Genomic DNA, 228,433 nt, shown 5'->3' with positions numbered 1-228,433 from the left:
CCAGAGGTCTTGTCGTTCTTTTTCTTGTTATTTCCAGAAGCCCAAGATTTGTGAATCCAAAGATTTCGATTCTTGTTCCGTCTCTTTTTGCAACCTCTTTGAATCGTGAAAGAAGCTTTTCATAACTCTTCGGATCTTTCTGCTTTATGAAATCTATTACCACGATTCCTCCAATGTTTCTGAGTATCAACTGACGAACGATTTCTTCGATGGCCTCCATGTTCGTTTTCAAAGCGAGTTCCTCCTGGTTTTCAGCGTCTGTGTAGCTTTCCGAGTTTACATCTATAACGGTGAGCGCTTCTGTTCGATCTATGACGATGTTTCCTCCGCTTTTCAATGGAACAGTGCGGGAGAGAAGTTTTTTCAAACGTTCGTAAACGGAAAACTTTTCAAACAGGTCACCTTCTACGTACTCGATCTCCGGTTTTTTCGGAAGATTTTGAAGATATTTCTGTAAGGTCTCAAGGAGTGATCTGTCGTTGTAAATCAATTTGTCTATCTTCGAATTCACCTTTTCTTTGATGATCTGTTCTACAGGATCTTCTTCGTATAGCAACTTCGGTTTTCTCGATCTTCTGAACTTTTGAAGTACCTGGTTCCATTTTTCTAATGCCCTTTCGAAATTCTTTATGATCTCCTCTTCGTCCACACCTTCCGCTGCTGTCCTCATTATTACACCGACACCGTATTTTTTTCTCAGAGAAAAGGCTATGGTTCTCAATCTGCGTCTTTCTGAAGCATCTTCTATCTTTCTTGAAACACCTATCACTTTTTTGAAAGGAAATATGACAACGAATCTGTCGGCTATCCCTATCTGGGGTGTTACCTGAGGTCCTTTTTTTCCCGAAGCATCCTTTTTCACCTGTACGAGTATCTTCTGGCCTTCTTTTACTTCTTGTCCTTTCAGAACAGTTTTCCTGTAGGCTTCATTAATCTCGCTGAGTTTCAAAAAGGCGTTCCTGCCCTTTCCAATTTTCACGAAGGCTGCTTCGAGTCCTGGTACAATTTTTTCGATCCTTCCAAGGTAAATTTTCCCTGCGATCGTTTCTATCTCATCGAAAAAGATCTCTTCGAGTTCTCCATCGTTCATTACAGCGTAGGACAGACTGTCTGATTGAACATTAAGGAGAAATTCTCTTATATCCTTGACACCTCCGGTTTACTCTGCCATCTCGATGAGATGAATGTCTCCGTTTTCGTCCCTGTAGAGGAGATTTATTTCGCCAGTATTGACGTTTCTGAAAACGAGGAATCGATGGTTCAACTCATCCATCTGCATAACTGCTTCATCGAGATCGAGGTTGAGAAGAGAAACTCTTTTTACAGAAGAGACCTTGTCAGATGGGGAAAATTCACCTGGCTCTTCAAGAGGAGTTTCAACGAGTGCAGAACTTCTATGAGGGTGGTTCTTCAGCCTCTCTTTCAATCTTTTCACCTGTTTTTCTAGAGCATCCGAGGCAAAATCTATCGCGGTGTAAATATCCGGGTGTCTTTCTTCTACATTGATGATGTTCCCTTTCAGATTCATATTGAACTTAACCACATATTGATTCTTACCATCTTTTTCTATTCTAACGTTGAAGGAAACGAGGTCATCATCGTAAATCACCCTGTCAATTTTATCGAGCCTTTTTTCCAGATAATTTTTGATGGCTTCGGAAATTTCTACACCCTTTCCCGTTATCCTGTACTCCATAAAAGCACCTCCCTTACAGTATGAATACACCTGCTCCGAACATCTTGGGACCAGAATGAACAGCAAGGGTGGGAGGCAATCTCACGATGTCCACCCTTTCGATGTGTTCGTCTTTCAGTTTTTCTTCTATTTCAAGAACGATCTCCTTCATTTCTTCCCCGGCATAAACAAGTCCCAGCATTTTTCTTCCGTCTATTTTCAGGTCCTGAACAATTTTCTCTACAACATTCTTTAAACCACGTTTTTTCGCTACCACTCTGAGTTCTCCATCTTCAATGCTCAGAATGGGATGTATCTTTATGAGATTCCCGAGCATTCCTGTTATCGCTTTTACCCTTCCACTCTTCATGAGATAATCGAATTCCAGCACTGAGAAGCGGATCTTTATTCTTTCGTTTGCTTCCTGAACAACTCTTTCAAGATCCTCTCTGCCGTCTTTCACCGATTCCATCAACTTTAGAAGAACATATCCTGCACCTATTGAAACTTGTCTGGTGTCAATAACCCTGAATGTCACCGATGGGAACTTTTCTTTTAGACGTTCGGTTACGCTCTTCATCAACGTTATAGAAAGCACTCAGCTTTGAAGAAAGGTGAACGCAGTATATACGGGTACAACCTTCAGAAATTATATCACGAAGCACCCTCTCCATTTCAAGCGGAGAGGGGACGGCTGTTCTGAAGTTTTTTGCCTTTCCAAAAAGACTGTAAAAAGCTTCTTTATCGATGTCTACGTCGTCTGTGTACTCTTTATCGTCGATGTAGACCTTTATACCGATCGTTCTTACAGGAAACGGAAGTTCCCAATTGCCAACTGTGACAGCGCTGTCTATAACGAAGACTGGAAGAATCGTCTCACCCTTTCCACTCTTTCCCTTGCTTCCATGAATCTATCAGGGGAGATGTCTTCTTCTCTTCCGGCTTCTTCCGTGATTATGATCACATCTTTTCCATCGCAGAGCAAAAAACCACCCGCAACTTTCAGATGGTATTCATCATCACCCGATTTTATTTTTACATCGCACACGGAGAGCTGGGTTACTATGGGAGCCCTCCTGGGGAGGATTCCCATGGATCCTTCCACCGTTCTGAAAGAAATGAAGTCGCTTTCTCTGTCGTACACGATCCCATAGGGTGTAACGATTTTTACCTTCACATTTTCAACTCCTCATTTCTTTTGCTCTTTCTTTAACTTCGTCGATGTTTCCGGCCATGAGAAACGCCTGTTCAGGTACATCGTCGAGTTTTCCGTCGAGAATCTCCTTGAATCCTCTAATTGTTTCTTCAATGGGTACGTATCTTCCAGGACGACCTGTGAACCTTTCTGCTACGTGGAACGGCTGGCTGAGGAACCTTTGAATTCTTCTGGCACGGTGAACCACAAGTTTGTCTTCCGGAGAGAGTTCCTCCACACCGAGTATGGCGATAATATCCTGAAGGTCCTTGTATCTCTGAAGAACTTCCTGAACACCTCTTGCCACTTCGTAATGCTCTCTTCCAACGATCGCTGGATCCAGAATTTTCGAGGAGGAGTCGAGAGGATCAACCGCCGGGTAAAGTCCAAGTTCTGCTATTCTTCGTGACAGAACCACAGTGGCATCAAGATGGGCGAAGGTGGTTGCCGGTGCCGGGTCGGTTATGTCGTCCGCAGGAACGTATATGGCCTGAACGGATGTGATGGAACCTCTCCTCGTCGAAGTGATTCTCTCCTGAAGTTCTCCCATATCGGTTGCGAGGGTGGGCTGATATCCCACAGCAGACGGCATTCTTCCGAGAAGTGCCGAGACTTCACTTCCAGCTTGGACAAACCTGAATATGTTGTCTATGAAGAGAAGAACGTCTCTTCCTTCTACGTCTCTGAAGTACTCAGCGATGGTGAGGGCGGTAAGAGCCACTCTGAACCTTGCTCCCGGGGGCTCGTTCATCTGGCCAAAAACGAGAACGGTGTTTCCAAGAACTCCGCTTTCCTGCATTTCGAGCCAGAGTTCGTTACCTTCTCTTGTTCTCTCCCCGACACCTGCGAACACTGAAAATCCCTTGTGTTCTATTGCGATGTTTCTGATGAGTTCCATAACGAGCACGGTCTTTCCAACGCCCGCTCCTCCGAAGAAACCGATCTTTCCGCCCTTTGGGAACGGAGCGAGAAGATCGATCACCTTTATACCGGTCTCGAGGATTTCTATCTCTGTGGATTGTTCCACAAGCTCAGGGGCTGGTCTGTGAATGGGCCATCTTTCTTTGGCTTTTATTTCTCCTGCTTCGTCGACAGGTTCACCTATCACGTTCAGGATCCTTCCAAGGACTTCTTTCCCCACAGGTGCTGTTATGGGAGCTCCTGTATCTACCACTTCCAGACCTTTGGTTAAACCGTCTGTTGAATCCATAGCCACCGTTCTAACAACTCCATCGCCGATGAGCTGCTCCACCTCGAGCACTACCTTCTGCCCCGTTTGGGGATTTACAACTTCGAGGGCGTTGTATATATCCGGGAGTTCCTCTTCGGGAAATTTCACGTCCACAACAGGTCCCATAATACTCACAATGAATCCTTTCGAACCCTTTGCCATGCCATATCACCTCATTTTTCTATTTCCTTCAGAGCTTCTGCTCCCGTAACGATCTCTATGAGTTCCTGGGTGATCGAAGCCTGACGCGCTTTGTTGTACGCCAGTGTCAGCTCCCTGATCACTTCCTGGGCGTTGTCTGTGGCGTTCTTCATGGCGTTCTGTCTTGCGTAGTATTCTCCTATCTTCGTCTGAAACATGAGTTCCATGAGTGTGGCCGAGAGATAGTAATGAAAGATCAGCGGAGCAATTTGCTCTAGGCGTGGTTCGTATTCGAAGTCTTCTCTCTTTTTTTCTTCCTTTTTGATGGGAAGAAGTTCGTGCACTTCTGGCCTCTGTATAAGAACGTTTTTGAATCGGCTGAAAATCACTCTGACTCTCGCGGGTTTCCCATCGAGAAAATTGAGAATATCTTCCACGATCGTAGAGCCGTTTCTAAAGTCGGGTATTTCGTAGAATCTGTCGTACATTTTCAACACTTTTCCGTCCTTGAAATGGTTTATGGCTTTGAGACCTACGAGTATGAGGTGTGGATCCCTGGATTCGGAGATCACTCTTTCTGCCTCTCTCAAGATTTCACTGTTGAAGGAACCACACAGTCCCATATCGCTTGTTATCACCACGATCAGGTCTCTGTTCCCTTCTTCAAAAAAGATCGGATCGAGAGATTCCGCTGGAACCAGCGCCCACAATCTTTTCACTTCGTCGTAGAAGGGCTTGAATTTTTGATACTCCGACTCTATTTTTCTCACCTTTGCGCGCGCTACCATCTCCATAGCGCGCGTGATCTTCATCAGTGATTGTGTTGCGTTTATCTTTCTCTTTATCTGTAGCATTCGACCTCTACTCATTGCACATCACACCCTGAAAGTGGTTTTGAATTCTTCAATGGCTTTCTTGAGTTTTTCCTCCGTTTCCGAAGTCAGTTCTTTCTTCGTCTTTATGTCGTCGAGGATATCCTGGTGCTTTTCGTGCATAAATCTGAGAAATTCCTTCTCGAATCTTCTGACTTCTTCCACCGGGAGATCATCGAGGTATCCCCTGACACCTGCGAAGAGAACGACGACCTGCTCTTCAACGGGCATAGGACTGTACTGTTCCTGTTTCAGAAGTTCCATGAGCCTCTGTCCTCTTATGATCTGGGCTCTGGTAGCTGGATCCAGTTCTGTGGCAAACTGAGCGAACGTTTCGAGTTCTCTGTACTGTGCAAGATCAATTCTCAACATACCGGCGACCTGCTTCATTGCTTTTATCTGCGCAGATCCTCCAACCCTGGAAACGGACAGACCAACGTTGATAGCAGGTCTCTGACCGGCGTAGAACAATCCGGGCTCGAGGTATATCTGACCGTCAGTGATGGATATCACGTTCGTTGGAATGTAGGCGGATATATCGTTCGCCTGAGTTTCAACGATGGGTAGAGCCGTGAGGGATCCTCCACCGAGTTTGTCGTTCAGTCTGACGGCCCTCTCAAGGAGTCTGGAGTGTAGATAGAAGATGTCCCCAGGATAAGCCTCTCTTCCCGGGGGCCTTCTCATGAGAAGTGAGAGCTGTCTGTAGGCGACGGCGTGCTTCGAAAGATCGTCATAGACCACGAGGGCATCCCTTCCGGAATATGCGAAGTACTCTCCCATGGCACAGCCCGCGTACGGTGCTATGTACTGGAGAGATGCCGGGTCGGAAGCGGAGGCCACAACCACCGTTGTGTACTCCATGGCTCCGTACTGTCTGAGTTTATCGATGATCCTTGCAATAGCGGACTTTTTCTGACCTATCGCCACGTAAATGCAGTACACACCCTGTCCTTTCTGGTTGATGATGGTGTCTATAGCGATGGCCGTTTTTCCCGTCTGCCTATCTCCTATGATCAGCTCTCTTTGGCCTCTCCCGATGGGAATCATGGAGTCGATCGCCTTTATTCCTGTCTGGAGAGGTGTATCGACGGGTTTCCTGTAGATGACACCGGGGGCTTTTATTTCTATCGGTCTGAAGTTCTTTGCGTTTATTGGGCCCTTTCCATCGAGCGGTTCTCCGAGCGGATTGACCACCCTACCGAGGAGCTCTTCTCCAACCGGTACTTCTATGATCCTTTTCAATCTTCTGACGGTGTGACCCTCTTTTATATCTTTGTATTCACCGAGTATGATGATACCAACGTTGTCCTCTTCCAGATTGAAGGCGACTCCTTTGACTCCAGTTTCGACGAATTCCACGAGCTCACTCACCATCACTTTATTCAACCCGTACGCACGGGCTATACCGTCTCCAACCTGGATGACCTTACCAGTGTCTTCGAGATCGATCTTCTCCTCGAAACTTTTTATCTTCTCTTCGAGAACCTTCGTGATTTCTCCAGGATTTATCCTCAACTCATCTCACCCCTTTTGAGGGCTTCTCGGGCGATTCTTTTCAGTCTGCCCTGAACCGTCGTGTCCAGTCTGAATCCTTCGAATTCAACGAGAGCACCCGCTATGAGAGATTCGTCGATGGAAATATCGAAAACAGGATCCTTGAGAGCGTACTTTCTGACGAACTTTCTGAGGAGAGAAAGTTCTTCATCTTCTGGGCTGTGGGCTATCGATAGATTTGCCGGAACTTTCTGCTCCGACAGGATCTTCTCGTACTCGAACAGATCCCTGATGTTTCTCAGAAGTTTCTGTCTTTTTCTCTCAAACACGAGCGTTAAAAATCGTTCCTGAAACTCATCCATTTCCTGGCCGAAACTTTTCATTATCTCTTTTATGAGAGAAATCTTCTTTTCTGGTTTCAAGATGGGATTGTCAAACAGTTCCCTGCTTGATTCGTAAATCTGGCACACAAGATCCAGGAATCTCAGGTATTCCTCTTCTTTTTCTTTTTCTATTGCAACGTTTAAAAGTGCTCTGGCGTACCTTCCCGCCACCGCAGAGAACCTCATGACTTTTCTATCTCCTCTTTGAGGATTTTGACGAGATACTCTCTTCTTGCTCTTTCATCCTGAAACACCTTTTGGAGAAGCTTGGTAGCGAGTATCACGGAGAGTTCCGCTGCTCTTTCCTGAACCTGTTCCAGAGCCTTTTTGTATTCAACTTCTATCTGTGTTTTTGCGGACTCTACGATGTTCTGCGCTTCTTTCTTTGCCTTTTCACGAGCTTCTTCAACAATCGCTTCGGCTTCTTTTCTGGCACTTTCTACGATTTCGTCTGCTCTCTGCCTTGCTTCGGAGAGAAATCTCTCGGCTTCAGATCTCATCTTTTCGGCTTCTTCCTTCAGTTGCTCAGCGCTTTTCAGGTCCTCTTCCACCTTTTTTCTTCTCTTCTCCGCCATCTCAATGAACGGTGTGTAGAGGAATTTGTTTAGAAAATACACCATGAGAACGAAGAGCATCAGCATTGCCGCTGAGGTCCAGTTTATCTCCAGAAAGCCCAAAGTTCTCCCCTCCTCACACCACGAGGAGGATCATGAAGGCTATGAGAAGAGAGTATATACCCGTTGTTTCGGCAACGGCGTCGGCAAGAAGCATCCTCGTGGTGATGGTACCGACCATTTCAGGTTGTCTCGCCATGGCGTCCATCGCGTGGGCTCCTATGTTACCTTCTCCTATTCCAGGACCGATGGCTCCTATTCCCATACATAGTCCTGCACCGAGATATTTTCCAAGAAGCGCCAGTCCCTGAGCGAGATCTCCAAGATTTTCCATCTTTGACCCCTCCTTACGAAAGTTGTGAACTGATGTATGCAACTGCGAGCATACTGAACACGAACGCCTGTACCAGACCAACGAAGATACCGAAGAATCCCCAGAAAATGATGGGAGCGAAGAAGTACTTCGTCATGTAAGAGAGGATGTAAACGAGTATTGCTCCACCTCCTATATTACCAAACAACCTCAGAGAATGGGAGATGGGTTTTGCCAGTTCGCCGATGAGGTTTATAGGGAACATAACCGGATTTGGATAGAACCAGGACTTCAGCCACTCTTTGAATCCCTTGGACTTTATGGCGAAAGCATGGCTGATGATGAGGACCATGACGGCGTAGGTGAGATCGGTGTTCAGATCTCCTGTTGGTGCCGGCCAGGTGTCGTTGAAGAGTACTACTTTCTGAACAGCTCCAGTTTCATCGGCGACCACACTCACGCCCGGCACCGCTCCACCTATTATGTTCGAGATGGTGATGAAGAGGAAAAGTGTGGTTGCGACTACAAAAGTGGGTTTCACGAATCGCTTATCTGGGATCGATTCGTCAACGATCTCGTAAAACATCTCGAGGATCGACTCCATGAAAGCCTGCTTTCTGTTTGGAATCATTTCGAACTTTCTCAGTCTGTACGCGAGCACTATTAGAAAGATCGCTATAGCCGTTCCAACGATGATGGTCATGGGATTGATCCTGAAGCCGTTTATATCCACAATCCACCTTTTACCGAGACCACCGAAGATCTCTTCCATGGGTGTCCGTTTCAGCTGCTGGATGTTCAAGACGGCGACGAGAACGTAGAGGGAAATGAAGACAGCGAGAAATATTTTCTCTTTTTTTGAAAACGTGATCTTCAATCCGTCCACCTCCAGGCTATGAAAGAGACTATCTTCAAATTCATCAAACCAAAGAAAACTCCCAGAAGAGTTTCAAAAGACACAAGACCACCCAGAAGAAGAAGCGCCGCGCTGAAGGTGTATCTTCCCAAGTATCCAAAGACCCATCCCTTTGTGGTTCCCCTGGAAGCCATCTTTTCTATGTCGTTTTTCAAAGAAAAGAGATTCAGTACAGCTCCTGCACTTCCAAGGAGTGGGCTCCAGCTCTTTTCGAAGCCACTTATCAAGCCAAAAACGAGTGCTTCAACCATTCCCATTATCATTATCGTCACTGCCATCTTTTTCGTTAACCTTTTCACTTTTATCATACCTCTCAGTTTCTTTCAAAAGAATTTTGAAACCGTTATAGAAACCTGAAACAATTCCTAAAATTATGAAAATAAACAGTAAAATCCCATTTTTGAAGGTCCATTTGTCCAGATAATACCCGATCAAAGCACCGACAACGATGTTCGAAGCCAGAGTCGTTATGAACATAACGACTATGTTGTATTTTCCAAAGTCCCTGAAAAGATTTCTGGAAATAGGCATCACCCTCCGCTCTTCACTGAAAGATGAAGATCGAAATCCTCTTCCGAAAAGACAGAGATCGGAAGTTTCAAAATAACACCAAAACTCTTTATTTTGAGATCTCTTCCACTCACCACAGTTGGCGGGGTGATATCCACATGTTTTCCCAAGTGTTCGAGTTTCATCGCCAGCTTCCCGGCTGTCATGTTTCCAAGTTCTCCTATCGCGCTCAGAGCGAGTTCATCGAGTTGATTGTATTCCATTCCACCCATCATAGCGGAAACAACTTTCAGTGCCGTCTCCGACGAAAAAGAATAGATCAGACTGCCTTCTATTCCACCTGTTATTCCAATGACGGTTACCAGCGAGTGGGGAATCTCTATGTGTGATACGGTGCTGGGTTTTCCTGTTTTCGGCTCTATCCCCAGAACATCTCTGATGGTTTCATAAACCGATCCAATGAGGGCGTTCACGATTCTTGCATCCACAGATAACACCTCCTCACGACCATGTTTTGCCGATGGTTACATCCACTTCGAGCGGCACTGAAAGCTTTACCACATTCGTCATTCTGTCTTTCACCAGCTCGACGAGCGCGTCCTTTTCCTCATTGGGCACTTCAAAAACCAGTTCGTCGTGGACCTGTATGATCATCTTCGATCTCATTTTTCTTTCTTTCAGTTCCCTGTCTATTTCTATCATAGCCAGCTTTATTATATCCGCTGCTGTACCCTGTATGGGAGTGTTTATGGCAATTCGTTCTCCTTCAGCCTGTGTGTTCCTGTCCCGGGCCATGAGCTGTGGTATGTCTCTTTTTCTTCCAAACAGCGTTCTAACATAGCCTTTTTCTTTCGCTTCCGATACGACCCTCTGAATGTAATCGCGCACCTTTGGGTAGAGGACGAAGTAGTTGACGATCATCTTTTCTGCTTCTTTCACAGGTACTCCAAGCCTCACAGACAGACCGTAAGGTGTTACACCGTATATGATGGAAAAATTAACCATTTTACCAGCGCGGCGCATTTCTTCGGTTACTTCTTCGGGTTTCACGTTGAATATTCTGGAAGCTGTTAGAGTGTGGACGTCGATGCCCTCTTCGAATGCCCTCAAAAGATTCTCATCACCACTGAGATGGGCAAGAATCCTCAGTTCTATCTGGGAGTAGTCGGCGCTGACGATCCACCAGTTTGGATCCTGAGGAACTATCGCTTTCCTGATTTCTTTTCCCTCTTCGCTTTTCGTCGGGAGGTTCTGAAGATTTGGATCGCTGCTGCTGAGTCTTCCAGTGGCAGTCCCCGTTTGATTGAAAGAAGCATGAATTCTTCCGGTCTTTGGGTTGACCATCTTGGGGAGGGCGTCTATGTAGGTTGATTTCAATTTCTGTATCTTTCTGTATTCGAGAATCAGAGGAATGATTTCGTGTTCACCGGCAAGTTCCTCGAGGACTTCTATGCGTGTTGAGTAGTCTCCCGTTTTCGTCGTTTTACCACGTGGTTTTATGCCGAGTTTTTCAAAAAGGATCCTTGAAACCTGCTTCGGTGAGTTTATGTTGAACGGCTCTCCAGCTATCCTGTATATTTCCTCTGCCAGTTCTTCGAGTTTTTTTCCGTACTCTTCTGAGAGTTTCTTCAGGAACTCTGTGTCCACGTACACACCGTTCAGTTCCATCCGTGCAAGCACGCTCACAAGAGGCATTTCTATCTTGTAGAACACGTTCTCCAGATCTGCCTCGTGGAGTTTTAAGCTCAGGATCTTGTAGAGTCTGTAGGTGATGTCTGCATCTTCACAGGAATAGTTCGCTGCTTTTTCTACAGGAACATCGGCAAAACTGAAACCAAACAGCGGAGAAGAGAAGGACATGAGTTCCTGGTAAGAGGTCATTTTGTATCCAAGAAATTTCAATGCGAGATCGTCCAGATTGAACTTCTTTTCGTTCGGCTCAAGAAGGTAAGCCGCTATCATCGTGTCGAAGTGAGGAGGGACAGGTTCAACACCCTTTACCATCAACACCTTGTAATCGAATTTCAAATTCTGACCAACGATCTTTGCTCCGGGGTCCTCCAGGATTTCTTTTAGCTTTTTCAGAACTTCTTTTTCATCCAGGTTCTGGGCGTTTCTATGATGGAGTGGTATGTAGTACGCTTCCTTTGGTTTGAAAGACACAGAGATACCGACAATGTCGCAGTCGAAAGGATCGAGGGAAGACGTCTCAAGATCTATGGCGAACGAAGGGGATTCTCTCAGTTTCTCTATGAGTTTTTCAAATTCCACCAGGTCTTTCACTATTCTGTATCCAACGGGTTCGGATTCCTCGTACAGTTGAAGTTCCTTCATGATGGATGCGAATTCCAGTTCTTTCAAAAGTGGTAAGAGTTTTTCTCTGTCGTAACCCTGGTAGCGGAGTTCTTCCCAGTTTATTTCAATGGGAACGTTTGTTTCCAGAATCGCCAGCTTTTTGCTGAGAACGGCGCTTTCTCTGTCTCGAAGCAGGGCTTTTCTCAACTTTTGAGGAAGTTCGCGAACATGATTCAGTATGTCTTCGAGGTCTTTGTACTTCTCTAGAAGCTGAACAGCAGTCTTTTCACCTATCCCAGTTACACCGGGGATGTTGTCTATTTCATCTCCGGTTAGAGCCAGAAGATCCGGGATCTGCTGGGGTTCAACACCGTATTTTTCCTTCACCTTCTGCGCATCGTAAAGTTCCAGATCGGATATCCCTTTTATGATTCGCCACACCTTGATATTTTCGTTCACAAGCTGAAGCATGTCTTTATCTCCGGTCACTATGAATATTTCATCAAAGAGCGGAAGCCCCTTCACAGCCAGAGTGGCAATTATATCGTCCGCTTCGTATCCTTCTACCTCCAGCACCTTCATTCCAAGTGCTTCGACCAGCTTCTTTATGTACGGAAGCTGCTGAATCAGGAGATCCGGCGTCTTAGGTCTTTGAGCCTTGTAAGTCTCGAGGAGCTTGTGTCTGAAGGTGGCAGCTTTTTTGTCGAAAGCCACAGCAACGTAGTCTTTTCCGACAATGATATGGTCTTTGATGAATCTCACCAGCATCCTCGCCACACCGTATGTGGCGTTTGTGGGAATGCCGGTGGAAGTAGAAAGCGATCTATCGAGCGCATAGTACGCTCTGTAGGCCAGAGCAGTTCCATCAAAGAGAAATAGTCTCGCCATTTTTCTCCATCTCCCTCAGCTCTTCAAGGAATCCCACAGCTCTTCTCAAGTGCGGTATCACGATAGAGCCACCAACCACGAGGGCGATGTCAAGGGCTTCGAAGATCTCTTCGTCGCTCGCTCCTTCCTGAACACACCTCACAAGGTGGTACCTTATACAATCATCGCACCTGAGAACCGTGGATGCTACGAGCCCCATCAGTTCTTTGGTCTTTACATCGAGTTTCCCGGGCCTGTAAACGGCGGAGTCGAGATTGAAGAATCTCTTCGTGTTCAGAGTTCCACGGGATAACACCTTCTCGTTCAGCTCTCTTCTTGTTTCCACAAACTTTTTGTACTCCACAGCTTTTCACCTCAACTTCACGAAGAGTTCCACTTCGTCCGTGATAACCCCGTCTATTTCTCTGCGTATCTTTCGATAAATTTCCGGATCGTTCAGCGTCCAGACAAAGATCACGATTCCTTTTTTTCTGAAACTTCTCAAAACCTCTACTGCGTATTCTAATTCGAACGCCTGGTACGGTACGTGGAGCGAGTAAGGACGTTCTTTTTCAACTCTCTCGACAAAGTTTTCGATACTTCCGTAGTTCTCTTCATCTATCAGATAGCCGTATTTTGTTCCCTTGAATTTCTCGTCGAGCAGGTCCAGATCGAAAGAAGAGAATATCAGATTCTTCCTTCTTTTCGAAATTTCCAGAACGACATCTGCCGCTTCCCTTTCTTTTATCTCGATGTTAATGATTTTATCATCAGAAACGTTTTCGAACACTTCTTTCAAAGTGGTTATCTTTCCATCTGTTAATTCTTTCAGCTCAGACACAGTGGCATCTCTTATCTTCACGTCTATCCCGAACAGTCTTTTCAGATCTTCGTCGTGTGAGACAACAACTTCTCCATCTTTCGACAGCCTCACGTCCAGCTCCACACCGTTTGCCCCTGCCTCTACCGCCTTCATAAACGCTTCGAGGGTGTTTTCAAGGTATTTCGCAGAGTACCCCCTGTGCCCCAGAACGATCACTGTTTCATCTCCTCATAGACTCTATAAACGTGCTTCACAAATTCTTCTACACCATTTTTCCCTTCGACGATGAAAAGCCAGTTTTTTCTCCACCAGGCGACGATCTTCTTTCCATTCGATACTGTGGAGAATTTTCCCATGTTGGGCAGGTCCAGAACGCTTCTTATGGAAACAAACCCGGCTCTGCCGTTCAATTTCTTCCAGATCTTCTTCGCTTCTTCGCCTTTGTAGACGTAGAGGAAAACAGGACCATACTCCGTTTCAAAAACCGCCACTTTGCCCTTCATTTCCACGTCTCCATAACTGTCTATCTCCTTCACATCCGACAATCTGTAATCTCTGGTTTCCAGAACGAAGATGGCTGTATCCAGAGAATAGGCCTCCGGCGGTACCACTACTTTTATCAACGTACAGGAAGAAAGCATCAGGAGTACAACAACGAGAAGCAAAGAGCGCCTCACTTTTCTTCCTCCTCTCCTATTTTGAGAAGAGCCAGGAACGCTTCCTGCGGTATGGTGACCTGTCCGATTTCCCTGAGTTTCTTTTTACCCTCTTTTTGTTTTTCGAGGAGTTTCATTTTCCTCGTCACATCTCCACCGTAACATTTTGCCAGAACGTCTTTTCTGAGAGCTTTTATGTCCGCTCTTGCTATTATTCTGCCGTCAGCCTTAGCTTGGATGGGAATCTGGAACTGGTGTCGTGGAATCAAATCTTTCAGTTTATCCACCATCTTTCGAGCTATCTGGTACGCTTTCGAGCGATGTGCTATGAACGACAGTGCGTCGACTGGTTCTTTGTTTACTAGTATGGTAACCTTCACCAGATCGCTCTTTCTGTACTCTTTGAACTCGTAATCCATGGAGGCATAGCCTCTGCTCACCGCTTTCATCTTATCGAAGAAATCGTATATTATCTCGGCAAGTGGAGCGTCGAATTTTAGAATGACGCGGTTTTTTCCTGCATTCTCGGTTATTCTGAGTTCCCCTCTCTTTTCATTTTGAACGAGATTTATTATCGCTCCGATGTATTCGCTCGGTGTTATGATCGAAAGATCAACGTACGGTTCGTACGCTTCCAGTATCTCGCCTTCATCGGGAAATTTGGAAGGATCCGTGATCTCTATTTCCTCACCGTTTCTGAGCTTCACCTTGTATCTGACGTTCGGTGCGGTGAGAATAACTGCGAGATCGAATTCTCTCTCTATCCTTTCCCGCACCACTTCCATGTGGAGGGGTCCCAGAAAACCACATCGAAAGCCAAAACCCATAGCTGGGGACACCGTGGGTTCGAAATACAGCGCGGAATCGTTGAGTTTCAGCTTTTCAAGGGCTTTTCTGAGTTCTTCGTAGTATTCGGGAAGCCCAGGAAACATCCCGGCGAAGACCATCGGTTTTATCTCTCTGTATCCTGGAAGAGCTTCATCCACCGGATCGTTCGCCGATGTGATCGTGTCTCCCACCCGCGCGTCCGACACCTCTTTTATTCCTGCGATGATGTATCCCACTTCACCTGCACTGAGTGAATCTACCGGTTTCATCTCCGGCAGAAACACTCCTACTTCCTGGACTTCGTAGACTTTTTTGTTGGAGAAAGTCATTATTTTATCGCCGGGCTTCACCTGACCGTCGAAGAGACGAACGTGTACGATCACACCCTTGTAGTTGTCGTATTTTGCGTCGAATATAAGCGCCTTGAGTTTACCGTTGATGTCTCCCTTCGGAGGAGGAACTCTTTTGACGATGGCTTCGAGGAGTTCTTTCACACCCGTTCCTTCCTTGGCACTGACGAGCAAGATCTCGTCTTCACTTGCACCGAGAAGGTCCTTTATTTCGAGGGCAGTTTCTTCAATGTTTGCATTCGGAAGATCGATCTTGTTGATCACCGGAATTATCTCCAGATCATGTTCTATGGCAAGGTAGGTGTGGGCAACCGTTTGGGCTTCCACTCCCTGCGTTGCATCAACAAGCAGGATAGCACCTTCACAGGCCGCCATGCTCCTTCCTACTTCGTAAGAAAAATCCACATGTCCCGGCGTGTCTATGATGTTTATCTCGTAGGTGTTTCCATCTTCTGCCGTGTACATGACCTTCACAGGCTGTGCCTTTATGGTGATTCCTCTTTCTCTCTCTATATCCATCATGTCCAGGTACTGCTCTCTCATTTTTCTCTTGTCCACCGTGTTCGTGATTTCAAGAATCCTGTCCACCAGAGTTGTTTTTCCATGATCGATATGTGCTATTATGCATATATTTCTGATCAGGTCGGGTCTGTACACTCCTCGATCACCTCCGGAAAAATTAACCTCTCTTTTGAATTTTACCATTTCGTTTTTTCATAGAGAGTGTGATATACATTCATGAGGAGGTGATAACGTGAAAAGAATCGACCTGAACGGTTTCTGGAGTGTTAGGGATAACGAAGGGAGATTTTCGTTTGAAGGGACTGTGCCAGGGGTTGTCCAGGCAGACCTGGTCAGAGAAGGCCTCCTTCCACACCCGTACGTTGGGATGAACGAAGATCTCTTCAAAGAAATAGAAGACAGAGAGTGGATCTACGAGAGGGAGTTCGAGTTCAAAGAAGATGTGGAAGAGGGGGAACGTGTCGATCTCGTTTTTGAAGGTGTCGACACGCTGTCGGATGTTTATCTGAACGGTGTTTATCTTGGAAGCACCGAAGACATGTTCATCGAGTATCGCTTCGATGTCACGAACGTGTTGAAAGAAAAGAATCACCTGAAGGTGTACATAAAATCTCCCATCAGAGTTCCGAAAATTCTCGAGCAGAACTACGGGGTCCTCGGCGGTCCTGAAGATCCCATCAGAGGATACATAAGAAAGGCCCAGTATTCGTACGGATGGGACTGGGGTGCCAGAATGGTCACAAGCGGTATTTGGAAACCCGTCTATCTCGAGGTGTACAAGGCACGTCTTCAGGATTCAACGGCTTATCTGCTGGAGCTTGAGGGAAAAGATGCCCTTGTGAGGGTGAACGGTTTTGTATACGGGGAAGGAAATCTCAGTGTGGAAGTTTATGTGAACGGTGAAAAGATAGGGGAGTTTCCTGTTCTTGAAAAGAACGGAGAAAGACTCTTCGATGGAGTGTTTCACCTGGAAGATGTGAAACTATGGTATCCGTGGAACGTGGGGGAACCGTACCTGTACGATTTCGCCTTCGTATTGAAAGATTCGAATGGAGAAATCTACAGAGAAGAAAAGAAAATCGGTTTGAGAAGAGTCAGAATCGTTCAGGAGCCCGATGAAGAAGGAAAAACTTTCATATTCGAGATCAACGGTGAGAAAGTCTTCGCGAAGGGTGCTAACTGGATTCCCTCAGAAAACATCCTCACGTGGTTGAAAGACGAAGATTACGAAAAGCTCGTCAAAATGGCAAGGAGTGCCAATATGAACATGCTCAGGGTCTGGGGAGGAGGAATCTACGAGAGAGAGCTTCTACAGACTCTGTGATGAACTCGGTATCATGGTGTGGCAGGATTTCATGTACGCGTGCCTTGAATATCCGGATCATCTTCCGTGGTTCAGAAAACTCGCGAACGAAGAGGCAAGAAAGATTGTGAGAAAACTCAGATACCATCCTTCCATTGTTCTCTGGTGTGGAAACAACGAAAACAACTGGGGATTCGATGAATGGGGAAATATGACCAGAAAAGTGGATGGTATCAATCTCGGAAACAGGCTCTACCTCTTCGATTTTCCTAAGATCTGTGCCGAAGAAGATCCATCCACTCCCTATTGGCCGTCCAGTCCATACGGCGGTGAAAAGGCGAACAGCGAAAAAGAAGGAGACAGGCACGTTTGGTATGTGTGGAGTGGCTGGATGAACTATGAAAACTACGAAAAAGACACCGGAAGATTCATCAGCGAGTTTGGATTTCAGGGTGCTCCCCATCCAGAGACGATAGAGTTCTTTTCAAAACCCGAGGAAAGAGAGATATTCCATCCCGTCATGCTGAAGCACAACAAACAGGTGGAAGGACAGGAAAGATTGATCAGGTTCATATTCGGGAATTTTGGGAAGTGTAAAGATTTCGACAGTTTTGTGTATCTGTCCCAGCTCAACCAGGCGGAGGCGATCAAGTTCGGTGTTGAACACTGGCGAAGCAGGAAGTACAAAACGGCCGGTACTCTCTTCTGGCAGCTCAACGACAGCTGGCCGGTCTTCAGCTGGTCCGCAGTCGATTACTTCAAGAGGCCCAAAGCCCTCTACTACTATGCGAGGAGATTCTTCGCTGAAGTTCTACCCGTTTTGAAGAAGAGAGACAACAAAATAGAACTTCTGATGGTGAGCGATCTGAGGGAGACAAAAGAAGTCTCTCTCAGGCTTGCAGCCTACGAGAAGAAGGGAGAAAAGGTATTCGAAAAGACTTACAGAACGGTACTCCCAGCAGACGGTGTGAGTTCTGTTGATAGAGTAGAGCTACCCGATGATCTTTTCTTCTTCGTCGAGGCAGAAGTGGATGGGGTTAAATACAGGAACTACAGGGTTTTCAGAAAGTGGCGCGATCTGGAACTTCCAGATCCAGAGATTTCGCTTGAGGACATGGGAGAGCTCATAGAGTTGACTGCGAAGAAGCCAGCTTTTGGTGTCAAGATTCTCTCTGATGAAGTACCCGAGGATGATTTTCTGTTCCTTGAACCAGGAAGGAGCATCACGCTAAAGAAACCAGATGGAGTGAGAGGAGTGAAATCTCTGTTCGATTACCTGAGATGATGAAAAGCCCCTTCGGGGGCTTTTCATTTTACTGTTTTGTTTTTGATTTGAAGTATGAGTTGTTTCAAACGATTGGCTTTCCTGTAGTCTTCGTTCTTTATCGCCTCATTTAATTTTCTTTCGAGGAAAGTGATTTTTCTTTCATTTTCAAAGTTTTCTCTCTCCTGATCTGACCAGATTTTTCCGAACATTTCCTCCAGAATTCTCAAAGGTGTCTCCACAAAAATCACCATTTCTCCATCGAAGGAAAGATGCCTTTTTTTTCTCATCGAGTCCTCTGAGGGAGATGGAGTTTTTTTGAGTGGAACACTCTCTTTCAAAACATCCATCAAGCACTTTTGACAGTATGCGATCTCTTTTTCCACACCGTCGAAGTCTACTTTATATGACTTTGAAGTTTCATGGCCACATTTCAAGCATTTCATACTCTCACCTCTAAGGAATTGTAGATAGACATTGCTTTTTCTATTCCTTCGACGAGAATCACCTCAAGGGCTTCTTTCATTACTTCAAACACTTTGTTAAGTATAATCCACTCCTCGTCTGAGAATTCTCCCAGCACGAAATCTACAAGATCCATTCCTTCTGGTTTATCGCCTATTCCTACCCTTATACGTTTTATCTCCTGTGTTCCAAGCGCCTGTATAATGGATTTCATACCGTTGTGTCCACCGTCGGAACCTTTCTTCCTGATACGGATCTTCCCGAGTTTCAAACTCACGTCATCGTACACTACTATTATATCATCAAGACTGGCATTGAAGAATTTCAAAACATGGGGCATCGCCAAACCACTGAGGTTCATATAGGTCAATGGTTTCACCAACGCCACGTCGTTTCCGGCCAGCTTGATTCTGCTCCATGCAAAATATTTTTCAGTTTTCCAGTCTTTATTTTTCAAAAAGTCCAGAAACAGAAAACCCACGTTATGCCGGGTGAAGGCATAACGTGGGCCTGGATTCCCCAGACCAACAACAACCATGTGTTATTCCTCTTCCTTTCTCTTTATAACTTCAGGTTCTGCAACTTCTTCCGCTTCTGCGGTCTCTTCAATCACCACTTCTTTCGGAACGAGAACGGAAACAACCGCTTCATCATCTTCGAGAAGGCACTTGACACCTTCTGGGAGTTTCAGATCTTTTGCATGAATCACGTCTCCGAGATCGAGAGAGGAGACGTCCACTTCTATTTCCTGTGGGACTTTGTCGGGATCGGTCTCAACGGGTATCTCTTCGTGGAACACTTCGAGGAAGCCGCCCTTTTCAACACCGACGGGTTTTCCAACAACCTTGAGAGGCACATTGATTCTCATTCTGTGGCCTTTTGTCGGTTCGTAGAAGTCGAGGTGAACGACCGTTTCGGAGACCTTGTCCCTCTGAACCATCTTGAGAAACACGGTTTTTTCCGCCACCGTGTTTCCCTGATCGTCTTTGATTATCAATTGAATGGGAGTTGCTTCGGATATGGTGTGGAATACCTTCTCGAGGACCGATCTTTTGATTTTCACGGGTATAGGTTCAGTTGCTGGTCCGTACACTACAGCTGGTACTTCTCCACTCCTTCTGAGGCGCCTCGCTTCTCTTTTTCCCTTCACTTCTCTCACTCTTGCTTCCAGACTTACCATCTTTTCTCCCTCCCGTAGGTCTTCGCATTGTCATCTGAAGAGTGTGCTCACAGACAGATGCTTCCTTATTCGCATGATGGCTTCTCCTATGAGATTTGCTACCGAGATCACCTTAACCTTTTCTGGAAGATCCTCATGATATATCGTGTCGGTTATGTATACGGTGTCTATCGGGGAATTCTCTATTCTTTCCAGAGCTCTATCGGAAAAAACACCGTGTGTTGCACAGGCTATGATCTTCTTTGCACCCGCGTTTTTCAGTGCTTCTGCACCTTTCACCATAGAGTGAGCAGTATCTATTATATCATCGAACATAATAACCACTTTATCTTTAACCTCTCCTATTATGTTGACTACTTCCGCGACGTTGTCGCTTGGTCTTCTTTTATCGAGAATTGCAAGAGAAGTTTTCAACCTTTCGGCCATTCTTCTTGCCCTTCTCACACCACCCACATCAGGTGACACAACCACTGTTTCCTCAGGAACGATGTTTTCTCTTTTTAGAAGTTCCTCTGCGAAAACGGGGTAGCTCCAGAGATTGTCAACGGGAATGTCGAAGAACCCCTGTATCTGTTCCGCGTGGAGATCCACCGTCAGAACGCGGGTTGCTCCGGCCACGGTGATGAGGTTTGCAACCAGCTTGGCACTGATAGGATCCCTTCCCTTTGCCTTCCTATCCTGTCTCGCGTATCCGTAGTAGGGAATCACGACGGCAATGGTGTTGGCCGATGCTCGTTTGAATGCGTCGATCATTATGAGAAGTTCCATGAGGTTTTCGTTCACCGGAGGTGAGGTGGGCTGAATGAGAAAGATATCGTGCCCTCTCACCGTTTCGTTTATACGGACGTTTATCTCTCCATCGGCGAACCTTCCAACCTCACAGTCACCGAGTTGAAGGTTGAGATAGTTCGCTATCTTCTCGGCCAGAGGTCTGTTGGCGTTCCCAGAAAAAACTTTCATTTCGTTTGAGAAAGACATATCATTCCTCCTTTCGCTTTTTCAATACCCAACCTTCTTTCACAACCTGCATCGCTCTACCCAAACCGAGGGAATACGGTGGAACATCCTCTGTTATTACCGATCCCGCTCCTATCAGAGCTCCTTCTCCAATACGAACGGGTGCCACCAAAGATGAGTTGCTTCCTATGAATGCTCCATCTTCAATGAAGGTGGGATTCTTTTTCTTACCATCGTAATTACAGGTGATTGTCCCTGCACCTATGTTCACATTTTTTCCAACGAACGCGTCCCCTATGTAACTGAGGTGTTGAGCTTTGGTTCCCTCTCCAATTGTACTTTTTTTGATTTCAACGAAGTTTCCAATTTTTGAAGATTTCTTCAAAATCGTTCCTTCTCTCAACCTCGCAAACGGACCAACGGAAACATCGTCTTCTATCACACTTTTGAAGCATTCAGATCTTGTGATTTTCACGTTGTTTCCTATTTCACAGTCGACTATTCTCGTCATGGGGCCTATTTCACAGTTTTCTCCCACGCGGGTTCTGCCTTCTATGAAAGTCATAGGATGAATGACAGTGTCCATACCGATTTCGACGGAGTAGTGAATGTAAGTGGTGGCTGGATCTAAGATGGTAACACCGTTTTCCAAAAGCTCTTCTATTTTTCTCATTCTGAGCTGTTCCTCGAGCCAGACAAGAGTCTTTCTGGTGTTCACTCCTGTTATTTCAAGCAGATCATCAGTTTTCACAACCCTCACTTTTTCGGCGAAATTGACCGCGTCCGTGAGATAGTACTCTCCCTTTGCGTTTTCATTTTTTATCTCCGGTAGTACTCTTAAAAGAAAATCACCGGAGAACACGTAAAATCCGGTGTTGATCGTTGTTACACTCTTCAATTCTTCTGGCAGATCCGCGTCCTCTATTATTCTGTATTTGTCCCCGTCTTGTATGACTCTACCGTACCCGGATGGGTCTTCGAGGTCAGCCACCAAGATGGTCACATCCGCACCTTTTCTGTGTTCTTCGATCATTCTTTTCAAGGTGTTTTCGCTTATGAGAGGAACGTCTCCGTAGAGAATCAAAACGTCATCTCCGGGTTCGATGAAATCTTTTGCACACATCACAGCGTGTGCGGTGCCCAGCTGTTCTTCCTGAACGAAGACGTCTACCCACTCCGGAAGAGTTTTTCTGACCAATTCCGCTTCAAAACCGAGGACAACGCCAACTTTCTGCGCTACTTTCCCGGCTGTTTCAACCACCCACTCTATCATGGGCTTTCCAGAAAGTGGGTGTAACACTTTTGGTATCTTTGATTTCATCCTTGTACCCTTCCCCGCTGCGAGAACGAGGGCTCTCATACTTTCACCTCTTAAAACCAGTTTCTCTTTTCAAGATCGAGCTCGTTCATTTCCCCTTTCAGGAAGAGTTCTATTTCCTCTCTGGTCAGATCTTCCTCCACGAAAATCCTTTTTTCTCTCGGATAATCTTCAAAAACACGGTGAATTATGGGTTTCTGAGAAATCTCCATGGCAAACAGTATCATCTGGAGCGCTTCGTTTATTTCATCGTCTGAATACTTCTTTCTGAGCTGGTGTATGTGTTTTCCGACAAGATCAAAGAGATCTTCCTGGGTTGCTTCGAGAACACTGAGAATCTCATCCAGAGCGTTCACACTCTCTCCTCCATCATCTTTTTAAACTGCAAAGCGTTCATCGCCGCCTGACCTTTGTAACAGTTGTTGAAGAAGACATAAGTTTCCTTCACTCTTCGTGAAAGTTCTACAACATCTTCAAAGAGAGTTTTCAGTTCTTCCTCACTGTAGAGGTAATCGTACCTTTCTTCCCCTTCGGCTTCGAACCACCTTTCGTTCCTTCCATGAAATCTGAAGTAGGCGTAATCAGTTGTCGTGATGGGACGATAGGGGAACAATCCGGGAAGCTTTGGTTCGTCCACCACCACAAAGGTTATACCATGATTTCTCAAGAATTCATATGTTTCTTCTCTGTCCCAGGAGTAGTGTCTGAACTCCACAGCGATTTCGTACGGGTAGCTTTCTCTCAATTTTTCAAGATATTCCACGTTTTTTCTGGAGAGTTTGAAAGAGAATGGAAACTGTGCTAAAGTCATCTTTAGTCTTTGTTCTTCTATTAGAGGCTCTATTTGACGTGTGAAATTTTCCATGTCCTCTTTTGGATCTTTTCCCTCTTTCCAGAGAACGTGCGTGACGCTTGCTGGTGTCTTTACGGTAAAATAGAAATCGGGAGGGGTCTTTCTCAACATCTGAACAAAGGAGCGCCACGATGGTTGGGTGTAATAAGTGAAATTGAGTTCCACTATTCTGAATCCGAGCACCGCCCAGTAGTACTTCAGAAACTGGGAAGGTTTCAGATGTTCGGGGTACACCACTCCTTTCCAATCTTCAAAGGAAAAACCGCTCGTTCCCACGTAAACCATTCGCTGTGTCTCCTTCCGGAGGGATTCAATATGTATTGTACAACACTGTGGGGGAACAGAAAATGAGACATTTGCGGTTTAAAAATTTAACCGAAGAGCAGTTGAAAAGACTCGCAAAAATTCTCACTGGGAATCTCAAGGGCGGAGAGGTGGTGATACTCTCCGGAAATCTCGGAGCTGGAAAAACAACGTTTGTGAAGGGTATGATCAGAGCGATAGGTCTCGATGAAAAAATGGTGAAGAGTCCAACTTTCACCCTCATGAACGTTTATCCAGGTTTGAAAACAATATACCACCTTGATCTTTACAGACTTCAGGACTCAGACTTTCTCAGTCTCGATGTTGAAGACATACTGGAGGACGAAGACGGAATCATGGTGGTAGAATGGGGAGATCTGTTCGATGGATTCTGGCCTGAGGACTCGATAAAGGTGAAGATAGAGATAGCGGACGAGAGTCACAGAAACGTGGAGATCCTTATACCCGAGGAGGTGAACTTCCTTGCCGAAAAAATCGAAAGATACCGAAAAGAGCTTCAAAATACTTGAGAAATACGCCAGTCAGCAGGAAAAAGAACTGGAGATACCTGACAGCTTGCCGTGTATTCCTTTGAGAAACGGGATGGGAGTTTTTCCAAACACCGTTGTTCCTTTCTACGTGGGAAGGACCGGCTCTCTTATAGCACTCGAAGAAGCCATGGAAAAGTACAACAGACTTCTTCTGGTGGTCAATCAGAAAGATCCATCCGTTGAGACACCAGAACCGGAAGACCTCTACAAAGTGGGAACGGTTGTGAAGGTGCTTCAGATAATGAAGCTTCCAGATGACACGTTCAAGGTGCTCGTGGAAGGGCTGGAGAGAGCTCAAATCGAGGAATTCGTCTCGACTGATCCTTTCTTCCTCACGAAGATAAAAATACTGAAGGTGAAATACAGAAAAACGAAGAAACTCGAAGCACTTATGAGAAGCGTCAAAGACAAGGCAGTCAGATATTTCAACCTGACCCACAGGTTTCCTCAGGAGACGCTCGTTACCCTTAAAGAAATGCAGGATCCGGACAAGCTCGCAGACTTCGTTGCTTCGATTCTTCCCGTTCCTCTGGAGACGAAGCAGGAACTCCTCGAGACGATTCATCCTCTTGAACGTCTCGAGAAGATACTCTCAATACTGGTGAAAGAAATCGAGATTCTCGAGATAGAAGAAGAAATTGAGAAAAAGGTGAAGGACAGAATAGAGAAGACCCAGAGAGAATACGTGCTCCGCGAAAAGCTCAGGGCTATAAAAGAAGAACTCGGAGCGGAAGAGGAGTTAGAGATCAAGGAGCTCTACGAGAAGGTAGAAAAAGGTGATTACCCAGACTACGTGAAGGAAAAGGCTTACAAAGAGATTCAAAGGCTCGAGAAGATGTCGCCCTACAGTGCCGAGGCGACGGTTGTCAGGACCTATCTTGACTGGCTTCTGAACCTTCCATGGAGCGCTGCCAGCGAGGATAGACTCGACATAAAGGAAGCGGGGAAGATCCTGGATAAGAACCATTACGGGCTCGAAGAGGTCAAGGAGAGAATACTGGAGTATCTCGTGGCCAGGAAGTTTTCAAAGAATCTCAAAGCTCCCATTCTCTGCCTTGTGGGACCTCCGGGAGTGGGGAAAACGTCGCTGGGCAGAACCATCGCAGAAGCGATGGGAAGAAAGTTCGGAAGAATGTCCCTTGGAGGCCTCAGAGACGAGGCAGAAATAAAGGGACACAGGCGTACTTATGTGGGGGCGCTTCCGGGAAGAATCATACAGATCATAAGAAGGCTGGGAACGAAGAATCCCGTTATTCTGCTCGACGAAGTGGACAAGATGGGAATCAGTTTTCAGGGTGATCCGGCGTCTGCTCTGCTCGAAGTTCTCGATCCCGAACAGAACAAGGACTTCGTCGATCACTATCTCGAAGTACCCTTCGATCTCTCTCAGGTGCTGTTCATTACAACCGCGAACGTGCTTCACACCATTCCTCCCGCGCTGAGGGACAGAATGGAGATCATAGAGATACCAGGGTACTCGGATCCAGAGAAGTACCACATAGCCAGGGACTACATAATACCGAAGATTGCACAGGCTTATGGCCTGTCAAAGGTGATGTTTACTCCTGGAGCGATCAAAAAGATCATCAGGGAGTACACAAAAGAAGCGGGTGTGAGAAATCTCGAGAGAGTCATAGAAAAGGTGATAAGAAAAAGTCTTGTGAAGGGCGAGAAGAAGTCTTTCAAAATAACCACTAAGGATATCGAAGAGCTTCTCGGACCTCCTGTTTTCAAGGAGGAGGAGATTTTGGAAGAAGACACAGTGGGAGCAGTTACAGGCCTTGCCTGGACTCCAGTTGGTGGAAGTGTTCTCATCGTGGAGAGTCTGCTGGTCCCCGGAAAAGGCAATCTCATTTTAACAGGAAACATGGGTGACGTGATGAAAGAATCTGCCAGAATAGCCCTCAGTGTGGTCAGGAAGATGTGTGGAGAAGAATGCAGAGAGGTCTTCGAGAAGAACGACATCCACATCCACGTTCCAGAAGGAGCCGTTCCAAAGGATGGCCCCTCCGCCGGCATAACGATCACGGTGGCCCTGTACTCTGCCGTCACCGGTAAAAAAGTCAGAAGGGATGTAGCCATGACGGGTGAGATCACGTTGAGGGGTAAAATACTCCCGGTGGGAGGGATAAGAGAGAAATTGCTCGCGGCAAAGAGAGCCGGCATAAAAAAAGTAATCCTTCCTTCGAGAAACAGACCAGACGTGGAAAAGATACCGAAGGAATATCTGAACGGGATGGAGATCGTTTACTGTAGTGAAATACAGGAAGTTCTCAAGGAGGCCATTGTGAGGTGAAGAGAGACATATTCTACGTGATCATTCTGACAGTCTTCGCGGTTCTTTTTATGCTCACGTATTTTTCCTACAGAAATCTTGCCGTGAAGCTCACCCGTATGGAAAAAACGTTGAAAGCATACGAGCTTTACATTTTCTCCGATTACGAGAGTTTTGAAAACTACGTGAAGAAAGAGGGATTGAAAATAGAAGGAATGGAACTTTTGAAAGAAAAGAAGGCCAGGTCTCTCATCGCTGAAGGAAAGGATCTGTTCGAGACTGCCAACTATGGAGAAGCCCTTGTTTTCTTTGAGAAAGCTTTGAATCTCTCTGACAACGAGGAGATAAAGAAAATAGCCAGTTTTTATCTGGAAGAATGCAGGAAAAAGCTGGCGGGTGATTGATTTGAAGGAGCTCAGAATACTCCACACGTCCGACTGGCACCTCGGTGTCACCTCGTGGACCAGTTCGCGTCCAGTAGATAGACGTGAAGAACTGAAGAAAGCGCTCGATAAAGTAGTCGAAGAAGCCGAAAAGAGAGGGGTCGATCTGATTCTTTTAACGGGTGATCTTCTTCACTCGAGGAACAATCCCTCAGTCGTCGCTCTGCACGATCTTCTGGATTATCTGAAGAGGATGATGAGAACAGCGCCTGTGGTAGTACTTCCTGGAAACCACGACTGGAAGGGCTTGAAACTCTTTGGAAATTTCATAACATCGATCTCGAGCGACATAACCTTTGTCATGTCTTTCGAACCTGTGGATGTAGAAGCCAAACGGGGCCAGAAGGTGAGAATTCTCCCCTTCCCGTATCCTGACGAGTCGGAAGCTTTGAGAAAAAACGAGGGAGACTTCCGGTTCTTCCTCGAATCCAGACTCAATAAACTTTACGAAGAAGCGCTGAAGAAGGAAGATTTCGCTATCTTCATGGGTCACTTCACTGTTGAAGGGCTCTCGGGTTATGCTGGAATCGAGCAAGGAAGAGAGATCATTATAAACAGAGCGTTGATTCCGTCGGTGGTTGATTACGCTGCGCTCGGGCACATTCATAGTTTCCGAGAGATTCAGAAGCAACCTCTCACCATATACCCTGGCTCTCTCATAAAGATAGATTTCGGAGAAGAAGCGGACGAAAAGGGAGCGGTCTTTGTTGAGCTGAAAAGAGGAGAACCGCCCAGGTATGAAAGAATAGACGTTGTCCCTCTTCCGTTGAAAACTCTCTACTACAAAAAGATAGACACCTCTGCCTTGAAAAGCATAAGGGATTTCTGCAGGAATTTTCCTGGTTACGTGAGGGTGGTTTATGAAGAAGACTTCGGTATTCTTCCCGACCTGATGGGAGAGATAGATAATCTGGTGAAGATAGAAAGAAAGTCAAAAAGAGAGATAGAGGAGGTGCTTCGAGAAAGCCCGGAAGAGTTCAAAGAAGAGCTGGACAAACTTGATTACTTCGAACTCTTCAAGGAGTATTTGAAGAAGAGAGAAGAAAACCACGAAAAGCTGTTGAAAATCCTGGATGAGCTTCTCGATGAGGTGAAAAAGAGTGAGGCCTGAAAGACTCACCGTTAGAAACTTTCTCGGACTGAAAAACGTCGATATAGAATTCCAGAGCGGAATAACGGTTGTAGAGGGTCCGAACGGTGCCGGAAAGTCGTCCCTCTTCGAAGCCATTTCTTTCGCACTTTTCGGGAACGGGATAAGGTATCCCAACTCGTACGATTACGTGAACAGGAACGCCGTCGATGGAACTGCCCGTCTCGTGTTTCAATTCGAACGTGGAGGGAAAAGATACGAAATCATAAGAGAGATAAATGCCCTGCAGAGAAAACACAACGCGAAGCTCTCCGAGATACTGGAAAATGGAAAAAAAGCGGCCATAGCAGCAAAACCTACCAGTGTTAAGCAGGAAGTGGAAAAAATTCTGGGAATAGAACACAGAACCTTCATAAGAACGGTTTTCCTCCCACAGGGGGAAATAGACAAGCTTTTGACTTCTCCTCCATCGGAGATCACCGAGATCATCTCCGATGTTTTCCAAAGCAAAGAAACACTCGAAAAGCTGGAAAAACTCCTCAAAGAGAAGATGAAAAAGTTGGAGAACGAGATATCCTCCCTGCAAGCTCTCTACGCCGCCAGCTGGAAGTATCTGGAAGAGAACGATCTGGAAGTTCTGAAGAGCGAGCTGAAAACCGTCTCGGAGAAAAAGAAAGAACTTCTCAAAAAAAGAGAAGAACTCCAGAAAGAAGAAGAGCAGCTCAAGAGGCTTCTTGAAAAATATCGGGAACTCGTGAAAAAGAAAGAGAGGCTCAAGGTGCTTTCTCTGAGAAAGAACGAATTGCAAAAAGAAGTGGTCCACGAACAGAAGGTGAAAAAAGCGAAAGAACTGGAGCCGCTCTTTCGAGAACTCTACCTCAGACAGAGGGAATTTGAGAGGCTCTCACAGGATTTGAACAGCAGGGAAGAGAGATACAAAGAACTCGAAAAGAAAAAGGAAGCGATCTCAAAAGAAATCCCTGTTCACAGGGAAAGACTTTCCAAGCTGGAGGAGATGGCAGAAAAGATCAACGAAGAACTGGATCTTCTTGAAAAGGTCTTGAAGGCCTCTCGGCCGCTTCTTGAGCAAAGAATAAGATTGAAAGAAAATCTCATAAGGCTCGAGGAAGAGATCAGAAGACTCGTCGGAGAAAAAGAAAAGAGGAAAAAAGAGCTGTTTTCGATTGAAAAGACAGAGAATGAAACGAAGGATGAGCTGGAAAAACTGCTCGAAGAACTCTCAGTTTTGAAGAAAGACCACATGAAATGGCTGGCCTATCAGATAGCTTCCAGTCTGAACGAAGGTGACACCTGCCCTGTATGCGGTGGAGTGTTCCATGGAAAAGTGGAAGCCGTCGAATTCAATGTCGATGAACTTGAGAAGCTCGATCAAAAAAGAAGCGAACTGGAAAACACCTTGAACGTTCTGAAAGAGAGAAAGAAAAGCCTTTCCAGCCTCATAGAAGATCTTCTGATGAAAACCGAAGAGGGGAAGAAAAATCTGAAGAGCATTCGAAATCAGATTGAAAAAATTGAAGAAGAACTGCACAGATTGGGTTATTCGGAAGATCTGGAGGAAAAACTGGATGAAAAAAGAAAAAGCTTAGAAAAATAGAAGAAGAGAGGCATTCTATTTCCCAGAAGATCACAGCGGCCGACGTTCAGATTTCGCAGATCGAAAACCAGCTGAAAGAAATAAAAGGAGAGATCGAAGCCAAAAGGGAAACTCTGAAAGAACAGCGCGAAGAGATGGACCAGTTGAAAAGAGATTTCTTCGATCGTTTAGGGGAGATAGGAATCGGCTTTGAAGAGTTCAGGATCCTCGTCAAAGAGGAAGTAAAGGACGCGGAAAAAGAATTGGGAATTGTAGAGACGGAGATCAGGCTTCTTGAGGGAAGCCTAAAGGAGCTCGAATCAGAGAATGTTCGAGATGTGAGTGAAGATTACGAAAGGGTTCGAAATCAACTGGAAGCTCTCTCACAGGAAATATCGGATCTTGAGAGAAAAGAAGGACGGCTCAATCATCTCATCGAAGAAACACTCAGAAGAGAGCGAGAGTTGAAGAGTCTGGAGAAGAAGCTGAAAGAGCTGAGCGATGAATACAACAATCTGGATCTTCTGAGGAAATATCTGTTCGATAAAAGTAACTTCTCAAGATACTTCACAGGGAGAGTTCTCGAAGCGGTCCTGAAAAGAACGAAGGCATATCTCGACATTCTGACGAACGGAAGGTTCGACATAGATTTTGACGACGAAAAAGGTGGTTTCATCATAAAAGATTGGGGCATCGAAAGACCAGCGAGGGGACTTTCCGGTGGAGAAAGAGCTCTCATTTCCATATCTCTTGCCATGTCCCTTGCAGAGGTAGCCTCCGGCAGGCTGGACGCGTTCTTCATCGATGAAGGGTTTTCCAGTCTCGACACGGAGAACAAAGAGAAGATCGCTTCCGTTTTGAAGGAACTCGAAAGATTGAACAAGGTGATCGTTTTCATCACGCACGACAGGGAGTTCTCGGAGGCTTTCGACAGGAAGCTGAGAATAATGGGAGGAGTTGTGGTGAATGAGTGACGAAAAAAGGAGAAAGAAAGAAGAACTGATAGAGAGAATCGTGAGTGAAAAGGGAGAGGAAGCGTTTCCGAAACTGCTTGAGCTTCTGGAGGACGAAGACCCGGAAGTGAAAGAAATCGTCTCTGAAGTCTTCTACAGACTCGGTGATCGGGCAAGGGAGTTTCTCTTCAACGAAATTCAAAAGAGAAGGGAAAGAGGTTTCGAGAAGAACGACATCACGAATCTCTACATAATCGATATACTCGGAGATCTCGGTGAAAAAAGAATGAAGAACGTTCTTTACGAACTCATGGAAAGGTACGACTCGGAAGAAGCACTTCTCATTATATACGAAGCGCTCGCTAAAATAGGAGAAGGGGAAGTCTTCCTGCCGGAACTGGAATACCTGATGTTCGAGGATGCCTACAGAAAGGAACTTTGCGAACAGGTGGCGATGGTGCTTGCCAACATTCCAACGGAGAGATCCCTGAGAATCCTCCTGAAGGCTCTGAAGAACAAAGAGTTTTCGGAAGGCCAGAAGGAGTTCTTTAGAAGGGCAGTGGAGATGATTCTGTACAGAAAACCGGAGCTTTCTAAGTATGTGACCGATGAGGAAAGAAAGGAGCTGGGATTATAGTTGTAGTCGCGGAAAACTTGAAAAAATCTTACGGGAAGAAGAAGGTTCTGGATGGAGTTTCGTTTTCTCTCGAGAAAGGAAAATCCCTCGGCATTGTTGGACAGAATTCTGCGGGGAAGACCACTCTTTTGAAGATACTCGCCACCATCCTGAAACCGGACGAAGGAAGACTCTTTCTCTTCGAAAAAGACGCACTGAAGGACCTGTCGTACATTCGAAAGAGAATAGCCTTCGTTCCCGAGTTCCCTGCTCTGCTTGAAGAACTCACAGTTCGTGAGAACCTTCTTTTCTTTTCCAGACTCAGAGGGGTGAAGATGGAAAGCTTCATTGTCTCTGAGTTCATGCTGGAACCTTTCATGGGAACCCTTGTTCGAAACGCTTCAAAAGGCGTGAAACAGAGAACGGCTCTTGCAGCGGCTCTATTTGGAAACCCTGAACTTCTGATCCTCGACGAGCCGACCAGCGGTCTCGACGTTGAATCGGCCAGCATCGTCAGGAGTAAACTGAAACGACTCAAAGAAGAAGGAATCACGGTGATAATATCTTCTCACATAAGGGAGGACATCGAAGAACTCTGCGACGAAATTCTGGTGATCAACGGTGAGAGTGGGGGGAGCAATCTTGAACGAGATCGTTAAGAAGACGAAAATCGCAGAAGATGTGTTCGATTTCTGGGTTCATTCACCCTCTGTTTCAAAAGAAGCGGGACCGGGGCAATTTGTTGTGATAAGGCTCCACGAAAAGGGAGAGCGAATCCCTCTAACAGTGGCCGACACAAGGCCCGAGAAAGGACTGTTCAGGATGGTCGTGAAGGTCGTCGGAAAAACCACTCACGAGCTTTCTCTGAAAAAAGAAGGGGACACCATTCTCGATGTGGTGGGACCTCTCGGGAACCCGAGTGAGATCAAAAACTACGGGAACGTCCTGCTCGTGGGTGGAGGAGTGGGAATAGCGACGCTCTATCCCATAGCGAAAGCGCTGAAAAACGTGGGGAACAACATCACAACCGTTCTCGGTGCAAGAACGAAAGACTACTTGATCATGGTGGATGAATTCAAAAAGATATCCGATGTTCTGCTTGTAACGGACGACGGAAGCGCTGGAATGAAAGGTGTCGTAACGGACGCGATGGATAAACTCTTCAGGGAGAGAAAGTTCGATATCTGCTGGGCTGTTGGACCCACCATCATGATGAAATTCTGCACGCTGAAAGCAAGAGAATTCGGAGTTCCGATATGGGTCTCTCTAAACCCGATAATGGTGGACGGAACGGGAATGTGCGGTGCCTGCAGGGTCACGGTTTCTGGTCAGATCAAGTTCGCCTGTGTGGACGGCCCCGAGTTCAGGGGAGAAGAAGTGGACTGGGACGAACTTCTGAAAAGGCTCGCACAGTACAGAGAGCAGGAAAAGATCTCGTACGAAAGATTTTTGAGAGCGGCAGGTGAATCAGAATGAAAAACAGAAAAACTCCGATGAAGGAACAATCACCGGAATCGAGGAGAAGGAACTTCGAAGAAGTAGCGCTCGGCTACACGCTCGAAGAGGCTGTGGCGGAGGCTCAGAGGTGTCTTCAGTGTCCCACACATCCGTGCGTCTCCGGATGTCCTGTGGGAATCGACATTCCCGGCTTCATAAGGAAACTCAGAGAGGGAAAACTCGAGGAATCTTACAGAATTCTCAAAAGCTACAACAACCTTCCCGCGGTCTGTGGAAGAGTCTGTCCCCAGGAAGTTCAATGTGAGTCGAGGTGTGTCGTGGGAAAAATGAAAGACAGCGAACCCGTTGCGATCGGAAGGCTGGAACGATTCGTCGCGGACTGGGCAGCCGAGAACCTCGAAGAAGAAGTGAAACCTCTGGCCGGGTCAAAAAAGGAGAAAGTCGCCGTCGTTGGTTCAGGTCCAGCGGGACTGACAGCTGCGGCAGACCTCGCGAAGATGGGATACCACGTTGACGTTTTTGAAGCTTTTCACAAACCGGGTGGTGTTCTCGTGTATGGAATTCCGGAGTTTCGTCTTCCAAAGGGGATCGTTGAAAGAGAAGTCAACTACATAAGGAAACTCGGGGTTAACTTCTATCTCAACACGGTTGTTGGTAAGACTGTCAAAGTGAAAGAGCTCCTTTCGGAGTACGACGCCGTCTTCATAGGTACCGGTGCGGGAACACCGAAATTCATGGGAATTCCGGGAACGAATCTGAACGGAGTGTACTCCGCCAACGAGTTTCTCACGAGGGTCAATCTCATGAAAGCCTATCTCTTCCCTGAGTACGACACACCCATCCGTGTGGGAAAGAAGGTGGCTGTGATAGGAGCTGGAAACACTGCTATGGATGCGGCAAGAAGCGCGCTCAGATTAGGAGCCGAAAAGGTGTACATTGTCTACAGGAGAACGGAACGTGAGATGCCCGCCAGAAGAGAGGAATACCACCATGCACTGGAGGAAGGAATTGAGTTTCTGTGGCTCACTCTCCCGATACGATACATCGGGGACGCCAACGGAAACGTGGAAGCCGTGGAGTGCGTAAGGATGGAGCTGAAGGAAGCAGACGGTTCGGGAAGGCCAAGACCTGTTCCCATCGAGGGAAGCAACTTCATTCTCGAGGTTGACATGGTGATAGAAGCTATAGGGCAGGGTCCAAACAGGGTGCTTCTCTCTGAGTTCCCAGGCTTGAAACTGAACGAACACGGATACATCAAAGCGGACGAGGACACAGGAGCAACGAGCGTGAAAGGCGTCTTCGCAGGTGGAGACATCGTAACAGGTGCAGCGACGGTGATAAAGGCCATGGGAGCTGGAAAGAAAGCGGCGCAGTTCATCCACTCTTACCTCACAGGGGAATGGAACCCATGGCAAAAGTGATTTTCGTTCTTGCGATGGACGTCTCCGGAAAAATAGCTTCCTCTGTTGAAGGCTGGAACTCATTTGAGGACAGAAAAAATTTCAGAGAGATCACCACAGAGATCGGAAACGTTGTGATGGGAAGGGTCACATTCGAAGAAATAGGAAGACCTCTTCCAGAGAGGCTGAACGTTGTTTTGACGAGAAGACGCAGGTCTTCCAACGATCCTTCACTTGTTTTTTTCAACGGTTCACCTGGGGATGTGGTAAAATTCCTCGAAGGAAAAGGCTACGAAAAGGTGGCTGTCATAGGAGGAAAGACCGTGTTCACGGAATTTCTGAGAGAAAAACTGGTAGATGAGCTTTTCGTCACCGTCGAACCGTACGTGTTCGGGAAGGGAATACCTTTCTTCGATGAATTCGAAGGTTACTTTCCTTTGAAACTTCTGGAGATGAGGCGTTTGAACGAAAGAGGCACACTTTTTCTCAAATATTCTGTAGAAAAATCGCACCGTTAGGTGCGATATTTTTTTGTCTGAAGGGGGTATTGTGAATGAAACGGGATTTTCTCGGCAGAACCCTCGCAGTCATAGAAGATCTGAGCGTGGAGGAGCAGATGTTCCTCTATGAGAAAACCAGAGAGCTCAAACAGAGATGGTACAACGGAGAGGATGTATCGGATTTCAGGATAAAGAAGAGAAACGTTGGAATATACATCGTTTTCGTTGAACCAAGCACGAGGACGAAAGAATCCTTCATAAACGCTGCAAAGTTTCACTCGGGTCCAAACGTGAAGGTGAACGTTTTCGATTCGGAACATTCCTCCTTCAACAAACAAGAAAGCTACACGGACACCTTCTCCATGCTCACAGGCTACAGCGACTACTCCATATTCGTTGTGAGAACAAGACTCGAAGGAGTCTGTAGACTCCTGGAAAGAAGAATATCAGAATTCGCAAGCAGGAACGGTATAGAAGTACCCTCTTTTATAAACGCGGGCGACGGAAAGCACGAGCATCCAACACAGGAACTTCTGGATGAATACACCTTTCTCGAGCAGAATGGTTTTGACAACTCGTTCATACATGTGGCACTCGTTGGTGACCTGCTTCACGGCCGAACGGTTCATTCCAAAGTGAACGGCTTGAAGATATTCAAAAATGTGAAGGTGGATCTTGTGGCACCGGAAGAGCTCATGATGCCAGAGCATTACGTAGAAAAGATGAAAAAGAACGGTTTCGAGGTCAGGATTTTCTCTTCGATCAGAGAGTATCTCAGCCAGAAAGATGTGGCAAAGATCTGGTACTTCACACGGCTTCAACTCGAAAGAATGGGAGAAGACATTCTCGAGAAGGTTCATATTCTGAGAGAAGCAGTCACTTTCAAAAAAGAGTATCTGGACGCACTGCCGGAAGGAGTGAAGTTCTACCATCCGCTTCCAAGGCACAAGGTTTATCCGACGATACCGAACTTCCTGGACACACTCCCTCTGAACGGATGGGAAACACAGGCGAGGAACGGTTACTGGGTGAGGATCGTGCTTCTTTCCATGTTCGGTGGAGCGCTGGAAGCACCTTTCGATACCTCGAAGAAAGAAGAAAAGCCAGAAGAAGACTTCATAATCCCTGCTCCCATCACACACGGATCAAAGGGGGTTCAAAAGGAAGGAAAAAGAGGTATAAAACCCATTGAAAACGGAACGGTGATAGACCACATAGCCAAAGGAAAGACACCGGAGGAAATTTACTCAACAATTGTGAAAATAAGGAAAATTCTGAGACTCTACGATGTGGACAGTGCGGATGGTATTTTCCGGTCGAGTGATGGAAACTTCAAGGGCTACATCAGCCTGCCGGATCGTTATCTCTCCAAGAGAGAAATAAAAAAACTCTCGGCGATTTCTCCAAACACCACAGTCAACATCATAAAAAACAGCACGGTTGTTGAAAAATACAGAATAAAGCTTCCACCAACGATCTATGGATTTGAGGAACTCCGATGCAAAAACGAGAACTGCATCACCAATCCCGCACACGGCGAAAATGCTTCACCTTCCTTTGTGAGAGACGAAAAAGGACAGTTTATATGCGAGTACTGTGAAACACCGCATTCTTTCGAAGAAATCTGGAGTATTTGAGAAATCTACAAGAAAAAGAAAGCAGGGGAATTTTCCCCTGCTCTTTTTATTTTATAACCCTTTAAAAGCTTATGTGAACTTGGTTAATGTTTCTATACCTCAAATCAGGCCCGTTAGAGCCGGGTTTCCATACCTCTAAGGAATTATTGAAACATATCACCTTACAAGACAAAAACGAAGACAAAATTTGTTTCCATACCTCTAAGGAATTATTGAAACTCAGGCTGACTGACAAAATGAATAGACTTGAGAAATGTTTCCATACCTCTAAGGAATTATTGAAACCGACAATGAATCCATCACGGGTTTTCAGAACGCACTGTTTCCATACCTCTAAGGAATTATTGAAACACAAAAACGTTTCCCAAATCTCTCAGCATTCCCACCGGTTTCCATACCTCTAAGGAATTATTGAAACAATGAAAGCCCAGAGTAGCGGGAAAGCCCCCGAAAAAAGTTTCCATACCTCTAAGGAATTATTGAAACCGTCAAAGCCCTAGCGTGCGACCTCGTTGCTGTAGCGTTTCCATACCTCTAAGGAATTATTGAAACAAGATGCATTACAACTGTATAGAGAACTCTTACCAGGGTTTCCATACCTCTAAGGAATTATTGAAACAGATTCGAGCAAGATTTGGCCATATGGTCGAAGCAAGTTTCCATACCTCTAAGGAATTATTGAAACTGGTTCAGAGTATGGCAAAACCATCTGAAATACAAAGTTTCCATACCTCTAAGGAATTATTGAAACTAGTCCAAAGCCCTTGCATGGTCAAAGCCTATGCCGTGTTTCCATACCTCTAAGGAATTATTGAAACCCCGTGACCTTGTGAAGCGCAATTCGATGACATACGTTTGTTTCCATACCTCTAAGGAATTATTGAAACTAGCCGCCTATTGCCTATTTTGTAACGTAGATGTAACTGTTTCCATACCTCTAAAGAATTATTGAAACAAGCCGAGTGGGAAAAGCTCGCAGAAGAAGAGCCGACGTTTCCATACCTCTAAGGAATTATTGAAACTTTTGCGTCCTTTGTTGGTTCTATCTCAAATGTGAAGAGTTTCCATACCTCTAAGGAATTATTGAAACTGATGAAGTTGGATTCAATATCGTAAAAGTCAACGCGTTTCCATACCTCTAAGGAATTATTGAAACACATGAAAGTAGTTGAAAATGGCTGTGGAATGGTGCTAGTTTCCATACCTCTAAGGAATTATTGAAACGTCTCGACCGTGATCTTTCACATAAAACGTTCCGTGGTTTCCATACCTCTAAGGAATTATTGAAACAGAGATAAACACCTATTACAATCTCTACTCGGGAGGTTTCCATACCTCTAAGGAATTATTGAAACTGAAGTGTATGCAACAGAACGAACTTTTTGGAATCGTTTCCATACCTCTAAGGAATTATTGAAACCCGTTGAGTTCAAGAGAAATTATACCACAAACACAATCTGAAAGCAAGATGTTTTTTTATCTTCCATATCCTCCCTTTCCATAAACCATTCTAACACACAAGAGAGCACCTTCAAGTACTGTTTGGAAAAATGGAATAATTGCATAGTCAAACAAGAAAAGAACACAAGCAAAAAACAGATGATAAATTATATCAACCTACGTCAGGGCATTTTGGGGTGTTTCTGGTAAAAATCGATTAGTTCCATGTTTCACAAATAGATGAAAGAAGGTATTCCTCAGTGTGTTAGAAGTTAACTGTTAACTTCTCTAATTAAAAGCACTTACACGTCATCGATTACCACAAATTCTCTTCATATTGTCTCTTCATATCATCCATTATTCCCTTTTTAACGCATAGCTTCCGGTACCACAAACCCGCATAAAATTTTTCGTTACCGGTAATTGCATACTCTGTATCGTTCTTCCAATGCCAAGTACACACATCACCTACTTTGTGAATGATTGGAACTAATTCTATTTGGATGCATAAAATAATCTTGTTGGATATTAATATTTTTCACACTAATATTACAGCGACTTTTGATCAAAACAACTTGTCTTTTGTTTACAGCAGGTGTAAACTTATTTCTGGGGGTGTTGAGCATGACTGTTCTGATCATCGGAATGGGAAATATTGGGAAAAAACTCGTAGAACTGGGAAATTTCGAGAAAATCTACGCTTACGACAGGATTTCAAAAGACATTCCGGGAGTCGTTCGCCTCGGTGAATTCCAGGTTCCTTCAGACGTCAGCACGGTTGTCGAATGCGCTTCTCCAGAAGCCGTTAAAGAATACTCACTTCAGATCCTGAAAAGTCCTGTGAACTACATCATAATCAGCACCAGCGCTTTCGCAGACGAAGTCTTCAGGGAAAGGTTTTTCAACGAGCTGAAAAATTCACCAGCCAGGGTCTTTTTCCCATCCGGTGCCATCGGCGGTCTCGATGTTCTCTCTTCCATTAAAGATTTCGTCGAAAACGTCCGCATAGAAACGATAAAACATCCAAAGAGTCTCGGCCTGGATTTGAAAGGCAAAACAGTCGTGTTCGAAGGAAGTGTCGAGGAAGCGTCAAAACTCTTTCCAAGAAACATCAACGTAGCGTCGACTATCGGTCTTGTAGTGGGCTTTGAAAAGGTAAAGGTAACAATAGTAGCAGATCCTGACGCGAATCACAACGTTCATATAGTGAGAATCTCCTCCGCCATCGGAAACTACGAGTTCAAAATAGAGAACATTCCATCACCAGAAAACCCAAAAACAAGTATGCTAACAGTCTATTCGATTCTCAGAACCTTGAGAAACCTCGAATCAAAAATCGTATTCGGATGAGGAGGAAAAAACATGGTGGATGAAATTCTCAAACTGAAAAAAGAAAAAGGCTACATCATTCTTGCGCACAACTATCAGATTCCAGAGCTTCAGGACATAGCCGATTTCGTCGGTGATTCCCTTCAGCTCGCAAGGAAGGCAATGGAGCTCTCAGAAAAGAAAATTCTTTTTCTTGGGGTAGATTTCATGGCGGAACTGGTCAAGATACTGAATCCAGACAAAAAAGTGATCGTCCCGGACAGAAGCGCGACCTGTCCCATGGCGAACCATTTGACACCGGAAATCATCAGAGAGTACAGAGAAAAATTCCCGGATGTACCGGTGGTTCTCTACGTGAACAGCACGTCCGAATGTAAAGCGCTCGCCGACGTTATCTGTACGTCTGCCAACGCCGTGGAAGTCGTGAAAAAACTGGATTCCAGTGTGGTCATCTTTGGTCCGGATAGAAATCTTGGAGAGTACGTCGCGGAAAAAACGGGAAAGAAGGTCATCACGATACCCGAGAATGGCCACTGCCCAGTTCATCAGTTCAACGCTGAATCCATCGACGCTGTGAGGAAGAAATATCCGGATGCCAAAGTAATCGTTCATCCAGAGTCTCCAAAACCAGTGAGAGACAAAGCCGATTACGTGGGAAGCACGGGACAAATGGAAAAGATCCCAGAGAAAGACCCTTCCAGGATCTTTGTGATTGGAACAGAGATAGGGATGATCCACAAACTGAAGAAAAAGTTCCCTGACAGAGAATTCGTGCCACTCGAGATGGCAGTGTGTGTGAACATGAAGAAAAACACACTGGAGAACACTCTCCACGCTCTACAGACCGAATCTTTCGAGGTAATTCTCCCAAAAGAAGTGATCGAGAAGGCAAAGAAACCGATCCTTCGAATGTTCGAACTCATGGGGTGATATGATGGAGAAAATTCTCGACCTTTTGATGAGTTTTGTCAAAGAAGATGAAGGAAAACTTGACCTCGCTTCCTTTCCGCTTCGAAACACAACTACCAGCGCTCATCTTCTTTTGAAAGCGGAAAACGTGGTTGCCTCTGGTATAGAGGTTTCTCGAATGTTCCTGGAAAAAATGGGATTGCTTTCAAAATTTCGTGTGGAAGATGGAGAGTACCTGGAAAAAGCAGGTGTGATAGGAGAGATAGAAGGCAACACCTACAAGCTTTTGGTCGCGGAAAGAACTCTCCTCAACGTTCTCTCCGTTATGTTTTCTGTGGCTACAACAACAAGAAGGTTCGCCGAAAAACTCAAACACGCAAAGATAGCAGCGACGAGGAAGACCCTGCCCGGTCTGGGAGTTCTTCAAAAGATCGCTGTGGTGCACGGAGGAGGAGATCCCCACAGGCTCGATCTGAGCGGATGTGTGATGATAAAAGACAACCATCTGAAGATGTACGGCAGTGTCGAACGGGCTGTTCAGGAGGTCAGAAAGATAATACCCTTCACCACAAAAATAGAAGTCGAAGTGGAAAATCTGGAGGATGCACTGAGAGCGGTTGAAGCTGGAGCGGATATTGTCATGCTGGACAATCTCTCTCCCGAAGAAGTGAAGGACATATCCAGGAGAATAAAAGATATCAATCCTAACGTGATCGTGGAAGTGTCCGGTGGAATCACGGAAGAGAACGTTTCTCTCTATGACTTTGAAACAGTCGATGTGATCTCCTCGAGTAGGCTGACACTACAGGAAGTGTTCGTGGATCTCTCACTCGAGATTCAGCGGTAGAGGTTGAGGATCAGGCCGTTTATCTCTTCTATCCTGGCGGCCAAATTTATGGTCGGCCGCTCGTTTTTCATGATTTTCTCCGTGAGATCCATCAGTTTTTCGTTCACTTCTTCGACTACCACGTGGAGCCTTGCACGACCGCTGTTCATATCGAAACTTCCAGCCAGTTTGTAGATTTTCTTTTCTATGAGTTTCAAGAACTCCTTTATAGCGTTTTTGTATCTCTTCAAGTTGGAAGGAGTGGGAGAGCGCACGAGCTCGTTTCCTGAGTCGATCACTTCCTCCACAGCTTCTTCGAGGAGTTTTTCGAAGTGATCCTCTTTCACATCTTCCAGAATATCGAAAAACTCCTTTTTTTCGACTCACCAATTCTGGAAGCCTTTCCGGATTTTTTACCCTTCACTTCCTGGTTCTTCAGAGACTCTCCACCGAGGGGATCTATCCTCACCTTTTCATCTCCTCGGAGATGGCCTTGAGTTTCTCCGAGTCCAGATACAGTCTCTCGTACTTCTTGCCTTGAACTTCTATCAAAATGGGCTTTTCCGTCACCGTCGGCGCTTCGAAAACGTCTACGGCGTAGTTCGAGATCTTCTCAAAGAACTTGTAGAGAGAGAACCTGTTCAGATTGTTGAAACCGAACTTCTTCAACCAGCTTCCAACGAAGAGAAAGTCGAAGAACTTCAGCTTTCTTTTGGAGAACTCTTTAACGAAGTCCGGAAAACTCTCACACTGCTTTCCGAGAAGATTTTGGCAGAGTTTTAGAAATTCCTCTTCAGACATAACGGAGTAGAAGGCTCTTTCGGCTTTTACTTCCAGAAGGTTCTCCATCTTCTCGAGATCGCTCAGAGGCCTTTCAGAAATGATTGCTTCTCTTCTTTCGGGATTAAAGGATTCCTTTGGAAAAGAAACGACGAAGACCATCCTCTTCGAATCGTCTATTCTCACGAAGTAGCTATTGTCTCCCACTCTGAAGAGATAGTGAACCTCCGCTGCTCTGTAATCCGAAGAGGTGAGGAACGACCTGTAGTAAAGGAACAAAACAGCAGTAAGAGCAACAGCAATCAGCACAACTACCAGTACGATTTTACTCGACCTCTTCATCGACGAGACCTCCTCTTCTCATAAGAATGCTGTTCCACAGTTCAACGGTCTCCGGGATCAACAGGTAGTTCTTCCCGACCGCGTAAAAGATCTTGTTTTTCAAAACCTGAAAGAATCCTTCTTCCAGGTTCCTGAAAGCGATCCTTCGAAGCTCATCCACCCCTGGAAAGTCACGTGTGAATTCCAGAGAATCGGCTATGAACAGAATCTTTCCCACTGTCCTGAAACTAACATGTCCTGAAGTGTGATAGGCTACCGCGTTTAGAACTTCTTCGTCTTCCACATTGAAGCGCCTTTTCAAGAACTCCGCTGCCACCTTTCCGTGCAGAAGAACGGGGTGTGTTCTCTCCAGTTCCGAAATCTTCAGACCATAAGCTTGGGCCATTTTCAAAAGCTTCCTTGGTGGAACGTCTCTGAAGAGGTCGTGAGAGAGAGCCGCCAGTTCTATTTTATTTGAATCCGCACCGTACATTTCTCCCAGTTTCCTCGAAAATTCCACCACCGATCGCACGTGATTGATCCTCTTTCTTGAAAGAAGCCTCTCCATGATGCTTTCAAGCTCGTTCGTTATCACGACCATTCACCACACCTCTCTTTCGATCTCTTCCACTTCCATTCCCGGATAAAGATCCAGATAATCGATGATCGAATCGAAAACTCTCTCAATAACGGCTCTGTCAGTGTTCACCATGGCGATTCCTATTTCAAAGAAGCTCTTCGAATCGTGCGCTCCTACTTCAGAGATGGAGATGTTGTACTTTTTTCTCAAATCGTTCATCAGTCTCTTCAGGATTCCTCTTTTTTCTTTCAAAGATCTCACGCCGAAGAGCCTCACTCTCAGACTCACAACACCTACACTCATTCTACCACCCACTCTCAGTAGAGCACGAAAGAGAGTATCAGAGGTTCTTTTCCTATCTCAACAATCGCACGGGAATTTTTCACAGGAACTCGAACGATCTCATCGTTGAACACGTTCTTCGAATGGATACACGCGCTTTCCCAGATACCGGAGAAGTCGAGAGTTACTTTTGTGTTTTCAAGAAGGGGATTCAGCACACAGAGAATGTATCTGTTTTCGTACCTCCAGAGATAAGATATCACCTTCTCTGGTTGATCGTTTTTCACAAAAAGCATCTCTCCTTCAGTAAAAACACCGGTTCCGTATCTGTAGTGTGCGAGTTTTCTGTGAAGAATCGAAACCCTGTTCTCTTCCATGGGAAACGGTAGCGTGTACTCGTTGAATATGTCCACGTCCTCCTTGAGACCGTACTCCTGTCCGTTGTGAACGAGCGGAACTCCCTTGAAGGTGAAAAGAAAAGCTATCCAGTGGATCAATGAATCTTCTTCGATGAATTTCGCAATTCTCGGTTGGTCGTGGTTTTCCAGAAATCTCATCTTTATGTAACCTCTGGGATAAATGTGATCCTGCATCCTCAGGAAATCCACATACTCCCTCAAACTACCTCTTCCTTCTATGAAATCCCTGAACCTGTAGTAGCCATCGTAGTCGTAGGTGATATCGAACGCCTGGTACATGTATGGATCATGTGTCTCAGAAAGCCAGATGAGTCTCTTCACAGGATCGAGTTCTTTCCTTGCCTGCAGCCAGAAGTCCAGTGGGACAAGTCCTGCTACATCGCATCTGAATCCATCGACGTCGAATTCTTCGACCCAGTACTTCATCATGTTGATCATGTACTTTCTCAGCTCTCCATTCGAATAGTCGAAATCGACTATGTCCGTCCAGTCTGGAACTTTCCTTGTGGGATTTCCATTTTCATCCCTGAGGAACCACTCGGGGTGTTTCCTGACTAAGACGTTGTCAGCTGCCGCGTGGTTCAAGACCATGTCCATCAAAACGTACATGTTCAATTCGTGAGCTCTCTTCACGAATCTTTTGAAGTCATCTTTTGTTCCTATGAAGGGATCTATCTCGTAGTAATCGCGTATGGCGTATGGAGATCCCAGAGTGCCCTTTCTTCCTTCTATTCCAGTAGGATGAATGGGCATCAACCACACCGTGTTGATGCCCATTCCTTTCAGTCTTTCAAGATCTTTTATGAGAGAATCGAATTTCTTTCCTTTTTCTCCTGGATAAGCGCGTGCAAAGGCTTCGTATATTATCAGTCTTTTGAAGTTCATCTCACTTCTCCTGTTCCTGCATCTCTCTTCTTCTCTCTTCGATGATCTTCTCCTGTATGTTCGGAGGCACTATTTCGTACCTCTGGAACCTCATTGTGAAGTATCCTCTACCGCTTGTAATGGAAGAAAGTTTGCTGGAAAAGTCGAGCATCTCAGCGAGTGGGACTTCCGCTTTCACCTTTACCATGCCTTTTCCAGACGGCTCCATTCCGAGGGGTCTTCCCCTTCTACTGGAGATCTCTCCCATCACGTCTCCTGCGTTCTCTTCCGGAACGAAGACCTCAACCTCCATTATGGGTTCCAGGATGACGGGTTTTGCCGCTTCCATTCCTTTTTTGAAGGCCTGAATGGCGGCTATCTGGAACGAGATGTCCGAAGAGTCCACTTCATGGTAAGAACCATCAAAGAGTATGACTCTGACATCTGTCACAGGGTATCCTGCCAGAACTCCTTTCTTCATGGCTTCTCTGATACCCTTATCGACAGATGGTATGAAGTTTCTCGGGATCACTCCGCCAACGATCTTGTCAACGAATTCGTATCCTTGTCCCCTTGGAAGAGGCTCCAGCTGTATCTTCACGTGACCGTACTGACCGTGTCCACCAGTCTGTTTCTTGTGCTTGTGTTCGGCAACAGCGGTTGTCGTGATCGTCTCTCTGTAGGCGATCTTCGGCTTTCCAACTTCCACATCGACACCGAAGATCTTCTTCAATCTCTCTATCATGACGTCAAGGTGCATCGCACCAAGACCGGAAACGACGGTTTCTCCTGTTTCAGAATCGTATTCCCACACGAACGTTGGATCGGAATCTGAAAGTCTCGAAAGTCCATTGCTGATCTTGTCGATATCGGACTTCGATTTTGGATGAACAGACCTGGAGAACATGGGTTCCGGGAAAGCAGGAGGCACTATCTTCACCCTTCTATCTCTGTGTGCGAGTGTTTCTCCAACAGCACCTTCTTTGAGCTTCAGAAGAACAACGATCTCACCGGGACCAGCGGATTCAACTTCCTTCTGCTGTTTGAGAATTGGAACATAAATGTGCCCTAATTTCTCCGAGACATCCTTCTGAACATTCACAATGGTGTCACCAGATCTGAGAACTCCTGCGATAACTTTAGCAAAGGTGATTCTTCCAACGAACTGGTCAACCACGGATTTGAAAATGTAAGCACAGAACGGCTCTTCTTCAGAGAACTTCACTTCTATCTCCGTTCCATCCTCCAGGAGCGCCTTGTACGAAGGAGCTTCCTCGGGAGAAACGCCTATGTCTCCCAGATAATCGAGAAGAAGATCCAATCCTATTCCTTTCAATGCGGATCCCGAAAGTACAGGCACGATTTCTCCCTTTTTGTAACTCTCCCTGAGTACCCTCATGAGCTCATCGTATCCGATCTCTTCACCGTCGAGATACCTCATCATCAACTCTTCATCCTGTTCCACGATATCTTCGAGAATCTCTGATCTCATATCGTTGAAATTCTCCGGCATGTCTTCTTCCTGAACTTTATCTCCATCGTACCTGTAGACTTTTTTCTTCAAAAGATCCACGACACCTTCGAAGTTTTCAGCCGCACCGATTGGAACAACCACCGGGACGATCTTTCTGGAGAACCTCTCTTTCAGTTCTGCCACTACATTCTCAAAATTGGCTCTCTCTTTATCCATCTGGTTGACGAAAACTATGATGGGTTTTTTCATCTCATCCGCCATGTTCCATGTTCTTTCGGTCTGTATTTCCACACCGGCAACGGCGTTCACCACGGAGATGATGTTTTCAGAAACGAAAATCCCGTTTATAACCTCCGATATGAAATCCGAGAATCCAGGGGTATCTATCAGATACACCTTTTTGCCTTTCCATTCAAGGGACGCCACGTGTGAGGAGAAACTGGCTCCTTTTTCCTCTTCTACAGGATCGTAATCCACGTACTTTGTATCTGCTTTGTCAATCAGACCTGATTTGTAAAGAATCTGCGCGAGAAGGAGAGATTTACCCGATCCGTTGTGTCCTATCAAAGTAGCCGAACGCACATTCTGAAGTCCTCCCATCACTCACCCACCTCCGTCTTCTTTTTCTCCCAGACTACGATTCCCACAGGTATCGCGGCTGTGCTGTTCTCCGTCCTGCCAAAGAGACTGCCAGCCACTGCCATTACGGAGGAGCTTCCCCCATCTACACACATGGCGTCTTCGAACCCCCTGGAAACGAGAAAATCCACGAGTTCATCATAAGTCAATCCCCTCGTTATATGATTATAACCTTCGAAGACAAGAAACCAAAGCTTTCCATCTTTTGTGGCAATAACCGTCCTTGGAGCCTTCGCGTACGCTATTCCACCACCGTACCTTGCCTTCTCTTCCAAGGCATCTGGAATCGGGGCACCGTTCTGAATGAGAAGAGGACCTCCTTCAACTGCTTGCTTTATACGCAGCGGAATGTTTGGCTGAAGAGATATATACACTTCGTCTCCTTCTTTGAGATCAGAAAGGTATTCTTCGTACTTCTTGCTAATAGAAACAACATACTCAGAATTTTCCGCGTGGCTTTTGTATCCAATTTGCGATACTTTGTTGTCTTTCACCACGAAGTAGATTTTGTCGTCTTTCTTTGGTATTTCTTTGGAGAATTCCTTTGTATAAACGAGGACTTCACCTTCTCCGAGGGTGTTTATTCCCTTCACGAGAAAGAGGACATCCTTCACCATGAGTGTGACATCCACTATAACCCTTCCTATGAACACCTCGTTGTCCTCGGTGATGGCAAAAACCGGTCTTCCGCTGAACATGGCAGAATACGGTTTCCCATCTATAACAACAAGACCGATGGGGAACTTTGTGATCGGGTCGAAGTAGTTGCCGTTTATCCCGGCGATACCTCCCACTCTTTTCACCATTTCGTCGAGCCGCTCGATGGTCCCAAAACCGTTTTCCACCACAACCGGTTTTATCGTTACCTTCTCTGGATCCATTATGAGATAATTGACAACTGTCTTCTCACCCTCGTCGAATTCTTCGATTTTCCTTTCGAAGACTACTCCATCTGCGACCTCCTGTCTTCCAAAGAAACCTTCGACGAGGAGAAACCGGAAAAGCAGTTTTCCATCCCCAATGGAGTACTCCACGTCTGGATAAAAGTTTCCCACATCTACAACAAACGAGAGACCATTTTTCTCAAGTTCAACCTTTATGTCTTCAGAAACATTTGGAAGACTCACCACGACAGGAGACAGATTTATTCTAACTTTTCCCATGCTTTTCTCTACACTCACCATATCCGGTACGATCGTTCCCGTGTATGTTATCGTAACTCCATTTTTTTCCTTCGCCGCTGAAAGCACGATCGGAAGGGAATCGTAGATCAGAACCTTCTCACCTTTCGTGTACACCTGATAGCCTTCCATCACCTTTTTTAAGGCATCGATAGGCACGAAAAGAAGGCCATCTGCGAAGATCGGAGGGGAGAGCTTTTCCACAAAATCAAAAATCGTCTCATGCTCTTTTATGAAGAGCACGTGGTTGTCGTAGACGATGTAGTGGTAGCCGTTCGAATGTATGTAACCAACTCCGGCAGGTGCGAGATCTTCGGCGCACACATAATAAATCCCTTCACTGAAGACGGTTCTCAACGGAAAAGCCTTTCCACCGCTGATCAGGTAAGAACCAAAAACGACACTTGCGAAGATCAAAAGAACCAGAATTATTTGCTTCATTTGATCACCTCTTCAACAACTCTGGGTGGTTCTGAAGGAGAGTCAGAGATCACATACGCTTCTCTCAGAAGTTTCAGAGCGCTTTCAACATCACTCCTGTCTGACACAAAGAGTCTCGCTATCGTCTCTCCCTTTTTCACAGAGTCGCCGAGCTTTTTCTCAACGATGATTCCAACACTATGATCGATTCGATCTTCTTTCTTCTTCCTTCCCGCTCCGAGCAACATCGACGCAGCCCCCACTTTCTCCGCGTCTATCTTTGAAACATAGCCCTCTCTCTCTGCAGAGAAATCCACCACCTGTCCCGCAACCGGGAGCACTCTCCAAGGGTCGTCCACCACTCTTTCGTCTCCTCCCTGAGCTTTGACGAGAAGCCGAAACTTATCCAGAGCCTCTCCTGTTTCTAGTTTTTTCCGCAAGATTTTCTTTCCCTCTTCAAAATTCGCCACTCCAGCGAGTTCCAGCATGAGAGCTCCCAGAGTAAGCGACAGTTCCTTCAAATCCTCAGGGCCATTTCCTTTCAGGGTTTCTATCGCCTCTATCACTTCCAAGGAATTTCCAACAGCCCTTCCGAGGGGTTGATCCATATTCGAGAGAACAGCGGCCGCTTTTTTCCCATGTTGCTGGGCTATTCTGAGCATGAGAAAGGCGAGTTTTTTCGCATCTTCGAATCCCTTCATGAAAGCACCTGTTCCGAACTTCACGTCCAGAACGAAGGCATCGCTCCCGCCAGCGAGTTTTTTGCTCATGATACTGGAAGCGATCAGAGAAATCTCGTCAACGGTTGCCGTTGCGTCGCGGAGTGCGTATATCTTCTTGTCGGCGGGAACAAGATTCCCCGTCTGCCCTACAATCGCTATTCCATACTTTTTAACGTTTTCGATGAATTCTTCAAGGGAAAGTTCTGTTCGAAATCCAGGGATCGACTCCAATTTGTCGATGGTTCCTCCTGTGTGACCCAGGGCCCTTCCAGACATCTTGGCAACAGGTACCCCAGCAGAAGCCACAAGAGGTGCAACAACCAAGGTTGTTTTGTCACCAACTCCCCCCGTCGAGTGCTTGTCCACCTTCGTTCCCGGTATTTCCGATAGGTCGAGCACCTCTCCCGATCTCATCATCGTTTCTGTGAAGTAGTAAGTTTCTTCTTCGTCGAGGTGGCGAAAGTAAACAGCCATCAAAAAAGCTGCCATCTGGTAGTCCGGAATCTCACCTTTCACGTATCCACCAACCATGAACTCTATTTCTTCTCTCGAAAGCTTCTCCCCGTTTCTCTTCTTGAGTATCACATCGTAAGCTCTCACTTTTTCACCCTCTTTTCGGCAGGAAAACTCTCATCACCGTTCCCTGGTTGATCTCACTCTCAACCTCTATCTTTCCTCCATGCTTGTCAACGATCGTTTTCACTATCGTGAGACCCAAACCTGTTCCGCCCATCTTTCTGGAACGCGCTTTATCAACTCTGTAGAACTTTTCGAAGATTCTGCTCTGGGATTCCTTAGGTATTCCAGGTCCCGTGTCTTCTACCTCAACAACCACCCAGTCCGGTGTATCGTAGGCCCTCACCCAGACCTTCTTTTCTCCTTTTTCCTTCAAAGATGTGTATTTAACAGCGTTGTCCACAAGATTCAGGAGCATCTGAATCAGCCTTTCTTTGTTTCCCTTAACCACAACATCCTCGCATTCAACGATGAGATCCACTTCGTTCTCCTCAGCTGTTGGCTGTATGATTTTGTAAACGTATTCTACCACTTCACACAGATCCACATCTTTCATTTCAAAATTGACTTCACTTTCTTCCATTTTCTCAAGGTCGAGAAGATCGTTGATGAGGCGTGTCATTCGAGCGGATTCTTCCTCTATGATCTTCAAAAACCTTTTGACCAGTTCTTTGTCCTCCAGATCATCTTCAAGGAGCGTTTCCGCATAACCGTGGATGGAAGTGAGGGGAGTTCTGAGTTCGTGTGAAACTGTGGCTATGAATTCTCTTCTCATCTCGTCGAGCTTTCTTTCCTTGGTCACATCGTGGAAGAGAATGACAAAGATTTTGTCGCCGCTCTTCAGCTCGACGGGTATCACCTTCACATGGAAGTATTTCTTTTCGTTACCAACATAGGTAACGAGAGTTCCTTCCTGCGGTTCTTCACTTTTGATGGTCTCTTCCACCATCTCGTTTATGTAGTAATCTTCAAATATTTCGTAATAAGGCCTTCCTTCGGGATTGATCCTGCCCTGCACAAGTTCACGGGCAATTTCGTTCAAAAACGTGATCTTCCCCTCTCGATCCAGAATGAATATGGGTTCACTGAGGCTGCTCAAAATCGTGAGGAAGTTGTCTCTGTTCACCTCAACACGCGAAATTGTTTCTTTCAGATTGTCTACGTACTTTTTCAGTCTCTCGAAAAGATAAAGCGGGGGAACGTCCTTTTCCCCCAGCATATCTGACAGCTTTTCGATGAAGATTCTGTACTCAGATAGGCGCTTCCTGAACACCAAAAAGAGCAGGACGAATAGAACAGCTACTACGACAAACAGGAAAATACTCATTGATCAGTCTTCCTTTCCGGGATCCCTGAATTTGTATCCCTTTCCTCTCACAGTGATTATGTATTTCGGATTCGAAGGATCTTCTTCTATCTTCGTTCTCAGCCTTCTTATGTGAACATCTACAGTTCTCGTATCTCCGTAATAATCGTATCCCCAGAGTTTATCAAGGAGAACATCCCTGCTGAAAACTTTTCCTTCGTTTTCCGCGAGGAATCGGAGCAGTTCAAATTCGAGAGGAGTGAGGTTCACTTTTTTCCCTCTCACTTTCACTTCGTACTTTTCCACATCGATTTCAAGATCCTTGGCTATGATCTTCTTAGGCCTTTCTTCCTTGCTCTGAGTAGCGGTGGAAAGCCTTCTGAATATAGCCTTCACCCTCGCAAGAAGCTCTCTCACGCTGAACGGCTTGGTGATGTAGTCGTCCGCACCGAGCTCCAGCCCAAGCACCTTGTCGAATTCTTCTCCCTTCGCGCTCAGGAAGATCACGGGGGTGTTCTTGTATTTCTCTATAGCCCTGATCTTCCTGACCAGCTCGAAACCGTCAATTCCAGGAAGCATGATATCCACTATGAACATATCCACATCCTCGTCGTTGGCAATTTTGAGTGCTTCTTCTCCATCGTAAGCCTTGAGCACCTCGTATCCTTCTTTGGAAAGGTTGTATCCTACCAGCTCGAGAATTGCCGGGTCGTCGTCAACCACCAGAATCTTCTTTTTCGCCATCTTCGATCCCCCGAGGGGGTACACCTCCTTTCAGATCTGGTTTCTATACTATTTTAACATTTACGAACTAGTTTTTTGATAGGATCTTTTCCTGAAAGTGAACCATGCAGAAAGAAACAGAAAGAGCAGAAAAAGAGACACGTAGAAGAAGATCATCATCTTGTTCGCAAAGAGAGATTCCGGTTTAAACTCCACACCAAAGAGTCCGGAAAGGTAGAACAAAACCAGCACTGAAAAAATCGCAGCACCCACCACAACTGAGAGGATTCTCGCAAATTCTTTTTCCTTGCGGTAAGCAGTCAATCCAGCTAAAAGTCCAATGAAAACGGAAAGTCCAAACGTTATCCAGTTCATGTACTGAACACTTTGAAGGTTAAAAGAACTCACCAGAAAGTTTATAACGTAGTAAGCGACGAAGGTCACGGTGACGAGAGCAGCGAGGAACACCAGGTATCTGTACAGAACGTAAAGCACAACTGCGGTTAAAACACCTGTTGCCACCAGTACAACAACCTTCACATTCTCATTCGTGAGATAGGATTTGAGAAATTCGATATTCGAAAGAAGAGGAAACACGAAGTTGATACCGATTACAAAACCGATCACCGCAAAAGCTATGTGTTCAACATACCTGGCAGCGAACATGAGAAAAAGAGCGGCGGGTAGGGAAAAATACCAGTTTTTAATAATCAACCTGAAGAAATCCCCTATCAACCCCTCCACGCACAATCCCTCCCTTTAAAATCAGAAATGCCCCGCAAGGGGGCCAGCTTTCAAAAACAGCAAGAAATTCACTCCTGAATTGTTTCGAGAGTTCTCAGGTATTCGTTCACCTTCTCGAAAAGTCTCGCTTTTCTTCTCGCACCCTGATTCTTGTGGATGACTCCCTTGGAAACGGCTTTGTCTATGGCAGCCTGCGCTTTCCTGGTGAGTTCAAGAACGACTTCTTTCGGTTCTTTGTTCTCGATAGCTTTGAGAACCTCTTTTATTCTGTTCTTGAAGAAAGTCTTGTAAGCCTTGTTTCTGAGTCTTCTCTTTTCAGAAACTCTGACCCTTTTCTTTGCAGATTTGATATTCGGCACTACTTGATCCCTCCCTTACATATTGAAAGCTCTTTTCAACTCATCTACCATGTCGAGTTTCTCCCATGTGAATTCCTCTTCGTTCCTTCCAAAGTGACCGTAGGCGGCTGTTTTCCTGTAAATAGGTCTCAAAAGATTCAGTTTCTTTATGATCGCACCCGGTCTGAAATCGAACAGTTCAGTGATCACCTTGAGAAGTTTGTCTTCATCCACCTTCGCGGTTCCATACGTGTCGATCATTATGGAAACGGGTTTCGCGACACCTATAGCGTAAGAAAGCTGTATGAGGAACTTGTCCGCAAGACCTGCAGCCACAACGTTCTTCGCTACATATCTTGCCATATAGTGAGCCGATCTGTCAACCTTTGTGGGATCTTTTCCGCTGAACGCCCCTCCGCCGTGGGGTACCCAACCACCGTAAGTGTCAACGATGATCTTTCTCCCTGTGAGCCCCGTGTCGGCCATGGGACCTCCAAGAACGAATCTTCCTGTTGGATTCACCAGTATCTTCATTTTGTCGTCCCTGTACTGTTCTGGAATCACAGGATTTATGACGTGTTCTATTATCGCCTCTCTCAGATCTGCCTGGGAGATATCCGGATCGTGCTGAGTTGAAATAAGCACTGTGTCGACACGGACTGGTTTGTCGTCCTCGTATTCTATGGTCACCTGTGTCTTTCCATCTGGCCTGAGGAAAGGAAGAGTCCCGTTCTTTCTGACCTCAGCGAGTCTCATGGCGAGTTTGTGGGCGAGAGTTATGGGAAGGGGCATGTACTCAGGGGTTTCGTTGGTGGCGTAGCCGAACATGATTCCCTGGTCGCCAGCTCCGAGCGCCTCGAACTCGTCAGCCACTTCCTCTCCTGTTTTGACCTCGAGCGCCTTGTCTACACCGAGAGCTATGTCAGGAGACTGACTGTGGATGCTGGTGAGCACTCCGCAGGTTTCCCCATCGAATCCGTACTTCGCCCTCGTGTATCCTATCTCCAGAATGGTCTTTCTCGCTATATCGGGGATCTCAACATAAGCTCTGGTGGTAACCTCTCCCGCGATGATGACAAGCCCTGTTGTTACGAGTGTTTCAACGGCAACCCTGCTCCTTGGATCCTGCTCGAGCATGGCGTCGAGTATGGCGTCGGAAATCTGGTCGGCGATTTTGTCCGGATGCCCTTCTGTTACGCTCTCGCTGGTGAAAAGTCTTCTCATCTCCCATCCTCCTTTCGCTGATCTTATAACAGCCTTGATAGTTTATCACAATCTTTCTTAAAAAAGGTTACATCATTGTTTTTGCGATTCTTCAAATTCTTCTCGGGTTATAAAAGTTCCACCCTCCAGAGAAACAGACACCGGTTTATAAGAAGACGTGAAGGTCGCAACAAGATGTATCTTGTTGGGACATTTTGAACCCACATAGAGCTTGTCTATCTTGTAAGGAACGCCCGGGTTATCGTAATCCACGATGAAATCGTACCCCGTTCTCAGATGACTTCTGAAGACTTCCCCACATCTGTCACATTTTATGTAAATTACAAGAGCCCCTTTTTCCCTGTAAAACGGATTTTTGTTCAGGTCTTTCTTTTTTTTCCCAAAAAACAGAAAGAGCATGATTTCACCTCCGCTGCAGGTAGAAAGAAAATTCCTTCTTCATGCCCCAGATATCTTCAATAACGACTGTGTATTTGGCAAAATCTGGGGCTTTTCCCAATTCGGGAAATTTGTTCACCTTTATCATCGAAGAAAACGTTTCGGGGAACAATTTGTACCAGAGCTCAAACCTGTACGCGGCCGAAACGGACTTCCTATCGTACACTCCCCAGACGTTTGTGAACTCGGACCAGGGAATCTGATCGAAAGAGATCTGATAGATCTCTTCACCTTCCAAAAGGAGTGAGATCTTCTTGAGTCCTAACGTGTTGTTGAACCCTTTCGAATAGGCTTTGATCGCAAGATCCGGGAAATTTCCACTGAACGGGTACGTCCTCCCCTCGACGAAATCGTACACACTGTCTCCTATCTTTATTTTTTCCAGAACAATATCCTCATCCACGGGTTTTGGAAGGTTCAAGAAAGTCGAAGGGTCGTAGGAAACTTCCTCGTTCCTGTCTCTTATCTCGAAGTGTGCGTGGGGAATGGGTGCCTCTCCTGTGGTTCCTGAGTATCCGACGACTTCACCTTTTTCGAACCAGATCTCTTTCTCAGGGAAGTTCACGACGATCCTCACATTCCCGAACTCTTGTTTCAAAGAACTCGCTACCGTTTCCAGTTTTTTCGAGAATCTGCTCAGATGGGCGTAGAGCGTTCTGTATCCATTCTCGTGTTCCAGAACCACTGTGTAGCCGTATATATCGTCCTCGTCTATTTCGATTCTGACGAGCCAGCCTCTCTCGGAGGCGTATATGGGAACTCCTTCTTTCAATCCCGTAGAAAAGTCGATTCCCATGTGAAAATGAGGTCCTCTGTTTCCACTCCCTCTGTACTCACCGAAAGTTGCCGAAACCCTTGGAGAATCAACGGGTGCGGAGAACGAAAACACAACCGCGGAGAACACCATCAAGGAAATCAAAAGCAACCACCTTTTCACGTCTCTTCCCTCCTCATCTCTTAACGGTTCTTGCTATGTCCATGAGTTTCTTTCTGAGCAAAAGGCGCTTCGCTGGACTGATTCGATCGATGATCAAAACTCCGTTCAGATGATCGAACTCGTGCTGAAAAACCCTTGCAGCGTAACCTTCCAGTTCTTCTTCCACGTATTCTCCCCTTGTGTTCTGGTATTTGACCTTTATTCTTTTGCTCCTTTCTATCTCGACGAAGATCTCGGGAAAGCTGAGGCACCCCTCTTCTGCTACTTCAGTTTCTGGATCGATTTCAAGAATCTCCGGATTTATCACGGCAACCGGACCATTTCCAACGTCCATGACGAAGAACCTCTGAGATATTCCAACCTGCGGTGCCGCGAGTCCCACACCGTCGTAGTGATACATCGTCTCTATCATTCTTTCTATGGTCTTTTTCAGGTTCTCGTCGAACTTTGTAACGGGTTTTGCCCTCTTTCTCAAGACGGGATCTCCAAAGACTCTTATTCTGTACATCAGTCGTACACCTCCCTTAACTTCTTCAGACACTGTTCGTTCGTGAGAAAGGGATGTATCGGAGTGATGGAGACGTACCCTTCTCTAACCGCCTTGTAGTCAACATCGTCTCTATCGTCGTCTTCGATGACCTCTCCCATCATCCAGTAGTACTTCTCCCCAAAGGGTGAGACTCTCTCTTCGAAGTAATCGTTCCACCTTCTTCTGCTCTGCCTTGTGAATCTCCATCCCTTTATCTCACCAGCAGGTACGTTTATGTTCAGCATGGTGAAAGGATCGAGGAGTGAGAAGTCGAATTCTTTCAGAAAGTCGATCAAAAAACGTGCCGCTCCTTCGAAATCGGGACTCTCGTAGTTAGCACTCGATATGGCAATCGAAGGAATGTTCATCATGGCACCTTCCATCGCACCCGAGACCGTCCCAGAGTAGAGAATATCCATGCCCATGTTGGGCCCCCTGTTCACACCACTCACGATGAGATCGACCCTTTTATCCATGACCACGTTGTAGGCGAGTTTCACACAGTCCGCGGGCGTTCCTGTGGTGGAGTACGCAACCACCCTCTCTGAGATGAAAACCTTCTTCATCCAGAGCGGAACGTGTATGGTGATGCTGTGACCAGTTGCGCTCCTTTCTTTATCTGGAGCCACCACGAAAACCTCGTGTTCCTCGGAAAGAAGCTCTGCGAGGACGATGATCCCCTTAGACTGTATCCCGTCGTCGTTGGTTACCAGAATTCTCATACCGATCCTCCCACAGGTTTATCTTCCCACATTTCTTCCAGAGTTTCCACTTGAAAGGAATCTCCACATCGTCGAACTCTCTCTCCACGAATTCCTCCCAGCTTCCACAGAAATCGATTGTACCATTCGAGATGTGGAGTATGAAGTCCATATCATCCAGATACTCCAGCTCGTGTGTTACCAGTATTATTCCCTTTCCTTCATTCTTGAGGCTCTCGAGCACCTGAAATATCTCCCTCTGAGAGGGAGGGTCCAGCATGGAAACCGGTTCATCTAAAGCGAGAAAGCGTGTATCCCGAGCGAGCATCGAGGCAATCGCAAGCCTCTGTTTCTGGCCTCCTGAAAGGTTCAGCGGGTCTTCCTTTTCGAGACCGGAGAGTCCCACCAGTTCCAGGACCTTCTTTATTCTCTTTCTCATTTCGCTCTCGTCGAGCCCCATTATCTCCAGCGAAAAGGCCACGTCCTCCTCCACGGTGGCACCTATGATCTGTGAAGACGGATTCTGGAAGACGTAGCCCACGTTCTTTCTCAAAAGAAACGGATCCGCTGGTGAACCGTCCAGGAAAATCTCTCCCTCGGCTTCCAGGAGTCCTGCGAGGATCTTCAAAAGGGTGGTCTTCCCGGAGCCGTTTTTTCCCACCACAACGTAGATCTTCCCCGTTTCGAACTCGGCGTTCACGTCCTTCAAAACGTAGTCTCCGTTGTATCTGAAGGAAACGCTATTCAGCGTTATCTTCATCTTCTTTCAATCCTTTCACGGACCTGTAAACCCTTATTCCACCGGTTTTGCAGAGCTCCTCCACGTTCCCGAAAACCTCTTTCATGAAATCTCTGATCCTTCTGCCACCTTTGTTGTGGTAAGCGACGATCTGAAGGCTTCCGCCTTCTTCAAGGAACTCGGGGGCACTCTTCACTATTTCCATCCAGACTTTCTTTCCTGCAACGATCGGAGGATTACACACGATCATGTCGAACTTCATATCTTCCCACGGCTCGTAGAGATTCCCCCACCTTATATCGACTTCGACGTTGTGGTCCTTCGCGTTTATCTTGGCGAATTCCACTGCGCGCTTGTTTATGTCGCTCATGTAAACTTCAAGATCTGGATATTCTTTTTTCAAAACGATTCCTATCACACCGTAGCCGCATCCAAGATCGAGCACCTTCTTTCCGTGAACTTTCAGGTTTTCAAGGAGCACCTGCGTGGCTTTGTCTATCTTTCCGTAAGAATACACACCGGAAGGCGTTTTGAAAATGTATTCATGGCCGTTTTTCAAAACGAGTCTCGCTTCTCTGACCTTCAGCTTCGATGTGGGTTCCACCGTGTAGTAGTGTTCGAATTTTTCACTCATTGTTTTCACCTCCTTTCAATTCTCTCTCAAGACTCTCCAGAGTTTCGAAGAGAAAAACCGCAAAACTGGGGCTCTCCGGGTCCCAGAGTCCTTTCTCCCTCAGTTCGATGGTATTTATCTCATAACCGTCTCCATTCTTCTTTCTGATGATGTACCAGTTCACATCGGGATCAGAAAGAATGAGACTCGCGAGTGCTCCGGCTACGTCCCCAACCGGCTGGCAATCCACACTTTTCAGATTGAACCGCGCTTCTACTTTCGTTCCCTTTCCTCTTTCTGTGTGTAATTTAACGAATCCTCCCGTCTGTTCCGCGGCCTGTTTCAAAAATGGAAGACCGAGCCCCACTTTTCTCAGCCTGGGATCCCTTGTGGTGAAGAAGGGATCGAACACCCTCTCTGGATTCTCTATCCCCGGTCCGTCGTCTTCCACGACGAAACTGAACCATTCATCGGTCTCTTCTATCTCTATCTTTATATTCTTTGCTCCCGCTTTCACGGCGTTTTGCGCGACATCCATGAGGTGATCGGCGATCGTTCTGAGCAATCGATTCACCTCTCAGTTCCGAGAAGTGCGAACACCTTCGCATCTTCCACCATGTGCGATATCCTTCGGTACTCGTTGGGCTGATGAGCAGTCCCGTCTATTGTGCTCCAGACGACAGCGGGCCAGCCTTTCTTTCTGAAGAACGCGGCGCAGGTGCCTCCACCTATACCTCCCACTTTCGCTTCCAGCCCTCTTAGACTTCTCAAAACATCGGAAAGTTTCACCACGAGTTCCGAATCGGGTGGAGTTGGCTTGGGTGCGGGCTGTTTCACAACGACCTCCAGCTCTGCACCTCTTCCGTCTAGAATCGACTCGATGGTGGACAGCACTTCGTTGAGATCGTAGCGGGGCAGAACCCTGCAGTCAAAGTAAAAAACGAACCTGCCGGGAACGGTGTTCACGTTGTCCACAGTTTTTTCAGCTCGAGTGGGTTCGAACGTGCTGAGCGGTTCATCGAAGAGTTCGTCTATATCGGAGTATTTCCTGTGAAGCGCTTCATCTATCTCCGCTATGAGATACACACCTTTTCTGAGAGCGTTCTCCGTTGTCCTCGGTCTTGAAGCGTGTCCCTGTTTTCCGTTCACCGTCACTTTGAACCACAGGATACTCTTCTCTGCGATCTCGATGAAGTCTCCCTTTTCGTTTCCGGCATCCGGGACCAGGAACATGTCTTCTGGGCTGAACAACCCTTTTTCTATCAGATATTGGATTCCATATCCGCTTCCTGCCTCCTCGTCGGCGACGAGCGCAAGACCGAAGTTGTACTCAGGAGTGATACCAAGGTCGATGAGGACCTTCCCAGCGTATATGGAGGCTATCATGGAACCTCCGTTGTCTTCGGCTCCCCTACCGTAAACCTTCCCGTCTTTCACAACGGGCACGAAAGGATCCGTCTCCCACAAAGAGAGATCTCCCGGTGGTACGGTATCGATGTGAGTCACGATCCAAAGCGTTTTTTCTCTGTTTCTTCCTGGAATCTTTGCTACAACGTTCGATCGCCATATGCCCCTATCGTCTTTCACATCGTAGCGTTCGACCTCGAAACCGAAATCCCTGAGGAGACCTTCGAGCCAGTCGGCCTTTTCTTTCTCTCCTGGGCCTCCAAAGGCGGGATTCACCGAATTGATGGAGATGAATTTTTTCAGGGACTCCACCATTTCTTCTCCGAGTTCTTCTATTCTTTTTGTGATCTCCATTGAAAACACCTCCCAGATTCAAGTATATCCTAAAAAAATATTTGAAATGATACCCCAAGATTGTATATAATTGATTGATAGAAAAAATTTAGGGAGGTGTTTACATGATGGAATTTTTCCCAGAAATCCCAAAGATTCAGTTTGAAGGCAAGGAAAGCACGAATCCGCTGGCGTTCAAGTTCTACGATCCGAACGAGGTGATCGATGGAAAGCCTCTCAAGGATCACCTGAAGTTTTCCGTCGCCTTCTGGCACACCTTCGTGAACGAGGGAAGAGATCCGTTTGGAGATCCAACCGCTGAACGCCCATGGAACAGGTTCTCCGATCCCATGGACAAAGCTTTTGCGAGGGTGGACGCTCTCTTCGAGTTCTGCGAAAAGCTCAACATCGAGTACTTCTGTTTCCACGACAGAGACATCGCTCCCGAAGGAAAAACGCTCAGAGAGACAAACAAGATACTGGACAAAGTGGTGGAAAGAATAAAGGAAAGAATGAAGGACAGCAACGTGAAACTCCTCTGGGGAACGGCGAATCTGTTCTCCCATCCGAGGTACATGCACGGCGCCGCGACGACCTGCAGTGCGGATGTCTTTGCCTACGCGGCAGCCCAGGTGAAGAAAGCCCTCGAGATCACAAAAGAACTAGGAGGAGAAGGCTACGTCTTCTGGGGTGGAAGAGAAGGCTATGAAACTCTTCTCAACACAGATCTCGGGCTGGAACTCGAAAATCTCGCGAGATTTCTCAGAATGGCAGTAGAGTACGCAAAGAAGATCGGCTTCACCGGACAGTTCCTCATAGAACCCAAGCCGAAAGAACCCACCAAGCACCAGTACGATTTCGATGTGGCAACGGCCTACGCTTTCCTGAAGAACCACGGCCTTGATGAGTACTTCAAGTTCAACATCGAAGCGAACCACGCGACGCTTGCCGGCCACACCTTCCAGCACGAACTGAGGATGGCAAGGATCCTCGGAAAACTCGGAAGCATCGACGCCAACCAGGGAGATCTCCTGCTCGGCTGGGACACCGACCAGTTCCCAACGAACATCTACGACACAACACTTGCCATGTACGAAGTGATAAAAGCAGGAGGATTCACAAAAGGTGGCCTCAACTTCGACGCGAAGGTGAGGAGGGCTTCCTACAAGGTAGAAGATCTCTTCATCGGTCACATCGCAGGAATGGACACCTTCGCTCTCGGCTTCAAAATAGCGTACAAACTCGTAAAAGACGGAGTATTCGACAAGTTCATCGAGGAAAAATACAGAAGCTTCAAAGAAGGTATTGGAAAAGAGATCGTAGAAGGAAAAACCGATTTCGAAAAACTCGAAGAGTATATAATAGACAAAGAAGATATCGAACTTCCATCTGGAAAGCAGGAGTACCTCGAAAGCCTGCTCAACAGCTACATAGTGAAGACAATAGCAGAACTGAGGTGATGTGGGGTTTGAGACCCCTTTTCTTGAGACTTCAAAAGTTTCTTCTGCCGCTTCTGATCACGATCGGAATAGTTGTTTTAGTCGTTGCATCCGGACAGAGCGACAGGGTGAAGTTCCCAAAAGGAAAAATTGTGATCACAGATGGTGAAAAGTCACTCAAACTGGATGTGGAGATAGCAAACACCCCTACTCTTCGCTCCATTGGTCTGATGTACAGAAAGAGCATCCCGGACGATTTCGGGATGCTCTTTGTCTTTGAAGAGGACACCCGCTCGGGTTTCTGGATGAAGAACACGTACGTTCCCCTTGAGATCGCTTTCATAGACAGAAACGGTGTCATATTCTCCATTCAGGAGATGGAGCCGTGCAGAGAGGAACCCTGCAAGATCTACTACGCACCAGGCCCTTTCAGGTACGCTCTCGAGGTGAAGAAAGGCTTCTTTGAAAGGCACAGATTCGGCGTGGGAAGCAGGGTTTCAATAGAGAAATGATCACAATATGGGCTGTGTCTTTGGGTACAGTCTAACTTCGGTTCCTTCACTTGTATGTACGATGTCCAGCGAGAAGAAGTAGTACTTTCCATCCACCGATATCATCGGCCACTGAACCACCGTGGTCGTTTCATCCTCCGTCGTGCACTTCAGAGAAAGGAAATAGGTCTTGTCGACGAAATCTGGTTTGTTGTTAAGGAGAAATGGGATGAACTTTGTGTTGTATTCTGTTATTCCCTCGATTTCGATCGATGTGACGGTTGCAGGCATAAAGAAACTTACCTGAAACACATAGTAGAGATACTGCCAGCCTTCTGCCAACACGAGTTGTTCGAAATCACTTGGAATGTAGATCATAGAGGAGGCACCTTTATTTCAAACGAAGATGTGTTGCTTATCACCGCTTGAAGCTGATTGACGAGTCCCCTCGCCGCTTCTGAAAGCGTGTCAGCTTCCTGTGTTCCGCTGAGAAGATCAAACAGGCCAGAAAACACACTTTCTTTTCCATGATCATCCCCCTGTCATTGAATGAAGTTTTAATGTTGTATTATATTAAAATTTCGTCTGAAAAAGCAAGGTGTTTTTTGAGAATCGCTGGAAAGCAGAAAGATACCAGTTAAAACAAAAACAGGGATGCCTTTGGCATCCCTTTACACTTCTGCTATTTCATCTGGCAGCCCCACGGGGAATCGAACCCCGACCTCCGGACTGAGAATCCGGCGGACTGGCCGTTATCCTATGGGGCCATCCAAGGGTAATTTTAAACCATATCAGAAAGAAAATCAAGTGGGGGAGTTAAACTTTTCCAGATACCACCACATCTGACAGCTCTACAAAAGATCAAATCCCGATCTCCAGACTGAAAATCCATAAGGGTTGAAATCTTCACATCCTGTGATAAAATATAAAAACGGCGGGGCGTGGCGCAGGTGGCTAGCGCGCTTGCATGGGGCGCAAGAGGTCGCTGGTTCAAGTCCAGTCGCCCCGACCACGCAGAGGTCCCCACGTTCGGGGACCTCTTTTCATTTGTCGTATCTTTTCAGAAAGGCGTATATCTCAGCGATTACAAGGTACATCTCTTCAGGAATCTCTGAGAAAAGATCAAGTCTCAAAAGATCGTCTATGATATCCGGCCTTTCTTCTATTGGTATGCCATACCTTTTGGCCACCTCGATTATCCTTTCTGCAACTTCACCCACACCCTTTGCCACAACCTCAGGTGCACTCGTTCTGGAGGGATCGTATTTCAAAGCCACTGCTTTTTTTATCTCATCCGTATGCATTGAATCCCTCCCAGTTCATGGGATCTTTTCTCAAAAAGAAGACGTGCGCGATCAATCCCAATCTTTCGAATTCCTTCTGAAGCTCTTCGCTGTGAGCAGACAATTCCTCCGAATTCTTTTCAGCGTAGAATTTCACCGAAAGGGATCTGCCTTCCAAAATCACGTCGGCAACGACCCTGCCGAACCGCACAGAGTTAACAACAAGGATCACTCTATTGTTTTCTTTCTCCCACCACATTTCCTGAATGCCGAAAGAAGGCATCGAAGCGAACCTGACGTTTTTTTCCAGAAGGCTGTTCAAAAGAAAGACGGCATCTAAGAGGTCATCGTCCACCAGTTTTTCAGGTCTTGGGAGGAGTTCTTTGTCTGGAAGTTCAAACTCCATCATTTCTCTGTCTTTCCAGATGAGGACCCAGCCGTTTTCTCTTTTCTCAACCGCTACTTTGTCGTTCACAAAATCTTCAAAGAAGGTCAGATCCGGCCCCTCCTTGAGTTTGAATTCGACAAACGGAAAGTTTCTCCTTCTGAAAACAACAATCTGGTACTTTCCAGAGAAAGGCAGTGCCATGTAGTTCTTACCTACGAATCCCTTAGAGAGCGGTTCATTCACCTGATAGACATCGTACTCTTCGGTGGAAAAGATGGGTCTTTTCAAAGTGAATGTTCTTCTGAGAGCCTCTTCATTTATATTCCGATTGATTGGAAAGTTCTTTTGAACGTACTCAAAGAAGCTCTTGACGGAAAACCTGATTCGAAAGCTGGAAGGTCCTGACTCGAAAACCTCAGGAAGAGATTTCATTATGATCTTCTTTTCTTCATCGTTCATCTTGAGGAATCGAGATGGAACGAGGTACTTCATGAACAACTTCACGAAGTGAACGTACTTCTTATCAAACCCGCGGGAAATGTCGTGCAAGAACTCCAGAAGACCCGGCACTTTGAGAACCTTGAGGGAGAGTTCTTCATCGAAGCGCGCCAGGAGCTTCGCTTTGAGCTCCTTTCCGGTCATAACCTTGTTGTTCCAGACTCTCACACTCTCTCCCGGCTTCGGTGCCTTACCGTTTATCTCGAGGATGAGGATGCTGTTTTTCCTCGAGAGAACGAGTACGTTGCTGTATCTTCCCAGGACTTTCCAGACGTCCATTCTTCATCCTCCCCCTATGATTATCGACAGTCGTTTAAAATCATAAACGTGGAGGTGGAAGGATGTTCCTTCAAAAAATCATCGGAGCATTTCTGGTAACACCCGGTCTTTTCATACTCCTGTTGATCGTGGGGAGTTTCTTTTTCAAAAAAGCAAGATGGTTCCTCTTGGCTTTGGCAGTGACCGCGTATCTTTTCAGCAGTTACGTGGGGGAGTTTCTCTTTCTCTGGTCTCTCGAGAAAAACCTCGATGTTCCTGCAACGCTTCCAAACGATGCTGTGATCGTTGTTCTCGGTGGTGGTGTGGAAAGAAACACGAAGGCGGGTGACAACCTCAGCGATGCCACTCTGAGAAGGCTTCTGACAGGTGTACAGATCTACCAGAAGACAAAAATGCCTATACTCGTAACCGGTGGTAGCCTAACCGGGCTGAGGCCGGAAGCGATGATAATGAAAGACTACCTTGTTTCGCTGGGTGTTCCCGAGGAGAAGATCACCGTTGAAGACAGATCGAGAAACACGTACGAAAACGCCTTTTTCACGAGGGAAAAAATAGGAGATGTGCCCATCATTCTGGTAACCGATTCGATTCACATGAGAAGGGCTGTTTCCACTTTCAAAAGTTTTTTCCAGAGTGTAACACCGTACCCCGCTGGATTCTACTTTGGAGATCCGGAGTTCGTAGATTTCCTTCCGAATGCCACCTCTTTCTATCTGAATTCACGGGCCATCTACGAGTGGATCGGTCTTGTCTGGTACAATTTCAGGTGGAGGTGATACGATGAATCTTTCCACTGCGAAAACGTTAGCGGGGGTAGGGATGATATTCAAACTGTTCGGTGCGGTGCCAGTGGTAGGGTGGATCTTTTCTCTTGTGGGGCTCATACTGTTTCTCATCGGCATATACAACATTTCACAGCAAGTGGGGGAAAGAAGAATCTTCAACTACCTCTTGATACCCGCTGTTTTGCTGTTGATCGTTTCTGTGATCTTCTCTGTTTCACTCGTTGCTTCACTCTTCGCGGGCGGTCTGTTCGCTGGTGGTGTGACTTAGCCGGCTTCGTAACCATCGTTGTTCTTGGAATAATAGCCCTCGTTTACAAGGTGAAAGCCTACAGGATGCTCGCCGAGAGTTTGAAAATCTCAGTCTTCAACACCACCGCGTCTTTCTACAAATGGGGAGCGATCCTTCTTGTTGTTTTCGGGGTGGGTTTCATACTCATGTTCGTGGGTGATATTCTCGCGATAGTTGGCTTTTTCTCAAAACCATCCGAAGAAGCGGCTTGAAAAAACTCGGGGGGATGATTTTTGTATCTGAAACGTTACAAATGGATTTTCTTAGTCGTCGCAATGCTCATTTTCTTTGGAGTGGCTTTTGTTCAAATCCACTACCAGAAGAAACTGGAAGACTATCAACTCGAGGTTTTCAAAACTATCGTTCAGCGGTCTGTAGATCTCGTATCGAGTGGATACTTTCAGTGGACAGAACTGAAAGAAGCGATAGAAAAAAACGATGAAGAATTCAACGAAGAAGCCTTTGAGGAAATAAAGTCTTTAGATCCACACATCAAAGAAATAAAGATCCTTAATCAACCCCCGAGTTTCGAAGAAGAATACTACAGAGTGGAATCGGATGGGGAAAGACTCTGGGCACTGTTCAAAATATACGACAGCATGGGGGAAGAAATGATAGCTGACAGGACAGCGTATGTAGAATGGGATGTGGCCAGTATTTTGAACTCAATCGGTGCTTCTGTGGAGTTTCGAAAGGGAGGAAAGAAGACGTTCTGGGGTTTAGAGTACAAGAGTAAGCCCGGCAATAAATGGTTTGCAGCTTCTTTCTGGAGTTCACTTGGAGGACTCGCAATTATACTCATCATTCGCTCCATTTTTGTGAGGTCTATTTTGAAGTTTCACTATGAAACAGAAGGGCTCGAAAGACTGATCAAAATTATCGACAAGAAAGATCACTACACAGCCCTTCACCCGGAATACACTTCGAGAATCGCTGTTCTCTTAGGAAAGAAATTGGGACTTAACAAGAAAGAACTGAAAGAGCTTGGAATAGCAGGCCGACTCCATGACAGAACCCCAACCACGCAAGCTATCCCCCTTCAGGGGGATAGTAAGTGGTTGTTGTAGTTCAACTGTGTTACAATTAGCACGAGGAGTGGGAAAATGCCCGGACACGTGTGATACGAACCTACAAACTCGCCGTACCAGGACACCTGAGTCAAACATGCGAAGAACTCAACCGCACAACAGCAAGAATTTACAACAAAACGATGTCTCTTGTGCGAAAGATACACCAAAAGAAAGGCTTCTGGCTGTCCTGGCCCACCGCAGACAAATACATCCTCCGCTGGGCAGAAAACATCAAAATCCACGTCCATTCAAAGCAGGCATTTGTTCAGCTCTACTTTCAAGCCCTCAAAGGGTACTTCAAAGCAGCCAAAAAGAATCAAGATGCAAAACCTCCCCACAAGAAAAAACGCTATCTGCCGTTCATATGGAAAGAAAGCGCTGTAAAACTTCTGCCAGACGGTACCCTAAGACTGTCTTTGGGCAAAGAACGAGAATCATTTGTTGTACAAACACCTCTCAAACCTCCCCTTCGCATCAAACAGACAAGACTTGTCTTTGAAGATGGATACTATCTCCACCTTGCGATAGAGGTGGAGATTGAAGAGAAGAATGCTGGCTCTGGTGTTATGGCGGTCGACCTTGGAGTGCTCCGTCCCATTACGTGCTTTGATGGAAAAGAAGTCATCAGCTACCACGGAGGAGTCCTCAGCAGCACTCTTCGCTATCGAAACAAACGCCTTGCAAGTTTTCAGTCTGCCATAGCAGAGTGCAAGAAGGGATCAAGAAGGTACAACAAGCTTGTTCGTGCAAAGAAAAGAGTCCTGAGACGGCTCAGAAACCAGATCAACGACATCATGCACAAGATCACAAGTCAGCTTCATCGGACTGTGCCTCAGAAAGCAAATCAGAACCATCGTGATAGGAGACGTCACAGGGATCAGAGAAAGAGCGGACTACAGCGACAACGCGAACCAGAAGATCCACCAGTGGCAGTTCAGAAAACTCATCGAGATGATAAGGTACAAAGCAGAGCAGTTCGGAATCGAAGTGAAACTCATCTCAGAAGCGAATACAAGCAAGACGTGCCCTGTCTGTGGTGCAAAGAACAAGCCGAATGGAAGAAGATACCACTGCAAAGCCTGCGGTTTTGAGTATCACAGGGACGGAGTTGGAGCAATCAACATCTGGAAAAGGTATCCTGGCACAGGCCAGGTAGTAGCGGGCTTGGCCCCCGTCAGAGGTGTGAGGTTTCATCCACACCTCTGTGGCCATGGAGCATCTTTGGCTCCATGGAAGGTGGCCTGAGAGCCACCAAAAGTCCCATCCCCTTTAGGGGATTGGGAGGAGGTCAAATAGGAAAGATCGCTGTACCAGAACACATCTTGAACAAACCCGGAAAGCTCACAGATGAAGAATTCGAGGAAATCAAAAAACACTCCATCGTTGGTGCAGACATATTGAGGGAATATCCGGAGCTGTCCTTTGCTGTCCCTGTGGTTCTATACCATCACGAAAGGATGGATGGTTCTGGATATCCTTTCGGTTTGAAAGATGGAGAGATACCGCTCCTTGCCAGGATTTTAGCGGTAGCGGATGTGTTCGACGCCCTTACCAGCGACAGGCCCTACAGAAAAGCTATGAAGCCAGAAGACGCTGTAGCTCTCATGAAGAAAATGCCTCTCGATCAAGAGGTCGTGGGAATCCTTGAAAAATATCTTTCGGAGTTTTTCAGGCTGAAACCTCAAGTTTCAAACCCGCGTAGCAATCCATGATTTTTCCGAGGAATTCTCTTTTGAAGATATCAACTGCTCTTTCACCCGTGCAGTGACAGGGGACCACGGTTTCAACTCCAAGCTCGTTGAAAACCTTCACGATTTTCTCTATCTCATCATCGGAAGATTTCAGAAGATGGAAGCCTCCCATTACCATTTTGATGCGCTCGTTGAAGGTCTCCGCGATGTCGAGGAGAATGTTGTCGATCCCGCGGTGAGAACACCCAGTTATGACAACCAGACCTTCCTTTGTTCTCACAACCAGAGTCTGTTCGTCCTCGAAGAGATCTTTTCGCCTCTCACCGTTTCTCTCAACGAAGAAGTCTCCTGTGGGGACCTTTCCTCTCAGATTCGCTGGTCCCAGAAGGAACATGTTTTTCCCGATCTCGGTGATCTTTTCGATCACGAGCTTCCCTGTGTTCTTCTTGAATATTTCATTCCAGTCGGCTCCTGCGTATCTTTCTCCGGAATACTTCGGATCCAGGGCTTCTTTTCTGAGCCACACTCTTTTTCCTGAAAGATACAAAAGACCCCCCGCGTGATCGTAGTGACCATGACTGATGAGCACGTCCTTTGGAAGATCAATTCCCAGCTTTCGCGCGTTTTTGAGAAACACATCGGATTTCCCCGTATCGAAAAGAACGGAATCCACAAGAACAGAAAAACCGTGTTCGCTTTCAAATCCATTTTGAGATGAATCATCACACAGAACGTGTATTCGCATCTTTTTCCCTCCGCTCAAAAACTGAAGGGGGTTGATACCCCCTTCATATTACCACCAGCCTCTCCATCCTCTTCCATGTCTCCGGGCAAGGCCCATTCCAAATGGCCATCCTCTTCTCCATCCATAACCAAAACCTCTCCACCATCTCCAGGGTCTTGCCCAGCTACCACCGAACCTGCACCATCCGAGACCTCTGCCCGTCATCGGCCCAAGTCCCATCGGGCCCGTTCCGTCGAGCCTCGGCATACCACTCACTTCCTGTTTTCAAGCTCTTTCAGTCTCTCTTCAACGTATCTGAGCTCTTCTTCCAGGTATCTTTTGTAATCCAGAAGCATTTCTTTTTTCTCTTCAGGAGAAGGTGGCACTGGAGGGCAATCGTAGTAAGCCCACCATGGCCCTCCTCCAAAACCGAATCCTCCTCGCCAGCCCCAGCCTTTTCTCCATCCGTATCCTCTGCCCCACCACATATTCTCACCTCCTATATATGTATTTTACATATATATGAGGAAAAGTCAAGCTGTTTTCGACTTCCAGCATCACTTATTCACTGTATGTTTGTTCCCAGATTTCTCTAATCTTTTCGTGTTTTTCTCTGAAAATCTCGATCAGCTTGGGATGAAAATTTGACGGTGAGGTTCTTCCATCTCCCTCGAGAATCACCCTGACGGCCTCTTCATGGGACAAAGCTTTTTTGTAAGGTCCTTCTGAGCGCAGGGCATCGTAAACATCAACTATCTTGACGATCTGCGCTTCTATGGGGATCTCGTCGTCTTTCAGGCCGAATGGATAGCCCGTTCCGTCGTAGTTTTCGTGGTGGTAGAGGGCTATGTTTCTTGCAACTTCCAGTTCTTTTCTGCCTGAGAGTAGCTCTCCACCCCAAATTGTGTGCTTCTTCATGATTTCCCATTCTTCTGCCGTGAGCTTTCCCTTTTTGTTCAAAATCTCCTTGGGGACCTTTATCTTTCCAATGTCGTGGAGCGGAGCGTACAGATATATTTTGTGAACAAGATCCTCATCGAGACCCATCTCTTCGGCGAAAAACTTCGACAGTTCCTGAACTCTTCTGACGTGGTTTCCAGTCGGCTCGTCGAAACCTTCCACAATATCCACCAGTTTGTAGGTGAAAAATTCGTACGCTTCTTCGACAGCTCGGCTTTTTTCCTCTATCTCCTGTGCCATCTTTTGAAGTTCAGAGTAAGACGCTTCGAGCTCCTCGTAAGATGCTTCGAGCTCTTCTCTCTGGGATTCAATGATGGTGATCATATCGGAGACTTCATCGATGAGCTGGTTGATCTCCAGGATGTTTGAGGATACATCTCCAAGATCAAAGATTCTGGAACGCAGGTACTCTTTTGAAGCTTTCGAGAACACTTCGAGTGGAATTCTGAGTTCCCTGTCGATCAACTTAGACACTTTTCGAACGATCGGGAAAGAAATTATGAAGGCTAACCCTATAACATAACCCAAGTGAAGAAGAGAATTTCTGAGAAAGACAAAGAGCGGTACCTGGATCACAAAGACCGTGGATCCCGTTTTTCTGAAAAATGCAACACCAGACATGCTTATTTTCGCACCGCGATCTGTCGATTCGAAGTCTTCGGGATCGAGTTTCACATAGATATCACCGTTTTGAAGAAGAACCGTTCCGTCTTCTGAAAGAACGTACATGCCCGGCTGCAGAAGATCTTTCATCACCTTTGATGGAACGATATCGATTCCAAGAACACCGAGAAGGTTTCCACGTTCGTCAAAGATTGCCCTTGAAATGGCGAAAGTGACGACACCGAGAATCCTGTGAGTTAAGGGCGGGGTAATCACAGCAGAGTTGGGGTTCTCGACAGCAACTTTATACCAGGGTCTCTCCCTTGGGTCGAAATCGGGAGGAAACGTGTAAAGGGGATATATGTAGTAAGTGCCATCCGGAGTAGCAAAGATGGGATAAGCTATGTAATCTCCGAAGTGTTCACGAATCAGCTTCAAAACCTGGAGAATCGTTCCGGGGTTTTCAAAATCTTTACTGCGATCTGCGAAGAAATCGAGGACATCGTAATAGTGATCGATTGTCCTTTCCCACTCGTTCGAAACAAGGGTGATCTTTTCGAGCCAGTCTTTTTGGTCAATGTAGTAGGTTACTATAAAAACAAAAACAGCTATCACGAACGATAGAAGAAAAATGAAAATCAGATTTTTCTTGTAAACAAAGCTTCTTATGATATCGCTCAATTTTCTCGGTGCCACATCATCACCCCTCGATGTTCTTATTTTACTACACAAGACAGAAAGTACATCCCATTTTGGGGATTGGAATTCAATACATCTTGACATATCCATCTACGAAGTGTTATGATTGATCAGTACCATCTTTTGTTAAGGAGGCATGTGTTATGAGAGGAAAGGTTAAGTGGTTCGATGCCAAGAAGGGCTACGGATTCATTACAAAGGACGAAGGAGGAGACGTGTTCGTACACTGGTCAGCCATCGAAATGGAAGGTTTCAAAACTCTGAAGGAAGGTCAGGTCGTCGAGTTCGAGATTCAGGAAGGCAAGAAAGGTCCACAGGCAGCGCACGTGAAAGTGGTTCAGTAAAGAGACGAATCAGCCCCCGCCCGGGGGCTTAAATTTTCTTTCTCCACTTGATTTTTGGTCTCACATATGGTACCATTTGGCATGTGAGACGTAATAATATTCATGGAGAGGTGAGGACACGGTGAAAAAGGGAATACATCCAGAGATGAAGCTCGTAACTGTTAAGTGTGCGTGTGGTGCTGAGCACACTTTTTACACGACGGTTGACAATATAAGAATCGACGTGTGTTCCAAATGCCATCCGTTCTACACCTCCGGTGGAAAAGGTGGCGTTCTCATAGTGGATACGGAGGGTAGAGTGGAGAAGTTCAGAAGGAAGTACGGAGACAACTATTGAGAGGCAATATCACTTTTGTGAGGAGGGTTTTTTGTGAAAGTTGGTGAACTTGTGAAGGGAAAGGTTTCTAAGATCGTGAAGTACGGAGCCTTCGTGGATATCGAAGGGGGGGAAAGAGGATTCATCCACATTTCCAAGATCTCCAAAAACTATGTGAAGAGAATCGAAGATTACCTTCACGAGGGGCAGGAGATATCCGCGAAGGTGATAGGAAGAGCCAGAAACGGCGGCTGGGAACTTTCCCTGAAAGATCTTGAAGAAGAAACACCAAAGACAGGTGAGAAATCGGAAGAGAAGAAAAATGCGGATTTCGAGAAGAAGCTATCCAGATTCTTGAAAGAAAGCAGTCAGAAGCTTTCCGAATACAAGAAGAGACTCGAGAAAAAAGGCAGAAGAAGCGCATGGTAAAAAAAGCGGGGGTAATCCCCGCTTTCATTTTTTTAATAGATCCTTTCTGGAAATTCTTTATCTTCCTTCACCACCACAACTTCCGTTCCAACACCAGCGAAAGCGTCGATTTCTTCCACATCTCTGTTGAACATCCTGATACAACCGTGCGAGATCCTTTTTCCTATTTCCCACGGTTTCGAGGTGCCGTGTATCGCATACGTGGGATCCGATAACTGCAGATACCTCGTTCCAAGTCCGTTGAGAGGGGTTCTGGGGGATATGTACTCCCCAAACCAGTAGAGGGCAGGATCTATCTCTTTTCTGAGAACCCAGTAACGTCCCGGAGGTGTGGCGTCACTCCTTCCAAGGGCCACGGGATAAACTTTGAGCAGAACCCCATCGTAGTAAAGAGCGAGCTTAGACGAAAACAGATTCACAACTATCGTAACCGGATTCTCCCGGAAATAGACCCTTCCGATCTTCAAAACCTGACCAGCCACTATCCTGTCGGGATCTTCCAGGCGGTTTATCAAAACGATGTCTCCAACTCTCACACCGTATTGATTGGCTATGTTCCAGAGTGTTTCTCCTCTCTTCACAACGTGCTCGGCAAACACAGTGTAGTCGAAAGCGCCATCTTCTCCCCTCATAGGTACCGCAACGCGTTTTATAACGTAGATTTCTTTCTTCAAGCTGAAGGTGTAACCGTATGGACCGTTGAAAGTAATTTCCAGTTCGTGCGCACCATCTTCGAGAAAGGACTTGAAGACGCAGATCCACTTCCCTTCCAGGTTGAAGAATCTGAATCTCTTTCCCTCCAGGTTTAACGAGACAGGTACCACACCTTCTGGAGACTGAATGAACACGTACACCAGAACTTCTCCGTTTTTTATGTCCGAGATCACTCTTATTTCGGGTTTCTCCAGAGGTACCCTTAAAACCTGAGGTGCCACACGGTACATTCTCTTCCCGAAAGAATTCACACCTTCAACAATTGGAAAGAAGGGGCCTTCGAAATCCACCTCGAAGGTGTAATCGCTGTTTTTCACTTTTTCAGGGAGCACAAATCCCGTTGGGGAGTAGAGAAGAAAGGTCGTTATTTCTCCTTCGTAGAGTTTTTTCACAGAGAGAGTCACACGATCTTCAGAAACGCTCTTCAGTTCAAGAAGGTGATCCGCCAGCAAGGTCTGAAACAACATCAAGAATACCGCGAGCCACACGAATCTTGTCATCTTCATCAATCCTTTTGATGAAACCGTCTCTGCCGTATATATAGACCTCCACTCTGTCGGAAGAGAACGCTTTTCGAGCATCGTTCAGCACGAGCAAATCCAGATTCTTTTCCTTCAGTTTCTTCACAGCGTTCTCCTCGAAATTTTCAACCTCAGCCGCGAATCCCACAAGAATCTGATGTGACTTTCTCTGTCCGAGCTCCTTGAGAATATCCTTCGTTCTTTCGAGATGGAGAACGAGCTCGTCCTCTGTTTTCTTCAGCTTTCCTTCAAAGACCTTCTTCGGCCTGTAATCTCCCACGGCGGCGTTCATTATCACGATGTCCGTATCTTCGAATCTCTTCATCACCTCTTCGTACATCTCTTCAGCGCTTTCCACTCTCACAAATTCATCAACATAGTAAGGTGGTTTCAAAGACGTTGGGCCGGATACAAGAGAAACACGGGCTCCCATCCTCTTTGCGACAGTTGCCAGCGCGTATCCCATCTTTCCAGAACTCGCATTGGTGATGAACCTCACAGCGTCTATACGCTCTCTTGTTGGTCCCGCGGTGATAAGAACCTTTTTTCCGGCGAGCTTCTTTGGAAAAGTCAAAAGGTGTATTGCTTCGACTATCTTCTCGTTCTCCGGATATCTTCCCTTTCCGACCTCACCGCACGCGAGATGGCCTTCTTCGGGTTCCACAACGAACCAGCCGTTGTTTTTTAGCTTTTCAAGATTCTCTTGAAACAGTTTGTTGCTGTACATACGGTAATTCATCGTGGGAACGAGAATCTTCGCGTCTTTATCAAAAGCGAGAGCGACGAGTGTGAGAAGATTGTCCGCTATTCCATTCGCGATCTTTGAAATGGTGTTCGCGGTTGCGGGGGCAACAACGAGCACGTCTGTCGTTCTGGAAAGATCGGTGTGCGGGATCCAGCCATTCCTGACATCCATCCAGTCGTGGTACACAGAACAGTTTCCAACGGCAGAAAACACCACCGGAGAAATCATTCTGGTGGCGTCCGGCGTCATCACCACGTAAAGTTCATGTCCTTCTTTTCTCAACTTACTTGCCAGGTCCACGGCTTTGTATATCGCTATGCCACTGCTGACACCGAGTATTATCTTCACCTTCACTTCACCTTCGGAATGAGCGCTTTCAGTATCTCCTCGTTTTTGATCCTGATGTAATTCAGGCTGAGCTCCATGAAGGCGATACTTACAGGATTCTCATCATCTGTGATCACAAACGGTTTGGCGTATTCTCTGATCGCTTCCGCACGCTTTGCCACAACAACGGGTATGGCGTACTTATACGGTATTTTCTTAAGCAGTTCATCGTACTTGATGTTGAACTTCACCATCTTTTCCATCCTTTCACCTCCATCTTGAAGCGTTCTATCCTCTCTTGATTTCTGGTGACTTTCGCTCTTTCGGACCTCACAATCGACATGACCATCTCTACAGCATCTTCGAGATTTTCGTTTATCACGATGTAATCGAACTCATCCATGAACATGAGTTCCCACTTGGCATTTTCGAGTCTTACAAGCACGTCCGCTTCTCTCTCCGTTCCCCTTTTGAGGATGCGCTCCCTCAGATCCGCATAGGATGGAGGAGCCACGTAAATGAACACCGCGTTTGAGTATTTCTTCTTTACCGAGAGAGCACCCTGAACGTCTATGTCGAGTACAACATCTTTTCCTTCATTGATATGAGATTCCACAAAGGAGCGAAGGGTCCCATAGAGATGGCCGTGGACACGGGCCCACTCGAGGAACTCCCCTCTTTCGACGCGCTTCAGAAACTCTTCCTCTGTGATGAAGAAATAATCCTTGCCATCCTCCTCGTGAGGGCGCTTCGGCCTTGTCGTGCAGGAAACGGAGAAAACTACGTTGTCCAGTCTTTTGAGAACTTCTTTGATTATACTGGTTTTCCCCGCACCGGAAGGACCACAGATGACGAAAAGCTGTCCTTTCATTGGTCACACTCCTATTTTTTCGTTTCTCTCAATACTCTTTCTATCTCGTAGAAGTTCTCCATGAATCTCTGAGCGATCGTTTCCGGCTGGATGGCACTCAGAATGATATGGTTGCTGTCCGTGATGATGATCGATCTTGTTTTTCTTCCATACGTGGCATCAATGAGCTTTCCTTCAAGCTTCGCCTCGTCTTTCATTCTCTTCAAAAGAGAGGACTTGGGGTTCACGATAGCGATCACACGGTCACCCGCTACCACGTTTCCAAAACCGATGTTGATCAGACCGTACATACTTTCTCCCCCTCACTCAACGTTCTGAATCTGCTCCCTGAACTGAGAAACCAGTACCTTCCCCTCGAGAGCAAGGCTGGTTATCTCACCGGAGATAGACTTGGAAAGGATTGTGTTCAACTCCCTCAACATCTCCTGACCGAGAAAATCCAGATTCATTCCGACCGGCTCGTCACTTTCTATTAGCTCAAGAGCTCTTTTTATGTGACTTCTGAGCCGGGTGATCTCTTCTCTTATGTCGGCTTTGGTGGCCATGAAAGCCACGTGATTCTCCAGAATGTCTTCTTTCACGGAGACATCCTGTGGAAGGATCTTCTCCACTTCTTCCTTTATCTTTTCACGGTAAAGTGCAGGAAGCTGATCAGAGATTTTTTCTATTTCTTCAACTCGAGACGAAAGGTCTTCCAAAATCCTCTTCAGATCCGCACCTATTTTTTGACCCTCTTTTTTTCTTTCCTCAACGAGCTTTTCCAAGGCCTCTCTGAGAATGAGAACCAGATGGTTCCAGATATTTTCTATTTCCTCGTCTGAAAGCTCTATTCGAAAGACCTCTCTGAAGTTCAGAAGGTCTGAGAGTTTCACAGGTTCAGGAAGAGAAAGTTCCCCGACTATCTCATCGAGCATCGAATAATACGCCCTGACAACGTTTTTGTCTATTTCGAGCACCTTGGGAGGTTCCAGGAACTTCACCTGAACTCGAGTTTGGACTTTTCCTCTGCTCACGTACTCCTGAACGAGGTTGTTCAGCTCTATCTCTTTCATGGAAAGATACCCGGGCAGCTGGTTTATGATGTTCAGGCCTTTCGAATTCAAAGACTTCATCTCGACTCTGAACTGATAGGGACCAGACACCTTTTCAACTCTGCCGAAGCCGGTCATGCTTTTTATCACCAGATATTCCCCCTTCTGGTTGAAATTATACCATTATCGGCGATTATTTCCAGTTAAATCCAGAAAACTGAGAATTTCTTCGATTTTCTTGAGGAAGTAATCCACTTCTTCCTCCGTGTTGTATTTGCAGAGGCTGATTCTGATGGCTCCCTGGGCAATTCTCCTGTCTACCCCCATCGCATCCAGGACATGGCTCAATCTTTCGTCCTTGCTGGTGCAGGCCGATGAGGTTGAAACGTAAATACCATAGCCGGAGAGAAGATTCTGAAGAGTGGAACCTCTGATGTTCGGAAAAGAGACGGAGAGGGTGTTGGGAAGGGATATCTCCAGGGGAGTTATGATGTGGGCTCCCAGGTTCATCAGACCCGATACGAGTTTGCTTCTGAGCTTTTCCATGTGTTTTGCTGCTTCGCTCAGCTCTTCAACGGCAATTTCCATAGCGCGGGCTGCTCCGACGATTCCCGGAACATTCTGCGTTCCAGATCTGAGCCCTCTTTCCTGTCCACCGCCGTGTATGAGGGGTCTGATAGGAACTCCCTTCCTGATGTAGGTTATTCCAACGCCTTTCGGTCCGTGAAATTTGTGCGCGCTGAAACTCGCGTAGTCCACTTCCAGTTTCTCGAGGGAAAATGGAATTTTCCCTATCGTCTGAACGGCATCGACATGAACGAGGGCCTCTTTGTTCTTTTTCTTCACTATCCTAGTCACATCTTCAACGGGCTGGATAGTTCCCACCTCGTTGTTCGCAGCCATGATGCTGACAAGGAACGTGTCCTCATCTACAAGTTTTTCCAGTTCTTCCAGTTTCACAACACCTCTGGAATCAACGGGAACGTACTTCACTTTGAAACCTTTCATCGATAGATATTTCATCGTTTCGAGAACGGCTTTGTGCTCTATGAGAGTTGTGATGATGGTTCTTTTTCTTTTTTCGAACGTCTCAGCGACCGTTTTGAGAATCCAGTTTATCGACTCCGTTGCACAGGAGGTGAAGAATATTTCTGAAGGTGAGACACCGAGTACCTTTGCCACCTTTTCTCTCGCTTTTTCCATGTGTAAATTCGCCTCTATACCCATGCCGTGAGCAGAATTGGGATTTCCATACTTTTCGCGGTAGAAAACAATCATCTCTTCGAGAACCCGATCGTCCACCCTCGTCGTTGCGTTGTTGTCAAAATAAACCCTCATTTCGACCACCTCGCTTTTAACTCTTCAACTCCCCTTTTCACAACCTCTTCCACGTATTTTCTGAGTTCTTCCTCGCTCGAAAACCCTTTCGGATCGACCGGCTCGTGTATCTTGAGAAAGACCTTCCCAGGAGTGAACGTCCATCTTCCCTTTGGAATCAGATGATAAGTTCCCCAGATGGAAACGGGAAGAACTGGAACACCGGTCTTCACAGCGATCATGAGGCTGTCTTTTTTGAAAGGAAGAACCTTTCCGTCCGGTGATCTCGTTCCCTCCGGAAAGACGATGAAGGTAACTCCGTTTTTGAGCTTTTCAATAGCTTCCCTGAGTGCTTTCACCGCTCTCCTCGGATTTTTCCTGTCAAGAAATACACCGTTCAGATATCTTATGTACCAGTTCACCCCCGGAATTTTTCTCAGTTCTTCCTTCGCTATGAACGCGCCTGTGGCAACGAAGCCGAGGATCAACGGGATATCCATAAGGCTCTGATGATTCGCAACCACTATGAAATTTCTGTCCTTCGGAATATTTTCGCTGCTTTCAACTACCACATCAGAAAAAAGCCATGTGAAGGCTCTTTTCCCGAATTTTTCTATCTCCTTCAAAACGTACTTTCTGGCTTTTTCACGGTCTCTCATTAAAAATGATCTGAAAAGTACGAATCCCCCGTAAAAAACAATGTATACGGTGGCTATGAAGTAGAAGTACAGCGTCAGCAGAAGATCTCTGATTTTTCTCACTCTATCACCTCGACTTTTCTGGAGGTGAACGCTTCTTCTTCGAGAACGGGAAGATCTGGAACCTGCTGTTCCAGCTTCTCGAGGATCGAGGGATGAGATCTCGTTGCAGGATTTTTCGGGGCGAAGAAGACGCAGCTGTCCTGGTAAGGCTTTATAGAGATCTCGTAGGTTCCGATCTCTTTCGCCTTTTCGACGATCTCTGTTTTGTCGAAACCGGAAAGAGGCCTTATCACGGGTCTTGTAGTCACGCTCTCTATAGACCAGAGGTTTTCCAGCGTCTGGCTCGCCACCTGTCCTATGTTCTCCCCCGTGTAAAAAGCAACCGCACCGGTTTCCTCTGCTATTTTTTCCGCTATTCTGAACATGGACCTTCTGTACATGATCAGCGAGTATTTGTCCGGTACGTTCTTTTTGACCTCAAGCTGCAGCTTTGTGAGATTCACAATGTGCAATCTCAAGGGATGACCTCCACTGAACTCCCTGAGAACTCTCAATATGTCTCTCACTTTTTCCACGGCCCCCTCCGATGTAAACGGAGGAGACACGAACGTGACGGACTCTATGAGAACTCCTCTTTTCAGTGCGTACCAGCCTGCCACAGGACTGTCTATTCCTCCAGAGAGAAGAAGAACCGCTTTTCCTCCCGTTCCCACGGGAAGTCCACCGTAGCACTCCACCCTGTCTGTGAAAATCAGAACCCCTTCCGGTCTCACTTCCACCCCGAGAACAAAATCCGGATTGTGTACATCAACGGAAAGTTCCTTGAAGTTTTTGAGTATCAAGGCACCGAGCTCACTGTTTATTTCGTATATACTTTTTTTGTATTCCTTGTAGGTCTTTTTGGCCTGCACCTTGAAAGTTCTGTAATTTCCTTTTTCCAGCTTTTCTTTCACCGCGATCAGTGAATATTTCTTCACTTCCTCGAAATCGTGACTCACCAGAAATCCTTTGCTGAAATTCTGAATTCCAAAGATTTTCTTCAGCTTGTCATCGAGTGTTACGTTTTCATCTATTGGAATGAGAAATCTTCCCCACTGTCTCTTCACCTTCATTCCGGTTACTCTCTCGATGTTTCTTCTAAGAGCTTCTTCAAAATCTTTTCTGTTCTTTCCTTTGAGACCTATCTCGGAATATCTCACTATGTAAACTCTCAACTCTTTCACCTCCGGATAAGATTTTAGCAGAAGAAACACAGAATTTGCCGTTTCCTGGTTTATAATGTAAAATGAATATGAACCGCAAGTTTCAGGAGGGATGGCTGATGGCAGAACATATAATAACACTTGTCTTATCTGGAGAAAGGCTGGATGTTACCACTTCAACGCCTTTTGTTGTGGCTCTCAGGGATCTCCTCTACGAAGGAGACTGGGAACTCTTAAAAGAAGATATGAAGAAAAAAGAAAACATAATGAAAGAAGTACAAACCTGCGAAAAACTGGAGAAGGTGGTTCATCTCGATGAGACCGTTTATGAACCTCTCATCTTTCCCGAATTTCAAGAATGGCTCAGAGAAGAGAACATAACCCCAAAAGATTTCAAAAATGTCTCTCTCTCAAGGGTCTGTACGATCTTGCGCTGGAGTACGCTGATCGAAACCTTTACGATATAGCGCATGATATCATAAAGTTCATGCTCGACATAGACGAAAACTACGCTCCAGCCTACGAGCTGAAAGGCTCTCTTCTCGTTGAGCAGGGCAAGATAGAAGAGGGAATAAAATTCCTCGACAAGGCCGTGGAGATAGATCCATGGCTGGTTCAAGCGTACGCCTCTCTCGGGGAAGCCTACTACAACCTGGGGGATTATGAAAAGGCAATTCATTACTGGGAAAGAGAACTGGAATACAACCCAAGCGACAAGATCACATACTTCATGATCACAGAAGCCTATCATGAAATGAACCGCAAAGACCTCGCCGTGAAAGCGCTGGAGCGCCTTTTAGAAATCGATCCAGATAATATACCTGCCCTGTACCAGCTTTCGCAGCTTTACAGAGAACTCGGCAACGAAGAAAAGGCACGGGAAATGGAAGAGAAGATCATGAACTGTAAACCCAAGTATCCCACGGAATTGGAACCATGGGCTCGTGTGATGCTGAAACACGGAAGATACAAAGAAGTCGTCGAAGAGCTTGAAAAGATCGTTGAATCCTCTCCTCTGAACACCCTGGCACGGCTGCTCCTCGTGGTTCCCTATGTGAAACTCGGTCAAATCGATAAGGCGAGAGAAATCCTCGATGATATTGGACAGAACAATTTCTGGTATTATTATGGAAAAAAGGAGATACTGGACGAACTTCTCACGGAGGAGGAAAAACGGGCTTGTGGTATCTCCTGACGTTCGTGATAGGCACCATAATTGGAAGTTTTTTGAACGTTGTCATATACAGATCTACGAAGGAGGATCTCAAGCTGTGGGATCCTCCTCATTCATTCTGTCCTAACTGTAAAAGGAAAATAGAGTGGTACGACAACATTCCCGTTATCAGCTATATTCTTCTGAGGGGAAAATGCCGGCACTGTGGATGGAGAATTCCGATCAGATACCCCATCGTGGAGATCTCAACAGGGGCTTTGTTTCTGGTGAATCGTGTCCTCATAAAAGATACTCTGCTGTTTGTATCTTCGTGCGTGATTGCCTCTGCCCTCATCGCGATATCACTCATAGACCTTGAAACGTACCTGATTCCGGATTACCTGAATTTTACCGTTTTGATCTTTTCCTTCGTGGTGGCTCTGAGAACCTCCTTTCTGGAGCATCTGATTTCCTTTCTCATCGTGACGATCATGTTTCTGATTTTGAAAGCGATGTACAGAGACGGTCTGGGAACAGGTGACGTGATCCTTGCGATGGGAATAGGCTTCCTCCTCCCACCAGTTCCTTCCATTTTTGCCATCTTGATCGCTTCAATTTCTGGAATACTCTATGCACTGATCAAAGGAAAAGGTAAAATGGATATAAAAACGCGTATACCATTCGGCCCCTTCCTTGCCCTTGGAGGTTACACTCTCTTTCTCATATCGTACGGAATGGGGTGGTTGTAGTTGGCAAAGGTGTTTCTAAAGAGGATGAATCGAAGGATCTCAGGCGGTCATCTGTGGATCTTTTACAACGAGATTCTGAAAGTCGAAGGAGAGTATGAAAACGGAAGTGTCGTGGATGTTTTCAGACCCGACGGTTCTTTCTTCGGAAAAGGATACATAAACGACAACTCGAAGATCAGGGTGAGAATTCTCACCTGGAGAAACGAAATCATCGATCTAAGTTTCATAAAGAACAGGATAGAGAGTGCTCTGAAGAGGAAGAAAAAACTAGTGAAAGAAACGACGGCCTTCAGAGTTGTGCACAGCGAGGGGGACTTTCTGCCAGGTCTCATAGTTGACCTTTTTGGGGATTATCTTGTCTTTCAAATAACGACTCTGGGAATGGAAAAGATGAAAGATTGGATCCTAGATAGTCTCATCGAGATATTCAAGCCGAAGGGAATATACGAGAAATCAGAGGGCACCTTCAGAGAGAAAGAAGGGCTTGATAATCGAGAAGAATGGGTTTACGGTAAGGGTCCTGAACTGATAGAGTTCGAGATGAACGGCTTCAAATTCCTTGCTGACACCAGAGGACAGAAAACGGGTTTCTTCCTGGACCAGAGGGAAAACGCCAGAATGGTGATGGATCTAGCTGAGGAAAAAGTCTGTTTGGACGTGTTTTCTTACACTGGAAACTTCGCGGTGCACCTCCTCAAGGGAGGAGCGAAACACGTTACCCTCGTCGACTATTCGGAGAGGGCTCTCGAGGTTGCCAGAGAGACCTTGAAACTGAACGGTTTTGACAGCAGCAGGTACGATCTACTTCCGGGAAACGCTTTCGATATCTTGAAAAGCTTCGACAGAGAAGGACAAAAGTACGATCTCGTGGTTCTTGATCCTCCATCTTTTGCGAAGAGTTCGAGCAATCTGGAAAGTGCAAAAAGAGGATACAAGGAGATAAACCTGAGAGCGATGAGGATATTGAAAAAACCAGGTGTTCTCGTGACCTCTTCCTGCACTCAGATAGTTTCTGAAGAGCTGTTCAGAGAAATCCTTTTTGATGCGTCCTTCGACACGAAAACGAGTTTGACCGTTTTGAGAAGGGGAGGGCAACCTCCTGATCACCCAGTTCTCATGAACGTTCCAGAAACGCAGTACCTGAAGTTTTATATCCTTCAGGTTGACAAGAGGTGATGGATGTGTTCTCCGATCGCGTCCTGCTGACCGAGGAAAGCCCAATCAGAAAACTGGTTCCCTTCGCTGAAATGGCAAAGAAGCGAGGAGTAAGGATACACCACCTGAACATAGGACAGCCCGATCTGAAAACTCCCGAGGTGTTTTTTGAGCGCATCTACGAAAACAAGCCGGAAGTGGTGTACTACTCTCACTCTGCGGGTATCTGGGAATTGAGAGAGGCTTTCGCATCTTACTACAAAAGAAGACAGAGGGTAGATGTGAAACCGGAAAACGTTCTGGTGACGAACGGTGGAAGCGAAGCCATTCTTTTTTCATTCGCTGTGATAGCAAATCCTGGTGACGAGATCCTCGTTCTGGAACCGTTCTACGCGAATTACAACGCTTTCGCGAAGATCGCCGGTGTGAAATTGATTCCCGTAACGAGGAGAATGGAAGAAGGATTCGCCATCCCTCAGAACCTCGAAAGTTTCATAAACGAAAGAACGAGGGGAATAGTACTTTCAAATCCCTGCAATCCGACCGGGGTGGTTTATGGAAAAGACGAGATGAGATATCTCGTGGAAATAGCGGAAAGACACGGACTCTTTCTGATCGTCGACGAGGTGTACAGCGAAATCGTGTTTCGGGGAGAATTCGCAAGTGCCCTCAGCATTGAAAGTGACAAAGTCGTAGTGATAGACAGTGTATCGAAGAAGTTCAGCGCCTGTGGGGCGAGGGTAGGATGTCTGATCACGAGAAACGAAGAATTGATATCACACGCCATGAAACTGGCTCAGGGGAGGCTCGCTCCACCTCTGTTAGAACAAATCGGATCCGTTGGTTTGCTGAATCTCGACGATTCCTTTTTTGATTTCGTGAGGGAAACGTACAGAGAGAGAGTCGAAACAGTATTGAAGAAACTCGAAGAACACGGTTTGAAACGTTTCACAAAACCCTCAGGTGCCTTCTACATAACCGCGGAACTCCCCGTGGAGGACGCGGAAGAATTCGCAAGGTGGATGCTGACAGATTTCAACATGGATGGTGAAACAACCATGGTCGCTCCCCTGAGGGGATTCTATTTGACTCCAGGGCTTGGAAAAAAAGAGATAAGAATCGCGTGCGTGCTTGAGAAGGATCTCCTTTCCAGGGCCATTGACGTGTTGATGGAAGGTTTGAAGATGTTTTGCTCGAGCCGCATCTCCTGTTGAAAAAAATGTTCATCAAGTATCGCAGGAGGTTATTGAAAGTGACGGAAAAAATGGAAAAACTCATCAATCTCCTCGAGATTTCTCTGGTTGTTCTCCTTTCCAGCTTCTCTTTTTTAGAAATTCTCAAAGGCAACTTACTGTCCCTTGCCTACCCCTGCCTCGTTTTCGCCGTGTTTCTTTCCCTGTTTAGGCGAAGATGGTACAGAAATTTGAAGAATGAGATGAACGAGAAGAGTGAAGAGATGTCTGCAATGAATCAAGAACTCACAGCGTTAAACCAGCAACTCACAGCCGTGAATCAGGAGCTGGAAGCCTCTTACGAAAGCCTTCAGATCCTCTCCACCCAGCTGGCCAGAATCATGGAAACCATGGGAGAAATGGATCTTGAGGTCGATCCTGTTCCTACTCTTGAAAGGATTTTTTACGATGTGAAGAAACTGGTAGAACCGCTGTCGGGACTCGAGTTGAAAAACTCACAGAGATCCATTGCTGTTGGTGAATTCACAGAAAATCTGCTCTACAAAGAAGCCGGAAAGACATCCGCCAAGATCTTTGTAAGCAGAGAACTCGAAAGGGATGAAGAAATGTTCCTGAACTCCGTTCTGAATTTTTCCCTCTTTCTTCTGAACGCCCACGATTCGTATCTTGAGGTTATGAAGAACAGAGACACGCTCTCAAGGATGATCAGCTCTCTGGAAGAGGTTTTAGGTGTTTCAAGAAGAACAGAACTCATAGAGAAGATACTACACTATTTGAAAGACATGTTCCCCGGCATCGTGCTGTCGTCCGTTTCTCTTCTCGAAGGTGGAAAAATAAAAACCTTCTTTCTGAAAAACGGCCAGATCGAGGTGGTCAATCTCAAAAGAGGTATCGTGGTAAAAGCTTTTGAAACAAAGGGAGATCTTTTCATAAACGATGTGAGGGATTTCCCAGAGTTTTACGATGTCACGAATGGAAGAACAAGATCCGCAGCCGCCATCTTCTTCGAGTACGAAAACACTCCCCTCGTCCTCGAAATTGAAAAGGATTCGGAAATCACTGAATACGAACTCTCATCCCTCAAAATGATGGCGAGAATCCTGGCGATCTTCTTCTCACGTTTGAGCCTCTACAGGAAACTCCGAAAAACCTTTTTCCAAACAATAGAAGCGTTCTCGTACGCGGTGGAGTTAAAAGATCCCTACACCAGCGGACACAGCCTGAGAGTCGCTGATTATTCACAGGAAATAGCCAGAAGAATGGGTCTTCCAGATCAGGTGGTGGAGAGAATCAGGATAGCCGCTGTTCTCCACGATATAGGAAAGATAGGTGTCAGAGGTGCCATTCTCAACAAAACCTCTAAGCTCACAAAAGAAGAATACGAAGAAGTGAAGAAGCATCCAGAACTAGGTGAAAAACTGATCAGCAAAATCGAAGACTTCTCCGATATAGCGAAGATAGTGAGACACCATCACGAATGGTACAGCGGTCAGGGATACCCGGATGGACTTCGCGGGGAAGAAATACCGTTGGAATCGAGGATCATCGCCATAGCTGACGCATTCGATGCGATGACCAGCGACAGACCGTACAGAAAAGCCATGGATAGAAAAACAGCCCTCGAAATTCTTCGCAGAAACGAGGGACCCCAGTGGGATCCTGAAATTCTGAAGATCGCCTTAGACTACTTCAGCGGACTCTGATGAACTTCATCCCCAACTTTTCACACACTCCATCGTTCAATTCGTCGTCCCCGTACATAACACAGTCTTCCGGAGAAACTCTCATCTTTTCACATATCTCGAGGTAGTACCTCGGATCTGGCTTGCAAAAATGGAAGCTCTCCATGTCCGTTATCAAGTGAAAATCGTCTTCTGACAATCCAATCCAGTTCAGTCGCTTCAAAATAGCGATTCTTGGAAAGACAGGGTTCGTTGCCAGAACAACCTTCCCTTCTTTTTCCTTCTCTTTCAAAAGGTCCACTGTCCCCTTCACGGGTTTAACCGTATCTTTGAGCGAATCGAAAAGTTCGCTTTCATAAAACTCCATGAAGAGTTCTTTCCATTTCTCTGCACACTGTGACGTTCTCTTTCCAAGGCATTTCATGTATCTCTCCAGATTGGTTGATCCATCCGGATTCCTGGTTATTTCCTCCACACAGCCAAGAACCAGCTCTGGAGAGATCGAAACACCTCTATCTCTGAAAAAAGAAACGAGTTTTCTAAAATATTTCTCTGCGAACCCGTTGTCTTCGGCCAGTGTGCCGTCGTAATCGAAAAGGAAAATTCTCACACTCATCCCTCCTTTTTAACTATCCTAACACTGGTTCGATGATAGAATCTTTAACGGGAGGTGACCGGTTCTGGAAAGAGAAACCATCGGAATAAAACTTCTGAGAGGAGATCCCAGAAAAGCCATAGTGAAACTCTCAATCCCCATGATGCTTGCCATGTTAGTTCAGACGATTTACAACCTGGCCGATGGTATTTGGGTTGCGGGACTGGGGCCTTATGCGCTGGCAGCGATAGGATTGTTCTTCCCTGTTTTCATGGTGATCATCTCCCTCGCCGCAGGTATAGGGGTTGGAGCGAGTTCGGTGGTGTCCCAAAAGATCGGAGAAAGAGACAAGGAAGGAGCAGATACCGCGGCTTCTGTTTCCATCCTGCTTTCAATCGTCATTGGTTTTTTGAGCATTGCTGTTATCCTTCCCTTTATTTCTGACATCCTCATCTTCGCGGGGGCTCAGGGGGAAACTCTCAGACTGGCCCTCGAGTATTCGGTGATCCTCGTGTATTTCATTCCCCTTATCATGTTCAACAACGTAGCAAACGGTGTTTTCAGAGGTGAGGGAGACGCGAAAAGAGCGATGGTGGCCATAACTATAGGTTCCCTTCTGAACATAGGTCTGGATCCCGTGTTCATCTACGTCTTCGGTATGGGGGTCAGAGGAGCAGCGTACGCCACCGTAGTATCAATCGCTGTTTCTTCCCTTCTGATTGCGTACTGGATGTTTTTCAAGAAGGACACGTACGTATCCTTCCGTTTGAAATGGGATGGAGAAATTCTGAAGAGAATATTGAAGATCGGTATTCCGGCTTCCCTGGCGCAGGCCTCGATGTCGGTGGCGATCTACGTGCTCAACGTCTTCGCGGTGAGAGCAGGAGGAGACTATGGAGTTGCGGTTTTCACAAGTGCGTGGCGTGTCATAAACTTTGGGACTGTCCCGCTCATCGGGATGGCCATGGCTGTGACATCCGTTACAGGCGCCGCTTTTGGTGAGAGAAACGGAGAAAAACTCGAAACGGCACATCTCTACGCCGTGAAACTCGGATTTTTCGTAGGGCTGGCAGTGATGTTCACAATCTTGATTTTTGCCCCATACATCGCAAGGCTGTTCACTTATTCTCAGGAAGGTGAAAAATTATACAGCGATCTGGTGAAAGCCCTCAGAATCCTGAGTCTTTTTCTTCCAGGTGTCCCATTTGGAATGTTCACCTCCTCCATGTTCCAGGGAGTGGGTCAGGGACTCAAAAGTCTGATTGTCACCATCATGAGAACTGTGATTATGCAGGTTGTCTTTTCGTGGCTGTTCGTCTTCGTTCTGAGAATAGGACTTGTGGGTGTCTGGTGGGGCATAGTCCTTGGAAACGCCACATCGGCTTTCATCACTTTCAACTGGGGAAGGTTCACAGTGAAACACCTCAAAAGAGATTTTCAGAAAAACATCGTATAGGAGGGGTTTGAATGCTCAAGTTAGAGGCTAATTACTCTACGATCGAGAAGATCGTTCTGAAAAGCACCGAAGGATTTTCTCAATTCTCACTTTCGAAGGAGGATGAAAACCTTAAAGTGAAACTGAAGCACGGTTCCTTTCCTTTTTCCCTGTCGGTGAAAGTCAAAGTAGTATCGACGCAGAAAACACCCGATGATCCCATCATCCTGAAAGTAGGTGTGCCCTCTTTCCTAATGGAAATGCTGAAAAGCAGAATAGAGCGAGAAGGACTGGAAGTTCACGGGAACGAGATTCACATCTACCCCAAAAAGATAGCGAGATTTCTCGAGGATCTGATCGTATCGAGATTGGAATTCGAAGACGACAGAGTGATACTTCACCTCGAGGAGGTCTGATCCTTGGCGACCTTCTGCAGAGGCTGACAGTTTCTGAGGATGAAGTATCTGGAAGCCTCTATTTGCTGTATGGCCTTTACATAGCCATCTAAAAACTCCACGTACCTTTGAGGAGTACCATTTTTTCTGTCGACAGCCAAACTCTTATCCAGTCTACCGTCCCATGAGACAATGAACACTCGGTTGTCGTCTATGAAAGATCCGTCCGGAACGTGATATCTCAAAGCAGCAAAACCATGTTTCGCGTTCAGAAGATCCTGCCCCATGAAGAAACCTTCTCTGTAATTTATTCCCATCACATTCAGGATCGTGGGAAGAAAGTCTATCTGTCCTCCAGGGATGTTGACCACTCTACGAATGTTCTTTCCAGGGATGTGGATAGCAAAGGGAATGTTGAGGGCGATTTCGAAAGAAAATTCTCTATCCAGGATCTCGGGTATCTTCGTTTTGACTTCCCTGTTGAATGGATACAGGCCCGCGTGGTCACCGTAGAGAACGATCACAGAGTTTTCGTAGAGGCCAGCTCGTTTCAATTCATCAAGAAAAACACCGAACGCTTCATCGGCGTAATGTATAGCCTGCAGATAGTGTCCAACGATGGTATCTGATATGTCTTCAGGAAGTTCGAGTTTTCTGTGCTCTTCAGGAATAACAAAGGGAGTGTGACTGGATATAGTTATCAAAAAAGCGTAGAAGGGTTGTGGATAGTTTCGCAGTTTCTGAACAGCCTGCTTGAAGAAAGAAACATCTGCCAGTCCCATCCCGAAAACCTCATCCTGTTGGAAATCTTCAAGACTCACGAATTCATCGAAACCGATATGTTTGTAAACCTCTTCTCTGTTCCAGAACCAGCCAACGTTTCCATGAAACGCTATTGTGTGATAGCCGTTTTGTTTCATAATTCTGGGCAAAGCAGGAAGGTTTATCACGGGGTACTCTTCATAGACCACACTGTCTCCCAGTGTGTGAAGAGAGGTGTTCACAACAAACTCGGCGTCGGCTGTGTTCCCGCTCCCCACCTGCTGGTAGCAGCTTGAGAAATAGACGGTTCCGGAGTCTCTCAAAAATGAATTTATGTTCGGCGTGACTTCTTGCCCGTTTACTTTAAGACCGATCACAAAATTTTGCAGTGATTCCATCTGAACGACTATCACGTTTTTCCCTTTTCCTATTCCGAAGAAGCTTTTTTGAGAAGGTTTTGTCGTTTCATTTCTAACAGAAGAAACCGCCAAATCGTTGTTTTCTTCTTTCTTGTTCACAAAGAGATTGATGATGTCCTGAACGTGATAATCAAAAACACCGTATCTGTTGAAGACAAACTTCGACTGCAGATTCTGAGAGGTGTGGACGGCACCGAGAAAGGTGAAAGACAGAACCAGGACAAAAAGCGATGACAGAGAAAACGTTCGCTTCGTGTTTTCTTTGAAGAAGAACCACACAAAAGGAAGATCTGCCACAAAGAGAAGAGAGTACAAATCGATGAAGTACTTGATTTCACCGCCGAGATCTCCCACCTGAGGAAGCAGAACTACTTCCTTAATGGATGGAAGGTTTCCGAAGTTCTGAAAATACAAAAAATCAACGAATAACATAAGGGAGAGCACCGTGTAAAGAAGCTTGTGCCCTCCCTTAAAAACCAGAAGCAGCAACATCAACCATCCCGCGGTACTGAAAACAACGGAAACACTGAAAGAACTCAAAGTAGGTACGTAGAAAAGAACGATCTTTGCTGCCAAGAAAACAACCAGAAGATAGTCGCTCATTTCATTCTCCTGTCGATGTAGAAGGTGTAGATTCTTCTGATGCTTTCATGGCTTCGAGAATTGATTCCACCTGATTGTAGGCAGATTCGTAATCCATGAAGTTTGGATCGATTTTTTTCATCTCATCGAGGTAGTACTTCGCAGATGTGGGATCGTTCAGTGCAAGGCTCATATCGTAGAGCATGTAATAAGAGTCGAGACGTATGCTGGTAGAAGCGTCCGTTGCATTGGCCACTGTGTAGAGACCGAGAAGAACCCCAAATATCTGGTTCGGATCGTAGGTTCCAGTTGACAGATAAGGTTTGATTTGATTGTAAAGATTGGCGTAATAGTTGTACTTGATGTTTATGTCGTTGGGGTGCAAGCGGTACGCGTATTCCAGTACATACGTGGAAGACGGGTAGTTCTCGTAAAGATAATCCACAACTGCTCTTTTTTGTTTTCCAACTCTGCTTTTTTCTTTTCAAGCTCTTCTTTTCTTGCGTCGACTTCCTCGATCGAAAGTTTCCCGTACTTCTTTATAAGATCCTCATCTGGTTCCTGAGAATTTTCAAGCGCTGTTCTGTACTGAGTCAATTCGGCTATCTGTTTGGTGAGTTCCTGGATCTTGCTGTCGGAGAGAAGGACGAAGAGAGATTTCAGCTCATCTGGTGTTTCTACCGCCAGGTTTTCTCCCTGGAAGAGAAGGTTCGCCAGTTTTCCGTAGAGGTCTTCTTCGTTCTTGAAGTACTTCCACCAGTATTCAAGAACCTGATCGTTGAACGCGTACGATAGATTTTCTTCCTTCATGAACTCTTCCAACCACTTCTGGAATTTTTCCTGTTCCAGTTTCGTTTTCACATCACTGTACGCGTCGCTGTTCTCGAAGGCGTTGAAATCCGTGAGAACCGAGGAAGTCTTCACCCTGAACACGTACCACTGATCGAGGAAAAAGAACGGTCCAACAATCGAACCTGGAGTGGCACTGAACAGAGCCGTGTCTATTTCATCCGGGAAAATCCCCCTTGTAGCGTTGGAAAAAGGTTGAACAGTAACATTCATACTGGAAGCTGCTTCATCGAAACCCACCTCACTTGCTTTTGCAATGAACCCCTGAGCCGTGGAACTGCTGTCGAACGACACAGCTTCTATGTCAACTCTGTCGTACTGCTTCTGAAGGTCTTCCTTGTTTTCCTCGAAATATTTCTTTATTTCATCCTCGGTGACAACTCCCACTTTTTCCTGAACCTTCTTGATGGTGAGCTGAACTCGAATTTGAGGCTCCAGGTAGTTCTTCTCGTAGTTCGAAAGACTTCCGTACGTTCTCTCTATCCGGTTGAGCTGATTTTGATCGTTCTTTATTGTTTGGATAACGTTGTTCACTTCCTGGTTGATTTCTTTCTTGGAAGGCTTTATGTCGTTCTTTTCCGCATAGTAAAGAACCACTTTCTGCTGGAGAAAGACGTCCGCTATCAGAGCTTTGAGTCTGGGTTCCTCAAAAAGTGGATCTAGAGATATGATCTGATAAGAACTCAACAGGTTGGAGTAGTAGTCGTTCACTTCCCACGGCATGAGCCAGTAGGTAGGATCGTTCAGAGCCGTTCCGTCTTTTGTGATGTAAGCAAGACTCTGTTCGAGGGAGTATTTAACGTTGTTCTGGGTGTTTCTGAGGTTGATCGACACCGACCACCAGATCATACCCGCCACGAACGCAATAGCAATCGTCCAGATAATGACCCCTTGCCACTTTTTCATCCATTTTCTCATTCTTCAAACCCTCCTTCGAATTCCGCCTCTTCTTCCTCGAACTTTTTGGGTTTCACAATTGGGAAGGGAATCACATCCCTTATTGTGGGGGAATCCGTGATGAACATGAAGAGCCTGTCAAGACCGATTCCCAGTCCTCCCGTGGGAGGCATTCCATACTCGAGGGCCCTCACAAAATCGAGATCCATCATGTGTGCTTCTTCATCTCCCTCTTCTCTCATTTTCGCCTGTTCGAGAAATCTCTGGTATTGATCAACGGGATCGTTCAGCTCACTGAACGCGTTCGCGATCTCTCTTCCGAATATGATGAGTTCGAACCTTTCCGTGAGTCTGGGATCCTCTCGGTGCCTTTTGGCAAGAGGAGAAATCACTACAGGATGATCGATTATGAAGGTGGGATTCACCAGTTCTTCTTCCACCAGATCTCTGAGTTTGTCTATGAGGTGTGCTCTGTTCTTTATTTCCAGTTCTACCCCATGTTCTTCGAGCTTCTTCAACAACACTTCATCGGGATCTTCGAGGATGTCCACCCCGAGTTTTTCTTTGAGAAAGTCTCTCATTCTCACTCTTTTCCAGGGTGGTGTGAAGTCTATCTCCTTGCCCTGGTAGGAGATTTTCAAGGTGCCACATGTTCTTTTCACAACTTCCACTATCAACTCTTCAGTGAGATCCATCATATCGTTGTAATCCGCGTAAGCCTGGTAGATCTCTATGCTGGTGAACTCGGGACTGTGTTTGTAAGATATTCCCTCGTTTCTGAAGTTCTTTCCTATCTCGTATATCTTCTCGAAACCGCCAACGATTAGCCTTTTCAGGTAAAGCTCCGGTGCGATTCTCAAATACATATCGATATCAAAAACGTTGAGATGGGTCACAAAAGGCCTCGCTTCCGCACCACCCGTGACGTAATGAAGAATAGGTGTTTCCACTTCGATGAATCCCCTGCTGTTGAGAAATTCTCGTATCACCCGGACAGCCTTGAATCGCTTTTTGAACCTCTCAATAGCCTCGTCGTTCACGATGAGTTCGAGGTACCTCTGCCTGTATATGATTTCCTTATCTTTTATGCCGTGCCACTTCTCGGGCAAGGGACGTAGAGCCTTACTCAGAAGCGTGTATTCTTGAACGTAAATGGTCAACTCTCCGGTTTTGCTTTTGAACGGAAAGCCTCTTACTCCTATAAAGTCACCTATTTTGACGTGTCTTTTGAAGAGATCCATTTTTTCCTTTCCAACAGAATCTGCCCTTACGTAAGCCTGGATTCGACCTGTGTCATCTTTCATGTGAAAGAAGGCCGTCTTTCCATGGTGGCGTATCGACATGACTCTCCCTGCGAAAGAGAGCTTTTCAGATTCAAGAACTTCTCCAGCTTGAAGATAGTCGTACTTTTCCCTTATTTCTCTGGCCGTGAGTTCCTTTTCGAATTTGTAAGGATATGGCTCTATACCCATAGAACGAAGTTCCTGTATCTCTTTGAGTCGTTGTTCTTTGAACTCTTTCAGCACACAACCACCTCCGTTACTTGTTCATTACCGCTATCACCTGATAACGCTGAACACCACTGGGAGCTTTTACCTTTACCACATCTCCCACCTTTCTACCGAGAAGACTTTTGCCCAGTGGAGAATCGGAGCTCAGCTTCTGAGCGAAAAAGTCCGCTTCCTGAGGTGTGACGATTCGAAATTTGTGTTCTTCACCGGTATCCAGGTTCCTTATAACAACCCATTTTCCCAGTGTAATTTCATCGTTTTCCTCAGAATCTTCTATGATCTCCGCGTTGCTCAGAATCTGTTCGATCTCCATGATCCTGCTTCCAACACGCCCCTGTTCGTTCTTCGCAGCTTCGTACTCCGAGTTTTCCGATAGGTCTCCGAGTTCCCTCGCTTCTTTTATTCTTTCAGAGATCTCGTACATGAATTTCCTTTTCAGATCTTCCAATTCCTTCTTCAGCTTCTCATAGCCTTCACGGGTGAGACGAACTTTCTTCATTGTTCTTCGCCCTCCTTCTCTCTTTTTAGTTCTTTCACAATTTCCAAAAATTGATCCACTTCCCTGAAATCACGATAGACTGAAGCGAATCGTACGTAAGCAACCTGGTCCAATTTCTTCAATTCCTCCATAACCAGTTCTCCTATTCGTTTCGTTTCAACTTCGAAGGATCCTTCTTCTCTGAGTTTCAAGCAGATTCTGTTCACAGCTTCCTCGATCTGCTCGTAGGTGACAGGTCTCTTCTCACAAGCTTTTATCATACCATTTTTTATCTTTTCCCTGTCAAACTTCTCCCGCCTGCCATCCTTTTTTACAACAAGAACAGGTGCTTCTTCGTATCTCTCGTAAGTGGTGAATCTTTTACCACAAGAAGAGCACTCTCTGCGTCTCCTGATAGCGGTTCCATCGAGAGTGGGCCTCGAATCAAGCACTCTCGTGTCCATCGAACCACAAAACGGGCACTTCATTTTACATCACCAAACCTTTCAGCTATTTTGATAATTCTTTTCAGTTTCGAGTATATTTGAGATTTTGTGAGATTCAACTTTTTCCCCAGCTCTCTGAGTGAGAGCTCTTTGTTTTTCAATCGAACCAGGGCGACTCTTCTCAAATCTTCGGGTAAGTTTTCGAGTCCCATGTTCTCTTTTATAACCTCTATCGCACGTATCTGACGAGCTGTACTGTTGGCCGTTCTGATGGCGTTCGCTTCTATAAAGTTTACTGTTCTGTTCACATCACCGATCACTTTTCTTTCAGTGACGATTCGATCTATCTCTTCAAGCTTTCTCTGAACCCCTACGGCTTCGAGGAACACAAGAATATCCTTTATAGACTTTATATAAAGTTTTCTTGTATTCCTGAGTTCTACAATGCCTGCGTTTATGTTGAAGAAATCTTTCAAACTTTTCTTTGTGAGAGCGAGCGTTTCTTCCTCAAACAGATTGATTTCCAGATGATAATGATACCTTGGATTCGTCATGGATCCTCCGCTGAGAAACAACCCTCTCAAAAATGAAACAAATAGGGCTACGTCGAAGAACGGTTCTATCACCATGAAACTTTCCGAATACTCCGCGGTGATTTTTATGTACCTCTTCTTTATGTTGTGTGATTTCTCTACAATTATCTCCGAAACGGGTTTTGAGAGATACTTCATTAAATTCAAAAGCCGCCTCGAGGCGGCAAAAGAATGCAAAGAAAAAACGATATGCCTGCTCTTGACGTCCAGATCACCTCGCGCTTTTATGAAACCCAATAGTTCCGCTATAGCCTCATCACGACTTCCAAAAGGGACGTTCACGAGTTCCTCTTTTATCTCCTCAGAGAAAGTTCGCCTCAAGAGGCTCACCACCTCGAAATTCTCTCTATCACATCCGCCAGCTTCACAGAGTCGTGTCTTATCTTTCTTTGACCATCTGAGGGGTCAACTATCTCTACAAGAAAGGGCTCTGCCAGAATGGTGTTCTGTATGTTTTCAGCGTCGATCTCCACGAAATCGCTTCCCTCTTTTCTATACCTTTCGAGCACCTCTTCAGAGGGCTTGCGGGTGTTCACCAGCACGAAATCCACGTTTTGCTCCAGGTACCTTTCGAGTTCTTTGACGTGGTCCGAAACCCTGTATCCTGTTGTTTCACCTGGCTGGGTCATGAGGTTACACACGTATATTTTCTTCGCTCTTGATCTTTTTATCGCATCCTTCACACCGTTTACGAGAACGTTTGTGATGATACTCGTGTAGAGACTCCCTGGACCAAAGATGATGATATCGGCCCTTTCAATCGCCTCGAGGACTTCAGGAAGTGCATCGATCGGTCTATCCAGCCTGACTTCGACTATTTTTCCACCTCTTCTGACGATGTTCGTTTCACCGATCACCTCTTCTCCGTCTTCGAACCTTGCCACAAGTCTTGCGTGATCTTCGCTTACGGGTAGGACTCTCCCTTTTATAGCGAGCACCCTCTCCAAGATCCTTATGGCCTCCGAAAAACTTCCTTCGATCTTGGTAAGAGCCGCTATTATCAGGTTTCCCAGACTGTGTCCCTTAAAAGACCCCTCACTGAAACGATAGCTCATCAGCTTCGCAAGAAGATCTTCATCTTTTGCCAGAGCCACGATGTTGTTTTTCACATCACCGGGAGGAGGTACGTTCAGCTCTTTTCTTAACTTTCCGGAGCTTCCCCCTTCGTCCGTAACTGAGACAACAGCGGTTATTTCAAAAGAATCGATGTTTTTCAAGCCTTTCAAAAGAGTGGAAAGTCCCGTCCCTCCACCTACAGCGACCACCTTCACCGCTCACACCTTCTCTATGTCCCTGTGTTTCTCAATGACCGTAAAACCTTCTTTTTCCAGCATTTCTTTCAGCCTGTGTGCGATATACACGGATCTATGCTTGCCGCCGGTACATCCTATTCCCACAGTGATTATCCTTCTTCCAGTTCTCTGGTACTCTTCTATCGCCACCTTTAGTACTTCATAAATCTTTTCGATGAACTCTTCCACCACCGGATAATTTTTAAAGTACGCTTCTACCTTGCTATCCAAACCCGTCTTTGAAGAAAGTTCCGGTACGTAGTGTGGGTTCGGGAGAAAACGAGCATCAAAAACGAAATCCGCGTCCATTGGGATTCCGTGTTTGAATCCGAAACTCATTATTCTGACAGAGGTTCCACCGGACTGGTTCACGAGAAAGTGCGTCAGAGTTTCGCGCAGTTGATGTGTGTTCATGCTGGTTGTATCTATCACAACGTCCGCAATTTCCTTTATACGAGACAGGATTTTCCTCTCCTTCTCTATGGCATCTTCCAGCCCTATTCCGTCCTTCTGAAGAGGATGCCTTCTTCTCGTTAGAGCGTATCTCCTCAAAAGTTCTTCCGTGGATGCTTCCAAAAAAATCACCAGAGTGTTTGTCTTTTCTTTTATTCTTTCAACCGCTGATATGGGATCTCCGAGGTGTTCGCTTCGCACATCAATGGCCATCGCCATCTTTTCGAGGTCGGAACTCATGAAAAGCTTCAAAAGTTCCTCCAGTATGTTACCGGGAACGTTATCAACACAAAAATACCCCAGATCCTCCAGAAAACCCATCGCGGTGGTTTTACCTGCTCCCGAAAGCCCGGACACAACGACTATTCTTTTCAAGGTTCCTGATCACCTTCCCTGAGTGCTTGAGAGAGTTTTTTCTTCAGATTTTTAATCCTCTCACTCATTTTCACATTTTCGAGCACAGTGTTGGCCAACATGACGAACAGGATGTTATCTATCCCCACTTCGTCGATGAATTCTTCATACCGCTTGAAGTCTTTTTCTATTTTCTCTATGGTTTGATTGACTATCTCCAGATCCTCATCAGTAACGAGATTGTACACTTTCTTTCCAAGTCTAACGCTTATTTTCTTCCTCATCCTGTATCATCCCCTGATCGGTTGTGAGGGAGAGAAAACGCTGAATTTTCTCCACAAGCGTGTTCAGGGACCTTTTGTGTTGCTCGATGGTCTTTTCCAGCTGCTCCTTCTCCTTTTCTAAGTGAAGTATCCTTTCATTCAACTGTTTCACCTTCGACCACAGTTCTCTGTTTTCTTCTTTCAGCTTTCTGTAATCTTCTATCATTGTATCGAGAATCCTTTCGAGATCCTCCAGTTCTTTCATTTGTTTTCCCCCCTTCGTGATTATATTAACACATCACGAATCGTTTTTATAACCAGGTTTTCAGGTACTTCAAGACCTCGGAGCAGGATCTTTGCACCCCTTTCTGTATAGTCCATCTCAACAAGCTCCAAATCCATCATCTCCACAATTCTGAACACGTTGTTCAATTCCTGATAATCTACCTCCACTTCGAATTCTTTCATGAGCCTCAGCTTTCTCAACTCCGCCCCCTTGACCGCCATCTCAGCAGCTGAAGAGTAAGCTTCTATGAGCCCACGAACACCCAGTTTCACTCCACCGAAATATCTTGTGACAACGATCGCTGTGTTCATAAGATCGTATTTTTTTAGAACCCCGAGGATTGGTCTGCCCGCCGTTCCGCTCGGCTCACCGTCGTCCGAACTGTGTTCAAGGATACCGTTCGGAGAGAAAATTCTGTAAGCCCAGCAGTTGTGAGTGGCATCCCTTTTCGAAACTTCTTTCAACTTCTCACGAAAGTCTTTTTCATTCGTTATCGGAAATATGGTGGCATAGAACTCTGATCTTTTAACGTTGATTCTTTCCGTGTGGGTTTTCACCACTGTCTTCCATTCCACCAAATTTCAACCTCCGTTTCCAACTCCACACCGTATTTCTCTTTCACCTTTTTTCTCACAAACTCAATGAGTTTCATCACGTCATCGAAAGTAGCACTTCCTGTATTCACAATGAATCCCGCGTGTTTTTCCGATATCTGAGCTCCTCCAATTCTGTAACCCTTCAACCCTAAGGATTCTATGGCCTTTCCCACGTAGAAATCCTCTCTTGGTCTCTTGAAAACGCTTCCCGCACTTGGAAGGTCAAGGGGTTGTTTCTCCAAACGCCTCCTCATGTAATCCTCCATCTTCGCTTTTATAGTTTCCTTCTTTTCTTTTTTGAAACTCATCATCGCACGTGTTATGATTAATTTCTCCCTTTTGAACGTACTGTCTCTGTAGCCGAAAAAAATCTCGTTCTTCGAAAGCCAAATTTTTCTTCCATCTTTTAAAACCTCGACTGCTTCGATGAACTCTCCGATCTCTCCACCGTACGCCCCCGCGTTCATAAAGATAGCTCCCCCCACGCTCCCCGGTATCCCGTACGCGAACTCCAGCTCTCCGAGTTCCGCTTCCATCAAAAATAGACAGAGCCTCTTCAGGGGAGTTCCACTTTCTACCAGTACCTTCTCTCCCTTTATTTCAATTTGATTCAACCTTTCTGTTTTCAACACTGCGATATCCAGATCTTCATCTTGAACCAGAAGGTTCGTACCGAGTCCCATTATTTGAAACGGAAAATCCTTCAGAACGGTGATGGCTCGTTCTAAGGAAAAAACATCGTTTGGAAGGACAAGATATTTCACCCTTCCACCGATTTTTATGCTGGTGTGGCAGGAAAGTTTTTCGAACATCCTCACGTCACAGCCTGCTTTGTAAAGAGATTCAAAGATTTTGTCCAAAGATATCCCTCCTTAGACTCTATAGTATAATTTCAAACTGGGAGGTGTTGACTTGAAGAATCTACTCGATCTTTCTTACGAAGAACTGGTAGCCGAAGTCACGAGCCTGGGTCTCGAGCGCTACAGGGCAGATCAGATTCTGGACTGGGTGTTCAACAAAAAAGTGAACAACTTCGATGAGATGACAAACCTTTCAAAACAGCACCGTGCTCTTTTGAAAGAGCACTTCTCCATTCCTTTCTTGAAACTCCTCGACAAGAAGGTTTCCAGAATAGATGGTACCACCAAATTCCTCTGGGAACTCGAGGACGGGAACACAATAGAATCTGTGATGCTTTTCCATCCGGACAGAATAACGGCCTGCATCTCAACCCAGGTCGGATGTCCTGTGAAATGCATCTTTTGTGCCACAGGAATGAGCGGATTTGTCAGAAATCTGACCACAGGAGAAATAGTAGCACAGATCCTTTCCATGGAAAGAGAAGAGAAGAAAAAAATAGGAAACGTTGTGTACATGGGAATGGGAGAACCTCTTCTGAACTATGAAAACACAATAAAAAGTATAAGAATACTGAACCACAAAAAGATGGGAAACATAGGTATCAGGAGGATCACGATTTCGACAGTTGGAATCCCGGACAGAATAATCCAGCTGGCTGAAGAGGGGCTCGATGTGAAGCTCGCTCTTTCACTCCACGCACCGACGAACTTCAAGAGAGATCAGCTCGTTCCCTTGAACAAAAAGTACTCCATCGAAGAGATCCTGAATGCGGTGAAGATCTATCAGAGAAAGACGGGAAACCGTGTAACTATAGAATACGTGCTCATAAGGGGCATAAACGATGAAATAAGCGACGCAAAGAAACTGGCCGAAATCTTGAAGAACATGAAAATCTTCGTGAATCTGATCCCCGTGAATCCAACGGCGGAAGACCTAAAAAACCATCGCGAGAACGACTTTTGGCCTTCAAGAGGATACTGTTGGAAAACGGAATCGAAGCAGAAATCAGACGGGAAAAAGGTAGCGACATCGAAGCGGCCTGTGGTCAGCTGAGGCTGAAGAGAATAAAATCAACATCATGAAGGTGTTTCTCGGAATATTAACGGGCATTGCGGTTGGTGGTCTTCTCTTTCTGTTCGCAGTGAAGCTTTATCAGAATCTGTACAGCACGGTACCGGATGTTGTCGGGCTTTCTGGAACAGAAGCGTGTGAAAGACTGAAGGCATCTGGTTTGTTTTGCGACACGTCTTCTTCCGAAACGGTGTTGGAGACCTATCCACGAGCCGGTTCAAGGGTGAAAAAGGGGAGAACGGTAAACCTCTATTACGAAAATCCCCAGAAAAAAATTGTGCCTCGTCTTTCACAGCTGAATCTCTCAGTTGCAGAAGAGATCCTGAAAAGGCTCGGATGGAATTACGAAACCGTTTATTTTCCTTTCGGCACAGAAAAAGACAGGGTTCTCGCAACCTATCCGGAAGAGGGGCAGATCTACAAAGGAAAATTAATTCTTCTGATCGATACAGGTGAAAAAGAAAACTATTTTTTGGTGGAAAATTTCGTGGGTAAGAAGATCGATGAATTGAAAGACAATTCTCACATTTTACTTCTTGGAATGGGTGATACGGTGGTGGCACAGTACCCTCCTGAAGGTTCCATAGCAACGGAAGTTATCCTCATCCTTGGGGAGGAATGAATTTGAGAAGAAAAGGAATAGTGGTGAGTTTTCACTCGAACATGGTCACAGTCGAAGACGAGGAAACCGGTGAAAGAATCCTCTGCAAACTGAGAGGAAAATTCCGTCTGCAGAACCTCAAGATATACGTTGGAGACAGGGTGGAGTACACACCGGATGAAACAGGATCCGGAGTCATAGAGAACGTGCTGCACAGAAAAAATCTGCTCACCAAACCTCACGTTGCAAATGTGGACCAGGTGATCCTTGTGGTGACAGTGAAAATGCCGGAAACTTCGACCTACATAATCGATAAATTTCTTGTTCTCGCCGAAAAAAACGAACTGGAAACGGTGATGGTCTTCAACAAGATGGACCTCTACGACGAGGCCGACCTGAAGAAAGTGAGAGAACTGGAAGAGATCTATTCTGAACTCTATCCAATCGTTAAAACCAGTGCGAAAACTGGAATGGGGATTGAGGAGCTCAAGGAATATCTGAAGGGAAAGATCAGCACAATGGCCGGACTCTCCGGAGTTGGAAAAAGTAGCTTGCTCAACGCCATAAATCCGGGCTTGAAGCTTCGCGTGAGCGAAGTTTCAGAGAAACTCCAGAGAGGAAGACATACCACAACAACTGCCCAGCTCTTGAAATTCGATTTCGGTGGTTATGTGGTCGATACTCCGGGCTTCGCAAATCTGGAGATCAGCGACATAGAACCCGAGGAACTGAAAAACTACTTCAAGGAATTTGGAGACAAACAGTGTTTCTTCTCAGATTGCAACCACGTGGATGAACCGGATTGTGGAGTGAAAGAAGCCGTGGAGAACGGAGAAATCGCAGAGAGTCGATACGAGAATTACGTGAAGATGTTTTACGAGCTTCTGGGAAGGAGGAAAAAGTAATGGCGAAAATAGCAGCTTCAATTCTCGCATGTGACCTTGCAAGACTGGCCGATGAAGTGAAAAGAGTGGAGGAGCACGTGGATATGATCCATTTCGATGTCATGGATGGTCACTTTGTTCCAAACATTTCCTTTGGACTTCCCGTTCTGAAAGCCCTCAGGAAAGAAACAAAACTTCCCATAAGTGTACATCTGATGATCACCAATCCCGAAGATTACATCGACCGCTTCATAGAAGAAGGCGCAGATATGGTTGCCATCCATTACGAATCGACCTTTCATCTCCACAGGTTGGTCCATCGTGTTAAAGACCTTGGAGCACAGGCCTTTGTTGCCATAAATCCGCATACCCCCATCAATCTTCTTTCAGAGATCATAACCGACGTCGATGGTGTACTGGTGATGAGCGTCAATCCCGGTTTCTCTGGTCAGAGGTTCATAGCAAGGAGTCTTGAGAAAATAAGAAACCTGAGAAAGATGGTGAAAGAACTGGGACTGGAAACGGAAATCATGGTCGACGGCGGTGTAAACGAAGAGAACGCATCGATACTGGTTAAAAACGGTGCGACGATCCTTGTGATGGGATACGGTATCTTCAGAAACGACAATTACGTTGAACTGATAAAGAGCATCAAACAGGAAAGAGAGGAATCTGCTGACTGAATCTGTTCGATTTTCCGTTTTTCTTCGTGTGGTTTTTGAAATTCCTCTCCAGAATTTCATAAGCTCTGTTTATGACCCTGTCGGGGATACCCGCTATCTTTGCGACCTCTATTCCGTAACTTCTGTCTGCCACACCGTCCACCACCTTGTGGGTGAATATCACGTTTTTGCCTTCTTCTTTTACCAGAATGGTTTTGTTCTGGACCTGCGGAAAGTGTTTTTCGAGTTCGGTGAGTTCTGTGAAGTGAGTGGCAAACAGCACCTTACATCCTCTCTTTATGAGTTCCTCTGAGATTGCCCAGGCTATGCTGACGCCGTCCTGGGTGCTCGTACCTCTTCCCACCTCGTCCAAGAGAACCAGGCTCTTTTCCGTTGATTTCAGCAGGATGAGTGCCATCTCGTTCATCTCGACAAGGAACGTACTTCTACCACCAGCGAGATCGTCTCTGGCACCCATTCGCGTGAAAATCCTGTCGAACACGGGAAGAATCGCCTTCTGCGCCGGCACAAACGATCCTATCTGCGCCATGAGGGATATGAGACCCACCTGTCTGATGAAAGTGGACTTCCCGCTCATGTTGGGACCCGTTATTACCACAAATCTCTTCTCGTTGTCCATGTAAATATCGTTTTCAACAAAATTCTGTGTGAACCTTTCAACGACCGGGTGTCTTCCACCTTTGATCTCCAGTCTGTCTTCTGAAAAGACGGGTTTTGTGTAGTTGTACAGGATAGCATCGTAGGCCAATGTCGAAAGCACATCCATCTTTGCCAGATCCTCTGAGAGCTTGAGGAGAACTTCTTTGTGCTTTTTCACCTCCTCACACACGCTTTTGAAGAGTTCCTTTTCCATTTCTTCTATCCTCTCTTTAGCGGCCATTATCTTTGTCTCGAATTCCTTCAATTCAGGTGTGATGAATCTTTCAGAATTGACGAGTGTTTGTTTTCTTTCGTAATCATCGGGAATCTTGTCCAGATTCGCTTTCGTCACCTCTATGTAGTAACCAAAGACCTGGTTGTATCCAACCCGCAGTTTTTGGATACCCGTTCTTTCTCTCTCCTTCTCTTCGAACTCTTTGAGCCTCTCTTCGGCATGTTCCAGAAGATCCCTGTATTCATCGAGTTCAGATGAGAATCCTCTCTTTATAACCTTTCCCTCGCCGGGGCTTCCCAGCGGATCATCTTCGATGGCTCTTCGAAGCAGATCAACCAGTTCTTCCGGGAAAGCGAGTTTATTGAACACACCGAAGTTTGAAAGAATTTCGTTCAGTTTCGGAATGATCTCCAGTGTCTCTCTGAGTGCCACTAAGTCCCTGGGAACGGATCTGTTGTATTCCACCCGCGAAACGATCCGCTCCACATCCCTCATGTTCGAAAGAAAGTTCCTCATCTCCTCCAGGCTCACCCTGTCGTTCACCAGTCTTTCCACAGCCTCGAGCCTTTCTTCGATCTGCTTTCTGTCGACCAGAGGGTGGAGAATCCACTTTTTCAAAAGACGAGCCCCCATAGGAGTTTCCGTGTTGTTCAGCACATCGAAAAGATTCTTTCCCCTGTCACCGGGAATCAAAGAAAGATTTTCCACCGTTGCGGAATCGAGTATCATGTAGTCTCTCTGGGAGATGAGAAGAGGGGGTTTCAGATTCAGATCTTCCGTGATCATCGTGTACTTGACATACTTTATAAGTGCTGCAAGGATCTTCAGCGCAAGGGGTGAAAGTTCGAAATGATGAATGTCCTTCAGATTGTAGGCTTTTCCACTTCTTCCAGATCGGAGAAATACCACTCGCTTATGGATTCTGTGTAAACACCTGGAAAGCGTTCCCTCAAAGAAGATTTCAGGTGCTCTGAACAAACGATCTGGGAAATGGAGTAATTCTTCAGCAGGTCCAACGTTTCCTGTTCGTCTGAACTTTCATGAACCAGGACCTCACCTGTCGAGACATCACAGAAAACCGTACAGTACCTTCCCTTCTCTTCTGAAACAACGGCCATGTAGTTGTTCGTTTCGCTGAGAAACTCATCCTCTACGATAGAGCCAGGAGTGACAACGCGCGTGACTTCCCTTCTGATCAATTTCTTCGACTTCGAAGGTTCTTCCATTTGATCGCAGATTGCCACCTTGTAGCCCGCTTCGACGAGCTTTTTCAGGTAGGTGTTCAGCGCGTGGTACGGAATGCCCGCCATGGGAGCGTCCTGCCTTCTTGTGAGAACTATGTTCAGAACCTTTGAAACGATCTTTGCGTCTTCGAAAAACGCCTCGTAAAAATCTCCCAGACGAAACAGCAGAATGGAATCTTTGTACTGTTCTTTTATTCTCAGGTACTGTTCCATGAGGGGAGTTACCTTCACCGTTTCACCACCTTCACCATCCTCAAGTGCGGAATGTTCGCTTCGTAGAAGATCTCTCCTTCCGCCCTGTAACCGAGTCTCTCGTAGAACTCTCTCACCTGGATTTGAGCGTTTAAAACGATTTTTCGAACTCCTTTAGAGAAAAGCTCTCTTTCCACACTCTCCATGAGAAATCTTCCGTATCCCTTTCCTCTTTCTTCCTTCAGAATCGCCACACGTTCTATCTTGAACGTTCCATCATCGATCTTTCTTATCCTTGCGGTTCCTATGAATTTTCCTTCCTTTTCGAGAAGCACGTGAACACTCTCAGGATCTTTCCCATCGAGTTCTTCTTCCTCAGGAACTCCCTGCTCTTCTATGAAAACCTTTCTTCTGATGTTCAAAGCTTCTCTCAGGAGTTCTTCGTCGTTCTCAAAAAAGATCACCTTCATCTCGAATCACCTCTCAGGATATTTTAACCCCGGGTGATAGAATCTTCAGGAGGAGGTGAAAATTATGAGAAGCTTGTTGTTTCTTTTATTCGCATCGACAACGATCTTTGCAGCACCCGTTCTCATTCTTTTTCAGGACAGTGCGATCCTCATGGAAAGTTTATCCGTGAGCGGTACAGAAACCATCTCCGTTCCTCAGGGATGGGACGTGATGGATGTAATCGGAGCAAAAAGCTGGTACGTGGTTTCGGAAAAAGAACCTTCCTGGGAAGAAATTATAAAAGGAAAAACCGTCAAAGCGGTGGACGAACCTCCCTCACAGTTCGAAGTGATAAGTACTTCTCCTCTCGTTTTGAAAAAAGACACGAAGTACTACGTATACAACTCCGCGTTGAAAAAGTGGCTTGTTCTGGAATACGAAGAACCCCAGATCGGTCGGAAACTCGTGATGAACGGACAGGGAAAGGTAACTTTGCTTCTGCGTTCCTCAGGAAGCTGGAACGTCAGGTACTATCTCTTCGAAGATACTCTCACAGGAAACGCCTTTCTATCGGTCTCTGGTGTGGAAAGCGCGGATGTTTTTTTAATTTCCAGGCCCGCTGGGGAAACTTCCATTTGGAAAGGGATGTACCTCAGCGTTTCGGCCTCAAGAGAAATGCCCGAAGAACACGAGTCTGAGGAAGTCAAGGTTTATCACCTCGGCAAGTTGAAAGATCTGGACAAATCCCCTGTTGTGAATCTCATAGAAACGAATTTGCCCATCACTAACGAGTACTACTCGTACTCTTTTGCAGTGAATGACTCGAGTTTCGATTATCAGAAAACCACCTTCACGAGAAGTTTCAAGACTCCTGTGGATCTTCCGGGAGGCACGGTGAGCATATTCTCTAACATTTCCGGTGTGGATATAATGATCGGGGAAACAAGCATCCCCGACACTCCGAAAAACTCCCTTCTGGAGCTTCCCGTAACGAAATCCTGGGACGTTCGCGTGAGAGGAGAGATTCTGGACGAAAGAAACTACAAAGACACATACGAATACGAAAGGACCTGGAGAGTGACCGTTCAGAACCTGAACGAAACAGAATCGAAGGTGAGAATCAACGTCTACGGAAATATGCTGAGACTGCTCAGATTTTCCATCAAACCGTTGAAAGAAACTTCAGACCAGATCGTTTTCGAATTGATCGTTCCGGCCAATTCAGAAAAAGAATTCGAATTCACAGTGAGAAGCGGGTGGTGAAGATTGGTAAAGGCACTCTTCAGTTTACTCTTCGTTGCGTTCATCTGGGGATCGACATTTCCTATACAGAAGATCGTACTGGTGGGAGTCTCTCCCACCTTTTATATCGCCGTTAGATTCTTCATCGCAGCACTGGTTTCTTATTTTCTATTTGGAAAGGGGAACGTCAAGTACGGATCGATCCTTGGAACACTCCTGGGAATTGCCTACACCACACAAACGTGGGGACTCACGATCACCACCTCCACGAAGAGCGGTTTCATCACATCGATGTACATCGTTTTCGTTCCGGTCTTTGCGTATCTTCTGGAGAGAGAAATTCCAACGATATTCCAGATCGTTTCCTTTTTTGTCGCAAGCCTGGGACTTTACATGATCTCTGGTGGAATCAAAGGCTTCAACTTCGGGGACTTTCTCACCTTGATCTGTGCGGTGAGCTTTGCCTTGCACGTTGTCCTGATAACGATGTTCTCAAAGCGAGTCAAAGAAGTGGATCTCCTCTTTCCACAGTTTCTGGTAGTGGGGATTTTGAACCTGATACTGAATGTTTTCTGGAAGAACTGGAACTTCACACTCCCGGCTCTTGGGAGCGCAGTCTTCACCGCTCTTGCGGCCACCATTCTGGCCATCTACCTTCAGGCAAAATACCAGAAAGCGCTTGGAAACAACGTGTCTGCGATTGTTTTCCTGGGAGAACCTGTTTTCGCAGCAGTTGTTTCTTATTTCATGCTGGGCGAGACGATGGCAGGGAAACAGCTTTTAGGGGCAATCCTCCTTTTGATCTCCATGGTGTTTTCCAGTCTGGAACGTGTTAAAATAGTTCGTGAAGCGAACCAAAAGGGGAGGGATGAGTGTGAAGATTCTCTTTAAAAACGCCACGGTCTTTCCCATAACTTCCAGACCCTTCAAAGGAGATGTGCTTGTCTCGAACGGAAAAGTGGAAAAGTTGGGAGAAAACATAGAAGATCCCGACGCGGAAATCGTTGATCTGACGGGAAAATTCCTGTTTCCTGGTTTCATCGACGCGCACTCCCACATCGGGCTCTTTGAGGAAGGAGTAGGGTACTATTACAGTGATGGAAACGAAGCTACGGATCCCGTCACACCGCATGTGAAAGCACTCGATGGTTTCAATCCGCAGGATCCGGCCATAGAGCGGGCTCTTGCCGGTGGAGTCACATCCGTGATGATCGTTCCTGGAAGCGCCAACCCGGTGGGTGGACAGGGAAGTGTGATAAAGTTCAGGTCCATAATTGTGGAAGAGTGCGTTGTGAAGGATCCCGCAGGTTTGAAGATGGCGTTCGGAGAAAATCCAAAGAGGGTCTACGGTGAGAGGAAACAAACTCCTTCAACGAGAATGGGAACAGCGGGAGTGATCAGAGACTACTTCACTAAAGTGAAGAATTACATGAAGAAAAAGGAACTCGCCCAGAAAGAAGGAAAAGAATTCACCGAAACCGACCTGAAAATGGAAGTCGGCGAGATGGTCCTCAGAAAGAAGATTCCTGCCAGGATGCACGCCCACCGAGCGGACGACATCCTCACCGCCATCAGAATAGCAGAGGAGTTCGGTTTCAACCTCGTCATAGAACACGGAACGGAAGCGTACAAGATTTCTAAGGTGCTAGCGGAGAAAAAGATACCCGTCGTTGTGGGACCACTCCTCACCTTCAGAACAAAGCTGGAACTGAAAGATCTGACGATGGAAACTATCGCAAAACTCCTGAAAGATGGGGTTCTTATAGCCTTGATGTGTGATCACCCGGTGATTCCTCTCGAGTTTGCAACCGTTCAGGCGGCAACTGCCATGAGGTACGGTGCAAAGGAAGAAGATCTGCTGAAGATCCTGACGGTGAATCCTGCTAAGATCCTCGGCCTCGAAGATAGAATCGGTTCCATTGAACCTGGAAAGGACGCGGATCTTGTGGTCTGGAGCGGACATCCGTTCGATATGAAATCCGTGGTGGAAAGGGTTTACATAGACGGAGTGGAAGTCTTCAGAAGATGAGGGGCCTCAGATCACGAGGCCCCCATCTATTCCTATCACCTGTCCGGTGACGTAACTCGACTCGTCCGATGCGAGAAAGAGTATAACCTGCGCCACCTCTTCTGGCTTCCCAAACCTTCCCAGCGGTATTCTGGAAAGGGCTGCTTCACGTGCTTTTTCTGGAAGTTTTTCGGTCATGGGGGTTTCTATGAATCCGGGTGCCACAGCGTTCACCCTGATGTTTCTTCCAGCGAGTTCCTTCGCCCACGTCTTGGTCATCCCTATGACTCCCGCCTTCGACGCCGCGTAATTCGTCTGACCGGGATTCCCGTATATTCCAACGACAGAGGAGACGTTCACGATCGAACCGTTCCTCTGTTTGATCATGTAGGGCACCACCATCTGAGTCACGTTGAAAACACCCTTCAGATTCACGTTTATTACCGCATCCCAGTCTTCTTCTTTCATCCTCACAAGAAGCGCATCCTTTGTTATTCCCGCGTTGTTCACCAGAACATCGATTCGACCGTACTTTTGAACGACTTTTTCCACGACTTCTTTTATCTGATCCCTGTCAGCCACGTTCAAAACGTAGGGATCAACCTTCCCCGGAAGTCCTTCTGCCTCTTTCACAAGAGAGTCGAGATTTTCTTTCGAGATATCGCCAGCGATCACCGTAGCTCCTTCCTGTGCGAAAAGAAGCGTGGTGGCTTTCCCTATCCCGCTTGCAGCCCCTGTGATCAAACACACCTTCCCTTCAAGCCTCATGAACGCACCTCCTTGCGTTTTTTTAAATTGTATCACGTGTTCTATTTAAGAAGCCATTAAAGTTACCCCGAAGGGGGTATAATCCTCTCATAAGGAGGTGGAACGACGCGCTCCTTTTTGATAGGAATAGTAATTACCATGATCGGACTGTCCGTTTTGAAGGTTCTGGATACTTACCTGTTCGTTGTACCGGAGAAAGATCTGGTGTATCAAAACATCAGCAGTGTTGAAAAAGAAAATTTAAAAGACGATTTCACTTTCATTGTCTTTGGTGACAACAAAAATTCCATCTCCACCTTTTCCAAGCTCATAGACGCAGTGAACAGAGAACAAAACGCAGCATTCGCTGTAAACACGGGAGATATGGTCTTCGATGGATCTCTGTTCAAATGGGAGTTGTACCTGGAACAGCTCAGAAGATTCAAAATACCAGTTCTTCCCGTCCCGGGTAATCACGACCTCGCTGACGATCCCGGAAACTATTTGAAGATTTTCGGACCTCTCTACTACTCCTTCCATACGGGAAACTCATATTTCATAGTCCTCAACAACGCGAACGAGAAATATGTGGACGCGTATCAATTAGAATGGTTGAAAAAAGAACTGGAGAAATCCCAGTCTTACAGATACCGGTTCGTTTTTATGCACGTACCGGTGTACGACCCACGTAAGGAAAAACAACCTGGCCACTCCATGAAGGATTTGGAAAATGCCCAAACGCTCTTGAATATTCTGAAGGAATACAACGTCAAAATGGTTTTTGCCGGTCACATTCACGGTTACTTCAGGGGAGAATGGAACGGTGTGTCGTACATCATCACGGGTGGAGCAGGAGCAGAGCTTTTTGGTACCGACCCAGAGCACTACTTTTACCATTTTATAAGGGTTCATGTGTCCCCAACTGGAGTAAAATACGATGTAATAAAGCTTCCGACTCCTGGTTTCAACATGATCGATCGAACGGTGCATACTCTGTGGATCTACACCTATTCCTTCGTGATCCAGAACTACTGGATCGTTCTGCTTGGAACGGGATTGTTCGCGTTGAGCGCCATTGTTCTGTCGGGTAAAGAGCGAGAGGTGGGAAAATTTCTGATGAGGAGAAGACTCGTCAGGTTTGCGGTGAAACTCTGGAGGTTCTTTGGAAATTACGGAAGGGGGAGAAGCTGATGGAGATCGATCTTGCAACGATAGTGAAGAACCTTGTGGATAGAGAGAAACATTTCAAAGAAGAGGTCAAGAAAATAGAAGAAGAGATGGAAAATGAATATAAAAAAGAGATCGAAAAGCTCAGAGAATTCAAGGAACAGCGGAAAAAATTGATAGACGAACACTACAGGGAACTGATCGAAAACGTGAAACTGGAGATGAGTAGAATCGAATCCAAAGCCAAAAGGGAGCAATCGGAGCTGAGGAAACGAATGGAGGATCTGGAATCACATCTTGATGAACTCGTTAGTGAAATAGTAGATATGCTCCTGTCAGAGGAGTGATGAAATGAAGCTCATGGGGCTTTCCGCAAAAGTGAAGGCTATGAAGTCGAAGATGCTCACCAAAGAGGACTTCAAGAACCTCATGAAAACGAACAGCGTGATAGAGATAGCAGATTATTTGAAACAGCACACACATTATCAGAGGTTCTTGAAAGATGTAGACGTATCGAAGATCCACAGAAGGGATCTGGAAATCCTGTTAAGGGGAGCCATTGTCCATGATCTGTACAGAATCTACTTCTACCTTCCGTACGATATAAGGAAAATCTTTTTCATGTTCGAAAAAAGATTTGAGATCGAAAACGTAAAATTCATCATTCGAATAGTCCATTCCGGATACTTCGAGAACCTCAGTGAGTCAAAACTCTATCCTCTCTATCATATAAAGTGTCGATGAATCCTCGCTTCTCTCAGCAAAAAACATGGAAGAACTCTGGAAAGTACTCGAAAAAACGGAGTATCGCGTGCCACTGGAGAACGCTTACAGGAACTACCAGACCTCTGGAAAGGTTTACTATCTGTTGAACGCTTTGGATCTGTGGCACTTCCTAACGATGAAGAGGAAGCTAAGTGGATCTTCTTTCTGTACAGAGGGAATCAGAGATCTGTTTTACTTACAGATAGACATGACGAACATAGAATGGATATACAGAGCGCGCCTTTTGTTCAAGCTTCAACCTTCCGAAGTTCTGAATTTACTCATTCCACTCAGGGGTTTACTCGAAAGACAGCTTTTCGTGGAGCTTTCCACCGTGTCCTCTACAGAAGAATTTCTCAAAAAACTTTCTCAAACTCCGTATGGAAAGTTCTTCAAGGATGTAAAGGAAGACGATCTGCCGTTCGTTCTGGAAAGAATATGTGATCGAATACTTCTCGATAAAGCGAGGAGGCTATCAAACAATTTGCAAAACGGGTGCGATGTTGCAGGTGGTTACGTCTATATTCGTGAGTACGAATACAAAGATCTCGTGACCATCATAGAAACAAAGAGATACAGCCTGAGTTTTGAAGAAGCCAAAGGATACCTTGTGACTTTTGAGGAGTGATCTGTATGCAAGAGAAACTCAGTGCGTTCAGCATCATAGCACCTGTTGATGAATCCGAAAGATTGCTGAAAAGAATCCTCGATACGGAGAGTGTGGAAATGATTCCGCTGGAGTCTATTCTCGAAGAGGAGACCCTGAATCTTCTTAGAACCCCAGACCATACCTTTTACGATGATATTTACAGCAAGTTCATGAACCTCTACGAGATGATTGGTGAAACACCATCACCGGAACCCCAGAATGTGGACATTTCGAAAATGAATATCTCACTGAAAGATGTGAATGCGTTCATAGAAAAAGTACTTCCCGTTGTTGAAACTCTACACAGAAAAATGAACGATTTGAAGCAGGAAAGAGAAAAGAAAACGAAAGATCTCGAGATAGTTGAAAGACTTCGGATGATAGATGTGAATCTGAAAGATTTAAGAGAATCTGAATTCTTCCGATACCACTTTGGAAACATAGGTAACGATTACGTGGAAAGATTGAAAGAGAGCGTCAAAGATGAAGATGTGTTGATACTGGAAGTAGCAGTCGAGGAGGAAAAAACATGGCTTTTCGTTATCCATCGAAAGGAATTGGACTTGGAGAGCACGTTAACGACAGCCGGTTTCGTGGAGTACTCTCTCTCCGAGAGCTACTCCGGTACTCCTTCTGAAATCTCCTTACAGCTCGAAGATGAACTGAAGGTGCTGGATTCAGAAATAGAGATACTGAATTCAACCATAAGAAGGGAGTTCTACAAGAACAGACGGCTTGTGAAAAATTATTTTGAGTACATCTACATCTTGAAAAATATCCACAATCTCCTCCAAAAAACGAAATCAACGGAGAATTTCCTCGTGATCTCGGGCTGGACAACCCATCAGAACCTGGAAGAAATGAAACGATTCCTGGAATCCAATCCCCGGATGGTTCTCCTGTCGTGCCAACCGAATACGAAACCCCCAACACTCTTGAAAAACAGAGGATTTTTCAAACATTTCGAGTCCATAACACGAATGTTCGGCATACCTTCCAGTGACGAAATAGATCCCACCCCTTTTGTTGCCATAATGTTTCTGGCGTTCTTTGGAATGATGTTCGGTGATGTTGGGCACGGTCTGGTTCTGGCGCTGTTCGGCTTTGGATTGTACTGGAGATTAAAAAACGATCTTCTCTATGTAATTGGATCGGCAGGAGTATCTTCTTCTATATTCGGGATGCTTTACGGGAGCGTATTCGGCTACGAGATCATTCCTTCTATCTGGAAAAGGCCCATGGAAAACATAAACTACTTCCTCGCTTTTTCCATATATATTGGAATAGCCACCATCACGTTCGCAATGATTTTGAACATTGTCAACAATCTAAAAAATCGAGAAAAACGAGAACTACTTTTCAACCACAACGGGATACTCGGACTGCTTTTCTACTGGATCGCCGTCGTATCGGTTTTGATCTTTTTCATGAATGGGTCTTTCCCAAGGTTTGGACTCATATCCATGGGTGTCCTCGTGGGTGTTATGTATGTGTACAGTTTCATATTCACAGAAGCCCCTTTATCAGAAAGAATTGTACAGGCTTTCTTCGAAGTTTTCGAGATTCTAATAAGCTACTTCAGCAACACCCTCTCCTTTGTGAGGCTTGGAGCTTTTGCCTTGAACCACGCCGGACTTTTCCTTGCATTTTACACCATGGCAAAAATGGCAAAGAATCCTGTTGTGACGTTCGTGATACTCTTTCTTGGAAACATCATAATAATCGGTCTGGAGGGACTCGTCGTATTCATTCAGACTTTGAGGCTTGAATTTTACGAATTTTTCACAAGATTCTTCAAAGACAGTGGAAGGGAATTCAATCCAGAAAGATACAAACTCTGATTGGAGGTGTAAGCATGGTTTTTCTGGTAGCAGCGATGATTCTTGTGGTGGCAACGTTGATTGGTGGTTTTTTCCTTTCTAGGAAAACTACCAAGAAAAAACAGCTTTTGGTATTCTTCTCGGCAACGTGGTTGCGTTTTCATTGATAGTTTTCCTCGCCGTTGTTAGCCTTTCTTCGAGCGCGTTCGCACAGAACGTCCCCACCACACAGGCTCCATCATCGCAATCTTCAAATGGCCTTGGATTGATGGCAGTTGCCCTATCCACAGGACTGGCAGCGGTTGGAGCAGGCATAGCAGTGGGAATGACAGGAGCGGCTTCAGTTGGAGCCATAAGTGAAAAACCAGAACTGCTTGGAAGAACTCTCATTTACGTTGGTCTTGCCGAAGGAATAGTTATATACGGTCTTATCGTGAGTATCATGATACTCGGGAGGTTATGAGATGAGGTTTTTCCTCATCAGTGACAACATAGACACCGCCATTGGTCTTCGGTTGGCAGGTGTTGCGGGTACAGTTGTCCACGGAAGGGAAGAAACACTGGAGGCCTTCAAAAAAGCAATAGAAGACAAAACCATTGGAATCCTCCTCGTCACAGAACTCGCCGCGAAAGAAATACCAGAAGAGATCAAATCACACAAAATTTCCGGGAAACTTCCCCTGGTATTCGTCATACCTGACAGACACGGCTGGCGAGGCGACAGGAATTTCATTACAAGATACGTGGAAGACGTGGTGGGGGTGAAGCTCAATGAATGAGATAGAGACAAAACTTGAAAATCTCTACTCCGTTTTTGAACAACGCTTGAGAGAAATTCGCGAAGAGTTGAAAGAGAAGTACGATCGACTCATTGAAGAAGAGAAGAAGCACATCGAAAAGGAACTCAAAGAGTACGAAGAGACATTGATGAGAAAAGCGGAGCTGGAGAGAAAACAGATGATAGATAGAAAAACTTCCCAGATCACGTCGGAATTGCGAAAAGAGAAACTCCTCTACAATAAGAAATTGATATCCAGAGTATTCTCATCGTTGAGAGAACGGCTTCTCAATTTGCCCATCGAAGAGAAAAAGATACTTTACAGAAAACTCTACAACGACGCTTTGAGATTGATAGAGAGCGAAGATTTTGTGATAGTCTGCAATCCTGAAGACGCCGAAATCGTTTCTGAAATAGCAGGGGACAAGAGAGTGGAAACGAGCTCAGAAGTAACTGGAGGAATCCTTTTAAAGAAGGACAGAACAATCGTTCGAAGCACCGTGGATACTTTCCTCGAAGAACGAAAAAGCGAAATATTCACCTTCATAACGAAGAAGGCAGGTGAAATATGATGCGTGTTCTGGAAATAAACGGTCCTGTTGTACGCGTTGAAAACACGGAAGGGCTGTTCATGCATGAAGTGATTTACGTTGGAAAGATGAGATTGACCGGAGAAGTGATTGCGCTGGACGAAAAAACAGCGATCGTTCAGGTCTATGAAGAAACCTCCATGCTGGAACCCGGCGAACTCGTTGAGAGAACAGGAAAGATGCTCTCGGTTGCTCTGGGACCGGGGCTCCTTGGAAACATATACGATGGAATACAGCGACCGCTGAAGGTACTTCTTGAAAGCTCGGGGCCTTTCATAGGAAGGGGAATTCAAGCCTTTGGGTTGGACACTGAAAAATTCTGGTCTGTCAATGTGCTGAAAAAAGAAGGAGATAGAGTAAGAGGAGGAGAAGTGATAGCCGAGGTCCAGGAAACGGGTAGTGTGAAGCATAAAATAATGATTCCTCCTCACATAAAAGAAGGGACCTTATTGAATGTGAAACAAAGTGGTGATTACAAAGTAACCGACACTATAGCTGTGGTGAAAACAGAAAACGGAGAAGAGGAAATAAAGCTTTACCAGGAATGGCCCGTTCGTGTCCCGAGGCCAGTGAAGAGGTTTCTGGAGCTTTCGATTCCTTTGATTACGGGACAGAGAGTCATCGACATCTTCTTTCCGATCAGCAAAGGAGGGACCGCTGCCATACCTGGAGGTTTTGGAACAGGCAAAACCATCACACAACATCAGCTGGCGAAATGGGCAGACGCAGACGTGGTCGTGTACATAGGTTGTGGAGAGCGAGGTAACGAGATGACAGAGGTTTTGGAAGAATTCCCTCACCTTCAGGATCCACGTACCGGAAAACCTCTGATGGATAGAACCGTCTTGATAGCCAACACTTCGAACATGCCTGTTTCCGCGAGAGAAGCCTCCATATACACGGGTATCACCATTGCAGAGTACTTCAGAGACATGGGTTACCACGTGGCTCTCATGGCAGATTCCACTTCCAGATGGGCTGAGGCACTGCGTGAACTCTCCGGGAGACTGGAAGAGATGCCTGTGGAGGAAGGGTATCCCGCTTATCTTGCTTCCAGAATCGCTCAATTCTATGAAAGGGCCGGTCTTTGTGAGAACCTCAACGGAACCACCGGATCTGTGACCATCATAGGTGCTGTTTCACCTCCAGGTGGAGACTTCTCAGAACCGGTCACACAGCACACGAAGAGATTCGTCAGATGCTTCTGGGCTCTGGATAGAAACCTGGCGTACTCGAGACATTATCCTTCCATAAACTGGATCACGAGTTACAGTGAGTACGCTGAAGTGTTGGAAGACTGGTTCAAGGAAAATGTGAACGAGAAGTGGCCAGAATACCGTCAGGAAGCAATTGACATTCTTGTAGAAGACGATAGGCTTCAGCAGATTATAAAGATAATGGGGGAAGACGTCCTTCCAGACGATCAGAAATTAACGGTGTTGGTGGCCAGAATCATAAAGGTCGGTGTTCTACAGCAAAATGCTTTTAGTGAGGTGGACGCTTTCTGCCCTCCTGAGAAGCAGTTCAGAATTTTGAAGCTCATTGTCGATACATACCGCAGTGCACGAAAGTTCATCGAAAAATCGATTCCTGTTGGGAAAATTCTTCCACCGGAAATCGTTTCAAAGCTCTCTACGCTGAAAGAAAGCAGGAATTTCGAAGAAGAAATCGTAAAAACCGAAAAAATCATCAAAGATCATTTTGAACAGCTTGAAAAACTCTATGCAACAGGAACGAGGTGATACGATGGCTGTGAAAGAACAAACCGGCCTCTCTGAGATAAAAGGCCCAATTATGGTCATGGAAAACGTGAGCGGTGTCCGATACGATGAGGTTGTCGAAATAGTTCTGGAAAATGGAGAAAGAAGAATGGGAAGAGTCATCATAGCGAAAGAAAAAGCGGTCGTGATTCAGGTGTTCGAAGGAACTGACGGGATAGACGTTGGAAAAACGAAGGTTAGATTCCTCGGCAGACCTCTGGAAGTCAAACTCTCTCGTGATCTGCTTGGAAGGACACTCGACGGCCTCGGAAACCCAAGAGACGACCTCGGTGAGATCATTCCTGAAAAAACTATGGATATAAATGGTTCCGCGATAAATCCTGCTGCGAGGGAATATCCCAGAAATTTCATTCAGACGGGTATATCCAGTATAGATGTCCTGATGACTTTGATAAGAGGGCAGAAACTTCCCATATTCGCCGGAAACGGTCTTCCTTACAACAGGCTCGCGGTCCAGATAGCGCGTCAGGCGAAGGTGACAACAGGCGAGGAATTCGCGGTGGTCTTTGGTGCAATAGGACTGAGAAAGGACGATGCTAGTTTTGTGGTGAAGAGTCTTGAGGAAAGCGGAGCTATAAAAAACATGGTCGTGGTTCTGAATCTGGCGAACGATTCCGTGGCAGAGAGAATAGCTACTCCACGGGTAGCTCTCACGATAGCCGAGTATCTTGCCTTCGATCTCGGTATGCATGTTCTGGTCATTCTCAACGATATGACCAACTACTGCGAAGCTCTGAGAGAACTTTCAAACTACAGAGGAGAAGTACCCGGGAGAAAAGGTTACCCCGGGTATCTGTACTCAGATCTGGCTTCCATCTACGAGAGGGCTGGTATCATAAGAGGGAAGAACGGTTCGATCACTCAGATACCGATACTCACTATGCCGAACGACGACATAACGCATCCAATACCTGACCTCACCGGATACATAACAGAGGGACAGATCGTCATGTCCAGAAACCTTTTCAGCAGGGGAATATATCCTCCACTCGACGTTCTATCGTCCCTCTCGAGGCTCATGAAGGACGGAATAGGGAAAGGTTACACAAGAGAAGATCATCCGGATGTCGCTTCACAGCTCTTCTCTGCCTATTCCAGGGTGATGGAGGTAAAATCCATCGCTTCTATCGTGGGTGAAGAGGACCTGCCGGATATCGACAGACTGTATCTCAAATTCGGTGAGGAGTTTGAACACTCTTTCGTGAATCAGGGTTTTGACGAAGAAAGGACGATAGAACAATCCCTGGATCTGGCGTGGAAAACCTTATCGATCCTTCCGAAAAATGAACTCACGAGGATCAAAGAGGAACACATAGAGAAGTACTACAGAGAAGGTGAAAAAACGTGAGTGTGGCTCCAACCCGCGGCAACCTGATCGCTCTGAAAGAACGTCTTTCCTTAGCACTTCAGGGATACGATCTTCTGGAAAGAAAACGAACGGTCATCATGAGGGAACTTGTGAGCCTCATAGAAGAAGCAAGGAAACTTCAGGAGGAATTGCTCAAGGTCTTCGAAAAAGCTTACCGTTCCCTTCAGAGAGCTAATCTGGACCTGGGAATAGAGAGTGTGGAAGAATACGCCAGCGGGATTTCTGAGTTCAGCGCTCTGAAGATCGTTTTCAGAAGTGTCATGGGAGTTGAGGTACCTGAGATGGAAATAGAAGGTTTCGATACGGAAATACCTTACGAGATTTACAGCACAAACGCAGCTCTCGATCAGGCCTATCTCGCCTTCAGGAAAGCGCTCGAGCTGGTAGCAAAAGTTGCGGTGATTGAGAACAAGGTCTATAGACTGGCTTACGAGGCAAAAAAAGTGAAGAAAAGGGTCAATGCTCTGGAGAACGTGGTGATCCCCCAGCTCAAAGAAACGATAAAATACATTCAGGATACCCTCGAAGAACAAGAAAGAGAAGAGTTCTTCAAGATCAAGCGATTGAAAGAAAGGGTGCAGGTTGGAAGAAGATGACTGCGGGTAGAATAAGAATAGACGAGGTTATAAAAGATGGTGAGAAAATCATCGCCGTTTCGAGAACAAGCCCTTTCTATACAGACGGAAAGGGTGGACAGCTTGGTGATAGAGGAAAGATCGGTCCTGCAAATGTTCTGAAGGTGAAGGAAAAGAATGGATACATCCTTCATTATCTGGATGCTCATCTCGAACCGGGTGAGTACGAGTACGAAATAGACCTTGCCAGGAGAAAAGACATCGCCTGTCAGCACACCGCTCAGCACATCCTCTCAGCCGCTTTTCTGAAAGTGGCCGATCTTGAAACGGTGAGTTTCCTCATGGGAGAGAGGGTCTCCACCATAGATCTGAACGCTCCGTTCGTTCTCGAAGATGTTCTGGAAGAAGCTGAGGATCTGGCCAACGAAGTGGTGAGAAGCTGTGAGAGAGTTGAAATTCTCGAGATAGAAAAAGAAGAAGCAGAGAAAATGAACCTCAGAAAACTGCCCAATGTGGAAGGAAAAGTCAGAGTGGTGAAGATAGGAGATTTCGATGTCACCGCCTGCGGAGGGTTTCATGTAGAAAACACTGGAGAAATCGGTCTGATAAAGATCGTGGACACGGAGAAGGTGAAGAAGGTGCTAACAAGGATCTATTTCGTTGCAGGCGATCGAGCCCTGAAAGATTACAGAGAAAAAGATAAACTCTTGAAGTCACTCTCCAGAGTGCTGACCACATCCACAAAGGAACTCCTGAAGAGAGCAGAGAACCTTCTCGAAGAAGTCAAAGAGAAGAGTGCAAAGCTCGACAAACTGTCGGAAAAGTACGCCGAGATTCTCTCAAAAGTAGCAGAACCAGAAAAGATCGGAAAGTACTATCTGTATCACTTCTCTGGAACTCCAGAGGAAATGAAGTACTTACCCAAGTTCCTCGCAGATCGCAAAGACACAATCGTTCTTTTAGAGCATCCTGACCGGGTAGAGATCGTTTCGAACTGGATAGATTGCAGAAAGATCTTCGAGAAATTGAAAGAACAGTTGAACATAGAAGGCGGATCGAGCCAGAAGAGGGCTGTGATAACAGCAAACTCCACTTCGAGAATCGTTGAAAAATTGAGGGAGATATTGAAATGGTTCTGAACTTTGTGGGCACCGGAACCCTCACGAGGTTTTTTCTTGAGTGTTTGAAAGATCGGTGTGAAATAGGATACATCCTGTCCCGCAGTATAGATAAGGCTCGAAACCTTGCTGAAGTTTACGGGGGAAAAGCTGCCACGATAGAAAAGCACCCTGAGTTGAACGGTGTGGTCTTCGTTATCGTCCCGGACAGATACATAGAAACGGTGGCGAACCACTTGAATCTCGGAGACGCTGTTTTGGTACATTGTTCTGGATTTCTCTCGTCGGAGATTTTCAAAAAGAGTGGAAGAGCATCGATCCACCCGAACTTTTCTTTTTCCAGCCTCGAAAAAGCCCTTGAAATGAAAGACCAGATCGTCTTTGGATTGGAAGGAGACGAAAGAGGTCTCGCGGTTGTGAAAAAAATCGCAGAAGAGATCTCCGGAAGGTACTTCGTGATCCCTTCGGAAAAAAAGAAAGCTTACCATCTCGCCGCTGTCATCGCTTCGAATTTCCCGGTGGCACTTGCCTATCTTTCAAAGAGGATATACACTCTTCTTGGTCTGGATGAACCGGAACTCCTCATTCACACCCTGATGAAAGGTGTGGCGGACAACATAAAGAAGATGAGAGTGGAATGTTCTCTGACAGGCCCTGTGAAAAGAGGAGACTGGCAGGTGGTAGAGGAAGAGCGCAGGGAGTACGAAAGGATCTTCGGAAACACCGTGCTCTACGATGAGATTGTGAAGCTGCTCAGGGAGGTGGCAGAAAGTGAACGTCGAGAAGCTCAAGAAGATGAAAGGTAAGGAAAAGATCGTGATGGTCACCGCGTACGATGCTCCCAGCGCCAGAATCGCGAGAGATGCCGGCATAGATGTCATTCTCGTTGGAGACTCCCTTGGAAACAACGTTCTCGGGTACGAAAACACGATTCCCGTAACTATGGAAGAAATGCTGATACACGTGGCAGCCGTGAAAAGGGGAGCCCCAGACGCTTTCATAGTAGCAGACATGCCTTTCCTTTCCTACCAGACTTCCGTGGAAAAAGCCGTGGAGAACGCTGGGAAGTTCTTGAAGGTCGGTGCGAATGCCGTGAAAATAGAGGGTGGAGAGGAATTCGGTGAACTCGTTCAAAAACTGGTCGAAAGCGGTATTCCGGTGATGGGCCACATAGGCCTCACACCTCAGTTCGTGAACCGTTTCGGTGGTTACAGAGTCCAAGGAAAGACGGAAAAAAACAGAGAATACCTCTTGAGGAGCGCCAGGGAGCTTGAAAAGAGGGGGGCTTTTGCTATCGTTCTGGAGCTCGTTGTTGAGGAAGTCGCTAAGGAGATCACCGAGAGCGTCTCCATTCCAACCATTGGCATCGGTTCAGGCCGTTTCTGTGATGGTCAGGTTCTCGTCTGGCACGACCTTCTCGGTCTGAATCCGGACTTCGCACCTCGCTTTTCCAAGAAATACGCAAACCTGTACGAAGTCATATTGAAAGCTTTGCAAGAGTTCAGAAGAGAGGTAAAAGAGGGTCTGTTCCCCACCGAAGAACATTCATTCACAGATAAATCCAAAGGAGGTGTGTCTTCATGAAGAAGCTTCTGGTGTTCGTTCTGATGCTTGGAGCATTCGTCGGAATTTCACAGCAGTTCAAAGACGTTCCCGTCAACCACTGGGCCTACGAAGCGGTAATGGAGATGTCAAAACTCGGTGTTCTCACTGGAATGCCGGATGGAACGTTCCAGGGTAACTCCTACCTCACCAGGTATCAGGCAGCGGTGGCGTTCTACAGACTCTACAACATACTCAAACAACCTTCTGCGGACGTTTCCGGACTGATAAACAAGGTCTCTACTCTCGAGGATCTCGTCAGCACAGCTTTGATGAAGGTTCAGAACCTATCTGACAATTTTGGGGGAGTAACGTCCGATCTTGAAACTCTCAAGAACGATGTGGCGAACTTGAAAGCCACTCTCGTTGACCTCAAAAACCTCAGAGTCGAAGTCATGAGTCAGGTTCAGAGTCAGTCAGATGAACTCCAGAGCCTGGATGCTAAAGTGAACGAAGCGCTTTCGAAAATCGCCGCTCTCGAATCCAAACTTTCGGGGGACTTCGTGAACAAAGACTACGTCGACAGCAAGATCGCCCAGACCGTCTCGAAACTGAGCGATCTCGAAGGAAGGCTCTCCGCCGTTGAGACGAAAACGGCGAACCTTGAGGCACTAGTGAGAAATTCCGAGGTTTCTCTCAAAGATTACGTGGAAAAAACTCTCAAATCCTACACAGATACTCTCGATCAGAAACTCTCCGAACTCTCTGCCAGTGTCGAGAAAAACAACACCGCTCTGTCTGGAGAGATAGGAAACCTCAAGGTGCTCGTCTCCAAACTCCAGAGCGACCTTGAAACTCAGCAGAAGACGGCAAGAGCTCTCGATGCTCGTGTGAGCGTTCTTGAAGGTCAGATCACGACCGTGAACAGCCGTGTTGAGAGTCTGGAAAAGAGAGTTTCTCAGGTGGAGTCGGCAGTTGACAAGGTGAACTCACTCGAAAGAAGCATGGGAGCAGTCACAGCAAGAGTCACCAAAGTCGAAGAAGAAGTTAAGAATCTCAATCAGAGTAACGCAGAACTCTCCCAGAAAGTTGACGAGGTCGTCTCTTCGAAACCATGGATGGAAGATGTAAACAGCGTGAGCGCCACCCTCAGCAAGAAGATCTCCGATGTTCAGACCATGGCCCTTGCGGGTGTCGCCATCGGAATCGTCGGTGTGATAATCGGTTTTGTGATGGGAAGTGGCAAATGATCTCCTTTTTCAGAGAAGAAAAGGGGGCGCAAGCCCCCTTTTTTGTTCGAGTGGTATAATTTTTTCAAGAAAAAGAAAAACAGAAGAGGTGGAAAGGTGAGTGAATTTCTCACACCTGAAAGGACCGTTTACGACTCTGGTGTACAGTTTCTAAGGCCCAAAAGCCTCGATGAATTCATTGGTCAGGAAAACGTGAAAAAGAAACTCTCCCTCGCTCTCGAAGCAGCGAAGATGAGGGGAGAAGTACTCGATCATGTCCTCCTCGCAGGACCACCGGGACTCGGAAAGACTACCCTTGCACACATAATCGCCAGCGAACTCCAGACGAACATCCACGTTACGAGCGGACCGGTTCTTGTGAAACAGGGAGATATGGCCGCCATCCTCACAAGTCTGGAACGGGGAGACGTTCTCTTCATAGACGAAATACACCGATTGAACAAAGCAGTGGAGGAGCTTCTTTACTCTGCCATCGAAGACTTCCAGATAGACATCATGATCGGAAAGGGTCCGAGTGCGAAGTCCATCAGGATAGACATCCAGCCTTTTACGCTCGTTGGAGCCACGACGAGAAGTGGTCTTTTGAGTTCTCCTCTCAGAAGCAGGTTTGGTATCATCCTCGAACTGGACTTCTACACTGTGAAAGAACTGAAGGAAATCATAAAAAGAGCGGCCAGCTTGATGGACGTTGAAATAGAAGATTCAGCAGCAGAGATGATCGCGAAAAGATCGAGAGGCACACCGAGGATCGCTATAAGACTCACGAAGAGAGTGAGGGACATGCTCACGGTGGTAAAGGCAGACAGAATCAATACCGATATCGTTTTGAAGACCATGGAAGTGTTGAACATAGACGCCGAGGGGCTGGATGAGTTCGACAGGAAGATTCTGAAGACGATCATAGAGATTTACAGGGGAGGACCCGTCGGATTGAACGCCCTCGCCGCTTCACTCGGTGTGGAAGCGGACACTCTGAGCGAAGTTTATGAACCTTACCTCCTCCAGGCGGGATTTCTCGCCAGAACTCCAAGAGGAAGGGTCGCCACTGAAAAGGCTTACAAACACCTGAAGTACGAAGTCCCGGAAAACCGTCTCTTCTGAGGTGATCTCCCATGGGATTGAAAGAAAACCTCGAAAGGGTTCTCAACAGAATGAAAAACGCTGCTCTTCGAGCAAACAGGGATCCCTTCGAAGTGAGGCTCGTAGTCGCTTCAAAATACGCCAGCGTCCAGCAGATGGAAGAACTCGTGTTCCTTGGTATCAGAGAGTTCGGAGAAAACAGAGCGCAGGATCTCGTCAAAAAGAGCGAATATTTCAAGGGCAAACCCATCATCTGGCACTTCATTGGAAGAATACAGACGAACAAGGTGAAATACATCGTACCGAGATGTGAACTGATCCACTCCGTCTGGAGGGAAGAGGAGCTGAAAGAAATAGAAAAAAGGGCAGAAAAACTTGGGAAAATCCAGAAGATTCTCCTTGAGGTGAACGTCTTCAAAGAAGAAACGAAGGCCGGGCTTCTGGTCGAAGAAGTGGAAGAGTTCTTGAAACTCTGTCAGGAATTCCCACACGTCGAAGTTCTCGGCTTTATGACCATGGCTCCCTACGCTGAAAACCCCGAAGAAGTTCGGTGGGGTTTCAGAACTCTCAGAGAGCTAAGGGACGAGCTCGCCAGCAGGTTCAACGGGAACGTGAAACTCAAGGAGCTTTCCATGGGCATGAGCAACGATTTCGAAGTAGCGATAGAAGAAGGAGCAACCATGGTGAGGATTGGAAGCGCCATATTCGAAGGAGGGAAGTGAATGTTCGTGATAGCCAATCTGCTCAGATCGATCGCGGTGGTTCTGAGAACGTTCATATACGTGGAGATTGTGTCCATCGTTGTCTCTGCGATCTTCAGCTGGACCACACCTTACTATTATCACCCTGTAAGAAGGTTCTTTGATGCTTTATCTTCGATCGTTTTGAATCCTATTCGACGCGTTGTGCCTCCAATAGGTTCTGTTGACATATCTCCTATGATTGCCATCTTCATTCTCATGTTCCTGGACGGTTTCCTCGTACAGACCCTCTTCGATCTGGCGGTGAGACTTTCATGAAAATCGCCATTCTTTACAGAGAAGAGCGAGAAAAAGAGGGAAAATTCCTGAAAGAAAAGATTTCAAAAGAACACGAAGTAATCGAGTTCGGTAAAGCGAACGCTCCAGGAAGGGTTACGGCAGATTTGATAGTGGTGGTTGGAGGAGACGGAACCGTGCTCAAGGCAGCGAAAAAAGCGGCCGATGGAACACCAATGGTGGGCTTCAAGGCAGGCAGACTGGGGTTCCTCACATCCTACACCCTCGATGAGATAGATCGATTTCTCGAGGATCTCAGAAACTGGAACTTCCGGGAAGAAACAAGATGGTTCATACAGATCGAAAGTGAACTCGGAAACCATCTCGCCCTGAACGATGTCACCCTCGAACGTGACCTGAGTGGAAAGATGGTCGAAATAGAGGTCGAGGTGGAGCACCACTCTTCCATGTGGTTCTTCGCAGACGGTGTGGTGATTTCCACACCAACGGGTTCCACGGCTTATTCTCTTTCCATAGGAGGTCCCATAATATTCCCGGAATGCGAGGTGCTGGAGATCTCTCCCATTGCACCACAATTCTTTCTCACCCGAAGCGTTGTGATACCCTCGAATTTCAAAGTGGTGGTTGAATCCCAGAGAGATATAAACATGCTGGTGGATGGAGTCCTGACGGGAAAAACAAAACGAATCGAAGTAAAGAAATCCAGAAGGTACGTTAGAATTCTGAGACCTCCTGAGTACGATTACGTGACGGTGATAAGAGACAAACTCGGTTACGGGAGGCGTATCGAGTGAATAGACTCTTAAACGAAAAGGTGGAAGAATTCAAGAAAGGCGTTCTCAAAGCGGGATGGTTCATAGAAAAGATGTTCAGAAACTCCATATCCTCACTTGTCGAAAGAAACGAGTCCCTCGCCAGGGAAGTGATCGCAGATGAAGAGGTTGTCGATCAGATGGAAGTGGAGATTCAGGAAAAAGCAATGGAGGTGCTCGGCCTCTTTTCTCCCATAGGAAAGCCCCTTCTCACAGTAACAGCGGGTATAAGGGTGGCAGAGCTCATTGAAAATATAGCCGACAAATGCCATGACATCGCAAAGAACGTCCTTGAACTCATGGAAGAACCTCCCTTGAAACCTCTCGAAGACATTCCAGCCATGGCGAATCAAACTTCAGAAATGTTGAAGTTCGCTCTCAGGATGTTCGCCGATGTGAACGTAGAAAAGTCTTTCGAAGTTTGCAGGATGGATTCGAAGGTTGATGACCTGTACGAGAAGGTGCGTGAAGAACTCTTGCTCTACATGATGGAGTCACCCAAATATGTGAAAAGGGCTCTTCTCCTCTTAGAAATAGCCGGCAACATAGAGATCATAGCCGATTACGCCACCAACATCGTGGAAGTCTCCGTTTACATGGTTCAGGGAGAGGCCTACAAGTGCTACCACGATGAACTCCTTCTCTTCAAAAAATCCGGAGGGGTGCTCTTTGAAAGTTCTGATTAAGTATCTTCTGAAACTCTCCGTTGTCCCTTTCTTGATCGGTCTTGGTGGTTTCATCGTTTTCGTCAGTCTTGAGATTCTCTACCAGCTCTCCGATCTGATAGTGAGGCACAGGGTGGGAATCGAAAAACTCTTTCTCATGCTGTACTACTACCTTCCTTACTTCGTCGCAATGGGTGTTCCCGTTGGAGTACTCCTCGCCATCTTCTGGACGTTCTCACGACTCTCCGAAGAAAGAGAGCTCATGGCCATACAGGTTCACGGAATCTCCCAAAAAAATTTGATCGTTCCCTTTCTGATTCTTGGAGCCCTTCTCTCCATAGCCGTCTTCTTCCTCAGCGATCAAATCGTTCCCGAGTACCAATCAAAAGCAGAAGAAGCAATGTCGAAGTACGTTCTGAAAAAACCCGAGGTTTTTGTCGTTGAAAACGTCATCTCAAAGATAGGAGACGACCAGTATTTCTATGTGGAAAAATACGACGAAAGAACAAGCACGATGTGGAACGTGGTTATTTTCAGATACGGGCATGAAGAGACGATAGTCACCGCAAAAAGGGTGCAGAAAAAAGGTAACGACTGGTACCTCTTCGATGGAAATTACTACACCGTCGATAAAGATGGCTTCTTAAAACTCGACGTGCACTTTTCTGAGATGAAACTGGATATTACAGAAGACATAGAAAAACTCCTTCGTGTGGGAAAGACGCCGAGAGAGATGACTGGAAGAGAACTCAAGGAAAAGATAGAATTCTTCAAAAAAGTGGGAGTGAAACCTTCTCCCTGGGTCGTAGAGCTTCACAGCAGATACGCGAACTCTTTGACGCCGATAGTGATAGTGCTCGTTGGAGTGCCTCTCTCTCTTCTCTTTCAGCTGAGAAGCAAATCCTGGGGTGTGATCTTCACTTTCGTACTCGTTGTCCTTTATCAGGGAAGCGGTGCGTGGCTCAGCGCCATGGGAAAGGAAAATCTCCTCGATCCCGTGCTCGCACCGTGGATTCCAAACATCGTGTTCACGATCGTTGGAACGCTCCTGTTTATCCTTCTCGACACCTTTCTCGCCTACAGAATCACAGAATTTCTCTCGAGACTGTTTTTCGTTGCCTTCATCTTCACCGTCTCTTCTCTTTTTTCATCACAGGTTGTCATAGTGTCCGATCGAATGGAAAGGTTTCCGGAGGAAATGGTCTTTCATGGAAGCGTTGAAATATCGTACAAAGATATGACCGTCCAGGCGAGCGAAGCCACGGTTCAGCTCACCGAAGAAGGGAAAGCGAAAAAACTCGAAGCTTCAGGTGGAGTGATATACAGAAAGGCAGACACGATCTTGATTGGTGAGCATTTGATCTTCTATCTGGAAAATGAAAAAAGCGTTCTTACTCACATTCGGGGAAGCACTGTCCTCGAAATAGAAAAAGAAAAGAAAAAAATTTACCTGTCCGGTGAAGATCTCACCTCTGAAGGCTCGAGAACGATCGTGGACATGGGTTCCATCTCCACCTGCTCGGAAACTCCGCCCCATTACAAGCTCAAGGCCAGGTACATAGAAATAAAAGAGAACGACTACCTCCTGGCAAAGGATGTGGTTTTCTATCTTCTGGAAATACCGCTGTTTTATCAACCCATCTTTTTCACTTCACTATCCGACAAACCGCAACCGTTCTCCGTTGAAGTGGGTGTGGGAGATAACCCGTACCTGAAAACCTCTTACAACGTGTCTTACCCCTCTGGACTACTGTATTTCTCAACCAAAAGTGTATTGAGCGGAGACCTGTCTAAGGAACTCAACTGGAACCACAAGATGGGAAGCTGGTCCATCAATTTAGACTACAAAGAATCGACATCCCACAGCGTTTTGGTGAAGATCTTCGACAGTAAAAACACCTTCCTTTTCTCACAGAAAAACGAAGAGAGAATCTATCAGTTCGAAAGAAAGGAGAAGATCCTGAACGGAAGTCTGAACGTGGTTCTCAAAAAAGAATCGGACGGCGAAGACAGTTACATACTCCCACAAGTAACTGTGAAAAAAGTGAGCGTCAAGACGGGTGTAGGAACTTTTTCTGTGGACAGTTTCAATCACGAAACCCGCATAGAAGATCAAGAAAAGAGGAACTCCGGGTCGGTGAGCCTTTCTTTTCGTTCTGTTCCCTTCTTGCTTTTTCAGTCCGTGAGCGTCAGTACCACTGGAAAGTACTTGTTTGAAAACCAAAACCTCGACGAACGAACGAGCTACCTCAAAACAGATTCCATATGGGATTTTCAGAACCTTTCCCTCGGGAAGTTTCTCGTACTGGATGATAAAATATACGCTGGCGTGTACAGATCGAACGAAGACGGCTACCGTGTTGGAAATCTGTTCACAACCACACTCAGAGTGCCTCTGGGGCCTTTTTCCTTCGAGAGTTACTACAAACTCTTCACGGTTTCCGGAGAAAACCTCAGAAAGTTTTCCCAGAATGAATCAAAAAACGAGGTGGATCTGAAAGTATCGTTCTCTTATGAAAATTTCAAATCTTCCTTAGAAACAACCTACGATTTCCTCGAAAAGGAGTTCTCGGATCCGTATCTCAAAACCTCTTACTCGTTCAAAACAGGAGATATCACTCACACTGTGGACTCCACTACCCGGTTCGTTCTGGACGAGATCAGCAGAAGTTACACCACCTGGAACTTCCAGCAGAGAATGGGAGCTTTCCTGAACAGATTCTACTTCACCTACTACTACAGAGAACCACACGTTAAGTACGTCGAGGATCAGATGAGGATATACGGAAAGAATTTCCTTTTCATGGAAAACCCGCGAATAACCACGTACACAAAGCTGAGCGTTGATCCCTTTGAACTGGATGAATTCTGGATACGCGGGACGTTTAAAAAAGGAGAGTCCACCCACTCTTTGAAAATGAGTTATTCCAGTGACAACCTGGAATTTTCTTATCAGACAAAGAACGGTGATCCGGCGCTGGAAATATCTTTTTCATTAAAGGACTGGAACGTGGAGAAGTTTTCTCTGTCTGTTGAAAAGGCTTTGCACTGTCTTGGAACGAAGATTTCAACTTCATTCGGCAGGAATTTCACTCTTGAGAGTTTCTCCATTCTTTTCTTCATAAGAGATTTTCCGAACAGCGGTATCGGTTTCGACACGGAAGAAGGGATAGGGCTCAACGTTTTTTGAGAGGTGAGAACATGCGTGTTCCCCCGCACAACTTAGAGGCCGAAGTTGCTGTGCTCGGAAGCATATTGATAGATCCGTCGGTAATAAACGACGTTCTTGAAATTTTGAGCCACGAAGATTTCTATCTGAAAAAACACCAACACATCTTCAGAGCGATGGAAGAGCTTTACGACGAAGGAAAACCGGTGGACGTGGTTTCCGTCTGTGACAAGCTTCAAAGCATGGGAAAACTCGAGGAAGTAGGTGGAGATCTGGAAGTGGCCCAGCTCGCTGAGGCTGTGCCCAGTTCTGCACACGCACTTCACTACGCGGAGATCGTCAAGGAAAAATCCATTCTGAGGAAACTCATTGAGATCTCCAGAAAAATCTCAGAAAGTGCCTACATGGAAGAAGATGTGGAGATCCTGCTCGACAACGCAGAAAAGATGATCTTCGAGATCTCAGAGATGAAAACGACAAAATCCTACGATCATCTGAGAGGCATCATGCACCGGGTGTTTGAAAACCTGGAGAACTTCAGGGAAAGAGCCAACCTTATAGAACCCGGTGTGCTCATAACGGGACTACCAACGGGATTCAAAAGTCTGGACAAACAGACCACAGGGTTCCACAGCTCCGATCTGGTGATAATAGCAGCGAGACCCTCCATGGGAAAAACCTCCTTCGCACTCTCAATAGCGAGGAACATGGCTGTCAATTTCGAAATCCCCGTCGGAATATTCAGTCTCGAGATGTCCAAGGAACAGCTCGCTCAAAGACTACTCAGCATGGAGTCCGGTGTGGATCTTTACAGCATCAGAACAGGATACCTGGATCAGGAGAAGTGGGAAAGACTCACAATAGCGGCTTCTAAACTCTACAAAGCACCCATAGTTGTGGACGATGAGTCACTCCTCGATCCGCGATCGTTGAGGGCAAAAGCGAGAAGGATGAAAAAAGAATACGATGTAAAAGCCATTTTTGTCGACTATCTCCAGCTCATGCACCTGAAAGGAAGAAAAGAAAGCAGACAGCAGGAGATATCCGAGATCTCGAGATCTCTGAAGCTCCTTGCGAGGGAACTCGACATAGTGGTGATAGCGCTTTCACAGCTTTCGAGGGCCGTAGAACAGAGAGAAGACAAAAGACCGAGGCTGAGTGACCTCAGGGAATCCGGTGCGATAGAACAGGACGCAGACACAGTCATCTTCATCTACAGGGAGGAATATTACAGGAGCAAAAAATCCAAAGAGGAAAGCAAGCTTCACGAACCTCACGAAGCTGAAATCATAATAGGTAAACAGAGAAACGGTCCCGTTGGAACGATCACTCTGATCTTCGACCCCAGAACGGTTACGTTCCATGAAGTCGATGTGGTGCATTCATGATAGAATTTTCTTGAAAAAGACCAGGGAGGTGTTCGACGTGGACATAAAGGCCTACAAAGAAAGAGTGGAAAAAGCGGTTGAATATCTGAAAGGTCAGATCGATGAAACACCCGAAATAGCGATAATACTGGGTTCTGGTCTTTCCGTCATAGCGGATGAGGTGGAAAAGGAGGGAACCTCCAAGAAGATACCCTACAGCGAGATACCAGGATTTCCCATTTCCACAGCTCCGGGTCACAAGGGTGAGCTGATCTTCGGAAAACTCTTTGGAAAGAACGTCATGCTGATGAACGGAAGGTTTCACTACTATGAAGGATATTCAATGAAGGAAGTCACATTCCCCATCAGAGTGATGCAGCTTCTCGGTGTTGAAATTCTGATTGTTACCAACGCCGCTGGTGGGTTGAATCCGGATTTCGAAGTGGGAAGACCCATGATCATAACCGATCACATCAACTTCATGGGTGACAATCCTCTCATAGGTCCTAACGTGGATGAGTGGGGTCCCAGGTTTCCGGACATGTCGGAACCCTACGACAAGGAACTCATAGAACTCGCCTACAACAGTGCAAGAGAACTGGGAATTCCCGTCTATCAGGGTGTCTATGTGGCCGTTACAGGTCCGTGCTTCGAAACGCCCGCTGAGCTCAGAATGCTCAGAAAATTCGGGGCCGATGCAGTTGGAATGTCAACCGTTCCGGAAGTCATAGTGGCAAGACACGGTCAGATAAGGGTCCTTGGAATTTCTGCCATCACCGACAGGGCCGTCCCTGAAGATCTCAAGCCACTCACCGCAGAGGAAGTCCTGGAAGTCGCTGAGAAGACGGGAAGAAAGATCGCTCAGATCATCTTCGAGGTCGTCAGAAAGCTCTGAGGTGAAAAGATGGTTCTCAAGGGGATCCTCTACAGCACGATCGCGGGAATGGCAACCTCGCTCGGTGCGTTGCCGTTCCTTTTTTTAAAACCGCACCACACAAGTGATAAGGTGATCGACTCTTTCTTGGGGTTCGCTGCCGGTGTCATGCTGGCTGCGAGTGCCTTCAGCTTGGTCGCTCCCTCCCTCGAAATGGGAGGAATCGTCAGATTCCTGATAGGCTTCGTCCTGGGTGGTCTTTTCGTCAACCTCGCAGACAAACTCATTCCCCACGAACATCTGCTCAAAGGTCACGAAGGGCCTGACACCAAAAGACTGAAAGGTGTGTGGCTCTTCATCATCGCCATCACAATACACAATTTTCCCGAAGGAATGGCGGTGGGGGTTTCCGCCTTCACACCTCAGGCCCTCGCAATCGCCATCGCAATCGGGGTTCAGAACATTCCCGAAGGAGCCGCCGTGATGGCCTCTCTGATACCCATGAAGTACAAAAAAGGCAAAGCCTTTTTGATAACTTTCCTCACAGGACTCGTCGAAGCGATAGGTGGTCTCCTCGGCGCGGGAATCGTGTCGATCTCCCAACGACTTCTTCCTTACATGATGGCCTTCGCTGCTGGTGCAATGATATACGTTGTCAGCGACGAAGTGATTCCGGAAACCCATTCGAAGGGGAACGAACTGCTTTCCACGTGGTGGATTATGGTGGGATTCCTGGTGATGGCTTCCCTCGACGTGGCACTGGGGTGATGCAGGTGCGTATCGAAAGAGTGGAAAGAATTGAAAGTGAACTGGAAGAACACGTGGGAGATCAGACTTTTGTGGAAGAATCAAGATTTTTGGAGGAAGACGAACAGGGAGAAGGGAAAATTCTCGATCAGATCATCTTCGTCGATGGCAAAAGAAGAAGCTTTGTGCGGATAACAACAGACGAAGGGATCACCGGTATATTCGCGGAACTCTGTGTTGGAGCGGTCATCTGGGATAGAGAAGGTGGTACAAAAACGCTCTTCTCTCCAGACAAACCACCAGTCAAAGAGAGAGTCCTTGGATTTTCCCAGAGCTTCCAAGAAGAAGGATACGAGGAAGTCGGAGGTATTCTCTTCAAAGTTGTAAAAGAAGGCAAAGACGCCATGCAATCGATAGATCTGTACATGAGGTCCTTGGAGATAGAAGAAGTGAGAAAGCACATGGACAAAAACACTCTCATCGTGAAGGATGGACCAGCTGCCCGGGAACTTCCGTTCGAGGAAAACGTGGGACCCATCGGTCTTGTGAAGAACATCGGTGTCACCGAGTTGAGCAAAGAGGACTTCAAGAAACTGCGCTTTCTCAAAAAGGGAGAGCGAAGCAAGATGTTCGTTTCATCGAGGGAAACACCTCTGAAAAAAGTAGGAGCGTACGTGAAACTGATCGATGGAGAAGGTATAAGGGGTCTTGTCAGGTTAGAAACCTACGTGAAGGACGATGATCAGATCCCGTACGTCAGAAAAGTGTTCGACGATCTGGCAAAGACGTTACCACATCTCACGGCAGACCTTCCCATCCCAAGACTTCCGGAAAATATTCTTCCGATACAGTTTCTGGAAGAGAACCTATCGTACTATCTCACCGACAAGAACTACATGAACACGAGACTGTTCGCCTACATCGGGAGATGAAAGAGTGGAAAAACTCTTCAGATTCGAAGCAGAACCGGAGAAACTGCCACCGGCCGTTCTCGCGTACCTGGGAGATGCCGTTCTGGAGCTCATCTTCAGATCGAGATTCACAGGAGATTACAGAATGTCCGTCATACACGAGAGGGTCAAGGAACACACTTCGAAACACGGTCAGGCATGGATGCTGGAGAATATATGGAATCTCCTCGGCGAAAAGGAGCGAGAAATAGTTAAAAGAGCGATGAATTCGAAGGCAGCAAAAAGACACGGGAACGACCCTACATACAGAAAGAGCACCGGTTTCGAAGCTTTGATCGGGTATCTATTCTTGAAAAGAGAATTCGACAGAATTGAAGAACTACTCCGGGTGGTGATGGATCTTGAGAGTCTACGGAAGAAAAATCCTGGAGGAAGCGCTCAGGAATAACGTTCCGATAAAGAAAGTATTCTTCCAAAAAATGCAGAACCCAGGCAGTTACTTTCTCTCCCTCGTGGAAGAAGTCGAAAAGAGAGGTATCAAGTACTCTTTTGAATCAGAAGAAAAGTTGAAGAACCTCTCAGGAACAAAGAAGCATCAAGGGGTTGTTTTCGATATAGAAGAGTACCGGTACAGTTCTGTAGAGGAAATTCTTGAAGCAAAGACTCCACCCTTGATAGTTCTTCTCGATCAGATTCAGGATCCACACAACCTCGGTGCAATCGTGAGGACATCCGTGGGAGCAGGAGCGAACGGAATTATCATCCCAAAGGACAAGTCAGTGAAGGTAACAGAAACCGTCGTGAAGGTTTCGGTTGGAACGGTTTTCAGAGCCAGAATCGCCGTTGTGACCAATCTGGCAAGAACGATAGAAGAGTTGAAGGAAAAAGGTGTCTGGACTTACGCTTCAGACATAGACGGTACACCCATCTACGAGGAAGATTTCACCTTCCCCACCGCCTTCGTCTTTGGTAACGAGGGAGAAGGCATCAGAAGACTCGTGAGAGAGAAGTGCGACAGAGTGGTCACCATTCCGATGGAGAACGACATAGATTCTCTGAACGTTTCGGTGAGTGTGGGAGTGGTTCTCTTCGAAGCTGTGAGACAGAGGAGGATGAAAGGTGCTGGATAAAATAGAACTCTTCATTTTAGATATGGACGGGACTTTCTATCTGGACGATTCGCTTCTTCCCGGATCTTTGGAATTCCTGGAGACTTTGAAAGAGAAAAACAAAAGATTCGTCTTTTTCACCAACAACTCCTCGCTCGGCGCACAGGACTACGTGAGGAAGCTGAGAAACATGGGAGTGAACGTGCCGAACGATGCCGTTGTAACCTCTGGAGAAATCACTGTGGAGTACATGCTGAAACGGTTCGGAAAGTGCCGTATCTTTCTTCTGGGAACCCCTCAGCTGAAGAAGGTCTTCGAGGCTTACGGACACGTCATAGATGAGGAAAATCCGGATTTTGTGGTCCTGGGTTTCGACAAAACACTGACGTATGAAAGGCTGAAAAAAGCCTGCATTTTACTCAGAAAGGGAAAATTCTACATAGCCACCCATCCGGACATCAACTGTCCCTCGAAAGAAGGACCCGTTCCAGACGCTGGAAGCATCATGGCAGCGATAGAAGCCTCGACGGGAAGAAAGCCAGACTTGATCGCTGGGAAACCCAATCCACTGGTTGTGGATGTGATATCCGAGAAGTTCGGTGTTCCAAAAGAAAGAATGGCAATGGTAGGAGACAGGCTGTACACGGATGTGAAACTGGGAAAGAACGCCGGGATAGTCTCCATTCTCGTTCTCACCGGTGAGACTACCCCGGAAGACCTTGAAAGGGCTGAAACAAAACCGGATTTCGTCTTCAAAAACCTTGGAGAATTAGCCAAGGCTGTCCAGTAGCTTCATTTCCTCTTCGGAAAGTTTGATCTCCGCTGCTTTTAGATTCTCCCTGAGATGTTCTACACTGCCGGCCTTTGGAATGGCAACAACATTTGGTTTTGCGAGAAGCCACGCGAGCATAATCTGATAGATGGTTGCTCCATGATTCTTCGCTATTTCTTCGAGTGTTCTCTTCGTTTTTTCTGAAAGAAGAGTTCTTCTCAGTGGAGAGTAGGCCACCAGGGTCACTCCGTTCTTTTGGCAGAACTCGAGAAGTCCATCTCTTTCTGGATCTCTGTCTTCTATGTTGTACTTGACCTGATCGCAGACTATGGGTTCTTGAGACTTGCTGATGGCCTCCTCGAGGAGTCTTCTGTCGAAATTCGAAACTCCTATGTACCTGATGAGCCCCTGCCTGACGCCCTCTGCCATTGCGGAAAGGGTCTCTTCGAGGGGAATCTCTGGATTCGGCCAGTGAATCAGGTAAAGATCCACGTAGTCCGTGTCGAGTCGTTTGAGGGTGTTCTCGAGGGAGCGCAAAAGATCGTCCCTTCTCAGATGCGTCGGCCACACCTTGGACACTATGAAAAGATCCTCACGCCTGAAATCCTTTATCGCCTTGCCGATGAGTTCCTCTGTGTGCCCTCCACCGTAGTACTCTGCCGTGTCTATGTGTGTGTATCCCATTTTGATCGCCGTCTTCAAAAGCTCAACCATCTCTTCGTCTCTGGAGTAATCGGGTGTTTCAAAACCGCCGATACCCCAGGTGCCCAGACCCAGAGCCGGAATCTCTTCTGCTGTTCTTCCAAGTTCTTTGTATAACATTCCAACCACCTCCTGAATTAGTCTAGTATTATTATTGTTATAACCTGAGGTGTTAAAATTCAATCAAATCGTGTGGGAGGTGACAGGATGATCGATCTCAGGTCCGACACCGTTACAAAACCAACAGAAGAGATGAGAAAAGCCATGGCACAGGCTGAGGTGGGAGACGATGTGTACGGAGAAGATCCAACCATCAACGAACTCGAAAGGCTCGCCGCAGAGACCTTTGGAAAGGAAGCGGCTCTCTTTGTACCCTCCGGCACCATGGGAAATCAAGTGAGCATAATGGCTCACACCCAGAGGGGCGATGAAGTGATACTGGAGGCAGACAGCCACATCTTTTGGTACGAAGTCGGAGCCATGGCGGTTCTCTCCGGAGTCATGCCCCATCCTGTACCTGGAAAAAATGGAGCCATGGATCCCGATGATGTGAAAAAAGCCATAAGACCCAGAAACATACACTTCCCCAGAACTTCGCTCATCGCCATCGAAAACACACACAACCGTTCTGGTGGAAGAGTGGTCCCGCTTGAAAACATAAAAGAGATCTACACGATAGCCAAAGAACACGGCATAAACGTTCACATAGATGGTGCGAGGATCTTCAACGCCTCAATCGCTTCAGGTGTTCCCGTGAAGGAGTACGCCAAATACGCCGATTCCGTGATGTTCTGTCTTTCAAAAGGTCTCTGCGCACCCGTCGGTTCGATAGTTGTAGGAGACAGAGACTTCATAGAAAGAGCGAGAAAGGCAAGAAAGATGCTCGGTGGAGGGATGAGACAGGCAGGTGTTCTCGCTGCCGCTGGGATAATCGCCTTGACAAAGATGGTAGATCGATTGAAAGAAGATCATGAAAACGCCAGATTTCTCGCCCTGAAGCTGAAAGAAATAGGGTACTCCGTGAATCCCGAAGATGTGGAAACCAACATGGTGATTCTGAGGACCGACAATCTGAAGGTGAACGCGCACGAGTTCATAGAAGAGCTCAGAAACAGCGGGGTACTCGCGAACGCCGTATCCAACACGGAGATCAGACTGGTAACCCACAAAGACGTTTCGGGAAACGACATAGAAGAGGCTTTGAACATCTTCGAAAAACTCTTCAGAACATTCTCCTGAAACAGGAAAAAATTTCACGTTTTTTTCACGGTCGGAGCATTAAGATGAAGCTGGAGACTCTGAAGAGGAGGTGGAAGTATGAAAAGGTTTTTTGTGGTGATGCTCGTACTGACAGTGGCACTGGGTGTGTTCGCGGCGGGCTACAAAGGTTTCTCGGAAAGACCAGCTTTTGAAAGACAGCCCATGGGCTACGCTCAGCAGTTCCCGGGTTGCGGAGGAGGTCCCGGATACGGTCCCAACGCTCCCATGTATGAAAGGCCTCAGATGAGAGCCGAAAGAGGTTTCGGCTACGGTCTCAAACTCCAGATCAGAGACGAAGAACAGCTGAAACTCGCTCTCAAGACAAGGATCGCAGAAGCACTGAACAACTTGGATCTAAACGACGATCAGTTGAAAGAGCTCTACAATGTCGCGAAAGAAACAAAAGAACAGCTCGATTCCCTGAAAGAAAAGTTCGTTCAGCTCCATGAGGAGTACTACAACGCTCTCGTAAAAAGAGACACAAAGACAGCAGAAGACCTGAAAGACCAGATAGACGACCTCAGAGATGAAGTGCAGGATATCTACAAAGATTTCGCTGACAAAGTGGACGACATCATCACCGTGGATCAGTACAGAAAATTCAGAGGCAGCGAAAGAATGTTCCTCGTTCTCCTCAGCGACGAAGGCTTTGAAGTGCTGGAAGAAATGGTTCAGGAGTAACTCTCTTTCCCCACACCCCGGCGGGCCCGCAATGGGCCCGTCTTTCTTCCTCTCTCAAAATGTTGACAAATTTTGATCTTGATGTTTCTGTATGGTAATATTCTTATAGAACACTACATAAAAATTTATGTAATCTTTTGTCAACATAAGAGGTGATCGGATGTACAGAATTCTCGTGATAAATCCAGGTTCATCCTCCACGAAGGTAGCTGTGTTTGAAGATGAAAAAAAGATCGCTGAAAAGAATATCTTCCACAGCGTTGAAGAGCTGAAGAAATTCAAAAGGTCTACGGATCAGGAACCTTTGAGAAGAAAAGCGGTGGAAGACTTCATAGACGAGGTCGGCTACAGGATAGAAGATTTCAGCGCGATCGCTGCTAGAGGTGGTGTACTCGAGCCGGTTCCGGGGGGAACTTATGTTGTAGATGAATACATGGTGGATTACCTCATCAATCGTTCTCCTGTTGACCATGTGTCCAATCTGGCAGCTGTGATCAGCTACAAACTGGGAAAACCCTACGGAATACCCTGTTTTGTGGTAGATCCGGTTTCAGTGGACGAAATGTGTGATGAAGCGCGTTTCTCTGGAATCCCTGAAATCGAGAGAAAAAGCTATTCTCACGCTCTAAACATTAAAGCGGTATTGAGAAAAGTTTCCAGAGAGATGGGCAGAACACCAGAAGAGGTGAAGATCGTAGTGGCACATCTTGGAAGCGGAATCTCTGTTTGTGCCTGTAAAAACGGAAAGATAATAGACGTGAACAACGCCAACGACGAAGGACCCTTCAGTATAGAGCGAACGGGAGAGCTTCCCGTTGGAGACGTTGTGAAGACGGCCTACTCGAGTAAACACTCAGCCGCCAAACTGAAAGAAGAATTCACCAAAAAAGGAGGACTTTTAGCGTACCTTGGAACAAAGGACCTCAGGAAAGCTCTCGATAGTATGGAAACCTCGAGGAAAGCGAAACTGGTCGTTGAAGCCATGGCCTATCAGATCGCTAAAGAAATCGGTGGAATGTGCGCTGTCCTTGGAGACAAACCCGACGCCATAGTGATAACAGGTGGCATGGCCCACGAAAACAGATTCGTCCGGATGATCACAGATTACATCGAAAAGTTCGGAAAAGTAGAGGTAATTCCAGGAGAGCTGGAAATGGAAGCCCTCGCACTCGGTGTTTTGAGGGTTCTCAGAGGAGAGGAAAAAGCGAAGGATTATCGGAGTGTGATCGAATGAAAAATCTCCTGGAGATGGTTGAACTGGTTCGGGGAAAAAGAATGAAGATCGCTGTTGTAGCCGCAGAGGATGAAGAGGTTTTGAAAGCCGTTGTAAGAGCTAAGAAGGAAGAAATCGTAGATCCGGTGCTCTTTGGAAAGAGAAAAGAAATAGAGACACTCGTGGAACGAATGAACCTCGAACTGGAAGCAGAAATCGTTCATGCTGAAGATCACTTTGAAGCAGTCAGGAAAGCTGTCGAAAGCGCATCAAGGAATGAAACGCAGATACTGATGAAAGGAAAAATCAAAACGGGTGATCTGTTCTCCGTGTTTCTCAAGAAAGAGTACGGTCTCAGAACCGGTAGAACTCTTTCCGCTGTCAGCGTCCATGAAGTCCCTGGATACCACAAAATTCTGATCATCTCGGATGGTGGTCTCGTCATCTCACCGGATCTTCAGCAAAGAATGGACATCGTGGAAAATTCGATCCTGGTCGCCCGATCCCTCGGCATAGAGAAACCAAAGATCGCACTCTTAGGAACGGGCGATTTGAGAAATCCTTTAACCCTCGAGATCGCTGCACTATCGAAGATCCTCCAGCAAAGGAACGACTGCATCGTCGACGGGCCCTTAACACTTGAGATGGCCATCAGTGAAGAGTTGGCTTCGAAAGCAGGGAACAGTCCAATAGCGGGAGACGCCGATGTACTGATAGTCCCCAGCATAGAAGCAGGAAACATCCTCAGCAAATCGCTCATATACATGGCTCGTGGAAAAGCAGCGATTGTTGTTGTCGGTGGTAGAGTACCTGTTGTCCTCACTTCCAGAGCAGACGACGAGGAAACGAGATTTCTTTCCATCGCTTTGAGCGTGCTGGTCGCACAGAAAAAGGGGTGATCGTGTGTTCAGAATCCTCACCATAAATCCCGGTTCTACATCCACAAAGCTGTCCATATTCGAAGACGAAAGAATGGTGAAGATGCAAAATTTCAGTCATTCACCGGATGAACTCGGCAGATTCCAGAGAATCCTGGATCAGCTCGAATTCAGAGAAAAGATAGTGAGACAGTTCGTCGAAGAAACTGGATACAGTCTGAGTTCTTTTTCCGCTTTTGTCAGCCGGGGAGGGCTCCTCGATCCCATACCCGGAGGAGTGTACCTGGTGGACGACCTGATGATAGAAACCCTGAAATCAGCAAAAAACGGAGAGCACGCTTCAAATCTGGGAGTGATCATAGCCCACAGATTCTCGGCTGAAACGGGTGTGCCTGCTTACGTGGTGGATCCCGTCGTTGTCGATGAAATGGAAGATGTTGCACGTGTCAGCGGACATCCAAACTATCAGAGAAAATCCATATTTCACGCTTTGAACCAGAAGGCCGTCGCAAAAGAAGTTGCCAGGATGGTGAATAAAAGATACGAAGAGATGAACCTCGTTGTGGCTCACATGGGTGGAGGCATCTCAATCGCCGCACACAGAAAGGGAAGGGTGATCGACGTGAACAACGCTCTGGACGGGGACGGACCGTTCACACCTGAGAGAAGCGGAACGCTGCCTCTGACACAGCTTGTTGACCTTTGTTTCAGCGGGAAATTCACTTACGAAGAGATGAAGAAGCGTATCGTGGGAAACGGTGGACTCGTGGCGTATCTTGGAACCAGCGATGCCAGAGAGGTGGTCAGAAGAATCAAACAGGGTGATGAGTGGGCGAAGAGGGTTTACAGAGCGATGGCCTATCAGATAGCCAAGTGGATCGGTAAGATGGCAGCCGTTTTGAAAGGTGAGGTTGATTTCATAGTTCTCACAGGTGGTCTGGCTCATGAAAAAGAGTTTCTGGTCCCATGGATCACCGAAAGGGTGAGTTTCATAGCACCGGTGCTTGTCTTTCCAGGAAGCAACGAGGAGAAAGCACTTGCTCTTTCGGCACTGCGGGTGCTGAGAGGTGAAGAAAAGCCAAAAAATTATTCTGAAGAATCTCGAAGGTGGAGAGAAAGGTATGATTCGTATCTTGATGGGATCTTACGGTAGCGGGAAAACGGAAATATCGATCAATCTGGCCTTAAAACTGAAGAGTTCGGGGAAGGACGTATCACTGGTCGATCTGGATGTGGTAACACCTTATTTCAGATTGAGAGACCTGAAGAAAGAGTTAGAAGAAATCGGAATCCACGTTGTGACAGTGGAGGACAACCTCAGATACAGCGACTTGCCGATCATACCAAAGAACACAGACTGGCTGTCCAGTGAAGAAGCCGTCATCGACACAGGAGGAGAAAGTGGGGCAAAAGCGGTAGGAGCCCTAAGACACCTCATGAATGGAAAAGACACTCACACGTATTTTATCGTAAATGTCTTCAGACCGTTCTGTGAACGTCCGGAAGATATCATCGAAAACTTGGAGAAGATATCCACTCTTTCCAGGATGAAGATCGATTTCCTGATAAACAATTCCAATCTTGGAGACATGACCACATCAGAAGCTGTTCTCGAAGGGGAGCGAATAGTTTCAGAAGTTTCCAGGAAAACAGGGATAAAGGTTCTTTTCACCGTGGTCCCAGAAGAGCTGATCGATCTTCCTGAGACTGAATATCCTCTTTTCATCATCAGAAGATTCATGAAAAGAAAACTGGGAATCGGGGGGATGAGAACATGAGAGGCTACATAACGATAGATTCAGAAAGGTGCAAGGGTTGCGGTCTGTGCATCTCCGTGTGTCCTGCAAAGGTGATCGAGTTCTCCCACAGATACAACTCGAAAGGTTATCACCCCGCTGTGTACAAGGGAGATGGTTGCATAGCCTGCGGGTTCTGCTATCTCACGTGCCCGGATGTTTGTATAACCGTGTTCAGAGAGGTTCAGAAGAAAGTCAACGTGAAGGTTTGAGGAGTGATGTTTATGAAAAAACTCATGATGAAAGGAAACGAAGCGATAGCAGAATCTGCGATAAGAGCGGGTTGCAGATTGTACTTTGCCTATCCAATCACTCCCCAGAGCGAAATAGCGGAATACATGGCGAGAAGACTTCCTGAAGTAGGAGGGGTTTTCCTTCAGACCGAAAGTGAAATAGCAACGGTCAACATGGTTTATGGAGCAGCTTGCACCGGAAAACGTGTTATGACATCTACATCTTCTCCTGGTTTCAGCCTGATGCAGGAGGGGATCTCATACATTGCAGGCGCAGAGCTTCCCTGCGTTTTTGTCAACGTGGTACGTGGAGGTCCTGGACTTGGAAACATCCAGCCTTCTCAGGGTGATTATTTTCAAGCGGTGAAAGGAGGAGGCCACGGGGATTACAGACTGATCGTTCTTGCACCATCAACACTTCAGGAAGCTGTAGATCTGACCCAGCTGGCTTTTGATCTCGCTGACAGATACAGAAATCCCGTTCTCATACTGGCGGATGGAATGATCGGCCAGATGATGGAACCCGTTGAGCTACCGGAGATGAGAGATTTGTCCACCCTTCCGGATCATTCGGATTGGGCGCTTCGAGGTGCCAGAAACAGAGAGCCACACAGAATAGCCGCTTTCAACATAGATCCTGTCGGTCTTGAGAAAATGAACAAGCGCTTACAGGAAAAGTACAGGCTGATAGAAGCGTCAGAGCAGCGATGGGAAGAGTACAGGGTGGACGGTGCAGAGTATCTGATGGTTGGCTACGGTACGATAGGAAGAATCCTCAAGAGCGTTGTGGACTCTCTGAGAGAAGAAGGAATACCGGCTGGCCTGTTCAGACCTGTGACACTCTGGCCTTTCCCGAAAAGAAGGCTCAAAGAACTGGCCAAAAAAGTGCAACTCATCTTCGTTGTGGAAATGAGTTCCGGACAGATGGTCGAAGACGTTCAGATTTCGGTAGAAGGGAAAGTGCCGGTACACTTCTACGGACGCATGGGAGGAGTTGTTCCAACACCCGAAGAAATACTGTTTGCTTTCAAGGAGGTGAGGAAATGGAAGTGATATTCAAAAGACCGAAAGCCTTGAGTGATAGAGAATTCACTTACTGTCCAGGATGCCACCATGGAATAATACACAGGCTGATAGCAGAAGTGATAGATGAGCTGGGCATTCAGGAAAAAACCATAATGGTTGCCCCCGTTGGATGCTCTGTTTTCGCTTACGAATTTTTCGATGTGGATGGGACAGTGGCTCCGCACGGTAGAGCACTCGCAGTAGCAACCGGTATAAAAAGAGCACTCCCGGACAGGATAGTCTTCACCTATCAGGGGGATGGAGATCTCGCGGCCATTGGAATTGCAGAGACAATCCACGCGGCGAACCGTGGAGAAAAGTTGACAACGATATTTGTCAACAACGCGGTGTACGGTATGACGGGTGGACAGATGGCACCCACCACCCTTTTGGGGCAGAAAACCACCACGACCCCATATGGCAGAACCGCAGCAAATGACGGATATCCTCTTCACGTTTCCGAAGCTTTGAGTACTATCGATGGAGTTGCTTACCTTGAACGTACAACGGTGAGTACCACAAAGGATATTCTGAACACAAAAAAAGCCATAAAGAAAGCTTTTCTCGCACAGATAAAGGGACTGGGATTCGGAATGGTGGAAGTGCTCAGCACCTGTCCCACAAACTGGGGGATGAGTCCAGTTGAAGCTCAGAACTGGCTTCTGGAGAACATGGTAAAGGAATTTCCACCGAAAGTTTTTGTTGACAAGGTGGGCGATTGATATGGCGTATCACGCGATAATAATAGCCGGTTTTGGCGGTCAGGGAATCATGCTCACAGGCCAAATAATTGCCGCAGCTGCCGTTATAGAAGGGAAAAACTCCACCTGGCTTCCTTCGTACGGTCCCGAAATGAGAGGAGGCACCGCCAACTGCACTGTGATCGTGGATGAAAAACCAATCACTTCCCCCGTTGTCGATCATCCCACGGAAGTAATAGCGATGAACTTTCCCTCCATGATGAAATTCGGAGCAAAACTCAGATCTGGTGGTTTGCTCTTGGTCAATTCTTCTGTTGTTGAACAGATCATAGAAAGGAACGATATAGAAACGATTGAAATACCAGCGAACGAAATAGCGGAAGAAGCAGGAAGCGTGAAAGCCGCAAACATGGTGATGCTCGGAGCCTTTCTGGAACTAACAAGAACAGTGAGCTTTGAAGCTGTAGAAGAAGTACTCAGAGAGAAACTTTCAAAAACCAAGGAAGATCTTCTCAAAATCGATCTGATCGCTATAAAAAAGGGCAGGGAATTCATCGGTAGTTTGCACCACAAATCCTCTTGACAACCCGTGACTTTTCTGAGAAAATAGTATTCGGTTCAGGGGACGTGGTGCAGCCTGGTTAGCATGCCGGTCTGTCACACCGGTGGTCGCGGGTTCAAATCCCGTCGTCCCCGCCAGAAAGAAAAAAGGGGCTCAAAGCCCCTTTTTCTTTTTTATCTCTTCCCTGATTCTGAACAGCTCATCCCTCAAGGCCGCTGCGTCTTCATATCTGAGCTCACTCGCAGCCCGATACATTTCCTCTTCGAGAACGGCCATGTACTCCTCCGGAGAGAGCGTTTTCTTCATCTCAAAGATGTTTTTCACAGTGTCTCCGTACCTCTCAGGCTCTTCTTTCACCATGAACTGTTCGAACACTTCTATCTCCAGAGGCTTTATCACAGAACGTGGAGTGATCCCGTGTTTTTTATTGTACTCGAGCTGAATTCTCCTTCTTCTGTTCGTTTCTTCGATAGCTCTCTTCATCGCGTTTGTTATCCTGTCGGCGTACATGATGACCTTCCCGTTGATGTTCCTTGCGGTTCTCCCTATGATCTGGATGAGCGTTGTTTCAGATCGAAGGAAGCCTTCCACGTCCGCGTCCATGATCGCTACCAGTGACACCTCGGGAAGATCGAGACCCTCCCTCAGAAGGTTCACACCAACGACCACGTCCACGTCTCCCCGCCTCAGTTTCTTCAAAACCTCAACCCTCTCTATGGCGTCCAGTTCGGAGTGAAGATAGAGCGATCTTATTCCAAGTTCCGTCAGATGTTCACTCAAAAGCTCTGCCGTTTTTTTGGTGAGCACCGTAACAAGGGCTCTTTCCCCTCTTTCTTTCACTTTCACGATCTCGTTCACAAGATCATCCACTTGCCCCGCGGTGGGACGTACCTCCACCTCTGGATCCACGAGTCCTGTGGGTCTAATGATCTGCTCGACGACCTGTTCAGAGATCGAGAGTTCGAAGTCTCCCGGCGTAGCGGAAACAAAGATGATCTGGCCTGTTTTTTTCAAAAATTCTTCGAAAGTCAGCGGTCTGTTGTCGTAAGCGGAAGGTAGACGAAAACCGTATTCAACCAGATTTTTCTTTCTGGATCTGTCTCCGTTGTACATGGCCCTGAGTTGAGGAACCGTGATGTGTGACTCGTCTATGAAAACGATGAAATCTTTATCGAAATAATCGAGAAGAGTGTACGGAGGCTCTCCCGGCTTTCTTCCATCGAAGTGCCTGGAGTAGTTCTCTATTCCAGGACAGTATCCCATGGTCTCCAGCAGCTCTATGTCGTTCAGAGTTCTCTGCTTCAAGCGTTCGTACTCGAGGATCTTTCCCTGTTTTTTGAGCTCTGAGAGTCTTTCGTTAAGCTCCTCCCTTATTGATTCGACGGCTCTTTTGAGTTTCTCCTCCGTTGTGATAAATTCAACGGCGGGATAGATGATGATCTTGTCAAGGTGCTCCAGTGTGGTGCGATTGAATCTGTCTATCAACGTTATCGAGTCCACTTCGTCTCCGAAGAATTCGATCCTGATCCCTTCATCCTGATACGTCGGGTAGATCTCCACCGTGTCTCCCTTCAGCCTGAAACATCCAGAAAGAGACACATCCTCCGTTCTCTGATAGCCTATCCTTGCCAGTCTTTCCGCGAGTTCCAGAACGTCTATTCTATCTCCAACAGCGAGATTTATGTTCATCCTATCGAAATCGTTCGGGTCTCCCGTGGCGTAAATACACGAAACACTCGCAACTACCACCACATCGCGACGAGTTCTCACAGATTTCAACGTGGACATTCTCATTCGCACGATCACATCGTTGATGTCAGCGTTCTTCTCTATGTAAAGATCTTTTGTTGGAATGTAGGCCTCCGGTTGATAGTAATCGTAGTAACTTATGAAGAACTCCACTCGATTTTCCGGGAAGAACGCTTTGAACTCCTGATAAAGCTGGGCGGCGAGCGTCTTGTTCGGTGAGATCACAAGGGCGGGTCTGTTCACGCGCGCTATCACGTTGGCCATGGTGAAAGTCTTTCCGCTCCCCGTAACACCGAGGAGCGTTTGAAATCTCATTCCTCTGTTCAAACCTTCCACAAGTTTCTCTATAGCCTGCGGCTGGTCACCTGTTGGCTCAAATTCACTCACCAGCTTGAACACAATTTTTTCCTCCTAGAAAACTTTTTAACATATCTATAATGGTAGAATCTCAATAGATGTGAATACTTCTTGCCACTATTATGACCCATTTGCGGGAGGTGAGGTTTAACGATGGAAAGGTTTCCCTATGAAAAGCTTCCAGAAAGCGAACTCAAAGAGTTGAAAGAACTCGGAAGGCTCTGCCGTGGCGACATACTGAAAATGACCTACATAGCTGACTCAGGCCATCCTGGAGGCTCCATGTCTTCGATCGATCTTTATCTTACCGTCTTCAAGTACGCAAAACTCAGACCCGTCGATGATCCCGCAAGAGACAGAATCGTGATCAGCCACGGTCACACTTCTCCGGGGGTTTACGCAGCTATGGCTCGTTTAGGATTTGTCGAGCTCGATGAAGTCCTCACGGGATTCAGGCACCACGCTTCCGTTTTTGAAGGACACGTGACCCGAGGTGTTGGGATCATCGACTGGACAACCGGAAACCTCGGTCAGGGTCTTTCAGCCGGACTCGGTTTTGCCCTCGCATCCAGGTTCACAGGAAAAGATTACCACGTCTTTGTTCTCATGAGTGACGCAGAACAGGCAAAAGGACAGGTGGCGGAGGCAAGAAGAGTGGCGAAAAAGTACGGTGTCACGAATCTCACGGTGATCATCGACTACAACGACGCCCAGATCAGCGGCCGTGCCAGAGACGTCATGCCCGTGAACATAAAGGAAAACTACTTAGCGGACGGCTGGAGGGTCATCGAGATCGACGGACACGACTACGAACAGATCTATCTCGCACTGAAAGAAGCGGTAGAAGACGAACTGAATCCCGTTGCCATACTCGCTAAAACGGTCATGGGAAAAGGCGTATCCTTCATGGAAAACGAGGTTAAATACCATGGAAAGCCCCTGAACAGAGAAGAACTCGAAAAGGCCCTCGCTGAACTCGGCATCGAAAACGATGTGGATGTGTACATCGAAAAAAGAAAACAACTTCCAATGGAAAAGCACAAGAAAGTTTACAAGACTTACCCGATCAAGATCGACACGGGAGAGCCCATCACCTACACCTCACCGACCGACAACAGAGGTGCGTTCGGAAAAGCCCTTCTGGATCTGGTGAAGAAGAACGCGAACAATCCAGAAGCCACTCCCATCGTCGCTGTGGACTGCGACCTGAAGGGATCGGTCAAACTCGATCTGCTCGACAAAGAGTTCCCTGAGAGACTCTTGGAAGTGGGTGTTCAAGAACACAACGCCGCCGCTATGGCTGGGGCACTCTCCGCAGAGGGTGTTATCACGTTCTTCGCTGATTTTGGTGTTTTTGGAATTTCTGAAACCTACAACCAGCACAGGTTGAACGCCATCAATGGAACGAACCTCAAAGTCGTTGTCACACACTGTGGACTCAACGTGGGAGAGGACGGAAAGACTCACCACGGAATCGACTACGTTTCCGGGCCGATGAACTGGTACGGTTTCAAAGTGATCGTCCCCGGTGATCCCAACCAAACAGACAGAGCTGTGAGGTACGCCGCGAAGGAGTACGGAAACTTTGTGATCGCCATGGGAAGGTCGAAGCTTCCCATCATCCTCGATGAAAACGGGAAACCTTTCTTCGGAGAGGGTTACACCTTCGAATACGGAAAGATCGATGTCGTTAGAAACGGAGACGACGCGGTGATAATAACTTACGGTTCCACACTCTGTGAAGCCGTAAGCGCTGCAGACGAACTCAAGAAAGAAGGAGTAAACGTAGCAGTTCTGAACGTCTCCTGTCCGGTGGATCTCGATATAGAGACCTTGAAGATGGTCGATGGAAAACCCGTTCTCGTTGTGGAAGATCACAACGTTTTCACCGGGCTTGGAAGTTACCTCGGAACCACCCTTCTTGAAAACGGCATCATCCCGAAGAAGTACGTGAGAGTAGGTGTTCCAGAGTTCGCTGTGTCCGGCAGTTACGAAATGCTCTACAAATTATATGGTCTGGATAAGGAAGGAATAATTTCCAGACTCAGAGAAATGCTCTGAAAAAATCGATTATGATAAAATTCTACGAGGGGAGAAAATCCCCTCGTAGATTTTGTTGTAAGGAGGTGTTCACATGATAGAAGTGGGTGACCTGAAAAAGGGTATGTTCATCATCTACGATGGAGAAATATACAGAGTCCTCGAGGCGAGCAAACACTTCATGGGAAGAGGGAGCGGACTCATCAGGACAAAACTCAAGAACGTGAAAACAGGACTCGTAAGGGAAGTGAACTTTCCAAGCGGTGATAAGGTACCGGAAGCAGAACTCTCTTTCAGAAAAGCCCAGTATCTTTACAGAGACGGAGATCACTATTATTTCATGACACTTGATGACTACGAGCAGTACGCTCTCAGTGAAGAGGAAATAGGCGATGCAAAATACTACCTGGTCGAAAACATGGAAGTGGACCTTGTATTTCACGAAGGAACACCCATAGGAATCGAGCTTCCAACCACCGTTGAACTGACAGTGGTAGAGACAGAACCTTCCTTCAAAGGTGATACTGTTTCCGGGGGAGGAAAACCAGCAGTCCTCGAAACTGGACTGAAGATCACTGTACCTTACTTTATCGAAGTTGGTGATAAAATAAAAGTTGATACGAGAACAGGGGAGTACGTTGGAAGAGCATAAAAAGGGGGGATCCTCATGGCGGAAGAATACAAGAACATCGAAATATCCGACGGAGTGATAAAAGAAATCGCAATCAGAAGCATCGAAGAGTTTTTGGGGGATGTGAGTTCAAAGGTTATCAAGAAGATCAGGAAGAGCCTCGATGTTACCAGAAACCCCGATGACAGCCTTGTGATCGAGTTCAAAATCGATGTACCCTACGGTGAGTCGATTCCGGAATACGTTTCCAAACTCACCGAAAAAGTCAAACACGACGTCGAAATGATGACATCCATGAAAGTGGAATCCATCAACGTCACGGTGGAGAACGTCTTTGAGAAAGAAGAGGAGCTGGAAGAAGAACCAGAAGAAATCAAGGAGGATGAAGAAAAGAAAGAATAAAATCTGGAAAGGAGATCCAGACATGAAAACACCGAGGCGAAGAATGAGGCTTGCTGTCTTCAAAGCCCTGTTTCAGCATGAATTCAGAAGAGACGAAGATCTTGAACAAATTCTCGAGGAAATTCTGGATGAAACCTACGATAAAAAGGCAAAGGAAGATGCCAGGCGCTACATAAGAGGTATAAAAGAAAACCTTCCCATGATAGACAATCTCATTTCCCGATACCTAGAAAAGTGGTCTTTAAACCGACTATCAGCTGTGGACAGAAACGTTCTGAGACTCGCCACTTATGAACTGCTCTTCGAAAAGGACATCCCCATAGAAGTGACCATCGATGAAGCCATAGAAATAGCCAAGAGATACGGCACGGAGAACAGTGGAAAATTCGTCAACGGAATACTGGACAGAATCGCCAAAGAACACGCTCCAAAAGAAAAATTCGAACTTTGAAGGTGATAATTTTGAAACCGATCAAAGAGATCGCCGATCAGTTGGGATTGAAAGACGACGTTCTCTATCCTTACGGCCACTACATAGCGAAGATAGACCACAGATTCTTGAAAAGCCTTGAAAATCGTGAAGATGGGAAACTGATCCTCGTAACGGCAGTTACTCCTACCCCTGCAGGTGAAGGAAAAACTACCACCAGCATAGGACTTTCCATGTCTCTGAACAGAATCGGTAAGAAATCGATAGTTACTCTGAGAGAGCCTTCCCTCGGCCCCACCCTTGGATTGAAAGGCGGTGCAACAGGAGGTGGCAGGTCGAGGGTTCTTCCTTCTGATGAGATAAACCTTCATTTCACCGGAGACATGCACGCCGTGGCCTCCGCCCACAATCTGCTGGCGGCCGTTCTGGATTCGCACATAAAACACGGCAACGAGCTCAAGATAGACATAACAAGAGTATTTTGGAAGCGAACCATGGACATGAACGACCGTGCTTTGAGAAGCATAGTGATCGGTCTTGGAGGCTCAGCGAACGGATTTCCAAGAGAAGACAGTTTCATCATCACGGCCGCTTCCGAAGTGATGGCCGTTCTTGCTCTGTCCGAGAACATGAAGGACCTGAAAGAAAGACTTGGAAAAATAATCGTAGCGCTCAACACTGACAGGAAAATCGTCAGGGTCTCTGATCTTGGAATTCAGGGGGCCATGGCCGTTCTTTTGAAAGATGCCATAAATCCCAACCTTGTTCAGACAACCGAAGGAACTCCAGCGCTCATACACTGCGGACCTTTCGCCAACATCGCGCACGGCACCAATTCCATCATAGCGACGAAGATGGCCATGAAGCTCTCCGAATACACGGTCACGGAAGCGGGTTTTGGAGCAGACCTCGGTGCCGAAAAATTCATCGACTTTGTTTCCCGTGTCGGTGGTTTTTATCCGAACGCGGCCGTTCTTGTGGCCACAGTACGAGCACTGAAATACCACGGTGGTGCGGACCTCAAAAACATACACGAGGAAAACCTGGAAGCCCTCAAAGAAGGATTCAAAAATCTCAGGGTACACTTGGAAAACCTGAGGAAATTCAATCTACCCGTCGTGGTAGCGCTGAACAGGTTCATCACGGACACAGAAAAGGAAATAGCCTACGTGGTGAAAGAGTGCGAAAAACTCGGTGTGAGGGTAGCAGTCAGTGAGGTTTTTGAAAAGGGCAGCGAAGGTGGTGTCGAACTCGCAAAAGCCGTGACAGAAGCTGTGAAGGACGTAAAACCGGTTTATCTCTACGAAATGAACGATCCTGTGGAAAAGAAGATAGAGATTCTCGCAAAGGAGATCTACAGAGCGGGAAGAGTGGAGTTTTCCGATACTGCAAAAAATGCCCTCAAATTCATTAAAAAACACGGTTTTGATGAGCTTCCCGTGATCGTTGCCAAAACTCCAAAGTCCATTTCCCACGATCCGTCTCTCAGAGGTGCACCCGAAGGATACACGTTCGTTGTCAGCGACCTCTTCGTTTCCGCCGGGGCAGGCTTTGTCGTTGCGCTTTCAGGAGACATAAATCTGATGCCCGGTCTTCCAGAAAGGCCGAACGCCCTGAACATGGACGTAGACGACAGCGGTAACATAGTAGGTGTTTCGTGAAGGAGGTCACACCGTGTGGATCGACTGTAGGACAATAGCTCGAAGTATAGAGGAAAGAACGAAAGAGAGAGTAGAAAAGCTCGGTTTCACTCCCAAACTGGTCAGCGTTGCGTGTACAGATGATCCATCGGCCCTTTCTTATCTGAAATCTCAGAGAAAAAAAGCTGAGAAACTCGGAATAGCCTTTGAAATACTGAACGTTTCTCCAGAGGAGATAGTTTCCACGCTGAAAAAACTCGGATCGGATGAAAGTGTGAATGGGGTTTTCGTTGCAAGGCCTTTTCCTCCAAGTTTTGACGAGAAAGAAATCCTTTCCTCAGTTCCCGTTGAAAAAGATGTTGAAGGTGTGAATCCTGCAAACCTCGGACTTCTTCTTTACGACGAAGAGATCTTTCCTCCATGCACGGCCGAAGCCGCTGTGAGAATACTCGAAAGAGAGACAAACCTTTCTGGGAAAAGAGTCACCGTTGTTGGAAGGAGTGTCACCGTTGGGAAGCCTCTCGCTTTGATGCTCTTGAAGAAGGGAAGGGACGCAACCGTCACGGTTTGTCACTCCAGAACGGTGAACCTCGAAGAGATAACAAAAAACAGTGACATCGTGGTGGTAGCCGTCGGTAGAGCACACTTTCTGAAGAAGAACATGGTAAAAGAAGGAGCTATCGTGATAGACGTGGGGATAAATTACGTGGACGGAAAACTCCAGGGAGATGTCGATCCATCGGTTGAAGAAATCGCCAGAGTGACTCCCGTTCCAGGGGGTGTGGGACAGGTAACAACCGCACTCCTGTTCGAACACGTTGTGAGAGCGGCGGAGAGACAAAGGAAATGAAAGATTACACTTATTCTGTCACAGAGATAAACGAGTACATAAAAGACCTGATAGAAGGAGATCCTTATCTCACCAACGTGAGCGTTTACGGTGAGATTTCCGGTGTGCGCCCCAGGAAGGGGCATATTTTTTCTCTTTAGTCGAGGAAAACGCCAGGCTGGAGTGTGTGATATTCGGCGGAGACAACATGGGAATTCGCCTTCAGGAAGGTAGAATGGCCCTTGTTGAGGGAAGTGTCAGTGTTTACATTCCTCATGGAACCTACAGATTCATCTGCTCGAACGTGAGATACCTGGATCAAGCTGGTATGTATCAGATAAAGTTCGAAACCACCCTGAAGAAACTCCTTGAGGAAGGCCTCCTCTCCAGACCAAAGAAAACCGTTCCCAGATTTCCCAGGAAAATCGGCATCATCACCTCTCGAGACTCCGCCGCCCTGCAGGATGTGATAAGAACTGCCAGAGAAAGAAAGGCCCCAATCGAAATTTACGTCTTCCACACCTCCGTTCAGGGTGATTCTGCAAGAGAGGAGCTCATAAAAGCCCTGCGAAAAGCAAACGAATACGATCTCGATCTCGTTATGATCGTGAGAGGCGGTGGTTCCAAGGAGGACCTCTGGGTCTTCAACGAAGAGGATGTGATTCGTGAGATCCTCAAGCTTCGACATCCCGTTGTAACGGGGATAGGACACGAAATAGACCGTGTGATAGCGGACTTCGTGGCAGATGTATCGATGCACACCCCAACGGGTGCCGCCGAGTATGTGATACCGGATGCGAGTGAAATACACGAAGACCTTGATTCATTCCTCGAAAAGTTGATAGCTTCCCTGTCGAACAGATTCGATATGGAAGAGAGAAGATTGGAGACTCTTTATTTTCGCCTCAGAATGATCGGACGAAGAAAACTCGAGCTAAACGAATTTAAAATAGAAAGGGTCAAAGAATTGGCCGCAAAGTTGAGAAAGAAACTCATGGATTGTTTTGAACAAGATCAAGAGAAACTCGAAAGTCTCGGCAGAATGCTCGAAAGTTTGAACCCGTTGAGACCTCTCGAAAGAGGGTTCGTCCTGGTGAAAAAAGAAGGAGAGATCGTCAAAGAATCTTCCGATCTGAAACGAGGAGATGTAGTGTCGCTTGTTTTCAAGGATGGAACGAAGAAAGCGCAGGTGATAGGGTGAATTTCGAGGAAATGATGAAAGAACTGGAGGAAATCGTAAACAGACTGGAAAACGAGGATCTTCCACTCGAAGAATCCATCAAACTCTTTGAACGCGGAGTGGAGCTCTACAGAAAGTGCAAAGAGATTCTTCAGCAAAACAGGCTGAAGATCATAGACGTGATGAAAGAGCTGGAAGGTGAGATAGATGCTTCTGGACGAGATCAAGAGAATGAGCTACGATGAGCTGAAAAGACTGGCAGAAGACATCCGAAAGAAGATCACAGAAGTTGTCTTGAAGAACGGGGGACACCTCGCATCGAATCTCGGAACAATAGAATTGACCCTCGCCCTCTACAGGGTCTTCGACCCGAGGGAAGATGCTATTATCTGGGACACTGGCCACCAGGCTTACACACACAAAATTCTCACCGGTCGCGATGAACTGTTTCACACGATAAGAACCTTCGGCGGTCTCAGTGGTTTTGTGACGAGAAGAGAATCTCCACTCGACTGGTTTGGAACGGGCCACGCCGGAACCTCCATAGCCGCGGGCCTTGGTTTCGAAAAAGCATTCGAGCTGCTCGGAGAGAAAAGGCACGTTGTGGTCGTCATCGGTGATGGTGCACTCACCTCCGGCATGGCACTCGAGGCACTGAACCAGCTGAAGAATATCAACTCGAAGATGAAGATCATACTGAACGACAACGGCATGTCCATCTCGCCAAACGTAGGTGGGCTCGCCTATCACCTCTCAAAATTGAGAACCAGTCCAATCTACCTGAAAGGAAAAAAAGTCCTGAAGAAAGTTCTCGAAAAAACAGAGATCGGGTTCGAAGTCGAAGAAGAAATGAAGTATCTGAGAGACAGTCTCAAAGGAATGATACAGGGAACCAACTTCTTTGAATCCCTCGGTTTGAAATATTTTGGTCCTTTCGACGGTCACAACATAGAGTTACTGGAGAAAGTTTTCAAGCGGATCAGAGACTACGATTATTCATCGGTCGTCCACGTGGTAACCAAAAAAGGAAAAGGGTTCACCGCCGCGGAAAAAGATCCCACGAAGTACCACAGCGCTTCACCATCTGGAAAACCGAAAATGCTCTCCTACAGCGATCTGCTGGGACACACCCTCTCAGGAATAGCGAGAGAAGACAAGAAAATCGTCGCCATAACGGCTGCGATGGCCGACGGAACAGGACTTTCCATATTCCAGAGAGAACATCCCGATCGCTTCTTCGATCTTGGAATAACAGAGCAGACCTGCGTAACCTTTGGAGCCGCTCTCGGTCTTCACGGAATGAAGCCTGTGGTCGCCATATACTCCACCTTCCTGCAGAGAGCGTACGATCAGATCATTCACGATGTGGCTTTGCAGAACGCTCCCGTTCTCTTTGCGATCGACAGATCCGGTGTGGTGGGAGAAGACGGTCCCACACACCACGGCTTGTTCGACATGAATTACCTGCTTTCAGTCCCGAACATGAAGATCATTTCTCCGTCTTCTCCTGAGGAGTTCGTGAGTTCACTGTACACCGTTCTAAAGCACCTCGATGGTCCCGTTGCCATTCGCTATCCCAAAGAGTCCTTCTACGGTGAAGTCAAATCCCTCCTGGAGAACATGAAAGAGATCGACCTTGGCTGGAAGATATTGAAGAGAGGAAGGGAAGCCGCGATAATAGCGACCGGCACCATTTTGAACGAAGTTTTGAAGATACCTCTCGATGTGACTGTGGTGAACGCTCTCACGGTGAAACCGCTGGACACGACCGTTTTAAAAGAAATCGCCAGGGAACACGATCTCATTATCACCGTTGAAGAAGCCATGAAAATCGGTGGTTTTGGATCCTTCGTTGCTCAGAGACTTCAAGAAATGGGATGGCAGGGAAAGATCGTTAATTTAGGTGTCGAAGATATCTTCGTTCCCCATGGGAGTAGAAAGGAACTTCTCAGCATGCTGGGGCTGGATTCGGAGGGACTCACAAAAACTGTGCTAACATATATTAAGGCCAGAAGTAGGGAGGGGAAAGTATGAGGATCATGCTGGAAAATGGGGAACTCGAAATCACACTCAACGCACTGAAAAAAATCGTGTACTTTGCAACTCTGGAGAGTTATGGAACGGTAGGGCTGGGAGATTCTCGTTCCTTCTTTGAGAGGATCTTTGGAGGAGACAGGGGCATTAAAATCGAGGAACTGGAAGATTCTTCCCTCAACGTTGATGTGTACATCGAAGTGGAATACGGAGTGAACATCAGGGAAGTCGCCAAGAACATAGCGGACAACGTGGCTCACAAGCTGAAGACTCTTGCGGGTTGTGAGAAGCTGAACATAACAGTCCATGTAGTAGGTATCAGGTGAAACGGAGGTAGAGACTTTGAAAAAGATCACGGGAAGATTTCTCAAGATCATCATAAAGAAGGCAACTGAAAATCTATTAAAACACAGAGATGAAGTAAACGCCCTGAACGTGTTTCCCGTTCCAGACGGAGATACAGGATCCAACATGTGTTCCACCATGCTGGAAGCGTGCAAGTACATAGACAACGTTAAAAGCGACGATCTCCTTGAAGTATGGAGAGCCGTAAAAGAAGGCGCACTGATGGGAGCCCGGGGAAACTCCGGGGTGATACTGTCCCAGATTCTGAGGGGAATGGCGGACGCTTCTCCTAGAGAGTACATCACACCAGCGGATTTCGTAAAAATGATCTCAAACGCTAGAAAAGTCGCTTACAGCGCCGTCATAAGACCTGTTGAAGGAACGATGCTGACGGTTGTGAAAGTTCTGGATGAACAGCTACAAAACAAGAATTTTGAAACTTTCGAGGAACTCTTCGACTGGATCGTCGAAACAGTGAAAGACACTGTGAACCGAACCCCACACATGCTTCAAAAACTCAGAGAAGCCGGTGTAGTAGATGCCGGTGCGAAAGGCCTCTATTACATATTCGAAGGTATGAGGGATGCCATAAAGGGAAACATACAAGTTAATCTGGAAGAGGTAGAACAGGCCTCCGTTGAAGAGCTCCAGAGGATGGCCTTTGAAGAGATAACGAACCGCTACTGCACGGAAGTGGCAGTCAAAAGGAACCAGGTGGTTGAAAAAAGCGAACTCGAAGCTTTCCTCAACGAGATCGGTGACTCTGTTGTCCTTGTCGAACAGGATGACCTGATAAAACTGCACGTTCACACGAATCATCCAGGTCAGGTACTGGAAAAAATCATTGAATTCGGAGAAATAGTGAAGGTGAAAATAGACAACATGAAGCTTCAGCACGAACACGTGATTTCTACACAGCCCACAAAGGAAATCGGGGTTGTTGCTGTTTCTCCCGGAAAGGGTATCTCAGATATACTGAAGAGCCTTGGAGTGGACGTGATAGTGCCTGGCGGTCAGACCATGAATCCCAGCTTTGCCGATCTGAAAGCGGCCGTGGAACAGACACACGCCAGGAATGTCTTTTTGTTCCCGAACAACGCAAACGTCCTTCTCACAGCAAAACAAGTAGCGGATGCGTTCGACGATAGAAGAGTGATCGTTGTTCCAACTTCCTTCGTTCAAGAGTGTGTGGCCGCCATGGTGGAGTACGATCCCGACGCGGAACCGGAAGACCTTCTAAAGAGGTTTGAAGAAGCCATCTCCCAGTGTGTTCCCATCTCCGTTACAAAGGCAGTGAGAGATTCCAGATACGGAAACAGACGAATAAGGAAAGGTGAGTATCTGCTGTTTGTCAGAAAGGAGCTCGTGTCCCACGGGTTCAGTCTCGTGAAGGTCTTGAAAGAAGCCCTGGAAAAGGAAAACGCACACGAAAAAGAGATTCTGACGGTTTTTCTGGGAGACAATTACAGAAAACCAGAACTCAAAAATATTCAAAAACTCATAGGAGAAGAATTTCCAAATCTCGATCTTGAAATCTACGAAGGAAAACAGCCCCACTATCCTTATTTGATGCTTCTACAATGAGAGGTGGAAATATAAAGGCAATCGTCTATCTTCCGCTGGCTCCAGAAAAAGCGAAACAGAATAATCTTCCAGTGAAACTCCCTGTCCTCGCTGAAGATCTCCCGAAGGTACTGGAAGAAGACAGGATACCCCTTGATGTCATATTGAGGGGTCTGGAAGCCCAGTACGAGCTCACAAAGGATGAATACTACAGATCCTACTATGTGTTCTTCCTCTACGAGAAATTCAAACAGCTCCTGCGCGAAGGAAAGCTCGACGAAGCCGAGAAAATCCTGGAAAAAGCCAAGGAAGTTCAGTACGACTACCGCTATCATTTCTACCGCGGACTTCTCCTGAAACACAGAGGAGAGCTCGGAGAAGCAGAAATCGAAATGAGGCTTGCCATTTCGATGAACGACCGTTTCGCACCAGCATATTTTGAACTCGCAGGCATACTCAAAGAGAAAAATGAGATCGAAGACAGTCTTCTCTTCTACGAAAAAGCCTACGAAGTCAACAAAGAGTTTCTCTTACCACTCCTCAAGAAAGGAGATCTCCTTCTGGAAGAAGGAAGACTCGAAGAAGCGATCGAAGAATACAGGAGAATCCTTGAGAAAGACTCCAATTTTGTTGAAGTTTACGAAAGACTGGGAGTTATCTACAATCAGCTCCAACGATTCAAAGAAGCAGAGAAGTTCTTCAAAAAAGGCTCTGGAAATAGAACGAAAAGATCATGTGGAGTACAATCTCTCTTACACTCTCATAAAACTCGGAAAGCTCTTCGAAGCTCTCGAAATCTTAAAGAGACTTTATGAAAAAAACCCTGATGATCCCATGGTAGCCAACGAATACGGGCTCCTCCTCAAAACACTCGGGCTGTACGAAGAAGCCCTCGAGGTCTTTGAGGATGCTTACCGCAGGCATAAAGAAGAGGAGATTCTGAAGTACAACTATGGAACGATCCTGCTTCACTTTGAGAAGGAGAAAGCCATATCCATCCTCTCGGAAATCTCAGGTGAGCTGAAAGATAGAGCCGAATTCATGATCTCACTCGCAGAAAAGGATGTGGTGATCCCCTCTTACGAGGAATTCGAATGGCTGAAAGATTACTTTTTCGAGGGTACCATCGATGTTGTTGCTCTTTCGGAAGAAATCGATTCAGAAGACGAGGATGTGAAAAGGCGAATAGAGAAACTCAGAGAAGGGGAATTTCCGTTTTACGATACAACACTGGACTTTTCAGAAATGCTCGAAGTGATCCTTGGTATCATGTTCGAATCCCCTGATATCTTCAAAATGGAAGAAAACGCCGTGAAATTCGTCTCCGCGTTTTACGGTAGCTCTGTGATGATCGCCTCCACAATCGTTTTGACGAGAACTTTCCAGTATTTTCTCGCTGAAGAAGAACCTACCATGGAGGAACTTTTGAGAGAACTGGTCGCGGAGATTCAAGACGTGAACTGGAAGTTTTCTCTGAGGCTCGCCAGATTCAGGCATGCAGACAGGTTTGATTTCAACAGGCTCTCGGATCTTGTAATCGCGTTTCTGCAATCCATAGAGCAGGGAACACCCGTATCGGATGACGAAAGGTTAAAATATCTACTGGAGAAACTGACTTCTCAGAAGGAGGGATAGAGATGTTCGATAAACAGGAATTCGTATCGAAACTCGTCACGGAAGAGAAAGCAAAGATTGTTCTCCTCGTAATGGATGGTCTTGGGGACATTCCCGTGAATGGAAAAACACCTCTTCAGGCTGCGAACACTCCGAATCTGGACAACCTAGCAAAGGAAAGCGATCTTGGACAGACGATACCCGTTCTTCCTGGAATCACCCCGGGAAGCGGACCAGGACATCTTTCGCTCTTTGGATACGATCCCATAAAGTACCAGATTGGAAGAGGAATCCTCGAAGCTCTCGGTATAGGTGTTGAAGTGGGAGAAAAAGACGTCGTTGCAAGGGCAAATTTCGCCACCTGGGATGGAAAAGTGGTCCTCGACAGAAGAGCCGGAAGGCCTGCCACAGAAGAATCCGCCAAGGTGGTTCAGCTGCTCTCGGAAAAGATAAAGAAGATCGAAGACGTTGAGATCACTTTCTATCCTGGAAAAGAACACAGGTTTGTCGTGAAATTCACGGGGGAAGGACTCGGAGATAAAGTGACGGACGCAGATCCTCAAAAAGAAGGACATCCCATGGCTTGGGCTGAAGGTCTGGACGAACCTTCGAAAAAAACGGCAAGGATCGTCAACGAACTGATCAAAAAGATAGCGGAAGTCCTGAAAGACAACTCGAAGATAAACTTCGCCCTCATCAGAGGCTTCTCCAAATACCCGGATCTTCCGAAATTCCCTCAAGTTTACAAGATGAAAGCGGGAGCCATAGCAACTTATCCGATGTACAGGGGACTTGCAAAACTCGTGGGAATGGAAATAATAGAAACGGGCCAGACAGTGGCCGACGAGATAAAAACGCTGAAGGAAAAATGGAACGACTACGACTTCTTCTACGTCCACGTGAAGAAAACCGATTCTTACGGTGAGGATGGAAAATTCGAAGAAAAGGTGAAGGTGATAGAAGAAGTCGATGCAATCATTCCAGAGATTGTCTCTCTGAATCCCGACGTTCTTGTGATCACGGGTGATCATTCCACTCCCGTTCCGCTGAAAGCACACAGCTGGCATCCCGTACCTCTTCTCATCTGGTCCAAATACACAAGAAGAGGTCTCTCTCAGGCTTTCAACGAGTTCGAATGCGCGAGGGGCACACTTGGAACGATCCACGCAAGCGATGTCATGACACTGGCGCTCGCGTACGCCGGAAGGCTGGAAAAATTCGGAGCATGATACTCGTTTTCTTCTCCCTGTGTCTCGGGGCGCTGATCGGCGCCCTTTTTCGTTTTCCATGGTACATGCTTTTTCTACTGGCAGCTATTTTCTGGAAAAGAAACAAAGATATTTCTGTGGTGATATTTTTCACTCTTCTGAGCGCTTCCCTCTACCAGATTGGAACCCTTCCCGCTGGAAACTACGAACTGGTGGGGTACGCTGAAAAGGGAAGACTGAAACAGGCAAAAGTGTTTCAAGAAGAGTGGAAGAGGATACACCCTGTGAGAATAGAAACCCAAGAAGAGGGATACGTCTACGCAATCGGATACCTCGATGGAAAGGCCTTTCACCCTTCGTACATAAAAAAGGTCGAAAAGCCCTCCTTCAAGACCCTGAAAGAGTCTTTCTCCAGAATGACGAACGGAACAGTTCTTTCCGTGCTCTTTGGGGAGAAAAACGAAGATATTTACAGAAGTGGTTTGGGACACTTCTTTGCGGTTTCAGGACTGCACGTGGGAATAGCTTTCTCACTCTACACAACGCTGTTGTCTTTTCTGACATGGAGAAGAACGTACCAGGAACTTGCCGCGCTTTTGCTACTCGTTCCCTATGTGATCACAGTGGGAACGCCTTCTGTGATCAGGGCTTACCTGACCGTTTTTCTCTGGGTAGTGTTCAGAACTGCCGGTTTCAGGACGACTCCCCTTCATACAACGGCAACGGTGGGATCCTTTATGATGATCGTGGATCCCACCGTTGTTTTCACTCCCTCTTTCCTGTTGTCCTTCTTTGTCACCCTTTGCATACTGGAGTCGAAAAACATTTTCGAACTGACAGTGAAGGCTTATCTGTCGGCTCTACCGTTTCTCTGTCTTTTCTTTGGAGGAACCAATATCTCGGCTCTGCTTTTTTCCATTCCTGTGTCTTTTCTTATGATACCAGTAACGTGGCTCGCTCACCTTTCGTTTCTTCTATTCCTCCTGGGTCTCAAAACATCCGCTTTGATCGCAGCAGAGATAACAAACATCGTCTCGCTTCCTCTGAACTGGTTCATAAAACTGGCGAATCTGTTCCCTGAAGTTCCTCTCCCACAGCATCTTTACTTCATTTTGATCCTTTTTCCTCTTCTTTTTCTTTCGTCTGACATTCGGGACATATTCCGTAAAATTTCAGGTCGTGCCATTTTATAACGTAACCTGTTTTTTCAGAGATGTCTGATATTATCTTATTCACCTGTTCCGAGTTTATCTCCACGATCCTCCCGCACTTCTGACAAATCACGTGCTGATGCGATTCCCTGTTAGATCGTTCGGCCAGCTCGTACCTGTAAAGCCCTTCTCCAAAGTTCAGCTTTCTCAGAAATCCAAGCTCCACAAGAAGTTCCACCGATCTATAAACCGTGGCTTTGCTTATTCGAACGTTCCTGTTCAGAAGTTCCCGGTAAACCTCTTCTACTCCCAGATGTCTTCCTCGTGACTCCAGAAAAATCTTGAGAATCATTTCTCTCTGTGCCGTGATTCTGTATTTTCTCTTCTTCAATTCGTTTCGAAGTTCTTCGTACATCTGAGCACCTCCTTCTGCTTCACAGGTTCATGATCGGTTTTATGTCTATTTTCCATCCTGTGAGCTTTGCAGCGAGTCTCGCGTTCTGCCCTCCTTTTCCTATGGCGAGGGAAAGCTGTGTCGGAGGAACTAGAACGCGTGCGGCCTTGTTCTCTTTGTCGAGTATCTCCACTTCTATGACGGTAGCCGGCGCGAGGGCGTTCGCTATGAGCTGTTTAGGATCGTCCGACCACTTCAGAACGTCGAGTTTTTCACCCTTGAGCTCCTTCAGTATGGCGGCTATCCTTGATCCTCCTTCACCGATGCAGGCACCTATGGGATCCACGTTCGGATCGTTCGATGCAACTGCCACCTTTGTTCGAACACCGGGTTCTCTGGCGATAGCCTTTATTTCCACGATTCCATTCTCCACTTCCGGAATTTCGAGTTTCATCAGGCCAATTACGAACTCCGGTACTCTCCTGCTCACGAGTATCTTCGGCCCCTTGGTTGTTTTAACCACATCGATGATGTAGACCTTCACCAGATCACCGGCTTTGATTTCCTCACCGGGGATCCACTCTTTCTTTGGAAGCCTTGTCTCGAGTTTTCCTATTCTGATATCCGCCCACTCGCTTGTGACTCTTATGACTTCAGCGGTTGTAACCGTTCCTTTGAGCTCGGAATACTTCTCGAACTGTTTTTCCTTCTCGAGTTCTCTGATTCTCTGGATGAGAACCTGCTTTGCCGTCTGCGCGGCTATTCTTCCAAAATTCTTAACGTTTAGCTCCTTCTTCACAATAGATCCAACTTCCGCGAGGGGATCGATCTTTTTCGCCTCCTCGAGAGATATCTGTGTCGCTGGATCTTCCACTTCTTCCACAACCTCGAGGAGTTGATATACCCTTATGTTTCCTGTGTTCCTATCTATAACAACCTCCACGTTCTTGGAATTTCCAAAGTTCTTCCTGTAGGCGCTCACCAGCGCTTTTTCGAGGATAGGGATGACCTCTTCTTTGGAAATTCCTTTTTCTTCCTCCAGCTGATCGAGGGCTTCCAGCAAGCCTATGTTCATAATGCCACCTCCTTAAAATTCCACTTCCAGATTCGCTCTCTTCACATCATCGATGTTTATTTCGTATTTCTTCTTCCCGTCCGAGATCGTGATCGTTCCATCGACAAAAGATTCAATTCTTCCTATGAAGGTCTTTCCATCCTTTGTTACTATTTTTGCGAGCTTTCCAGTGAAACGAACGTAATCTCTCGGACCCTCAGAGGTCTGTCGAGTCCCGGCGAAGAGACTTCGAGTGTGTAGGAGTGCTCTATGAGGTCTTCACGATCCAAAAATCGTTCTATCTCCCTCGAAAAGAGTTCACAATCTCTTACACTCACATAACCCATGGGATTGTCTATGATGATTCTGAGGATCCATCCTCTGCTCTCACGTCTGTATTGAACATCGAATATTTCCAGCCCTTGCTCTTCTGCTATCCTTTCCGCTTCTTTTCTTACCTTCTCGAGGATCATTTCTTCAAACATGCTCTCACCCACCCCGTATGATGAATGAAAAACCGGGACCTGAAAAGTCCCGGTCTTTCTCTGGCGGAGAGGGTGGGATTTGAACCCACGGGTGGCTTTTGGCCACCACACGCTCTCCAGGCGTGCGCCTTAGACCCCTCGGCCACCTCTCCTCTCCACACCAGAAAAATATTATACACTCAATCGTTTATTCGTTCAAGTTTTCATTTGGCAAAAACGAAAAGCGTAAAGATATGGAAGATTCCCAATATTGACAGAGATTCCCTTTCCGTAATTGATATTCATAAACACGAAAATAATATGTGGATCGTATCCTTTACAAAACTGAAAATAACAGTGAAAAAACACTTCATATAAATCATTTCAAATAATCCTATAATTATGCTATCAAGAAAAAAGAGGAGGGTTCATCATGAAAGAGAAAGTTGTTCTTGCATACAGCGGTGGTCTCGATACTTCCGTCATTTTGAAGTGGCTCTGCGAAAAAGGTTTCGAAGTGATAGCCTACGTTGCGAACATTGGTCAGAAAGACGATTTCAATGCAATCAGAGAGAAGGCATTGAAAACAGGCGCTTCAAAAGTCTACGTGGAAGACCTCAGAAGGGAATTCGTCACAGATTACATATTCACCGCACTCCTTGGAAACGCCATGTACGAAGGAAGGTACCTTCTTGGAACCGCTATTGCAAGACCTCTCATAGCCAAAAGACAGGTGGAAATAGCCGAGAAAGAAGGGGCACAGTACGTTGCGCACGGTGCGACCGGGAAAGGAAACGACCAGGTGAGGTTCGAGCTCACCTACGCCGCTTTGAATCCAAATCTCAAAGTTATCTCACCCTGGAAAGACCCCGAATTTCTCGCCAAATTCAAGGGCAGAACAGATCTCATAAACTACGCCATGGAGAAAGGGATTCCAATCAAAGTCTCCAAAAAAGACCCTACAGCGAAGACGAAAACCTCATGCACATTTCCCACGAAGCGGGCAAACTGGAGGATCCCGCTTACATACCTGATGAAGACGTGTTCACATGGACAGTCTCCCCAAAGGACGCTCCGGATGAAGAAACCTTGCTCGAGATCCATTTCGAAAACGGCATTCCGGTGAAAGTTGTGAACCTCAAAGATGGAACAGAGAAAACAGATCCCCTCGAACTCTTCGAATATCTGAACGAAGTAGGTGCGAAAAACGGGGTGGGAAGACTCGACATGGTTGAAAACAGATTCATAGGTATAAAATCAAGGGGGGTGTACGAAACCCCAGGTGCGACGATCCTGTGGACCGCCCACAGAGATCTCGAAGGAATCACCATGGACAAAGAAGTCATGCACTTGAGAGACATGCTCGCTCCGAAGTTTGCGGAGCTCATATACAACGGTTTCTGGTTTTCTCCAGAAATGGAGTTCCTCCTCGCAGCGTTCAGAAAAGCACAGGAGAACGTGACCGGAAAGGTGACAGTATCCATATACAAAGGAAACGTCATGCCCGTTGCGAGGTATTCACCGTATTCGCTGTACAATCCGGAACTTTCGAGCATGGACGTCGAAGGAGGATTCAATGCCACTGACTCGAAAGGCTTCATCAACATTCACGCCCTGAGGTTGAAGGTCCACCAGCTCGTGAAAAAGGGGTATCAAAAATGAGCGAAAAACTCTGGGAAAAGGGCTACAAAGTCAACGAAGAAGTAGAAAAATTCACCGTCGGAGACGATTACGTAACGGACATGAAGATCATAGAATACGACATAAAGGCCTCCATAGTACACTCCAGGATGCTACACAAAATAGGCCTTCTGAGTGCGGAAGAACAAAAGAAAATAGAAGAAGCGCTCAGTGAACTCCTCAATCTTGTAAAAGAAGGAAAGTTCCAGATAAAACCGGAGGAGGAAGACTGCCACACTGCCATCGAGAACTTCCTCGTGAAAAAGCTTGGAGAGATCGGAAAAAAGATACACACCGCTCGCTCAAGGAACGATCAGGTCTTAACCGCACTGAGACTCATGTACAAGGAAGAATTGAAAGAGATAGAAAACCTCATCAGAGAGCTCCAAAAGAGCCTGGAAAGATTCATAGAAAAGTTCGGTGACGTGAAATTTCCAGGATACACCCACACCAGAAAGGCGATGCCAACTGATTTTGCAACGTGGGCTGGGGCGCTGAAAGACGCCCTCGAAGACGATCTGAAACTTCTAAAAACAACTTACGAAATCGTAGATCAATCTCCTCTGGGGACGGGAGCTGGCTACGGTGTTCCCATCGACATAGACAGAGAGTTCACAGCGAAAGAACTCGGATTCTCGAGGGTCCAGTGGAATCCCATCTACACCCAGAACAGCAGGGGAAAGTTCGAATATCTTATTCTTCACACGCTCTCTCAGATATCTTACGATCTGAACCGGTTCGCCTCCGATATCATATTCTTTTCTCTTCCAGAGATAGGTTATCTCAAGCTACCAAAAGAGCTCTGCACAGGAAGTTCCATCATGCCGCACAAAATAAATCCGGATCCACTGGAACTCGTAAGGGCCTACCACCACGCGATAGTTTCGAAGATGCTGATGACGGTCACCCTGCCGTCGAATCTCATCTTCGGTTACCACAGAGATTTCCAGCTTCTGAAGAAGCCGGTGATAGAGGCTTTCGAAGTTGTTAAGAATATCGTAAGAATAATGAAAATAATTTTTGACCATCTTGAAGTTGATAAAGAAAGATCCGAGTCTAGTATTACTGAGGAAGTACTGGCCACACACAAGGTCTATGAACTTGTGAAACAGGGAGTGCCGTTCCGTGACGCTTACAGGATGGTGGCGGAAAAGTACGGGAGGGAAAAAGATTGATCAGAGCTGGAATAATAGGTGTGACAGGGTATACAGGGCTGGAACTCGTCAGGCTTTTGAAGAGCCATCCCGAGGTGAAGATAACCTATCTGTCCTCGAGAACCTACGCTGGAAAGAAACTCGAAGAAGTCTTCCCTTCGACACTAGAAGACAGTGTGCTCAGCGAGTTCGATCCAGAGGAAGTTTCAAAGAATTGCGATGTTCTTTTCACAGCGCTTCCGGCCGGTGCGAGCTATGATCTCGTCAAAGAGATTGAAGGTGTTAGGGTAATAGATCTTGGCGCGGATTTTCGTTTCGACAATCCGAAGGTGTACAAAGAGTGGTACGAAAAAGAGCTACCGGGATACGAGAATGTAAAAAGAGTCTATGGACTTCCAGAACTCCATCGTGAGGAGATAAAGAACGCTCAGGTGGTGGGAAACCCCGGATGTTATCCCACGAGCGTCATCCTCGCTCTCGCTCCCGCACTGAAGCACAACCTTGTGGATCCGGAAACGATACTGGTCGACGCGAAATCTGGAGTTTCCGGAGCGGGAAGAAAAGAAAAGGTGGATTATCTCTTTTCCGAGGTGAACGAAAGTCTCAGACCTTACAACGTGGCAAAGCACAGACACGTTCCCGAGATGGAACAGGAACTTGAGAAGATCTCAGGTAAGAAAGTGAACGTGGTGTTTACACCTCATCTTGTTCCCATGACACGTGGTATCCTCTCGACGATATACGTGAAAACGGATAAATCCCTCGAAGAGATATACGAAGCGTACCTCGAATTCTACAGGAACGAACCGTTCGTTCATGTTCTTCCCACGGGAATTTATCCCTCAACAAAATGGTGCTATGGATCCAACCACGTGTTCATTGGTATGCAGATGGAAGAAAGAACAAACACTCTCATACTGATGAGTGCAATAGACAATCTCGTGAAGGGGGCGTCGGGGCAGGCAGTTCAGAATATGAACATCATGTTCGGGCTGGCCGAGACAAAAGGACTCGAATTCACTCCAATATATCCATGAAAGGGGTTGAAAAAGAGTGTTCACTCCCAAGGGCTTCAGGTTCGCAGGAGTACACTGCAAGATAAAGAAGAAAAGAAGAGACCTCGGGATCATCTTCTCTGAAGCGCCGTGTGTTGCAGCGGGAGTCTTCACCACCAACGTTGTTAAAGCAGCACCGGTGATTTACGACATGGAGATACTGAAGAAGAATCCGAACGGCATCAGAGCGATCGTTGTGAACAGCGGTGTGGCCAACGCATGTACCGGTGAACAGGGAATGATCAACGCAAGGAGGATGGCAGAGAAAGCGGCTGAAGAGCTCGGTGTTCCTGTTGAAAGCGTCCTCGTCTCTTCCACAGGGGTAATAGGGGTTCAGCTTCCCATGGACAAGGTGGAAAACGGTATAGAAGAAGCGGTGAAGGTGCTTTCAAACGATCCTCTTCCGTTTGCCGAGGCAATCATGACAACCGACACAAAGGTGAAGATGCACAGCACCAAGGTGACGATCGACGGAAAAGAAATCACCGTTCTAGGAATCGCCAAGGGATCCGGCATGATTCATCCCAACATGGCGACCATGCTTTCGTTCATAACGACAGACGCGAAAATTTCCGAAGAAGCCCTGAAAAAACTCTTAAAGCTCTCAGTCGATGATTCCTACAACATGATAGACGTCGATGGAGACACGAGCACGAACGACATGGTGATCGTTCTCGCAAACGGTCTTGCGGGCAACACAACGATCCAGCCCGAAACGGATGGTTTCTGGAAGCTCTACGAAGCCGTTCACGAGGTGAATCAGGTTCTCGCGGAGAAAATAGTGGAAGACGGCGAAGGAGCAACGAAAGTCATGGAAGTTCATGTTGTCAACGCCCCAGATATGAAATCAGCGAGACTGATCGCCAGATCGATCGTTTCCTCAAACCTCGTGAAGACAGCCGTATACGGGGAGGACGCGAACTGGGGAAGGATCATCGCCGCGGCGGGGTACTCCGGTGCAACTTTCGATCCCGACAAACTCGACCTGTTCTTTGAAAGCGAGGCAGGAAGGATAAAGGTGGCGGAAAACGGGCAGGGAGTACCTTTCGACGAGGAAGAGGCGAAGAAGATTCTCAGCGAAAAGAAGATAAGAATAATCCTCGACATGAAACAGGGAAAAGAGACCGCAAAAGCGTGGGGATGTGATCTCACAGAGAAGTACGTTGAGATAAACGGGAGGTACAGAACATGAGGATCGACACGGTCAACGTTCTCCTCGAAGCTCTTCCATACATAAAGGAATTCTACGGAAAAACCTTTGTCATAAAGTTCGGCGGCAGTGCGATGAAGCAGGAGAACGCAAAGAAAGCCTTCATCCAGGATATAATTCTCCTGAAGTACACCGGGATAAAACCGATCATCGTTCACGGTGGAGGGCCTGCCATCTCCCAGATGATGAAGGACCTCGGTATAGAACCTGTTTTCAAGAACGGGCACAGGGTGACCGACGAGAAAACCATGGAGATCGTTGAGATGGTCCTCGTTGGAAAGATCAACAAAGAAATCGTGATGAACTTGAACCTGCACAGTGGACGGGCCGTTGGAATCTGTGGAAAAGATTCAAAACTCATAGTGGCAGAAAAGGAGACGAAACACGGAGACATAGGTTACGTTGGAAAAGTGAAGAAGGTCAATCCAGAAATTCTTCATGCACTGATAGAAAACGATTACATCCCGGTGATCGCCCCTGTGGGAATAGGAGAAGACGGTCACTCCTACAACATAAACGCCGATACCGCAGCTGCAGAGATAGCGAAAAGCCTGATGGCAGAAAAGCTCATCCTCCTCACGGACGTGGACGGTGTTCTGAAGGGTGATAAACTCATCTCCACTCTGACACCGGACGAAGCAGAGGATCTGATCAGAGACGGCACAGTGACGGGGGGAATGATTCCAAAGGTTGAATGCGCCGTGTCTGCAGTGAGGGGGGGGAGTGGGAGCCGTTCACATCATAAACGGGGGATTGGAACACGCGATCCTGCTGGAGATATTCAGCAGGAAGGGTATCGGAACCATGATAAAAGAACTGGAGGGGTAAAGATGTATCTGATGAACACTTACAGCAGGTTTTCAGCAACGTTTGTCTATGGCAAAGGCTCCTGGATCTATGACGAAAAAGGAAACGCGTATCTCGATTTCACTTCAGGAATAGCGGTGAACGTCCTCGGACACTCTCATCCTCGACTGGTGGAGGCCATAAAGGATCAGGCAGAGAAACTCATTCACTGTTCAAATCTTTTCTGGAACCGTCCGCAGATGGAACTGGCAGAACTTCTGTCGAAGAACACGTTCGGTGGCAATGTTTTCTTCGCGAACACGGGAACCGAAGCGAACGAAGCCGCCATAAAGATAGCGAGAAAATACGGAAAGAAAAAGAGTGAAAAAAAATACAAAATCCTCTCCGCCCACAACTCTTTCCACGGAAGAACTCTGGGCTCCCTCACAGCGACGGGACAGCCGAAATATCAGAAACCTTTCGAACCGCTCGTTCCCGGTTTTGAATACTTCGAGTTCAACAACATAGAAGATCTGAGAAAAAAGATGTCAGAAGACGTGTGTGCTGTGTTCCTCGAACCGATTCAGGGAGAAAGCGGAATAGTACCAGCCACCAAAGAATTCCTTGAAGGGGCTAGAAAACTCTGCGACGAGTACGATGCACTTCTTGTGTTCGACGAGGTTCAGTGTGGAATGGGAAGGACAGGAAAACTCTTCGCGTATCAAAGGTACGGAGTCGTTCCGGACGTTCTCACAACCGCCAAGGGACTCGGTGGGGGAGTCCCCATCGGAGCTGTCATCGTGAACGAAAGGGCGGATGTTCTGGAGCCGGGAGATCACGGCACCACGTTCGGAGGAAACCCGCTCGCCTGTAGGGCCGGGGTGACCGTGATCAAAGAGTTGACGAAGGAAGGCTTCCTCGAAGAAGTGGAAGAGAAAGGAAACTACCTCATGAAAAAGCTCCAGGAAATGAAAGAAGAATTCGACTTGGTAGCCGACGTGAGGGGAATGGGGCTTATGATAGGGATTCAGTTTAGAGAGGAAGTGAACAACAGAGAGATCGCCACGAAATGCTTTGAAAATAAACTGCTCGTCGTTCCGGCAGGCAACAACACAATCAGACTTTTACCACCGCTCACGGTAGAGTACGGAGAGATAGACCTGGCGGTTGAGACACTCAAAAAAGTCCTGAGAGAAATTTGAAAGGGAGGCAAAGCCTCCCTCATTTTTTCTTCTTTTTTTTGCTTTCTTCCTCTTCTTTTTCCATTTCCATCACTTCTCCTTCTTCACCCAGCTGTTCGAGCTCTCCGCCGCATTTTTCGCAGTATTTGTTCAGCTGATATTCAATGGACGTTGCGGAGTAGTAGATTGCTCCACATTTTTTGCATCTGTATATGTAAGGCATGAAAACACCCCCTCGTGAATATTACCGCGTCTTATGAGACTTCGCTTCGCTCCTGTGATATATTCTAATACTTTATTTGGACAGTTTCAAGTTTTCAGAATGAATAATACAAGTCCTACCACTGCAACTATAAAACCGATGATTTCAAAAAATGTTACAGTTTCACCCAAAAGAAGAAAAGACCACAGAATAGAAAGAACCGGCTCTCCAACCAGAACAACACCCACTACGCTTGAAGGTAAATATTTGAGCGAGAGATTGATGAAAAGATACCCCAGAAACGAACATCCCACCCCCAGACCGATGAGAATGAACCACTCCCTCGCTTCAACGACCCTGAACGATGGCACAAGAAAAGCCAGAACAGTCGAAGCTAAGGCGTGTGTTTTCAGGCTGAAGTTCATACTTCCCATGGCCCTGTTCAGGTATCTTCCAAGAACAAGGTATCCACAAAAGAACACCACACCGATAACTGCGAGCAAATCACCCCTCGAAATACCTGAAAAACCCTCTTTTCCAGCAAGAGCCAGTACCACCCCCGCAACGACCGTGCTTCCCGTGACGATTCTGAAAGGGCCGAGCCTTTCACCGTAGACCAGCCACGAGAGCAATCCCGTTAAAACAGGCTGAAGCGTCAAAGGTATAACGGCTCCGGCAACGGTGGTGTGGTTGAAGGCAGAAACCCAGAAGAAAAAGTGCATCGCAAGGAAAAAGCCAGCAGCCAAAGAGAGAACTTCCTTTTTCAAAGAAAAAAGCTCAACTCTTCTCTTCACCAGAAAGAAAAACAGTGAAGCGATGAAAACCCTGTAGAAAGCGATGGTCGCAGGTGGAAGAGAAGAGAGTTTTATGAGTATCCCCGAAAAGGACGCCGCTAAAACACTGAGTAAAAGATAGAAAACGGGTTTCAAGTGCTTCACATCCCCCGAAAACGTTGTTGAGCTGTTTATCATTTTACAATACCAGGTCAAAAGCAAGTGTTCGAATACTCTTGGGGATGCCAGCCACATAGAATGATAAGTATTTTCCTCAAAATTTCATGAAACCGTTTCATTAACGACTTGACTTTGAATCACGGGAGGATATAACATATGAACAGATGATCATATGTTTATTTACTTGCTCAGAGGTGATGACCGTGGTTGACAGCTTTAGTATGGAAAACGAATTCGATCTGGAAAAATTCGCTTGCAAGCAGTGGATAGAAGCAAACGATGAGATGATAGAGCATTTATCGGATTTTTCTCGATGTTTTCAAATCCAACAAGACTCAGAATACTGCTCCTCCTCTCGAAAAAAGAGATGTGCGTTGGAAAGATAGCCGAGATCCTGAGGATGGATCAATCGGCAGTGTCAGCTCAGCTCAAAGTTCTGCGACATCTGAACCTCGTAAAAGCCAAACGTCACGGTAGATACATGCGATACAAACTGAACAACAAACACGTCAAAAATGTGCTCAGGGAAGGTTTTAAGTACGTTTTAAAAATTTCCCAATGAGAGGAGGGATTGGTATGTCTTGGAGAGGTTGGCTTGTCCTCATCTTCTCGCTCTGGTTGATCGTTGCTTCCCTCATTCCTGGAATCGTCGGCAGCAAAGGAGCGAACATTGCGGATTTTCTGATCGTCGGTGTTGTTCTTCTGATAGCGGGTATTTTCATGCTTGGAACCTCAAAAGTTGCTGGCTGGATTGAGCTCTTGCTGGGAATCTGGTTGATCATAGCCGCTTTCATTCCGGGTATAACCGGTTCCAAAGGAGCAGCGCTTGCGAACGGCCTGGTAGTTGGTATAATCGCTCTGATCTTTGCTTTCTTCGACAGAAAGAAACAGTAAAGAGATAACGGGGGCCTCGTGGCCCCCTTGATTTTTGGATGAACACTGGAAGTTATTAAATCGTACTGGTAAACCGGTTGCTATACTGAACAAATGAACTACGAGTGTGATTCTGGGATCAAAAAGATAGAAGACAGTAATTCACATGAAGCATTATCCCGTAACGATTTATTTACATCCTCGACCACTTGAACAATTCCGTATTTTATAGTATATTTCTTTCTGGTGCATACCTCATGCCCCCATCGTCTAGCGGCCTAGGACACTGGCCTTTCAAGCCAGAGGCAGGGGTTCGAATCCCCTTGGGGGCGCCATGATTGAAGGGATGTCGAAGAGACATCCCTTTTCTTTTTTTGATTTACCCCATGCATTTTTGAAATTGAACACCGGAAAAATCCGATAGTAAACGTATTCCAATGCCTTTTTCAGGGCTATATTTATGGGATATCTTTCTTGCGCGAGGAAGAAGTCTATGGCGAGCAGTTTTGAGTATACTTCACTGCAGTTTGGAAGGCTTTCAATAAGACTGGAAAGCACAGGTTTCAGATATTTGCATCCCCACACTTCTGGTTTTTCCTTTCTAAGAACATAACTTCCCGAGAAGAGGCGACACACCAGCGGTCTGAAAGAGTGATACGAACAACCACCACGTTCAGAGTGTGGATCGAAGAGTACACATCGATCCAGTTCATCAACGTTCTCAAGTATTTCTAGCCACTTCTCTATTGAATCGTTTTGCAAGAGGTGAATTGCGAGGGGAATAAACTCGAGAACGGTGGCTTCAATATTAACAGAGGGAGTATTACAACACTCCCTACATCCACCACAGGTGGGAAGGTCTTTCTGAATACCATCCAGTTCCTCGTAAAGTTTTATAACCTGGGAAGAAAGTTCTATCAGCCTTTCCACGAAGGATATTTATAACTTGCCGAAGTTAAAAAACAGATAAGAATTCTGAAAAAAGGAGGAATAAAAATTGAAAAATCATGAACGCAGGAGATATAGTGCTCTCATTCCCTTTGCTTTGTACATCCTCATATCCGCTACTTTCAAAAGTTCTTCAAGATTTTCCCCGTCTTCGGGAAATCCGGCAACACCTATGTTCGATGCAACAGTTAAAACTGTGTTTCTCACTCTGACGGGTTCTCTGAAGGCGGAAAGAATTCTTTCCAGGAAAGATTTCAGATACTCTTCTTTCATATCGTAGAGGAGAATGGTAAACTCATCGCCACCGTATCGGGCCACCACATCGCTTCTTCTTACCCTGTCCAGAATCCTTTTTGAAACTGTCCTCAATATCTCATCACCTACCAAGTGGCCGTATGTGTCATTTATCGCCTTAAACCCAGCAAGATCCATAAAAAGAACGAATACCTTCTTTCCCTCACGCTTTGCTAAATCCAGATATCTTTTTCCTAACTCAAAGAGATAGCGTCTGTTTGGAAGCCCTGTTAACGGATCGTGATAGGCCATGTATTCCAGTTCTTTTATACCAAACGAAAGATCTTCCCTTTCAAAGGTCGTCAGCAGAGTCTGAATCAAAAGAAGAGCATCTTTGCTCAAAGGCCTTTTTAGATATAGGATCAAAGACCTTCTATACTTACTGTCTTTCAATACTGAGATAATTGCAGATGTGCTACTACATACATTGATAAGATGAGTCAGTTCCTCTGAAGTAAAGAAAAACCCCTCTTTGAAAAAGGGAGGAACTTTCCCCTCGGAAACTCTCACAGAGAGCTTTCCATTCTCACTGTCGCTTTCCAGAAGAACAAAACCAATTACAGGTTGTAAAGAATAAAACACTTTTTTCAAAAATTCAAAATGACCGTTATTCACAGTTGTCACCTTCTGAGATTCAACTTTTTATTGTCTGAATTTTATCACAGTATTCTTTCAAAAATGACAGAAAAATAGCCTCGCAAGCCCTTCCGCTTCAGTGGGACTGGTGAGAGGCTTGTTGGTCATGTTCGTGTTATGATTGGGTGTTGTCGCTATCGATCCAACCGGATCATGTGCATCTTTTTGTTTCTGCGCCTCCTCGGTTAGCTCCGGCACAAATAGTCAACCTGTTCAAAGGGGTGTCTTCAAAAAAGCTTCTCGAAAAATTCCCGCACCTGAGAACAAGAGAAGGATTGTGGAGCAGAACATACTATGTGGGCTCAGCGGGCACCGTTTCAGAAGAAACCATCAGGAGGCACATTGAAGAGTGTCAAGATATGTGAGAACCTACAAAGTCCCTGTGCCAGTGGAATTGTATCCTTTGTGTTCTGAACTGAACAGGATCGCCGCTCGGATCTACAACAAAACCATGTCGCTGGTCAAAAAGATCAAAAACAAGAGAGGAAAAATTTTCTGCCGTTCATTTGGAAAGATCAAGCCATCAAGCTTTTGCCGGATGGGAAAGTCAAGCTCTCGATGGGACGCAATCGAGAGCCATTTGTAATCCCCACAACGTTGCCAGCCGGTACAACAATCAGGCAAGCCAAGTTGGTTTACGAAGCCGGTCGGTATTATCTTCACCTTGCGATAGAGGTGAAGAGTGAGCACAAGAGAGGCCAGAGCCAGAAAGTTATGTCCGTAGACGTCGGAATACTCCGCCCGATAACCTGTTTCGATGGTTCTGAGGTGATTTCATATCACGGTGGTGTTCTCAACAGCATACTCAGATACCGAAACAAAAGACTAGCAGATATCCAGGGGGCTTTGAGTCGATGCCAAAAGGGCTCACGAAGGTATAAAAAACTGTCGAGAGCCAAAAGAAGGGTGCTGTACAAGACGAGAAACCAAATCAACGACGTGCTCCACAAAATCACGAGCCACTTCATCGGTTTATGCGTGCAAAAGAACATAAGCACCATTGTCGTCGGAGACATTACGAACATAAGAGAACGCACAAACGGCAACGATAATTTCAATCAAAAACTGCACCAATGGGCCTTCAGAAAGCTCATGAGCCAGATAGAATACAAAGCGCAAATATTCGGCATCGAGGTTGTGCGCATTTCTGAAAGCGCATACAAGCAAAACGTGTCCTGTATGCGGCACTCAAAACAGGCCGTCTGGACGAAATTACAAGTGCGCCGGCTGTGGTTTTGAGTATCACAGGGACGGAGTTGGAGCAATCAACATTTGGAAAAGGTATCTTGGGACGAAGTCCCAAGTAGTAGCGGGATTGGCACCCGCCAGAGGTGTGAGGTTTAACCCACACCTCTGTGGTCATGGAGCGATTAGCGCTCCATGGAAGGCAGCCTAAGAGCTGCCAAGAATCCCATCCCCTTTAGGGGATCGGGAGTGTCAACAAATAATTTTCGATGGTGTGATATAAGAGGAAAAACCACCTCTACTGAGATGTAAAAGGTTCAGATCTTTTAGTAGGTTTCTTTTCTGCTTCGATTTGAAAAACGAGCCATTTGTTATCTATCAAAATCCAGAGATCAGATGGTGTTTTGAGTTCAGTTTTGACCCTTTTTGCCGCGGGTACTGCCAGACCTGCCATGGTCGCTGGTACCTCGTACAGGTACCACCATCTTAGCTTCTGAAGACGTTGCAATCCCTCGTTCTTAGTCAGGACATCTTTGAGCTTAATTTCTCCCGCATGATTACGCCTGCACATATCCAGCGTGCTGATATCTCCCACAAAAATCATCGTACCAAACACCTCCTTAAAGAACTCTCAAAAGCGCATTTCAAAGGGTTATAAAATTCTTATCCATATTTTCAGTGCCTTTTTTGATCGAAACCCACAGATGATCTATCTTGATCTTTTTATCTAAATACCTCACAGTTGTTATAAGAATTGTTTTTTTCGAGAAAGGACTTCCTGTGGTACCAAACACTTTGATTTTCCCTCTAACAGAAACTCTCTTTCCAACAAAAGTTCGTTTTTAATTTTTTTCTTGTCTTGCTTGATATCCCATCCATCCCCCTTGAGTACAGATTTCAAAAAATGTGTAAGAAAAAAGCCCCGCTTGATGCGGGAATTCTTATTGATTTATGATTTCTCATTAGGAGGATAAAAAATAGCAGTGGTTCACCTTTCCATCTATCACATCACGCCATTCATATTCCTCTTAGGAAGATAAAAACGAGGCTATTACTACTCATATCAAATTGGGGCTTTCCGAGTTCATATTCCTCTTAGGAAGATAAAACTAGTAGGCTGTGCGGTTTCGGTTACTGCTTGTTTTGATGTTCATATTCCTCTTAGGAAGATAAAAACGCTCCCTTCCATTCTTTGTAGGGAAATTTCAACTCGCGTTCATATTCCTCTTAGGAAGATAAAAACGTAGTTGTCAATCGCAGGCTTGCTAACGGTCTCCACAGTTCATATTCCTCTTAGGAAGATAAAAACGGCCAAGGGATATAGGCGATTTGCGAATATAGCCAATGTTCATATTCCTCTTAGGAAGATAAAAACTTGGATTGATAACCGCTATTCGGCGTTGACGGCGCCATAGTTCATATTCCTCTTAGGAAGATAAAAACTTCGACATACAAATAGAGATCGGTGTATGTGTTGATGGTTCATATTCCTCTTAGGAAGATAAAAACTGCACCGTCCTCTGCAACCTCCATTACAATTGCCCGGGTTCATATTCCTCTTAGGAAGATAAAAACTGAGCATAACATCTACAGAATTAACTCTCGAATTATAGTTCATATTCCTCTTAGGAAGATAAAAACCCTTTTCGATCGGAAAGTACATCACCCAGCAGATCACGTTCATATTCCTCTTAGGAAGATAAAAACTCTTTTCCCTTCAGTGTCCACATCGTCTATGAAAAGGTTCATATTCCTCTTAGGAAGATAAAAACTGACAGTAAAAAGAGAGATAGTTGTCTACGACGAAAGTTCATATTCCTCTTAGGAAGATAAAAACCTTCCTTTCTCATTCAGATTCGCTTTTGCTCTGTGGAGTTCATATTCCTCTTAGGAAGATAAAAACTAATATCGAACAGGAGATCAAGAAGCTTACACAGAAAGTTCATATTCCTCTTAGGAAGATAAAAACCAGGGGTGACTACGATCTTTTCGAAAACGCCGACATAGTTCATATTCCTCTTAGGAAGATAAAAACGAGGAAGAAAAAGAGCAAGCAAGAGAGGCCATTTTGTTCATATTCCTCTTAGGAAGATAAAAACATACAGAGAGGAGAAGCAAAAGGAGGGAGATGAAGGGTTCATATTCCTCTTAGGAAGATAAAAACGAAAGACTCTCACTCTCAAGCTACAGGTGTTTCCATTGTTCATATTCCTCTTAGGAAGATAAAAACCAGTACCCTTCCTATGAAACTTCGTGTTGTGTCTATGTCGTTCATATTCCTCTTAGGAAGATAAAAACGATTGAAACGATCTGACATTCGAATTTCAAAGGTGTGTTCATATTCCTCTTAGGAAGATAAAAACGCGTAGTCCGAAAGGGAGATCGTTTCGTATGTTCCAGCGTTCATATTCCTCTTAGGAAGATAAAAACTTCTTTTGAGTTTCTCCTCTGGTACATATTTTTCTAGTTCATATTCCTCTTAGGAAGATAAAAACCCTACACATGGTACTACGATCTCTTTGCTTTAGGAGCGTTCATATTCCTCTTAGGAAGATAAAAACTATTGTGTTCTTTAAAAATAGAATACCACATATAGTGTTCATATTCCTCTTAGGAAGATAAAAACTCAGTATGTCCACATCGCTTATACCTGTGATCTGCGTTCATATTCCTCTTAGGAAGATAAAAACTCAGCATCGCTGTCCTCTCAATCCTGGCATTCGTCATGTTCATATTCCTCTTAGGAAGATAAAAACTTCGTATCGAGAAACGTATGCCTTCACTGGGTATATCGTTCATATTCCTCTTAGGAAGATAAAAACCTTAACCAGTCAAGTAATTTCCATTCAACAAGGATCGTTCATATTCCTCTTAGGAAGATAAAAACAAAATGGGTCTTTCACAGTACAAAATAGCTGAAATTCTGTTCATATTCCTCTTAGGAAGATAAAAACGCAGTTGTGGTCAGAAAGATGTTCGAACTTTTTCTGCGTTCATATTCCTCTTAGGAAGATAAAAACGACTACAGCCCTCCCGTGCAGAAACACAGTGCCGTCGTTCATATTCCTCTTAGGAAGATAAAAACAAAAAAACAGAACACAAAGTGCAAATCGGCATCGATCGTTCATATTCCTCTTAGGAAGATAAAAACTGGAGTTCCCAGAACTACTTATGCAAAGAAGTAAGCGTTCATATTCCTCTTAGGAAGATAAAAACCGCATTCAGCTTTTCAGTAAAAAAACACATTATAGAACATTTGTTAGATGAGTATTGCGTCAAACCTCCGGTTTTGTTTAAATGAAATTAGATGTTGGATCGTCCGTGTTGGTCAGGATGTCTCTTTCTATCATAATAGAAGGTGGCATTTTGTAAATTATCACAAAGTCTTCGTCATTATCAATGATGCATTGTAGTTCAAATTTCAGTTTCTCGATTTCTCCCTCCGTTAGTTCACCTTCAAAAACTGACTTTTGAACATGGTCTAGATATCTTCTAGCTATTTTCCTTACTCTGTTTAATCGCCTCACTCCTTCTTTTGTCTCAGTAGAAATGTCGTAAACCAAAATTACCCTCATTGATATCACCTACCACCAGACTTTGAGAGGCCTGTACTCATCTTCTCCAAGCAGATGTTTGATTATTTTATAAGCCTCCAATCTTATGAAAGATTGATATTTAACCTTTCTCTTCAGCTTTCTATGAAGAACTGTTTGTTGAAGCATATTTTCAAATTCCTCCACAAATATTCTTCGACCTTCATCGTTTAAAAACACTCCATTAGACTCTTGAAGGAAATGTTTTTCACGCTTAATCTTTCTAAGATTTATGAGTTTGAATATTATTCTATCAACAAAAATAGGTTTAAATATCTCCGATATGTCCAAAGCAAGGGAAAACCTTTTGGTACCAGGTTCATGAAGATAACTAACGGTAGGATTCAAATGTGTGTGATAAAGTTCCTTCAGAACAATGGAGTAGGTAAGAGAGTTTCCAAAGGAAATAAGAGCATTCAGTTCATTCAAAGGTGGTTGCATACTTCTCTCCTCAAACGGCCAGCCTGTTATATCTTCCCAGATAGAGTAATAGAGCTTTCTGGCGTGCGCTTCACAACTCATGAGTTCTGGAATTGTCGCTACGTGTTTTATTCTTTCCTGATATTCGGATATTTTACTGACAATATCAAATCCTCTTTTTTCAATGTTTCGTTTGAAGTTATGGATTGCTCCTTCCACAAACTTTCTCGCCAAACTCAATCTTTTCTCACTATCCAGATAGTGTTCCACCTGTCTTACCAAAAGTTCCCCTGAGAGAAATTTTTCCCTTGGATAAAAAGAGCCGGTGTAATATCCATAATAGTTGAAAAAATGAAGAACGATATTGTTTTTTGCAGCAAAATCCAGAAATTTTGAATTCAAATCAACCTCACCCAGGAAAAATATCTGTTCAACATTCTCTACCGGAATGAATCTTTTTTGCTGTTTCCCATCCCTATCCTGATATTCTATTAAGATACTATTTTCCCGTCTTCGGATTCTTCCAGAAGAAAACACATAATAGTTCTTTCCCATAAAGATCACCTACACATAACACAGTTCGTAATACGAACATTTTTTACAAAAAGATCTGTTCAGTACAGGCGGAGGTATCTTTTTACTCACTATTTGCTTTATTTCTATTAAAGCGTTTTGTATCTTCTCTTCATCTCCATCTTCAAAATTTACCTCTAATTTCCTCATCAGTTTTGGATAATGAATGACACCGTGGGTAACATTCAATCCGTATTTTCTCAAAACAAACATGTAGTATTTTGTCTGCCAAACATGTGCTTCCTCAAACTTCTTGCTCTTTTTGGTCTCGTGAACTATTACTTCACCTCGGAAAGTGAGAAAGTCTATCATACAGTCTTCAATTTCTATTTCTTTATGTCTTTCTCGTTTGAACCTTTCAAAATTCAAAAGTTTTCCGATTATGAGATCAGTTGTTGGCTGTGTTTGTTCCATATCAATATTTTTGGCAAAAAGCCAGAGTTTTCTCTTACATGTGAAATAATAAGAAACCATGGTACCAGAAACGTTGAGCATATCAAAATCTTCCAAGTTCATTTCTCCTCCAGGAAAATTCCCAGACCTTTTTCGTACCTGCTACCCTTCAACACATAAAGTGCGCTTGCCCATTTCAATACTTGTTCATTCTCTGCTTCTACCTCCAAAGGTTCCAGGGCTCCACTTTTTATGTGATGGAGTGGAACATCAACAAGATATTTTGCAGTAACTTGTCTGAAGTTAAAGTAACTCAATACACTCTTCAGTTCACACTTAAGATCTTCTTTCAAATTTTCTGGAACAACACTCATCGATGCTACCCTTCTGAAAATTTTGTGAGCTTCATGCTTTTTTTCTGAAGAATAACCACTATCTAAAACATCAAGAGTTTCACGGAATTTCTTTAAATAGTTACTCTCTTGAGAAAGTGCTTGATAGGTATCTTCCACCCATTTTCTTTTCGATAACTCATCCAGCTTAAATGGTTTTTCTATGTCAAACATATCTTTTAGCGATTTTAAAGTTGCAGATACCACTTCCTCGCTGTAAACTCCAGTTATAAGCTCCTTTCGCTCTTTCTCATTACTACCGGCGTATATGAAAGTATTTGGAAATTCTTCAGTCCACTCCCTTTTCCTACAGATTCTCCCCATTCTCTGCACCAGAGAATCCGCTGGTGCTATATCCGTAAGCAGAATATCAAAATCAATGTCCATTGAAGCCTCTACAACCTGCGTTGATACGAGTATAATGTTTCTTCCCTTCTCTCCTGGTCGGTAATCTTCCAAGGTTTTTTCCACCTTTCTTCGATCCTCCAGAGTCATCCGGGAATGTATCAGTAGAACGTCCTCTTTTCCCAGTTCTTCTACAAGTTTTCGGTAAGTTTCTATCGCATTTCGTACAGTATTTCTTACAATCAAAACCCTCCATCCTTCTTTGAAAAATTCAACAGCTTTTTCCACGGGATCCAAGCTTCTTTCAACTTTAACCAAATTTCGTAGCAAATTTCCCTGAGGAATACTCTCGTAAACATCTTTTATATTCTTTTCCTCCAGTTCAGCTCTTTTTAAGATCTCATTTCTGATGAATCCAGGAAGTGTAGCTGTCATTATCAAGAAGCGCCCTCCGAGTAGTTTCACATCTTCAGCTGTCTTGACTATTATTGCTGCGGCTTCGGGAGAGTAAGCCTGTATTTCGTCTATCACAAGATAGGAATTAGCTAAGATTGAATAGATCATCTCATATCCTGGATATTTCAAAGCAGAAGGAAAGACTTGATCCCCCGTTGATATTACGAAAGGATAAGAGAAGAATCTTGATTGTTCCACTATCTGAAGCACTTCTCCCTCCCTGTCTTCAAAACTGTTTTTCAGAAAACTGGAGAAAAACAGATAAACAGCAGAATCGGAATGGAGAAGACCGACGTTTTCTTCACCAAAATAATTCTTAACTCTTTCGTACATCATGTTTGTTGCGCTCTGAAGAGGAAGAGTAAACAGGGTCTTTCCTTTGCTCCACATCAGGGCGAATTCTGTTTTTCCAGTTCCGGTCGGTGCCACAAGTATGATATTTTCTCCCCGACAATCTTTCAGAAGATCCAGTTGCCACACTTTGCTGGATATTCTCTCCAAATATCTTCGAACGGTCTCAAGCTGATCTCCTTCCAGTCTTTTATCTGCTTTCTTGAGAAGCTCTTTATTTCCAGCCGTTTCTACGTAAGACGCGAATCTATCGGCTCGCATGACCGTTCCAGAGGTGATTATGTAACGCTTGTAATTTTCATCTTTTATATTCAGCTCCTTGAGGATGATACTCGGAAGCAGAGAAATCAAATGAGGAGGGAATACTAAGCCACTGTCAATTATCGAGTTATGTGATAAGTATTCACACAGCGGTCTGTTCAATTCAATTTCACAGAGATCTCTCATTTCTTCTTTGAGAAGTCGAACTATCTCATCACCTACTTCAAGAAGTCTTTTGTAAGCTTTACAAACACTTTCTTTTTTTCTTCCAAACAGATAGTCAAGATAGGTTTCTCGCCAGTGATGGTAAAGAACCGCTGAAAGGAAAATGCGAGAAAGTCCTTCTCCAAGTTCTCTGAGAGTATTCTCCGGGATAAATGCTATACTCAGAAAACTGTGTGGAACATTGGGAATACCATCTTCCGGGACATTTCCTCCAACTTTTCTTTGAAATGCATATATCACTTTACCCAAGTCATGATAAAGGATAGCTTTCCTAACAAGTTCTTTTACACCGGAATCCACCTGGAGATTCTCCAGTACTTCCAATAAATCCACTACGTGTTCTCTGAGAGTAACACCGTTGCTCTTGGCAAGAATTTTGGGCATGGTCATCCCCCTCTATCTGACTTCCTGATCTTTGCGAGGAAAATGGGTATGTTATTCCAGGAGAGTATTTCAGGAACATCGAAATGAACCAGAGGAATGGATCCATAAAAAAGCTTTGCGGGAATAATATCAAAAACTCTTTTGTTGTTCTTAATAGTGTAAATAGAAGATACCTTATAAGACGATCCTATTATCTCCTGGTACAGCTCGTCATAGTTATCGCAAACTTCGCCAGCGAATTCTGGAGAAGGTATCCATGTGTAACCACCTGTGCTGAAAACCTTTTTCTTTTCACAGTTTACGAACTCATAATTTATCTCATCAACTGTATCTTCGGATCTTCCAAGATGTATCTTTGAAATGTACTCTGAATTCTCCAAAGATTGTTTTATCATCTCAAGAACGTCCTCTCTTGCTTTGATGAACAAATTAATCCTTGGATTCACAAGAGTCTGGATTCTCGTCGGCATCTGTCCTCCAGGATGTTCTATTCCATGGTTTATTTCTCTGTTCTTTAAAATCTTGAACTTTTCGATGTGAGAGTCTTTTTTTAGGTTCCTGAGCCAGGTGTACTCTTCCACTACTCCTTCGTGGTTTCCCACAATAGCCATAGAGAATTCTGAGTTCAAGAAGGACTCTATTTTTGAATCATCGTTGAGGATGTTGCAGATGAGACCTATTGCGGTGGAATACATCGGTATAGGAAAGGTTTTTCTTTCAAAGATGAAAAAAGGAATAGCAAAATGAGCGGTTGACGCTCTGATTTCTATCCTTAACAACTTCATGAGTTCTCTTCGCCTCCAATGACTTCACGTAACCACTCATTCAGATCATTTAATCCTGTACACAACTTTTCCGAGCTTCCTTTCAGGATAGAAGGTATTCCCCACATCCTGTAATCCTTAATATTTGTGTTTCCTTTCGCTATCTGGGATATTGTTTCAACGTCTATTTTTCCTCTGTCGAGCCTCACATAAGGATTGAAAAGTGTTACGGGTAGCCTGGTGAAAGCTATGATTATGAACACAGGTGCAACACACCAGCTTTCTGTGGAGGAATGTATTTCAAAGCCGTTCATTATCACGTCGAAGAACTGTCCCAAACGTTTTTGTTTTTCTTTTTCATTAAGAAGCACAGAAATTTTATAAGCTTTTTCAGATTTCTCAATCAGTATTTTTCCTTTTTGAAATGGGTATTCACCTTCCTTTATATCCACACCAAACAACTTATCCACACCAAACAACTTCTTCAGCTTTTCCTTTTCCTTTTCAGTAATGAAAACTACATCTTTACCAATGTTTTCAAGATCCACCACAACGGAGTATTTATAAAAGGAAAAATGCTCCTCCTTTGAAAACGGATTGGGATTTGCTTCTTCCCCTTTCTCACGGGCTCTTTGAACCAAATCATGATTCGCGTAGAACGCCATGTCCCCTTCCCATCTTTCCATAGAAACTGCTTTTGTCAGGCCAACGGGTGCTTTTCTCGAGAGAGAAACTCCTTTTTCTTCGTTGTTTTTCTTTTTACTGCTTTTATCTTCTTTAAAAGTTCCCATGTATCCAAAAAAGTCGAGTTCCTCGGAAGTCAGGATACTTTCTTCCTTAATATCGAATTGTATAACGTCCTGATCTTTAGTAACTTCAGCTGGTTTCCAGCCATGTTTTCTGACAAGGGCATTGAAAATATGATGTCTCATACTGGAACGAGAGAAGAAAGTGTAAACTCCATCTTCTCTCCGAAGTTTCTTCAGAGATTGAATGTTGTTTGCTATATTTTCATCTCTATTCACAGCGGAAGCCTCGAAAACCACAGTAGCAGTGATCGCCTTCACATCATTCATTCTCTTCACCTCCACTTATTATTCCACTGACGTAAGAAAACATTAGATTTTTGAAGTTTTCGTCGTCCTCTGAGAAAACCCTATTCAGCTCTTCGGGAAATGGTTTCTTGTTCGCCATGTAAGTTTTCAAAAGCAAATGATACACTTCATCCTTTTTTGCAAGCCTTATCAACTCTAAAAGTCTGTATTTGGTGCGTTCAAAAAGCTGAGAAACTTCCCTCCCGAGTTCTCTCATTTTCCAGACAGGAACCACTGTTTCCACCCCCAAAGTATTTCGTGCTTCCTGAAAGAGTTCGGGTATTACTCGAGCATAATCTCCTTTTTTCTTGGGATCGAATACTTCTATGTATTCTTTTATTTTGGAATTGTCTCCTGGTTTGAGAATGTACTTTAGCAGGAGATACTCAACTTCAATTAGTTTGCTTAGTCTTTCCGGATAGATGACTGCTTCAAAAATTTTGATGCTGTTTATGAAGTTCAAGATAGAAGCTATCCTTGTGTTCAGTAGAAGATCTATGGTTCTTTGAGGCATATAGTATACGCTATAAGATTTCCCATCATAGTTCACAATTTCTACATTTTGTCTCTCCCAAACACCTAAAAGTCTCTGAAGTTTCATATGAACTTCGGCTACTGCTCTGGAAACTGAAAGTTCTACATTCAGATCCCTGTAAGCTTTTATTGCCTCGTTCAAATACCATATGGCTTTAAAAGAAGGAACGTTTACAAAGATTTCTTTCTCGCTATTTTTTGGAAAGACAAAGTGTCTAAATAAAGCGAGTTGGGAACATAGATCACATAAGTGATACTCATTGCTTATGTTCCAAAATGAATTTGGGAACTTTCCTTCTGAGGATGAAAATTCTTTGAAAAGAATCCTTGAAAATTGCTTCCTTTGACGAATAGATATGCTCTCGCTTACCTCCAAAGGATTTCCACAGAGGAAACATCTTTCTGAGCCAGACAAATTTGGCTTTCTAAATATCGAGCAAATAATTTCTGATAGGTGGCTTCTGAATTTTTCTTTTTCAAACTGTAATAAAAGGTTTCTAATTTCCTCGAGATCTCTACCATCAAACTTTGATAAGAGCTCTTTGGATTTCTTTTTGATTTGCGGTATCTTAATTTTTTCTCCTTAACTTGTAATAAAATCTCTCTTTGTTGTTCATTATCAACTCTTTGCAAAAGCTCGTCAATCTTTTTATCTATAAGGCCAATCTGTGCTATATAATTTTCATAATATCCGATATTACCTTTAAAGCAATTGTATGCTTTTTCTATACTTCCCTCTCTTTTTGCTGTTTCTTCCATTATAAAAACAAACAGTCGAGGAAAGGGCACTCCTTCAAAATTGTCACTTTCGTACAACTCATCCAACATTTCATCCAGCAAAACAACTGTTCCATCATCCTTGAGAATGTCCATGACACCGAAAGAAATCCTTCCTTCTTTTGATTTTTCGTTTATAACTTTCAAAAACCATAGACATTGGCGTTGTGAAGCCAACTCTGCGGATATATAACTATCGCCACTCTTTCACCACCTTTAGCATTCCAAATCCCTGACCTGTCCTCACTCCTAGCCCGTTTTCGTAGAGGAAATTCAGGATATCAGGATTTCCAGAGAGTGTTACTGTGCCGGAGAACGCTTCTATAAATCCTCCGTAATGTTTAACAGGAACTTTCTTAAGATTTTTGTTCACGATACTTATGGGTTCGAATTTTGGTACCTTAACTCCAAACTTTTCAAGGAGATCCTTCAAAAGATCAAGCCGAACTTTCAAAGAGTGGTTCAAAGCCTCTTCAAAATCATCATCCTCAGGATTCACGTAGTACTTTTCTGTTTCTGGGCGAGTTAGTACGGCGCTTCCAAGTATCTTGAAGGTTACTATCTCAGAGGTTATTGTTATGGGAATGGGAAGATCCACAGAAATTTCTGCGTCCTTAAAAAATGATTTGATGCGACCAAGATGATTGTACATATAACCTACCATCTGTGGAATAGATGAAGAGAAATTAAAAAAACAGGAGACTCAAACATAATGGAGTCTCCTGAGATTTCCTTTATTCTCTTGAATCCAACGCTGAAAACGTACGGCTTTGGAACTCTATCATGGGACAGTACTATTTCCTCAAACGGAGTTCCTTCATAGACCCGCTTCAACACGGACATGAAGATACGCCTGTAGTCAACCGGAAAACTCCCCTGGGAATTATCTTCAAAAAAGATCCTGAAAAATATTCTCATTGTAAAGACCTCCTAATTATAAAGAATCCAGTGAGATCAAAAGTTAGAAAATACGATAGCAGAGATCTTGCTCCAAATTCAACAAGAGGCAACTCAATATTAAAGAATCATGGGATTAAATAAAAAAGAACCAATGGAAAGTGTTCATTTTCTCATACCTCTTAGGAAATATTGAAACTGAGGTCAAAACTTGGGAAGGAAGCTACTTCTACGGGTTTCCATACCTCTAAGGAAGTATTGAAACTATTTCTCTTTCGAACCTAGCGAAACTGCGAAGCTTGTTTCCATACCTCTAAGGAACTATTGAAACCCGTTGGGTTCAAGAGAAATTATACCACAAACACACTCTGAAAGCAAGATGTTTTTTGAACTTCCATATCCTCCCTTTCCATAAACCATTCTAACACACAAGAGAGCACCTTCAAGTACTGTTTGGAAAAATGGAATAATTGCATAGTCAAACAAGAAAAGAACACAAGCAAAAAACAGAAGATAAATTATATCAACCTAGGTCAGGGCATTTTGGGGTGTTTCTGGTAAAAATCGATTAGTTCCATGTTTCACAAATAGATGAAAGAAGGTATTCCTCAGTGTGTTAGAAGTTAACTATTAACTTCTCGAATTCAAAGCACTTACACGTCATCGATTACCACAAATTCTCTTCATATTGTCTCTTCATATCATCCATTATTCCTTTTTAACGCATAGCTTCCGGTACCAGAAAGGCGCATGAAATTTTTCGTTACCGGTAATTGCATACTCTGTATCGATCTTCCAATGCCAAGTACACACATCACCTACTTTGTGAATGATTGGAACTAACCTGGTTTGTATGCATAAAATACATTAAGATTAGACTAATAAAGATTTTTCTAACATCATCTTCTGAAATGCTCCCAGATGTTAAAATATCAGAGAAGCTTTCGCCGTGGAGGAGATCTTTGTGAATCCCTACGAAGTCCTTGGTGTTCCACCCGGTGCTTCAAAAGAAGAGATAGAGAAAGCTTACAGAGAGCTGGTGAAAAAGTACCATCCAGACCGATACAAGGATCATCCTCTCAGGGATCTTGCGGAAGAAAAAATGAAGCAGATCAACGAAGCGTACGCTGTATTGATGAGTGGTGAGTTTTCAGAAACGCCCAGGCAGGAAAATGTGTTTAACACGTTCTATTCCATGGGATACAGATACAGAGGGAACGACGACTGCCGTGACATACTTGCATGTCTTGGGTGTGCGTGGTGTACAGATACCTGCTGTGAAGCGTGCGGGGGGGGACTGCATCCCTTGCATGTGAAGAAAGTCGCTTATGGGGGGCTCATTTCCGCTCTCGTTGTTCTTCTACTCTACATTGGAAACTTCACGAAGAGCAAGATATTCTTTGCCGCTTTGAGCAGTGTTTTCACAGGGGTTCTTGTGGAACTTTTCGGGGTCGGATCTGTTCCAATCATAATCGCTACGAATGTTCTTGTGTTTCTTCTTGTTCCTAATCCAGGCTATGCTTCGCTCTTTTTCGTGCTTTCTTTTTACGGTTTTCTCAGAAAGAAACCGATTCTCATCAGGTTTCTCTACTTGAACGCTTCTACACTGCTTTTGGTGCTTTTTGCCTCAAAATTCTTCAATGCTGAACTACCTGATGTTTCCTTTTTTCTCTACGCACTCGGCTTTCTTGGAGTTCAGGTTGCGTTCTTTGTCTACGACTACCTGTACAACAGGATCCTTCAAGAATTTCTCAGAATCATCAGGAGGAAAAATTGATGTTTGGATATATCAAACCCTTGAAGTGCGAACTGAAAGTGAAGGAGTACGAAGAATTTAGAAGGTACTACTGCGGTGTCTGCAAAGCTTTGAAAAAGTATTCAATCATTCCGCGTTTCCTCCTCACCTACGAAGCCGCATCACTTGGACTTCTTTTTTCAAGTCTGAACAACAGCGATTTGAAAAGAAAAAGAGAACTCTGCATCTTCACCCTCAAAAAGGTGGATTTTTACTCCTCGAGTGAAATAGACGAAGTGGCTCGTATCTTCGTTGCTCTCCTCCGTGAAAAGTTGAAAGACAACTACATAGACAGAAAAAATCCTGTTTATCTATTTGCAAGCGCTTTTTTGAAGAAAGATCCCGAAATATCCAGACTTTTTGAGAACTTCTACGAAATGGAAAGAAAGGAACAAGATTTCGAAATCCTCGCAGAAAAACAGGGCAAAATAGTTGGAACAATCCTCAGCAAAATGGTTAAGGAAGAAACCCAGAGAAAAATTCTTTACTACCTTGGTCTGTCCCTTGGAAAATGGCTCTACATCATAGACGCACTGGATGACTTTGAAAAGGATAAGAGAAAAAACGTGTTCAACCCGCTCGTCAAGAAATACAACGGTGACCTTGAAAAGGCGCGATCCGAACTGAGACCCCAACTGAAGAAATGTATTGATGAAATGTGGAAGGCTTACGACCTTCTCGATATAAAGAGGAACAAGACTATACTTGATAACATCGTATACCTTGGGATACCATTCATCACAGAAAACGTTTTGATAGGCAAAACCTGTAACTTAAATCACTCAACGATCCTGTAGATCTCCACATCTCCATGTCCGTACCTTCTGTTCTCACCGGTACCGCAAAGCCTCGAGAGTTTCACCAGAGCGGTTGTTTCAGGGGTGAGGGTTTTCAAGGTCATGATAACACCGTTTTTTGTGCTTCTCAGAGAAACCGGCTGAAAGGCAGGTTCAACCTCGACACCGAGGAAGAGTTTCATGTCTTCTTTCGTCTGCTTCAGTGAGAAACCCTTTGCTCCTTTCACCTTCAAAGTGAACACCCCGGGTGAGTCGAAAAGATCTCTCTTTTCGTATATTTCGACGTAGGCTCTTCCGGGTTTCACGACTGCGTTCAAAACACGGGGAACGTTGAGAACCAAGAAGTGAAAGAGCGAAGAAAGGGGCGAGGAGATAACAAGAGCGTAACCACTCCTCGCCCGAAACGGACCGATCACCCTCATTGTTCCATCCGGTGCTTCTTCCACGAAGGAAGCCACCGCTGGATCGATGGACTCGATTTTTGAGAGGACAAACTCCCACTTCTTTTCATCCGATATGAACTCTTCTTCTACGTAGATTGGGAATCTTCCAACCACAGCGCGCACCATCCTATCGGAGATATCACTCTGTAACTGTTGTTTTCACTCTGAACGAGGTATCTCCTCGTGAGAGGAGCTTCGTCTTTTCCATGGTTCTTTATGATGTTTCTCACCTGCTTTCTTGTTTCCTCGTCAAGGAGAATGAAGAGCGAATTTGCCATGAGTCCTCCTCCGTATCCTACGTGTATGAGTACGTACTTCTTGCTTTGAAGCACTTTCTCTATCTTTTGGAATCTCTCTTCGATCTTGCTGGTGTCAAATCCTTTAAAATTCTCCTTTGCCTTTTCAAAGCGTTCTTTCTCGAACTTGAAAACTTCGGAGTAGAACTCGTTCACGATCGAAAAGATCTCTTCAATACTTTTGGGAAGTTCTACTCTGTAGTGTTTTCTCACGTGTGTGAGAAAGTAATCGTATTCTTCTTTCACAAACCTCACATCAAAGACGAAATCTCTGTTGATAGGAACAAACTCCAGAGAGAAAGTTCTGGGGTGAGTGTTGGGACGAGCTACGTAGAAGATCCCGACATCGTGCACAACCACCTGGGTTTTCAGTGTTTGAGAATCAGAAATTCTGAGAAAGCGGAAGTAGTCGGTGTTGATCCCTCTTGGATCGAATCTGAACAATCCATTCAGAAATTCATTGGTCCCGTAGAATGTTCTTTTATGATTTTTTTTATGATTTTTAATATCTTCCTGTACCCTCTTGCGGAATTCTTCAAGAAGATTCCTGTTGTTCCTCAAAACGTGCCAGGTGAGTGCAAGTCTTATAGCACCTTTCAACGAACTTCCTGGGACATAAACGCTTCCGTCGGGATGGTGAACAACTTCAGGAATCTCCGGATTTCTTTTTCCAGTTGAGAAATCTGAGTAGAGGCTTACTTCATAGAAAACTCCATCCTCCACGTTTTCTACTTCTTTAAAACTGAGGGGTTTAGAGATATTTTCAGAGATGTTTTGCTTGATTTCAGGGTGTTTCTCCAAAACTTCAAGAAATTTTCTTGTGGTAAGCCTCACAGCTGTTTTTTTGTTGTCTTCTTCTTTCAGAACAACGAGATTGCAAGGAGGATATTTTTCACCGCTTCCTATGTGAAGGGGGGTCAGTGTTTTGAGAGTCACCTTCATTTCTTATCACCACCGAAGGCCACACAGAGTGGCGACGTCTGAACAAAATAGTCCTCTATCTTCAACACCCCACGGCCCTCTGGCTTGAAAGGAAACACAGAACCTTCCTGAACATAGAAAAGCTCTTTCTTCACTTTCATTTCGTCGTGTTTCACGCCACGTCTTTTTACTACCCTGTAGTATCCTTCGTTCATCTTTGATCTCTCTTCTGCAGAAGGTACAAACAGCGACAGGGTTAGATAGTACTCACCCTCTTCCGGTAAATCTGGAGCATTTTCGAACTCAGCATCGAAAAGCCCGTATCCGTAAGTTGAGTCAGCGCCTATTCCGCTGTCTCCCAGAGATTTGACGGCTGTTTTGAAAAGCCCCTCGTATTCATCGGGAAATTCTGCCAGAAATGCTGGGGTGAACCCCTCTTTTACGAAAGCAACTTCCACAAAGTAGAGATTGGAGGAACTCGTTATCCTGTCGAGGGAATTTCTTGGAACCCTCACTATCTCCACCGGATTTTCCTTGCAGACAGCACCGCTCGCTTTCTTTATCGACTGATAATTAGCAAGCTTGTCCAGGAAAACGTAACTTGCTTTCTTCAAATCCTTTGGACTTTCCTCATCTTCTTCCAATGAATAGGTGTTGTAAAGAAAAGGTTTTGGAACAAGAAGGCGATCACCGCGAATGAACAGAAGAGAAGAGACCTTCAACTTCTTTGCGAAGTCTTCGGCTTTCTCAGACCACTTGAAAGCGTGATACACGACAGCACCGTAGATGGTATCGGAATGGATGGTGGGGAGGGTGGAATCGGTTTCGTTCCCCCTACCCACCCTGAAACCACTTCTGAAACTCATCTTCACCAGAAGGCGCACTCCTATCACCCTTTCACGATTTCGGGAATGGCTTTCTTAAAACCCTCAACACCACCTTTGACCTCTTTTTCTACGGGTGTTCCCTCTCCTTTGTAGTAATCGGCGCTCTTGAAGATCACTTTTTCTATACTGAACTTCACTTTTCCGTATCCTCTGCTTCCGTTTCCACCGAGATAGTCGTCTTCGAGAAGCTCCAGAGCTGTGGCTATATTTTCGAGGTCTTCCTTTATGTGCTTTTCGTTCTCTGCTGTGTAGATGATCTCGAATTCAAACTCCGCACCTGCGGGAATTCTTTCAAAGCTTCTCGGATCGGCTTTACAGGTGACTCTGTCCAGTGCGTTCTCTGTTTTCCATTCCGTGTATGGAAGGTCGGTCTCCATGCTGAGGAGTTTTGTTTTTGAATCTTCTGTGAGGAACGCGTCTCTGACAAGAAGGCGTGAAGGGATGTTGTTTCCATTTTTCGAAGTCGAAGTCGAACCGAACACCCTGCAAACTTTACATTCCTTATCTTCGCATTCGTGTCTTCTTACCTTGTTCCCAGATATATCCAGATTCAACAACCTTTCCATCAGGCTTCTCATCTTTCCTTTCACAGAGCTTCCGGGGATGTAGGGTTCTCCCGTGAGAGGATTTCTGATAACGGGATTGTCTATACCACCGATGTTCACACCGAGCTCCTGACCTCCGATCCTAAGACCTGTTTCCAGAATGATCTTTCCCTTTATGATGTACTTTCCGAGTATCGGCCTTTCCACCGCTCATCCCTCCTTATCTTCTAGCTGTCCTTCTGTTGCTTTTTTCGGATTCAGAATGGAATTTGTGATACGCAAGGATTGCATCGTAGAACTTTTTGAATTTCTCAAACTCGTCAGGAGTCTTTATCTCGTTTATGAGAGGTTCAAGTATTTCCTTCAATTCTTTGATACCTTCGATATCCCTTCCAACCTGATATGCAAGAAATATTTTCATGAAGTGAAGCTCGTTAAGGATCTCTTCGTTGAACTTCTCTGGGTTATCCCTGTAGTCCTTCTTTTTGTAGATGTAGTTGCTCCAGATTTTGGTTAAGTGACCATGAAACTTTCTAAGCTGGTTTGTCTTCAGCTTTCCAGAAAGTTCCCTTCCGATTTCCTCTGCCTTTTTCACAAGGTCCTTCAAATCTTCTTTGAGAGAAACGCTCTGAGAAACTGCCACCGCTCATCCCTCCTTCAGCTTTTTCTTGAGAGAAGATCCACAAACTGGAGGATTACATTCAAGGCGTTTTCACCGAGGTGATCTATGTTCTCTCTCATGAGATTTGCCACTCTTTTGTCTTCGTCTTTGTTCTCCCTTGCTTCTATGTAGGCGAGGAAGGCTTTGTTCAGAGGAGACTCTTCTCTTGTGAGATTCAAAGCCTTTCTAATGACACTTCTGTCCACTTTGTCTGCTATTTCCTTCAACTCTTGATAAAAGTTGTACATTTCGAAGAAGGTGTTCCACTTTACCGCATAGTAGTTTCTGTTCGAAAATGCTATGCTGTTCTTCCCGGATTTCTTGGCAGCGCTTTCGGCTCTTTCAGACATTTCTCTTATGAGGCTCATACTCGTTTTCTCATCGGTGATCACGTATCCCGCGGAGAACGTCATGAAGTCGTTCGTTGTGAATCTTCCAAACGCCTCTCTCAACTCTTTTGCCACATCCAGAACATCGTTCCATCCGCCAACCAGATAGAGATCGTCTCCGCCGGAATAAATCACCATAACGTTCTTTCCTTCAACAATACTCTCTACTCTTTCTTTGAAGAAAAAGCTCATGAGCCTTGAGAGGGTGCTGTATCTGGAAAGGGTCTTTTTCTTTAAACCTTTGAGAAAGATCTTTCCAAGGTTGTCAACGTCAACAAGGAGGCTCGCTATTTTTTTGCCAGGTGCTTTTTCTGCGATTTTCTCGAACTCCTGTTCTTTGAAATACGTCACCACCTGTATTCTTCTGACGTTCTTTTCTTTTTCCGAGAATTCGTATATCCTTCTCAACTTGTAGCTGAAACCCTCTCCCGGTTCTCTCGAGAAATCGAATTTTCTCTTAAAAATCTCGAACTTTCCATTCTTCCTTTCAGCAAGATACACGTGAGACTCTTCAAGAAGTTCTCTTCCAAGCTCGTACATTTCCTTGCAGAAGTCACAGGCGATTTCTTCTTCTCCTTCTCGAATGGAAAAGAGCTTGTCTACTCTGTTTCCACAGATTTTGCAGGTGTGGTTTCCCTTCTCCTGGATCAGATTCAAATCATCGGGGAAGATCGCTTCGAGGTCTTTTTCTGTGTACATTCTGTATTTTCTTTCGTTCAACTTTTCACCGATCTTCTTGAAAACCTTGGACATGTCTTCCACGTCTTTCACCGAAAATTCAACAGATTCGATCACAAGGTGGAGTGAAAGACCCCTATTTCTGAACCATTCGTTCAGCTCGTTTCTGATCTCTTCGAGGGCTTTCTTCACCTTCTCTGTGTTGGAAAGGACAAGGTAGAAATGTCCTCCTCCTATGAAGTGAACGTTTGTCCTGTAAAAGCCTGTTTTATCAAGAATCTCATCCACAACGACTTCCTGGAGAATTTCTATGAAGAAACTCCTTCCTCTGTAGGATCTGAGAGCTCCTTTTGAAGAGACGTTGGCAATAAAATTCTGTATCCCGGAGACATCTCCCCCAACAAGTAGGAAGGGTTTCACGTTGGAATTCTCAAAGTGTGATTTCATCTCCTGGTAGGATTCAAATTTGAGGTCGTTTTCCTTTGCGTAGTCATAGAGCGAGAGAGCAAGCATAGCCGTGACCTTCAGATGGTCGTAGAGCGATATATCCATGTCTCCTTCCACTCTTGTTTCCTGAGGAATGAACGAGAAGTACTTGTAAGTGAGAAAATTCACATCATCTGGTGTGGGAAAAATCTCCTGAACGTCTTCTGGTGTGGGAGAAATCTTCTGAGCGTCTTCGACAAATCTCCTGTAGAGATCCTCGTAGGTTTTCTGATCTTCTTTCATATCCTTTACCGCTTCCACCACTTCGTTGGCTGGTTTTGCAGGAAAGTAAGTGACGTTTCTGGAAGATTCCCCCTCCGGGATCTTTGAGAGGAGGTTGACCATTCTTCGAAGTTCTTCAAACTTCTGATCTTCGGTCATTCTTTCTTTGCTCGAGAGGTTGTCTGCGAAGCACACGTACCAAACCTTTTCGTTTTCCAAACTTTTTTTCAGAAGATCCTTTTCATGATGGTAGTGAATGTAATCCTGAATTACAGCGAATTTCTTCACTTTGTTTGTAAAATCGTATCCGGCAATCTGATGTCTTCTGTCATCCCCCGCCCTTCTTACGACCTTTCCTATGTCGTGCAGGAGAGCCCCAACAACAAGCTCTTCTCTGTCTTTCAAGGAAGATTCACCTCCTTTTCTCAATCAAGCTCCAGAATTTCACCCACCACAAAAGGATTCTGCTTTTGTTCTTCGTAAGTTCTCTTGTCCACAGCCAGGATAGTTTTTACTTTTCTTCCGTATCTAATTTGATTTTTGGCACGCTCGATAACGTACGTAAGAAAAGTGGTTCCACCTGTGAGATTGACGATCACTTCATCCACGTCAGAAAGATGTTCTTTGATTTCGGATACTACTCGATCTATTTCACTTACACCCATAAAAGGGTCTTCGAGAAGGATTACCCTAAATTCACCCTTGAATTCAGCTTTCTCCAGAATTTCTGAAAGAATAGCTTTTCCCTGTTTTGAAGTTATAACCAGGAGTAGATCAGGTGAAATTTTTTTCAGAACGGTGTATAAAGCACCTTTTGTCGTACCGAGAGGAGTGAGAAGAGCTCTTTTTCTGTTTCGCTGAGTTTTTCTCGCAGACTCCAGAAGTTGTTCCGGTGGGGTTTGAACAAGCACTTTCAGGTGATCTTCTATCTTTTTCAAGGAGGGAAGCTGGAGTTTGTTGAATCCGAAATGAGCAACATGATTTCTTGCCTGAAGGATGGTATCATAACCAAACGTTGAAATGCTCACAGACTCTCTAACATTTCTATCCAAGAAATCACTCTTCTCCCCTCCAGACATCAAATAGACATTTATAAGATATTCTCTTGCCAAACGAAGAGCCATACCTAAATCTCCTGTTTGAAGATAGAAATCCAGTAACTCTTTTTCAGATTCCAATTCTTTTTCGCTCAGTTCAAAATTCTCCGATTTCACATGTATAACCCTGTATCTTTTTTCGATCCCATCTAAGAGAGCCGCAATCTCTGGAACAAAAACCTCCGTCTCCTCTCTTATTCTTGCTTTATTTCTATCAATAAAATTGAAGAAATTGGTTAAATTCTTCCTTATGGCTACTATGGATCCAAGACGTATAGAAGACGAAAGATCCTGAAGTTTTTGAGACATAGAACCAAGTAGCTTTGGTTTTTTCGAACTTTGACTTCTCCTGTATATTTCTTCATTTCTCTTTTTTATCAAATCAGCGAGTTCTTTCGCATATCCATACTCTTTGAACAATCGAACAGCATATATCCATGATGTAGCTTTAGTTAGTGGGGTCAAATCTTCGCACTCTGTTACTTTTGTTTCTTTATTGTACTTGCCGTAAACTACACTCACATTAACATCTTTGGCCTCTTTAAGGTACAGGGCTACTACACTTGCCATCAATGGAATACTTCTGAACGAATGAGTAACATCCAGTATAACTCTGTCCCCTTCTTCCAAATTTTCCACAAGGTTTCTTACAAGGAAATTCATCAAGTTACTTGAAGATTCTCCTTCCGGTATTTCAAAATCTTTAATATTTGATCTCAAAAATCTTCTACACTCATCCCATGTTTTGCTTTCTTTCACGGTTTTTGTTAGGAAGAATATTGTTTCAACTTGTTTTCCTATATGATTCAGATATTCAATTAATGCTAGTGGGAAAATCGATTGTCGAACACAAAAAATATCCTGGGAGCCATCATTTTTTACACACCCATCTAAAAGATTCCCATTAATTTTAATTTCGCTTTCTTCATACTTACCCAGGCCAAGAAATGTAACCAGTTTTACAACTTCGCCCATCTTTTCACCTCTCATATTTTTTCAAGGCTACCATTCCGAATCCCATGCTATTTTTCTCTCCAAAACCCGCTTCATAGCCGATCTCTACAAGTTTTTTCTCGCCCCTGATTTTGAACGGGAAAACCACAGCTCTGACGAACGCGTTTTTCAATTTGATCCTTTTGGTTATCCGCTGACGTGATTTGATGTAATCCCAATCGGGAATGACTTCAACAGTGCCTTCTGGTTCTTTTCCGTAAAAAGCCCTGTACTTCTTCACAAGATTCTTTCTGAAAACTTCGTAGAACTCTTCTTCTTCCGGATGAAGATACCTGTGGTAAAGCTTTCCGTTGTTTTCTTCTGGTACACTGACCACAAGTGGTGACAGCATGACAAAGTGGTACTCCGACTGATCAGGAAGAGAATTTTCGATGTCAATGGATTTCACGATGAACTCTGTTTTTTCCACCCTGATCACGGGATCTTCGGAGAGAGAAGAAAACATGTACCTGACGAACTCAATAACTGGTGATGAGATGTACCACCACCCCTTTCCTGGAAATATTAATATTTTCTCACCGCTGACTCTGGAATTTTCAAAGAAAAGTTGTGAAAAAGTGAAAAACTTGAACCTCTTCCCATAACCCTTCTCGTGAAGGAATCTGGCAAAGTTTTCATTCTGTGAAGCCAATCTCTTGTAGATGAAAGAAGAAAGAAAATAGTTGTAATTCAACGGAATAGTGCTTTCCATCGCCTGAAAAGAAACTTTCAATCTCATACTGTTTCCCCCTTGAATGTCTTTGTGATAATTTTATCATTAAAATTTTCTTTGCATACTATCCTTTTTTTCTTTGAATAGTCATTATCGATGATCTTTCTGATTTAATGGTCAAGAAAAATTCCCCAAACTCTGCAATTTTTTGTTTGACCAAATATATGCAAAAAGTATATAATTTCCCTGAGGTGAGAGTCGTGAGAAAGGTCTGTCAGTGCTGGTGGTGCGGGTATTGATGTCCCCTTCCCTTACCACGAAGAAGAACAAAACGGGGAGGGAAGACTATGGCAGAGGCAAAGAACGCTCCGTTGATTGGAAAGGATGCCCTTGGTCGAGAAGTTCGTGATCTTTCTAAAGTCCCATGGTGGGGCGTGGACAGGAAAGAAATAGAGTGGTACCCAACCATCGATTACGATAAATGTGTGACATGTGGAATCTGCTTTGTAACCTGCGGAAGACGAGTGTTCGACTTCGACAAAAAAGAGGGAAAAGTGATAGTGGCGCGTCCTTACAACTGTATGGTCGCGTGTCAGACGTGCATGAACCTTTGTCCAACAGGAGCGATAAGTTTCCCCGATGCTTCCTATATAAAAAAGCTGGTTGCGCAGAACAAAATTGTGAAGAAAGCCTTTGAGATAATAAAGCCTCTCCTGGCCGAAGATCATCTGTCACCAAAGGAAACGGAAACCAAACCCGAACCCTGAGAGGAGGTGAGACAATGATCATAGCCATTCCCGTCTCCGAAAACAGAGGAAAAGATTCTCCCATATCGGAACACTTCGGTAGGGCACCGTATTTCGCATTCGTGAAGGTGAAGGACAACACGATAGTGGATATCAGTGTTGAAGAAAACCCTCTTGCACAGGATCATGTTCACGGTGCTGTCCCAAATTTTGTGAAAGAAAAAGGAGCGGAGCTGGTGATAGTGAGAGGTATCGGAAGAAGAGCCATCGCTGCCTTCGAAGCCATGGGTGTAAAAGTGATAAGGGGTGCATCTGGAACGGTGAAAGAAGTGGTGAACCAGTATCTCTCAGGACAACTGAAAGATTCAGACTACGAAGTTCACGATCATCACCACCACGAACATCACTGAAAAACAAAGAGGGGCTTTGGCCCCTCTTTTTCATTCTAGATCTCTGAGGATGGATTCGAGCCTTGCGAGACGTTCCCTGTTGGTGTTGAGTTTTTCTTTCGTTTCTTCGATCACTTCCTCAGGTGCCTTTTCGACAAAGTCTTTGTTTGCGAGTTTCTTCTCCAGACGATCTATTTCTTTCTGGATCTTCTCCATGATCTGTTTCAATCTCTCTTTTTCCTTTTCGAAATCTATGAGCCCTCCAAGATCCACGTAGACCTCTATTTCTTCCTCAACGTAGGCTGTTGCTGTCTTCGGTGGTTTTTCGTTCACGAAACTCACTTCTTCTATGTTTCCAAGGGTTTCGAGAAGAAGTTTTTCCTCTTCCGTGATCTCGTAACCCTTGATGTACACCTTCACTTTCTGAGACTGCGGCAGATTCATCTCAGCCCTCACATTCCTGACACCACGCACCATGTTCATGAGCCTGGTGAATTCCTTCTCTGCGGTTTCATCGATGAGTTCTCTCTCGACCTCTGGCCACTTCGCTATCGCTATGGATTCACCGGCCACAGGAAGTTTCTGCCAGAGTTCTTCTGTGAGGAACGGCATGAACGGGTGAAGGAGTCTCAAGGACGCATCCAGCACCTTCACAAGCACCGTCTGAACAAGGTACCTCTCTTCGGTCTTCAACCTCGGCTTTGAAGCCTCTATGTACCAGTCACAGAAATCATCCCAGAAGAAGTTGTAAATGGTCCTTGCTGCGATGTTGAAGTCGTAGTTCTCGAGAGCGTTTGTGACTTCTTCCACCGTTTTGTTGAGTCTCGTGAGAATCCATTTGTCGACTGTCTTGAGGTTTTCGAGAGGAACTTCTTTGTAATCTTCAAGGTTCATCAGAACAAACCTCGTGGCGTTCCATATCTTGTTCGCGAACTTCTTGTAAGCGTCGAAGTACCTCGGATCGAGCTTTATGTCTCTTCCCTGAGCGGCGAGTATCGCGAGGGTGAATCTCATCGGATCGGCACCGTATTCGTCTATCACCTCGAGAGGATCGATACCGTTTCCGAGGGATTTGCTCATCTTCCTTCCGTACTTGTCCCTGACAAGCTGGTGTATGTACACATGACTGAAAGGCTTGTCGTTCATGAACTCGTATCCCATCATGATCATCCTTGCGACCCAGAAGAAGATGATGTCAAAACCCGTAACGAGAAGGTCGGTTGGGTAATACCTCTTGAGATCTTCGGTTTCTTCGGGCCAGCCGAGGGTCGAGAACGGCCAGAGTGCGGAGGAGAACCACGTATCGAGTACGTCTTCGTCTTGTTTCAGATTTTTGGAGCCACACTTTTCGCACTTTTCCACGTCTTCTTCGGAGACGTTCAGATGGCCGCAATCCTGACAGTACCAGACGGGAATCCTGTGGCCCCACCAGAGCTGTCTGGAGATACACCAGTCCCTGATTTCGTACATCCAGTTCAGATAGACCTTCGTCCATCTCTCCGGGAAGAACCTTATCTCTCCATTTTCTACGGCCTCAATAGCTCTTTTGGCAAGCGGTTTTGTGGAAACGAACCACTGGTCGGAAAGCTTCGGTTCTATCACCGTGTCACATCTGTAGCAGTGCCCAACAGAATGAGTGTAATCCTCTATCTTGACGAGAAAGCCCTGTTCTTCAAGATCCTTCACTATTTTCTCTCTCGCCTCGTACCTGTCCAGTCCTTTGTATTTTCCACCGTTTTCGTTTATCCTCGCGTTGTCATCGAAGATTTCTATCATTGGAAGGTTGTGTCTTTGAGCTATGAGATAGTCGTTCGGGTCGTGCGCAGGGGTTACCTTCACCGCACCCGTTCCGAACTTCGGGTCAACGTACTTGTCCGCGACAACGGGTATTTCTCTTCCAACGAGCGGAAGAATGAGCGTCTTACCGACGAAGTTTTTGTACCTTTCATCCTCCGGGTGAACGGCGACGGCCGTGTCACCGAGCATCGTCTCGGGTCTTGTGGTTGCCACAACGATGTACTCATCGGAATCTTTGACGGGATACTTCACGTAGTAGAGTTTGGACTTGTGTTCCTTGTGTTCGACTTCCTCGTCCGAGAGCACCGTTTTACACCTTGGACACCAGTTCACTATGTACTTTCCTCTGTATATCAGACCCTTCCTGTAGAGCTCAACAAACACCTTCCTTACGGCTCTGCTAAGCCCCTCGTCCAGTGTGAACCTCTCCCTTGTCCAGTCCACCGAGGCTCCAAGAGCCTTTATCTGTTCTCTTATTTCCCTCCTGTATTTGTTAGCCCACTCCCAGGTGATCTCAAGGAACTTTTCTCTTCCGATTTCCTCCCTCGTCTTTCCCTGTGTTTGAAGAAGGAACTTTTCCACCGCGTTCTGCGTAGCGATACCCGCGTGGTCTTCTCCGGGTACCCAGAGGACATCGTACCCTTTCATTCTCTTGTATCTGACCACGATATCCTGGAGAGTTATGTTCAGAGCGTGCCCCATGTGGATCCTTCCGGTGATGTTTGGAGGCGGTATCACAATGGAGAATTTCTCTCCGACACCTTTCGGTGTGAAGTAGCCTTTTTCTTCCCAGTATCTGTACCATTTGGTCTCTATCTCAGCTGGATTGTATCTCGTCGAGAGTTCTGCCACTCTCAGCACCTCCTTTTCCTGTGATATTTTATCAGAAACCGAGGATCGCTCCGATCACTCCACACCCAAAAATGATGAAAAGAGGGTGCACCTTGAAGAAAGAACACACAAAAGCGGCAGCAGAAAGCAGGATCAACACAGGATTCTGAACGGAACTGAGAAGCGAAAGGAGCGTCACGATCAAAAGGGTTGTGGTGGCCCCTTCGAGCGCTTTCATCAACCTCACTCTCTGAAGCTTCACGTATTTTCTGAGGAAAATAGCAGTGGTGATAACCAGAATGGGAGCCCCAAGGAAAGCGAGTGTGTTCAACACAGCACCTATCAGACCAAAGAATTTGTATCCCGTGTAAGTTGCCAGGTTTATCGCAACGGGACCTGGAGTCATTTGAGCGATCGAAACCGCCTGAGAGAACTCCTCAGGAGAGAGAAAGCCACCGGTGACGAGTTCGTTCTTGAGTATTCCAACGATCGCCCATCCACCGCCAAAAGAAAGAAAACCGATCTTCAGAAAAATGAAGGCGAGTTTCAGCAAGGTTCATACCTCCTTCAGATACAGAAGCAGAACGAGCAAAATGACCACCGGAATCACGAGGGATCCATTGAGAAGCAGAACGAAAACCGCTACTCCTATCATAACGGCTCTGTAGAGATTCCAGCGCTGGTTTTTCACAAGCCGGTACAGAACACTCCCTACAAGTCCGATTATGGAAGCGTAAGCACCTCTCAGAAAACTCCGAACGTAGCTGATTCCTGAAAGAGCGCGTATCACTTCTGCAACCGCAACTATGGCAAAAAACGGTGGTAGCACAACGGCCAATCCAGAGGCGATCGCACCGTAGATACCTGCGAGTCTCCTTCCCACAAGCACCGCAGTGTTGAAGGCGATAGGACCCGGTACCACCTGAGCTGTGCTCACGATACGAAAGAATTCTTTCTCCGTCAAAAGGCCGGATCTTTCCAGTTCCCATTTCATCACGGGAATCATGGCGTATCCTCCACCTATGGTGAGGGCGGAGATCCTCAAGAAAAGGAAGAACAGTCTTCCAATCAAATTCGATCCCTCCTGAACTTCGATTTTAGAACTTTTTCCTTCAACACAAATTTCCATTGAGTTAAATCTGAATATGATTTAATAGTATCAAAAGAAACCGGGAGGGATCGAGTTGGTACTCGTCGTGGATTACGGCTCTCAGTATTCCAGACTCATAACGAGAAGGATCAGAGAAAACGAGGTCTATTCCGAAGTGGTTTTCCCCGATGACAAGGTGGACCTTTCAAAAGTAGACGCCGTGATCCTCTCCGGTGGTCCAAGAAGCGTTTATGAAGAGGACGCCCCAAAGCTTCCAGAGTGGTTCCAAGAATACAAAGGCCCAGTACTCGCTATTTGTTATGGAATGCAGCTGATCGTGAAAGAACTAGGAGGAGAGGTCAGGAGAGGACGAGGGGAGTACGGAAGAACCCTCGTGGAGCTCTCGAGGGATCCGATATTCGAAGGAATTCCGGAGAAGGTTCACGTCTGGATGAGCCACGGCGATGAGGTGGTGAGACTTCCGGAAGGGTTCCACCCGATCGCTGTGTCCGAAACGGGTGTGATCGCCGCTGCCACAGATGGAAAAAGGTTCTGGCTGCTCCAGTTCCACCCGGAAGTGCACCACACCGAGTACGGTGATCGTATGATTTCCAACTTCCTCTTCAATGTGTGTAAGCTTGAGAAAAACTGGAAGATAGGAGACCTCGTGGAAGAGAAAATAAGACACATCAAAGAGACCATAGGGAACAAAAAAGCGATCCTCGCGCTTTCTGGAGGGGTAGATTCTTCCGTTGCAGCGGTCCTCGTGCACAGAGCGATAGGAAAGAACCTCGTGTGTGTCTTCGTGGACCACGGCCTTCTCAGAAAGAACGAGCGAGAAGAAGTGGAGAGAGTCTTCAAGGAACACTTCGACATGAATCTGGTTGTTGTGGATGCCAGGAAGAGATTTCTCGAAAAACTCAGAGGAGTCACGGATCCGGAGAAGAAGAGGAAGATCATAGGAGAAGAATTCATACGAGTGTTCGAAGAGGAAGCGAAAAAACACGATGTGGAATTTCTTGTTCAGGGAACGATCTATTCAGACGTCATAGAAAGCGCCGCATCCGGAAAGACGACTGCGAAGATAAAGAGCCACCACAACGTGGGCGGTCTTCCAGAGAAGATGAACCTGAAACTGGTAGAACCCCTCAGAGACCTCTTCAAAGACGAGGTGAGAAAAGTAGGAAAGTATCTCGGCATACCGGACAGGATCATAAACAGGCATCCGTTCCCTGGCCCTGGACTCGCCGTGAGGGTGCTGGGAGAGGTCACGGAAGAAAAGCTCGAAATCCTGAGAGAAGCGGACTACATATTCATAGAAACTCTCAGAAAGCATGACTACTACGATAAAGTGTGGCAGGCGTTTGCGGTTCTTCTTCCTATAAAAAGCGTAGGCGTGAAGGGTGACGCGAGGGCGTATGAGTACGTGGTGGCGCTTCGAGCCGTGAACAGCGTGGAGGGGATGACCGCAGACTGGTCCAGGATTCCGCATGATATACTGGACGAGGCAGCAAGAAGGATCACAAGAGAAGTGAAAGGTATCGGCAGAGTGGTCTACGATATAACTTCAAAACCGCCTGCAACTATAGAGTGGGAGTGAGAACTTGGAAGAACTGCTGAAAGAACTTGAAAGGATACGAGAAGAAGCAAAACCGCTCGTTGAACAGCGGTTCGAAGAGTTCAAAAGATTGGGCGAAGAAGGAACAGAAGAGGATCTCTTCTGTGAACTCTCTTTCTGTGTTCTCACAGCCAACTGGAGTGCGGAAGGTGGAATTAGAGCGCAGAAAGAAATCGGAAAGGGTTTTGTGCATCTTCCCCTTGAGGAACTCGCGGAGAAACTGAGAGAGGTTGGACACAGGTATCCTCAAAAGAGAGCCGAGTTCATAGTAGAAAACAGAAAACTGCTGGGAAAGTTGAAGAACCTTGTGAAGGGTGATCCTTTTCAATCCAGAGAGTTCCTAGTAAGAAACGCAAAGGGGATCGGCTGGAAAGAGGCAAGCCACTTTCTCAGAAACACCGGTGTGGAAGACCTCGCCATTTTGGATAAACACGTTTTGAGACTCATGAAAAGACACGGCCTGATTCAGGAGATACCAAAAGGATGGAGTAAGAAAAGATATCTCTACGTGGAAGAGATCCTCAGAAAAGTCGCCGAAGCGTTTGGAGAATCTCCCGGGAAGTTCGATCTCTACCTGTGGTACCTTGTGAAGGGAAAGGTGGATAAATAGGGGGTGATGGGGTGCGAAAATACGTGTGGATAGTCGTTTTCATTGTGCTGGGAATCTACTTTCTCACCGGTGTGTATCAGGTAGGACCCTCCGAAGTCACCCTCCTCAAGACTTTTGGAAGATTCACCTCGGTCGTTCCTTCAGGAATCCACTACCACCTGCCATATCCGATTCAGTCTCATGTGACCGTCGACGTCACAACTGTGAGAAAGATCGAAATAGGATTCAGAAGCATTCAACGAGGGGAGAGGATCTCTTACCAGTCGGTTCCTCAAGAAGCCATAATGATCACAGGAGACAACAACCTCGTGAGTGTGGAAGCGGTGGTTCAGTACAGGGTGAAAGACCCCGTCGCTTACGCCTTCAACATCACAGAAGCGGATTCCATCGTGAGATTCACAACAGAATCTGTTCTTCGTGAGAAGGTAGCGATGAGAAGCATCGACGACGTGCTCACCTCAGGAAGAGATGAAATAGGATTCGAAACTGCCCGGATGCTCCAGGAGATTCTCGATTCCTACAACTGCGGTATAAAGGTGGAAAACGTTTATCTCCAGGAAGTGGTCCCGCCAGATCCCGTTGTTGACGCCTTCGACGATGTGAACAACGCTCGTCAGGACAAAGAACGTCTCATAAACGAGGCAAGAAAATACGCCAACGACGTTGTTCCAAAAGCCCAGGGACAGGCACAAGAGATACTGAGACAGGCAGAGGCCTACGCTCAGGAAGTTTATTTGAAAGCACTCGGCGAAGCGAAAAGATTCGAAGAGGTGCTGGAAGAATACTCAAAGGCTCCTGATATCACGAGAAAACGAATGCTCCTCGACGCTCTCCAATCTTTGCTTGAAAAATCCGAAAACAAGGTTTTCTTCGTGGGAAACGGTGATTCTCTGAACATTCTCAACATTTCCGACCTTCTGAAGGGGATGGGAAAATGAAAATCTGGATGATTTCTCTTCTGATCATTCTGATCGTGGTGGGTGCGATCCTTCTTTTTACGTCCTGGATCAGACACAGCAAGCGGTGGTTCTGAGGTTCGGAAAGATCGTTGCAGTAGAAACGGAACCTGGGCTTCACTTCAAACAGCCGTTCGTTGATAATGTGGTGAGATTCGATAAAAGAATCCTCCTCTACGATATAGAACCAGAAAAGATCATAGCCGCCGACAAGAAAACACTCGTGATAGACACGTACGTTCTCTGGAGGATAAAAGATGCGGAAGCGTTCATAAAATCACTGAAGAGCGTGAAGCTCGCTCTTCCAAGAATCGACGATGTGGTTTACTCACACGTGAGGAACATCTTCGCAAAAGCGAACTTCGACGAGATCATCTCCGAGAAGAGAGAAGACCTTTTGAGGGAAGTCACGGCTCTTTCAAGAGAAGATCTGAAGGACTTCGGCATAGAAGCGGTCGATGTGAGGGTGAAGCACGCCGACCTCCCCGCTGAGAACGAAAAGGCCGTGTACGAAAGAATGAAAGCGGAGAGATACAGCATCGCTGCACAGATCAGGGCTGAAGGTGAGAAAGAGGCAAGAAAGATACGTGCGGAAGCCGACAAAACAGCGAAGGTTCTGATCGCGGAAGCTCAAAGCAAAGCAGAGCAAATCAAGGGAACCGGAGAAGCAAGCGCGGTGAAGATCTACGCGGAGGTGTTTTCAAAAGACAAGGACTTCTACGAATTCTGGAGAACGATGGAGGTTTACAGATCCATCGAGAAAGGAATTCTCATAATTGGAGACGAACTCGATGCACTGAAATACCTCAAAACGAAGTGAGGGAGAGTTCCCTCACTTCATTTTCAGAAAGTTACTCACGCTGAAGAGCATTCTGAACATCCATATGTTGAACTTGTTTACCCTGTTCTTTCCGGGGCCGTAACCGAAATCTTTCACCGGTCTGAGAAATCTGTACCTCCCAGCGTTGTGAACGATGGGAATGAGTTCACCATTTTCGAGATAGAACTTCGAATCTTTCACGTAGAATTTTTCTCGGGCCGTTGAAGGGATGAAGTTGTACTTCGAAGGAAGTTCCACATGAGGATTCTTGTAGATCACGTAGTTTCCAATGACAGTATCTCCACCCCAGACGTTTATGTTTTTCAGACGTCTCTCCATTGTTCTTGCGAACTCGAGGAAACCTTCCCTTGGTGCTATTATCACACCCACGTTGAAGAGCTTTTTGTTTGAAAGAAAAGACTTTATCTCCTTTCCATTCACAAGGTCTTCTTCCTTCACCACGAGATCAATGGGTGGACTCAACTGCTCCACAACCGCTCGAAAAGCATCTCTGTGTTCCTCGAATAGGTGCGAGATGTCACTCTGGAAGATGATGTCTCCGCCATCACAAAACAGGATCTGATCGTACTCAGGATGATTCTCAAGAAAAATGGCAAGATTGATGAAACGCGTGTTGTTTATGAGTCCAGAACGCTCCACAGCCGGAAAGTTGATAACCTCTTTAGGAAGTCCTGTGAGACCGTAGTTTATGACGAGAACGTCTGTGTTGCTCAGATCCACATTTTCCTTCAGAGATCTGTACCAGTCGTTCACAAGAAAGTCCCTTATTCTGTCGTTACCTGCCGTTGCTATCAGATTCAAAAACATCCCTCCTGAGTCTCTTTCTGAGATTTGCCATTTCGATCGCTACCATCGCTGCTTCAAAACCTTTGTTTCCACTCTTTGCTCCGGCTCTGTTGAGGGCCTGTTCAAGGGTGTCCGTGGTGAGAACGCCGAAAACAATAGGAATATCAGAGGTCATGTTGAACTGCGCCACTGCTTTACCTATCTCGTTCGCCACCACGTTGAAGTGGTACGTCTCTCCCCTTATCACAGCACCGAGAACGATTATAGCATCATGCACACCGAGATCGAGGAGTCTCTTGAGCGTGTATATCGCTTCCATACTTCCCGGAATTCTCACAACCGTTATGTTCTCGTCTGAGACACCGTGTCTTTTCAGCCCGTCGAGCGCTCCCTCGAGGAGTTTCGAAGTGACAAGGTCGTTGAACCTAGGAACGACTACGGCTATCTTCAAACCTTCTCCTCTGTAGTCTCCCTGAACAACCTTCATGAATTCACCTCCCTGAAGATTTCTTCGAGTTCGTGTCCGAGCTTTTTCATTTTTGTCGAAAGATAGAACCTGTTGTGAGGTGTTACTCTTCCGTACAGTCTCTTCGTTTCGACAACTTCGATCCCGTATTTTTCAAGACCAACCGTCTTTCTTTGGTTGTTGGTGAAGAGAAGAACCCTTTCGATGCCAAGGGCTTTCAAGATCTGCACCGCCGGTGCGTAATCTCTTTCGTCTTCAGAAAAACCAAGAACTCTGTTTGCCTCCACCGTGTCCAAACCTTTGTCCTGAAGAGAATAGGCTGCAATTTTGTTCGAAAGGCCGATTCCTCTCCCTTCCTGTCTCAAATAGATCAGGATACCTCCGTGAGCTGACATGTATCTGAGAAAATTCGCCAGCTGTGAACCGCAGTCACACCTCAAAGAAGAGAGAACATCCCCGGTCACGCATTCGGAGTGTATTCTCACAGCAACGGGATCTTCGAGGGGTTCCTTAACGATTGCGAAGTGTTCTTTGCCATCGAGGTGGTTTTCGAAAGAAACAACCTTGAAGACACCGAAATCCGTTGGAAGTGTTGCTTCTGCTTTTTTCTTCATGAGAAGCTTTCTCTTCACAAATTCACGCCAGACATCGTCCATCTCCAGAACGGGGAGGGAAAATTTTTCTGAGAGCTTCAAAACATAATCCAAATTGTGAGAATTTCCCTTCTCATCCAGAATTTCCACGATCACGGCGTGACGGCTGAAGCCCGCGAGCTCAGAAATTTCCAGAGATGCCTCCGTGTGTCCTTTTCGTCTCTGGAAACCGATTCCTCCTATCACCGTGACGTGACCCGGGTATCTGAACTCATGAAAATACCTGCCTTCTGCAAGCTTTCTGCACGTTTCTGCCCTCTCCAACGCTGAAATCCCCGTGCCAGTGCCCCAGTCCACCGGCACGAAGTAGTTCGCTCCGTAGTTCGAGGAAAGTTTTACGAACCCTCTCTTCAAAAGATCTTCCTCGTCGGCTGTAACACAGAAGAGTCCCTTCCCGTATGTAACGAAAAAGCTCACAACGTCTTCGGTGATCAGTTGAGCGGGAAAAACGAAATCTGCTTCGTTCTCTCTATTTCTGTCGATCAAAATGACGGGCTTTCCTTCCTCAAAAGCCTCTCTCAGTTCTTCCACGGTCTATCACCCCTTTCAGGTAGCGAGCGATGATATCGATCTCGTAGTTAACGGGATCTCCGGGCACCAGATACTGGAGGTTCGTGTTCTCGAACGTGTGTGGGATCACCTGAACACTGAACGTGTCCAGAGAAGTTTCAACGACGGTGAGGCTGATACCGTTCAACGTGATAGAACCTTTTGGAACGATCGCCCATCTTTCCGACGGCATCGAAAAGAACATGAAATAGCTGTTTCCGCGCCTTTCCATTCCGACAAACCTGACGGTACCGTCCACATGGCCTGTTACCAGGTGTCCTTCAACTCTGCTGCCGAGAGCCAGAGATTTTTCAAGATTGTAAAAACGAGAAACGAAAAGATTGGTTCTCCTCCTCGTTTCCTCACCCACATCGAACCAGTACTCTTCTTCTGAAAGCCCGGAGACAGTCAGACACACACCGTTCACCGCTATACTCTCTCCCAGTTTCACTTCCCACGTTCTTTTGAAGAAGATCCTCTCTCCTCTGATGTGCCCTCTTTCCACCTTCTGAACTATTCCCGTGAACACGGTCTCATCTCCACCAGAAACTCCGAATCGGAAAACTCCACGTTCACCACTTTGAACTTCGGAGGAACCGAAACATCTGACAGATAACCGGAGAAGACATCAAGCCCCTTTCCGAAAATCTTCGTCGAATAAAAACCAAAAACCACATCTGCGTGATCCAAAAATTCACTGAACACCTTCGATCCGCCTTCCACCAAGACAGAATCGATATCCCTTTCATACAGATTTCTCAATATACTCTCCACAGAACAATCGCTCAGGGCCTTCTCCACGTGTGGTGGATATTCCGCCTCTTCACTTTCTGTGAAAACGATCACCCGAGCGTTTTCTTCGAACACTCTGAACACTTTCCCACTCAAAACACCCTTTCTGTCGAGGATCACCCTCACAGGATTTCTGCCTTCTTTCAGTCTGCAGGTTAGCTGAGGATTGTCCTTCAAAACCGTTCCAGCACCGACGAGAACAGCAGAGTAGATGTTTCTTATCTCGTGAACCTTGAATCTGAGTTTGTCTGTGATCCACTTGGAATCTCCTCTGTGATCAGCTATTTTCCCATCTAAGGTGGACGCGTACTTCAGCGCAACGAACGGCCTTTTCTTTGTCACATAAGTGATGAAAAACTCACACAGCTTTTTCACCTCTTCTTCCAAAACACCTTCTATCACTTCAATACCGTGATTTCTGAATTTTTCCACACCGTTTCCCGAAACAGGATTTGGATCCCTTGTTCCAATCACAACGGTTTTTATTCCACTTTCTATGATCAGATCCGTGCATGGAGGTGTCTTTCCATGATGATCACAGGGTTCAAGGGTAACTATGAGAGTTGCACCTCGTAAATCTTCTCCTTTCTTTCTTGCACTTTCTATTGCCATCCTTTCAGCGTGCGGACCTCCAAAATAGGGATGAAAACCCTCCGCGATTATCCTGCCGTCTTTCACAACGACCGCACCAACTGGTGGGTTGGGATTCACCCTTCCAAGTCCTTTCTTTGCAAGCTCTATCGCTCTTTTCATGAAAGTTTCATACATACAACACCCTCCCTGTGTAAAAGAAAAGGGACCCTCTCGGGTCCCATATAATCTCCACATCACGCTCTCTCCCATCCGGACTTTCACCGTCGGCCCCGGAATTCCACCGGGTCAACCCTCCTGAGAGGGCTCGCGGGCTTTCACCGCCGGTCGGGAATTCCACCCTGCCCCGAGAGCGTTTCTTTTGTATTCAGTTTTCTCCATTCTATCAAGGATTTATTTCCAGAAGGTGAACAGATCTTTTAACTTCATCTGCCGATCACTCTGTTTTTTCCACGCTGTTTTGCCAGATAGAGGTTATCGTCTGCTTCTTTGAGAAGATCGTCTATTGTCTCATGATCTTTCATTTCGCAAACACCGATGCTCACGGTTACATTCAAGCCGTTTTCAAAGACTTCTTTCTCGATCTTAGTCCTGATTCTCTCAGCGAGGCTCACCGCTTCGTTCAACTTCGTTTCAGGACAGAGGATCAAAAACTCTTCTCCACCCCACCTCGCAATCACTTGACCTCCTCCCAATCCCCTGAAGGGGATGGGACTTTTGGTGGCTCTCAGGCCACCTTCCATGGAGCCAAAGATGCTCCATGGCCACAGAGGTGTGGATGAAACCTCACACCTCTGACGGGGGCCAAGCCCGCTACTACCTGGCCTGTGCCAGGATACCTTTTCCAGATGTTGATTGCTCCAACTCCGTCCCTGTGATACTCAAAACCNCAGGCTTTGCAGTGGTATCTTCTTCCATTCGGCTTGTTCTTTGCACCACAGACAGGGCACGTCTTGCTTGTATTCGCTTCTGAGATGAGTTTCACTTCGATTCCGAACTGCTCTGCTTTGTACCTTATCATCTCGATGAGTTTTCTGAACTGCCACTGGTGGATCTTCTGGTTCGCGTTGTCGCTGTAGTCCGCTCTTTCTCTGATCCCTGTGACGTCTCCTATCACGATGGTTCTGATTTGCTTTCTGAGGCACAGTCCGATGAAGTTACTTGTGATCTTGTGCATGATGTCGTTGATCTGGTTTCTGAGCCGTCTCAGGACTCTTTTCTTTGCACGAACAAGCTTGTTGTACCTTCTTGATCCCTTCTTGCACTCTGCTATGGCAGACTGAAAACTTGCAAGGCGTTTGTTTCGATAGCGAAGAGTGCTGCTGAGGACTCCTCCGTGGTAGCTGATGACTTCTTTTCCATCAAAGCACGTAATGGGACGGAGCACTCCAAGGTCGACCGCCATAACACCAGAGCCAGCATTCTTCTCTTCAATCTCCACCTCTATCGCAAGGTGGAGATAGTATCCATCTTCAAAGACAAGTCTTGCCTGTTTGATGCGAAGGGGAGGTTTGAGAGGTGTTTGTACAACAAATGATTCTCGTTCTTTGCCCAAAGACAGTCTTAGGGTACCGTCTGGCAGAAGTTTTACAGCGCTTTCTTTCCATATGAACGGCAGATAGCGTTTTTTCTTGTAGGGAGGTTTTGCATCTGGATTCTTTTTGGTTGCTTTGAAGTACCCTTTGAGGGCTTGAAAGTAGAGCTGAACAAATGCCTGCTTTGAGTGGACGTGGATTTTGATGTTTTCTGCCCAGCGGAGGATGTATTTGTCTGCGGTGGGCCAGGACAGCCAGAAGCCTTTCTTTTGGTGTATCTTTCGCACAAGAGACATCGTTTTGTTGTAGATTCTTGCTGCAGTGCGGTTGAGTTCTTCGCATGTTTGACTCAGGTGTCCTGGTACGGCGAGTTTGTAGGTTCGTATCACACGTCTTGACATTCCTCGATGTACCTCCTGATAGTTTCTTCAGAAACATTACCGGCTGTTCCAACGTAGTAACTTCGAGCCCAAAGGCCCTCTTTGGTTCTAAGCTCTGGAAATTTCTCCAGCAGTTTCCTCGCTGAAACGCCCTTGAACAGGTTTGCTATCTCAGCCGGTGAAAATCTTGGAGGCGCCGATACAAACAAATGAACATGATCAGGCTGAATAGAGAGGGCCAGTATTTCTATTCCGTGTTGTTTTGCTGTGTTGCGGAGTATTCGTTCAAGTTCTTCAGCTATGGAGCCGACCAGGATTTTTCTGCGGTATTTAGGTATCCACGCAAAATGATAGTTCAGATTATAATGACTCCACCTTGTCTTCTTGATATGCATACCTATCACCCCATTCAATTATATCATAAGATAATTAACACCACAACAAACCTATCCCCCTGAAGGGGAATAGCTTGCGTGGTTGGGGTTCTGTCACAGTTTCATGGTTATCAAAAGAATGAGGAAAATTACTCAAAAGTCTCTCCAGGAGTGTTTCAACAGATATCACACCGGTCACGTTTCCCTCGTCGTCCGTGATCACCTTGCTCACGGAAAACAAAAGCTCTTTTGTTTTGAACTCCCTGTAGGGAATCCCACCGGTGGGTTTAGGTCGGGATTCGAGGGCGGCTCTGTACCAGGGTCTTACTCTTGGATCGTATCCTTCTGCGGGTTCGTAATCGTTGATCAGAAGAAGTCCATTCTCGTATCCCGAGTACAGATAGTATATATCTCTGTCTGCCTCCTGGAAAATTCTGTAGATTTCCAACACTTTTCGTCTTTCCTCATCGGTCAGATAAGGTGCATATCGTACTTCAGGAATGCGGCTCAAAACATCAACAACATAGAATTTTCTGAAATATCCGTTTATGAAGGACGTCACAGTATTGTTCACGTTTCTTATGAAATCACGGGCAGTTTTTATTCCGGAAAAGTAAAGCTGAAAGATACTCAGAACACATATCACAACAAATGCAACGATAAGAGCTATTGTTATCTTCCAGAAAAGTTCTTTTTTAAGAGAACTCATCTTTTCCCCCACTATCTTCTTTGGATTTTCCAACACATTATATTATACATAAAGGGGCCTTTCAGGCCCCTTTCAGATCCTTTCATCTCTTCAGATAATGTTTCCGCATCTCTTCGTTTTCTGGAAGTGCGAGGATCTCCTCGATCACCTTTTCTACCTGTTCATCGCTCTTTGTCCTTGGATCTCTGTAGAGAAGTTCTTTTATGATCCTTATGTCCCCCGTGAGGAACGCCTCCAGAGCCATTTCCATCCTCATGATTCTGGGTCTCAGGTAGTACTTGACCACGCGATCTGGAAGCGGTGGTTCGATCTTCTCGGGATGGATTCCGTTCTTGTCCACAAGGGCTGGGACTTCAACAACCACGTCATCGTCTATTCCGTGAATGATACCTTTATTTGGTATGTTCACCACGAATCTTGCCTTGTTATCGTTCAGCAGCGCATCGATGAATGGGATGTGCTGCTCTCCACTCTTTCTTTCTGGATCGAGAATTTTCTCCACTTCGAGCACAAACTGCTTTTCTGAGAGGTCTTTCCCCAGAACACTTCCAAGGTCGGAGAGCCTCACGGACGGATTTTCTTTGATGAACTTTGCCACCTTCTTTGTGATCTCCGTGACCTTTCCAAGCGTGTCTTGGTACCATTTCCAGCCTATTTCAGAATCTGCTCCTCCCCAGGGTTCACCGTACCACTTCTTCTTGGTCTCAAGATCCCTGTGGTACCTCCACGAAGAGTTTCTCACGGTGTCACCGATGGGCATCACACCGTAGAATCTGTACATGTCTATCGCGGCGGGAGAGAGCTGGTCGTTGAAGGGGTTCTCTGGTTTCCAATCTTTTGATTTTTCCTCGATCCACCTGTCAAGGAGGGGATACGCGTTCTCCCCGTTGTATCTGAACCTATTCAGCCAGATACCGTGGTTCACTCCTGCGACCTGCCAATCTACTTTTTCTTCTTCCAGCCCCAGTTTCTCTACGATCTCCATCACGCCGTAGTGTCCATGGCAGAATCCCACTGCCTTTATGGGAACCGTTCTTGTCACAAGGGTTGTTCCCTCGAAAACGGGGTTCGCTGCCTGCAAGTACCAGGCTTTTGGGGAGAGCTTCTCTATCTTCCTTGCTATGTCAACGAAGTACTTGAGCTGGTTGTAGTTGGAGAAGGTGTAGTAGTCGGAGACCATGTTAAACTCCTGAGCGTCTATTCCTCTGTAGTAGCCGTATTTCTCACTGATCTGTCTGACTTTCTCCAAGTAGGTATGGCCACCCACCATTGCTGTGTTTATCACAAAATCCGCGTCGATGATGACGTCATCTAAATTCATGGTTTTTTCGAATTTCAGATCCGCTCCCACTTCTTCAACGTATTTTTTCGCGATGGTCAGAACAGCGTCGAGTCTTTCTTCGTCGATATCCATGAGGGTGACCGTGCTGCCAGAGAGTCCCGGCGTTTTGCAAAGATCACTCACAAGCCTCAAAGAGAATACCGCGCTCCCCGCACCGATGATACCGATCTTCACAGATGGCATATATTCACACCTCCTCAGAGATTTTTATGGTTCCATTAGAATACAAAAAACACTTTACTGATCTACCCTTTTCCACATGAACAAATGGTGGTTCTTTCTTCTTACAAATTTCTTTAGCATAAGGACATCTAGTAACGAATTTACATCCCACAAGACTATATTCTTTTACTTCCATATCAGAAAGTTTGATCCTCCTTTCCCATTTTCTATCTGGATCTGGTTTTGGAATGGATTCTAAAAGCAGCTGCGTGTAGGGATGATAAGGTTTGGAAAGTACTTCATCAACTGGTCCAAGTTCCACAATTACTCCTCTAAACATAATAGCGATCCTGTCGCTTACGTAATAAGCAGTCGCTAGATCATGCGTGATATATATGATTGACACTCCGTGATCTTTGTTTAGATTCCTAAAAAGATTTAAAATGGACATTCTAAGAGATGCATCAACCATTGAAACAGGTTCATCTGCTATAAGAAGTGAGGGTTTTGCTACCAAAGCTCTTGCTATTGAAAGTCTCTGCAATTGACCACCTGAAAATTCGCTTGGATATCTATCCTTTATCTCCTCGAGACTCATTCCTACCGCTTTTACAGCTTGCGATATATTCTCCAAAACTTCATCCTTTGTTTTTAACAAAAGCAGATTTTTGGCGGTCTCAAATAAATATGATTCTACTTTTTTTAAAGGATTGAAAGCCTCAAAAGGATTTTGAAATATCGGCTGCACTTCTCTTTTAAACCAAAGTTTATCTTTCCTGTTTTTTAGGGTATTTATATCTCTTCCTTTGAAAATAATCCTTCCCGATGAAGGTTCTATAAGTCCAAGTATCATTCTAGCCAAAGTAGTTTTGCCGCTCCCACTTTCACCAGCAAGTGCGAAAATTTCCGGTTTACTTCCTTCCATCTCGATATTAGCGTTACTAACAGCCACCAACTTAGAACCAGTTATTCTTCCACCAATTCTAAAAATTTTAGTTACATTTTCTATTCTCAAAAGAATTCCTTGCTCAATCATCTTTTTCATCCCCTCCAACTCTGAAACATGCAACAAAATGTTCTGGAAGAATCTCTTTAAAAGGTGGTTCTTTCTCTGAACATACCCTCATGGCTAAGGGACATCTCGGATGAAATCTGCAACCAGTTGGTGGATTTGCAAGGGAAGGTGGAGATCCAGGAGCACTATTCTTGATGGTTTTTTCGCCAATTTGTGGAACCGAATTTATCAAAAATTTTGTGTAAGGATGTAATGGATTCTTAAATATTTCACGCGTTGAACTCAACTCTACCATCTTCCCAGCGTACATAACTGCCAACCTATCAGTAAGCTCAGCATGCACAGCTATGTCGTGCGTTACCATTATTATCGTGTTTCTATACATTTTTTGAAGATCTTTCAGAAGCTGTAACACACCTCTTTGCACCACCACATCAAGCGCAGTTGTTGGCTCGTCTGCGAATATTATTCTTGGAGTAAGAACCGTAGCTAGGGCAATGGTTACTCTTTGCCTCATTCCTCCTGAGAGCTGATGAGGATAAGAATTCAAAACCTCTCTTGGAAGGCCCAAATTTTTTATGTGTTCAACCACCATTTCTTCCAGATCTCCTTTTGCTTTTTCTTTATGGTGCACCTTTAAAATGTTCGTGAATTGCTTTTTTATCCTTAAAAGAGGATTCAAAACATTCATAGAGCCCTGTGGTATATAAGATACGACTTTCCAATAAAGTTTTTCCTTTTTATCTTCAATATCCATTGCCAAAATGTCAACAGGTTGGTTCAAATGGTACAATACTTTTCCACTTTTTACATACAAAGGAGGTTTTAGGATTCCATACAATACCTTTATTAACGTGGATTTCCCACATCCTGATTCTCCTGCCAATCCAAGTATTTCATCTTCATAAACTTCGAAAGATATGTTATCGACCGCCTTAACGGTTCTCTCTATTCCAAACACCTTAACATCATAATAAGCCTTTAAATTTTCTACTGACAATATTTTCTTCATCTTTCAATTACCCCCTAACACTTATACGTTGAAGTCTGGTACGAGGATCCAGATATTCACTAATCGCCGAAGAAACAAAAAAGAAAGATACAAACAAGAAAACAGACGCTATTACCGGTGTAAGGATCCACCACCAAATCCCTCTAAATAGAGCCTGGTATTGATTCGCCCAATAGATCATCGTTCCAATGGTTGGCATCTCTAAGCTCGATAACCCAAAAACCGCTAAACTTACTTCCATACCTATCGACCATAATATGGTATTTATAAAGTTAGCCACCACCCACGGAAAAACAAATGGAAAGTGCTCAGTAAACACTATTTTAAGCATTCCCATTCCTGAAAAATCCGCTGCATATGTAAATTCTCTTTCCCTGAGACTCAAAATCATTGATCTAACTTGTCTTCCACCCCAGGGCCATGAGAACATAGAAAGGATTGCTCCCAGAGTCACTACATTTAGGTTTTCTCTTAAAGTAAAAGCTAAAAAGATAAGAATTGGAAAACTTGGAAGAACTATGAAAGTATCATTTAAAGACATTAGCACTCTGTCAAGTATTCCTCCACGATATCCAGCAATTAATCCAACAGCAGTACCAATCGTAATAGAGATCAAAGCAGTTACCATTCCCAGAGTTAGAGAATTTTTAAGAGCAAAACAAAGCGTCCAGAATACATCCTGGCCCACACTCGTTGTCCCCAACAAATATTTAAAAGATGGTGGTTTGTCCTTTGGTACTTGGTTCCAAGCTTTTGGATTATATGGAGAAAAGAACGATAGAATTGCTAAAGTTATGATAACTATAATGACAATAAAACCAAAACGAAATTCTTTATTGAACCTAAAAAGATCTCTTATTATGGCCAACATTTTTTAACCTCCTCAATTATTGATACCGTATCCTTGGATCAATCAATGGATACAACAAATCGATCAGAAGAGTCGCTGTTGCAATTGCTACAACCGCCATTGTAGAGATCCCCATCATCAAATTAAAATCACCATTTGTAACTGCCATATAAAGAGTTTGCCCCATGCCGGGATAAGAAAAACATATTCGGTAACCAAAGCACCGTTAAAAATACCACCTATTTGTAGTGCAAGATTTGTGATTTGAGGGAGTAAAGAATTTTTCATGACATAACTGAAAAGGATTTTACTTTCAGGAATACCTGTTATCTCAGCGTAGACTACAAAATCTTCAGATTTTACGGAAGATGACAAAGCTTTCATACTAAGAAACCACCATCCAATACCAACTATGATTATGGATAAAGCCGGCAAAAAAGCATGCTTTAGAAGGTCAACTACAAAATGCCAAGAAAATGAAGGTTGTATGCCTATACTAAGACCCCCAAATATTGGAAAAACAGGAATTAGATATCCAAAAACAATTACTAAGATGATAGCCATAAAGTAGTAAGGTATAGGATAGATAGAAGCAGCTATTACAGACAACACTCTTGCCCAACGTTTTTCATTAAAATAACCCGCAATCCCACCAATAAAATTACCTATGATCCAGGAAAGAAGTGCAGAAACTATTAATAAACCTACTGTCCATGGAAGTGATGTGGATATCACTTCCATAACTGGTGTGGGGAAAATAACCAAAGAGGGGCCAAAATCACCTTTCAAAAGTCTTTTCCAAAAACGTACATATTGTTCAAATATATTTCCTTTCAATCCATAAAGATCGGCTAGTGTTTCTTTCAGATGCTCCAAAGTTTCCGCATCTAGATATTGTGCTCCATAACTCATAACTCTGTTTAACGTCATTTGTACAGGATCCAGAGGAGTAAACCTAGGAACGAAAAAGGAGATCGTGATTCCAACAAATATAACCACTAGATACTGTATAATTCTGGGAATTATGTATTTCCATAGAACTTTCACAATTACTTTCCTCCTTTTTTAATCCCCCGCTCCTTAAGGAGCGGGGGATTAATCTTCATTATCCTCTAAGACTCACTTCCCATATTCACTACTTGGAGCTCTTCCTGTTGGCTCAAGGAAAGGCAACAGGAATTTGAAAGTACCCCACCACCAAGCAGTACTCATATACGGATTTTCGGCGCTTGGGAAATTAGTCCAAACATAAGTGTCATATGCGTTGAATTTTTTGTTTATAACAGTATTTATGAAAGGCATCTCTTCCACAAACACTTTAAACAGATCTCTGGAGTATTCTATCAAACGAGGATCATCAGGTTTCAATGTTGCCATTTTATCAATAATATCACTAGCTATATTGTTAACCCATCTTATCTGGTTAGAAGCCGCTGATTCCCCGGTTGGCCGGTAATATCTCTTGTGCCATCCTGGCCCGATGTCTATGATACCGGATGCTGAAGCTGGCCAGTAAGATCCTGCATCGAAGTCACCAAGCGCCCATCTGGTCCAGAACACACCAGCTTCAACACTCTGAACAGTCACGTCTATGCCAAATTTTCGCCACTGGTCTGCTACCGCAAAGGCCAATCTTACAGAATCAATCTCAGCTGGCAAGCCGAGGATAGTAATCTTCCAAGGTTCTCCATTAGGTAAGTACCATTTTCCATTCTCTTTTTTGAATCCCGCACTGATAAGCAATTTTTCTGCCACATCAGGAGCATACTTCCACCAACCAATTCCCCAAATATCCTCAGGATCCATAGTTACTTTATAACCTTGTTCTTTCGCCCACTCAGCAATTTGTTGTGGTAACGTGTCATCAAATGGTTTAAATTTACCATAACCTGGTACTAGAAGTTCGAATTCTTTCAGCCACTCCTTGAGAGGCTTATCATAATATTTCATAAAAGCAGTTGTGGGGGCTTCATGGAGTGGAGCCATTCTTTCGATTCCATTGAATCCGCTTATAATAACTTCTTTTATATCTATAGCAAGAGCCAACGCCCATCTTACTTCCTTGAGATTGTATGGGAATTTTTCAAGATTGAAACAAATTCCCCTCGCTGCTACATCATCCATCCATGCCCACGGGAAATCATCATACCAAACTTTAGAATATGGATTCATCTTTCTCAAGGTTTCCCAAGCTTCAGGTGTTAGGTCAAATATACAATCCAGTTGGTGCTGAGCTTGTGCCATAACTTTTTTCTCATCAGTGCCATAGTAAATAAACAATACATACTTCGGTTTTGGCTTACCATAAACCATTCCAACGCTTGTTCTTTGCCAGTCTTCTCTTCTTTCAAAAAACCACCAATATCCAGCCTTATCATAATCTTTTAACACATACGGACCAAGACTCACAGGAGGATCAAATCTAAATTTGAGAGGATCCTCTACTTTTTCAAACACGTGTTTTGGCATTATGTAACAAGCACCATATATTAGAACCGTAAAGAAGTTATGGAAACGGGGATAAGGTTTTGTTAGTTCAAATACAACTGTATACTTGTCCTTCGCATACACATTCTTAACATAAGTCTTAAAAGGCCCCGAGTAATTGAAGCCGGGATTTTCCATCTGCAATTTCACGGTAAAAACCACATCGTCCGCTGTAAATTCCACACCGTCACTCCAATAGATTCCTTTTCTAAGCTTTACTGTCATAACTGTCGAATCTTCATTGTAAATTGGTGGTTCTTCCGCAAGAGCGTTAATCCACTCTCCGCTAGTCGGATCAACGTACCAAAGGGTGTCCATTAACATTTGCTGTATTCCGTTTCCTGCCTGAGTACCAGGTTTCCATATGTTAAAATCTGTTACAGCCAATCTTCCATGCAAAGCATCGACTATCAGCAAATCTCCCCTGGGTACGTTCGGCAAAACCGGGGCTCCAAGAACTACTGTTGTTGCAAGAAACAGAGCAAATGCTAAAATGAAAAATCTTCCAGCTTTCTTCATACTTACCCCTCCTTGTTAAATTTGTGATCCACTCAATTAAATGCTCTTTGCCATTAGTATAGGATATTTGCAGCTGAAACGTCAAGATAAAATTAAGGGATTTTTTGGAGGATTTTAGTAAGTATTTGCTAATATTTAACCAATACCGTCGATATTCAATAATTTCTACGATTCAAAGTCAACTCAAATTAGATCCTTTTGTACAACCTGTACTTACCCACTCTCAGGTCCTCGGGCTTGAGAATTCTGAAAGATCTCGCTGGAAGGGGAAGCTTCACAACCCCGCCGTCAACGTGGAATCTTTCTCCGCTGAACACATCGACAAGGGGAGTGGTGTTCATAATTTTCCCGTCGGGAATGGAGAGAACCAGCACCTTCTCTTCTCCTGGGTTCACCACCACGATGGTGTTTTGAAGAGGATGAGGAGCCTTTCTGAGAAACGCGAGAGGTGAGTCGTTCAGCAAGACAAACTCTCCAAAGCGCAAACCTGGATCCGTCCTTCTCAGTCTGATCATCTTCTTGTAGAACTCGAACAGATCAACATCCCATTTCTCTCTGTTCCATTCCATGGTGGCACGACACTCTGGATCTTCTCCACCTGTGAGACCTATCTCTGTTCCATAGTAAACGAGCGGAACACCGGGATAAGTGAACTGAAGAACTACAGCGAGTTTTCTCAGGTCTCTGTCGGGAACCATTGTGGCGAGTCTCGGGGTGTCGTGACTGTCAAGCATGTTCCAGCAACCGAATATGTTCTTCGTCTCCCTGTAAGCTCTTTCCAGGTGAAAACCTATGGAATCCGTCTCGCCGTTCACATATCTCAGTACGAGGTTTCTGAAGTTGTAATTCATCAGACCATCAACCATATCCCATCCTGCCGGGTAAGTCCATATCTCACTCACGAGGTACTTTTCTGCTGAGAACTCTTTCACTTTCATGTTGATCCACAGGTTGACGGTAGGTCCAAGATCGTGGCCACAATCCAGCCTCCAACCGTCTATCCCCAGTTTCAGGTAGTGCTCGACAACTTTCAAAATGTATTCCTTCACTTCTTCGACTTCCACGTTCAGCTCGGGAAGGCTTCCAACGTCGAACCACGATCTGTGCCTATCTTTGTAAAGGAAAAATCTGTTCACGTACTCTGGATCGTTTTTCTTCGCTTTTTTGAACCACGGATGCTGACTCCCAACGTGGTTGAACACACCATCGAGAATGAGTTTCATACTCCTCTCATGGAGAACCCTCAAAAGGTGCAGAAAAGCCCTCTCTCCGCCGAACTGTGGATCCACCCTGAAGTAATCGATCGTGTCGTACTTGTGATTGGTATCGGACAAAAAGATAGGAGTGAGGTACAGAACGTTGATTCCAAGTTCTTCAAAATAATCGACCTTCTCGGCTATTCCCCACAGATCTCCTCCGTAGAAGATCTTCACGTGCTGAGCACCGGGAAGTTTGCGGGGAGGAACTCCCCATTTCTCTATGACTCCTCCCCGCTTCAGGTACAGATCCTTTTTGTCTTCCACCGTTTTTCCCTTTCCGATGAAAAATCTATCTGGAAAGATCTGATACACGACACTGTCGTAAACCCAAGACGGCATCGGGTACATCATCCTTTCACCGATCCTTTCGTGAGTCCACCCACTATGTACTTCTGGAGGGACAGGAAGAGTATCACCATCGGTGTCATACCGAGGAGAGCGGCAGCCGTGAAAAGGCCCCACTCTGTTTCATAAGCACCCGTTGAGAACGTCCAAAGACCGAGAGCGTAGGTGTAGTTTTTCACATCCTGAAGAATGATCCTTGCAAGGACGAACTCGTTGAACGTCCCGATGAAGGTGAGTATCACTATGACCGTGAGGATCGGAAGAGCGAGTGGAACGACTATCTTGTAGAAGGTCTGGAATCTGGTTGCACCGTCGATCATAGCGGCCTCTTCGAGAGACGAAGGAATGGTGTCGTAGAATCCCTTTATGAGGTACATGTTGTAAGCTATGTTACCGAGATAAGCGAATATCAAGCCTCCGAGAGAATCCAGTCCCAAGAATGGAAGGAACTGACCGATGAGCTTCAAAAGACCGTATATTGCAACCATGTACATGATGGCTGGGAACATCTGAATGAGAAGAAGAGCCATGATTCCGTACTGCCTTCCCCAGAATCTCATTCTGCTGAACGGATAGGCCGCCAGGGCACAAACAGCCGTGGTGATGAGTGAAACAAGGCCTGCAACGATCACCGAGTTCATGACCCATCTGAGGAAGTAATGCTTTGTCTTCTGCTCCCATATCTGTGCGAGCCTGTAGAGATCTCCATCGATCTTTTTGAGATCGGACTTCAATTCTTTCAAAGGAATGGTGTCCATCAGGGTTCCTGCCTTTCTCGAAGCCACTGCTGTGTTCGTGAGAACTTCTTGAACGAAGTTCATTTTCACAAGGTCGTACAGCATTTCAAGGTGCTCAGAGGAAACGTAAAGTCCTTTGAAGGAAAGATCGAGAAGATTCGAATAACTTCCCTTGAAGTCATCGAGGATATTCTGAGCTTTTTCAACGATTTCCACAGCGTTTTTGTAACCTGTTTCTACCCTTCTGTTCAGATCTCTGTAGTCTTCTATCCAGGAGAGCTTCGCTGCCAGTTTTCTTATCTTTCCGATGAAATCGTCTCCTCCGTACTCCGACACATAGCTACTTACAAAGTCCTTGAGAGTCTTGTATATCGAAAGAAGCTTTATCTGCGCGGCGCTGTTGAAAGATTTCATATCTTCAAGAGAATCGATTCTGCTCTGGATCTGATGGTTGAAGATCTTGAGATCCAGATACATCTTCGCCGAAGAAATTTCTTTCTCTTTCTCAGAGAGGGAGGATCTCACATTGTTCAAGCTTTTCTCTAGGCCATCGAGTTTTGCTGTTAGTACCACGATTTCGTTTTCTATATCTTTCAAATCCTTTATCTTCTGAACGAAATCGTCGATTCCGTCGCTCACTTTCTCTACAATTCCTTCAACAATAGGAACTGTCTCTTCAAAAGATTGAACAAAGCTTCCATAGAGGGCTTTTTTGGAAATGTCACCATCTTCGCTTACCACATTGTTTATCTCTTCTAAAGAACTCTTCATGGCAAAGATCTTTTCTGAGAGATCCGAAAGATCTGAAAAAGCAGAGATTTTGTTGTAGAGAGTGTTGAGTTCGGACAGGAGTTTTTCGAGTGAAGATTTCAATTTTGAGTCTTCATAAGGGAAAGCAGTTTCCACTTTACTGTTTCTGACACTGTGCACCATATCTTTGAGTTTGACGAGAACTTCGCTCACGGAATCGATGTCAGGCTTCAAAACCTCGAGTACTTTTTGTTTTTCCAAGATTTCTTTTTCAAGGGTTTCCTTCTGCTTCTCAAGGACGGCTATTTCTCTCTGAAGGGTTTCAATTTCACCTTCGAGTTTTTCAATTTCTTTCATGAACGTTCCTACCTCTTTCTCGTAAACCAGTCCAAGTTCAGAAAGAGCATCGTTCAGAGTGTCCTGATTCTCAACGCTGTAACCCACTACTTTCTCGATCACGTCCTTCAAAGCCTGAAATTCAGCACTTCTAAAGTTTTTACCCTTCAATATTTCATAGAGTGCAACAGCGATCCTCTGTGAATCGGGCAATGGGGTTTTATCCATCTGCTCCTGAGTCAATTTCTTTGCCTCTTCCAGAACATCTTTTGTGTAAGACAACACATCGGAGAACCTCTGGGAAAGCGTCTCTTCTATTTTCGAATTTCTCGCGTTGACATCCTCCAAAAGATTCTTCGTTTCAGCGAGGTAATTTTCAAATCTTCTGATTCGATCTTCGATGAGACGGTCTGCTTTCTCTCTGGAAACGTTGTCGAAAGGTTCCACTCTGGAAACGAGGTTCTGCATCTCCTGTATGAGAACGGGAAGGTTTTTTTCAGGGACCACTAGATCTTTGTAGTGCTGAAGGGTGAGACGAGACGAGAAGAGTTTCGGGGAGAAAGCCGCCTCATCCCTCCTGAAAGAGGTAGAAACAACCCAAACGATGGGAAAGAGAACCACAACAACAAGAAGTGTTAGAAGAGCATACGTGAGCCATCTATTCTTTTTTCTCACCATCATTCACTCACCTCTTCAAACGCACCAGAGAGTTTGAAGTTCACAAAGCTGATTCCTCCAACGAGGAAGAATATGATGATGGATATGGCGCTGGCAAAACCAAAGTCCTGCCCCCTTCCTCCTTCAAACGCGAGTTTGTAAACGTAGGAGATCAGAATGTCTGTGTGACCAACGGGAGTCGTGGTTCCAGCCATTGCGGGACCTCCACCGGTGAGCAGATATATGTTCACAAAGTTGTTGAAGTTGAAAGCAAAACTTCCGACCAACAGAGGAGCCACAGTGGTCATCAGAAGCGGAAACGTGATAGTCCAGAATCTCCTCCATTTTCCAGCACCATCGATCGCAGCGGCTTCGTAGAGCTCCTCTGGAATGCTCTGCAAAGCTCCGAGTGAGACGGCCATCATGTACGGAAATCCCAGCCACGTGTTGACGGTGAGAACTGCGACCTTCGCCCAGAACGGATCGTTGAACCACTTCACCGGATCCAATCCCAAGAACGGAAGAACAAATCGGTTGAGAATTCCATAAGTCTCGTTGAACATCCCGTTTCTCCAGACGAGAACGGAAATGAAAGCTGGCACAGCCCATGGAATAATGAGTAACGTCCTGTACACGTTCTTTCCCTTCAGTGTTTTATCGTTTAAAACGAGAGCGAGGGAAAAACCTATCGCGAACGTGAAAAGAACGCTGAGGGCTGCCCAGGTGAACGTCCAGGTGAAAACCTTGAAAAAAGGACCAGCGATCTTCGGATCGGTGAATATCCTGGAGAAGTTCTTGAAACCAATGTATTCCATGTATCCAATCACGAAAAATTCCCTTCCATTTTCATCGTAATCGTAAAAAGCACCTTCTCTCTCAACGAGATGCCTTCCAGTGAGATTGTTCTTCACCACAAGTTTCGTTGTTATCCTTCCGTTTTCGAGGGATTCTTCGAAAGACAGAGAGTAAATCCTCTTCACCGGATAAAAGTTCCATTCCCCATTTTCACCTATTCTGAACATGTAGCTTTGATCCTCGAGCCAAAACTCCGCCCTGTTGAGATACTTCTGAACCACATTTACCTTGAAGAAAGGTTCGTACCTCTTCAGGGAAACCTCTTCAGGTGAGTAAAGCGGTTTGTAAATTTTACCGTCTGAATAGACGGCGTTCACCTCTTTTATGGAAGCGGGCCAGGGGACTATTTCATAAACCTTCCCATTCACTTCGGCGGTCCCATCCTTCACGGGAAAGAGAGTTGACTCTCTCAAAAGGATCTCTTTACCACTTCTTTTTGTGACAACGGGGCGCTCCGCGATGTAGATGTTCCCATCTTTCTCGAAGAGAACAACAAAATCTTCGGTAGGATTCAGACCATCGAACACGGAGAAGACCATGTATTCAACAGGTTCAGCGTTCTCTGGAACATAAGTGTAATTCGGGTCGAAAAGGATTCTCTCGATGGCCTCTTGTTTCGTCATGAGGTGTCCTGTTCCATAATTGGTGAACGCAACCTTCACCGTGAAGTATATGGGATAGAGAACGAGCACAAAAAGTAATATCAAAGCGGGAATGGTGTATCTGTAAGGGTAAGCCTTCGGATTGAAAATGAAGTAATCTATGAGTACGAGAAGCGTGAGAAGAACGATTCCAAGTTCATAATAAGAATTTTGAAGCAGGAAAATTCCTGCCCATACCATTCCTGAGTTGAATACAGCAAGAAACAATATCAGAAAGATTTTGAGAAGCCCTTTCACAGCGATCAGACCTCCCTGAATTTTTAAAAGAGGGGGAAAACCCCCTCTTCTTTGACTATATCACAATGGCGTCACTTTGAATTATTCTTCTATCTGCGACTTGATCTTCTCCACAGCTTCTTTGAGAGCCTCTTCGACACTGGCCTGTCCGTTGATAATGATGCTGAGAGCGTCTCCCATGGCAGACCAGACAGGAGCCATTTCCGGCACGTTTGGCATCGGTGTTCCCATGGAAGCACTCTGAGTGAACGCAACAACATCGGGATTGTCTTTGACGAGTTCGAGAACATCTTTTCTCGCAGGAAGTCTTGGATCTGCGAGGTATATCTTGTACATGGTCTCTTTTCTCGCAATGAAGTTCGTGAGAAATTCCATGGCGATCACTTTGTTTGGAGACTTGGCGTTGATCATGAATCCCTGAACACCAACGAATGGTTTGGCAGGAACACCCGGTTCGAGCTCAGGAATGGGAGCAACTCCGTAGTTTATACCCGCGTCTTTGTAAGATTTTATAGCCCAAGGTCCGTTGATGATCATAGCCGCGAGACCTTCTTTGAACATGGAATCCATCGTTCCGTAGTTGTCACCAGGGGTGAGAACACCTTCATCGATCATTCTCTTTATGAGTTTCGCTCCTTTGATTGCTCCTTCGTTCGCGAGTCCAATGTCTGTCACGTCGAGTCCCTGAGGTGTTTCCTTGAAGACGTATCCTCCGTAACCCAGAATGAACGGCGCAGAGAAGTAGAAGTTGGCGACATCGTAGATGAAACCTCTGACTTCTCCTCCGTATTCCTCATCTATCTGTTTTGCTTTTTCTATGAGCTCGTCCATGGTCTTAGGAACAGAATCAACGTAGTCCTTGTTGTAGATGAGAGCAACCGCTTCCATGGCGTACGGGACTCCGTAGAGTTTTCCACCGTAAGAGAAAGCTTTGAGAGCCGTGTCATAGAAATTCTTCAGATCAGAGAAGTTGGGAATGGGTTCGATCAAACCGTTGACGGCGAGTTCTCCTACCCAGTCGTGCGCTCCAACAATGATGTCTGCACCCTGTCCCTGTGGAGCCGCCGTCAGGAATTTGGATTTGATGCTTCCAAAATCAACGTACTGAACTTCAACAGGGATTCCGTACTTTGCCTTGAATTCTTCCCCGAGTTTCTGGAGGATGTCAACCTGCTTTTCGGAACACCAGATGGTGAGCTTTGTTTGTGCTAACACAAGGGCAGAAACCACAACAAGCATTAAAACGAGCAGTCTCTTCACCATAGACACCTCCTTTGGATTACAAAGAGTTTACTGTCAGAAAATTCACAAAATGTTTCACTAAGGATTTTAACACCGAATTTTCGTGATGTCAATCTGGATTCGAATCGGTGTTTTTAAATTATTCATCAACCGTTTCATTCAGAAATATCGAAATTCCGTTACCCCTATTGACACGTTGCGAATTGGGTGTTAATATAAACAGACGGATTTGTGTTAATTTATTGATTGTGGAATGTTTCGAAAAGAGGAGTGGAGGTTGTGAAGAAGACTTTTTTACTGCTTGCTCTGGTATTTTTACTCTTCCTCACCTCCTGCTTTCAAACGTCTATGAGTCAATCCCTCGTTTCAAGTAATCCACATTCAAACAGCACAAACACAGGTGATTCAGCCTCCAACCTTTCTATTGGTGATTCAGCCTCCAACCTTTCTATTAATGAAGTAAAATACCCCGTCGTCTACGAAATTTTCATTCGCTCCTTTTACGACAGCGACGGAGATGGTGTGGGAGACATAAACGGTGTTTCTCAGAAAGTTGACTATCTGAGGAAACTCGGCATTGACGCTGTGTGGTTTATGCCCTTCAACGAGGCTGTTTCATACCATGGATACGACATAACAGACTACTACAACGTCGAGAAAGACTACGGCACCATGGAAGATCTCGAAAACATGATCCAGGTGCTCCATGAGAACGGAATAAAGGTAATAATGGATCTCGTGATCAACCACACATCCGATGAGCATCCCTGGTTCAAAGACGCCGTGGAAAACACGACCAGCTCTCCGTACTGGGACTACTACATAATGAGTCTTGAAGATCATTCTGGTCAGGATCACTGGCACTGGAAGGTGAATTCCAGGGGTCAGAAAGTCTGGTACTTTGGACTTTTTGGTTACACAATGCCCGACTTGAACCACGACAATACTTCTGTGAAAGATGAAGTGAAAAAAATAGTGGATTTTTGGCTATCCAAAGGTGTGGACGGTTTCAGAATAGACGCTGCAAAGCACATATACGGATGGTCGTGGGATGACGGTGTTGTAGCATCTGCTGAGTATTTTGAGTGGTTCAAAGATTACGTTCTTTCAAAAAAACCCGATGCAATAATCGTGGGTGAGGTATTCAGTGGAAACGTATCTGATCTTTCGATTTACCCCATTTCCGTTTTCAACTTCGCCCTCATGTATGGAATACGAAACAACCTCGAGGGAATAGATGGTCTTCTGGAGAACAACTGGGTTGAAAATTCTTTTCCTTTTCTGGAAAATCACGATCTGAACCGCTTTTTCTCACACGTTCAGGATGTATACAACTTGTTCGACGCTTCTGGCTACGAACTCATAAAAAAGCGCGTGGCTTTGTGGTATTTTCTGCTTTTCACGTTGAAGGGATCTCCTGTGATCTACTATGGAGGGGAAATAGGAACAAGGGGTTTCAAGTGGTACGGTCCCATCTACGATGAACCCCTGAGAGAACCCATGCAGTGGTACGCAGAAGGTAGTGGTGAGGGACAGACTTTCTGGACCAGGGAAATATACGATGCTCGTGGTGTGACATATGGAAACGCAAATGTCGATGGATGTGTGTACGATGACCCGTTCGATGGATTCTCAGTTGAGGAACAGGAGAACGATCCTAAGAGTCTTTTGAACTTCTTCAAGTTCATGCTGGGTTTTCGAAAAGAACATGAATCCATTTTGAATGGAGATCAGAGAATCTTCAGAGACTGGAAAAATCTGATAGCGTTTTACAGATACTCTTCCAACGAAGAATTACTCGTCGTCGTGAATCCAGATCCGGTCTGGCCAAACAGTTTCAGTTTCGAAAAAGATATGACCATGATCCTCGAGGTGGACTTCGAGAATTTCACCTGGAGCGAAAAAAACAATTTCTTTTCTTCAGGAGAAAACTTCGAGGTTTCCCCCATGAAGGGATACATTTTCAAAAGTGAGGAGGTGCGAAAATGAAGAAACTTCTTCTGGTTCTTCTGGTCGTTTCGTTTCTACTCTACGGATGTCTGAGAACACCGCCCGTTGTTAAGGAAATGGTTTCTGTGGATGGGAATCTGAGTGACTGGGGAGAAAAAGTAAAGTCCGATCCCACTGACGATTCAAAGTGGGGAGCAGACAACGAACTCTTGAAGGCAGGGCTTTTGTTCGATGGAGAAAATGTGTACATTTCTGGTGAATATGTTCTTGGTGGTGACGGCAATCAAAACGTATTTCTGGCTTTGATCGACCTTGTTGGTGTGAGTGGAGCACAGGAAGTTTCTTACACAGGACTGAACGGGGCAACGAGAGAGTTCAAAAATTCTCAGGGTGACATAGACATCATAGTCGAAGTAGCCCAAAATAACA

General features: G+C 45.6%; 243 protein-coding genes, 5 tRNA genes, 8 pseudogenes, 2 CRISPR repeat arrays and 1 riboswitch (2 of these 259 running past the window's edge). Of the genes and pseudogenes, 120 read left to right on the top strand and 136 right to left on the bottom strand.

What is annotated here, in order from left to right:
- From CELL2_RS06105 to lepA, 19 genes and pseudogenes are all read right to left on the bottom strand, one after another.
- On the bottom strand, positions 1–1,090 hold the 5' portion of the coding sequence (locus CELL2_RS06105) for a ribonuclease E/G (RefSeq protein WP_038034655.1). Its footprint begins 275 nt before the window's first position; only the first 1,090 of its 1,365 coding nucleotides appear in the window; it begins with the start codon at positions 1,088–1,090; the stop codon falls past the left edge of the window.
- A 69-nt stretch (positions 1,091–1,159) separates the two neighbouring features.
- Positions 1,160–1,696: a ribosome hibernation-promoting factor, HPF/YfiA family gene (gene hpf / locus CELL2_RS06100; RefSeq protein WP_004082054.1), complete on the bottom strand. Its 537-nt coding sequence runs from the start codon at positions 1,694–1,696 to the stop codon at positions 1,160–1,162.
- A gap of 13 nt (positions 1,697–1,709) precedes the next feature.
- Positions 1,710–2,529, bottom strand: a pseudogene (locus CELL2_RS06095) (DegV family protein).
- Complete coding sequence (locus CELL2_RS06090) at positions 2,526–2,852, bottom strand: F0F1 ATP synthase subunit epsilon (RefSeq protein WP_004082057.1); 327 nt, start codon at positions 2,850–2,852, stop codon at positions 2,526–2,528. Before CELL2_RS06090 ends, CELL2_RS06095 begins: the two are co-directional and overlap by 4 nt.
- Positions 2,853–2,856: 4 nt before the next feature.
- Positions 2,857–4,263 (bottom strand): F0F1 ATP synthase subunit beta, encoded by a 1,407-nt coding sequence (atpD, locus tag CELL2_RS06085; protein WP_004082059.1) that lies wholly within the window; start codon positions 4,261–4,263, stop codon positions 2,857–2,859.
- An 11-nt stretch (positions 4,264–4,274) separates the two neighbouring features.
- Positions 4,275–5,096 (bottom strand): ATP synthase F1 subunit gamma, encoded by an 822-nt coding sequence (atpG, locus tag CELL2_RS06080; RefSeq protein WP_004082062.1) that lies wholly within the window; start codon positions 5,094–5,096, stop codon positions 4,275–4,277.
- Between the two features lie 21 nt (positions 5,097–5,117).
- Positions 5,118–6,629, bottom strand: a complete 1,512-nt coding sequence (gene atpA / locus CELL2_RS06075) for a F0F1 ATP synthase subunit alpha (RefSeq protein WP_004082064.1) — start codon at positions 6,627–6,629, stop codon at positions 5,118–5,120.
- Entirely contained in the window at positions 6,626–7,177 is a 552-nt protein-coding gene (locus CELL2_RS06070) for a F0F1 ATP synthase subunit delta (protein WP_004082066.1), read from the bottom strand. Before CELL2_RS06070 ends, atpA begins: the two co-directional genes overlap by 4 nt.
- Complete coding sequence (atpF, locus tag CELL2_RS06065; protein WP_004082072.1) at positions 7,174–7,668, bottom strand: F0F1 ATP synthase subunit B; 495 nt, start codon at positions 7,666–7,668, stop codon at positions 7,174–7,176. The genes CELL2_RS06070 and atpF overlap by 4 nt, the downstream gene beginning before the upstream one ends.
- A gap of 13 nt (positions 7,669–7,681) precedes the next feature.
- Positions 7,682–7,939 carry a F0F1 ATP synthase subunit C gene (locus CELL2_RS06060; protein ID WP_004082074.1) on the bottom strand — a complete coding sequence of 86 codons (258 nt, stop codon included), beginning with the start codon at positions 7,937–7,939 and terminating at the stop codon, positions 7,682–7,684.
- Between the two features lie 13 nt (positions 7,940–7,952).
- Positions 7,953–8,795, bottom strand: a complete 843-nt coding sequence (gene atpB / locus CELL2_RS06055) for a F0F1 ATP synthase subunit A (RefSeq protein WP_038034657.1) — start codon at positions 8,793–8,795, stop codon at positions 7,953–7,955.
- Positions 8,792–9,142, bottom strand: a complete 351-nt coding sequence (locus tag CELL2_RS06050) for an ATP synthase subunit I (RefSeq protein WP_010865371.1) — start codon at positions 9,140–9,142, stop codon at positions 8,792–8,794. Before CELL2_RS06050 ends, atpB begins: the two co-directional genes overlap by 4 nt.
- Positions 9,078–9,365 carry an AtpZ/AtpI family protein gene (locus tag CELL2_RS06045; protein WP_004082080.1) on the bottom strand — a complete coding sequence of 96 codons (288 nt, stop codon included), beginning with the start codon at positions 9,363–9,365 and terminating at the stop codon, positions 9,078–9,080. The genes CELL2_RS06050 and CELL2_RS06045 overlap by 65 nt, the downstream gene beginning before the upstream one ends.
- The gene (locus CELL2_RS06040; RefSeq protein ID WP_004082082.1) at positions 9,365–9,832 is read right to left on the bottom strand and encodes a chemotaxis protein CheX; all 468 of its coding nucleotides are present in this window, start codon (positions 9,830–9,832) and stop codon (positions 9,365–9,367) included. Before CELL2_RS06040 ends, CELL2_RS06045 begins: the two co-directional genes overlap by 1 nt.
- Positions 9,833–9,845: 13 nt before the next feature.
- Positions 9,846–12,527, bottom strand: coding sequence for a DNA polymerase I (gene polA / locus CELL2_RS06035; RefSeq protein WP_038034659.1), 2,682 nt, complete (start codon positions 12,525–12,527; stop codon positions 9,846–9,848).
- Positions 12,505–12,870 carry a carboxymuconolactone decarboxylase family protein gene (locus CELL2_RS06030; protein WP_008194899.1) on the bottom strand — a complete coding sequence of 122 codons (366 nt, stop codon included), beginning with the start codon at positions 12,868–12,870 and terminating at the stop codon, positions 12,505–12,507. Before CELL2_RS06030 ends, polA begins: the two co-directional genes overlap by 23 nt.
- Positions 12,871–12,876: 6 nt before the next feature.
- Positions 12,877–13,545: a glycerophosphodiester phosphodiesterase family protein gene (locus tag CELL2_RS06025; protein ID WP_038034661.1), complete on the bottom strand. Its 669-nt coding sequence runs from the start codon at positions 13,543–13,545 to the stop codon at positions 12,877–12,879.
- Entirely contained in the window at positions 13,542–14,006 is a 465-nt protein-coding gene (locus tag CELL2_RS06020) for a DUF3242 domain-containing protein (RefSeq protein ID WP_038034662.1), read from the bottom strand. The genes CELL2_RS06025 and CELL2_RS06020 overlap by 4 nt, the downstream gene beginning before the upstream one ends.
- Complete coding sequence (lepA, locus tag CELL2_RS06015) at positions 14,003–15,820, bottom strand: translation elongation factor 4 (protein ID WP_038034664.1); 1,818 nt, start codon at positions 15,818–15,820, stop codon at positions 14,003–14,005. Before lepA ends, CELL2_RS06020 begins: the two co-directional genes overlap by 4 nt.
- Before the next feature lie 97 nt (positions 15,821–15,917).
- Between lepA and CELL2_RS09620 the strand changes: the two genes are divergently transcribed.
- On the top strand, positions 15,918–17,009 hold the full coding sequence (locus tag CELL2_RS09620; RefSeq protein WP_235231208.1) for a sugar-binding domain-containing protein: 1,092 nt from the start codon (positions 15,918–15,920) through the stop codon (positions 17,007–17,009).
- Between the two features lie 13 nt (positions 17,010–17,022).
- Positions 17,023–18,273, top strand: a complete 1,251-nt coding sequence (locus CELL2_RS09615; protein ID WP_235231207.1) for a hypothetical protein — start codon at positions 17,023–17,025, stop codon at positions 18,271–18,273.
- 23 nt (positions 18,274–18,296) lie between these two features.
- Here the strand turns inward: CELL2_RS09615 and CELL2_RS06005 are convergent, their stop codons facing one another.
- Genes CELL2_RS06005 through CELL2_RS05975 form a run of 7 tightly spaced genes read right to left on the bottom strand, consistent with a single transcriptional unit; the run spans position 18,297 to position 23,310 of the window.
- A complete protein-coding gene (locus tag CELL2_RS06005; RefSeq protein ID WP_038034667.1) occupies positions 18,297–18,698 on the bottom strand; it encodes a UvrB/UvrC motif-containing protein in 402 nt (133 codons plus the stop codon).
- Entirely contained in the window at positions 18,695–19,255 is a 561-nt protein-coding gene (pth, locus tag CELL2_RS06000) for an aminoacyl-tRNA hydrolase (RefSeq protein WP_038034669.1), read from the bottom strand. The genes CELL2_RS06005 and pth overlap by 4 nt, the downstream gene beginning before the upstream one ends.
- A 3-nt stretch (positions 19,256–19,258) precedes the next feature.
- Positions 19,259–19,897 carry a 50S ribosomal protein L25 gene (locus CELL2_RS05995; RefSeq protein ID WP_038034671.1) on the bottom strand — a complete coding sequence of 213 codons (639 nt, stop codon included), beginning with the start codon at positions 19,895–19,897 and terminating at the stop codon, positions 19,259–19,261.
- A gap of 30 nt (positions 19,898–19,927) precedes the next feature.
- On the bottom strand, positions 19,928–20,875 hold the full coding sequence (locus CELL2_RS05990) for a ribose-phosphate pyrophosphokinase (protein WP_012896372.1): 948 nt from the start codon (positions 20,873–20,875) through the stop codon (positions 19,928–19,930).
- Position 20,876: 1 nt separating this feature from the next.
- Positions 20,877–22,214: a bifunctional UDP-N-acetylglucosamine diphosphorylase/glucosamine-1-phosphate N-acetyltransferase GlmU gene (glmU, locus tag CELL2_RS05985; RefSeq protein WP_012896371.1), complete on the bottom strand. Its 1,338-nt coding sequence runs from the start codon at positions 22,212–22,214 to the stop codon at positions 20,877–20,879.
- An 11-nt stretch (positions 22,215–22,225) separates the two neighbouring features.
- Positions 22,226–22,528 carry a hypothetical protein gene (locus CELL2_RS05980; protein ID WP_011943689.1) on the bottom strand — a complete coding sequence of 101 codons (303 nt, stop codon included), beginning with the start codon at positions 22,526–22,528 and terminating at the stop codon, positions 22,226–22,228.
- Entirely contained in the window at positions 22,525–23,310 is a 786-nt protein-coding gene (locus tag CELL2_RS05975) for a DUF72 domain-containing protein (RefSeq protein ID WP_011943688.1), read from the bottom strand. Before CELL2_RS05975 ends, CELL2_RS05980 begins: the two co-directional genes overlap by 4 nt.
- Before the next feature lie 62 nt (positions 23,311–23,372).
- Between CELL2_RS05975 and tsaE the strand changes: the two genes are divergently transcribed.
- From tsaE to nadC, 15 genes are all read left to right on the top strand, one after another.
- Positions 23,373–23,858, top strand: a complete 486-nt coding sequence (gene tsaE, locus CELL2_RS05970) for a tRNA (adenosine(37)-N6)-threonylcarbamoyltransferase complex ATPase subunit type 1 TsaE (RefSeq protein WP_012896370.1) — start codon at positions 23,373–23,375, stop codon at positions 23,856–23,858.
- A complete protein-coding gene (lon, locus tag CELL2_RS05965; RefSeq protein WP_012896369.1) occupies positions 23,812–26,175 on the top strand; it encodes an endopeptidase La in 2,364 nt (787 codons plus the stop codon). The genes tsaE and lon overlap by 47 nt, the downstream gene beginning before the upstream one ends.
- Positions 26,172–26,558 carry a hypothetical protein gene (locus CELL2_RS05960; protein ID WP_029683603.1) on the top strand — a complete coding sequence of 129 codons (387 nt, stop codon included), beginning with the start codon at positions 26,172–26,174 and terminating at the stop codon, positions 26,556–26,558. Before lon ends, CELL2_RS05960 begins: the two co-directional genes overlap by 4 nt.
- Positions 26,551–27,708, top strand: coding sequence for an exonuclease SbcCD subunit D (locus tag CELL2_RS05955; protein ID WP_128080954.1), 1,158 nt, complete (start codon positions 26,551–26,553; stop codon positions 27,706–27,708). The genes CELL2_RS05960 and CELL2_RS05955 overlap by 8 nt, the downstream gene beginning before the upstream one ends.
- Positions 27,698–29,302, top strand: coding sequence for an AAA family ATPase (locus tag CELL2_RS09610; RefSeq protein WP_241208637.1), 1,605 nt, complete (start codon positions 27,698–27,700; stop codon positions 29,300–29,302). The genes CELL2_RS05955 and CELL2_RS09610 overlap by 11 nt, the downstream gene beginning before the upstream one ends.
- Positions 29,299–30,255: an SbcC/MukB-like Walker B domain-containing protein gene (locus CELL2_RS09605; RefSeq protein WP_371180345.1), complete on the top strand. Its 957-nt coding sequence runs from the start codon at positions 29,299–29,301 to the stop codon at positions 30,253–30,255. Before CELL2_RS09610 ends, CELL2_RS09605 begins: the two co-directional genes overlap by 4 nt.
- Entirely contained in the window at positions 30,248–30,871 is a 624-nt protein-coding gene (locus CELL2_RS05945; protein ID WP_038034678.1) for a HEAT repeat domain-containing protein, read from the top strand. Before CELL2_RS09605 ends, CELL2_RS05945 begins: the two co-directional genes overlap by 8 nt.
- A 17-nt stretch (positions 30,872–30,888) precedes the next feature.
- On the top strand, positions 30,889–31,509 hold the full coding sequence (locus tag CELL2_RS05940; RefSeq protein ID WP_011943681.1) for an ABC transporter ATP-binding protein: 621 nt from the start codon (positions 30,889–30,891) through the stop codon (positions 31,507–31,509).
- Positions 31,493–32,326, top strand: a complete 834-nt coding sequence (locus tag CELL2_RS05935) for a sulfide/dihydroorotate dehydrogenase-like FAD/NAD-binding protein (RefSeq protein ID WP_011943680.1) — start codon at positions 31,493–31,495, stop codon at positions 32,324–32,326. Before CELL2_RS05940 ends, CELL2_RS05935 begins: the two co-directional genes overlap by 17 nt.
- Positions 32,323–33,729, top strand: a complete 1,407-nt coding sequence (gltA, locus tag CELL2_RS05930; protein WP_011943679.1) for an NADPH-dependent glutamate synthase — start codon at positions 32,323–32,325, stop codon at positions 33,727–33,729. Before CELL2_RS05935 ends, gltA begins: the two co-directional genes overlap by 4 nt.
- Complete coding sequence (gene folA / locus CELL2_RS05925) at positions 33,717–34,226, top strand: dihydrofolate reductase (RefSeq protein ID WP_011943678.1); 510 nt, start codon at positions 33,717–33,719, stop codon at positions 34,224–34,226. Before gltA ends, folA begins: the two co-directional genes overlap by 13 nt.
- Positions 34,227–34,261: 35 nt before the next feature.
- Positions 34,262–35,845 carry a bifunctional aspartate carbamoyltransferase catalytic subunit/aspartate carbamoyltransferase regulatory subunit gene (locus tag CELL2_RS05920; protein WP_011943677.1) on the top strand — a complete coding sequence of 528 codons (1,584 nt, stop codon included), beginning with the start codon at positions 34,262–34,264 and terminating at the stop codon, positions 35,843–35,845.
- Between the two features lie 123 nt (positions 35,846–35,968).
- Positions 35,969–37,265: a CRISPR direct-repeat array (repeat unit 30 nt; unit sequence GTTTCCATACCTCTAAGGAATTATTGAAAC).
- A 644-nt stretch (positions 37,266–37,909) separates the two neighbouring features.
- Complete coding sequence (gene nadX, locus CELL2_RS05915) at positions 37,910–38,635, top strand: aspartate dehydrogenase (RefSeq protein ID WP_038033058.1); 726 nt, start codon at positions 37,910–37,912, stop codon at positions 38,633–38,635.
- 12 nt (positions 38,636–38,647) lie between these two features.
- On the top strand, positions 38,648–39,544 hold the full coding sequence (nadA, locus tag CELL2_RS05910; protein WP_012311000.1) for a quinolinate synthase NadA: 897 nt from the start codon (positions 38,648–38,650) through the stop codon (positions 39,542–39,544).
- A 4-nt stretch (positions 39,545–39,548) separates the two neighbouring features.
- Positions 39,549–40,370, top strand: a complete 822-nt coding sequence (gene nadC / locus CELL2_RS05905; RefSeq protein WP_012310999.1) for a carboxylating nicotinate-nucleotide diphosphorylase — start codon at positions 39,549–39,551, stop codon at positions 40,368–40,370.
- Here nadC and CELL2_RS05900 read toward each other — a convergent pair.
- From CELL2_RS05900 to CELL2_RS05800, 22 genes are all read right to left on the bottom strand, one after another.
- Positions 40,361–40,696: a YaaR family protein gene (locus CELL2_RS05900; protein ID WP_241208635.1), complete on the bottom strand. Its 336-nt coding sequence runs from the start codon at positions 40,694–40,696 to the stop codon at positions 40,361–40,363. The two genes, nadC and CELL2_RS05900, sit on opposite strands and share 10 nt — an antisense overlap.
- Positions 40,693–40,818 carry a hypothetical protein gene (locus CELL2_RS09810; RefSeq protein ID WP_256380504.1) on the bottom strand — a complete coding sequence of 42 codons (126 nt, stop codon included), beginning with the start codon at positions 40,816–40,818 and terminating at the stop codon, positions 40,693–40,695. Before CELL2_RS09810 ends, CELL2_RS05900 begins: the two co-directional genes overlap by 4 nt.
- Positions 40,815–41,471, bottom strand: a complete 657-nt coding sequence (locus tag CELL2_RS05895; RefSeq protein WP_012896366.1) for a hypothetical protein — start codon at positions 41,469–41,471, stop codon at positions 40,815–40,817. The genes CELL2_RS09810 and CELL2_RS05895 overlap by 4 nt, the downstream gene beginning before the upstream one ends.
- Positions 41,455–42,051, bottom strand: a complete 597-nt coding sequence (yqeK, locus tag CELL2_RS05890) for a bis(5'-nucleosyl)-tetraphosphatase (symmetrical) YqeK (protein WP_038033059.1) — start codon at positions 42,049–42,051, stop codon at positions 41,455–41,457. The genes CELL2_RS05895 and yqeK overlap by 17 nt, the downstream gene beginning before the upstream one ends.
- Entirely contained in the window at positions 42,052–42,333 is a 282-nt protein-coding gene (locus CELL2_RS05885) for a DUF503 domain-containing protein (RefSeq protein ID WP_004082152.1), read from the bottom strand.
- A gap of 14 nt (positions 42,334–42,347) precedes the next feature.
- Positions 42,348–43,616, bottom strand: a complete 1,269-nt coding sequence (locus CELL2_RS05880; RefSeq protein WP_038033060.1) for an alpha-amylase family glycosyl hydrolase — start codon at positions 43,614–43,616, stop codon at positions 42,348–42,350.
- Between the two features lies 1 nt (position 43,617).
- Positions 43,618–45,669: an elongation factor G gene (fusA, locus tag CELL2_RS05875; protein WP_012896363.1), complete on the bottom strand. Its 2,052-nt coding sequence runs from the start codon at positions 45,667–45,669 to the stop codon at positions 43,618–43,620.
- Positions 45,669–47,330: a phosphodiester glycosidase family protein gene (locus tag CELL2_RS05870; RefSeq protein ID WP_012310993.1), complete on the bottom strand. Its 1,662-nt coding sequence runs from the start codon at positions 47,328–47,330 to the stop codon at positions 45,669–45,671. The genes fusA and CELL2_RS05870 overlap by 1 nt, the downstream gene beginning before the upstream one ends.
- A complete protein-coding gene (locus CELL2_RS05865; RefSeq protein ID WP_038033061.1) occupies positions 47,327–48,631 on the bottom strand; it encodes a pyrimidine-nucleoside phosphorylase in 1,305 nt (434 codons plus the stop codon). Before CELL2_RS05865 ends, CELL2_RS05870 begins: the two co-directional genes overlap by 4 nt.
- 4 nt (positions 48,632–48,635) lie before the next feature.
- Positions 48,636–49,874, bottom strand: coding sequence for a cell wall metabolism sensor histidine kinase WalK (locus CELL2_RS05860; protein ID WP_038033062.1), 1,239 nt, complete (start codon positions 49,872–49,874; stop codon positions 48,636–48,638).
- A 3-nt stretch (positions 49,875–49,877) separates the two neighbouring features.
- Positions 49,878–50,597: a response regulator transcription factor gene (locus tag CELL2_RS05855; protein WP_011943665.1), complete on the bottom strand. Its 720-nt coding sequence runs from the start codon at positions 50,595–50,597 to the stop codon at positions 49,878–49,880.
- Between the two features lie 60 nt (positions 50,598–50,657).
- Positions 50,658–51,320 (bottom strand): hypothetical protein, encoded by a 663-nt coding sequence (locus CELL2_RS05850; RefSeq protein ID WP_004082166.1) that lies wholly within the window; start codon positions 51,318–51,320, stop codon positions 50,658–50,660.
- Positions 51,321–51,388: 68 nt separating this feature from the next.
- A complete protein-coding gene (gene rpsT, locus CELL2_RS05845) occupies positions 51,389–51,679 on the bottom strand; it encodes a 30S ribosomal protein S20 (protein WP_038033063.1) in 291 nt (96 codons plus the stop codon).
- Positions 51,680–51,694: 15 nt separating this feature from the next.
- Positions 51,695–52,882, bottom strand: coding sequence for a methionine adenosyltransferase (gene metK / locus CELL2_RS05840; RefSeq protein ID WP_004082170.1), 1,188 nt, complete (start codon positions 52,880–52,882; stop codon positions 51,695–51,697).
- Between the two features lie 72 nt (positions 52,883–52,954).
- Positions 52,955–53,281 (bottom strand): hypothetical protein, encoded by a 327-nt coding sequence (locus CELL2_RS05835; RefSeq protein ID WP_011943663.1) that lies wholly within the window; start codon positions 53,279–53,281, stop codon positions 52,955–52,957.
- Positions 53,282–53,285: 4 nt separating this feature from the next.
- Positions 53,286–54,257 carry a M23 family metallopeptidase gene (locus CELL2_RS05830; RefSeq protein ID WP_004082174.1) on the bottom strand — a complete coding sequence of 324 codons (972 nt, stop codon included), beginning with the start codon at positions 54,255–54,257 and terminating at the stop codon, positions 53,286–53,288.
- A 13-nt stretch (positions 54,258–54,270) separates the two neighbouring features.
- Positions 54,271–54,765 carry a peptide deformylase gene (gene def / locus CELL2_RS05825; protein ID WP_004082176.1) on the bottom strand — a complete coding sequence of 165 codons (495 nt, stop codon included), beginning with the start codon at positions 54,763–54,765 and terminating at the stop codon, positions 54,271–54,273.
- Positions 54,765–55,508, bottom strand: coding sequence for a 5'/3'-nucleotidase SurE (surE, locus tag CELL2_RS05820; RefSeq protein WP_038033064.1), 744 nt, complete (start codon positions 55,506–55,508; stop codon positions 54,765–54,767). The genes def and surE overlap by 1 nt, the downstream gene beginning before the upstream one ends.
- Positions 55,468–56,247, bottom strand: a complete 780-nt coding sequence (gene ecfA1 / locus CELL2_RS05815) for an energy-coupling factor ABC transporter ATP-binding protein EcfA1 (protein ID WP_004082181.1) — start codon at positions 56,245–56,247, stop codon at positions 55,468–55,470. Before ecfA1 ends, surE begins: the two co-directional genes overlap by 41 nt.
- Entirely contained in the window at positions 56,228–56,860 is a 633-nt protein-coding gene (locus CELL2_RS05810; RefSeq protein WP_004082182.1) for a class I SAM-dependent methyltransferase, read from the bottom strand. Before CELL2_RS05810 ends, ecfA1 begins: the two co-directional genes overlap by 20 nt.
- On the bottom strand, positions 56,853–57,404 hold the full coding sequence (locus CELL2_RS05805) for a HAMP domain-containing sensor histidine kinase (RefSeq protein ID WP_004082183.1): 552 nt from the start codon (positions 57,402–57,404) through the stop codon (positions 56,853–56,855). Before CELL2_RS05805 ends, CELL2_RS05810 begins: the two co-directional genes overlap by 8 nt.
- Positions 57,405–57,409: 5 nt before the next feature.
- Positions 57,410–58,600: a M20 family metallo-hydrolase gene (locus CELL2_RS05800; RefSeq protein WP_038033065.1), complete on the bottom strand. Its 1,191-nt coding sequence runs from the start codon at positions 58,598–58,600 to the stop codon at positions 57,410–57,412.
- Positions 58,601–58,704: 104 nt separating this feature from the next.
- On the opposite strand from CELL2_RS05800, the gene xylA reads away from it, so the two are divergent.
- Both xylA and CELL2_RS05790 read left to right on the top strand, forming a co-directional pair.
- Positions 58,705–60,039, top strand: a complete 1,335-nt coding sequence (gene xylA, locus CELL2_RS05795) for a xylose isomerase (RefSeq protein ID WP_038033066.1) — start codon at positions 58,705–58,707, stop codon at positions 60,037–60,039.
- Positions 60,039–60,530, top strand: a complete 492-nt coding sequence (locus tag CELL2_RS05790; RefSeq protein ID WP_012896351.1) for a DUF192 domain-containing protein — start codon at positions 60,039–60,041, stop codon at positions 60,528–60,530. The genes xylA and CELL2_RS05790 overlap by 1 nt, the downstream gene beginning before the upstream one ends.
- Here the strand turns inward: CELL2_RS05790 and CELL2_RS05785 are convergent, their stop codons facing one another.
- From CELL2_RS05785 to CELL2_RS05780, 3 genes are all read right to left on the bottom strand, one after another.
- On the bottom strand, positions 60,531–60,887 hold the full coding sequence (locus tag CELL2_RS05785) for a hypothetical protein (RefSeq protein ID WP_200877802.1): 357 nt from the start codon (positions 60,885–60,887) through the stop codon (positions 60,531–60,533).
- Positions 60,884–61,024, bottom strand: a complete 141-nt coding sequence (locus CELL2_RS09365; protein ID WP_155810312.1) for a hypothetical protein — start codon at positions 61,022–61,024, stop codon at positions 60,884–60,886. Before CELL2_RS09365 ends, CELL2_RS05785 begins: the two co-directional genes overlap by 4 nt.
- A 177-nt stretch (positions 61,025–61,201) precedes the next feature.
- A tRNA-Glu gene (locus CELL2_RS05780) sits at positions 61,202–61,276 on the bottom strand.
- Between the two features lie 168 nt (positions 61,277–61,444).
- Here CELL2_RS05780 and CELL2_RS05775 point away from each other — a divergent pair.
- Positions 61,445–61,521 (top strand) — tRNA-Pro (locus tag CELL2_RS05775).
- Between the two features lie 31 nt (positions 61,522–61,552).
- Here the strand turns inward: CELL2_RS05775 and CELL2_RS05770 are convergent.
- Together CELL2_RS05770 and CELL2_RS05765 are read right to left on the bottom strand one after the other, a co-directional pair.
- On the bottom strand, positions 61,553–61,813 hold the full coding sequence (locus CELL2_RS05770) for a FlhB-like flagellar biosynthesis protein (protein WP_011943653.1): 261 nt from the start codon (positions 61,811–61,813) through the stop codon (positions 61,553–61,555).
- Entirely contained in the window at positions 61,800–62,957 is a 1,158-nt protein-coding gene (locus CELL2_RS05765; protein WP_038033067.1) for a hypothetical protein, read from the bottom strand. Before CELL2_RS05765 ends, CELL2_RS05770 begins: the two co-directional genes overlap by 14 nt.
- 62 nt (positions 62,958–63,019) lie before the next feature.
- On the opposite strand from CELL2_RS05765, the gene CELL2_RS05760 reads away from it, so the two are divergent.
- The 6 genes and pseudogenes from CELL2_RS05760 (at position 63,020) to CELL2_RS05740 (ending at position 66,813) form a co-directional block, all read left to right on the top strand.
- Positions 63,020–63,733, top strand: coding sequence for a YdcF family protein (locus CELL2_RS05760; protein WP_011943651.1), 714 nt, complete (start codon positions 63,020–63,022; stop codon positions 63,731–63,733).
- A gap of 4 nt (positions 63,734–63,737) precedes the next feature.
- Positions 63,738–64,010 carry a DUF996 domain-containing protein gene (locus tag CELL2_RS09805; protein WP_011943650.1) on the top strand — a complete coding sequence of 91 codons (273 nt, stop codon included), beginning with the start codon at positions 63,738–63,740 and terminating at the stop codon, positions 64,008–64,010.
- A 50-nt stretch (positions 64,011–64,060) separates the two neighbouring features.
- On the top strand, positions 64,061–64,243 hold the full coding sequence (locus CELL2_RS09800; RefSeq protein WP_011943649.1) for a DUF996 domain-containing protein: 183 nt from the start codon (positions 64,061–64,063) through the stop codon (positions 64,241–64,243).
- 21 nt (positions 64,244–64,264) lie between these two features.
- Complete coding sequence (locus CELL2_RS05750; protein ID WP_038033068.1) at positions 64,265–65,098, top strand: hypothetical protein; 834 nt, start codon at positions 64,265–64,267, stop codon at positions 65,096–65,098.
- 50 nt (positions 65,099–65,148) lie between these two features.
- Positions 65,149–66,346, top strand: a pseudogene (locus CELL2_RS05745) (RNA-guided endonuclease InsQ/TnpB family protein).
- Positions 66,331–66,813: an HD-GYP domain-containing protein gene (locus tag CELL2_RS05740; protein WP_011943534.1), complete on the top strand. Its 483-nt coding sequence runs from the start codon at positions 66,331–66,333 to the stop codon at positions 66,811–66,813. The pseudogene CELL2_RS05745 and the gene CELL2_RS05740 overlap by 16 nt, the downstream one beginning before the upstream one ends.
- On the opposite strand, the gene CELL2_RS05735 is transcribed toward CELL2_RS05740, so the two are convergent.
- From CELL2_RS05735 to CELL2_RS05725, 4 genes are all read right to left on the bottom strand, one after another.
- Positions 66,770–67,537 carry an MBL fold metallo-hydrolase gene (locus CELL2_RS05735; RefSeq protein ID WP_011943535.1) on the bottom strand — a complete coding sequence of 256 codons (768 nt, stop codon included), beginning with the start codon at positions 67,535–67,537 and terminating at the stop codon, positions 66,770–66,772. The genes CELL2_RS05740 and CELL2_RS05735 overlap by 44 nt on opposite strands.
- 48 nt (positions 67,538–67,585) lie before the next feature.
- Positions 67,586–67,783, bottom strand: a complete 198-nt coding sequence (locus CELL2_RS09135; RefSeq protein ID WP_011943536.1) for a DUF5320 domain-containing protein — start codon at positions 67,781–67,783, stop codon at positions 67,586–67,588.
- Positions 67,784–67,788: 5 nt separating this feature from the next.
- Positions 67,789–68,004, bottom strand: a complete 216-nt coding sequence (locus CELL2_RS05730) for a DUF5320 domain-containing protein (RefSeq protein WP_038033071.1) — start codon at positions 68,002–68,004, stop codon at positions 67,789–67,791.
- A 73-nt stretch (positions 68,005–68,077) separates the two neighbouring features.
- Positions 68,078–69,775, bottom strand: a complete 1,698-nt coding sequence (locus tag CELL2_RS05725) for an HD domain-containing phosphohydrolase (RefSeq protein ID WP_038033072.1) — start codon at positions 69,773–69,775, stop codon at positions 68,078–68,080.
- A 146-nt stretch (positions 69,776–69,921) separates the two neighbouring features.
- Here CELL2_RS05725 and CELL2_RS05720 point away from each other — a divergent pair, with 146 nt between their 5' ends.
- From CELL2_RS05720 to CELL2_RS05710, 3 genes are all read left to right on the top strand, one after another.
- Entirely contained in the window at positions 69,922–70,122 is a 201-nt protein-coding gene (locus CELL2_RS05720) for a cold shock domain-containing protein (RefSeq protein WP_011943539.1), read from the top strand.
- Between the two features lie 121 nt (positions 70,123–70,243).
- Positions 70,244–70,459 (top strand): 50S ribosomal protein L31, encoded by a 216-nt coding sequence (rpmE, locus tag CELL2_RS05715; protein ID WP_008194646.1) that lies wholly within the window; start codon positions 70,244–70,246, stop codon positions 70,457–70,459.
- A 33-nt stretch (positions 70,460–70,492) separates the two neighbouring features.
- Positions 70,493–70,867, top strand: coding sequence for a S1 RNA-binding domain-containing protein (locus tag CELL2_RS05710; RefSeq protein WP_029683776.1), 375 nt, complete (start codon positions 70,493–70,495; stop codon positions 70,865–70,867).
- A 32-nt stretch (positions 70,868–70,899) separates the two neighbouring features.
- Here the strand turns inward: CELL2_RS05710 and CELL2_RS05705 are convergent, their stop codons facing one another.
- From CELL2_RS05705 to thiI, 9 genes are read right to left on the bottom strand one after another with little or no spacing between them, the layout of a single operon-like run.
- Positions 70,900–72,048: a L,D-transpeptidase family protein gene (locus CELL2_RS05705; protein WP_038033073.1), complete on the bottom strand. Its 1,149-nt coding sequence runs from the start codon at positions 72,046–72,048 to the stop codon at positions 70,900–70,902.
- Entirely contained in the window at positions 72,011–73,195 is a 1,185-nt protein-coding gene (gene coaBC / locus CELL2_RS05700; RefSeq protein ID WP_029683778.1) for a bifunctional phosphopantothenoylcysteine decarboxylase/phosphopantothenate--cysteine ligase CoaBC, read from the bottom strand. The genes CELL2_RS05705 and coaBC overlap by 38 nt, the downstream gene beginning before the upstream one ends.
- 2 nt (positions 73,196–73,197) lie before the next feature.
- Positions 73,198–73,437, bottom strand: coding sequence for a DNA-directed RNA polymerase subunit omega (locus CELL2_RS05695; RefSeq protein ID WP_008194639.1), 240 nt, complete (start codon positions 73,435–73,437; stop codon positions 73,198–73,200).
- The gene (gene gmk / locus CELL2_RS05690) at positions 73,422–74,045 is read right to left on the bottom strand and encodes a guanylate kinase (protein WP_008194637.1); all 624 of its coding nucleotides are present in this window, start codon (positions 74,043–74,045) and stop codon (positions 73,422–73,424) included. Before gmk ends, CELL2_RS05695 begins: the two co-directional genes overlap by 16 nt.
- Before the next feature lie 11 nt (positions 74,046–74,056).
- The gene (locus CELL2_RS05685; protein WP_039446220.1) at positions 74,057–74,335 is read right to left on the bottom strand and encodes a DUF370 domain-containing protein; all 279 of its coding nucleotides are present in this window, start codon (positions 74,333–74,335) and stop codon (positions 74,057–74,059) included.
- Positions 74,336–74,347: 12 nt separating this feature from the next.
- Positions 74,348–75,226, bottom strand: a complete 879-nt coding sequence (locus CELL2_RS05680; RefSeq protein WP_011943542.1) for a YicC/YloC family endoribonuclease — start codon at positions 75,224–75,226, stop codon at positions 74,348–74,350.
- A gap of 33 nt (positions 75,227–75,259) precedes the next feature.
- Positions 75,260–76,414, bottom strand: coding sequence for a cysteine desulfurase family protein (locus tag CELL2_RS05675; RefSeq protein ID WP_011943543.1), 1,155 nt, complete (start codon positions 76,412–76,414; stop codon positions 75,260–75,262).
- On the bottom strand, positions 76,411–77,154 hold the full coding sequence (locus tag CELL2_RS05670) for a 1-acyl-sn-glycerol-3-phosphate acyltransferase (protein ID WP_038033074.1): 744 nt from the start codon (positions 77,152–77,154) through the stop codon (positions 76,411–76,413). Before CELL2_RS05670 ends, CELL2_RS05675 begins: the two co-directional genes overlap by 4 nt.
- On the bottom strand, positions 77,151–78,308 hold the full coding sequence (gene thiI / locus CELL2_RS05665; protein WP_038033075.1) for a tRNA uracil 4-sulfurtransferase ThiI: 1,158 nt from the start codon (positions 78,306–78,308) through the stop codon (positions 77,151–77,153). The genes CELL2_RS05670 and thiI overlap by 4 nt, the downstream gene beginning before the upstream one ends.
- A 107-nt stretch (positions 78,309–78,415) precedes the next feature.
- On the opposite strand from thiI, the gene CELL2_RS09600 reads away from it, so the two are divergent.
- The 6 genes from CELL2_RS09600 to CELL2_RS05640 are packed head-to-tail and all read left to right on the top strand — an operon-like array spanning position 78,416 to position 84,249.
- A complete protein-coding gene (locus CELL2_RS09600) occupies positions 78,416–78,763 on the top strand; it encodes a hypothetical protein (protein WP_235231206.1) in 348 nt (115 codons plus the stop codon).
- Positions 78,655–79,491: a lipopolysaccharide assembly protein LapB gene (locus CELL2_RS05660; protein WP_235231205.1), complete on the top strand. Its 837-nt coding sequence runs from the start codon at positions 78,655–78,657 to the stop codon at positions 79,489–79,491. The genes CELL2_RS09600 and CELL2_RS05660 overlap by 109 nt, the downstream gene beginning before the upstream one ends.
- A complete protein-coding gene (locus tag CELL2_RS05655) occupies positions 79,476–80,198 on the top strand; it encodes an A24 family peptidase (RefSeq protein WP_038033076.1) in 723 nt (240 codons plus the stop codon). Before CELL2_RS05660 ends, CELL2_RS05655 begins: the two co-directional genes overlap by 16 nt.
- A complete protein-coding gene (locus tag CELL2_RS05650; protein WP_038033077.1) occupies positions 80,199–81,374 on the top strand; it encodes a class I SAM-dependent rRNA methyltransferase in 1,176 nt (391 codons plus the stop codon).
- Positions 81,374–82,567 (top strand): pyridoxal phosphate-dependent aminotransferase, encoded by a 1,194-nt coding sequence (locus tag CELL2_RS05645; RefSeq protein WP_012896332.1) that lies wholly within the window; start codon positions 81,374–81,376, stop codon positions 82,565–82,567. The genes CELL2_RS05650 and CELL2_RS05645 overlap by 1 nt, the downstream gene beginning before the upstream one ends.
- 38 nt (positions 82,568–82,605) lie before the next feature.
- Positions 82,606–84,249: an HD-GYP domain-containing protein gene (locus tag CELL2_RS05640; RefSeq protein WP_038033078.1), complete on the top strand. Its 1,644-nt coding sequence runs from the start codon at positions 82,606–82,608 to the stop codon at positions 84,247–84,249.
- On the opposite strand, the gene CELL2_RS05635 is transcribed toward CELL2_RS05640, so the two are convergent.
- The gene (locus tag CELL2_RS05635) at positions 84,236–84,838 is read right to left on the bottom strand and encodes an HAD family hydrolase (RefSeq protein WP_038033079.1); all 603 of its coding nucleotides are present in this window, start codon (positions 84,836–84,838) and stop codon (positions 84,236–84,238) included. The two genes, CELL2_RS05640 and CELL2_RS05635, sit on opposite strands and share 14 nt — an antisense overlap.
- A 127-nt stretch (positions 84,839–84,965) precedes the next feature.
- Here CELL2_RS05635 and CELL2_RS05630 point away from each other — a divergent pair, with 127 nt between their 5' ends.
- Positions 84,966–86,279 (top strand): MATE family efflux transporter, encoded by a 1,314-nt coding sequence (locus CELL2_RS05630; RefSeq protein ID WP_052123911.1) that lies wholly within the window; start codon positions 84,966–84,968, stop codon positions 86,277–86,279.
- 11 nt (positions 86,280–86,290) lie between these two features.
- Positions 86,291–86,674: a hypothetical protein gene (locus CELL2_RS05625; RefSeq protein ID WP_011943553.1), complete on the top strand. Its 384-nt coding sequence runs from the start codon at positions 86,291–86,293 to the stop codon at positions 86,672–86,674.
- On the opposite strand, the gene CELL2_RS05620 is transcribed toward CELL2_RS05625, so the two are convergent.
- The 13 genes from CELL2_RS05620 to murB are packed head-to-tail and all read right to left on the bottom strand — an operon-like array spanning position 86,656 to position 97,294.
- Positions 86,656–88,437 (bottom strand): LTA synthase family protein, encoded by a 1,782-nt coding sequence (locus CELL2_RS05620; RefSeq protein WP_038033081.1) that lies wholly within the window; start codon positions 88,435–88,437, stop codon positions 86,656–86,658. The two genes, CELL2_RS05625 and CELL2_RS05620, sit on opposite strands and share 19 nt — an antisense overlap.
- Position 88,438: 1 nt before the next feature.
- Positions 88,439–88,861 carry a hypothetical protein gene (locus tag CELL2_RS09595; protein ID WP_241208634.1) on the bottom strand — a complete coding sequence of 141 codons (423 nt, stop codon included), beginning with the start codon at positions 88,859–88,861 and terminating at the stop codon, positions 88,439–88,441.
- Positions 88,783–90,183 carry a peptidyl-prolyl cis-trans isomerase gene (locus tag CELL2_RS05615; protein WP_241208633.1) on the bottom strand — a complete coding sequence of 467 codons (1,401 nt, stop codon included), beginning with the start codon at positions 90,181–90,183 and terminating at the stop codon, positions 88,783–88,785. Before CELL2_RS05615 ends, CELL2_RS09595 begins: the two co-directional genes overlap by 79 nt.
- On the bottom strand, positions 90,180–91,688 hold the full coding sequence (lysS, locus tag CELL2_RS05610; protein WP_029683790.1) for a lysine--tRNA ligase: 1,509 nt from the start codon (positions 91,686–91,688) through the stop codon (positions 90,180–90,182). Before lysS ends, CELL2_RS05615 begins: the two co-directional genes overlap by 4 nt.
- A gap of 13 nt (positions 91,689–91,701) precedes the next feature.
- Entirely contained in the window at positions 91,702–92,172 is a 471-nt protein-coding gene (gene greA, locus CELL2_RS05605) for a transcription elongation factor GreA (protein ID WP_012310961.1), read from the bottom strand.
- A complete protein-coding gene (gene nrdR, locus CELL2_RS05600) occupies positions 92,169–92,639 on the bottom strand; it encodes a transcriptional regulator NrdR (protein ID WP_004082223.1) in 471 nt (156 codons plus the stop codon). The genes greA and nrdR overlap by 4 nt, the downstream gene beginning before the upstream one ends.
- On the bottom strand, positions 92,636–93,520 hold the full coding sequence (whiA, locus tag CELL2_RS05595) for a DNA-binding protein WhiA (protein WP_235231204.1): 885 nt from the start codon (positions 93,518–93,520) through the stop codon (positions 92,636–92,638). The genes nrdR and whiA overlap by 4 nt, the downstream gene beginning before the upstream one ends.
- Positions 93,517–94,461, bottom strand: a complete 945-nt coding sequence (locus tag CELL2_RS05590) for a YvcK family protein (protein ID WP_038033083.1) — start codon at positions 94,459–94,461, stop codon at positions 93,517–93,519. Before CELL2_RS05590 ends, whiA begins: the two co-directional genes overlap by 4 nt.
- A gap of 3 nt (positions 94,462–94,464) precedes the next feature.
- A complete protein-coding gene (rapZ, locus tag CELL2_RS05585) occupies positions 94,465–95,310 on the bottom strand; it encodes an RNase adapter RapZ (protein WP_038033084.1) in 846 nt (281 codons plus the stop codon).
- Entirely contained in the window at positions 95,307–95,573 is a 267-nt protein-coding gene (locus CELL2_RS05580; protein WP_012310958.1) for a hypothetical protein, read from the bottom strand. Before CELL2_RS05580 ends, rapZ begins: the two co-directional genes overlap by 4 nt.
- Entirely contained in the window at positions 95,551–95,817 is a 267-nt protein-coding gene (locus CELL2_RS05575; protein ID WP_012310957.1) for a DivIVA domain-containing protein, read from the bottom strand. The genes CELL2_RS05580 and CELL2_RS05575 overlap by 23 nt, the downstream gene beginning before the upstream one ends.
- A gap of 20 nt (positions 95,818–95,837) precedes the next feature.
- Entirely contained in the window at positions 95,838–96,413 is a 576-nt protein-coding gene (locus tag CELL2_RS05570) for a YigZ family protein (RefSeq protein WP_038033115.1), read from the bottom strand.
- Entirely contained in the window at positions 96,392–97,294 is a 903-nt protein-coding gene (gene murB / locus CELL2_RS05565) for a UDP-N-acetylmuramate dehydrogenase (RefSeq protein ID WP_039446219.1), read from the bottom strand. Before murB ends, CELL2_RS05570 begins: the two co-directional genes overlap by 22 nt.
- Positions 97,295–97,346: 52 nt before the next feature.
- Between murB and rlmN the strand changes: the two are divergent.
- The 4 genes and pseudogenes from rlmN to rpe all read left to right on the top strand — a co-directional run bounded on the left by rlmN (position 97,347) and on the right by rpe (position 100,534).
- A pseudogene (gene rlmN / locus CELL2_RS05560) lies at positions 97,347–98,377 on the top strand (23S rRNA (adenine(2503)-C(2))-methyltransferase RlmN).
- The gene (locus CELL2_RS05555) at positions 98,374–98,988 is read left to right on the top strand and encodes a PASTA domain-containing protein (RefSeq protein ID WP_012310953.1); all 615 of its coding nucleotides are present in this window, start codon (positions 98,374–98,376) and stop codon (positions 98,986–98,988) included. Before rlmN ends, CELL2_RS05555 begins: the two are co-directional and overlap by 4 nt.
- The gene (gene rsgA / locus CELL2_RS05550; RefSeq protein WP_128080949.1) at positions 98,985–99,872 is read left to right on the top strand and encodes a ribosome small subunit-dependent GTPase A; all 888 of its coding nucleotides are present in this window, start codon (positions 98,985–98,987) and stop codon (positions 99,870–99,872) included. Before CELL2_RS05555 ends, rsgA begins: the two co-directional genes overlap by 4 nt.
- Positions 99,872–100,534 carry a ribulose-phosphate 3-epimerase gene (rpe, locus tag CELL2_RS05545; RefSeq protein ID WP_011943568.1) on the top strand — a complete coding sequence of 221 codons (663 nt, stop codon included), beginning with the start codon at positions 99,872–99,874 and terminating at the stop codon, positions 100,532–100,534. Before rsgA ends, rpe begins: the two co-directional genes overlap by 1 nt.
- Here rpe and mutS read toward each other — a convergent pair.
- From mutS to CELL2_RS05535, 3 genes are read right to left on the bottom strand one after another with little or no spacing between them, the layout of a single operon-like run.
- Positions 100,503–102,317, bottom strand: a complete 1,815-nt coding sequence (mutS, locus tag CELL2_RS05540) for a DNA mismatch repair protein MutS (protein WP_241208632.1) — start codon at positions 102,315–102,317, stop codon at positions 100,503–100,505. The genes rpe and mutS overlap by 32 nt on opposite strands.
- Positions 102,272–102,883, bottom strand: a complete 612-nt coding sequence (locus CELL2_RS09590) for a hypothetical protein (protein WP_241208631.1) — start codon at positions 102,881–102,883, stop codon at positions 102,272–102,274. Before CELL2_RS09590 ends, mutS begins: the two co-directional genes overlap by 46 nt.
- Positions 102,880–103,314 carry a GNAT family N-acetyltransferase gene (locus CELL2_RS05535; RefSeq protein WP_012310950.1) on the bottom strand — a complete coding sequence of 145 codons (435 nt, stop codon included), beginning with the start codon at positions 103,312–103,314 and terminating at the stop codon, positions 102,880–102,882. The genes CELL2_RS09590 and CELL2_RS05535 overlap by 4 nt, the downstream gene beginning before the upstream one ends.
- Before the next feature lie 64 nt (positions 103,315–103,378).
- Here CELL2_RS05535 and CELL2_RS05530 point away from each other — a divergent pair, with 64 nt between their 5' ends.
- The 3 genes from CELL2_RS05530 to CELL2_RS05520 are packed head-to-tail and all read left to right on the top strand — an operon-like array spanning position 103,379 to position 106,565.
- Positions 103,379–104,557: a hypothetical protein gene (locus CELL2_RS05530; RefSeq protein WP_038033086.1), complete on the top strand. Its 1,179-nt coding sequence runs from the start codon at positions 103,379–103,381 to the stop codon at positions 104,555–104,557.
- Positions 104,558–104,560: 3 nt separating this feature from the next.
- Complete coding sequence (locus tag CELL2_RS05525; protein ID WP_012310948.1) at positions 104,561–105,427, top strand: DMT family transporter; 867 nt, start codon at positions 104,561–104,563, stop codon at positions 105,425–105,427.
- The gene (locus CELL2_RS05520; protein ID WP_011943573.1) at positions 105,405–106,565 is read left to right on the top strand and encodes an amidohydrolase; all 1,161 of its coding nucleotides are present in this window, start codon (positions 105,405–105,407) and stop codon (positions 106,563–106,565) included. The genes CELL2_RS05525 and CELL2_RS05520 overlap by 23 nt, the downstream gene beginning before the upstream one ends.
- 6 nt (positions 106,566–106,571) lie before the next feature.
- Here the strand turns inward: CELL2_RS05520 and fabG are convergent, their stop codons facing one another.
- Positions 106,572–107,312 carry a 3-oxoacyl-[acyl-carrier-protein] reductase gene (fabG, locus tag CELL2_RS05515; protein WP_038033087.1) on the bottom strand — a complete coding sequence of 247 codons (741 nt, stop codon included), beginning with the start codon at positions 107,310–107,312 and terminating at the stop codon, positions 106,572–106,574.
- Positions 107,313–107,429: 117 nt separating this feature from the next.
- On the opposite strand from fabG, the gene CELL2_RS05510 reads away from it, so the two are divergent.
- The 29 genes from CELL2_RS05510 (at position 107,430) to CELL2_RS05380 (ending at position 133,217) form a co-directional block, all read left to right on the top strand.
- Entirely contained in the window at positions 107,430–108,482 is a 1,053-nt protein-coding gene (locus CELL2_RS05510; protein ID WP_235280372.1) for a metallophosphoesterase, read from the top strand.
- Positions 108,482–108,805 (top strand): hypothetical protein, encoded by a 324-nt coding sequence (locus CELL2_RS05505; RefSeq protein ID WP_012310944.1) that lies wholly within the window; start codon positions 108,482–108,484, stop codon positions 108,803–108,805. Before CELL2_RS05510 ends, CELL2_RS05505 begins: the two co-directional genes overlap by 1 nt.
- 4 nt (positions 108,806–108,809) lie before the next feature.
- A complete protein-coding gene (locus CELL2_RS09795) occupies positions 108,810–109,202 on the top strand; it encodes a V-type ATPase subunit (RefSeq protein WP_255327246.1) in 393 nt (130 codons plus the stop codon).
- Positions 109,203–109,227: 25 nt separating this feature from the next.
- Positions 109,228–109,851, top strand: a complete 624-nt coding sequence (locus CELL2_RS09790) for a V-type ATPase subunit (RefSeq protein ID WP_255327245.1) — start codon at positions 109,228–109,230, stop codon at positions 109,849–109,851.
- Positions 109,852–109,856: 5 nt separating this feature from the next.
- Complete coding sequence (locus CELL2_RS05495; RefSeq protein WP_038033088.1) at positions 109,857–111,713, top strand: V-type ATP synthase subunit I; 1,857 nt, start codon at positions 109,857–109,859, stop codon at positions 111,711–111,713.
- A 14-nt stretch (positions 111,714–111,727) separates the two neighbouring features.
- Positions 111,728–111,859 carry a hypothetical protein gene (locus CELL2_RS09785; protein ID WP_256380503.1) on the top strand — a complete coding sequence of 44 codons (132 nt, stop codon included), beginning with the start codon at positions 111,728–111,730 and terminating at the stop codon, positions 111,857–111,859.
- Entirely contained in the window at positions 111,856–112,155 is a 300-nt protein-coding gene (locus tag CELL2_RS09065) for an ATP synthase subunit C (RefSeq protein WP_241208630.1), read from the top strand. The genes CELL2_RS09785 and CELL2_RS09065 overlap by 4 nt, the downstream gene beginning before the upstream one ends.
- Before the next feature lies 1 nt (position 112,156).
- Positions 112,157–112,471, top strand: coding sequence for a V-type ATP synthase subunit F (locus CELL2_RS05485; RefSeq protein WP_012310940.1), 315 nt, complete (start codon positions 112,157–112,159; stop codon positions 112,469–112,471).
- Positions 112,464–113,042, top strand: coding sequence for a V-type ATP synthase subunit E family protein (locus tag CELL2_RS05480; protein ID WP_038033089.1), 579 nt, complete (start codon positions 112,464–112,466; stop codon positions 113,040–113,042). Before CELL2_RS05485 ends, CELL2_RS05480 begins: the two co-directional genes overlap by 8 nt.
- A complete protein-coding gene (locus CELL2_RS05475; RefSeq protein ID WP_012310938.1) occupies positions 113,042–114,802 on the top strand; it encodes a V-type ATP synthase subunit A in 1,761 nt (586 codons plus the stop codon). The genes CELL2_RS05480 and CELL2_RS05475 overlap by 1 nt, the downstream gene beginning before the upstream one ends.
- A 4-nt stretch (positions 114,803–114,806) precedes the next feature.
- Positions 114,807–116,189 (top strand): V-type ATP synthase subunit B, encoded by a 1,383-nt coding sequence (locus tag CELL2_RS05470; protein ID WP_012310937.1) that lies wholly within the window; start codon positions 114,807–114,809, stop codon positions 116,187–116,189.
- Complete coding sequence (locus CELL2_RS05465) at positions 116,186–116,806, top strand: V-type ATP synthase subunit D (protein ID WP_012310936.1); 621 nt, start codon at positions 116,186–116,188, stop codon at positions 116,804–116,806. The genes CELL2_RS05470 and CELL2_RS05465 overlap by 4 nt, the downstream gene beginning before the upstream one ends.
- Positions 116,803–117,924 (top strand): alanyl-tRNA editing protein, encoded by a 1,122-nt coding sequence (locus tag CELL2_RS05460; RefSeq protein WP_012310935.1) that lies wholly within the window; start codon positions 116,803–116,805, stop codon positions 117,922–117,924. Before CELL2_RS05465 ends, CELL2_RS05460 begins: the two co-directional genes overlap by 4 nt.
- Positions 117,915–118,709, top strand: a complete 795-nt coding sequence (locus tag CELL2_RS05455) for a Rossmann-like and DUF2520 domain-containing protein (RefSeq protein WP_012310934.1) — start codon at positions 117,915–117,917, stop codon at positions 118,707–118,709. Before CELL2_RS05460 ends, CELL2_RS05455 begins: the two co-directional genes overlap by 10 nt.
- On the top strand, positions 118,675–119,487 hold the full coding sequence (gene panB / locus CELL2_RS05450) for a 3-methyl-2-oxobutanoate hydroxymethyltransferase (RefSeq protein ID WP_012310933.1): 813 nt from the start codon (positions 118,675–118,677) through the stop codon (positions 119,485–119,487). The genes CELL2_RS05455 and panB overlap by 35 nt, the downstream gene beginning before the upstream one ends.
- Positions 119,484–120,695 carry an S-layer homology domain-containing protein gene (locus CELL2_RS05445; protein WP_038033091.1) on the top strand — a complete coding sequence of 404 codons (1,212 nt, stop codon included), beginning with the start codon at positions 119,484–119,486 and terminating at the stop codon, positions 120,693–120,695. Before panB ends, CELL2_RS05445 begins: the two co-directional genes overlap by 4 nt.
- Before the next feature lie 96 nt (positions 120,696–120,791).
- Positions 120,792–121,796, top strand: coding sequence for a Holliday junction branch migration DNA helicase RuvB (gene ruvB, locus CELL2_RS05440; protein WP_011943578.1), 1,005 nt, complete (start codon positions 120,792–120,794; stop codon positions 121,794–121,796).
- An 11-nt stretch (positions 121,797–121,807) separates the two neighbouring features.
- On the top strand, positions 121,808–122,497 hold the full coding sequence (locus CELL2_RS05435) for a YggS family pyridoxal phosphate-dependent enzyme (RefSeq protein ID WP_011943579.1): 690 nt from the start codon (positions 121,808–121,810) through the stop codon (positions 122,495–122,497).
- On the top strand, positions 122,498–122,794 hold the full coding sequence (locus CELL2_RS05430) for a YggT family protein (protein ID WP_004082248.1): 297 nt from the start codon (positions 122,498–122,500) through the stop codon (positions 122,792–122,794).
- Positions 122,791–123,567 (top strand): NAD(+) kinase, encoded by a 777-nt coding sequence (locus CELL2_RS05425; protein WP_012310932.1) that lies wholly within the window; start codon positions 122,791–122,793, stop codon positions 123,565–123,567. Before CELL2_RS05430 ends, CELL2_RS05425 begins: the two co-directional genes overlap by 4 nt.
- The gene (gene phoU / locus CELL2_RS05420) at positions 123,564–124,271 is read left to right on the top strand and encodes a phosphate signaling complex protein PhoU (protein ID WP_004082252.1); all 708 of its coding nucleotides are present in this window, start codon (positions 123,564–123,566) and stop codon (positions 124,269–124,271) included. Before CELL2_RS05425 ends, phoU begins: the two co-directional genes overlap by 4 nt.
- Positions 124,255–127,440: an LptF/LptG family permease gene (locus CELL2_RS05415; protein ID WP_038033092.1), complete on the top strand. Its 3,186-nt coding sequence runs from the start codon at positions 124,255–124,257 to the stop codon at positions 127,438–127,440. Before phoU ends, CELL2_RS05415 begins: the two co-directional genes overlap by 17 nt.
- 11 nt (positions 127,441–127,451) lie before the next feature.
- Positions 127,452–128,807 carry a replicative DNA helicase gene (gene dnaB / locus CELL2_RS05410; protein WP_004082256.1) on the top strand — a complete coding sequence of 452 codons (1,356 nt, stop codon included), beginning with the start codon at positions 127,452–127,454 and terminating at the stop codon, positions 128,805–128,807.
- 37 nt (positions 128,808–128,844) lie between these two features.
- Complete coding sequence (locus tag CELL2_RS05405; protein WP_004082258.1) at positions 128,845–129,681, top strand: purine-nucleoside phosphorylase; 837 nt, start codon at positions 128,845–128,847, stop codon at positions 129,679–129,681.
- A gap of 9 nt (positions 129,682–129,690) precedes the next feature.
- Positions 129,691–130,428 (top strand): ZIP family metal transporter, encoded by a 738-nt coding sequence (locus CELL2_RS05400; protein ID WP_004082259.1) that lies wholly within the window; start codon positions 129,691–129,693, stop codon positions 130,426–130,428.
- Complete coding sequence (locus CELL2_RS05395; protein ID WP_012896324.1) at positions 130,428–131,339, top strand: DNA double-strand break repair nuclease NurA; 912 nt, start codon at positions 130,428–130,430, stop codon at positions 131,337–131,339. The genes CELL2_RS05400 and CELL2_RS05395 overlap by 1 nt, the downstream gene beginning before the upstream one ends.
- 4 nt (positions 131,340–131,343) lie before the next feature.
- A complete protein-coding gene (locus tag CELL2_RS05390; protein ID WP_011943583.1) occupies positions 131,344–131,766 on the top strand; it encodes a Mini-ribonuclease 3 in 423 nt (140 codons plus the stop codon).
- A complete protein-coding gene (gene rlmB / locus CELL2_RS05385; RefSeq protein ID WP_011943584.1) occupies positions 131,720–132,448 on the top strand; it encodes a 23S rRNA (guanosine(2251)-2'-O)-methyltransferase RlmB in 729 nt (242 codons plus the stop codon). The genes CELL2_RS05390 and rlmB overlap by 47 nt, the downstream gene beginning before the upstream one ends.
- A complete protein-coding gene (locus CELL2_RS05380; protein WP_012310930.1) occupies positions 132,438–133,217 on the top strand; it encodes an HAD-IIA family hydrolase in 780 nt (259 codons plus the stop codon). The genes rlmB and CELL2_RS05380 overlap by 11 nt, the downstream gene beginning before the upstream one ends.
- Here the strand turns inward: CELL2_RS05380 and CELL2_RS05375 are convergent.
- A complete protein-coding gene (locus tag CELL2_RS05375) occupies positions 133,197–134,021 on the bottom strand; it encodes an aldo/keto reductase (protein ID WP_038033093.1) in 825 nt (274 codons plus the stop codon). The genes CELL2_RS05380 and CELL2_RS05375 overlap by 21 nt on opposite strands.
- Before the next feature lie 87 nt (positions 134,022–134,108).
- Here CELL2_RS05375 and ltaE point away from each other — a divergent pair, with 87 nt between their 5' ends.
- The 11 genes from ltaE to CELL2_RS05320 all read left to right on the top strand — a co-directional run bounded on the left by ltaE (position 134,109) and on the right by CELL2_RS05320 (position 142,427).
- Complete coding sequence (gene ltaE / locus CELL2_RS05370; protein ID WP_038033095.1) at positions 134,109–135,140, top strand: low-specificity L-threonine aldolase; 1,032 nt, start codon at positions 134,109–134,111, stop codon at positions 135,138–135,140.
- Between the two features lie 78 nt (positions 135,141–135,218).
- A complete protein-coding gene (locus CELL2_RS05365; RefSeq protein ID WP_011943588.1) occupies positions 135,219–135,842 on the top strand; it encodes a hypothetical protein in 624 nt (207 codons plus the stop codon).
- 160 nt (positions 135,843–136,002) lie between these two features.
- A complete protein-coding gene (buk, locus tag CELL2_RS05360; protein ID WP_012310923.1) occupies positions 136,003–137,076 on the top strand; it encodes a butyrate kinase in 1,074 nt (357 codons plus the stop codon).
- A complete protein-coding gene (locus CELL2_RS05355) occupies positions 137,073–137,954 on the top strand; it encodes a phosphate acyltransferase (RefSeq protein WP_012310922.1) in 882 nt (293 codons plus the stop codon). The genes buk (CELL2_RS05360) and CELL2_RS05355 overlap by 4 nt, the downstream gene beginning before the upstream one ends.
- A gap of 4 nt (positions 137,955–137,958) precedes the next feature.
- Complete coding sequence (gene buk / locus CELL2_RS05350) at positions 137,959–139,086, top strand: butyrate kinase (RefSeq protein WP_012310921.1); 1,128 nt, start codon at positions 137,959–137,961, stop codon at positions 139,084–139,086.
- Positions 139,055–139,711, top strand: coding sequence for a hypothetical protein (locus CELL2_RS05345; protein ID WP_012310920.1), 657 nt, complete (start codon positions 139,055–139,057; stop codon positions 139,709–139,711). The genes buk (CELL2_RS05350) and CELL2_RS05345 overlap by 32 nt, the downstream gene beginning before the upstream one ends.
- Complete coding sequence (locus CELL2_RS05340; protein WP_012310919.1) at positions 139,708–139,941, top strand: ferredoxin family protein; 234 nt, start codon at positions 139,708–139,710, stop codon at positions 139,939–139,941. Before CELL2_RS05345 ends, CELL2_RS05340 begins: the two co-directional genes overlap by 4 nt.
- Before the next feature lie 12 nt (positions 139,942–139,953).
- Entirely contained in the window at positions 139,954–141,015 is a 1,062-nt protein-coding gene (locus CELL2_RS05335) for a 3-methyl-2-oxobutanoate dehydrogenase subunit VorB (RefSeq protein WP_012310918.1), read from the top strand.
- Complete coding sequence (locus tag CELL2_RS05330) at positions 141,006–141,749, top strand: thiamine pyrophosphate-dependent enzyme (RefSeq protein ID WP_011943594.1); 744 nt, start codon at positions 141,006–141,008, stop codon at positions 141,747–141,749. The genes CELL2_RS05335 and CELL2_RS05330 overlap by 10 nt, the downstream gene beginning before the upstream one ends.
- Before the next feature lies 1 nt (position 141,750).
- On the top strand, positions 141,751–142,311 hold the full coding sequence (locus CELL2_RS05325; RefSeq protein WP_012310917.1) for a 2-oxoacid:acceptor oxidoreductase family protein: 561 nt from the start codon (positions 141,751–141,753) through the stop codon (positions 142,309–142,311).
- 38 nt (positions 142,312–142,349) lie between these two features.
- Positions 142,350–142,427: transfer RNA gene (locus CELL2_RS05320), tRNA-Asp, on the top strand.
- A gap of 16 nt (positions 142,428–142,443) precedes the next feature.
- Here CELL2_RS05320 and uvrB read toward each other — a convergent pair.
- Positions 142,444–144,438 carry an excinuclease ABC subunit UvrB gene (uvrB, locus tag CELL2_RS05315; RefSeq protein ID WP_011943596.1) on the bottom strand — a complete coding sequence of 665 codons (1,995 nt, stop codon included), beginning with the start codon at positions 144,436–144,438 and terminating at the stop codon, positions 142,444–142,446.
- Between the two features lie 111 nt (positions 144,439–144,549).
- On the opposite strand from uvrB, the gene CELL2_RS05310 reads away from it, so the two are divergent.
- The 15 genes and pseudogenes from CELL2_RS05310 (at position 144,550) to CELL2_RS05245 (ending at position 159,505) form a co-directional block, all read left to right on the top strand.
- A complete protein-coding gene (locus CELL2_RS05310) occupies positions 144,550–146,457 on the top strand; it encodes a transketolase (RefSeq protein WP_011943597.1) in 1,908 nt (635 codons plus the stop codon).
- Positions 146,458–146,530: 73 nt separating this feature from the next.
- Positions 146,531–147,088: an elongation factor P gene (efp, locus tag CELL2_RS05305; RefSeq protein ID WP_011943598.1), complete on the top strand. Its 558-nt coding sequence runs from the start codon at positions 146,531–146,533 to the stop codon at positions 147,086–147,088.
- Positions 147,089–147,103: 15 nt separating this feature from the next.
- Positions 147,104–147,469, top strand: coding sequence for an Asp23/Gls24 family envelope stress response protein (locus tag CELL2_RS05300; protein ID WP_011943599.1), 366 nt, complete (start codon positions 147,104–147,106; stop codon positions 147,467–147,469).
- A gap of 22 nt (positions 147,470–147,491) precedes the next feature.
- A complete protein-coding gene (gene nusB, locus CELL2_RS05295; protein ID WP_012310916.1) occupies positions 147,492–147,920 on the top strand; it encodes a transcription antitermination factor NusB in 429 nt (142 codons plus the stop codon).
- Positions 147,921–147,931: 11 nt separating this feature from the next.
- Positions 147,932–149,560 carry a formate--tetrahydrofolate ligase gene (locus CELL2_RS05290; RefSeq protein ID WP_011943601.1) on the top strand — a complete coding sequence of 543 codons (1,629 nt, stop codon included), beginning with the start codon at positions 147,932–147,934 and terminating at the stop codon, positions 149,558–149,560.
- 13 nt (positions 149,561–149,573) lie between these two features.
- Positions 149,574–150,389 carry a bifunctional 5,10-methylenetetrahydrofolate dehydrogenase/5,10-methenyltetrahydrofolate cyclohydrolase gene (locus CELL2_RS05285; RefSeq protein WP_012310914.1) on the top strand — a complete coding sequence of 272 codons (816 nt, stop codon included), beginning with the start codon at positions 149,574–149,576 and terminating at the stop codon, positions 150,387–150,389.
- Positions 150,386–151,569, top strand: a pseudogene (gene xseA / locus CELL2_RS05280) (exodeoxyribonuclease VII large subunit). Before CELL2_RS05285 ends, xseA begins: the two are co-directional and overlap by 4 nt.
- Complete coding sequence (locus CELL2_RS05275) at positions 151,566–151,793, top strand: exodeoxyribonuclease VII small subunit (RefSeq protein ID WP_008194462.1); 228 nt, start codon at positions 151,566–151,568, stop codon at positions 151,791–151,793. Before xseA ends, CELL2_RS05275 begins: the two are co-directional and overlap by 4 nt.
- A complete protein-coding gene (gene dxs, locus CELL2_RS05270) occupies positions 151,756–153,582 on the top strand; it encodes a 1-deoxy-D-xylulose-5-phosphate synthase (protein WP_038033096.1) in 1,827 nt (608 codons plus the stop codon). The genes CELL2_RS05275 and dxs overlap by 38 nt, the downstream gene beginning before the upstream one ends.
- A complete protein-coding gene (locus CELL2_RS05265) occupies positions 153,579–153,908 on the top strand; it encodes an Asp23/Gls24 family envelope stress response protein (RefSeq protein WP_004082317.1) in 330 nt (109 codons plus the stop codon). The genes dxs and CELL2_RS05265 overlap by 4 nt, the downstream gene beginning before the upstream one ends.
- A 16-nt stretch (positions 153,909–153,924) precedes the next feature.
- Positions 153,925–155,511, top strand: coding sequence for a DAK2 domain-containing protein (locus CELL2_RS05260; protein WP_038033098.1), 1,587 nt, complete (start codon positions 153,925–153,927; stop codon positions 155,509–155,511).
- Positions 155,508–156,305, top strand: a complete 798-nt coding sequence (locus CELL2_RS09585) for a tetratricopeptide repeat protein (RefSeq protein ID WP_241208629.1) — start codon at positions 155,508–155,510, stop codon at positions 156,303–156,305. The genes CELL2_RS05260 and CELL2_RS09585 overlap by 4 nt, the downstream gene beginning before the upstream one ends.
- Positions 156,226–157,125, top strand: a complete 900-nt coding sequence (locus CELL2_RS09580; RefSeq protein ID WP_241208628.1) for a hypothetical protein — start codon at positions 156,226–156,228, stop codon at positions 157,123–157,125. The genes CELL2_RS09585 and CELL2_RS09580 overlap by 80 nt, the downstream gene beginning before the upstream one ends.
- A gap of 2 nt (positions 157,126–157,127) precedes the next feature.
- On the top strand, positions 157,128–158,333 hold the full coding sequence (locus tag CELL2_RS05250; protein WP_012310909.1) for a 2,3-bisphosphoglycerate-independent phosphoglycerate mutase: 1,206 nt from the start codon (positions 157,128–157,130) through the stop codon (positions 158,331–158,333).
- Entirely contained in the window at positions 158,330–159,505 is a 1,176-nt protein-coding gene (locus tag CELL2_RS05245; RefSeq protein ID WP_038033101.1) for a ComEC/Rec2 family competence protein, read from the top strand. The genes CELL2_RS05250 and CELL2_RS05245 overlap by 4 nt, the downstream gene beginning before the upstream one ends.
- Here CELL2_RS05245 and CELL2_RS05240 read toward each other — a convergent pair.
- The 4 genes and pseudogenes from CELL2_RS05240 to CELL2_RS05225 form a co-directional block, all read right to left on the bottom strand.
- Entirely contained in the window at positions 159,420–159,878 is a 459-nt protein-coding gene (locus CELL2_RS05240) for a Fur family transcriptional regulator (protein WP_038033102.1), read from the bottom strand. The genes CELL2_RS05245 and CELL2_RS05240 overlap by 86 nt on opposite strands.
- A 19-nt stretch (positions 159,879–159,897) precedes the next feature.
- Positions 159,898–160,932 carry a transcription termination factor NusA gene (nusA, locus tag CELL2_RS05235; RefSeq protein WP_012310906.1) on the bottom strand — a complete coding sequence of 345 codons (1,035 nt, stop codon included), beginning with the start codon at positions 160,930–160,932 and terminating at the stop codon, positions 159,898–159,900.
- 12 nt (positions 160,933–160,944) lie between these two features.
- Positions 160,945–161,396, bottom strand: a pseudogene (gene rimP, locus CELL2_RS05230) (ribosome maturation factor RimP).
- A 61-nt stretch (positions 161,397–161,457) separates the two neighbouring features.
- Positions 161,458–161,548, bottom strand: a tRNA-Ser gene (locus tag CELL2_RS05225).
- Between the two features lie 260 nt (positions 161,549–161,808).
- Between CELL2_RS05225 and CELL2_RS05220 the strand changes: the two are divergent.
- The 6 genes and pseudogenes from CELL2_RS05220 (at position 161,809) to CELL2_RS05195 (ending at position 168,462) form a co-directional block, all read left to right on the top strand.
- Positions 161,809–163,037, top strand: a pseudogene (locus CELL2_RS05220) (argininosuccinate synthase).
- Positions 163,034–164,230 carry an argininosuccinate lyase gene (argH, locus tag CELL2_RS05215; RefSeq protein WP_038033104.1) on the top strand — a complete coding sequence of 399 codons (1,197 nt, stop codon included), beginning with the start codon at positions 163,034–163,036 and terminating at the stop codon, positions 164,228–164,230. The pseudogene CELL2_RS05220 and the gene argH overlap by 4 nt, the downstream one beginning before the upstream one ends.
- Positions 164,227–165,246: an N-acetyl-gamma-glutamyl-phosphate reductase gene (gene argC / locus CELL2_RS05210; RefSeq protein ID WP_038033105.1), complete on the top strand. Its 1,020-nt coding sequence runs from the start codon at positions 164,227–164,229 to the stop codon at positions 165,244–165,246. Before argH ends, argC begins: the two co-directional genes overlap by 4 nt.
- Before the next feature lie 16 nt (positions 165,247–165,262).
- Entirely contained in the window at positions 165,263–166,456 is a 1,194-nt protein-coding gene (gene argJ, locus CELL2_RS05205; protein ID WP_038033106.1) for a bifunctional glutamate N-acetyltransferase/amino-acid acetyltransferase ArgJ, read from the top strand.
- Positions 166,453–167,302 (top strand): annotated as a pseudogene (gene argB, locus CELL2_RS05200) (acetylglutamate kinase). The gene argJ and the pseudogene argB overlap by 4 nt, the downstream one beginning before the upstream one ends.
- A 2-nt stretch (positions 167,303–167,304) precedes the next feature.
- Complete coding sequence (locus tag CELL2_RS05195; protein ID WP_038033109.1) at positions 167,305–168,462, top strand: aspartate aminotransferase family protein; 1,158 nt, start codon at positions 167,305–167,307, stop codon at positions 168,460–168,462.
- A gap of 19 nt (positions 168,463–168,481) precedes the next feature.
- On the opposite strand, the gene CELL2_RS05190 is transcribed toward CELL2_RS05195, so the two are convergent.
- Positions 168,482–168,664, bottom strand: coding sequence for a hypothetical protein (locus CELL2_RS05190; protein WP_011943618.1), 183 nt, complete (start codon positions 168,662–168,664; stop codon positions 168,482–168,484).
- An 86-nt stretch (positions 168,665–168,750) separates the two neighbouring features.
- On the bottom strand, positions 168,751–169,581 hold the full coding sequence (locus tag CELL2_RS05185) for a DMT family transporter (protein WP_235231203.1): 831 nt from the start codon (positions 169,579–169,581) through the stop codon (positions 168,751–168,753).
- Between the two features lie 328 nt (positions 169,582–169,909).
- Between CELL2_RS05185 and CELL2_RS05180 the strand changes: the two genes are divergently transcribed.
- The 3 genes from CELL2_RS05180 (at position 169,910) to CELL2_RS05170 (ending at position 170,804) form a co-directional block, all read left to right on the top strand.
- Entirely contained in the window at positions 169,910–170,158 is a 249-nt protein-coding gene (locus CELL2_RS05180) for a helix-turn-helix transcriptional regulator (RefSeq protein ID WP_052123910.1), read from the top strand.
- A gap of 14 nt (positions 170,159–170,172) precedes the next feature.
- Entirely contained in the window at positions 170,173–170,490 is a 318-nt protein-coding gene (locus CELL2_RS05175) for an SPW repeat protein (RefSeq protein WP_012310897.1), read from the top strand.
- A gap of 238 nt (positions 170,491–170,728) precedes the next feature.
- Positions 170,729–170,804, top strand: a tRNA-Glu gene (locus CELL2_RS05170).
- Here CELL2_RS05170 and CELL2_RS09130 read toward each other — a convergent pair.
- Positions 170,764–171,399 carry a YkgJ family cysteine cluster protein gene (locus CELL2_RS09130; protein ID WP_081952598.1) on the bottom strand — a complete coding sequence of 212 codons (636 nt, stop codon included), beginning with the start codon at positions 171,397–171,399 and terminating at the stop codon, positions 170,764–170,766. The two genes, CELL2_RS05170 and CELL2_RS09130, sit on opposite strands and share 41 nt — an antisense overlap.
- 75 nt (positions 171,400–171,474) lie before the next feature.
- Positions 171,475–172,032, bottom strand: a complete 558-nt coding sequence (locus tag CELL2_RS05165) for a GGDEF domain-containing protein (RefSeq protein ID WP_241208627.1) — start codon at positions 172,030–172,032, stop codon at positions 171,475–171,477.
- Between the two features lie 440 nt (positions 172,033–172,472).
- Here CELL2_RS05165 and tnpA (CELL2_RS05160) point away from each other — a divergent pair, with 440 nt between their 5' ends.
- Both tnpA (CELL2_RS05160) and CELL2_RS05155 read left to right on the top strand, forming a co-directional pair.
- On the top strand, positions 172,473–172,712 hold the full coding sequence (gene tnpA, locus CELL2_RS05160; protein ID WP_371180307.1) for an IS200/IS605 family transposase: 240 nt from the start codon (positions 172,473–172,475) through the stop codon (positions 172,710–172,712).
- A pseudogene (locus CELL2_RS05155) lies at positions 172,697–173,743 on the top strand (RNA-guided endonuclease InsQ/TnpB family protein). Before tnpA (CELL2_RS05160) ends, CELL2_RS05155 begins: the two are co-directional and overlap by 16 nt.
- Positions 173,744–173,830: 87 nt before the next feature.
- On the opposite strand, the gene CELL2_RS05150 reads toward CELL2_RS05155, so the two are convergent.
- The 11 genes from CELL2_RS05150 to CELL2_RS09565 all read right to left on the bottom strand — a co-directional run bounded on the left by CELL2_RS05150 (position 173,831) and on the right by CELL2_RS09565 (position 185,012).
- Positions 173,831–174,136 (bottom strand): hypothetical protein, encoded by a 306-nt coding sequence (locus CELL2_RS05150; RefSeq protein ID WP_029682939.1) that lies wholly within the window; start codon positions 174,134–174,136, stop codon positions 173,831–173,833.
- Between the two features lie 345 nt (positions 174,137–174,481).
- Positions 174,482–176,748: direct repeats of the CRISPR family, unit length 29 nt; unit sequence GTTCATATTCCTCTTAGGAAGATAAAAAC.
- Positions 176,749–176,825: 77 nt separating this feature from the next.
- Positions 176,826–177,095, bottom strand: coding sequence for a CRISPR-associated endonuclease Cas2 (gene cas2, locus CELL2_RS05140; RefSeq protein ID WP_235231200.1), 270 nt, complete (start codon positions 177,093–177,095; stop codon positions 176,826–176,828).
- A gap of 21 nt (positions 177,096–177,116) precedes the next feature.
- Positions 177,117–178,100, bottom strand: coding sequence for a type I-B CRISPR-associated endonuclease Cas1b (gene cas1b / locus CELL2_RS05135; protein WP_038033120.1), 984 nt, complete (start codon positions 178,098–178,100; stop codon positions 177,117–177,119).
- 9 nt (positions 178,101–178,109) lie between these two features.
- Positions 178,110–178,634 carry a CRISPR-associated protein Cas4 gene (gene cas4, locus CELL2_RS05130; protein WP_235231199.1) on the bottom strand — a complete coding sequence of 175 codons (525 nt, stop codon included), beginning with the start codon at positions 178,632–178,634 and terminating at the stop codon, positions 178,110–178,112.
- On the bottom strand, positions 178,631–180,925 hold the full coding sequence (locus CELL2_RS05125; RefSeq protein WP_038033121.1) for a CRISPR-associated helicase/endonuclease Cas3: 2,295 nt from the start codon (positions 180,923–180,925) through the stop codon (positions 178,631–178,633). The genes cas4 and CELL2_RS05125 overlap by 4 nt, the downstream gene beginning before the upstream one ends.
- A gap of 2 nt (positions 180,926–180,927) precedes the next feature.
- Positions 180,928–181,710, bottom strand: coding sequence for a type I-B CRISPR-associated protein Cas5b (gene cas5b, locus CELL2_RS05120; RefSeq protein ID WP_038033122.1), 783 nt, complete (start codon positions 181,708–181,710; stop codon positions 180,928–180,930).
- Positions 181,707–182,765 (bottom strand): type I-B CRISPR-associated protein Cas7/Cst2/DevR, encoded by a 1,059-nt coding sequence (gene cas7i, locus CELL2_RS05115; protein WP_038033123.1) that lies wholly within the window; start codon positions 182,763–182,765, stop codon positions 181,707–181,709. The genes cas5b and cas7i overlap by 4 nt, the downstream gene beginning before the upstream one ends.
- Positions 182,758–183,693: a Cas8a1 family CRISPR/Cas system-associated protein gene (locus CELL2_RS09125; protein WP_241208625.1), complete on the bottom strand. Its 936-nt coding sequence runs from the start codon at positions 183,691–183,693 to the stop codon at positions 182,758–182,760. The genes cas7i and CELL2_RS09125 overlap by 8 nt, the downstream gene beginning before the upstream one ends.
- Positions 183,684–184,241 carry a hypothetical protein gene (locus CELL2_RS09575; protein ID WP_241208624.1) on the bottom strand — a complete coding sequence of 186 codons (558 nt, stop codon included), beginning with the start codon at positions 184,239–184,241 and terminating at the stop codon, positions 183,684–183,686. The genes CELL2_RS09125 and CELL2_RS09575 overlap by 10 nt, the downstream gene beginning before the upstream one ends.
- Before the next feature lie 46 nt (positions 184,242–184,287).
- Positions 184,288–184,746 (bottom strand): CRISPR-associated endoribonuclease Cas6, encoded by a 459-nt coding sequence (cas6, locus tag CELL2_RS09570; RefSeq protein ID WP_241208623.1) that lies wholly within the window; start codon positions 184,744–184,746, stop codon positions 184,288–184,290.
- Positions 184,747–184,751: 5 nt separating this feature from the next.
- Positions 184,752–185,012, bottom strand: a complete 261-nt coding sequence (locus tag CELL2_RS09565; RefSeq protein WP_241208622.1) for a hypothetical protein — start codon at positions 185,010–185,012, stop codon at positions 184,752–184,754.
- Between the two features lie 943 nt (positions 185,013–185,955).
- Here CELL2_RS09565 and CELL2_RS09860 point away from each other — a divergent pair.
- Positions 185,956–186,768 (top strand): J domain-containing protein, encoded by an 813-nt coding sequence (locus tag CELL2_RS09860; protein WP_304412887.1) that lies wholly within the window; start codon positions 185,956–185,958, stop codon positions 186,766–186,768.
- Positions 186,768–187,583 carry a DUF5685 family protein gene (locus tag CELL2_RS05090; RefSeq protein ID WP_038033129.1) on the top strand — a complete coding sequence of 272 codons (816 nt, stop codon included), beginning with the start codon at positions 186,768–186,770 and terminating at the stop codon, positions 187,581–187,583. The genes CELL2_RS09860 and CELL2_RS05090 overlap by 1 nt, the downstream gene beginning before the upstream one ends.
- On the opposite strand, the gene CELL2_RS05085 is transcribed toward CELL2_RS05090, so the two are convergent.
- Genes CELL2_RS05085 through cas6 (CELL2_RS05050) form a run of 8 tightly spaced genes read right to left on the bottom strand, consistent with a single transcriptional unit; the run spans position 187,565 to position 195,940 of the window.
- The gene (locus CELL2_RS05085) at positions 187,565–188,140 is read right to left on the bottom strand and encodes a hypothetical protein (protein WP_011943634.1); all 576 of its coding nucleotides are present in this window, start codon (positions 188,138–188,140) and stop codon (positions 187,565–187,567) included. The genes CELL2_RS05090 and CELL2_RS05085 overlap by 19 nt on opposite strands.
- A complete protein-coding gene (csm5, locus tag CELL2_RS05080; RefSeq protein WP_039446218.1) occupies positions 188,113–189,264 on the bottom strand; it encodes a type III-A CRISPR-associated RAMP protein Csm5 in 1,152 nt (383 codons plus the stop codon). The genes CELL2_RS05085 and csm5 overlap by 28 nt, the downstream gene beginning before the upstream one ends.
- Positions 189,261–190,115 carry a type III-A CRISPR-associated RAMP protein Csm4 gene (gene csm4, locus CELL2_RS05075; protein WP_038033155.1) on the bottom strand — a complete coding sequence of 285 codons (855 nt, stop codon included), beginning with the start codon at positions 190,113–190,115 and terminating at the stop codon, positions 189,261–189,263. The genes csm5 and csm4 overlap by 4 nt, the downstream gene beginning before the upstream one ends.
- Positions 190,116–190,132: 17 nt before the next feature.
- Positions 190,133–190,882, bottom strand: coding sequence for a type III-A CRISPR-associated RAMP protein Csm3 (gene csm3, locus CELL2_RS05070; protein WP_008194400.1), 750 nt, complete (start codon positions 190,880–190,882; stop codon positions 190,133–190,135).
- 13 nt (positions 190,883–190,895) lie between these two features.
- Positions 190,896–191,318, bottom strand: coding sequence for a type III-A CRISPR-associated protein Csm2 (gene csm2 / locus CELL2_RS05065; protein ID WP_038033132.1), 423 nt, complete (start codon positions 191,316–191,318; stop codon positions 190,896–190,898).
- Between the two features lie 14 nt (positions 191,319–191,332).
- The gene (gene cas10, locus CELL2_RS05060) at positions 191,333–193,516 is read right to left on the bottom strand and encodes a type III-A CRISPR-associated protein Cas10/Csm1 (protein WP_038033156.1); all 2,184 of its coding nucleotides are present in this window, start codon (positions 193,514–193,516) and stop codon (positions 191,333–191,335) included.
- Between the two features lie 20 nt (positions 193,517–193,536).
- Positions 193,537–195,183, bottom strand: a complete 1,647-nt coding sequence (locus CELL2_RS05055) for a CRISPR-associated DxTHG motif protein (RefSeq protein WP_012310876.1) — start codon at positions 195,181–195,183, stop codon at positions 193,537–193,539.
- Between the two features lie 4 nt (positions 195,184–195,187).
- Positions 195,188–195,940: a CRISPR-associated endoribonuclease Cas6 gene (gene cas6, locus CELL2_RS05050; protein WP_011943639.1), complete on the bottom strand. Its 753-nt coding sequence runs from the start codon at positions 195,938–195,940 to the stop codon at positions 195,188–195,190.
- 281 nt (positions 195,941–196,221) lie between these two features.
- Between cas6 (CELL2_RS05050) and CELL2_RS05045 the strand changes: the two genes are divergently transcribed.
- Positions 196,222–196,641, top strand: a complete 420-nt coding sequence (locus tag CELL2_RS05045) for a ferredoxin family protein (protein WP_004082361.1) — start codon at positions 196,222–196,224, stop codon at positions 196,639–196,641.
- A gap of 14 nt (positions 196,642–196,655) precedes the next feature.
- A complete protein-coding gene (locus tag CELL2_RS05040; RefSeq protein WP_011943640.1) occupies positions 196,656–197,030 on the top strand; it encodes a NifB/NifX family molybdenum-iron cluster-binding protein in 375 nt (124 codons plus the stop codon).
- 30 nt (positions 197,031–197,060) lie between these two features.
- On the opposite strand, the gene CELL2_RS05035 is transcribed toward CELL2_RS05040, so the two are convergent.
- The 3 genes from CELL2_RS05035 to CELL2_RS05025 are packed head-to-tail and all read right to left on the bottom strand — an operon-like array spanning position 197,061 to position 200,709.
- The gene (locus tag CELL2_RS05035) at positions 197,061–199,658 is read right to left on the bottom strand and encodes a valine--tRNA ligase (RefSeq protein WP_038033134.1); all 2,598 of its coding nucleotides are present in this window, start codon (positions 199,656–199,658) and stop codon (positions 197,061–197,063) included.
- A 31-nt stretch (positions 199,659–199,689) separates the two neighbouring features.
- Positions 199,690–200,190: a chromate transporter gene (locus CELL2_RS05030; RefSeq protein ID WP_004082364.1), complete on the bottom strand. Its 501-nt coding sequence runs from the start codon at positions 200,188–200,190 to the stop codon at positions 199,690–199,692.
- Between the two features lie 3 nt (positions 200,191–200,193).
- Positions 200,194–200,709 carry a chromate transporter gene (locus tag CELL2_RS05025; RefSeq protein ID WP_012896292.1) on the bottom strand — a complete coding sequence of 172 codons (516 nt, stop codon included), beginning with the start codon at positions 200,707–200,709 and terminating at the stop codon, positions 200,194–200,196.
- Positions 200,710–200,821: 112 nt separating this feature from the next.
- On the opposite strand from CELL2_RS05025, the gene guaA reads away from it, so the two are divergent.
- From guaA to hflC, 4 genes are all read left to right on the top strand, one after another.
- Positions 200,822–202,327, top strand: a complete 1,506-nt coding sequence (gene guaA, locus CELL2_RS05020) for a glutamine-hydrolyzing GMP synthase (protein WP_038033136.1) — start codon at positions 200,822–200,824, stop codon at positions 202,325–202,327.
- A 4-nt stretch (positions 202,328–202,331) separates the two neighbouring features.
- On the top strand, positions 202,332–202,955 hold the full coding sequence (locus tag CELL2_RS05015) for an N-glycosylase/DNA lyase (protein WP_004082367.1): 624 nt from the start codon (positions 202,332–202,334) through the stop codon (positions 202,953–202,955).
- Between the two features lie 11 nt (positions 202,956–202,966).
- Complete coding sequence (gene hflK, locus CELL2_RS05010) at positions 202,967–203,893, top strand: FtsH protease activity modulator HflK (protein WP_038033138.1); 927 nt, start codon at positions 202,967–202,969, stop codon at positions 203,891–203,893.
- An 85-nt stretch (positions 203,894–203,978) separates the two neighbouring features.
- The gene (hflC, locus tag CELL2_RS05005) at positions 203,979–204,731 is read left to right on the top strand and encodes a protease modulator HflC (protein ID WP_241208621.1); all 753 of its coding nucleotides are present in this window, start codon (positions 203,979–203,981) and stop codon (positions 204,729–204,731) included.
- Between the two features lie 12 nt (positions 204,732–204,743).
- Here the strand turns inward: hflC and CELL2_RS05000 are convergent, their stop codons facing one another.
- The 20 genes from CELL2_RS05000 to malE form a co-directional block, all read right to left on the bottom strand.
- Complete coding sequence (locus CELL2_RS05000; protein WP_128080941.1) at positions 204,744–205,559, bottom strand: glycosyltransferase; 816 nt, start codon at positions 205,557–205,559, stop codon at positions 204,744–204,746.
- Entirely contained in the window at positions 205,528–206,025 is a 498-nt protein-coding gene (ribH, locus tag CELL2_RS04995; RefSeq protein ID WP_004082371.1) for a 6,7-dimethyl-8-ribityllumazine synthase, read from the bottom strand. The genes CELL2_RS05000 and ribH overlap by 32 nt, the downstream gene beginning before the upstream one ends.
- Positions 206,022–207,188, bottom strand: a complete 1,167-nt coding sequence (locus CELL2_RS04990; protein ID WP_038033143.1) for a bifunctional 3,4-dihydroxy-2-butanone-4-phosphate synthase/GTP cyclohydrolase II — start codon at positions 207,186–207,188, stop codon at positions 206,022–206,024. The genes ribH and CELL2_RS04990 overlap by 4 nt, the downstream gene beginning before the upstream one ends.
- Positions 207,163–207,735, bottom strand: a complete 573-nt coding sequence (locus CELL2_RS04985) for a riboflavin synthase (RefSeq protein ID WP_004082373.1) — start codon at positions 207,733–207,735, stop codon at positions 207,163–207,165. The genes CELL2_RS04990 and CELL2_RS04985 overlap by 26 nt, the downstream gene beginning before the upstream one ends.
- Positions 207,720–208,766, bottom strand: a complete 1,047-nt coding sequence (ribD, locus tag CELL2_RS04980) for a bifunctional diaminohydroxyphosphoribosylaminopyrimidine deaminase/5-amino-6-(5-phosphoribosylamino)uracil reductase RibD (protein WP_038033144.1) — start codon at positions 208,764–208,766, stop codon at positions 207,720–207,722. The genes CELL2_RS04985 and ribD overlap by 16 nt, the downstream gene beginning before the upstream one ends.
- A 59-nt stretch (positions 208,767–208,825) precedes the next feature.
- Positions 208,826–208,947, bottom strand: a riboswitch (FMN riboswitch).
- 67 nt (positions 208,948–209,014) lie between these two features.
- Positions 209,015–209,269 carry a GGDEF domain-containing protein gene (locus CELL2_RS04975; protein WP_004082375.1) on the bottom strand — a complete coding sequence of 85 codons (255 nt, stop codon included), beginning with the start codon at positions 209,267–209,269 and terminating at the stop codon, positions 209,015–209,017.
- Positions 209,270–209,316: 47 nt separating this feature from the next.
- Positions 209,317–210,525, bottom strand: coding sequence for an RNA-guided endonuclease TnpB family protein (locus CELL2_RS04970; protein ID WP_039446217.1), 1,209 nt, complete (start codon positions 210,523–210,525; stop codon positions 209,317–209,319).
- Positions 210,510–210,899, bottom strand: coding sequence for an IS200/IS605 family transposase (gene tnpA / locus CELL2_RS04965; protein WP_008194358.1), 390 nt, complete (start codon positions 210,897–210,899; stop codon positions 210,510–210,512). Before tnpA (CELL2_RS04965) ends, CELL2_RS04970 begins: the two co-directional genes overlap by 16 nt.
- Positions 210,900–210,933: 34 nt before the next feature.
- Positions 210,934–211,587 (bottom strand): cache domain-containing protein, encoded by a 654-nt coding sequence (locus CELL2_RS04960; protein WP_231556561.1) that lies wholly within the window; start codon positions 211,585–211,587, stop codon positions 210,934–210,936.
- Between the two features lie 82 nt (positions 211,588–211,669).
- A complete protein-coding gene (gene aglA / locus CELL2_RS04955) occupies positions 211,670–213,112 on the bottom strand; it encodes an alpha-glucosidase AglA (protein ID WP_038033159.1) in 1,443 nt (480 codons plus the stop codon).
- A gap of 4 nt (positions 213,113–213,116) precedes the next feature.
- A complete protein-coding gene (locus tag CELL2_RS04950) occupies positions 213,117–214,127 on the bottom strand; it encodes an ABC transporter ATP-binding protein (protein WP_012896045.1) in 1,011 nt (336 codons plus the stop codon).
- A complete protein-coding gene (locus tag CELL2_RS04945; protein WP_012896046.1) occupies positions 214,120–215,118 on the bottom strand; it encodes an ABC transporter ATP-binding protein in 999 nt (332 codons plus the stop codon). Before CELL2_RS04945 ends, CELL2_RS04950 begins: the two co-directional genes overlap by 8 nt.
- A gap of 7 nt (positions 215,119–215,125) precedes the next feature.
- Positions 215,126–215,989: an ABC transporter permease gene (locus tag CELL2_RS04940; protein ID WP_012896047.1), complete on the bottom strand. Its 864-nt coding sequence runs from the start codon at positions 215,987–215,989 to the stop codon at positions 215,126–215,128.
- A gap of 16 nt (positions 215,990–216,005) precedes the next feature.
- Positions 216,006–216,137: a hypothetical protein gene (locus CELL2_RS09895; RefSeq protein WP_371180306.1), complete on the bottom strand. Its 132-nt coding sequence runs from the start codon at positions 216,135–216,137 to the stop codon at positions 216,006–216,008.
- The gene (locus tag CELL2_RS04935; protein ID WP_371180305.1) at positions 216,107–217,015 is read right to left on the bottom strand and encodes an ABC transporter permease; all 909 of its coding nucleotides are present in this window, start codon (positions 217,013–217,015) and stop codon (positions 216,107–216,109) included. Before CELL2_RS04935 ends, CELL2_RS09895 begins: the two co-directional genes overlap by 31 nt.
- Before the next feature lie 72 nt (positions 217,016–217,087).
- The gene (locus tag CELL2_RS04930; RefSeq protein WP_038033161.1) at positions 217,088–218,974 is read right to left on the bottom strand and encodes an ABC transporter substrate-binding protein; all 1,887 of its coding nucleotides are present in this window, start codon (positions 218,972–218,974) and stop codon (positions 217,088–217,090) included.
- A 188-nt stretch (positions 218,975–219,162) separates the two neighbouring features.
- Positions 219,163–220,584, bottom strand: coding sequence for a cyclomaltodextrinase (gene aglB, locus CELL2_RS04925; protein ID WP_038033162.1), 1,422 nt, complete (start codon positions 220,582–220,584; stop codon positions 219,163–219,165).
- On the bottom strand, positions 220,581–223,082 hold the full coding sequence (locus tag CELL2_RS04920) for an ABC transporter permease subunit (protein WP_038033163.1): 2,502 nt from the start codon (positions 223,080–223,082) through the stop codon (positions 220,581–220,583). The genes aglB and CELL2_RS04920 overlap by 4 nt, the downstream gene beginning before the upstream one ends.
- Positions 223,079–224,812 (bottom strand): DUF4896 domain-containing protein, encoded by a 1,734-nt coding sequence (locus tag CELL2_RS04915; RefSeq protein WP_039446216.1) that lies wholly within the window; start codon positions 224,810–224,812, stop codon positions 223,079–223,081. The genes CELL2_RS04920 and CELL2_RS04915 overlap by 4 nt, the downstream gene beginning before the upstream one ends.
- An 81-nt stretch (positions 224,813–224,893) precedes the next feature.
- Positions 224,894–226,072 (bottom strand): maltose/maltodextrin ABC transporter substrate-binding protein MalE, encoded by a 1,179-nt coding sequence (gene malE, locus CELL2_RS04910; protein ID WP_029683538.1) that lies wholly within the window; start codon positions 226,070–226,072, stop codon positions 224,894–224,896.
- Between the two features lie 261 nt (positions 226,073–226,333).
- Between malE and CELL2_RS04905 the strand changes: the two genes are divergently transcribed.
- Both CELL2_RS04905 and CELL2_RS04900 read left to right on the top strand, forming a co-directional pair.
- On the top strand, positions 226,334–228,043 hold the full coding sequence (locus tag CELL2_RS04905; protein ID WP_039446215.1) for an alpha-amylase family glycosyl hydrolase: 1,710 nt from the start codon (positions 226,334–226,336) through the stop codon (positions 228,041–228,043).
- Positions 228,040–228,433: the beginning of a hypothetical protein gene (locus tag CELL2_RS04900; RefSeq protein WP_038033166.1), read on the top strand. It continues 965 nt past the right edge of the window; the window shows 394 of its 1,359 coding nt (coding positions 1–394); it begins with the start codon at positions 228,040–228,042; its stop codon lies off the right edge, out of view. Before CELL2_RS04905 ends, CELL2_RS04900 begins: the two co-directional genes overlap by 4 nt.

Source organism: Thermotoga sp. Cell2, assembly GCF_000789375.1.
GTDB lineage: Bacteria > Thermotogota > Thermotogae > Thermotogales > Thermotogaceae > Thermotoga > Thermotoga petrophila.
This window is presented reverse-complemented; position numbering and strand designations above follow the sequence as displayed.

What these genes read in the sequence shown, in the direction of transcription:
- CELL2_RS09805 (WP_011943650.1), top strand. Translation starts at nt 63,738, where the DNA reads ATGAATCTTTCCACTGCGAAAACGTTAGCGGGGGTAGGGATGATATTC.
- CELL2_RS05470 (WP_012310937.1), top strand. Translation starts at nt 114,807, where the DNA reads ATGGCTGTGAAAGAACAAACCGGCCTCTCTGAGATAAAAGGCCCAATT.
- CELL2_RS05740 (WP_011943534.1), top strand. Translation starts at nt 66,331, where the DNA reads ATGGAAGGTGGCCTGAGAGCCACCAAAAGTCCCATCCCCTTTAGGGGA.
- CELL2_RS05045 (WP_004082361.1), top strand. Translation starts at nt 196,222, where the DNA reads ATGGCAGAGGCAAAGAACGCTCCGTTGATTGGAAAGGATGCCCTTGGT.
- CELL2_RS05730 (WP_038033071.1), bottom strand. Translation starts at nt 68,004, where the DNA reads ATGTGGTGGGGCAGAGGATACGGATGGAGAAAAGGCTGGGGCTGGCGA.
- CELL2_RS05355 (WP_012310922.1), top strand. Translation starts at nt 137,073, where the DNA reads ATGAAAAATCTCCTGGAGATGGTTGAACTGGTTCGGGGAAAAAGAATG.
- CELL2_RS09600 (WP_235231206.1), top strand. Translation starts at nt 78,416, where the DNA reads ATGGCAGAACATATAATAACACTTGTCTTATCTGGAGAAAGGCTGGAT.
- xylA (WP_038033066.1), top strand. Translation starts at nt 58,705, where the DNA reads ATGATGGAATTTTTCCCAGAAATCCCAAAGATTCAGTTTGAAGGCAAG.
- CELL2_RS05300 (WP_011943599.1), top strand. Translation starts at nt 147,104, where the DNA reads ATGGCGGAAGAATACAAGAACATCGAAATATCCGACGGAGTGATAAAA.
- fabG (WP_038033087.1), bottom strand. Translation starts at nt 107,312, where the DNA reads ATGAGGCTTGAAGGGAAGGTGTGTTTGATCACAGGGGCTGCAAGCGGG.
- CELL2_RS05395 (WP_012896324.1), top strand. Translation starts at nt 130,428, where the DNA reads ATGCAGGTGCGTATCGAAAGAGTGGAAAGAATTGAAAGTGAACTGGAA.
- CELL2_RS05090 (WP_038033129.1), top strand. Translation starts at nt 186,768, where the DNA reads ATGTTTGGATATATCAAACCCTTGAAGTGCGAACTGAAAGTGAAGGAG.
- CELL2_RS05480 (WP_038033089.1), top strand. Translation starts at nt 112,464, where the DNA reads ATGAATGAGATAGAGACAAAACTTGAAAATCTCTACTCCGTTTTTGAA.
- CELL2_RS05615 (WP_241208633.1), bottom strand. Translation starts at nt 90,183, where the DNA reads ATGAGAAAATGGATGAAAAAGTGGCAAGGGGTCATTATCTGGACGATT.
- cas6 (WP_241208623.1), bottom strand. Translation starts at nt 184,746, where the DNA reads ATGTACAATCATCTTGGTCGCATCAAATCATTTTTTAAGGACGCAGAA.
- argH (WP_038033104.1), top strand. Translation starts at nt 163,034, where the DNA reads ATGAGCGAAAAACTCTGGGAAAAGGGCTACAAAGTCAACGAAGAAGTA.
- CELL2_RS04930 (WP_038033161.1), bottom strand. Translation starts at nt 218,974, where the DNA reads ATGAAGAAAGCTGGAAGATTTTTCATTTTAGCATTTGCTCTGTTTCTT.
- CELL2_RS05835 (WP_011943663.1), bottom strand. Translation starts at nt 53,281, where the DNA reads ATGCTCTTTCTGTTTTTTGGGAAAAAAAAGAAAGACCTGAACAAAAAT.
- dxs (WP_038033096.1), top strand. Translation starts at nt 151,756, where the DNA reads ATGCTTCTGGACGAGATCAAGAGAATGAGCTACGATGAGCTGAAAAGA.
- CELL2_RS05620 (WP_038033081.1), bottom strand. Translation starts at nt 88,437, where the DNA reads ATGAGCGACTATCTTCTGGTTGTTTTCTTGGCAGCAAAGATCGTTCTT.
- CELL2_RS09615 (WP_235231207.1), top strand. Translation starts at nt 17,023, where the DNA reads ATGGTGTGGCAGGATTTCATGTACGCGTGCCTTGAATATCCGGATCAT.
- CELL2_RS05675 (WP_011943543.1), bottom strand. Translation starts at nt 76,414, where the DNA reads ATGAGGGTTTATTTTGACAACAACGCAACGACGAGGGTGGACGATCGG.
- CELL2_RS05310 (WP_011943597.1), top strand. Translation starts at nt 144,550, where the DNA reads ATGGAAAGGTTTCCCTATGAAAAGCTTCCAGAAAGCGAACTCAAAGAG.
- nusA (WP_012310906.1), bottom strand. Translation starts at nt 160,932, where the DNA reads ATGAACATAGGCTTGCTGGAAGCCCTCGATCAGCTGGAGGAAGAAAAA.
- CELL2_RS09790 (WP_255327245.1), top strand. Translation starts at nt 109,228, where the DNA reads ATGGAAGAACTCTGGAAAGTACTCGAAAAAACGGAGTATCGCGTGCCA.
- hpf (WP_004082054.1), bottom strand. Translation starts at nt 1,696, where the DNA reads ATGGAGTACAGGATAACGGGAAAGGGTGTAGAAATTTCCGAAGCCATC.
- cas4 (WP_235231199.1), bottom strand. Translation starts at nt 178,634, where the DNA reads ATGAACTTGGAAGATTTTGATATGCTCAACGTTTCTGGTACCATGGTT.
- aglB (WP_038033162.1), bottom strand. Translation starts at nt 220,584, where the DNA reads ATGATGTACCCGATGCCGTCTTGGGTTTACGACAGTGTCGTGTATCAG.
- CELL2_RS06050 (WP_010865371.1), bottom strand. Translation starts at nt 9,142, where the DNA reads ATGATAAAAGTGAAAAGGTTAACGAAAAAGATGGCAGTGACGATAATG.
- CELL2_RS05720 (WP_011943539.1), top strand. Translation starts at nt 69,922, where the DNA reads ATGAGAGGAAAGGTTAAGTGGTTCGATGCCAAGAAGGGCTACGGATTC.
- cas1b (WP_038033120.1), bottom strand. Translation starts at nt 178,100, where the DNA reads ATGGGAAAGAACTATTATGTGTTTTCTTCTGGAAGAATCCGAAGACGG.
- CELL2_RS05625 (WP_011943553.1), top strand. Translation starts at nt 86,291, where the DNA reads ATGCTCAAGTTAGAGGCTAATTACTCTACGATCGAGAAGATCGTTCTG.
- CELL2_RS05495 (WP_038033088.1), top strand. Translation starts at nt 109,857, where the DNA reads ATGCAAGAGAAACTCAGTGCGTTCAGCATCATAGCACCTGTTGATGAA.
- tsaE (WP_012896370.1), top strand. Translation starts at nt 23,373, where the DNA reads ATGAGACATTTGCGGTTTAAAAATTTAACCGAAGAGCAGTTGAAAAGA.
- atpG (WP_004082062.1), bottom strand. Translation starts at nt 5,096, where the DNA reads ATGCTACAGATAAAGAGAAAGATAAACGCAACACAATCACTGATGAAG.
- CELL2_RS05575 (WP_012310957.1), bottom strand. Translation starts at nt 95,817, where the DNA reads ATGAAAGAACTGGAGGATCTCGAAAGGATTCTCGATACAATGATAGAA.
- gmk (WP_008194637.1), bottom strand. Translation starts at nt 74,045, where the DNA reads ATGAAAGGACAGCTTTTCGTCATCTGTGGTCCTTCCGGTGCGGGGAAA.
- gltA (WP_011943679.1), top strand. Translation starts at nt 32,323, where the DNA reads ATGAAAAACAGAAAAACTCCGATGAAGGAACAATCACCGGAATCGAGG.
- CELL2_RS05485 (WP_012310940.1), top strand. Translation starts at nt 112,157, where the DNA reads ATGAGGTTTTTCCTCATCAGTGACAACATAGACACCGCCATTGGTCTT.
- CELL2_RS05895 (WP_012896366.1), bottom strand. Translation starts at nt 41,471, where the DNA reads ATGAAGAGGTCGAGTAAAATCGTACTGGTAGTTGTGCTGATTGCTGTT.
- CELL2_RS05735 (WP_011943535.1), bottom strand. Translation starts at nt 67,537, where the DNA reads ATGCGAATACACGTTCTGTGTGATGATTCATCTCAAAATGGATTTGAA.
- nusB (WP_012310916.1), top strand. Translation starts at nt 147,492, where the DNA reads ATGAAAACACCGAGGCGAAGAATGAGGCTTGCTGTCTTCAAAGCCCTG.
- surE (WP_038033064.1), bottom strand. Translation starts at nt 55,508, where the DNA reads ATGAGAATTCTGGTAACCAACGACGACGGGATACAGTCTAAGGGGATC.
- CELL2_RS05425 (WP_012310932.1), top strand. Translation starts at nt 122,791, where the DNA reads ATGAAAATCGCCATTCTTTACAGAGAAGAGCGAGAAAAAGAGGGAAAA.
- CELL2_RS09135 (WP_011943536.1), bottom strand. Translation starts at nt 67,783, where the DNA reads ATGCCGAGGCTCGACGGAACGGGCCCGATGGGACTTGGGCCGATGACG.
- CELL2_RS05195 (WP_038033109.1), top strand. Translation starts at nt 167,305, where the DNA reads ATGTATCTGATGAACACTTACAGCAGGTTTTCAGCAACGTTTGTCTAT.
- CELL2_RS05265 (WP_004082317.1), top strand. Translation starts at nt 153,579, where the DNA reads ATGAGGATCATGCTGGAAAATGGGGAACTCGAAATCACACTCAACGCA.
- CELL2_RS05855 (WP_011943665.1), bottom strand. Translation starts at nt 50,597, where the DNA reads ATGGCGAAAAAGAAGATTCTGGTGGTTGACGACGACCCGGCAATTCTC.
- CELL2_RS06005 (WP_038034667.1), bottom strand. Translation starts at nt 18,698, where the DNA reads ATGAAATGCTTGAAATGTGGCCATGAAACTTCAAAGTCATATAAAGTA.
- CELL2_RS05660 (WP_235231205.1), top strand. Translation starts at nt 78,655, where the DNA reads ATGGCTCAGAGAAGAGAACATAACCCCAAAAGATTTCAAAAATGTCTC.
- CELL2_RS05990 (WP_012896372.1), bottom strand. Translation starts at nt 20,875, where the DNA reads ATGTCTTTCTCAAACGAAATGAAAGTTTTTTCTGGGAACGCCAACAGA.
- CELL2_RS05375 (WP_038033093.1), bottom strand. Translation starts at nt 134,021, where the DNA reads ATGTTATACAAAGAACTTGGAAGAACAGCAGAAGAGATTCCGGCTCTG.
- CELL2_RS05580 (WP_012310958.1), bottom strand. Translation starts at nt 95,573, where the DNA reads ATGAGGAAGAAAATAAGCGTTAGACTTGGAAAGAAAGTGTACAATCTC.
- atpD (WP_004082059.1), bottom strand. Translation starts at nt 4,263, where the DNA reads ATGGCAAAGGGTTCGAAAGGATTCATTGTGAGTATTATGGGACCTGTT.
- CELL2_RS05365 (WP_011943588.1), top strand. Translation starts at nt 135,219, where the DNA reads ATGAAAAGGTTTTTTGTGGTGATGCTCGTACTGACAGTGGCACTGGGT.
- CELL2_RS05125 (WP_038033121.1), bottom strand. Translation starts at nt 180,925, where the DNA reads ATGCCCAAAATTCTTGCCAAGAGCAACGGTGTTACTCTCAGAGAACAC.
- CELL2_RS05175 (WP_012310897.1), top strand. Translation starts at nt 170,173, where the DNA reads ATGTCTTGGAGAGGTTGGCTTGTCCTCATCTTCTCGCTCTGGTTGATC.
- CELL2_RS04940 (WP_012896047.1), bottom strand. Translation starts at nt 215,989, where the DNA reads ATGTTGGCCATAATAAGAGATCTTTTTAGGTTCAATAAAGAATTTCGT.
- CELL2_RS05435 (WP_011943579.1), top strand. Translation starts at nt 121,808, where the DNA reads ATGGGATTGAAAGAAAACCTCGAAAGGGTTCTCAACAGAATGAAAAAC.
- CELL2_RS05790 (WP_012896351.1), top strand. Translation starts at nt 60,039, where the DNA reads ATGTGGGGTTTGAGACCCCTTTTCTTGAGACTTCAAAAGTTTCTTCTG.
- CELL2_RS05040 (WP_011943640.1), top strand. Translation starts at nt 196,656, where the DNA reads ATGATCATAGCCATTCCCGTCTCCGAAAACAGAGGAAAAGATTCTCCC.
- CELL2_RS05245 (WP_038033101.1), top strand. Translation starts at nt 158,330, where the DNA reads ATGATACTCGTTTTCTTCTCCCTGTGTCTCGGGGCGCTGATCGGCGCC.
- CELL2_RS05330 (WP_011943594.1), top strand. Translation starts at nt 141,006, where the DNA reads ATGGAAGTGATATTCAAAAGACCGAAAGCCTTGAGTGATAGAGAATTC.
- CELL2_RS05240 (WP_038033102.1), bottom strand. Translation starts at nt 159,878, where the DNA reads ATGTACGAAGAACTTCGAAACGAATTGAAGAAGAGAAAATACAGAATC.
- cas7i (WP_038033123.1), bottom strand. Translation starts at nt 182,765, where the DNA reads ATGAATGATGTGAAGGCGATCACTGCTACTGTGGTTTTCGAGGCTTCC.
- CELL2_RS05685 (WP_039446220.1), bottom strand. Translation starts at nt 74,335, where the DNA reads ATGTACGGTCTGATCAACATCGGTTTTGGAAACGTGGTAGCGGGTGAC.
- CELL2_RS05920 (WP_011943677.1), top strand. Translation starts at nt 34,262, where the DNA reads ATGAAACGGGATTTTCTCGGCAGAACCCTCGCAGTCATAGAAGATCTG.
- CELL2_RS05870 (WP_012310993.1), bottom strand. Translation starts at nt 47,330, where the DNA reads ATGAAGCAAATAATTCTGGTTCTTTTGATCTTCGCAAGTGTCGTTTTT.
- CELL2_RS05975 (WP_011943688.1), bottom strand. Translation starts at nt 23,310, where the DNA reads ATGGTTTACGTGGGAACGAGCGGTTTTTCCTTTGAAGATTGGAAAGGA.
- CELL2_RS05530 (WP_038033086.1), top strand. Translation starts at nt 103,379, where the DNA reads ATGAGAAGCTTGTTGTTTCTTTTATTCGCATCGACAACGATCTTTGCA.
- rsgA (WP_128080949.1), top strand. Translation starts at nt 98,985, where the DNA reads ATGAATTTGAGAAGAAAAGGAATAGTGGTGAGTTTTCACTCGAACATG.
- ribD (WP_038033144.1), bottom strand. Translation starts at nt 208,766, where the DNA reads ATGTATGAAACTTTCATGAAAAGAGCGATAGAGCTTGCAAAGAAAGGA.
- CELL2_RS05000 (WP_128080941.1), bottom strand. Translation starts at nt 205,559, where the DNA reads ATGTTTTTGAATCTGATAGCAACGGCAGGTAACGACAGAATAAGGGAC.
- CELL2_RS05150 (WP_029682939.1), bottom strand. Translation starts at nt 174,136, where the DNA reads ATGATTTTTGTGGGAGATATCAGCACGCTGGATATGTGCAGGCGTAAT.
- CELL2_RS05535 (WP_012310950.1), bottom strand. Translation starts at nt 103,314, where the DNA reads ATGAAGGTGATCTTTTTTGAGAACGACGAAGAACTCCTGAGAGAAGCT.
- CELL2_RS05860 (WP_038033062.1), bottom strand. Translation starts at nt 49,874, where the DNA reads ATGAGTATTTTCCTGTTTGTCGTAGTAGCTGTTCTATTCGTCCTGCTC.
- CELL2_RS05995 (WP_038034671.1), bottom strand. Translation starts at nt 19,897, where the DNA reads ATGGTAAGTCTGGAAGCAAGAGTGAGAGAAGTGAAGGGAAAAAGAGAA.
- cas5b (WP_038033122.1), bottom strand. Translation starts at nt 181,710, where the DNA reads ATGAAGTTGTTAAGGATAGAAATCAGAGCGTCAACCGCTCATTTTGCT.
- CELL2_RS06045 (WP_004082080.1), bottom strand. Translation starts at nt 9,365, where the DNA reads ATGCCTATTTCCAGAAATCTTTTCAGGGACTTTGGAAAATACAACATA.
- def (WP_004082176.1), bottom strand. Translation starts at nt 54,765, where the DNA reads ATGTACAGAATAAGAGTCTTTGGAGATCCCGTCTTGAGAAAGAGGGCA.
- CELL2_RS05250 (WP_012310909.1), top strand. Translation starts at nt 157,128, where the DNA reads ATGTTCGATAAACAGGAATTCGTATCGAAACTCGTCACGGAAGAGAAA.
- CELL2_RS09785 (WP_256380503.1), top strand. Translation starts at nt 111,728, where the DNA reads ATGGTTTTTCTGGTAGCAGCGATGATTCTTGTGGTGGCAACGTTGATT.
- greA (WP_012310961.1), bottom strand. Translation starts at nt 92,172, where the DNA reads ATGAAGAAAGTTCGTCTCACCCGTGAAGGCTATGAGAAGCTGAAGAAG.
- fusA (WP_012896363.1), bottom strand. Translation starts at nt 45,669, where the DNA reads ATGGGAGGACTTCAGAATGTGCGTTCGGCTACTTTGATAGGACACAAC.
- efp (WP_011943598.1), top strand. Translation starts at nt 146,531, where the DNA reads ATGATAGAAGTGGGTGACCTGAAAAAGGGTATGTTCATCATCTACGAT.
- CELL2_RS04950 (WP_012896045.1), bottom strand. Translation starts at nt 214,127, where the DNA reads ATGATTGAGCAAGGAATTCTTTTGAGAATAGAAAATGTAACTAAAATT.
- CELL2_RS05800 (WP_038033065.1), bottom strand. Translation starts at nt 58,600, where the DNA reads ATGGAGATCACAAAAAGAATAGAAGAACTCGGAGAAGAAATGGTGGAG.
- CELL2_RS05325 (WP_012310917.1), top strand. Translation starts at nt 141,751, where the DNA reads ATGGCGTATCACGCGATAATAATAGCCGGTTTTGGCGGTCAGGGAATC.
- CELL2_RS05555 (WP_012310953.1), top strand. Translation starts at nt 98,374, where the DNA reads ATGAAGGTGTTTCTCGGAATATTAACGGGCATTGCGGTTGGTGGTCTT.
- CELL2_RS05520 (WP_011943573.1), top strand. Translation starts at nt 105,405, where the DNA reads ATGAGTGTGAAGATTCTCTTTAAAAACGCCACGGTCTTTCCCATAACT.
- pth (WP_038034669.1), bottom strand. Translation starts at nt 19,255, where the DNA reads ATGGTTGTTGTTGGTCTGGGGAATCCAGGCCCACGTTATGCCTTCACC.
- CELL2_RS05885 (WP_004082152.1), bottom strand. Translation starts at nt 42,333, where the DNA reads ATGAGTGTAGGTGTTGTGAGTCTGAGAGTGAGGCTCTTCGGCGTGAGA.
- CELL2_RS06060 (WP_004082074.1), bottom strand. Translation starts at nt 7,939, where the DNA reads ATGGAAAATCTTGGAGATCTCGCTCAGGGACTGGCGCTTCTTGGAAAA.
- CELL2_RS05505 (WP_012310944.1), top strand. Translation starts at nt 108,482, where the DNA reads ATGGAGATCGATCTTGCAACGATAGTGAAGAACCTTGTGGATAGAGAG.
- CELL2_RS05055 (WP_012310876.1), bottom strand. Translation starts at nt 195,183, where the DNA reads ATGGGCGAAGTTGTAAAACTGGTTACATTTCTTGGCCTGGGTAAGTAT.
- nadA (WP_012311000.1), top strand. Translation starts at nt 38,648, where the DNA reads ATGGTGGATGAAATTCTCAAACTGAAAAAAGAAAAAGGCTACATCATT.
- CELL2_RS05345 (WP_012310920.1), top strand. Translation starts at nt 139,055, where the DNA reads ATGATTCGTATCTTGATGGGATCTTACGGTAGCGGGAAAACGGAAATA.
- buk (WP_012310923.1), top strand. Translation starts at nt 136,003, where the DNA reads ATGTACAGAATTCTCGTGATAAATCCAGGTTCATCCTCCACGAAGGTA.
- CELL2_RS05430 (WP_004082248.1), top strand. Translation starts at nt 122,498, where the DNA reads ATGTTCGTGATAGCCAATCTGCTCAGATCGATCGCGGTGGTTCTGAGA.
- rpe (WP_011943568.1), top strand. Translation starts at nt 99,872, where the DNA reads ATGGCGAAAATAGCAGCTTCAATTCTCGCATGTGACCTTGCAAGACTG.
- ribH (WP_004082371.1), bottom strand. Translation starts at nt 206,025, where the DNA reads ATGAAGGTTGTTCAGGGAGACTACAGAGGAGAAGGTTTGAAGATAGCC.
- CELL2_RS05340 (WP_012310919.1), top strand. Translation starts at nt 139,708, where the DNA reads ATGAGAGGCTACATAACGATAGATTCAGAAAGGTGCAAGGGTTGCGGT.
- CELL2_RS05460 (WP_012310935.1), top strand. Translation starts at nt 116,803, where the DNA reads ATGACTGCGGGTAGAATAAGAATAGACGAGGTTATAAAAGATGGTGAG.
- CELL2_RS04920 (WP_038033163.1), bottom strand. Translation starts at nt 223,082, where the DNA reads ATGATGGTGAGAAAAAAGAATAGATGGCTCACGTATGCTCTTCTAACA.
- aglA (WP_038033159.1), bottom strand. Translation starts at nt 213,112, where the DNA reads ATGCCATCTGTGAAGATCGGTATCATCGGTGCGGGGAGCGCGGTATTC.
- CELL2_RS05695 (WP_008194639.1), bottom strand. Translation starts at nt 73,437, where the DNA reads ATGGAAAAGATGGTGAAGTTCAACATCAAGTACGATGAACTGCTTAAG.
- glmU (WP_012896371.1), bottom strand. Translation starts at nt 22,214, where the DNA reads ATGAGAGCCCTCGTTCTCGCAGCGGGGAAGGGTACAAGGATGAAATCA.
- CELL2_RS05400 (WP_004082259.1), top strand. Translation starts at nt 129,691, where the DNA reads ATGGTTCTCAAGGGGATCCTCTACAGCACGATCGCGGGAATGGCAACC.
- CELL2_RS06070 (WP_004082066.1), bottom strand. Translation starts at nt 7,177, where the DNA reads ATGAGGTTCTCTGCGGTGGCGGGAAGGTACGCCAGAGCACTTTTAAAC.
- metK (WP_004082170.1), bottom strand. Translation starts at nt 52,882, where the DNA reads ATGAGAAGACTTTTCACCAGCGAGAGCGTAACAGAAGGGCATCCGGAC.
- yqeK (WP_038033059.1), bottom strand. Translation starts at nt 42,051, where the DNA reads ATGGTCGTGATAACGAACGAGCTTGAAAGCATCATGGAGAGGCTTCTT.
- polA (WP_038034659.1), bottom strand. Translation starts at nt 12,527, where the DNA reads ATGGCGAGACTATTTCTCTTTGATGGAACTGCTCTGGCCTACAGAGCG.
- ecfA1 (WP_004082181.1), bottom strand. Translation starts at nt 56,247, where the DNA reads ATGAAGATAACGCTGAATAGCGTTTCCTTCAGATACAACGGAGACTAC.
- CELL2_RS05475 (WP_012310938.1), top strand. Translation starts at nt 113,042, where the DNA reads ATGCGTGTTCTGGAAATAAACGGTCCTGTTGTACGCGTTGAAAACACG.
- ltaE (WP_038033095.1), top strand. Translation starts at nt 134,109, where the DNA reads ATGATCGATCTCAGGTCCGACACCGTTACAAAACCAACAGAAGAGATG.
- CELL2_RS04960 (WP_231556561.1), bottom strand. Translation starts at nt 211,587, where the DNA reads ATGAGTTCTCTTAAAAAAGAACTTTTCTGGAAGATAACAATAGCTCTT.
- CELL2_RS05810 (WP_004082182.1), bottom strand. Translation starts at nt 56,860, where the DNA reads ATGAGTGAAAAATTCGAACACTACTACACGGTGGAACCCACATCGAAG.
- csm5 (WP_039446218.1), bottom strand. Translation starts at nt 189,264, where the DNA reads ATGAAGGTGACTCTCAAAACACTGACCCCCCTTCACATAGGAAGCGGT.
- CELL2_RS05880 (WP_038033060.1), bottom strand. Translation starts at nt 43,616, where the DNA reads ATGAACTTCAAAAGACTGATAATATACGAAGCCTTTGCACGCGCTTAT.
- CELL2_RS05335 (WP_012310918.1), top strand. Translation starts at nt 139,954, where the DNA reads ATGAAAAAACTCATGATGAAAGGAAACGAAGCGATAGCAGAATCTGCG.
- CELL2_RS05760 (WP_011943651.1), top strand. Translation starts at nt 63,020, where the DNA reads ATGTTCCTTCAAAAAATCATCGGAGCATTTCTGGTAACACCCGGTCTT.
- CELL2_RS05945 (WP_038034678.1), top strand. Translation starts at nt 30,248, where the DNA reads ATGAGTGACGAAAAAAGGAGAAAGAAAGAAGAACTGATAGAGAGAATC.
- tnpA (WP_008194358.1), bottom strand. Translation starts at nt 210,899, where the DNA reads ATGCATATCAAGAAGACAAGGTGGAGTCATTATAATCTGAACTATCAT.
- CELL2_RS05645 (WP_012896332.1), top strand. Translation starts at nt 81,374, where the DNA reads ATGGATGTGTTCTCCGATCGCGTCCTGCTGACCGAGGAAAGCCCAATC.
- nadX (WP_038033058.1), top strand. Translation starts at nt 37,910, where the DNA reads ATGACTGTTCTGATCATCGGAATGGGAAATATTGGGAAAAAACTCGTA.
- dnaB (WP_004082256.1), top strand. Translation starts at nt 127,452, where the DNA reads ATGCGTGTTCCCCCGCACAACTTAGAGGCCGAAGTTGCTGTGCTCGGA.
- CELL2_RS05705 (WP_038033073.1), bottom strand. Translation starts at nt 72,048, where the DNA reads ATGTTGTTTCAGACCTTGCTGGCGGATCACCTTCTTGAACTGAAGAGC.
- CELL2_RS05770 (WP_011943653.1), bottom strand. Translation starts at nt 61,813, where the DNA reads ATGCATACGGATGAGATAAAAAAAGCAGTGGCTTTGAAATACGATCCC.
- CELL2_RS09795 (WP_255327246.1), top strand. Translation starts at nt 108,810, where the DNA reads ATGAAGCTCATGGGGCTTTCCGCAAAAGTGAAGGCTATGAAGTCGAAG.
- CELL2_RS09585 (WP_241208629.1), top strand. Translation starts at nt 155,508, where the DNA reads ATGAGAGGTGGAAATATAAAGGCAATCGTCTATCTTCCGCTGGCTCCA.
- CELL2_RS09895 (WP_371180306.1), bottom strand. Translation starts at nt 216,137, where the DNA reads ATGGCAGTTACAAATGGTGATTTTAATTTGATGATGGGGATCTCTACA.
- CELL2_RS05190 (WP_011943618.1), bottom strand. Translation starts at nt 168,664, where the DNA reads ATGCCTTACATATACAGATGCAAAAAATGTGGAGCAATCTACTACTCC.
- CELL2_RS05445 (WP_038033091.1), top strand. Translation starts at nt 119,484, where the DNA reads ATGAAGAAGCTTCTGGTGTTCGTTCTGATGCTTGGAGCATTCGTCGGA.
- folA (WP_011943678.1), top strand. Translation starts at nt 33,717, where the DNA reads ATGGCAAAAGTGATTTTCGTTCTTGCGATGGACGTCTCCGGAAAAATA.
- nrdR (WP_004082223.1), bottom strand. Translation starts at nt 92,639, where the DNA reads ATGAAGTGCCCGTTTTGTGGTTCGATGGACACGAGAGTGCTTGATTCG.
- CELL2_RS05455 (WP_012310934.1), top strand. Translation starts at nt 117,915, where the DNA reads ATGGTTCTGAACTTTGTGGGCACCGGAACCCTCACGAGGTTTTTTCTT.
- CELL2_RS09565 (WP_241208622.1), bottom strand. Translation starts at nt 185,012, where the DNA reads ATGAGAATATTTTTCAGGATCTTTTTTGAAGATAATTCCCAGGGGAGT.
- CELL2_RS05785 (WP_200877802.1), bottom strand. Translation starts at nt 60,887, where the DNA reads ATGATCTACATTCCAAGTGATTTCGAACAACTCGTGTTGGCAGAAGGC.
- CELL2_RS04945 (WP_012896046.1), bottom strand. Translation starts at nt 215,118, where the DNA reads ATGAAGAAAATATTGTCAGTAGAAAATTTAAAGGCTTATTATGATGTT.
- CELL2_RS05180 (WP_052123910.1), top strand. Translation starts at nt 169,910, where the DNA reads ATGTTTTCAAATCCAACAAGACTCAGAATACTGCTCCTCCTCTCGAAA.
- nadC (WP_012310999.1), top strand. Translation starts at nt 39,549, where the DNA reads ATGGAGAAAATTCTCGACCTTTTGATGAGTTTTGTCAAAGAAGATGAA.
- cas6 (WP_011943639.1), bottom strand. Translation starts at nt 195,940, where the DNA reads ATGAGATTGAAAGTTTCTTTTCAGGCGATGGAAAGCACTATTCCGTTG.
- CELL2_RS05765 (WP_038033067.1), bottom strand. Translation starts at nt 62,957, where the DNA reads ATGGACGTCTGGAAAGTCCTGGGAAGATACAGCAACGTACTCGTTCTC.